At 65.1% G+C, this 230,686-nt stretch carries 178 protein-coding genes, 7 tRNA genes, 1 other RNA gene and 27 pseudogenes (2 of these 213 cut by a window edge); 63 read left to right on the plus strand and 150 right to left on the minus strand.

What is annotated here, in order from left to right; all coding sequences use genetic code 11:
- The 3 genes and pseudogenes from lpdA to OMK73_RS19615 all read right to left on the minus strand — a co-directional run.
- Positions 1-258 carry the 5' portion of a dihydrolipoyl dehydrogenase gene (lpdA, locus tag OMK73_RS19605; protein ID WP_267603580.1) on the minus strand. Its footprint begins 1,179 nt before the window's first position, so only the first 258 of its 1,437 coding nucleotides appear in the window; the start codon lies at positions 256-258; its stop codon lies off the left edge, out of view.
- 142 nt (positions 259-400) lie between these two features.
- Complete coding sequence (gene odhB, locus OMK73_RS19610; protein ID WP_267603581.1) at positions 401-1,642, minus strand: 2-oxoglutarate dehydrogenase complex dihydrolipoyllysine-residue succinyltransferase; 1,242 nt, start codon at positions 1,640-1,642, stop codon at positions 401-403.
- A 96-nt stretch (positions 1,643-1,738) separates the two neighbouring features.
- A pseudogene (locus tag OMK73_RS19615) lies at positions 1,739-4,593 on the minus strand (2-oxoglutarate dehydrogenase E1 component).
- A 421-nt stretch (positions 4,594-5,014) separates the two neighbouring features.
- Between OMK73_RS19615 and OMK73_RS19620 the strand changes: the two are divergent.
- Positions 5,015-6,674, plus strand: a pseudogene (locus tag OMK73_RS19620) (SulP family inorganic anion transporter).
- A gap of 67 nt (positions 6,675-6,741) precedes the next feature.
- Here OMK73_RS19620 and ugpQ read toward each other — a convergent pair.
- The 5 genes and pseudogenes from ugpQ to ugpB form a co-directional block, all read right to left on the minus strand.
- The gene (ugpQ, locus tag OMK73_RS19625) at positions 6,742-7,488 is read right to left on the minus strand and encodes a glycerophosphodiester phosphodiesterase (protein ID WP_267603582.1); all 747 of its coding nucleotides are present in this window, start codon (positions 7,486-7,488) and stop codon (positions 6,742-6,744) included.
- A gap of 1 nt (position 7,489) precedes the next feature.
- The gene (locus tag OMK73_RS19630; RefSeq protein ID WP_267603583.1) at positions 7,490-8,593 is read right to left on the minus strand and encodes a sn-glycerol-3-phosphate import ATP-binding protein UgpC; all 1,104 of its coding nucleotides are present in this window, start codon (positions 8,591-8,593) and stop codon (positions 7,490-7,492) included.
- Positions 8,594-8,653: 60 nt separating this feature from the next.
- Positions 8,654-9,501: pseudogene (ugpE, locus tag OMK73_RS19635) on the minus strand (sn-glycerol-3-phosphate ABC transporter permease UgpE).
- Positions 9,502-9,513: 12 nt separating this feature from the next.
- Entirely contained in the window at positions 9,514-10,395 is an 882-nt protein-coding gene (gene ugpA, locus OMK73_RS19640; RefSeq protein ID WP_267603584.1) for a sn-glycerol-3-phosphate ABC transporter permease UgpA, read from the minus strand.
- A gap of 125 nt (positions 10,396-10,520) precedes the next feature.
- On the minus strand, positions 10,521-11,837 hold the full coding sequence (gene ugpB, locus OMK73_RS19645) for a sn-glycerol-3-phosphate ABC transporter substrate-binding protein UgpB (protein WP_267603585.1): 1,317 nt from the start codon (positions 11,835-11,837) through the stop codon (positions 10,521-10,523).
- A gap of 179 nt (positions 11,838-12,016) precedes the next feature.
- Here ugpB and OMK73_RS19650 point away from each other — a divergent pair, with 179 nt between their 5' ends.
- The gene (locus OMK73_RS19650) at positions 12,017-12,808 is read left to right on the plus strand and encodes an HAD-IIB family hydrolase (RefSeq protein ID WP_267603586.1); all 792 of its coding nucleotides are present in this window, start codon (positions 12,017-12,019) and stop codon (positions 12,806-12,808) included.
- Between the two features lie 80 nt (positions 12,809-12,888).
- On the opposite strand, the pseudogene ntrC reads toward OMK73_RS19650, so the two are convergent.
- The 4 genes and pseudogenes from ntrC to OMK73_RS19670 form a co-directional block, all read right to left on the minus strand.
- Positions 12,889-14,432 (minus strand): annotated as a pseudogene (ntrC, locus tag OMK73_RS19655) (nitrogen regulation protein NR(I)).
- A gap of 115 nt (positions 14,433-14,547) precedes the next feature.
- Positions 14,548-15,698, minus strand: a pseudogene (gene glnL / locus OMK73_RS19660) (nitrogen regulation protein NR(II)).
- A gap of 4 nt (positions 15,699-15,702) precedes the next feature.
- Positions 15,703-16,227 (minus strand): DUF4124 domain-containing protein, encoded by a 525-nt coding sequence (locus OMK73_RS19665; protein WP_420715660.1) that lies wholly within the window; start codon positions 16,225-16,227, stop codon positions 15,703-15,705.
- Between the two features lie 171 nt (positions 16,228-16,398).
- Positions 16,399-17,814 (minus strand): 3-hydroxylaminophenol mutase, encoded by a 1,416-nt coding sequence (locus OMK73_RS19670; RefSeq protein ID WP_035867014.1) that lies wholly within the window; start codon positions 17,812-17,814, stop codon positions 16,399-16,401.
- A gap of 587 nt (positions 17,815-18,401) precedes the next feature.
- Here OMK73_RS19670 and OMK73_RS19675 point away from each other — a divergent pair.
- Positions 18,402-18,866 (plus strand): rhodanese-like domain-containing protein, encoded by a 465-nt coding sequence (locus tag OMK73_RS19675; protein WP_267603588.1) that lies wholly within the window; start codon positions 18,402-18,404, stop codon positions 18,864-18,866.
- A gap of 85 nt (positions 18,867-18,951) precedes the next feature.
- Here OMK73_RS19675 and OMK73_RS19680 read toward each other — a convergent pair whose 3' ends face one another.
- From OMK73_RS19680 to hrpA, 6 genes are all read right to left on the minus strand, one after another.
- Positions 18,952-19,785, minus strand: a complete 834-nt coding sequence (locus OMK73_RS19680; protein ID WP_267603589.1) for a competence/damage-inducible protein A — start codon at positions 19,783-19,785, stop codon at positions 18,952-18,954.
- A gap of 12 nt (positions 19,786-19,797) precedes the next feature.
- Complete coding sequence (locus OMK73_RS19685; RefSeq protein ID WP_267603590.1) at positions 19,798-20,673, minus strand: EI24 domain-containing protein; 876 nt, start codon at positions 20,671-20,673, stop codon at positions 19,798-19,800.
- Between the two features lie 124 nt (positions 20,674-20,797).
- Positions 20,798-21,772, minus strand: coding sequence for a sterol desaturase family protein (locus OMK73_RS19690; RefSeq protein WP_267603591.1), 975 nt, complete (start codon positions 21,770-21,772; stop codon positions 20,798-20,800).
- Positions 21,772-22,641: a polysaccharide deacetylase family protein gene (locus tag OMK73_RS19695; protein ID WP_267603592.1), complete on the minus strand. Its 870-nt coding sequence runs from the start codon at positions 22,639-22,641 to the stop codon at positions 21,772-21,774. Before OMK73_RS19695 ends, OMK73_RS19690 begins: the two co-directional genes overlap by 1 nt.
- A gap of 106 nt (positions 22,642-22,747) precedes the next feature.
- A complete protein-coding gene (locus OMK73_RS19700) occupies positions 22,748-23,674 on the minus strand; it encodes a cytochrome D1 domain-containing protein (protein WP_420715661.1) in 927 nt (308 codons plus the stop codon).
- A 197-nt stretch (positions 23,675-23,871) separates the two neighbouring features.
- A complete protein-coding gene (hrpA, locus tag OMK73_RS19705) occupies positions 23,872-28,116 on the minus strand; it encodes an ATP-dependent RNA helicase HrpA (RefSeq protein ID WP_267603594.1) in 4,245 nt (1,414 codons plus the stop codon).
- A gap of 23 nt (positions 28,117-28,139) precedes the next feature.
- Between hrpA and argA the strand changes: the two genes are divergently transcribed.
- On the plus strand, positions 28,140-29,576 hold the full coding sequence (gene argA / locus OMK73_RS19710) for an amino-acid N-acetyltransferase (protein ID WP_267603595.1): 1,437 nt from the start codon (positions 28,140-28,142) through the stop codon (positions 29,574-29,576).
- A gap of 111 nt (positions 29,577-29,687) precedes the next feature.
- Positions 29,688-29,963: an oxidative damage protection protein gene (locus OMK73_RS19715; protein WP_006157784.1), complete on the plus strand. Its 276-nt coding sequence runs from the start codon at positions 29,688-29,690 to the stop codon at positions 29,961-29,963.
- Positions 29,964-30,095: 132 nt separating this feature from the next.
- Here the strand turns inward: OMK73_RS19715 and OMK73_RS19720 are convergent, their stop codons facing one another.
- From OMK73_RS19720 to rpiA, 3 genes are all read right to left on the minus strand, one after another.
- Positions 30,096-30,701 (minus strand): PIN domain-containing protein, encoded by a 606-nt coding sequence (locus OMK73_RS19720; protein ID WP_267603599.1) that lies wholly within the window; start codon positions 30,699-30,701, stop codon positions 30,096-30,098.
- The gene (locus tag OMK73_RS19725; RefSeq protein WP_267603600.1) at positions 30,698-31,165 is read right to left on the minus strand and encodes a helix-turn-helix domain-containing protein; all 468 of its coding nucleotides are present in this window, start codon (positions 31,163-31,165) and stop codon (positions 30,698-30,700) included. Before OMK73_RS19725 ends, OMK73_RS19720 begins: the two co-directional genes overlap by 4 nt.
- A gap of 228 nt (positions 31,166-31,393) precedes the next feature.
- On the minus strand, positions 31,394-32,080 hold the full coding sequence (rpiA, locus tag OMK73_RS19730; protein WP_267603601.1) for a ribose-5-phosphate isomerase RpiA: 687 nt from the start codon (positions 32,078-32,080) through the stop codon (positions 31,394-31,396).
- Between the two features lie 174 nt (positions 32,081-32,254).
- Between rpiA and tal the strand changes: the two genes are divergently transcribed.
- The 3 genes from tal (at position 32,255) to OMK73_RS19745 (ending at position 34,133) form a co-directional block, all read left to right on the plus strand.
- Positions 32,255-33,193: a transaldolase gene (gene tal, locus OMK73_RS19735; protein WP_267603602.1), complete on the plus strand. Its 939-nt coding sequence runs from the start codon at positions 32,255-32,257 to the stop codon at positions 33,191-33,193.
- A gap of 278 nt (positions 33,194-33,471) precedes the next feature.
- On the plus strand, positions 33,472-33,720 hold the full coding sequence (locus OMK73_RS19740; RefSeq protein WP_267603604.1) for a FitA-like ribbon-helix-helix domain-containing protein: 249 nt from the start codon (positions 33,472-33,474) through the stop codon (positions 33,718-33,720).
- Complete coding sequence (locus tag OMK73_RS19745; RefSeq protein ID WP_267603605.1) at positions 33,717-34,133, plus strand: type II toxin-antitoxin system VapC family toxin; 417 nt, start codon at positions 33,717-33,719, stop codon at positions 34,131-34,133. Before OMK73_RS19740 ends, OMK73_RS19745 begins: the two co-directional genes overlap by 4 nt.
- Positions 34,134-34,179: 46 nt before the next feature.
- Here the strand turns inward: OMK73_RS19745 and OMK73_RS19750 are convergent, their stop codons facing one another.
- The 3 genes from OMK73_RS19750 to rnr all read right to left on the minus strand — a co-directional run bounded on the left by OMK73_RS19750 (position 34,180) and on the right by rnr (position 38,378).
- Positions 34,180-34,938 (minus strand): NAD-dependent deacylase, encoded by a 759-nt coding sequence (locus tag OMK73_RS19750; protein WP_324291750.1) that lies wholly within the window; start codon positions 34,936-34,938, stop codon positions 34,180-34,182.
- Positions 34,939-34,955: 17 nt separating this feature from the next.
- Positions 34,956-35,699: a 23S rRNA (guanosine(2251)-2'-O)-methyltransferase RlmB gene (rlmB, locus tag OMK73_RS19755; protein ID WP_267603606.1), complete on the minus strand. Its 744-nt coding sequence runs from the start codon at positions 35,697-35,699 to the stop codon at positions 34,956-34,958.
- Between the two features lie 87 nt (positions 35,700-35,786).
- The gene (gene rnr / locus OMK73_RS19760) at positions 35,787-38,378 is read right to left on the minus strand and encodes a ribonuclease R (RefSeq protein ID WP_267603607.1); all 2,592 of its coding nucleotides are present in this window, start codon (positions 38,376-38,378) and stop codon (positions 35,787-35,789) included.
- Positions 38,379-38,447: 69 nt separating this feature from the next.
- On the opposite strand from rnr, the gene OMK73_RS19765 reads away from it, so the two are divergent.
- The 3 genes from OMK73_RS19765 (at position 38,448) to OMK73_RS19775 (ending at position 40,135) form a co-directional block, all read left to right on the plus strand.
- Positions 38,448-38,534: transfer RNA gene (locus OMK73_RS19765), tRNA-Leu, on the plus strand.
- Between the two features lie 483 nt (positions 38,535-39,017).
- The gene (locus OMK73_RS19770) at positions 39,018-39,452 is read left to right on the plus strand and encodes an Rrf2 family transcriptional regulator (RefSeq protein ID WP_267603609.1); all 435 of its coding nucleotides are present in this window, start codon (positions 39,018-39,020) and stop codon (positions 39,450-39,452) included.
- 71 nt (positions 39,453-39,523) lie between these two features.
- On the plus strand, positions 39,524-40,135 hold the full coding sequence (locus OMK73_RS19775) for an NAD(P)-dependent oxidoreductase (protein ID WP_267603610.1): 612 nt from the start codon (positions 39,524-39,526) through the stop codon (positions 40,133-40,135).
- Between the two features lie 54 nt (positions 40,136-40,189).
- On the opposite strand, the gene OMK73_RS19780 is transcribed toward OMK73_RS19775, so the two are convergent.
- The 17 genes and pseudogenes from OMK73_RS19780 to ndk all read right to left on the minus strand — a co-directional run bounded on the left by OMK73_RS19780 (position 40,190) and on the right by ndk (position 58,122).
- Complete coding sequence (locus OMK73_RS19780) at positions 40,190-40,348, minus strand: hypothetical protein (RefSeq protein ID WP_267603612.1); 159 nt, start codon at positions 40,346-40,348, stop codon at positions 40,190-40,192.
- A gap of 20 nt (positions 40,349-40,368) precedes the next feature.
- The gene (locus OMK73_RS19785) at positions 40,369-40,929 is read right to left on the minus strand and encodes a phosphoribosyltransferase (RefSeq protein ID WP_267603613.1); all 561 of its coding nucleotides are present in this window, start codon (positions 40,927-40,929) and stop codon (positions 40,369-40,371) included.
- Between the two features lie 152 nt (positions 40,930-41,081).
- Positions 41,082-42,421, minus strand: a pseudogene (locus OMK73_RS19790) (adenylosuccinate synthase).
- Between the two features lie 113 nt (positions 42,422-42,534).
- Entirely contained in the window at positions 42,535-43,698 is a 1,164-nt protein-coding gene (locus OMK73_RS19795; protein ID WP_267603614.1) for an ATP phosphoribosyltransferase regulatory subunit, read from the minus strand.
- A 237-nt stretch (positions 43,699-43,935) separates the two neighbouring features.
- Entirely contained in the window at positions 43,936-44,844 is a 909-nt protein-coding gene (hflC, locus tag OMK73_RS19800) for a protease modulator HflC (RefSeq protein ID WP_267603615.1), read from the minus strand.
- Positions 44,845-44,855: 11 nt separating this feature from the next.
- Positions 44,856-46,262: an FtsH protease activity modulator HflK gene (gene hflK / locus OMK73_RS19805; RefSeq protein WP_267603617.1), complete on the minus strand. Its 1,407-nt coding sequence runs from the start codon at positions 46,260-46,262 to the stop codon at positions 44,856-44,858.
- A 104-nt stretch (positions 46,263-46,366) separates the two neighbouring features.
- A pseudogene (gene hflX, locus OMK73_RS19810) lies at positions 46,367-47,625 on the minus strand (GTPase HflX).
- 295 nt (positions 47,626-47,920) lie between these two features.
- On the minus strand, positions 47,921-48,160 hold the full coding sequence (hfq, locus tag OMK73_RS19815; RefSeq protein WP_006157757.1) for an RNA chaperone Hfq: 240 nt from the start codon (positions 48,158-48,160) through the stop codon (positions 47,921-47,923).
- A 205-nt stretch (positions 48,161-48,365) separates the two neighbouring features.
- On the minus strand, positions 48,366-49,709 hold the full coding sequence (gene der / locus OMK73_RS19820; protein ID WP_043347450.1) for a ribosome biogenesis GTPase Der: 1,344 nt from the start codon (positions 49,707-49,709) through the stop codon (positions 48,366-48,368).
- Positions 49,710-49,932: 223 nt separating this feature from the next.
- Positions 49,933-51,120 (minus strand): outer membrane protein assembly factor BamB, encoded by a 1,188-nt coding sequence (bamB, locus tag OMK73_RS19825; RefSeq protein ID WP_267603621.1) that lies wholly within the window; start codon positions 51,118-51,120, stop codon positions 49,933-49,935.
- A gap of 104 nt (positions 51,121-51,224) precedes the next feature.
- The gene (locus OMK73_RS19830; protein WP_267603622.1) at positions 51,225-51,857 is read right to left on the minus strand and encodes a YfgM family protein; all 633 of its coding nucleotides are present in this window, start codon (positions 51,855-51,857) and stop codon (positions 51,225-51,227) included.
- Between the two features lie 97 nt (positions 51,858-51,954).
- A complete protein-coding gene (gene hisS, locus OMK73_RS19835) occupies positions 51,955-53,235 on the minus strand; it encodes a histidine--tRNA ligase (protein WP_420715662.1) in 1,281 nt (426 codons plus the stop codon).
- 147 nt (positions 53,236-53,382) lie between these two features.
- Entirely contained in the window at positions 53,383-54,675 is a 1,293-nt protein-coding gene (gene ispG / locus OMK73_RS19840; RefSeq protein WP_267603625.1) for a flavodoxin-dependent (E)-4-hydroxy-3-methylbut-2-enyl-diphosphate synthase, read from the minus strand.
- Positions 54,676-54,725: 50 nt separating this feature from the next.
- A pseudogene (locus OMK73_RS19845) lies at positions 54,726-55,720 on the minus strand (helix-turn-helix domain-containing protein).
- Entirely contained in the window at positions 55,713-56,492 is a 780-nt protein-coding gene (gene pilW, locus OMK73_RS19850; RefSeq protein WP_267603626.1) for a type IV pilus biogenesis/stability protein PilW, read from the minus strand. The pseudogene OMK73_RS19845 and the gene pilW overlap by 8 nt, the downstream one beginning before the upstream one ends.
- Positions 56,489-57,643: a 23S rRNA (adenine(2503)-C(2))-methyltransferase RlmN gene (rlmN, locus tag OMK73_RS19855; protein WP_267603628.1), complete on the minus strand. Its 1,155-nt coding sequence runs from the start codon at positions 57,641-57,643 to the stop codon at positions 56,489-56,491. The genes pilW and rlmN overlap by 4 nt, the downstream gene beginning before the upstream one ends.
- 53 nt (positions 57,644-57,696) lie before the next feature.
- The gene (gene ndk, locus OMK73_RS19860) at positions 57,697-58,122 is read right to left on the minus strand and encodes a nucleoside-diphosphate kinase (RefSeq protein ID WP_006157747.1); all 426 of its coding nucleotides are present in this window, start codon (positions 58,120-58,122) and stop codon (positions 57,697-57,699) included.
- Positions 58,123-58,454: 332 nt separating this feature from the next.
- Between ndk and OMK73_RS19865 the strand changes: the two genes are divergently transcribed.
- Complete coding sequence (locus OMK73_RS19865; protein WP_006157746.1) at positions 58,455-59,156, plus strand: Bax inhibitor-1/YccA family protein; 702 nt, start codon at positions 58,455-58,457, stop codon at positions 59,154-59,156.
- A gap of 102 nt (positions 59,157-59,258) precedes the next feature.
- On the opposite strand, the gene rlmD is transcribed toward OMK73_RS19865, so the two are convergent.
- Positions 59,259-60,563, minus strand: coding sequence for a 23S rRNA (uracil(1939)-C(5))-methyltransferase RlmD (rlmD, locus tag OMK73_RS19870; protein ID WP_420715663.1), 1,305 nt, complete (start codon positions 60,561-60,563; stop codon positions 59,259-59,261).
- 329 nt (positions 60,564-60,892) lie between these two features.
- Between rlmD and OMK73_RS19875 the strand changes: the two genes are divergently transcribed.
- Positions 60,893-61,762, plus strand: coding sequence for an endonuclease/exonuclease/phosphatase family protein (locus OMK73_RS19875; protein WP_267603631.1), 870 nt, complete (start codon positions 60,893-60,895; stop codon positions 61,760-61,762).
- Between the two features lie 30 nt (positions 61,763-61,792).
- Here OMK73_RS19875 and OMK73_RS19880 read toward each other — a convergent pair whose 3' ends face one another.
- The 5 genes and pseudogenes from OMK73_RS19880 to surE form a co-directional block, all read right to left on the minus strand.
- Entirely contained in the window at positions 61,793-62,641 is an 849-nt protein-coding gene (locus OMK73_RS19880; protein WP_174423309.1) for a 3'-5' exonuclease, read from the minus strand.
- On the minus strand, positions 62,638-63,816 hold the full coding sequence (rpoS, locus tag OMK73_RS19885) for an RNA polymerase sigma factor RpoS (RefSeq protein ID WP_150992413.1): 1,179 nt from the start codon (positions 63,814-63,816) through the stop codon (positions 62,638-62,640). Before rpoS ends, OMK73_RS19880 begins: the two co-directional genes overlap by 4 nt.
- A 6-nt stretch (positions 63,817-63,822) precedes the next feature.
- On the minus strand, positions 63,823-64,656 hold the full coding sequence (locus tag OMK73_RS19890; protein WP_267603635.1) for a peptidoglycan DD-metalloendopeptidase family protein: 834 nt from the start codon (positions 64,654-64,656) through the stop codon (positions 63,823-63,825).
- Between the two features lie 8 nt (positions 64,657-64,664).
- Positions 64,665-65,560: pseudogene (locus OMK73_RS19895) on the minus strand (protein-L-isoaspartate(D-aspartate) O-methyltransferase).
- Positions 65,561-65,588: 28 nt separating this feature from the next.
- Complete coding sequence (gene surE / locus OMK73_RS19900) at positions 65,589-66,341, minus strand: 5'/3'-nucleotidase SurE (RefSeq protein ID WP_006157739.1); 753 nt, start codon at positions 66,339-66,341, stop codon at positions 65,589-65,591.
- Between the two features lie 231 nt (positions 66,342-66,572).
- Between surE and OMK73_RS19905 the strand changes: the two genes are divergently transcribed.
- Positions 66,573-67,547, plus strand: coding sequence for an NADPH:quinone oxidoreductase family protein (locus OMK73_RS19905; protein ID WP_267606439.1), 975 nt, complete (start codon positions 66,573-66,575; stop codon positions 67,545-67,547).
- Between the two features lie 101 nt (positions 67,548-67,648).
- Here OMK73_RS19905 and OMK73_RS19910 read toward each other — a convergent pair whose 3' ends face one another.
- A complete protein-coding gene (locus OMK73_RS19910) occupies positions 67,649-68,707 on the minus strand; it encodes a porin (protein WP_267603636.1) in 1,059 nt (352 codons plus the stop codon).
- A 255-nt stretch (positions 68,708-68,962) separates the two neighbouring features.
- Between OMK73_RS19910 and OMK73_RS19915 the strand changes: the two genes are divergently transcribed.
- Both OMK73_RS19915 and OMK73_RS19920 read left to right on the plus strand, forming a co-directional pair.
- The gene (locus tag OMK73_RS19915; protein ID WP_267603637.1) at positions 68,963-69,661 is read left to right on the plus strand and encodes a response regulator; all 699 of its coding nucleotides are present in this window, start codon (positions 68,963-68,965) and stop codon (positions 69,659-69,661) included.
- Positions 69,658-71,082: a sensor histidine kinase gene (locus OMK73_RS19920; RefSeq protein ID WP_267603638.1), complete on the plus strand. Its 1,425-nt coding sequence runs from the start codon at positions 69,658-69,660 to the stop codon at positions 71,080-71,082. Before OMK73_RS19915 ends, OMK73_RS19920 begins: the two co-directional genes overlap by 4 nt.
- A 108-nt stretch (positions 71,083-71,190) precedes the next feature.
- On the opposite strand, the gene OMK73_RS19925 is transcribed toward OMK73_RS19920, so the two are convergent.
- From OMK73_RS19925 to OMK73_RS19980, 12 genes and pseudogenes are all read right to left on the minus strand, one after another.
- Complete coding sequence (locus tag OMK73_RS19925) at positions 71,191-71,982, minus strand: ABC transporter permease (protein ID WP_267603639.1); 792 nt, start codon at positions 71,980-71,982, stop codon at positions 71,191-71,193.
- A gap of 63 nt (positions 71,983-72,045) precedes the next feature.
- Positions 72,046-72,858, minus strand: a complete 813-nt coding sequence (locus OMK73_RS19930; protein WP_267603640.1) for an ABC transporter ATP-binding protein — start codon at positions 72,856-72,858, stop codon at positions 72,046-72,048.
- 198 nt (positions 72,859-73,056) lie between these two features.
- Positions 73,057-74,103, minus strand: coding sequence for an ABC transporter substrate-binding protein (locus OMK73_RS19935; protein WP_267603641.1), 1,047 nt, complete (start codon positions 74,101-74,103; stop codon positions 73,057-73,059).
- A 231-nt stretch (positions 74,104-74,334) separates the two neighbouring features.
- A complete protein-coding gene (locus tag OMK73_RS19940; RefSeq protein ID WP_267603643.1) occupies positions 74,335-75,369 on the minus strand; it encodes a Bug family tripartite tricarboxylate transporter substrate binding protein in 1,035 nt (344 codons plus the stop codon).
- A gap of 109 nt (positions 75,370-75,478) precedes the next feature.
- Positions 75,479-76,447, minus strand: coding sequence for a hydroxymethylglutaryl-CoA lyase (locus OMK73_RS19945; protein ID WP_267603644.1), 969 nt, complete (start codon positions 76,445-76,447; stop codon positions 75,479-75,481).
- Positions 76,444-77,640: a CaiB/BaiF CoA transferase family protein gene (locus tag OMK73_RS19950; protein WP_267603646.1), complete on the minus strand. Its 1,197-nt coding sequence runs from the start codon at positions 77,638-77,640 to the stop codon at positions 76,444-76,446. The genes OMK73_RS19945 and OMK73_RS19950 overlap by 4 nt, the downstream gene beginning before the upstream one ends.
- A 232-nt stretch (positions 77,641-77,872) precedes the next feature.
- Complete coding sequence (locus OMK73_RS19955; protein ID WP_043347514.1) at positions 77,873-78,778, minus strand: LysR family transcriptional regulator; 906 nt, start codon at positions 78,776-78,778, stop codon at positions 77,873-77,875.
- A gap of 52 nt (positions 78,779-78,830) precedes the next feature.
- Positions 78,831-79,445: a recombination mediator RecR gene (gene recR / locus OMK73_RS19960; protein ID WP_267603648.1), complete on the minus strand. Its 615-nt coding sequence runs from the start codon at positions 79,443-79,445 to the stop codon at positions 78,831-78,833.
- Entirely contained in the window at positions 79,442-79,759 is a 318-nt protein-coding gene (locus OMK73_RS19965) for an antibiotic biosynthesis monooxygenase family protein (protein WP_267603649.1), read from the minus strand. Before OMK73_RS19965 ends, recR begins: the two co-directional genes overlap by 4 nt.
- An 18-nt stretch (positions 79,760-79,777) precedes the next feature.
- Positions 79,778-80,110 carry a YbaB/EbfC family nucleoid-associated protein gene (locus OMK73_RS19970; protein WP_006157727.1) on the minus strand — a complete coding sequence of 111 codons (333 nt, stop codon included), beginning with the start codon at positions 80,108-80,110 and terminating at the stop codon, positions 79,778-79,780.
- Positions 80,111-80,192: 82 nt separating this feature from the next.
- A pseudogene (locus tag OMK73_RS19975) lies at positions 80,193-82,530 on the minus strand (DNA polymerase III subunit gamma/tau).
- Between the two features lie 82 nt (positions 82,531-82,612).
- A pseudogene (locus OMK73_RS19980) lies at positions 82,613-85,122 on the minus strand (adenosylcobalamin-dependent ribonucleoside-diphosphate reductase).
- A gap of 103 nt (positions 85,123-85,225) precedes the next feature.
- On the opposite strand from OMK73_RS19980, the gene ffs reads away from it, so the two are divergent.
- The 8 genes from ffs (at position 85,226) to OMK73_RS20020 (ending at position 91,091) form a co-directional block, all read left to right on the plus strand.
- Positions 85,226-85,324: signal recognition particle sRNA small type (gene ffs / locus OMK73_RS19985), an RNA gene on the plus strand.
- Between the two features lie 99 nt (positions 85,325-85,423).
- On the plus strand, positions 85,424-86,929 hold the full coding sequence (locus tag OMK73_RS19990; protein ID WP_267603651.1) for a tyrosine-type recombinase/integrase: 1,506 nt from the start codon (positions 85,424-85,426) through the stop codon (positions 86,927-86,929).
- Positions 86,930-87,367: 438 nt separating this feature from the next.
- On the plus strand, positions 87,368-87,685 hold the full coding sequence (locus OMK73_RS19995; protein WP_267603652.1) for a hypothetical protein: 318 nt from the start codon (positions 87,368-87,370) through the stop codon (positions 87,683-87,685).
- Positions 87,686-88,102: 417 nt separating this feature from the next.
- Entirely contained in the window at positions 88,103-88,324 is a 222-nt protein-coding gene (locus OMK73_RS20000) for a hypothetical protein (RefSeq protein ID WP_267603653.1), read from the plus strand.
- Positions 88,325-88,334: 10 nt separating this feature from the next.
- The gene (locus tag OMK73_RS20005; protein WP_267603654.1) at positions 88,335-88,811 is read left to right on the plus strand and encodes a hypothetical protein; all 477 of its coding nucleotides are present in this window, start codon (positions 88,335-88,337) and stop codon (positions 88,809-88,811) included.
- A gap of 57 nt (positions 88,812-88,868) precedes the next feature.
- Positions 88,869-89,075 (plus strand): hypothetical protein, encoded by a 207-nt coding sequence (locus OMK73_RS20010; protein ID WP_267603655.1) that lies wholly within the window; start codon positions 88,869-88,871, stop codon positions 89,073-89,075.
- Complete coding sequence (locus OMK73_RS20015; RefSeq protein WP_267603656.1) at positions 89,059-90,294, plus strand: primase-helicase family protein; 1,236 nt, start codon at positions 89,059-89,061, stop codon at positions 90,292-90,294. The genes OMK73_RS20010 and OMK73_RS20015 overlap by 17 nt, the downstream gene beginning before the upstream one ends.
- Positions 90,295-90,515: 221 nt before the next feature.
- Positions 90,516-91,091, plus strand: a complete 576-nt coding sequence (locus OMK73_RS20020; RefSeq protein WP_267603657.1) for a hypothetical protein — start codon at positions 90,516-90,518, stop codon at positions 91,089-91,091.
- Positions 91,092-91,145: 54 nt separating this feature from the next.
- Here OMK73_RS20020 and OMK73_RS20025 read toward each other — a convergent pair whose 3' ends face one another.
- On the minus strand, positions 91,146-91,316 hold the full coding sequence (locus OMK73_RS20025) for a hypothetical protein (RefSeq protein WP_267603658.1): 171 nt from the start codon (positions 91,314-91,316) through the stop codon (positions 91,146-91,148).
- 193 nt (positions 91,317-91,509) lie between these two features.
- On the opposite strand from OMK73_RS20025, the gene OMK73_RS20030 reads away from it, so the two are divergent.
- Together OMK73_RS20030 and OMK73_RS20035 are read left to right on the plus strand one after the other, a co-directional pair.
- Complete coding sequence (locus tag OMK73_RS20030) at positions 91,510-92,142, plus strand: recombinase family protein (protein WP_267603659.1); 633 nt, start codon at positions 91,510-91,512, stop codon at positions 92,140-92,142.
- Positions 92,143-92,530: 388 nt separating this feature from the next.
- The gene (locus OMK73_RS20035; protein ID WP_267603660.1) at positions 92,531-93,466 is read left to right on the plus strand and encodes a hypothetical protein; all 936 of its coding nucleotides are present in this window, start codon (positions 92,531-92,533) and stop codon (positions 93,464-93,466) included.
- Positions 93,467-93,620: 154 nt separating this feature from the next.
- Here the strand turns inward: OMK73_RS20035 and OMK73_RS20040 are convergent, their stop codons facing one another.
- From OMK73_RS20040 to OMK73_RS20075, 6 genes and pseudogenes are all read right to left on the minus strand, one after another.
- On the minus strand, positions 93,621-94,463 hold the full coding sequence (locus OMK73_RS20040; protein ID WP_267603661.1) for a hypothetical protein: 843 nt from the start codon (positions 94,461-94,463) through the stop codon (positions 93,621-93,623).
- Between the two features lie 547 nt (positions 94,464-95,010).
- The gene (locus OMK73_RS20045; protein WP_267603662.1) at positions 95,011-95,484 is read right to left on the minus strand and encodes a hypothetical protein; all 474 of its coding nucleotides are present in this window, start codon (positions 95,482-95,484) and stop codon (positions 95,011-95,013) included.
- A 271-nt stretch (positions 95,485-95,755) separates the two neighbouring features.
- A complete protein-coding gene (locus OMK73_RS20050) occupies positions 95,756-96,100 on the minus strand; it encodes a hypothetical protein (RefSeq protein WP_267603665.1) in 345 nt (114 codons plus the stop codon).
- A 442-nt stretch (positions 96,101-96,542) separates the two neighbouring features.
- Positions 96,543-100,166 (minus strand): annotated as a pseudogene (locus OMK73_RS38385) (UvrD-helicase domain-containing protein).
- Positions 100,163-103,073 (minus strand): annotated as a pseudogene (locus OMK73_RS20070) (PD-(D/E)XK nuclease family protein). Before OMK73_RS20070 ends, OMK73_RS38385 begins: the two co-directional pseudogenes overlap by 4 nt.
- Positions 103,074-103,191: 118 nt before the next feature.
- Positions 103,192-103,458, minus strand: a complete 267-nt coding sequence (locus tag OMK73_RS20075; protein ID WP_267603668.1) for a hypothetical protein — start codon at positions 103,456-103,458, stop codon at positions 103,192-103,194.
- Between the two features lie 530 nt (positions 103,459-103,988).
- Between OMK73_RS20075 and trxA the strand changes: the two genes are divergently transcribed.
- The 6 genes and pseudogenes from trxA (at position 103,989) to OMK73_RS20105 (ending at position 110,585) form a co-directional block, all read left to right on the plus strand.
- Positions 103,989-104,315: a thioredoxin TrxA gene (gene trxA / locus OMK73_RS20080; protein WP_010814265.1), complete on the plus strand. Its 327-nt coding sequence runs from the start codon at positions 103,989-103,991 to the stop codon at positions 104,313-104,315.
- Positions 104,316-104,503: 188 nt separating this feature from the next.
- A complete protein-coding gene (rho, locus tag OMK73_RS20085; RefSeq protein ID WP_043347534.1) occupies positions 104,504-105,766 on the plus strand; it encodes a transcription termination factor Rho in 1,263 nt (420 codons plus the stop codon).
- Between the two features lie 104 nt (positions 105,767-105,870).
- A complete protein-coding gene (locus OMK73_RS20090; RefSeq protein WP_267603673.1) occupies positions 105,871-106,725 on the plus strand; it encodes a M90 family metallopeptidase in 855 nt (284 codons plus the stop codon).
- Between the two features lie 249 nt (positions 106,726-106,974).
- Positions 106,975-107,238 carry a type B 50S ribosomal protein L31 gene (locus OMK73_RS20095; RefSeq protein WP_006157720.1) on the plus strand — a complete coding sequence of 88 codons (264 nt, stop codon included), beginning with the start codon at positions 106,975-106,977 and terminating at the stop codon, positions 107,236-107,238.
- A gap of 185 nt (positions 107,239-107,423) precedes the next feature.
- Positions 107,424-109,210, plus strand: a pseudogene (locus tag OMK73_RS20100) (ArnT family glycosyltransferase).
- A 24-nt stretch (positions 109,211-109,234) separates the two neighbouring features.
- Positions 109,235-110,585, plus strand: a pseudogene (locus tag OMK73_RS20105) (MATE family efflux transporter).
- Positions 110,586-110,834: 249 nt separating this feature from the next.
- Here the strand turns inward: OMK73_RS20105 and OMK73_RS20110 are convergent.
- The 5 genes from OMK73_RS20110 to ltrA all read right to left on the minus strand — a co-directional run bounded on the left by OMK73_RS20110 (position 110,835) and on the right by ltrA (position 114,766).
- Positions 110,835-110,911 (minus strand) — tRNA-Asp (locus OMK73_RS20110).
- 68 nt (positions 110,912-110,979) lie between these two features.
- Positions 110,980-111,055: transfer RNA gene (locus tag OMK73_RS20115), tRNA-Glu, on the minus strand.
- 110 nt (positions 111,056-111,165) lie between these two features.
- Positions 111,166-111,241: transfer RNA gene (locus OMK73_RS20120), tRNA-Ala, on the minus strand.
- A 272-nt stretch (positions 111,242-111,513) separates the two neighbouring features.
- Complete coding sequence (gene gltX / locus OMK73_RS20125) at positions 111,514-112,920, minus strand: glutamate--tRNA ligase (RefSeq protein ID WP_267603674.1); 1,407 nt, start codon at positions 112,918-112,920, stop codon at positions 111,514-111,516.
- Positions 112,921-113,062: 142 nt separating this feature from the next.
- Positions 113,063-114,766, minus strand: coding sequence for a group II intron reverse transcriptase/maturase (gene ltrA, locus OMK73_RS20130; protein ID WP_267603675.1), 1,704 nt, complete (start codon positions 114,764-114,766; stop codon positions 113,063-113,065).
- A gap of 1,119 nt (positions 114,767-115,885) precedes the next feature.
- On the opposite strand from ltrA, the gene OMK73_RS20135 reads away from it, so the two are divergent.
- On the plus strand, positions 115,886-116,827 hold the full coding sequence (locus tag OMK73_RS20135) for a patatin-like phospholipase family protein (RefSeq protein WP_267603676.1): 942 nt from the start codon (positions 115,886-115,888) through the stop codon (positions 116,825-116,827).
- Positions 116,828-116,932: 105 nt separating this feature from the next.
- On the opposite strand, the gene OMK73_RS20140 is transcribed toward OMK73_RS20135, so the two are convergent.
- From OMK73_RS20140 to OMK73_RS20160, 5 genes and pseudogenes are all read right to left on the minus strand, one after another.
- Positions 116,933-117,619 (minus strand): C40 family peptidase, encoded by a 687-nt coding sequence (locus OMK73_RS20140; RefSeq protein WP_267603677.1) that lies wholly within the window; start codon positions 117,617-117,619, stop codon positions 116,933-116,935.
- Between the two features lie 286 nt (positions 117,620-117,905).
- Positions 117,906-119,596 (minus strand): annotated as a pseudogene (locus OMK73_RS20145) (ABC transporter ATP-binding protein).
- A 41-nt stretch (positions 119,597-119,637) separates the two neighbouring features.
- Positions 119,638-120,765, minus strand: a complete 1,128-nt coding sequence (locus OMK73_RS20150) for an ABC transporter permease (RefSeq protein WP_267603678.1) — start codon at positions 120,763-120,765, stop codon at positions 119,638-119,640.
- Positions 120,762-121,814 (minus strand): microcin C ABC transporter permease YejB, encoded by a 1,053-nt coding sequence (locus OMK73_RS20155; protein ID WP_150983328.1) that lies wholly within the window; start codon positions 121,812-121,814, stop codon positions 120,762-120,764. Before OMK73_RS20155 ends, OMK73_RS20150 begins: the two co-directional genes overlap by 4 nt.
- An 18-nt stretch (positions 121,815-121,832) precedes the next feature.
- On the minus strand, positions 121,833-123,713 hold the full coding sequence (locus OMK73_RS20160; protein WP_267603679.1) for an extracellular solute-binding protein: 1,881 nt from the start codon (positions 123,711-123,713) through the stop codon (positions 121,833-121,835).
- 238 nt (positions 123,714-123,951) lie between these two features.
- On the opposite strand from OMK73_RS20160, the gene fabI reads away from it, so the two are divergent.
- Complete coding sequence (gene fabI / locus OMK73_RS20165) at positions 123,952-124,740, plus strand: enoyl-ACP reductase FabI (RefSeq protein WP_267603680.1); 789 nt, start codon at positions 123,952-123,954, stop codon at positions 124,738-124,740.
- A 102-nt stretch (positions 124,741-124,842) separates the two neighbouring features.
- On the opposite strand, the gene OMK73_RS20170 is transcribed toward fabI, so the two are convergent.
- The 3 genes and pseudogenes from OMK73_RS20170 to OMK73_RS20180 form a co-directional block, all read right to left on the minus strand.
- Positions 124,843-125,730 (minus strand): alpha/beta hydrolase, encoded by an 888-nt coding sequence (locus OMK73_RS20170; protein WP_267603681.1) that lies wholly within the window; start codon positions 125,728-125,730, stop codon positions 124,843-124,845.
- A gap of 298 nt (positions 125,731-126,028) precedes the next feature.
- Positions 126,029-126,355, minus strand: coding sequence for a cupin domain-containing protein (locus tag OMK73_RS20175; RefSeq protein ID WP_267603682.1), 327 nt, complete (start codon positions 126,353-126,355; stop codon positions 126,029-126,031).
- A 144-nt stretch (positions 126,356-126,499) separates the two neighbouring features.
- Positions 126,500-127,188, minus strand: a pseudogene (locus tag OMK73_RS20180) (GntR family transcriptional regulator).
- A gap of 162 nt (positions 127,189-127,350) precedes the next feature.
- On the opposite strand from OMK73_RS20180, the pseudogene OMK73_RS20185 reads away from it, so the two are divergent.
- The 5 genes and pseudogenes from OMK73_RS20185 to OMK73_RS20205 all read left to right on the plus strand — a co-directional run bounded on the left by OMK73_RS20185 (position 127,351) and on the right by OMK73_RS20205 (position 132,787).
- Positions 127,351-128,128 (plus strand): annotated as a pseudogene (locus OMK73_RS20185) (cyclase family protein).
- Positions 128,129-128,132: 4 nt separating this feature from the next.
- A complete protein-coding gene (locus OMK73_RS20190; RefSeq protein WP_267603684.1) occupies positions 128,133-129,107 on the plus strand; it encodes a fumarylacetoacetate hydrolase family protein in 975 nt (324 codons plus the stop codon).
- A 207-nt stretch (positions 129,108-129,314) separates the two neighbouring features.
- Entirely contained in the window at positions 129,315-130,541 is a 1,227-nt protein-coding gene (locus tag OMK73_RS20195; protein ID WP_267603685.1) for a spinster family MFS transporter, read from the plus strand.
- 123 nt (positions 130,542-130,664) lie between these two features.
- A complete protein-coding gene (locus tag OMK73_RS20200) occupies positions 130,665-131,720 on the plus strand; it encodes a porin (RefSeq protein WP_267603686.1) in 1,056 nt (351 codons plus the stop codon).
- A 230-nt stretch (positions 131,721-131,950) separates the two neighbouring features.
- On the plus strand, positions 131,951-132,787 hold the full coding sequence (locus tag OMK73_RS20205; RefSeq protein ID WP_324291752.1) for a tripartite tricarboxylate transporter substrate-binding protein: 837 nt from the start codon (positions 131,951-131,953) through the stop codon (positions 132,785-132,787).
- Positions 132,788-133,088: 301 nt separating this feature from the next.
- On the opposite strand, the gene OMK73_RS20210 is transcribed toward OMK73_RS20205, so the two are convergent.
- From OMK73_RS20210 to OMK73_RS20220, 3 genes are all read right to left on the minus strand, one after another.
- Positions 133,089-133,165: transfer RNA gene (locus OMK73_RS20210), tRNA-Arg, on the minus strand.
- Between the two features lie 128 nt (positions 133,166-133,293).
- Complete coding sequence (locus OMK73_RS20215) at positions 133,294-134,169, minus strand: GGDEF domain-containing protein (RefSeq protein WP_267603687.1); 876 nt, start codon at positions 134,167-134,169, stop codon at positions 133,294-133,296.
- Positions 134,170-134,213: 44 nt separating this feature from the next.
- Positions 134,214-134,510, minus strand: a complete 297-nt coding sequence (locus OMK73_RS20220) for a hypothetical protein (protein WP_267603688.1) — start codon at positions 134,508-134,510, stop codon at positions 134,214-134,216.
- 399 nt (positions 134,511-134,909) lie between these two features.
- Here OMK73_RS20220 and OMK73_RS20225 point away from each other — a divergent pair.
- From OMK73_RS20225 to OMK73_RS20240, 4 genes are all read left to right on the plus strand, one after another.
- Positions 134,910-134,986 (plus strand) — tRNA-Pro (locus OMK73_RS20225).
- 774 nt (positions 134,987-135,760) lie between these two features.
- Complete coding sequence (gene infA / locus OMK73_RS20230; protein WP_006157708.1) at positions 135,761-135,982, plus strand: translation initiation factor IF-1; 222 nt, start codon at positions 135,761-135,763, stop codon at positions 135,980-135,982.
- 390 nt (positions 135,983-136,372) lie between these two features.
- Complete coding sequence (locus OMK73_RS20235; protein ID WP_267603689.1) at positions 136,373-136,849, plus strand: SixA phosphatase family protein; 477 nt, start codon at positions 136,373-136,375, stop codon at positions 136,847-136,849.
- 135 nt (positions 136,850-136,984) lie between these two features.
- The gene (locus tag OMK73_RS20240) at positions 136,985-137,839 is read left to right on the plus strand and encodes a GNAT family N-acetyltransferase (RefSeq protein WP_082054896.1); all 855 of its coding nucleotides are present in this window, start codon (positions 136,985-136,987) and stop codon (positions 137,837-137,839) included.
- 83 nt (positions 137,840-137,922) lie between these two features.
- Here the strand turns inward: OMK73_RS20240 and ppx are convergent, their stop codons facing one another.
- Positions 137,923-139,455, minus strand: coding sequence for an exopolyphosphatase (gene ppx / locus OMK73_RS20245; RefSeq protein WP_043347570.1), 1,533 nt, complete (start codon positions 139,453-139,455; stop codon positions 137,923-137,925).
- A 184-nt stretch (positions 139,456-139,639) separates the two neighbouring features.
- On the opposite strand from ppx, the pseudogene ppk1 reads away from it, so the two are divergent.
- Positions 139,640-141,722: pseudogene (gene ppk1, locus OMK73_RS20250) on the plus strand (polyphosphate kinase 1).
- Between the two features lie 67 nt (positions 141,723-141,789).
- Here ppk1 and phoR read toward each other — a convergent pair.
- From phoR to OMK73_RS20305, 11 genes are all read right to left on the minus strand, one after another.
- Complete coding sequence (phoR, locus tag OMK73_RS20255; protein WP_267603690.1) at positions 141,790-143,133, minus strand: phosphate regulon sensor histidine kinase PhoR; 1,344 nt, start codon at positions 143,131-143,133, stop codon at positions 141,790-141,792.
- Positions 143,134-143,282: 149 nt separating this feature from the next.
- On the minus strand, positions 143,283-143,990 hold the full coding sequence (phoB, locus tag OMK73_RS20260; RefSeq protein ID WP_043347578.1) for a phosphate regulon transcriptional regulator PhoB: 708 nt from the start codon (positions 143,988-143,990) through the stop codon (positions 143,283-143,285).
- 23 nt (positions 143,991-144,013) lie between these two features.
- Positions 144,014-144,718: a phosphate signaling complex protein PhoU gene (gene phoU, locus OMK73_RS20265; protein ID WP_267603691.1), complete on the minus strand. Its 705-nt coding sequence runs from the start codon at positions 144,716-144,718 to the stop codon at positions 144,014-144,016.
- A gap of 55 nt (positions 144,719-144,773) precedes the next feature.
- Positions 144,774-145,562, minus strand: coding sequence for a phosphate ABC transporter ATP-binding protein PstB (pstB, locus tag OMK73_RS20270; protein ID WP_020202891.1), 789 nt, complete (start codon positions 145,560-145,562; stop codon positions 144,774-144,776).
- Positions 145,563-145,615: 53 nt separating this feature from the next.
- The gene (gene pstA, locus OMK73_RS20275) at positions 145,616-146,518 is read right to left on the minus strand and encodes a phosphate ABC transporter permease PstA (RefSeq protein ID WP_267603692.1); all 903 of its coding nucleotides are present in this window, start codon (positions 146,516-146,518) and stop codon (positions 145,616-145,618) included.
- On the minus strand, positions 146,515-147,480 hold the full coding sequence (pstC, locus tag OMK73_RS20280; protein ID WP_267603693.1) for a phosphate ABC transporter permease PstC: 966 nt from the start codon (positions 147,478-147,480) through the stop codon (positions 146,515-146,517). The genes pstA and pstC overlap by 4 nt, the downstream gene beginning before the upstream one ends.
- 254 nt (positions 147,481-147,734) lie before the next feature.
- Positions 147,735-148,769, minus strand: coding sequence for a phosphate ABC transporter substrate-binding protein PstS (pstS, locus tag OMK73_RS20285; protein WP_267603694.1), 1,035 nt, complete (start codon positions 148,767-148,769; stop codon positions 147,735-147,737).
- 263 nt (positions 148,770-149,032) lie between these two features.
- Complete coding sequence (gene glmM / locus OMK73_RS20290; protein WP_267603695.1) at positions 149,033-150,379, minus strand: phosphoglucosamine mutase; 1,347 nt, start codon at positions 150,377-150,379, stop codon at positions 149,033-149,035.
- An 88-nt stretch (positions 150,380-150,467) separates the two neighbouring features.
- Positions 150,468-151,265 carry a dihydropteroate synthase gene (gene folP / locus OMK73_RS20295; protein WP_420715664.1) on the minus strand — a complete coding sequence of 266 codons (798 nt, stop codon included), beginning with the start codon at positions 151,263-151,265 and terminating at the stop codon, positions 150,468-150,470.
- 266 nt (positions 151,266-151,531) lie between these two features.
- A complete protein-coding gene (ftsH, locus tag OMK73_RS20300) occupies positions 151,532-153,415 on the minus strand; it encodes an ATP-dependent zinc metalloprotease FtsH (RefSeq protein ID WP_267603696.1) in 1,884 nt (627 codons plus the stop codon).
- A gap of 104 nt (positions 153,416-153,519) precedes the next feature.
- Positions 153,520-154,185 carry an RlmE family RNA methyltransferase gene (locus OMK73_RS20305; protein ID WP_267603697.1) on the minus strand — a complete coding sequence of 222 codons (666 nt, stop codon included), beginning with the start codon at positions 154,183-154,185 and terminating at the stop codon, positions 153,520-153,522.
- A 195-nt stretch (positions 154,186-154,380) separates the two neighbouring features.
- On the opposite strand from OMK73_RS20305, the gene OMK73_RS20310 reads away from it, so the two are divergent.
- Positions 154,381-154,878, plus strand: a complete 498-nt coding sequence (locus tag OMK73_RS20310) for a YhbY family RNA-binding protein (protein ID WP_043347609.1) — start codon at positions 154,381-154,383, stop codon at positions 154,876-154,878.
- Between the two features lie 77 nt (positions 154,879-154,955).
- Here the strand turns inward: OMK73_RS20310 and OMK73_RS20315 are convergent, their stop codons facing one another.
- From OMK73_RS20315 to gloB, 15 genes and pseudogenes are all read right to left on the minus strand, one after another.
- Positions 154,956-155,459, minus strand: coding sequence for a DUF4149 domain-containing protein (locus OMK73_RS20315; RefSeq protein WP_043419067.1), 504 nt, complete (start codon positions 155,457-155,459; stop codon positions 154,956-154,958).
- 10 nt (positions 155,460-155,469) lie between these two features.
- Positions 155,470-155,946: a transcription elongation factor GreA gene (gene greA, locus OMK73_RS20320; protein WP_267603700.1), complete on the minus strand. Its 477-nt coding sequence runs from the start codon at positions 155,944-155,946 to the stop codon at positions 155,470-155,472.
- A 219-nt stretch (positions 155,947-156,165) separates the two neighbouring features.
- Positions 156,166-159,413, minus strand: a pseudogene (gene carB / locus OMK73_RS20325) (carbamoyl-phosphate synthase large subunit).
- A 65-nt stretch (positions 159,414-159,478) separates the two neighbouring features.
- Positions 159,479-160,162, minus strand: a complete 684-nt coding sequence (gene leuE / locus OMK73_RS20330; protein ID WP_267603701.1) for a leucine efflux protein LeuE — start codon at positions 160,160-160,162, stop codon at positions 159,479-159,481.
- Between the two features lie 83 nt (positions 160,163-160,245).
- Positions 160,246-161,382, minus strand: a complete 1,137-nt coding sequence (carA, locus tag OMK73_RS20335) for a glutamine-hydrolyzing carbamoyl-phosphate synthase small subunit (RefSeq protein ID WP_267603702.1) — start codon at positions 161,380-161,382, stop codon at positions 160,246-160,248.
- A gap of 356 nt (positions 161,383-161,738) precedes the next feature.
- Complete coding sequence (locus OMK73_RS20340; RefSeq protein WP_267603704.1) at positions 161,739-162,149, minus strand: RidA family protein; 411 nt, start codon at positions 162,147-162,149, stop codon at positions 161,739-161,741.
- A gap of 56 nt (positions 162,150-162,205) precedes the next feature.
- On the minus strand, positions 162,206-162,664 hold the full coding sequence (locus tag OMK73_RS20345; protein WP_267603705.1) for an acyl-CoA thioesterase: 459 nt from the start codon (positions 162,662-162,664) through the stop codon (positions 162,206-162,208).
- Complete coding sequence (locus tag OMK73_RS20350; RefSeq protein WP_267603706.1) at positions 162,661-164,334, minus strand: AMP-binding protein; 1,674 nt, start codon at positions 164,332-164,334, stop codon at positions 162,661-162,663. The genes OMK73_RS20345 and OMK73_RS20350 overlap by 4 nt, the downstream gene beginning before the upstream one ends.
- 63 nt (positions 164,335-164,397) lie before the next feature.
- Positions 164,398-165,561, minus strand: a complete 1,164-nt coding sequence (locus OMK73_RS20355; RefSeq protein ID WP_267603707.1) for an acyl-CoA dehydrogenase family protein — start codon at positions 165,559-165,561, stop codon at positions 164,398-164,400.
- A 33-nt stretch (positions 165,562-165,594) separates the two neighbouring features.
- A complete protein-coding gene (locus tag OMK73_RS20360) occupies positions 165,595-166,446 on the minus strand; it encodes an enoyl-CoA hydratase family protein (protein ID WP_267603708.1) in 852 nt (283 codons plus the stop codon).
- Between the two features lie 52 nt (positions 166,447-166,498).
- Positions 166,499-167,299 carry an SDR family NAD(P)-dependent oxidoreductase gene (locus OMK73_RS20365; RefSeq protein WP_267603709.1) on the minus strand — a complete coding sequence of 267 codons (801 nt, stop codon included), beginning with the start codon at positions 167,297-167,299 and terminating at the stop codon, positions 166,499-166,501.
- Between the two features lie 2 nt (positions 167,300-167,301).
- Positions 167,302-169,691 (minus strand): annotated as a pseudogene (locus OMK73_RS20370) (bifunctional salicylyl-CoA 5-hydroxylase/oxidoreductase).
- A gap of 198 nt (positions 169,692-169,889) precedes the next feature.
- A complete protein-coding gene (locus tag OMK73_RS20375) occupies positions 169,890-171,833 on the minus strand; it encodes a propionate--CoA ligase (protein ID WP_267606442.1) in 1,944 nt (647 codons plus the stop codon).
- A 98-nt stretch (positions 171,834-171,931) separates the two neighbouring features.
- Entirely contained in the window at positions 171,932-173,710 is a 1,779-nt protein-coding gene (locus OMK73_RS20380; RefSeq protein WP_267603710.1) for a transglycosylase SLT domain-containing protein, read from the minus strand.
- 191 nt (positions 173,711-173,901) lie between these two features.
- Positions 173,902-174,705: a hydroxyacylglutathione hydrolase gene (gene gloB, locus OMK73_RS20385; protein WP_267603711.1), complete on the minus strand. Its 804-nt coding sequence runs from the start codon at positions 174,703-174,705 to the stop codon at positions 173,902-173,904.
- Positions 174,706-174,715: 10 nt separating this feature from the next.
- Between gloB and OMK73_RS20390 the strand changes: the two genes are divergently transcribed.
- The 5 genes from OMK73_RS20390 (at position 174,716) to OMK73_RS20410 (ending at position 177,681) form a co-directional block, all read left to right on the plus strand.
- The gene (locus tag OMK73_RS20390) at positions 174,716-175,507 is read left to right on the plus strand and encodes a class I SAM-dependent methyltransferase (protein WP_267603712.1); all 792 of its coding nucleotides are present in this window, start codon (positions 174,716-174,718) and stop codon (positions 175,505-175,507) included.
- Positions 175,508-175,612: 105 nt separating this feature from the next.
- On the plus strand, positions 175,613-176,050 hold the full coding sequence (gene rnhA, locus OMK73_RS20395; RefSeq protein ID WP_267606443.1) for a ribonuclease HI: 438 nt from the start codon (positions 175,613-175,615) through the stop codon (positions 176,048-176,050).
- A gap of 62 nt (positions 176,051-176,112) precedes the next feature.
- On the plus strand, positions 176,113-176,835 hold the full coding sequence (dnaQ, locus tag OMK73_RS20400; RefSeq protein ID WP_267603713.1) for a DNA polymerase III subunit epsilon: 723 nt from the start codon (positions 176,113-176,115) through the stop codon (positions 176,833-176,835).
- Positions 176,836-176,964: 129 nt separating this feature from the next.
- Positions 176,965-177,039: transfer RNA gene (locus tag OMK73_RS20405), tRNA-Val, on the plus strand.
- Positions 177,040-177,408: 369 nt separating this feature from the next.
- Positions 177,409-177,681, plus strand: a complete 273-nt coding sequence (locus tag OMK73_RS20410; protein ID WP_267606444.1) for a hypothetical protein — start codon at positions 177,409-177,411, stop codon at positions 177,679-177,681.
- A gap of 71 nt (positions 177,682-177,752) precedes the next feature.
- Here OMK73_RS20410 and OMK73_RS20415 read toward each other — a convergent pair whose 3' ends face one another.
- The 8 genes from OMK73_RS20415 to OMK73_RS20450 all read right to left on the minus strand — a co-directional run bounded on the left by OMK73_RS20415 (position 177,753) and on the right by OMK73_RS20450 (position 185,657).
- Positions 177,753-178,346 carry a ParB-like protein gene (locus OMK73_RS20415; protein WP_267603714.1) on the minus strand — a complete coding sequence of 198 codons (594 nt, stop codon included), beginning with the start codon at positions 178,344-178,346 and terminating at the stop codon, positions 177,753-177,755.
- Between the two features lie 236 nt (positions 178,347-178,582).
- Positions 178,583-178,834 carry a hypothetical protein gene (locus OMK73_RS20420; protein WP_267606655.1) on the minus strand — a complete coding sequence of 84 codons (252 nt, stop codon included), beginning with the start codon at positions 178,832-178,834 and terminating at the stop codon, positions 178,583-178,585.
- Between the two features lie 367 nt (positions 178,835-179,201).
- The gene (locus OMK73_RS20425; protein ID WP_267603715.1) at positions 179,202-180,023 is read right to left on the minus strand and encodes an IclR family transcriptional regulator; all 822 of its coding nucleotides are present in this window, start codon (positions 180,021-180,023) and stop codon (positions 179,202-179,204) included.
- 184 nt (positions 180,024-180,207) lie between these two features.
- On the minus strand, positions 180,208-180,975 hold the full coding sequence (locus OMK73_RS20430; RefSeq protein ID WP_267603716.1) for a CoxG family protein: 768 nt from the start codon (positions 180,973-180,975) through the stop codon (positions 180,208-180,210).
- Entirely contained in the window at positions 180,965-181,441 is a 477-nt protein-coding gene (locus OMK73_RS20435; RefSeq protein WP_267603717.1) for a (2Fe-2S)-binding protein, read from the minus strand. Before OMK73_RS20435 ends, OMK73_RS20430 begins: the two co-directional genes overlap by 11 nt.
- A 9-nt stretch (positions 181,442-181,450) precedes the next feature.
- Positions 181,451-182,317, minus strand: a complete 867-nt coding sequence (locus tag OMK73_RS20440) for an FAD binding domain-containing protein (protein WP_267603718.1) — start codon at positions 182,315-182,317, stop codon at positions 181,451-181,453.
- Positions 182,310-184,604: a xanthine dehydrogenase family protein molybdopterin-binding subunit gene (locus OMK73_RS20445; protein ID WP_267603719.1), complete on the minus strand. Its 2,295-nt coding sequence runs from the start codon at positions 184,602-184,604 to the stop codon at positions 182,310-182,312. Before OMK73_RS20445 ends, OMK73_RS20440 begins: the two co-directional genes overlap by 8 nt.
- Before the next feature lie 72 nt (positions 184,605-184,676).
- Entirely contained in the window at positions 184,677-185,657 is a 981-nt protein-coding gene (locus tag OMK73_RS20450; RefSeq protein WP_267603720.1) for a Bug family tripartite tricarboxylate transporter substrate binding protein, read from the minus strand.
- A gap of 318 nt (positions 185,658-185,975) precedes the next feature.
- Here OMK73_RS20450 and OMK73_RS20455 point away from each other — a divergent pair, with 318 nt between their 5' ends.
- The gene (locus OMK73_RS20455) at positions 185,976-186,542 is read left to right on the plus strand and encodes a MarR family winged helix-turn-helix transcriptional regulator (protein WP_267606445.1); all 567 of its coding nucleotides are present in this window, start codon (positions 185,976-185,978) and stop codon (positions 186,540-186,542) included.
- Positions 186,543-186,813: 271 nt separating this feature from the next.
- Complete coding sequence (locus OMK73_RS20460) at positions 186,814-187,944, plus strand: IS110 family transposase (RefSeq protein ID WP_267603721.1); 1,131 nt, start codon at positions 186,814-186,816, stop codon at positions 187,942-187,944.
- Between the two features lie 462 nt (positions 187,945-188,406).
- On the opposite strand, the gene OMK73_RS20465 is transcribed toward OMK73_RS20460, so the two are convergent.
- From OMK73_RS20465 to OMK73_RS20530, 14 genes are all read right to left on the minus strand, one after another.
- On the minus strand, positions 188,407-189,702 hold the full coding sequence (locus tag OMK73_RS20465) for an MFS transporter (protein WP_267606446.1): 1,296 nt from the start codon (positions 189,700-189,702) through the stop codon (positions 188,407-188,409).
- Positions 189,703-189,990: 288 nt separating this feature from the next.
- Positions 189,991-190,947 carry a PDR/VanB family oxidoreductase gene (locus OMK73_RS20470; RefSeq protein ID WP_267603722.1) on the minus strand — a complete coding sequence of 319 codons (957 nt, stop codon included), beginning with the start codon at positions 190,945-190,947 and terminating at the stop codon, positions 189,991-189,993.
- 94 nt (positions 190,948-191,041) lie between these two features.
- The gene (locus OMK73_RS20475; RefSeq protein ID WP_267603723.1) at positions 191,042-192,013 is read right to left on the minus strand and encodes a VOC family protein; all 972 of its coding nucleotides are present in this window, start codon (positions 192,011-192,013) and stop codon (positions 191,042-191,044) included.
- 51 nt (positions 192,014-192,064) lie between these two features.
- Positions 192,065-193,537: an aldehyde dehydrogenase gene (locus tag OMK73_RS20480; RefSeq protein ID WP_400094036.1), complete on the minus strand. Its 1,473-nt coding sequence runs from the start codon at positions 193,535-193,537 to the stop codon at positions 192,065-192,067.
- A gap of 30 nt (positions 193,538-193,567) precedes the next feature.
- Positions 193,568-194,374, minus strand: a complete 807-nt coding sequence (locus tag OMK73_RS20485; RefSeq protein ID WP_267603724.1) for an aspartate dehydrogenase — start codon at positions 194,372-194,374, stop codon at positions 193,568-193,570.
- A gap of 12 nt (positions 194,375-194,386) precedes the next feature.
- A complete protein-coding gene (locus OMK73_RS20490; protein ID WP_267603725.1) occupies positions 194,387-196,108 on the minus strand; it encodes a thiamine pyrophosphate-binding protein in 1,722 nt (573 codons plus the stop codon).
- Positions 196,101-196,904, minus strand: coding sequence for an SDR family oxidoreductase (locus OMK73_RS20495; protein ID WP_267603726.1), 804 nt, complete (start codon positions 196,902-196,904; stop codon positions 196,101-196,103). Before OMK73_RS20495 ends, OMK73_RS20490 begins: the two co-directional genes overlap by 8 nt.
- A gap of 5 nt (positions 196,905-196,909) precedes the next feature.
- Positions 196,910-197,740 carry an IclR family transcriptional regulator gene (locus tag OMK73_RS20500; RefSeq protein ID WP_267603727.1) on the minus strand — a complete coding sequence of 277 codons (831 nt, stop codon included), beginning with the start codon at positions 197,738-197,740 and terminating at the stop codon, positions 196,910-196,912.
- A gap of 59 nt (positions 197,741-197,799) precedes the next feature.
- Positions 197,800-198,336, minus strand: a complete 537-nt coding sequence (locus tag OMK73_RS20505; RefSeq protein ID WP_267603728.1) for a cupin domain-containing protein — start codon at positions 198,334-198,336, stop codon at positions 197,800-197,802.
- A 16-nt stretch (positions 198,337-198,352) separates the two neighbouring features.
- Positions 198,353-199,123, minus strand: coding sequence for an SDR family oxidoreductase (locus OMK73_RS20510; RefSeq protein WP_267603729.1), 771 nt, complete (start codon positions 199,121-199,123; stop codon positions 198,353-198,355).
- Positions 199,116-200,177: an aromatic ring-hydroxylating oxygenase subunit alpha gene (locus OMK73_RS20515; protein WP_267603730.1), complete on the minus strand. Its 1,062-nt coding sequence runs from the start codon at positions 200,175-200,177 to the stop codon at positions 199,116-199,118. The genes OMK73_RS20510 and OMK73_RS20515 overlap by 8 nt, the downstream gene beginning before the upstream one ends.
- 107 nt (positions 200,178-200,284) lie before the next feature.
- Entirely contained in the window at positions 200,285-200,590 is a 306-nt protein-coding gene (locus OMK73_RS20520) for a recombinase-like helix-turn-helix domain-containing protein (RefSeq protein WP_267603731.1), read from the minus strand.
- A 220-nt stretch (positions 200,591-200,810) separates the two neighbouring features.
- Positions 200,811-201,698, minus strand: a complete 888-nt coding sequence (locus OMK73_RS20525) for an alpha/beta fold hydrolase (protein WP_267603732.1) — start codon at positions 201,696-201,698, stop codon at positions 200,811-200,813.
- A gap of 28 nt (positions 201,699-201,726) precedes the next feature.
- Complete coding sequence (locus OMK73_RS20530; RefSeq protein WP_267603733.1) at positions 201,727-201,975, minus strand: hypothetical protein; 249 nt, start codon at positions 201,973-201,975, stop codon at positions 201,727-201,729.
- Between the two features lie 230 nt (positions 201,976-202,205).
- Between OMK73_RS20530 and OMK73_RS20535 the strand changes: the two genes are divergently transcribed.
- Together OMK73_RS20535 and OMK73_RS20540 are read left to right on the plus strand one after the other, a co-directional pair.
- Positions 202,206-203,303 (plus strand): porin, encoded by a 1,098-nt coding sequence (locus tag OMK73_RS20535; RefSeq protein WP_267603734.1) that lies wholly within the window; start codon positions 202,206-202,208, stop codon positions 203,301-203,303.
- Between the two features lie 89 nt (positions 203,304-203,392).
- Positions 203,393-204,372, plus strand: a pseudogene (locus OMK73_RS20540) (Bug family tripartite tricarboxylate transporter substrate binding protein).
- 83 nt (positions 204,373-204,455) lie between these two features.
- Here the strand turns inward: OMK73_RS20540 and OMK73_RS20545 are convergent.
- The 3 genes from OMK73_RS20545 to OMK73_RS20555 form a co-directional block, all read right to left on the minus strand.
- Positions 204,456-205,577 carry an NADH:flavin oxidoreductase/NADH oxidase gene (locus OMK73_RS20545; protein WP_267603735.1) on the minus strand — a complete coding sequence of 374 codons (1,122 nt, stop codon included), beginning with the start codon at positions 205,575-205,577 and terminating at the stop codon, positions 204,456-204,458.
- A 91-nt stretch (positions 205,578-205,668) separates the two neighbouring features.
- On the minus strand, positions 205,669-206,904 hold the full coding sequence (locus tag OMK73_RS20550; RefSeq protein WP_267603736.1) for a YbfB/YjiJ family MFS transporter: 1,236 nt from the start codon (positions 206,902-206,904) through the stop codon (positions 205,669-205,671).
- 65 nt (positions 206,905-206,969) lie between these two features.
- The gene (locus tag OMK73_RS20555; protein ID WP_267603737.1) at positions 206,970-207,584 is read right to left on the minus strand and encodes a TetR/AcrR family transcriptional regulator; all 615 of its coding nucleotides are present in this window, start codon (positions 207,582-207,584) and stop codon (positions 206,970-206,972) included.
- A 432-nt stretch (positions 207,585-208,016) separates the two neighbouring features.
- On the opposite strand from OMK73_RS20555, the pseudogene OMK73_RS20560 reads away from it, so the two are divergent.
- A pseudogene (locus tag OMK73_RS20560) lies at positions 208,017-208,409 on the plus strand (lecithin retinol acyltransferase family protein); the annotation flags it as partial.
- Between the two features lie 57 nt (positions 208,410-208,466).
- Here OMK73_RS20560 and waaC read toward each other — a convergent pair.
- A complete protein-coding gene (gene waaC / locus OMK73_RS20565; RefSeq protein ID WP_267603738.1) occupies positions 208,467-209,465 on the minus strand; it encodes a lipopolysaccharide heptosyltransferase I in 999 nt (332 codons plus the stop codon).
- 198 nt (positions 209,466-209,663) lie between these two features.
- Positions 209,664-210,269 carry a cysteine hydrolase family protein gene (locus OMK73_RS20570; RefSeq protein ID WP_267606448.1) on the minus strand — a complete coding sequence of 202 codons (606 nt, stop codon included), beginning with the start codon at positions 210,267-210,269 and terminating at the stop codon, positions 209,664-209,666.
- 139 nt (positions 210,270-210,408) lie between these two features.
- Here OMK73_RS20570 and OMK73_RS20575 point away from each other — a divergent pair, with 139 nt between their 5' ends.
- A complete protein-coding gene (locus tag OMK73_RS20575) occupies positions 210,409-211,281 on the plus strand; it encodes a LysR family transcriptional regulator (RefSeq protein WP_267603739.1) in 873 nt (290 codons plus the stop codon).
- 127 nt (positions 211,282-211,408) lie between these two features.
- Positions 211,409-212,803: an APC family permease gene (locus OMK73_RS20580; RefSeq protein ID WP_267603740.1), complete on the plus strand. Its 1,395-nt coding sequence runs from the start codon at positions 211,409-211,411 to the stop codon at positions 212,801-212,803.
- A 15-nt stretch (positions 212,804-212,818) separates the two neighbouring features.
- Here OMK73_RS20580 and OMK73_RS20585 read toward each other — a convergent pair.
- The 8 genes and pseudogenes from OMK73_RS20585 to OMK73_RS20620 all read right to left on the minus strand — a co-directional run bounded on the left by OMK73_RS20585 (position 212,819) and on the right by OMK73_RS20620 (position 220,579).
- Positions 212,819-213,384: pseudogene (locus OMK73_RS20585) on the minus strand (TetR/AcrR family transcriptional regulator).
- Between the two features lie 135 nt (positions 213,385-213,519).
- Complete coding sequence (locus OMK73_RS20590) at positions 213,520-214,110, minus strand: copper resistance protein CopQ (RefSeq protein ID WP_267603741.1); 591 nt, start codon at positions 214,108-214,110, stop codon at positions 213,520-213,522.
- 332 nt (positions 214,111-214,442) lie between these two features.
- A complete protein-coding gene (locus OMK73_RS20595; RefSeq protein ID WP_267606449.1) occupies positions 214,443-216,173 on the minus strand; it encodes an ABC transporter substrate-binding protein in 1,731 nt (576 codons plus the stop codon).
- 155 nt (positions 216,174-216,328) lie between these two features.
- The gene (locus OMK73_RS20600) at positions 216,329-216,637 is read right to left on the minus strand and encodes a DUF2160 domain-containing protein (RefSeq protein ID WP_043347723.1); all 309 of its coding nucleotides are present in this window, start codon (positions 216,635-216,637) and stop codon (positions 216,329-216,331) included.
- Positions 216,638-216,649: 12 nt separating this feature from the next.
- A complete protein-coding gene (locus OMK73_RS20605; protein ID WP_267603742.1) occupies positions 216,650-217,483 on the minus strand; it encodes a carbohydrate ABC transporter permease in 834 nt (277 codons plus the stop codon).
- Complete coding sequence (locus tag OMK73_RS20610; RefSeq protein ID WP_043347729.1) at positions 217,476-218,369, minus strand: carbohydrate ABC transporter permease; 894 nt, start codon at positions 218,367-218,369, stop codon at positions 217,476-217,478. The genes OMK73_RS20605 and OMK73_RS20610 overlap by 8 nt, the downstream gene beginning before the upstream one ends.
- A complete protein-coding gene (locus tag OMK73_RS20615) occupies positions 218,366-219,472 on the minus strand; it encodes an ABC transporter ATP-binding protein (RefSeq protein ID WP_267603743.1) in 1,107 nt (368 codons plus the stop codon). The genes OMK73_RS20610 and OMK73_RS20615 overlap by 4 nt, the downstream gene beginning before the upstream one ends.
- A 1-nt stretch (position 219,473) precedes the next feature.
- Positions 219,474-220,579, minus strand: a pseudogene (locus OMK73_RS20620) (ABC transporter ATP-binding protein).
- A 156-nt stretch (positions 220,580-220,735) separates the two neighbouring features.
- On the opposite strand from OMK73_RS20620, the gene OMK73_RS20625 reads away from it, so the two are divergent.
- The gene (locus OMK73_RS20625) at positions 220,736-221,503 is read left to right on the plus strand and encodes a DeoR/GlpR family DNA-binding transcription regulator (protein ID WP_267603744.1); all 768 of its coding nucleotides are present in this window, start codon (positions 220,736-220,738) and stop codon (positions 221,501-221,503) included.
- Positions 221,504-221,594: 91 nt separating this feature from the next.
- Here OMK73_RS20625 and purU read toward each other — a convergent pair whose 3' ends face one another.
- Together purU and OMK73_RS20635 are read right to left on the minus strand one after the other, a co-directional pair.
- Positions 221,595-222,461, minus strand: coding sequence for a formyltetrahydrofolate deformylase (gene purU / locus OMK73_RS20630; protein ID WP_267603745.1), 867 nt, complete (start codon positions 222,459-222,461; stop codon positions 221,595-221,597).
- A 29-nt stretch (positions 222,462-222,490) separates the two neighbouring features.
- Positions 222,491-223,350: pseudogene (locus OMK73_RS20635) on the minus strand (DUF4743 domain-containing protein).
- 78 nt (positions 223,351-223,428) lie between these two features.
- Between OMK73_RS20635 and glpK the strand changes: the two are divergent.
- From glpK to OMK73_RS20655, 4 genes and pseudogenes are all read left to right on the plus strand, one after another.
- Complete coding sequence (gene glpK, locus OMK73_RS20640) at positions 223,429-224,991, plus strand: glycerol kinase GlpK (protein WP_267603746.1); 1,563 nt, start codon at positions 223,429-223,431, stop codon at positions 224,989-224,991.
- Between the two features lie 75 nt (positions 224,992-225,066).
- Positions 225,067-226,670, plus strand: a pseudogene (locus OMK73_RS20645) (glycerol-3-phosphate dehydrogenase/oxidase).
- Positions 226,671-226,797: 127 nt separating this feature from the next.
- The gene (locus OMK73_RS20650; protein ID WP_267603747.1) at positions 226,798-227,196 is read left to right on the plus strand and encodes an MliC family protein; all 399 of its coding nucleotides are present in this window, start codon (positions 226,798-226,800) and stop codon (positions 227,194-227,196) included.
- Positions 227,197-227,305: 109 nt separating this feature from the next.
- Positions 227,306-227,692 carry a hypothetical protein gene (locus OMK73_RS20655; protein ID WP_043347745.1) on the plus strand — a complete coding sequence of 129 codons (387 nt, stop codon included), beginning with the start codon at positions 227,306-227,308 and terminating at the stop codon, positions 227,690-227,692.
- A gap of 529 nt (positions 227,693-228,221) precedes the next feature.
- On the opposite strand, the gene OMK73_RS20660 is transcribed toward OMK73_RS20655, so the two are convergent.
- Positions 228,222-228,506 (minus strand): hypothetical protein, encoded by a 285-nt coding sequence (locus OMK73_RS20660; protein ID WP_043347749.1) that lies wholly within the window; start codon positions 228,504-228,506, stop codon positions 228,222-228,224.
- A gap of 139 nt (positions 228,507-228,645) precedes the next feature.
- A complete protein-coding gene (locus OMK73_RS20665) occupies positions 228,646-228,873 on the minus strand; it encodes a hypothetical protein (protein WP_267603748.1) in 228 nt (75 codons plus the stop codon).
- A 202-nt stretch (positions 228,874-229,075) separates the two neighbouring features.
- On the opposite strand from OMK73_RS20665, the gene OMK73_RS20670 reads away from it, so the two are divergent.
- Positions 229,076-230,236 (plus strand): serine hydrolase domain-containing protein, encoded by a 1,161-nt coding sequence (locus OMK73_RS20670; protein WP_267603749.1) that lies wholly within the window; start codon positions 229,076-229,078, stop codon positions 230,234-230,236.
- A gap of 200 nt (positions 230,237-230,436) precedes the next feature.
- On the opposite strand, the gene OMK73_RS20675 is transcribed toward OMK73_RS20670, so the two are convergent.
- Positions 230,437-230,686, minus strand: partial view of a hypothetical protein gene (locus OMK73_RS20675; protein ID WP_267603750.1) — the 3' portion only. The gene runs 35 nt beyond the window's last position; only the last 250 of its 285 coding nucleotides appear in the window; its start codon lies beyond the right edge, outside the window; the stop codon is at positions 230,437-230,439.

Genomic DNA, 230,686 nt, shown 5'->3' on the forward strand with positions numbered 1-230,686 from the left:
GACGTCGCCAACGGTGATGCCGTGGTCGGCGATGTGATGCTGCACGTTCTCGAACTCTTCCGAGGAGGCCAGCATTGCCTTGGAGGGGATGCAACCTACGTTCAGGCAGGTGCCGCCCAGGCGCGGTTCGTCCTTGGGATCGTCGTAGGCATTGCCTTCGCAGCAGGCCACGTTCAGGCCGAGCTGGCCGGCACGGATGGCGGCGATGTAGCCGCCGGGGCCGGCACCGATCACCAGCACGTCGAATTGTTTGCTCATGGAGATTCCTTTTGCAGCCACGGCGGGGCAACGTCGCCCGCCAGGCCGCTTTCAACTCTTCGGTCCGTCATGCCCGAGCGCGCCGCGCCCGTTGACGGGCATGGCGGGAAAACGCGGGCAAGACCTCAGGCTTTGCAGATGATTACAGGTCCAGCAGCAGGCGTGCCGGATCTTCCAGCGCGTCCTTCATGGCAACCAGGCCCAGGACGGCTTCGCGGCCGTCGATGATGCGGTGGTCGTAGGACATGGCGAGGTAGTTCATCGGACGGATCACGATCTGGCCGTCTTCCACCACCGGGCGGTCCTTGGTGGCGTGCACGCCCAGGATCGCGGATTGCGGCGGGTTGATGATCGGGGTCGACAGCATCGAGCCGAAGGTGCCGCCGTTGGAGATCGAGAACGTACCGCCGGTCAGCTCTTCCAGCGACAGCTTGCCGTCGCGGGCCTTGGCGCCGAACTCAGCGATCTTCTTCTCGATCTCGGCCAGGCTCATCTGGTCGGCGTTGCGCAGGATAGGCACCACCAAGCCACGCGGCGAGCCCACCGCGATACCGATGTCGAAGTAGCCGTGGTAGACGATGTCGTTGCCGTCGATCGATGCGTTGATCAGCGGGAACTTCTTCAGCGCGTGGACCGCGGCCTTGACGAAGAAGGACATGAAGCCCAGCTTCACGCCGTGTTCCTTCTCGAAGCGGTCCTTGTACTTGCTGCGCAGGTCCATCACCGGCTTCATGTTCACTTCATTGAAGGTGGTGAGGATGGCGTTGGTGCTTTGCGATTGCAGCAGGCGCTCGGCGATACGGGCGCGCAGGCGGCTCATCGGCACGCGTTCTTCCGGGCGGTCGCCCAGGGCGGCGAAGTCCACCGGGGCGGAAACCTGCTGCAGCGCCGGCTTGGCGGCGGCCGGAGCCGGAGCTGCCTTGGCGGCCGGTGCGGGAGCGGGAGCAGCGGTCGCGGCCAGCACGTCGCCCTTGGTGATGCGGCCATCCTTGCCCGTGCCAGCAACCTGGCCGGCGGACAGGCCGCCTTCGGCCATCAGCTTGGCGGCCGAAGGCATGGCCACGGCGCCGGCTGCTGCCGGTGCGGCGGCGGCAGCGGCAGGCGCCGGTGCGGCGGCGGCAGGAGCGACGGCGCCAGCCGTGGCTTCGGTGTCGATCTTGGCGATCACTTCGTCGGCAACCACGGTGTCGCCGTCGTTGCGGATGATCTGCGACAGCACGCCAGCCGACGGGGCCGGCACTTCGAGCACGACTTTGTCGGTCTCGATTTCAATCAGGATTTCGTCTTGGGCAACAGCTTCGCCCGGCTTCTTCTTCCAGTTCAGCATGGTTGCTTCTGCAACCGATTCAGAGAGTTGCGGAACCTTGACGTCAACAATAGCCATGGTTAGGTATTTCCTCGATGTATTCGTATGTGCTTCAGGCAGCGGCAAAAACATGGCGGTGCGCGCTCTTCGCGCGCGCCGCCATGCTGGCCACGATCATTTGGTCAGGACAAAGCCCTTGAGCTTGGAGAACGCCGCATCCAGCAGCGCCTTTTGTTGCTCGTTGTGCTTGGCGTAGTAGCCCACCGCCGGCGATGCCGAGGCGGGACGACCCGCGTAACCGAGCTTCTGGCCTTCCGCCATGTTCTCCATGATGAAGTGCTGGACGAAGAACCAGGCACCCTGGTTCTGCGGCTCGTCCTGGCACCACACGATTTCGTTGGCGTTCGGGTACTTCTTCAGCTCGGCTGCCACTGCCTTGTGCGGGAACGGATACAGCTGTTCCATGCGGATGACGGCCGTGTCGGTAGCGCCGCGTTCCTTGCGGGTGTTGACCAGGTCGTAGTAGACCTTGCCCGAGCACATGATCACGCGCTTGACCTTGCTGGCGTTCAGTTCTTCGTGATCGGGGATGACCGTCTCGAAGTGACCCTTGGCCAGGTCGGACAGCGGCGAGACCGCGTCCTTGTTACGCAGCAGCGACTTCGGCGTCATGATCACCAGCGGCTTGCGGAACAGACGGATCATCTGGCGACGCAGCAGGTGGAAGATCTGGGCCGGGGTGGTCGGCTGGCAGACTTGCATGTTGTGGTCCGCGCACAGCTGCAGGAAGCGCTCGATGCGCGCCGAGCTGTGTTCCGGACCCTGGCCTTCATAGCCGTGCGGCAGCATCAGGGTCAGGCCCGAGGCGCGGCCCCACTTCACTTCGCCGGAGGAGATGAACTGGTCGATCACCACCTGGGCGCCGTTGACGAAGTCGCCGAACTGGGCTTCCCAGATCACGAGTGCGTTCGGCTCAGCGGTTGAGAAGCCGTATTCGAAGCCGAGCACGGCCTCTTCCGACAGCACCGAGTCGATCACCGTGAACGGTGCCTGGTTCTCGGACACGTTCTGCAGGGGCACGTAGCTGCCTGCATCCCAGCGCTCGCGGTTCTGGTCGTGCAGCACCGAGTGGCGGTGGGTAAAGGTGCCACGGCCGGCGTCCTGGCCGGTGATGCGCACCGGGTAGCCCGAAGCCACCAGCGAGGCGAAGGCCAGATGCTCGCCCATGCCCCAGTCCAGCGGCTGGTCGCCGCGGCCCATGTTGGCGCGATCCTTCACCACCTTCTCGACCAGCGGGTGCAGCTTGAGGTGTTCGGGGATGGTGGTGATGCGTTCGGCCAGGCGCTTGAGCTCGGTCACCGGCACGGCGGTGTCGGCGGCGTCGGTCCACTTGCGGTTCAGGAACGGCATCCAGTCCACGGCGAACTTGTTCTTGAAGTTCGACAGGACGGGGTCGACCGTGTGCTTGCCCGCGTCCATCGCGGCACGGTACTCCTTGACCAGCTGGTCGCCGAAGTCGGCCGGCACCAGGTTCTGCGCGACCAGCTTGTCAACGTACAGCTTGCGCGTGCCCGGGTGCTGGGCGATCTTCTTGTACATCAGCGGCTGGGTAACGGCCGGCGTGTCCTGCTCGTTGTGGCCCAGCTTGCGGAAGCAGATGATGTCGACCACGACATCCTTCTTGAACTCCATGCGGAAGTCCACGGCCAGCTGCATGGCGAACACCACGGCTTCGGGATCGTCGCCGTTCACGTGCAGCACCGGTGCCTCGATCATCTTGACGACGTCGGTGCAATACAGCGTGGAGCGCGAGTCGCGCGGGTCCGAGGTGGTGAAGCCGATCTGGTTGTTGATCACGATGTGCATCGTGCCGCCCGTGCCGTAGCCGCGGGTCTGTGCCAGGTTCAGCGTTTCCATCACCACGCCCTGGCCTGCGAATGCCGCGTCGCCGTGCACTTGCACGGGCAGCACTTCCGCATGGCCCGCGGGCTCGCCGCGGCGTTCCTGGCGTGCCTTGACCGAGCCTTCGACGACCGGGTTGACGATTTCCAGGTGGGACGGGTTGAAGGCGAGCGACAGGTGGACCGGGCCGCCTTCGGTGGAGACGTCGCTGGAGAAGCCCTTGTGGTACTTCACGTCGCCGGCCGGCAGGTCATCGACGTGCTTGCCTTCGAACTCGGCGAACAGGTCCGCCGGCATCTTGCCCAGCGTATTGACCAGCACGTTCAGGCGGCCGCGGTGGGCCATGCCGATCACGATTTCCTGCACGCCCTTGCTGCCGCTGTGCTGGATCAGCTCGTCCATGGCAGCGATGAAGCTCTCGCCGCCTTCCAGCGAGAAGCGCTTCTGGCCAACGTACTTGGTGTGGAGGAAGCGCTCCAGGCCTTCAGCCGCGGTCAGGCGGTCGAGGACGTGCTTCTTCTTCTCGAGAGTGAACACCGGCTTGGAACGCGTGGTTTCCAGGCGCTCTTGCCACCAGCGCTTTTGCGCCTGGTCGCTGATGTACATGAACTCGGCGCCGATGCTGCTGCAGTAGGTTTCGCGCAGGTTGTTGAGCAGCTCGCGCAGGCTCATCGATTCCTTGCCGAAATACGTATTGCTGGCGTTGAAGACGATATCGAGATCGCTTTCGGAGAAGCCGTAGAACGCGGGGTCGAGGTCCGGCAGGGGCGGACGTTCCTGGCGCTTGAGCGGATCCAGGTCTGCCCAGTGCGAACCGATGTTGCGGTAAGCGGCGATCAGCTGCGTGGCAGCGACGCGCTTGCGCCCCATATCGGAGTCGGCCGAGGCAACAATGGTCTTGATCGGGCCCGCCTTGGCACGCTCTGCGAACGAGGCGACGATGGGAGCGTGGGCGATATCGCGGGCGTTGGAGCCATCGACAGCCGGCACGTTCTGCATCGCGTCGAAGTACGCGCGCCAGTTATCGGGAACCGAGGAGGGATTTTCGAGGTAGGCCTCGTACAGCTCTTCTACATAGGGGCATTGCCGCCGAAGAGGTACGAATTGCTCTGATACTGCTGCATCATGGGGCGCTCACTATTATCCGGGAATGCCGGAATAAAGCGGGTTCATCAACCTTCCGCGACACGGCTTGACCGGTTAGCGGATTGCAAACAACTCTTTCTGGGCAACGCCTGAAACACATTAAATGCATCATTATGCAAACGGCACCGCAACGGGTGCCGATCTGTTCAGTCGCCCTGAAAGGGTCAGTTGTGCGTGGAAGGACCTAAGTCTTCACTCGCGTAAGGATAGCACGTTTGCCGCTTGAGCCGAGGGAATTTTGCCGTAAGCCGCGCGGGCCCATCCGCAGTGTTGCGAAGCGGCCAAGCCCCTTGCCGACGGGGATGATGAAGCCAGCCGGTCCGATAGCATGGAGCCGGAAACCAAAGGAGCGATCGGTGCACCTCTTGCCATACCCCCGCGGGCCAGCGCCCGGCCCTGCCAATGATGCCCGCCCCCACCGCCGACGCCACGGCACCAGGAGCCGCTCCCATCACATGGCGGGCCGACCTGGTGGCCGGGCTTGCCATCGCCGGGCTGTTGCTGCCCGAGGCCGTGGCCTATTCCGGCATTGCCGGGCTGCCGCCGCAAGCCGGCGTGATCGCGCTGTTCGCGGGCCTGCTGGTCTACGGCCTGCTTGGCAGCAGCCGTTTTGCCATCGTTTCGGCCACCTCGTCGTCCGCCGCGGTGCTGCTGGCGGCCACCACGGCTGTCAGCGACGGCGATGCCGGCATGCGCGCCGCCCTCGGCGCGGCGGTCATGCTCCTCGCGGGAGGGCTGTTCCTGCTGGCCGCGGCGTTGCGCCTGGGGGCGATCTCCAACCTGATCGCCAAGCCCGTGCTGCGCGGCTTTGCACTGGGGCTCGCGCTGACTATCGTGCTCAAGCAATGCCCGAAGGTCCTGGACATGCATCCGGCGCATGGCGACTTCCTGCGCCTGGCGTGGGAACTGCTCGCCGGCTGGCGCCAATGGAACCTGGCAGGCGCGGCGGTGGCACTGGTGGCGCTGACGCTGCTGCATCTGTTCGCGCGCTGGCGCGCCATGCCGGGCGCGCTGCTGGTCATCGCCGCCGGCATCGCGCTCGACCTCAGCGGCTGGACCCAGGCACATGGCGTGGCGGCCGTCGGCAATATCGCCTTGCAGTTCTCGGCGCCGCGCGTGCCGAGCCTGGCATCGGCCGACTGGATGCGGATGGGCGGACTGGCCGCCGCGCTGGCGCTGATCCTGTACGCCGAAAGCTACGGCTCGATCCGCACCTTCGCCATGCGCCACGGCGATATCGTCTCGCCCAACCGAGACCTGGCGGCACTAGGACTGGCCAACCTCGCCTCGGGCCTGTTCCACGGCATGCCGGTGGGCGCGGGCTTCTCCGGCACGTCGGCCAACGAATCGGCCGGCGCGCAAAGCCGCCGCGCCGGGCTGATTGCCGGCGCCGTGGTATTCGCCGCGGTGTGCACCCTGCTCCCTGGATCTCGCACACGCCTGAGCCGGTGCTCGCAGCCATCGTGATCCGCGCGGTTGGACACAGCCTCAACCCGGGCAGCCTCAAGCCTTATTTCGACTGGCGGCGCGACCGCGTGGTGGCGGTGACCGCCTTTGCCGGCGTGCTGTTGCTTGGCGTGCTGCATGGGCTGCTGCTGGCGATCGGGGTCAGCCTGGCGATGCTGCTGCAGCGCCTGTCCCGCCCGCAGGTGAGCTGGCTGGGGCGCTGGGCCGATAGTCACGACTTCGTCGACACGGCGCGCCATCCCGAGGCCACCGCGCCCGAGGGACTACTGATCGCGCGCCCGGAAGTGCCGTTGTTCTTCGGCAATATCGACAGCGTGCTGGGCACCGTGCGCCAGGCGCTGGCGCGCGAGCACCCCGGTACGGCCTGGTGCTAAGCCTGGAAGAATCGTCCGACCTCGACGGCACCGTCCTTGAAGCCCTGGGCGAACTGGCGGTGTTCGCGAAGGCCCACGGCATGCCGCTGCGGCTCGCCCGGGTCAAGGACGAGGTGCGAGACCTGCTGGCGCATGCGCGCAACCCCGCCCTGCCAGAGGAAATGTGGCGCGGCTGGAGCGTGGACGACGCGGTGCGTGACGCGCTGGCACAACCGGCGTGAAACCGCTTGAACCCGCTTGCACCCGCTTGAACACGCAATGCCGGGCCTGCCGGGCGTAATGGCCTGATCAATCCTGGCGCGGCGCGATCAGGTCGACCGCATCCGTGATCAGCGCATCCAGCCCCCAGCCGAGCAACTGCGCTGCCCGTGCAGGATCGTTGACGGTATAGCAGGCCACCTTGAAGCCGGCGGCATGCGCGGCCTGGATGATCTCCGCGCTGAGCTCGCGATGATTGGCATCGAGTGCCACGCAGTCCAGCCGGCGCAGCCGCTCCAGCCAGTCGGCCGGCAGCTTGTCCAGCAGCAGCGCCCGCGGCAGGCCCGGCGCAGCCTTGCGGGCCGCCTCCAGCGATTCCTCCGAGAACGACGACAGCAGCGGCGGCACGTCGCAGCCGGCCCACAATGCCTGCGCGTCGAGCGCCACCGCGGCGCCGGTACGCCATTCCGCACCCGGCACCGGCTTGATCTCGATATTCACCATGAAGCCGTTGGCGCGCGTGTAGCGGGCAATGGCCGCCAGCGTGGGCACCGGCTCGCCGGCATAGGCCGGGCTATGCCAGCTGCCCGCGTCCAGCATGGCGATCTCGCCCAGGGTCAGCGCGTCGGCGCGGCCCTGGCCGCTGGTGGTGCGGTCGAGCGTGGCGTCATGCAGCAGCACCGGCCGCCCGTCGCCCGACAGCTTCACGTCGAATTCGAACATGCGATAGCCGAACGACGCGCCATGGCGGAATGCTGCCAGCGTGTTCTCGGGTGCCAGCTTGCCTGCGCCCCGATGGGCGATATGGTGCGGATAAGGCCAGGCGGCTTGGGTCATGTCAGGCCTCGATGCGTTTGCCGGAATCGGTGTCGAAGAAATGCAGGTGCTCGGCCGATGCGGTGATCGGCAGACGGTCGCCGCCGCGCACTGGCATATTGCTGTCCAGCCGCACCACGACCGGCTGTCCGCCCAGCGTGCCGTAGGCGAAGGAATCGGCACCGAGCGCCTCGACCAGCCGCACGTCGATCTCGGCGATGGCTTCGTGCGCCGCGCACGGCTCGATATGCTCGGGACGCAGGCCAAGCAGCGCCCGCTCGGGCAAATGCAGGCCCATCGGCAGGTGGCCGAGGGTGGCGGCTTGCCCTTGCGCGCCCTCCTTCTGCTCCACGCGCATCTGCGCTTCGCCCTGCCCGCCATTGGTCCGCGCGACCGGGACCAGGTTCATCGGCGGCGAGCCGATGAAGCTGGCCACGAAGGTGCTGGCCGGACGCGCATAGACTTCCAGCGGCGTGCCGATCTGCTCCACGCGCCCGCCGTTGAGCACCATCATGCGGTCCGCCAGCGTCATGGCCTCGACCTGGTCGTGGGTCACGTACATGCTGGTGGTGCGCAGGCGGCGATGCAGCTCCTTCAACTCCAGGCGCATCTGTACGCGCAGCTTGGCGTCCAGGTTGGACAGCGGCTCGTCGAACAGGAACACGGCAGGCTCGCGCACGATCGCGCGGCCCATGGCCACGCGCTGGCGTTGCCCGCCCGACAACGCGCGCGGCTTGCGCTCCAGCAGCGGCGCCAGTTCGAGTATACCGGCGGCATGCCGCACACGCTGCTCGATCTCGCTCTTGGCCATGCCGCGAATCTTCAACCCGTAGGCCATATTGTCGTACACGCTCATATGCGGATAGAGCGCGTAGTTCTGGAACACCATGGCGATGTCACGCTCGGCGGGTTCGAGGTTGTTGACGATCTTCTCGCCAATATGTACCTCACCGCCGCTGATGGCCTCGAGCCCGGCCACCATGCGCAGCAGCGTGGATTTGCCGCAGCCCGACGGGCCCACGATGACGACGAACTCGCCGTCGTTGATTTCCATATCGATGCCGTGCACAACCTTGACGTTGCCGGCGTAGGTCTTCTGTACGTTGCGAAGCGACAGTTTTGCCATTGCTATTCTTTCTCGCTGGGCAAGCGTGGCGGGCGCATCGTCGCGCCACGCCATGCCCGCTTATTTTTCGGTTTCGACCAGGCCCTTGACGAACCACTTCTGCATCAGCACCACCACGATCGCGGGCGGGACCATGGCCAGCATCACCGTGGCCATCACCAGGTTCCAGTCGGTCGCTGCGTCCCCGGAGCGGGAGATCATCTGCGTCACGCCCACCACCACCGGCGTCATCGACTTCTGCGTGGTGATCAGGAGCGGCCAAAGGTACTGGTTCCAGCCGTAGATGAACTGGATCACGAACAATGCCGCGATGCTGGTCTTGGACAGCGGCAGCACCACGTCCCTGAAGAAGCGCAGCGGCCCGGCGCCGTCGATGCGCGCGGCCTCGGCCAGCTCGTCCGGGATGGTCAGGAAAAACTGGCGGAACAGAAAAGTTGCCGTAGCCGAGGCAATGATCGGGATGGTCAGGCCGAAGTAGCTATCCAGCATGCCGAGGTCCGACACCACCTTGTAGGTTGGCAGGATCCGCACTTCCACCGGCAGCATCAGCGTGATGAAGATCATCCAGAAGAAGGTCTTGCGCAGCGGGAACTTGAAGTACACCACCGCGAAGGCCGAGAGGATGGAGATCGTGATCTTGCCCAGCGCAATGCCGAGCGCCATGATCAGGCTGTTCAGCATCATCGTGGACACCGGCGAGGCGGCATTGCCCACCCCTGCGCCAGCACCGTGCGATAGTTCTCCAGGAAATGGCTGCCCGGCAGCAGCGTCATCGGCGCCTGCAGCACCTCGTCGGCGGTCAGCGTCGAGGCGACAAACGTCACATAGACGGGGAAAGCCACCACCGCCACGCCCAGCACCAGCATCAGGTGCGAGAGAAAATCAAGAAAGGGTCGTCGTTCTACCATGTTGCCTATCCTTCAGTACTGCACCTTGCGTTCCACGTAGCGGAACTGCACCACCGTGAGAACGATCACGATCCCCATCAGCACAACCGACTGCGCAGCCGAGCCGCCGATGTCGAGCCCGCGGAAGCCATCCTGGTAGACCTTGTAGACCAGCGTATTGGTGGCATTGACGGGGCCGCCGTGGGTCACCGCGTCGATAATGGCAAAGGTATCGAAGAAGGCGTACACCACGTTGATCACCATCAGGAAGAAAGTGGTCGGCGACAGCAACGGGAAGATGATCGACCAGAACCGCCGCCATGGCCCTGCGCCATCGATGGCGGCGGCCTCGATCAGCGACTTCGGAATGCTCTGCAGGCCGGCCAGGAAGAACAGGAAGTTGTAGCTGATCTGCTTCCACGCAGCGATCAACACCACGAGCAACATCGCCTGGTTGCTATTGAGCAGGAAGTTCCAGTCCACCCCGAACGCATGCAGCGCATAGGACACCACGCCCAGCGTCGGGTTGAACAGGAACATCCATAGCACGCCGGCCACGGCAGGAGCCACCGCGTACGGCCAGATCAGCAGCATCTTGTAGCCACTGGCGCCGCGCACCACGCGATCGGCGAAATAGGCCAGCAGCAGCGAGATCGACAGCCCGACCAGCGTCACCCCGACGGCGAACACCGCCGTCACGCGGAACGCATTCAGGTACTGCGCATCGTTGAACAGATCGTGGAAGTTCTCCAGGCCAACGAACTGGAGATCGATGCCGAAGGCATCCTGCCGCAACACAGACTGGTACAGAGCCTGCCCGGCCGGCCAGAAAAAGAAGATCAGCGTCACCGCCATCTGCGGCAGCACCAGCAGATAGGGCAACCATGAAGATCGGAATACGACCCGTTTTTCCATCACGCATCCAAGCCACCGCTACGAGCGGCGCGTCATCAATCATAGCCAGCGCGGGCCAGGCGCCCGCACAAACCAAAGACGGAGGCACAGCCTCCGCCTTCCTCACACGCAAGAACTTGCGGGGCTCACTCGCGGACCGTCTTCTGGAAGCGCTCGAGCAATTCATTGCCGCGCGCCACCGCCGAATCCAGCGCCTCCTTAGGCTGCTTCTTGCCAGTCCACACCGCTTCGAGCTCCTCGTCGATCACGGTACGGATCTGCGGGAAATTGCCCAGGCGGATGCCTCGCGACTTGTCGGTAGTCTTGACGATCATCTGCTTGACCGCCACGTCGGCACCGGGGTTCTTGTCATAGAAGCCCGACTTCTTGGTCAGCTCGTAGGCCGCCATGGTCACTGGCAGGTAGCCGGTCGACTGGTGCCAGTCGGCCTGCACCTCGGGGCGCGACAGGTAGGTGAAGAACTTCGCCACGCCCTTGTATTCCTCGGCCTTCTTGCCGCCCATCACCCACAGCGAAGCGCCGCCGATGATGGTGTTCTGCGGGGCGCCCGGCACGCCTTGCTCGTAGGGCAGCTGCGCCACGGTGAAATCGAACTTGGCGTTCTTGCGGATATTCGCCAACGCCGCCGAAGACCCGGTCAGCATCGCGCACTGGCCGGCGATGAACTTCGCCTTCGGCTCGTCCTTGCGGCCGCCGTAGACGAAGTAGCCCTTCTGCTGCATGTCGAGCAGGTTGGCGATATGCTTGACGTGCAGCGGCGAATTGAACACCAGGCGCGCGCCCGTGCCGCCAAAGCCATTGTTCTCGGTGGCGAACAGGACGTTGTGCCAGGCCGAGAAGCTTTCCAGCTGCACCCACGACTGCCAGTCAGTGGTGTAGCCGCAGGAGACACCGGCAGCCTTGAGCTTGGCGGAGTCGGTAGCCACCTCCTGCCAGGTCACGGGTGGCTTGTTCGGATCCAGCCCCGCCTTCTTGAAAGCATCCTTGTTGTAGTACATCACCGTTGTCGAGCTGTTGAACGGGAACGACAGCATTTCGCCCTTGTTCGACGTGTAGTATCCAGCCACCGCCGGGATGTACATCTTGGCGTCGAACTTCTCGCCGGCGTCCTTCATGACCGCCGCCACCGGCTTGATGGCGCCCTTGGCGCTCATCATGGTAGCCGTGCCCACCTCGAATACCTGCAGGATCGCCGGCGCGTTGCCCGAACGGTAGGCCGCGATGCCCGCCGCCAGCGACTCGTCATACTGGCCTTTGTAGATCGGTACGATCTTGTAGTCGGACTGGCTGCTGTTGAACTGCGTGGCGATCGCGTTCACCTTATCGTTGAGCGCACCTTCCATCGAATGCCACCACTGGATCTCGACGGCGGCATTGGCCGATCCTGCGCCGACCAGCATGGCGAAGGCGGCGAGGGTCAAGGCGGTACGTTTAACGGTCATGAGAAACTCTCCTGTTCTTTGTCGCGGCATGGGAGGATAAAAATCGTCCGACTGTATGCAGTTTTTGTGACAAGCGGATGTTACCCCGCCTTGTTGGATTGGAAAACAGGGCTTTTCCACTAAATTACAATAATATGACAACGATTTATCGGCAGCTTGACAGGGTAAGATCTCGCGCTATGCAAGCCATACAAACCCTTCCCGCCCCGGCGCTGCGCCGGATTCGCGGCGTGCTGACCGATATCGACGGCACCATTACCACCGACGGCAGGCTGCCGGCGGCCACCTATCTGGCGCTCGACCGCCTCAAGGCAGCCGGCCTGCACGTGATCCCGGTCACGGGCCGCTGCATCGCCTGGGCCGAGATCCTGACGCGGTTATGGCCGGTGGACGCCATCATCGGCGAGAACGGCGCCTTCTACTCCCACCTGCGCGCGGGCAAGCTGGTGACCCGTTACCTGGACGATGCCGCCACCCGGGCCGACAACCTGGCGCGCATCCACGCCCTTGGCGAGCGCATCTTGCAAGAGGTACCGGGCTGCGCGCTGGCCTCGGACCAGGCCTGGCACGCCGCCGACCTCGCCATCGACCACGCTGAGGACGTCGTGCCCCTGCCGCCCGCCGCGGTCGAGCGCATTGCCGGGCTGATGCGGGAAGCCGGCATGACCGCCACGGTCTCGTCCATCCACGTCAACGGCTGGTTCGGGGATCACGACAAGCTCAGCATGAGCCGTTTGTGCGCTGCGGAGTTGCTGGGCGCGGACCTGGATGCCGAGCGGGAGGAATGGTTGTTCATCGGCGACTCAGCGAACGACGCCAGCATGTTTGCCCATTTCCCGCTGTCGGTCGGCGTGGCCAATATCCGCGACATCCTGTCGCAGTTGCCCGCCAAGCCAGCCTATATCACCGAGGCGGCCTGCGGCGAGGGCTTTGCGGAAATGGCTGAGCTGCTGCTGGCCGCGCGCGGCTGACCGGCCACAGGCACGCCGTCAATAAAAAAAACAGCCGGGCTTGTCCGGCTGTTTTTTTGTGCGCTGGGCAATGACCCGATTCAATCGAAGCCCAGCTCCTGCAGCTTGCGGGTGATGGTATTGCGGCCGATGCCCAGGCGCGTGGCCGCCTCGACGCGGCGCCCGCGGGTGACGCCCAGCGCAGCCTCCAGCACCGCCTTCTCGAAACGCCGCGTAAGCGCGTCCATGACTTCCGGCTGGCCGGACTCCAGCATGGCGCGGGCTTCCCCGCCAGCAGGTGTTCCCAGCCGGCCAGCGCGCTGGCCGCGGCCGAGCGGCCGGCGTAAGCCAGCGCGGTGTCCGGCTCCCCGCCCAGGGTGGAAGGCGCGGCGCCGTAGTCGACAGCGTCATGGCCGTCGGCATCGTCCGCCCTGCCCTCTGCCCGGAACTCCGCCTGGCGCGCCGCACCGGCACCGCCGCCCTGCGGCGTGCCGGTGCCGATCATCTCAACCGGCATGTCCTTGACCTCGATGGTCTGCGCGGGCGCCATCACGGTCAGCCAGTTGCACAGGTTCTCCAGCTGGCGCACGTTGCCGGGGAACGGCAACGTGCTGACATAGGCCAGGGCCTCGTCCGACATGCGCTTGGGTTCCACGCCCAGTTCCTTGGCACTCTTCTGCAGGAAATGACGCGCCAGCAGCGTGATGTCTTCCGGCCGTTCGCGCAGCGGCGGCAGGCGCAGGCGGATCACGTTGAGGCGGTGGAACAAGTCCTCGCGGAACAGCCCTTCCTTGACGCGCGTTTCCAGGTTCTGGTGGGTGGCGGCAATCACGCGCACATTGGCGCGCAGCGGATTGTGGCCGCCCACGCGGTAGAAGTTGCCATCCGACAGCACCCGCAGCAAGCGCGTTTGCAGGTCGAACGGCATGTCGCCGATTTCGTCAAGGAACAGCGTGCCGCCCTCGGCCTGCTCGAAGCGGCCGCGGCGCATGGTCTGTGCGCCGGTAAAGGCGCCGCGCTCATGGCCGAACAGCTCCGACTCCAGCAAGTCCTTCGGAATGGCCGCGGTATTGAGGGCGATAAAGGGCCCGTTGGCGCGCGGGCTGTGCTTGTGCAGCGCCTGTGCCACCAGCTCCTTGCCGGTACCGGACTCGCCGGTGATCAGCACCGTCACGTTCGATTGCGACAGGCGGCCGATGGCGCGGAACACGTCCTGCATGGCCGGCGCCTGGCCGAGGATTTCGGGCGCGTCGACCAGGCGGTCTTCGAGCTCCTCCTCGCGCAGGCTTTCCTGCAGCGCACGGCGGATCAGCTCGACCGCCTTATCCACATCGAACGGCTTGGCCAGGTACTCGAAGGCGCCGCCCTGGAAGGCCGCTACCGCGCTATCCAGGTCGGAGTACGCCGTCATCACGATGACGGGCAGCCCCGGGTGGCGCGCCTTGAGCGCTTGCAGCAGGTCCAGGCCCGAGCCACCCGGCATGCGGATATCGGAGATCAGGACTTGCGGTTCGTCGTCTTCCAGCGCGGCCAGTACGTCGCGCACGTTGGTAAAGCTGCGTGAGAGCAGGCTTTCGCGGGCGAGTGCCTTCTCAAGAACCCAGCGGATTGATTGATCGTCGTCGACTATCCAGATCGGCTTCATGTGCGTCGCTTGTCTGCTCGGTGTCATTTGGTCTTCCGTGAACCTGGCCGCACACCGCCGGCAAGCCGGTCGGCAGCAATCATTGGGGCAGTTCCAATTGCTGTCGCCGATGCGATCAATGCAGGGGCAGCAGGATACGGAAGTCGGTACAGCCAGGCCGGCTCTCGCATTCGATCAAGCCCTCGTGCTGCTGCACGAAGGTTTGAGCGAGTGTGAGACCGAGGCCGCTACCGCCATCCCTGCCCGACACCAGCGGGTAGAAGATGCGTTCGCGAATATCCTCGGGGATGCCCGGACCGTTATCAATGACATGCAAGTCCAATGCCAGCTTGAACAATCGCTTCGCAATGGTTACCTGGCGGGCCACCCGGGTACGCAGGATGATCTGCGCATCGCCCCGCGCCACGCGCTCCGCGAGCGCCTGGGCGGCGTTGTGGACGATGTTGAGCACGGCCTGGATCAACTGCTCCATGTCGCCGCGCAGGTCGGGCAGGCTCGCGTCGTAGTCGCGCACGATATCCAGCCCGGAGGGAATTCGGCCAGCACCACCGAGCGCACGCGCTCCAGCACCTCGTGGATATTGAGGTCGGACACGATGTGCGGATGGCGATGCGGCTCCAGCAGGCGGTCCACCAGCGTTTGCAGGCGGTCCGACTCCTTGATGATGACCTGGGTGTACTCCCGCAGCGAACGGTCTGGCAACTCGAACTCGAGCAATTGCGCCGCGCCGCGGATGCCGCCCAGCGGATTCTTGATCTCATGCGCAAGATTGCGGATGAGCTCCTTGTTGGCCGAGGTCAGGTCGAGGATACGCTCCTCGCGCTCGCTGCGGACCTTTTGCTCGTTGGGCAGCACTTCCACCAGCACCGTGTCGGCCGTGGCATCCAGCGCACCGATCACCACGTGCGCGTGCATCGGCTCCTGCAGGGGCGGGTGCAGCACCACATCCTGCCGGCGCGCATCGAACTGCCGCGAAATCACGGTCTCGATCATGTTGCCGAGTTCATCCGAGGCGCCGAACAGGTCCGCCAGCGACAGCTCCACCATGGCCTTGCGCGACACCGCGAAGCTGGCCTCGGCGGCGGGATTGGCGTAGACGATGCGCAGGCCGGGCTGGCGCACCAGCAGCACGGGGTTGGCGACCACGTCCAGCCCCTGGTGGTAGGACACATCGCCCAATGACAGCACCACGGCTCCATCCTCGGCCGGCGTGCCAGCCCCGGCCGAAGCTACCTTGCGCGAGACGCTGCGAATCAGGCGACGCATAGTGCTAGTCCTTCAAATTGGAGAGTTCGCGCCGCAGCGAAGCGGCATTGGCCTCGCCACGCGCGATGTCGTCGCGCAGCGTAGCGGTGCGGTCGAGGTACTTCTGGTAGTTACGTTCATTGCCCTGGCGCTCGGGCTGGCCGTTGTTGAACTCGGCGCGCAGCGCGGCCAGTTTGGCCTCCTCGCTTTGCAGCTCCTGCTCAAGCACGGCGCGGCGCTCGCCATCGCGGCTTTTCTGGGTCGCGCTGTCCACACGCGGAAACGCGGTGGGCGCGACCGCGGGCGCGGCACCCTTGCCTGCCGACGGGGCGCTCACGCGCCCGCCCGGCACCGTCGTGACCTCCGGCAGGCTGAGCCGCTTGCAGCCCTTGCCCCCGTTGCCGTTGCGGTATTCAGGCACGCCGTTGGGGCCAGCGCAGACAAAGATATCCGACTGCGCCGGGGCCGGCCGGCTCCAGCACAGCAGCACAAGCGCCAGCATGGCGCAGGCGGCCGCCGATACGTGCATGGGAGCACCGAACCGGTGCATTGGTCCAAGCGAGGAAAGCGGGAATTCGAGCGCGTCCATTGACATCAGCAGGGATGGTGGGAAAGGAGCCCCATTCTAGCGATCAAACCAGCGATCAAAACAAAAGGGACAGCCGAAGCCGCCCCTTCCTGGTGCAACTGTTGCCCGGTCACAACCTGGCAACGCCTCGCCTTACAGCGAGTAGTACATGTCGAACTCGATCGGGTGCGTGGTCATGCGGAAGCGGGTGACTTCCTCCATCTTCAGCTCGATGTAGGCATCGATCATGGAGTTGGAGAAGACGCCACCGCGCGTCAGGAACTCGCGGTCGTTGTCCAGGTATTCCAGGGCCTGGTCGAGGCTGGAGCACACGGTCGGGATCTTTGCATCCTCTTCCGGCGGCAGGTCGTACAGGTTCTTGTCGGCAGCTTCGCCCGGGTGGATCTTGTTCTGCACGCCGTCCAGGCCGGCCATCAGCAGCGCCGAGAAGCCCAGGTACGGGTTCATCAGCGGATCCGGGAAGCGGGTCTCGATGCGGCGGCCCTTCGGGTTGGCAACGTACGGAATACGGATCGAAGCCGAACGGTTGCGAGCCGAGTAGGCCAGCTTGACCGGCGCTTCGAAGCCCGGCACCAGACGCTTGTACGAGTTCGTGCCCGGGTTGGTCAGGGCATTCAGCGCGCGAGCATGCTTGATGATGCCGCCGATGTAGTACAGCGCGAATTCCGACAGGCCAGCGTAGCCGTTGCCTGCGAACAGGTTCTGGCCATCCTTCCATACGGACTGGTGCACGTGCATGCCCGAACCGTTGTCGCCAACGACCGGCTTCGGCATGAAGGTGGCGGTCTTGCCGTAGGTGTGGGCAACGTTCTGGATCACGTACTTTTGCAGCTGCGTCCAGTCGGCGCGCTGCACCAGCGTGCTGAACTTGGTGCCGATTTCGTTCTGGCCCTGGCCGGCCACTTCGTGGTGGTGGACTTCCACGGGGATGCCCAGCGATTCCAGGATCAGGCACATTTCCGAACGGATGTCCTGGAACGTGTCGATCGGGGCGACGGGGAAGTAGCCGCCCTTCTTGCCCGGACGGTGGCCGCTGTTGCCGTGCTCGAATTCCTTGCCCGACGACCACGGTGCTTCTTCCGATTGGATCTTGACAGAGCAACCCTGCATGTCAATGTTCCAGGTCACGCCGTCGAAGATGAAGAACTCGGGTTCCGGGCCAAAGAAGGCGGTGTCGCCCAGGCCGGTGCTCTTCAGGTAAGCCTCGGCGCGCTTGGCGATGGAACGCGGGTCACGGTCGTAGCCCTTGCCATCCGACGGCTCAACCACGTCGCAGGTCAGGATCAGGGTCGGTTCTTCGTAAAACGGATCGACGTTAGCGGTATTCGGATCCGGCATCAGCAGCATGTCCGAAGCCTCGATACCCTTCCAGCCGGCGATCGACGAGCCGTCGAAAGCGTGGCCGCTTTCAAACTTGTCTTCATCGAAGTGCGACACGGGTACCGACACGTGCTGCTCTTTGCCTTTGGTATCGGTGAAACGGAAATCGACGAACTTGACGTCGTTTTCCTTCACAAGCTTCATCACATCTGCAACGCTGTGGGCCATGCCTATCTCCTGGAAATTCGGCTGAATCTAGAAAAGCCATTCTTGCGTCGATCTCTGCGGTGCAACGCCTCAAAGGCATTTGCGACAACACAAAGATCGGCCACGAAAGGGACGAGGAATGTTAGCAGAAAGCATGCCAAGGCAACCCCCTAGTTACCCCTGCGTTCCCGAAAAAAGTGCAGCCATGCGGCGCGATACGGGGGCCAGGCGCGTTTCGGGTGCCGGATATGGCATACGCATAAATCCGTTCGGCTTGCGCCTCATTCCGGGGACGCTGGCTGCCCTCCCCGTCCACCGGGAAAATCACCAAAATCGTGCACTGGCGCGTCCTATTGCACTATTTTTGTGCTCACGCACCAGATTAGAACATTTTGGTGCGGAGCGAGCGGCATTGCCTGCTTGCGGTGCAGGATTTTGCTCTCAGGATGCCCGCGGCGCGGCCAGGCCGGCGCATCCGATGCCGTTCGCTGCCTGCCGTTCGCTGCCTGCCGTTCGCTGCCAAACGCGCCGGCGAGCACGCCCGGCGCGCTAGAATATCTGGGCAGGCTCTGCCAGATGCCATTTCACCCACCGATTTTGTCACCCAGATGACCACCCGAGACGATCTACTCCAAGCGGCGCGCGAGCGCCAGCAGCAAAACCAACTGCCGTACTTCGGCGCCCTCTCCCCGCAGGAAGCCTTTGCCCTGCTGCAGGGCGACCCGGCCGCCGTGATGGTGGACGTGCGCACCCAGGCCGAACTCGACTGGATCGGCGGGCCGGACCTGCCGGAAGCGCAATCGGCGCATGTGGAATGGAGCAGCTATCCGGGCGGCGCGCAAAATGCCGCCTTTATCGCGCAACTCAAGGCCCGCGTACCCGCCGATGTGCCCGTGCTGTTCCTGTGCCGCAGTGCGGCGCGCTCCAAGCATGCTGCCCGCGTTGCCACGGAAGCCGGCTATCAGTTCGCAATGGACGTGCTGGAAGGCTTCGAAGGCGCTCGCGATGAGCAGCACCACCGCAAGACGGTGGAAGGCTGGTGCTTCCGCGGCCTGCCCTGGCACGGCGCCTGAACCTCGGGAACGTGAAAAGCAAAACGGGACAGCCAAGCTGTCCCGTTTTTCATTGCGCCGGCCACATCGGGCCCGCTCCCCCGGCTCAGTCCCCTGCCGGATCTCCCGGGCGCCGCGCCGCAACCTCCACCAACTCGAAGCCCATCGCCTGCACGCCTTCGCGCAGCATGGCATAGGCCGGCTCGACCTGGTCGGCCAGGCCCTTCACGCCCAGGTCGATGTGGCGGCGAGCATAGAGCTCGCCGCGCTTGGCGTCGCCCACCGACGGCAGGCTGAACACGCGGATGCCTTCGAAGGCGGCCTCGACCCGCTCCATCAACGGCGTCAGCGTGGATTCCGGCGCCTCGAACACCAGGAACGACCGTTCCACCTGCACCGCCTGATGAAACAGGTCGGGATAGTAGGTATCCAGCACCCACTCCATCATGGGCCATGCCATGACCGGGAAGCCCGGCATGAAATGATGGTCGGCCACGGAAAAACCCGGGATGCGGTTGTAGCTGTTCGGGATGATGCGCGCCCCGGCGGGGAATTCGCCCATCTTGAAGCGATGCTGGTTTTCCGGCAGGTTCAGGTCGGCCTTGGCCGGATCGCCCGCCGCGGTCTCCGCGATCCGCAAGGCGATCTGTTCGCGGGCATCCGGATGCAGCTCCAGCGGCACGCCGAGCGCGGCCGCGGCGCACTGCCGGGTGTGGTCATCGGGCGTGGCGCCGATGCCGCCGGTGCAGAATACGACATCGTTGCCCGCGAACGTGCGGCGCAGCGTGGCGGTGATGCGCGCGCGCTCATCGCCCACATACTCCGCCCAGTCCAGCGCCAGCCCGCGCGCCGCCAGCAGCTCGATGGCACGGCGCATATGCTTGTCTTCGCGCCGCCCCGACAGAATCTCGTCACCAATGACGATCAGGCCGAAACCCATGATGCCCTCGCTTCAGGATTGTTCAATGCGCCGCACGTCGGACGGCGCCAGATCGATAACGTCCACCACCGGCGCCGCCGCGGCTGCCGCGGCAGCGCGTTCGGCGCGCAATTGCTCCAGCGCGCGCAGGCAGAAATGGCCGAACCACAGCGCCGAGAAAATAAAGATCAGCACGTACAGCCACAGCGTGCCGGCGAGCACGAACGGGAACAGGAAAATCAGCGCGGCCGAAGCCACCCAGATCAGCGTCGGCGCGGATCCCAGCAGGCCCACCGCCACGCCGATGGCGAGCAAGGCCATGCGATGGCGCTTCATCAGCGTCTTGCGCTCCTCCGGCGTGGCATGCTGCGCCAGCGCGTCGTAGGTCATCACGCGATAGGTCAGCCAGCCCCACAGCAAGGGCGGGATCAAGGCAAAGAAAGGCGGGATCAGCCACAGCGGCAACGTCACCAGCGCCAGCAGCAGGAACACCATGGTGCTGCCCAGCGCCTGGAACACGCTGCCCACCATGCTGCCGCCCTTGGCCTTGACCAGGCCCGGATAGCTGCGCTCCAGGTGCCGCACCGCGGCCGGCACCGAGAACAAGCTGATGAACACCAGCATGGAGGCGATCACCAGCGGGATCATCAGCGCGATCACGAACAGCGGCGCCACCACCGTGCGCAGGGACTGCAGGCCGAACCAGTCGAGCGCGCCATAGATCCAGCTGGTCAGCACCGACGTTTCGAGCACGCCGCGCGCCGCCGCCATGATCGGCTCCCATCCCCACAGCAGCAAGCCACCCCACAGCCCGGTAGCGAGCAGGAAAGGAAGGACGGTAAGCATCAGCATGCGCGGATGCAACTGGCAGATCAGGGCACGGCCTAGTGCGCGAAAAATGTCGTTCATGCAGTAAGTTTGGCTTCCACGAAAGCGGGGACAGATAGACTAGCACACGTCACCCGCCGTGGCGGGGGATGCATTCGAGGGAGCGATGACAGGCCTGGCGCCGGCGACCGGCAGCAGGGCCGCCTCAGCCGAGCCGCAGCAAGCGCTTGATCCCGTACCACTGCTGGGACAGGAAGCCGGCGCCATAGTCGCGCCCCTTGCCTGCCGGTGGCGGCATCTGGTCGCGCACGCCGGTGGGGGAATAGGTGTCGGTGAACACGGCGGTGCGAAACAGCATGTCCCACCAGGGGAAGATCACGCCGTAGTTGCACCCGCCCAGCTTGGCCGGCCGGCCGATCGCCTCGTGCCCGAGCCCCACCGCATGGTGCGTGCGGTGAAAGCGCGGCGAGACCAGCAGCCGCTCGCCCAAGGCGCCGAAGTGCAGGCGCAGGTTGGCATGCTGCAGGCTCTGCAGCAACTGCGACAGCGCCACCAGCAGCACGTACTGGGAAGGCTCCACGCCCACCGCCAGCGCCGCCACCGCGAACACCACGTCGCGCAGCATGTCGTCGAGCAGGTGGTTGCGGTTGTCGCTCCACAGCGTCATCTGGCGCTGGCTGTGATGCAGCGAATGCAGGCTCCACCACCAGCGGTAGGTATGCGAGAGGCGGTGGTACCAGTAATCGAGCAAGTCGAACAGCAACAGGTAGATAAAGAAGCTGACCAGCGGGATCGACGTCACCGCCGGCCACCAGTCTTCCACATTGGCCCGCTGCCAGCCGAGCAGGCGCAGATGCCCTTCCAGCCCATCCATCAGCGGACCGAGCAGGAAGAACATGGCAAGCCGGAACAGGCCGAGGCGATGCACGACGGTGTAGAGGATGTCGGTGCGAATGGCGGCGCGGTCGGTCACGGCCTCGACCGGGCGCAGCTTTTCCAGCGGCCCGAGGATCAGCACCATCACCACGATCTGCACCAGCCCGACCAGCAGCCATTCGGTACCCGTGAAGGCGTCCTCGGCATAGCCGCCCAGGCCAAGCTGGTAGACCACCGGCAGGATCACGTCCTGGAACAGCGTGGCTTCGATCTGGCCGATCCAGCCGTTGAGCAGGTCGAGCATCAACGGCTCCCGGCTACGGTGGCTGACCGGCTGCGCAGCCAGTCACGATAGGCAGGATGCTCGCGCAACGTGGCAAAGCAGAAGCCCTTGTGCTCCAGGCCGCTGATCAGCGGCTCCAGCACACCGGGCGCCCAGGGATCCTTGCGCGACCAGATGCCGAGGTGGGCCATGGCGATGTCGCCATCGCGCAGGTCGCGCAATGCGCGGTCCAGCAGCGCCTTGTTCGAGAACCGCTCGGAGGATAGCTCGTCGCCCAGGAAGCCGGCCGGCGCCCAGGCCACGTGCTTGAATCCGCACTGCTCGGCCCATTGCAGCGTCTGCGGCGCGGTATGGCCTCCCGGCGCCCGCCACAGCGGCGACATGGTTGCGCCGCTCAGGCTCTTCAGTGCCTGCGCGCTGCGGTTCAGCTCGCTGCAAAAGCTTTGCTGGTCCATGACTACGTCCTGGCCCGCATGCGCGCCGAACTGCGGCCGCATGGTGACCTTGCCGTCGCGCACGCCGCGCAGGTAGACGTGATCGAACGTATGGCTGCCAAAGACATGGCCGTCGGCAGCCAGCGTCTTCCAGTACGCGGTCCAGCCAGGATCGAGCGAGCTGTCCTTGTTGATGGTGGGTTCGTTGGCGAGGAAGAACGTCGCCTTGATATGGTGCCGGCGCAGCGTGTCGGCGATCAGCGCCGCCTGGCTCATGCTGCCGGTATCGAAGGTCAGGTAGAGCGTGCCGGCGCGGCAGGCCTGAGGCGCAGCGGCGGGAAACGGGCCCGCCGAACTGGCCGGCCCGGCGGCTAGCGCCAGTCCGGTGGCTGCAAGCCCGGCAGCCACCGCGCGGACCAAAGCGCGGGGCAACCGGGACTGCGAATGCTTGCTCATGATGCCTGTCCTGATTTCCTGTGACTGCATTGGAGTGGCGGCGGCCCTACTAGTTCGATGCCGCGCCCGCAACAGTGTTCCCGGCCGCGCGGCCGGGCGCCCCCGCTCAATAAAGCGGTGCGCGGGTACGGAAATAAATGCCGTGCGGCGAGCGGCCCACACGGATGGTCTTGACCAGCTTGCGGCTGGCCACGTCGATCAGGCCCACCGCACGCGCCCAGCGGAAGCTCACCCACAAGGTCTTGCCGTCGGCGGTCAGCTCCATGTCGTCCGGGCCGGCCGGCAGGCCGGTGATGTCGCCGACCTTGGTCAGGGTCTGCTGATCGACGATGCTGATGGTGCCGGAGACCCGGTTGGACAGGAACAGGTGGCGCTTGTCGCCCACCGCGCGGAAATTGTGCGCGCCCTTGCCGGTCTGGATCTGCTTGACCACGGTGCGGGTGTGCCAGTCGATCACGGCCACGTAGTCAGCGCCGGTCATGCCCACCAGCAGGTATTTCTGGTCCGGCGTAACCCACACGCCCGCCGGCGCCGAGCCGGCATTCATGCGCCACATCACGGTTTGCGTGGGCAGGTCGATGGCGACCACCTCGTTGGAATCCTGCAGCGTGACGAAGGCAACGCGGCTGTCGGCGGTAAAGGCGATATGGCTCGGCGTCTTGGCCAGCGGCAGTTGCTTGGCGATCTTGAGCGCCTTGCCGTCCCAGCGATACACGTCGACGCGATCAAGGCGGTTGCCCGTGGTCAGGAACCACTTCTGGTCGGGCGAGAAGCCGATCTGGTAGGGATCGTCGACATTGGGCACGCGCTGCTGGACCTTGCCGGTGACCGGGTCGAGGAAGACGAGGTCATTGCCGACCGCATTGGCGACGATCAGCGATTTGTCGTCGGGGGTGGCGATCAGGTGGTGCGGCTCCTTCCCGACCGGGAACGTCTCCAGCACCTTCTGGGTGTCCTTATCGATCAAGGTGACGGTAGCATCACCCGAATTGAGCACCACCACCACTTCCGCCAACGCCGGCGCCGCTACCATCCCCAAGGCCAGGGTGCCGATGGCGGCAAACCCGGAAACTACACGACGCAATGCAAGCATAAGACCGTTAAACAATGACTTAATCGACCATTCTAACGTTTCCGGACTGCGATCCGATGACGTAGCGCAACAAACTAACATTTGGTCACAATCTCCGCGCGGGCTAGCGCTCGCGCCAAAGCCGGGCAACCCTGACTTCAGCGCTGCATCGCCTCCCACACCTTCTGCAGCCGCTTGACCGACATCGGCACCGGCGTGCGCAACTCCTGCGCGAACAGCGCCACCCGAAGCTCCTCCAGCATCCAGCGGAACTCGTCCAGGCGCGCGTCTTCCACGCCCCGGCCCTGCTGCCGCAACTGCGTTTGCGCGCGCTGCCATTGCTGCAGCAGCGGCGTGATTTCCTGCAGCCGCTGGGCGTCGCGCGCCGGATCGCCCTTGATCTTGTCGATGCGCATGGCGATGCCCTTCAGGTAGCGCGGGAAATGCACCAGCTGCAGGTAAGGCGTATCGGCCACGAAATGCTTGTCCATCAGCCGCGTCAGCTGCGCCTGCATATCGGCGTGCGCAGCGGCAAACGCCTTGGCCTGGATCAGCTTGCGCGGCAGCGTCGCATACTCGGCGAGCACCGCCCCCACCAGCCGAGCGATCTCCTGCGCCAGCAAGCTCAGGCGCGAGCGCCCTTCTTCCTTGCGGGCGGCAAACTCAGCCTCGTTGCGCGGCAGCGGCGCCTGCAGGCAGGCCCGCTCCAGCGCCAGCATCACGATCTGGTCGCGCAACATCTCCTGCGTGCCCAGCGTCATGTACTGCATCGCCATCTGCTGCATGCCTGGAATGTTCTTCTCCAGGAACTTCACCTGCTCGCGCAACTGCAGCGCAAACAGGCGGCGCAGCCCGGCTTGATGGATGCGCGCGGCTTCCTGCGGATCGTCGAACACCTCCACGTCGCAATGCGTGGCGTGGTCGACCAGCGCCGGATAGCCGTACAGCGTCTGGTTGCCCTTGCGGACTTCCAGCAGCTCTGGCAGTTCGCCGAAGGACCAGCTGGTCAGGTTTTCGTATTGCCCCGCCTCGGCCGCCGGCACGTCGCGCGCGGCGATGCTCTGGAACGACTGCTGCGCCTGCCCGCCAAATTCGGCGCGCAACTGCGCCAGGTTGCGGCCCATGTCCAGTTGCCGGCCATGCTCGTCCACCACCTTGAAGTTCATGGCGTGGTGGGCGGGCAAGGTTTCCAGCTTGAAGTCGGCGCGCTTGACCATGGTGCCGGTCTGCTCGCGGATGTCTGCGATCAGCACATCCAGCAACTCGCCCTCGCCAAAGGCATTGCGATCGACGAAGCCCGCCGCGTAGTCCGGCAGCGGCACGCAATGGCGCCGCAGCTTCTGCGGCAGCGACTTGAGCAGCAGGTGCACCTTCTCCTTGACCATGCCGGGCACCAGCCAGTCGGCCCGCTCCGGGCGCACCTGGTTGAGCGCGTACAGCGGCACCGTCAGCGTCACGCCATCGCGATGGCTGCCGGGCTCGAAGTGGTACGTCAGCGACATATCCACGCCCGCCACCGGCATCAGCTTGGGAAACAGGTCGGTGGTGATGCCGGCTGCTTCGTGCCGCATCAGCTCTTCGCGGTTCAGGTAGAGCAGCTTGCGGTCGCGCGCGCTCTCGGCCTGGTACCACTGCTCGAAGGTAGCCTGCTGGTGAATCTCGGCGGGGACCAGGCGATCGTAGAACGCGAAGATCAGCTCATCGTCGACCAGCACGTCCTGGCGGCGCGCCTTGTGCTCCAGGTTTTCGATCTCGCGCGTCAGGCGCTGGTTGTGGGCGAAGAAGGGCAGCTTGGTATCGAACTCGCCCTCCACCAGCCCACGGCGGATAAACAGCTCGCGCGCCTGCGCCGGGTTCATCGGCCCGTAATGCACGCGCCGGTGCTGGTAGACCACCAGCCCATACAGCGTGGCACGCTCCATCGCCATCACCTGGCCGGACTTCTTCTCCCAGTGCGGATCGCTCCAGCTAACGCGCAGCAGATGGCGGCCAACCTGCTCCAGCCACTCGGGCTCGATCTTGGCCAGCGTGCGCGCGAACAGCCGGCTGGTCTCGATCAGCTCGGCGCCGATGATCCAGCGGCCGACCTTGCGCGCGATCAGCGAGCCGGGCCACAGGTGGAACTTGATGCCGCGCGCGCCCAGGTACTCGCGCCCGCGGCCGTCGGCGTCTTCAATCTTGCAACCTACGTTGCCGAGCAAACCCGTGAGCAGCGCCTTGTGCACCTGCTCATAGGTGGGCTCGCTCTCGTTGAGCTTCCAGCCCTGCTCGGTCACGGTGGTCAGCAGCTGCGAATGCACGTCGCGCCATTCGCGCAGGCGCACATGCGAGAGGAAACTGGCGCGGCACTGGTCCTGCAGCTGGCGGTTGGTCTTCTTGTGGGCCACCGCGTCCTCGAACCACTTCCACATCTTGACCCAGCCCAGGAACTCGGAGCGCTCGTCCATGAACTTGCGGTGGGCCTGGTCGGCGGCTTCCTGCGCCTCCTGCGGACGGTCGCGCGGATCCTGCACCGACAACGCGCTGGCGATGATCAGCACCTCGCGCAGGCAATGGTGCTCGCGTGCGGCGAGCGTCATGCGGGCCACGCGCGGGTCCAGCGGCAGGCGGGCCAGCTGGCGGCCGACCTGGGTCAGCGCGTTGGCGTCGTCGCCCACGCTTTCCACCGCACCCAGCTCCTGCAGCAACTGGTAGCCGTCGGCAATGGCGCGGCCCAGCGGCGGCTCGATAAAGGGGAACTCCTCGATCGCGGTCAGCTTGAGCGCCTTCATGCGCAAGATCACCGCAGCCAGCGAAGAACGCAGGATTTCCGGATCGGTAAAGCGCGCGCGGCCGATGAAATCGGCTTCCTCGTACAGCCGGATGCACACGCCGTCGGCCACCCGGCCGCAACGCCCGGCGCGCTGGTTGGCGGCGGCCTGCGAGATCGCCTCGATCTGCAGTTGCTCGACCTTGTTGCGGTAGGAATAGCGCTTGACCCGCGCCATCCCGGTATCCACCACATAGCGGATGCCGGGCACAGTCAGCGAGGTTTCGGCCACGTTGGTGGCCAGCACGATGCGCCGCGCGTTGGACGGCCGGAACACGCGTTCCTGTTCCTGCACCGACAAGCGCGCGAACAGCGGCAGGATCTCGGTATGCGGCGGATGGTGCTTGCGCAGCGCCTCGGCGGCCTCGCGGATCTCGCGCTCGCCGGGCAGGAACACCAGCACATCGCCGGGGCCGAGCCGGCACAACTCATCCACGGCCTCGACGATGCCGTCGAACAGGTCGCGATCCTTCGATTGCGCGGACTTGGGCGCGCCCTCGCCCGGCGCCGGCTTGTCCTTTTCGATCGGCCGGTAACGGATCTCCACCGGATACAGGCGCCCGCTGACCTCGATCACCGGCGCGGGCTTGCCGCCCTGCGCAAAGTGTTCGGCGAAGCGGTTGGCGTCGATGGTGGCCGACGTGATGACGAGCTTGAGGTCCGGCCGCTTGGGCAGGATCTCCTTCAGGTAGCCGATCAGGAAATCGATATTGAGGCTGCGTTCGTGCGCCTCGTCGATGATGATGGTGTCGTAGGCGCGCAGCAGCGGATCGTTCTGCGTCTCGGCCAGCAAGATGCCGTCGGTCATCAGCTTGACCGAAGCGCCCGCCGACATGGTGTCGTTGAAACGCACCTGGTAGCCCACGTGCTCGCCGAGCGGCGTGCCGATCTCCAGCGCGATGCGCTTGGCCGTGGAGGTGGCGGCAATCCGGCGCGGCTGCGTGTGGCCGATCAGGCCGCCGCTGCCGTCCGCGCCCGGGCCGCGCCCGATCGACAGGCAGATCTTGGGCAGCTGGGTGGTTTTGCCGGAACCGGTCTCGCCGGAGACGATCACCACCTGGTTATTCAGCAGCGCCTGCGCGATCTCCTCGCGGCGGCCGGATACCGGCAGCGCCTCGGGGAAGGTGATGGGCGGGAGCGGGTTGGCCTGGCGCACTGGGCGCCTCGCCTCGCGGGGCGGGCGTTCAGTGCGTTCGGTGCGCTCGGGGTGCTCCGGGCGCAGCGGCCGGGGCGTGCCATCCGCCGGCTGCGGCCTGGCCTGCCGGGCCTGGCCCGGCTGACCGGGCTGGCGTTCGGCCGGCGGGCCGGAGCGACCGGCGGCACCGCCTGCCCCCTGAGGCGGGCGGCGCCCGTCCTGCCGTCCTGGCGGGCGTTGATCCTGGCGGTCTTGCTGGCGGTCTTGCTGGCGGTCTTGCTGACGGCCGTCCGGGCGCTGGCCGGCCGCCGGCGCAGCGGCAACGGCAGGTGCGCGCGCCGGCCTGGCGACGGGCTGGACAGCGGGCTGGGCTGGCGAGGGGGCGGCCTTGGGCGCGGGGCGGCCGGCATCGGTTTTCCGATCCGGCGACAAAGGTTTGGCGGGGCGTTGTGCTGACATTGGCCGGGATTATAATCCGCGGCATGAATGCAAGAACCGACACGCCAGCCGACGCGCCCGCGCCGTCCGAATTGGACGAGCCCCTGCCCGTCACCGACCCTTCCGCGCTCCCCGCGCCTGCCACCGGCGCCGACCCCGTCGAGCGCGGCGCCCCCGACCACCAGCAGTTCGTCGACTGGCTGCGCGCGGTCGCGCCCTATATCCACGCCTTCCGCGGCAAGACCTTCGTGATCGCCTTCGGCGGTGAGCTGGTCAAGGCCAACATCCTCAACGCCCTGGTCAATGACGTGGCCCTGCTGCACGCCATGGGCATGCAGATCGTGCTGGTGCACGGCTCGCGCCCGCAGGTGGAGGAGCAACTGGCGCTGCGCCATGTCGAGTCGCAATTCGCCGACGGCGTGCGCGTGACCGACAACGCGGCGCTGGAGTGCGCCAAGGAAGCCGCCGGCGAACTGCGCCTGGATATCGAGGCCGCCTTCAGCCAGGGCCTGCCCAACACGCCCATGGCGGGCGCGCAGCTGTCGGTGATCTCCGGCAACTTCGTCACCGCCCGCCCGCTCGGGATTGTCGACGGCGTGGATTACCAGCACACCGGGCTGGTGCGCAAGATCGACGGCGAGTCGGTTCGCATGTCGCTGTCGCACGGCAAGATCGTGCTGCTCTCGCCGCTTGGTTTCTCGCCCACCGGCCAGGCCTTCAACCTGTCGATGGAAGACGTGGCCAGCGCCACCGCCATCGCGCTGAAGGCCGACAAGCTGGTATTCATCACCGAGGTCCCCGGCGTGCAGGACCCGGTCGGCAAGCTGATGCCGGAAATGTCGCTGCGCACCGCCATCGAGCGGCTGCAGAACAACCACCTGCCGCCCGACGTCTCCTATTACCTGGAACACCTGGTCAAGGCGCTCAAGGGCGGCGTGCCGCGCGCCCACCTGATCCCCTTCCACCTGGACGGCTCGGTGCTGCTGGAACTGTTCCTGCACGACGGCGTCGGCACCATGATCTCCGACACCGACCTGGAAAGCCTGCGCGAAGCCACGCTGGACGACGTCGGCGGCATCCTGCAGCTGATCGCCCCGCTGGAGCAGGACGGCACGCTGGTGCCACGCGGACGCCACCTGATCGAGCGCGACATCGCCAACTTCTCGGTGATCGAGCACGATGGCGTGCTGTTCGGCTGCGCCGCGCTCTACCCCTACCCGCGCGAAGGCATGGCCGAGATGGCCTGCCTGACGGTGTCGTCCGAAGCCCAGGGCACCGGCGACGGCGAGCGCCTGCTCAAGCGCATCGAGCGCCGCGCCCGCAGCCTCGGCCTTGACCGCCTGTTCGTGCTCACCACCCGCACGGAACACTGGTTCCTCAAGCGCGGCTTTGTCCACGCCACCGTGGACGACCTGCCGGAAGACAAGCGCAAGCTCTACAACTGGCAGCGCAAGTCGATGGTGCTGATGAAGAAACTGTGACAGCGGTGGGGGTAGCCTGAAGGCTGGCCCCCGCTTCGTTACAATAGCGGCATCGCAACGGCCGGCCGCCTCGCCGCGCCGGCTACCTCACACGAAAACAAGGAGTTCCCCATGGCCCGCATGGTTCAATGCGTCAAGCTCAACAAAGAAGCCGAAGGGCTTGACCTGCCGCCGCTGCCGGGCGAACTCGGCAAGAAGATCTGGCAAAGCGTGTCGAAGGAAGCCTGGGCCGGCTGGCTCAAGCACCAGACCATGCTGATCAACGAAAACCGCCTGAACATGGCCGACACCCGGGCCCGCCAGTACCTGCTCAAGCAAACCGAGAAGTACTTCTTCGGCGAAGGCGCCGACCAGGCACAGGGCTATGTGCCGCCGCCGGCTGCCTGATCTGGCTGAGCGCGGCTTCGCGCCGCGCGGCGCGGATGCTTGAAAGCATTGCACCCTGCTGCTTGCATAGAAAGCCCCTCGCCAAGCGGTTGAGGGGCTTTTTGTGGCTTGGACTTCCATGAGAAAGCAATCCTAGAGCAATGGGCGAACGTCCTCGCTCTCCAGCCACGACGCGGTCTGCAACAGGCCGCCCCGCCTGATTCGCTCGATCAGTTCGTCGACCGACCATGGGGGATTCAGCTTGCGAACGCGCAATTCCTGGATGGCAACGACTGCACGCTGTTCATTGAAATCAATCAGGTCGAGAACGAATTGATCGGGGTAGACGACGTCCATCTCCAGTTTGGCACACAGGTAATCTGACGCGAAATCCCTCAAATTGAACGTCACGATCGCGTCCGCGCGCGCAGCTATGGCGACCATCGCGACGTGTCGATCCTTTGGATCGACCGGACGCAATATCGCCGTTTCAGGCGGAATATTGACTACCAGCGCATCGGAAAAGGCGAGATCCATTGCCCGCCGGGTGGCCTCGATCTGTGCCCGGGCATCCTCCGTGATGCCCGCAGCCTGGCGCCGCGCAATCAGATTGGATGTCCATTCATCATGGATGCGGTCCGACCATTTTGGATTGAAGAACTCATGATGGGCTAGCGTTAGCAGGACATCACGCACGATCATCGGAAATAACACGCATGCGTCCAGCACGACCGTGAACCGATCGAATGCCAACCTCACAGATCGTATCCACCCAAGGCTTCGCTTTGCGCGACTAGATCGTCGAGAGCCGTCTTGCGCGCGTCCCGCATGCTCTCCTTGTATCGCAGTACGTCGTCCATACGGATGCGGCGGTGACGCCCGACTTTTCGGAAAGGAACGTCACCCGCTTCCAGCCGCCCGATCAAATAGGGGCGGGAGACGCCAAGCATGTCGGCCGCTTGTTTGGTGGTCAGCTCGGTTTGCGCGGGATACAGGAGGAAGACCTGTTGGCTCGCCATCATCGCCAAGACCCTGGAAAGCACGCGCAGTGTCGCCGGCGGCACCTCAATTCGCGCGACGTCGCCACTGTCGCTTTCCTCGACCAGGGCGACGCGCGCTGCGCGCGAGCGGTCGAGCGCCTCACCCATCAGGCGGCTGGCATCGGCCAAAAGCGCGGCCTGGTCGTTGGTCAATTCGAATCGATCGGAAACGGTGATCGTCATATTGGGACTCCGGGAAGACCAACCCAATATACGCGCGCCGCACCATGGACGCAATAAATGCAACAAGCGCAATAAATGCAACTGCGCAAGTACCAACTCGCCCATCGCCGGAGTGAGAACTGAAGCTACGCTAGCCATCCTCCTCGGAAAAGAAAAAGGCCCTCGAAACATCGAGAGCCCTTACTCATCTACCCGCTGCCTCCTTGGAGAGCCACGAGTCCGGCACACTCAATAATCGCTGCGCTTCACGCCATCCGGCGTGCCCAGCAGCAACACATCGGCGCCGCGCAGGGCAAACAGCCCCACCGTGACCACGCCCGGCATGTGATTGATGGCTTCTTCCATCGACTTCGGATTGCTGATCTTCAGGCCAGCCACATCCAGGATCACATTGCCGTTGTCAGTCTTGAAGATGCCGCCTTCCTTGGTCATGCGCAGGCGCGGCTGGCCGCCGAATGCAGCCAGTTGGCGGGCGACCGCAGCGCGTGCCATCGGAATCACTTCCACCGGCAGGGGGAACGCACCCATCACATCCACCAGCTTGCTACCGTCGGCGATGCAGACAAAGCGTTTCGCCACCGAGGCCACGATCTTCTCGCGCGTCAGCGCGCCGCCGCCGCCTTTGATCATGGCGCCGCTGGCGTCGATCTCGTCCGCGCCGTCGACATACACGGGGATCTCGTCGACCTCGTTCAGGTCCAAGACCTTGAAGCCGTGTTGCTGCAGGCGGCGCGTGGAAGCCTCCGAACTGGAGACCGCGCCGGCAAAGCGTTCCTTGAACGCCGCCACCGCATCGATAAAGAGGTTGGCCGTGGAGCCCGTGCCCACGCCCAGCACCGAGCCCGCCGGCACTACCTCTTTGACATAGTCGGCCGCGGCTTGCGCCACCAGCGCCTTGAGTTCATCCTGTGTCATGACAACAGCCCATCTGCTTTGGGGGAAACCGCATAGTGTACCGGAATGCCGTGACATCCCCGGCGTGGGCGCGAGCCGACGGTACAATGCCCCGAGGCATGCATCAGCGCGGCGCCCGGGGCCTGCCGTTTCGGTCCTGCGCCATCACCAACCCTTGATAGCAACTCACTGACCATGAACCAGCTCGATCAGCTCAAGCAGTTCACCACCGTGGTGGCGGACACCGGCGATTTCCAGGTGATGAAGCAGTACACGCCGCAGGACGCCACCACCAACCCATCCCTGATTCTCAAGGCCGTCCAGAAGGCCGAGTACCGTCCCCTGCTGGAAAAGGCCGTGCGCGGCAATGACGGCATCGACGCCGTGATGGACGCCCTGCTGATCGCCTTCGGCTGCGAGATCCTGGCCATCGTGCCGGGCCGCGTGTCGACCGAGGTCGACGCGCGCCTGTCCTTCAACACCGAAGCCACGGTGGCCAAGGCCCGCCACCTGATCTCGCTGTACGAGCAGCGCGGCGTGGCGCGCGAGCGCGTGCTGATCAAGATCGCCTCCACCTGGGAAGGCATCCGCGCCGCCGAGGTGCTGCAGCGCGAAGGCATCAGCTGCAATATGACGCTGCTGTTCTCGCTGGCACAGGCCGTTGCCTGCGCCGAGGCCGGCGCGCAACTGATCTCGCCCTTCGTCGGCCGCATCCTGGACTGGCACAAGAAGCAAGCCGGCGACAAATGGGACGCCGCCGCTAATGCCGGCGACAACGATCCCGGCGTACGTTCGGTGCGCCAGATCTATGACTACTACAAGAAGTTCGGCCACACGACCGAGGTGATGGGCGCCAGCTTCCGCAGCGCCGAGCAGATCCTGGCGCTGGCCGGCTGCGACCTGCTGACCATCAGCCCGGACCTGCTGGAAAAGCTGGCCGCCAGCGAAGGCACGGTCGCGCGCAAGCTGTCGGTCGACCAGGCGCAGGCCGGCAATATCGCCCGCATCGAATGCGATGAGGCGGCCTTCCGCTGGCAGTTGAATGAAGACGCAATGGCGACGGAAAAGCTGGCAGAGGGGATTCGCGCGTTTGCGGCGGATGCCGTGAAGCTGGAGGCGTTGATTACGGCTTGAGGGGGCGGCGCCGGACGGTGCCGCTAAGACAGGACGACATCTCCCTCGAAGCAAGACGCCAGCCGCCTCAGCAACATGAGACGGCTGGCTCTTCATGAGATGGATGCACATGTTGCATATCTCGGGTACACAAAAGATCAACTCGCGGCATCACTTTGGCGCGCTGGGTACTAACGCTGTATGCTCAAGTGCGTCAAACGCCATCGAGCCCCCGGTCCGCTTGCCCCATCTGCAATCAATGCTTAATATGAAATCATTGATTGCAAAAGGAGCACATCATGGCGAGCATGACAATCCGAAACCTGGATGAACAACTCAAGGCTCGATTGCGCGTGCGTGCCGCTCAACACGGCAGGTCCATGGAAGACGAAGCTCGGGCCATCCTGCGCAGCGCACTTTCGACTGAGCCAGTGCGCGTGCCAACACTGGTCGAGGCCATCCGTAGCCGGATTGCGCCACTAGGTGGAATTGATCTGGACCTCCCTCCCCGCGAAGCCATCCGCGAACCGCAGGAACTCGGCAAATGATTCTCCTGGACACCAATGTCCTGTCGGAACTGCTGAGGCCGGCACCCGAAGGCAGGGTGCTGACATGGATAGCCGCCCAGCCGCGCGCGACGCTCTTCACCACATCGGTGACACGTGGCGAGATGCTTTATGGCATCAAAGTCCTGCCCGACGGTCGACGCCAGCAGGGGTTGCTGGCAGCCATCCTCGCCATATTCAACGAGGAACTGGCAGGACAAGTGCTGAACTTCGACAGCGACGCTGCCGACGCCTACGCAGAGATCGCAGCACTACGCAGGAGCCTGGGCAAGCCCATCAGCCAGTTCGATGCCATGATCGCCGCGATAGCCCGTTCGCGAGGGGCTCACCTCGCGACGCGAAACGTGAAGGACTTTGTGGAATGCGGAATCGATATCGTCGATCCATGGGGGTGAGAAGATAGATCAGCAAGCCGCCCGGGAATCCAGGCGGCGAGCGGGTTCAGGCTGGCGTCGCAGGCGTGCCGTCCCACAGCAAGGGCAAGACCACGCCGGCCGGGCCGCGCAGCACGATGTCGGCGGTCTGATCCAGCGCCGAGGGCTCGGGATTGACCACGATGACATGCGCGCCATGGTCCTTGGCGGCGCCGGGCAGGCCCGCAGCCGGATAGACCAGGCCGGAGGTGCCCACCACGATGCACAAGTCGCACTGCTCGGCCGCGTGCTCGGCGCGATAGCGCGCCACCCGCGGCAGTTCCTCGCCAAACCACACCACGCCGGGGCGCATCATGGCATTGCAGAGGGAACAGCGCGGCGGCACGCCGGGCACGGCGGTCGCCGGGTCGCAACGGCCGCAGCCGCCCAGCCATTTGTTGGCGAAGAGGTTGCCGTGCAGCTCGATCACATCGGGGCTGCCGGCACGCTGGTGCAGACCATCCACGTTTTGCGTGACCAGGGTGACGGTTTTCTGTGTCGCGAGTGCCACCAGGGCGATGTGCGCCGGGTTGGGATGCGTGGCCGCCACCAGTTCGCGCCGGTGCAGGTACCACTCCCATACCAGCGCGGGCTGGCGCCGGTAGGCGTCCTCCTGCGCCAGTTCCTCGGGATTGAAGCGCGACCACAGGCCGGTCATGGCGTCGCGAAACGTGGGCACGCCGGACTCGGCCGATACGCCCGCGCCGGTGAGCACCATGATGTTGGTGGCTTCGCCGATCAGGCGGCGCGATGCCGCGAGCGCCTGTGCGTCGATGTCCGCCTTCATGGATTCCGCCCCAGCGCTCAGCGCTTCAGGCGGCGCTGGCGCACCGCCTCATACAGGCACACGCCGCTGGCCACGGAGACGTTCAGGCTTTCCACGCCACCGGCCATCGGGATGCCGACCAGCTCGTCGCAGGTTTCGCGGGTGAGGCGGCGCATCCCTCGCCTTCGGCGCCCATCACCAGGGCAACCGGGCCCTTGAAATCCACGTCGTAAAGCGTTTTTTCCGTGCCGTCGGCAGTGCCGATCACCCAGATGCCGCGTTCCTGCAAGCTCGCGCAGCGTGCGCGCCAGGTTGGTGACGGTGATGTAGGGAATGGTTTCCGCCGCGCCGCTGGCCACCTTGGCCACCGTGGTGTTCAAACCCACGCTGCGGTCCTTCGGGGCGATCACGGCGTGCGCGCCGGCGCCATCGGCCACGCGCAGGCAGGCGCCCAGGTTGTGCGGATCGGTGACGCCGTCGAGCACCAGCAGCAAGGGCGTGCCCTCGATGCCATCGAGCAGTTCATCAAGATTGAGGGCCAGCGCCACATCTTCGGCGCGGGCGACCACGCCCTGGTGGCGGTCGGTGCCGGCCATGCCGCGCAGGCGCTCGGCGTCCACCGGGTGCAGGCGGACGTTGAGGCTTTCGGCAAGGCGGATGAAGTCCTGCATGCGGCGGTCACGCCGCGCGGATTCTACGTAGACATCGGTGACGCCAGCGGCGTCCTGGCGCAGGCGCGCGGTGACGGCGTGAAAGCCGATCAAGAGTTTTTGTTTAGCCATGGCGAGATTGTACATTCCCGCCGGGGCTTGCCCCGTGTCCGGAGCCAGGGAGCCGGAGCCGGACAAGCCGGCGCCGGCCCCTGGCCGTCAGGTGCGTTTGCGCGAGGCGCGGCTGCTCTTGCCGGCCGGCTTGGCGCCGCCCTTGTGCGTCGAGCCGAGATGCTGCGGCTTGGGCTTGGCGGCGCGCTTGGCCGGTTTGCCGCCGGCCTTGGCGCCCTGCCCCACGTGCGGCTTGACCGGCGTCATGACAGCCTCGAACACCGGCTGCTCTTCGATCACGCGGTCCAGCGTTTCGTCGAACGACTCTTCCGGCTTGGAGCTGCCACCCAGCAGCGCGGCCAGCTGACGGCCCTTCTTGCGCGCGGGCACGGCATGCGCGGCGGGCACGCGCGGCGCGGCGTCGGCGGTCGGGGCGCGGCCGCGCAGGCTCTTGGCCGACGGCTCCTGCACCAGGCGGAAGTCGATCTTGCGCGCATCGAGATCCACGCGCGAAACCTGCACGCGGACACGGTCGGTCAGGCGGTAGCGGATGCCGGTACGCTCGCCGCGCAGTTCGTTGCGCGCTTCGTCATACTGGAAATAATCGCTGCCCAGCTCGGTGACATGGACCAGGCCTTCGACGTAGAGCTCATCGAGCTGCACGAAGATGCCGAACGAGGTAACCGAGCTGATGGTGCCCGAATACTCGCTGCCGAGCTTGTCGCGCATGAAGTAGCATTTGAGCCAGGCTTCCACATCGCGCGAGGCCTCATCGGCACGACGCTCGTTGGCCGAGCAGTGCAGGCCGAGCTCGTCCCAGATGGCCTCGTTGCGCTGGGCGCGCGCGGCGCTGCGCTCGGCCTTCTCGGCGGCGTCCTTGGCCTGCATGCGGCGCGCCTTGGGCGCGATCGCGGTATTCAGCGCAGTGCCCGGGGCAAACGCCGGCCTGTACTTCGTATGCGCCAGCACGGCCTTGATGGCGCGGTGCGTCAGCAAGTCCGGGTAACGGCGGATCGGGCTGGTGAAGTGGGCGTAAGCCTCGTACGACAAGCCGAAGTGGCCGATGTTGTCCGGGCTGTAGACCGCCTGCTGCATCGAGCGCAGCAGCATGGTCTGCAGCATCGGCGCGTCGGGACGGCTCTTGATCTTGTCCATCACATCGGCGTAGTCGCCTGCCTGCGGCTTGTCGCCACCGGCCAGCGAAAGCCCGACGGTGCGCAGGAACTCGCGCAGGTTCTTCAGCTTTTCCTCGCCCGGGCCGGCGTGGATCCGGTACAGCGTGGGATGCTTGAAGCGCTCGAGGAAGTCGGCGGCGCACACGTTGGCGGCCAGCATGCACTCCTCGATCAGGCGGTGGGCGTCGTTGCGGGTGCGCGGCAGGATCTGCTCGATCTTGCCTTGCGCATTGCAGACGATATAGGTCTCGGTGGTGTCGAAGTCGATCGCGCCACGTTCGCGCCGCGCCTTGAGCAGGACCTGGAACAACTCGTACAGGTTCTGCAGGTGCGGCACCAGGTCGGCGCGCTTGTGCGCCTCCGGGCCCTTGGTGTTGGACAGCACCGACCAGACCTCGTTATAGGTCAGGCGCGCCGCCGAATGCATCACGGCGGGATAGAACTGATAGCCCTTGAGCTCGCCCTTGGCGGTGATCACGGCGTCGCACACCATGCACAGGCGGTCGACTTGCGGGTTCAGCGAGCACAGGCCGTTGGAGAGCTTTTCCGGCAGCATCGGGATGACGCGGCGCGGGAAGTACACCGAGGTGGCGCGATCCAGCGCATCGGCGTCCAGCGCCGTGCCAGGCCGCACGTAGTGCGATACGTCCGCAATGGCCACCACCAGGCGCCAGCCCTTCGAGCGGCCGATCTTGACGGGCTCGCAGTAAACGGCGTCGTCGAAGTCGCGCGCGTCTTCACCGTCGATGGTCACCAGCGGCACATCGCGCAGGTCGATGCGATGCTCCAGGTCGGACTCGCGCACCTCGTCGGGCAGGTCGGCGGCTTCCTTGGCGCAGGCATCCGAGAATTCATGCGGCACGCCGTACTTGCGCACGGCGATTTCGATTTCCATGCCGGGATCGTCAAAGTCGCCCAGCACTTCCACCACGCGGCCCACGGGCTGCACGTAGCGATCGGGGTAGTCGATGATCTCGACGCTGACCACCTGGCCGACTTGCGCCTTGCCTTGTGCCTTGGGCGGGATCAGGATGTCCTGGCTGATGCGCTTGTCTTCGGGCGCCACCACCAGCACGCCGCCTTCGCTCAGCAGGCGGCCGATCACGTAGCGGTTGGCACGCTCGAGGATCTCGACGATCTGGCCTTCGGGCCGGCCGCGCCGGTCGTAGCCGATCACGCGCACCTGGGCGCGGTCGTTGTGCATGGCCTTCTGCAGCTCGCGCTCAGGCAGGAAGATGTCGTCATCGCCATCGTCGCGGATCAGGAAGCCGAAGCCATCGCGATGGCCCTGCACACGGCCGACCACGAAGTTGGGCTGGTTGGCCAGCTCGTAGCGGCCCTTGCGGTTGAGTTCGATCTGGCCGTCGCGCTCCATGGCGGCGAGGCGTTTCTGGAAGCCATCGTGTTCTTTGCGCGTGACGGCGAGCGCCTTGGCGATATCGCCGCCCGACAAGGGCGACCCCGACGTCCTCAGGACGCCAAGGATTTCTTCCCGACTAGGGATCGGATAGTTATTCTGATTCAATTTTTTCTAGAATTATTTGACAAACGACTTGCGGTCGCTATAATGAGCGCTTCGGTTGTTTCGACGCCCGCCCAGGTGGCGAAATTGGTAGACGCACTAGGTTCAGGTCCTAGCGGTGGCAACACTGTGGAGGTTCGAGTCCTCTCCTGGGCACCAGATCAAACGGAAAACCCGCAGCGCTTTCGAGCCCTGCGGGTTTTTTGTTTTCCGGCGTCTGATCTTGCAACTTTGCACTCCCGATTCGATATTGGCGCGACTGCGCGACTTAACTAATTAATAAATACCAGTCGCAGCAACGACCGCTCCGGGGCGTGGAGTCCGCTCTTGCCTGCTGAGTTGCCTGCTTAGGCACCCACTGAGACAGATTCATCCACACGGCCTGGCGCTCACACGAACTACCAGGGCGCGGCCGGAGCAGCAGCCGACTGCTGCGCTGCGGGTGAGTGTATCAGTTTCAGTGGCGCTCCCGGCATTCTTCCGCCATTCGCACGCCGGAATGTCGCGCTTTCCGACGTTTTCCGGCGCAAACCACCCTGTTGCTGCAGGCGCGTACCACGTTGGCGCGCCAGCTTGGCGCGCCCGCCGCTTGACAGCGCCGGCCATCTGTAACTAAGATAGTTTCACATTGCCTCGCCAACCATGACCACCAGCAGCCGCTTCGCCGTCGCCGTCCATATCCTGACCTTGCTGGCCAGCGCCGCCGAGCCCTTGCCGTCGTCGCTGATCGCGGGTAGCGTGGGCACCAACCCCGTCTTGATCCGCCGCCTGGTCAGCCAGTTGGCCGAGGCGGGACTGGTGAGCACCATGATGGGCAGCAACGGCGGCGCCTCGCTGGCGCGCGCGGCAGCATCGATCACGCTGCTCGACGTGTTCCGCGCGGTGGAGTCGGCCACGCTGATCGCGCCGCATCACAGCGTGCCCAACCCGGCCTGCATGGTGGGACGGGAAATCACCGGCGCGCTGAAGCACGCCGCGGACCGCGCCCAGGCCGCGATGGATGGCGCGCTGGCGCAGATCACGATTGCCGGCATGCTCGCCGACGTGGAGCGCGCGGCCCGGCAACGCAAGACGTAAAAATTTTTATCCCGATGTGTAACCATCGTGGTTTCATATCGTTATTCAACAGAGCAACAAAGGAGTTCAGCATGAAGATCGCAATCATCGGCGCCACCGGCCGTGTCGGTACCCGCCTCATCGACGAAGCCCTGAGCCGCGGCCACACGGTCACCGCGATCGCGCGCCAGGCCGACAAGCTGCCCGCGCGGCCGGGCCTCGCCACCGTCAATGCGGATGTCGCCAACACCAAGGCCCTGGCAGCCGCCCTTGCCGGCCATGACGTGGCGATCAGCACCGTACGCTTCCTGCAGGCGACGGCCGAGCAGATCATCGGCGCGGTCAAGGCCGCCGCCGTGCCCCGCCTGCTGGTAGTGGGCGGCGCAGGCAGCCTCTACGTGGCACCGGAAGTGCAACTGGTCGACACGCCGCAGTTCCCGGAAATCTACAAGGCCGAGGCCCTGGCCGGACGCGACTTCCTCAATGCCCTGCGCAAGGAAACCGCGATCGACTGGACCTTCCTGTCCCCCGCCGCCCTGTTCGAGCCGGGCACGCGCACCGGCAAGTTCCGCGTGGGCGAGGAGACGCTGCTCACCGACGCCAGCGGCAAGAGCTGGATCTCGATGGAGGACTACGCCATCGCCATGCTCGATGAAGTGGAAAAGCCGGCGCACTCGCGCCAGCGCTACACGGTCGCTTACTAGGCAGGAAACGGACGGCAACGGCGGGGCCTGCGGCAAGCCGCCCCCGCCTTTTCTTTAGCCGCCTTTGCCGAGCCGCTCGGCAACGTCGTTCTCGGTAAAGCGGTCGCCGGACAGCAGGCGAAAGACAAAGATATCGTCGCGCAGGCTGTGATAGGCTACCTGCGAACGCGATGCCCGCGCGGCAGCACCCTGCCCGCTCGTTTGCGCGCTCATTTGCCCGGGCGGCCCGTGGATCAGGCCTGCGAGCCGCCGGCGGCGTGCTTGCCGCGCTTGAGCCAGGCTGCCAGGTTGTGCGGGCGCAGCGTGTCGTACTCTTCGAACGGCTGGTGAATCCAGGGGTTCGTCGGCAGGAAGGTCACGTGATAGTCCGGCTTGACCTTGGAGCAGGCCTTGTACCACAGCACGGACGAGCGGACTTCCGTCACGGCGGGATAACGCTCCTGCAGATGGCGGCCCACGCGTTCCAGCGTGACGCCGGAATCCACCAGGTCATCGACCAGCAGGATCTTGCCGGAGAGGTCGCCCTTGGTCATGGTGATGTACTGCGCGATATCGAGGTCGCCCTGCTGGGTGCCCGCCGCCTCGCGATAGCTGCTGGTGGCCAGGATGGCGAGAGGCACGTCGAAGATGCGGGACATCTGGTCGCCGACGCGCAGGCCACCACGGGCCAGGCACAGGATCTTGTCGAACTTCCAGCCCGACTCGTGGACGTTAAGCGCCAGGCGCGCGATCAGGCTATGGTAGTCGTCCCACGAGATCCACAGGTTCTCGTCGTCGTTCGATGGCAGGGTCATGATTGTTTTAGCTCTTCGGCTTTAGGCTTATGGTCTGTTGACCGATAAAGTTTCGGCCCGCTTGCGCGGGCCGATTTGCTCTTGTGCTTTTGCGGTCTTTTACCAGCGCGGCATCTTTCAGCCGCACGGCGCCCTTGCGGGCCAAGACAACATCAGGCTACGTACGGGTGACGCAGCAGGATGGTTTCGTCGCGGTCCGGGCCGGTCGAGATCATGTCGATCGGGATGCCGACCACTTCCTCGACGCGCTTCAGGTAGGTGCGAGCCTGTTCCGGCAGCGCATCCCAGGCCTTCACGCCGAAGGTGGATTCGTTCCAGCCCGGGAATTCCTCGTACACCGGCACGCAGCGCGCCACGGCATCCGAGCCACGCGGCAGGATGTCGACGGTCTTGCCGTCCAGTTCGTAGCCCACGCAAAGCTTGAGGGTTTCGAGGCCATCCAGCACGTCGAGCTTGGTCATGCAAAGACCCGACACGCCGTTGATCTGCACCGAGCGCTTGAGCGCGGCCGCGTCGAGCCAGCCGGTGCGGCGCGGACGCCCGGTCACCGAGCCGAATTCCTTGCCGACGTTGGCCAGGCGCACGCCCACCGGGTCCTGGCGCTTGGGGTTGTCGTTGTCGTACAGCTCGCTGGGGAACGGGCCTGCGCCCACGCGGGTGCAGTAGGCCTTGGTGATGCCCAGGATGTAGTTCAGGCGGCCCGGGCCAACACCGGCGCCGGCGGCGGCGGCACCGGCCACGCAGTTGCTGGAGGTGACGAACGGATAGGTGCCGTGGTCGACGTCGAGCAGCGTGCCTTGCGCGCCTTCGAACATCAGATTGCCGCCGGCAGCGTTGACCGCGTACAGCTCGGCCGACACGTCGGCCACCATCGGGGCCAGGCGCGGCGCGTAGGCCAGCATTTCGTCCAGGGTCTGCTGGTAATCGACCGCTTCCGCGCCCAGGTACTGGGTCAGCATGAAGTTATGCAGGTCGAGGTTCTCGCGCAGCTTCTCGGCGAAGCACTTGGGATCGAACAGGTCCTGCACCCGCAGCGCGCGGCGGGCCACCTTGTCTTCGTAGGCCGGGCCGATGCCGCGGCCGGTGGTGCCGATCTTGTCGGCGCCACGGCGCACTTCACGGGCCTTGTCGATGGCAACGTGGTACGGCAGGATCAGCGTGGTCGCTTCGGAAATGCGCAGGCGGTTCTGCACCTGCAGGCCGGCGGCTTCCAGTTCCTCGATCTCACGGAACAGCGCCTCCGGCGACAGCACGACGCCGTTGCCGATGTAGCAGATCGTGCCTTCGCGCATGATGCCCGAGGGGATCAGGCGCAGGATGGTCTTCTTGCCGCCGATGATGAGCGTATGGCCAGCGTTGTGGCCGCCCTGGAACCGCACCACGCCCTTTGCATGATCGGTAAGCCAATCGACGATTTTTCCTTGCCTTCGTCACCCCATTGGGTGCCGATCACGACGACATTGCGTCCCTGGCTTACTGCAGAAGCGGACATGTTGATTTTGGTCAGTGGGTTAAAAACGTATTTTACTCTCGTTGCAGGTCAACTCCCCGATTTTGGGGAGATCGGCCTGCAACGCGGGGAATTCCGCCGCCTGGTGCTTGCGCTCAGGCCCCGGCGCTGCGCGGAATCACCGTCCAGCCGCCATCCTGGCGGACCAGTTGGCGGTCGCAGTTGAACTCGTCGAGCTGGTGCGTATGGCCCGGCAGCGACTGGATGACGATCTCGCCGGCGGCGCGCAGCGCGGTAATCGCGGCACGCAGGGCGGGATCCGCATCCCACGGCGCGAAAATGGCAAACGCGCGTACTTCCAGCGGCGAAAGCGAGGCAACCTCGCGCAAATCCAGCGAGAAGCCGGTTGCAGGCCGCGCGCGGCCAAAGGCCTCGCCGACCTTGTCGTAGCGGCCACCGCGCGCCACATAGTTGGGCAAGCCAGCCACATAGGCCGTGAACATCACGCCGCTGTGATAGTGATAGCCGCGCAGGTCGGACAGATCGATGTTGACGCTCGCCCCGCTCACCTCGGCGGCCAGCGCGGCGAGTTCATCCAGCGCGCGGCCGATCATCGGGCTCGCCGGCAAGGTCGCGCGGGCGCGCTCGATCACTTCCACGCCGCCGTACAGCGTCGGCAGCGCCAGCAGCGCATCGCGCTCGGCCTGCGGCATGCCTTCGGTCAGCTCGCGCAGCGCCGATACATCCTTGGTTTCCAGGGCCGCGAACAGCGCATCCTCGATCTTGCGGCTGGATGGCAGCCCGTCCAGCAAGGCTTCCAGGATGCCCGCATGGCACAGGTCGAGACGAATCTCGGTCAGGCCGGCAACCTGCAGCGTGGCCAGCATCAGGGCCTGGATCTCGACATCCGCTTCCAGGCCGGCATGGCCGTAGATCTCCGCGCCAACCTGGATCGGCTCGCGGGTTGCGCGAAAGCCTGCCGGGCGGGCGTGCAGCACATTGCCGGCGTAGCACAGCCGGGTCACGCCGGAGCGGTTCAGCAAGTGGGCATCGATGCGGGCTACCTGTGGCGTGATGTCGGCGCGCAGGCCCATGGTGCGCCCGGAGAGCTGGTCGACCAGCTTGAGGGTGCGCAGGTCGAGGTCGTGCCCGGTCCCGGTGAGCAGCGATTCCAGGTATTCCAGCATCGGCGGCATGACCAGCTCGTAGCCGTAGGTGCGGAACAAGTCCAGCATGCGGCGGCGCAATTCTTCGATCTTGCGGGCCTCCGACGGCAGCACGTCGGCGATGTTTTCAGGCAGGAGCCAGTGATTGGACATGGTAAATCTCTTCACTTCACACAGTTGCCGGGCGGCCTTGAGCCACCCGTTGAAATTCGATCCCGCCGCGCGCCGTGCCCGGGGGCGCCGGCCGCAAGCGGGGAGCCAGTCACCTGGCAGGGCGGATGAGACGGCAGCGGCGCCCTTGGATAAGCATCCGCTGCCACCCTTCCAGCCGGACAAAACCCCGGCAAGCCGGGGTTTTGTCGAAACGCCTGGCGGACGGAGCCGCCTAGCTTAGCGACGGCTCGCCGGAGGCGCTGCCGCCGGCGCCGCCGCGCCGCCCGACGACCGCATGTAGCGGAAGAAGTCGGAATTGGGTTCCAGCACCAGCACGTCGCGCTTGTCGCGGAACGTATTGCGGTAAGCCTCCATACTGCGCCAGAACTGCGCGAACTGGGGATCGCGGCCAAAGGATTCGGCGTAGATCTGCGACGCGCGGGCATCGCCCTCGCCCTTGATCTTCTGCGCATCGCGATAGGCCTCGGCCAGCACGACTTCACGCTGACGGTCGGCATCGGCGCGGATCTTCTCGCCTTCGGCCGCGCCGGTGGAGCGCAGCTCGTTGGCCACGCGCTTGCGCTCGGCTTCCATGCGGCGATACACCGACTCGCTGATTGCGGGCAGCAGGTCGACACGCTTGAGGCGCACGTCGATGATCTCGACGCCCACGGACTGCGCGTAGTCGGCCATCGCTGAGCGGATATTCTGCATCACCTTCTCACGCTCGCCGGCCACCAGCTCCGCCACCGTGCGCTTGCCGAATTCCTCGCGGGCGACGGAGTCGATACGCTGGGTCATGCGGTCCTGTGCGCCGCGGATGTTGCCATTGAAGGCCACGAAGAACTTGCGCGGATCGGTGATGCGCCATTTGACGAACCAGTCCACCACCATGCTCTTCTTCTCGGCCGTCAGGAAGCGCTCCGAAGCGGCCACGTCGATGGTCAGCAGGCGGCGATCCATGAAGATCACGTTCTGCAGCGGGGGCGGCAGCTTGAAGTGCAGGCCGGGCTCACGCACCACCTGCTTGATCTCGCCAAAGGCGAACACCACGGCGTACTGCCGCTGGTCCACCACGAACACCATCGAGGAGCCGATCGCCAGCACGATGAAGAGGCCGATTACTACGGAAATCAGTCGGTTCATGTCGGGGCTCCTCAGCGCGAATCGCGGTCACGGTTGCGCAACTGCTCGCGCGACCGGTTATCGCCGTTGGCATCGGGCGCGGGAGACGTGCCGCCGCCCGCTGCAGGGGCCTGCCCGGTGCCGGCAGCCGGCGCGCGGGCATCCACCTGGGATTGCGACATCAGCTTGTCCAGCGGCAGATAGAGGAGATTGTTGCCCTGGCGTGAATCCACCAGCACCTTGGTCGAATTGGTATAGATCTGCTGCATGGTCTCGATATAGATGCGATCGCGCGTCACCTGCGGGGCCTTGGCATACTCGGCCTGCACCTGGCGGAAACGCGAGGCATCGCCTTCGGCCTGGGCGGTTACCCGCGCCTTGTAGGCTTCGGCTTCTTCGTTCAGGCGCGCGGCGGTACCCTTGGCGCGCGGAATCACGTCATTGGCGTAGGCCTGGCCTTCGCTGATGGCTCGTTCACGGTCCTGGCTGGCCTTGTTGACATCGTCAAAGGCGGCCTGCACCTGCTCGGGCGGCTGCACGCTCTGCACGTTGACGGAAATCACGCGGATGCCGGTCTTGTACGCGGTCAGGATCGACTGGATCGACGTGGCCAGGTTCTGGGCAATCTGCTCGCGGTTCTCGTAGAGCACCGCGTCCATCTTGTTGCGCCCGACGATCTCGCGCACCGAGGTCTCGGCAGCCTGGGTCACCAGTTCCTCGTCGCCGCCGCGGTCGGTCTTGTTGTAGAACAGGAATTCGCTCGCGTCCTGGATGTCGTATTGCACCGTGAAGCGGACGTCGATGATGTTCTCGTCCTGCGTCAGCATCGACGCGTCCTTCAGGTTGCTGTCCTTGATCGAGGTGGCACGGCCCACTTCAACCGAGCGCACGCCCGACAGGTTGACGATCTCGGCGGACTGGATCGGGTACGGCAGGCGCCAGTTGATACCCGGGCCCGTGGTGTACTTGAACTTGCCGAACTGGAGGATGACGGCGGTCTGGCCTTCCTGCACCATGAAGAAACCGCTGGCCAGCCAGATGCCGATCGCCGCGATCACCACCACGCCGGCGCCGATCCCCGAGCCCTTGCCCGGCGTGCGCGCACCGCCGCCGAAGCCCTGATTGCCGCCACTGCCGTTCTCCTTGCGGCCGAGCAGGCCGTTCAGGCGACGGTTGAAATCGCGCCAGAGCTCATCGAGATCGGGGGGACCATCCTGGGGCGGACGCTGGTTTTGCTGGCGATTGTTGTCGCGGCTATCCTTGTCCTTGTCTTTGTCTTCGTCATCCGGGCCGCCCCGACCCCAACGTGGATCGTTCAACGACAGGATCGCGCGCAAACGCTGCCAGGCCGTTCGCGACGGTGCATGGCCGCCGTTGCGGCCACCTGCGCGGCTGCCAAAGGCATGGCTCGATTCAGAATTCCGGGGAAACAGGGGCATGAAGTGCACGGGTCCGGGATAGTTGGAACAAGGGGATTCTAACAGTCATCGACGCCACTTTTGCCCATTTGGGGCAATCTGGCTGCGATTTCCGTCGAACTGGCTCACTGCGTGTCGGGTTCTTCCGGATCCACCCGGGTGTCCTCGCCATCGAAATCGCCGAAGGCATCGCCATCGGCGTCGCCGTCCGGGTAGGACTGCGCATCCGCCAGGCGCGGATCCAGCGGGGGCGTTCGGGCGGGCGCTCGGCCAGCCAGCGCGCCACTTCCACCAACGCCTCGCGCAGGGTATCCAGGCCGATGCCGTCGCGCGCGCTGACGAACACGCGGGTCGGCACGCCCTCCTCGTTGCGCTCCACCCGGGGGCCCTGCTCGAGCAGTTCCGGCGATGCGTCGATCTTGTTCATCACCACGATCTGCGGGATGTCGTCGGCATTGATTTCGGCCAGCACGCGGTTGACCTGCTCGACCTGCTCATGGCGCACGGGGCTGGAGGCGTCGACCACGTGCAGCAGCAGGTCCGCATGCACGGTTTCTTCCAGCGTGGCGCGGAATGCGGCCACCAGCTGGGTCGGCAGGTCGCGGATGAAGCCCACGGTATCCGACAGGACCACGTTGCCCACGCCGTCCAGGTACAGCCGGCGCGAAGTGGTATCCAGCGTGGCGAACAGCTGGTCGGCGGCATAGGCGCGCGCCTTGGTCAGGGCGTTGAACAGCGTCGACTTGCCGGCGTTGGTATAGCCGACCAGCGAGATGCTCAGGGTGTCGTTGCGCGCGCGCGCCCGCCGCTGGGTGCTGTGCTGGCGCTGCAGCCGCGTCAGGTCAGCCTTTAGCCGCTTGGCGCGCTCGTCCAGCAGGCGGCGATCCAGCTCGAGCTGGCGCTCCCCCGGGCCGCCGCGCATGCCAATGCCGCCCTTCTGCCTCTCCAGGTGGCTCCAGGCGCGGACCAGCCGCGAGGCCTGGTATTGGACCTGGGCGAGCTCGACCTGCACCTTGCCGACGTGGCTCTGCGCCCGCTGGCCAAAGATGTCCAGGATCAGTCCGGTACGGTCGATGACGTGGCGCTGCAGGAAGCGCTCTAGATTGCGTTGCTGGGCCGGGCTGAGCGAGTGATTGAATACCACCACGTCGGCATCGAGTGCATCGGCGGCCTCCTTCAGTTCCTCCGCCTTGCCGGAACCGATGAACAGCGCCGGGTCCGGACGGGACCTGCGCCCGGTCAGCGTGTGCACCGGCGTGGAGCCCGCGGTCGACGTCAGCAACGCCAGCTCGCTCAGGCTTTCCTGGAAATCATGCTTGCCGAAATCGACACCAACGAGGATGGCGCGGGAAGACTCGGAATTGGAGGTGGCTCTAGATTGCAAACGGGAGGATCGCGAAACGCGAGAAAGGAAAACGGGTTGGAGGCTACTGGGAGGCAGTGGCTGGTGCCGTGAGGCAGGAGCCTTGGCCTGGGAAGACGCTTGAAGCGGGGACGCTGTCCGTGGCGGAATGCACCAGGGCGAAGCATGTCCGTGCCCGTGGCCACTTTGCAGCCAGGCCGGGCTGGTGTTTTTGGTGTCGCGCCGGAGCATCTGGCCCCTGCGCGACACCGGCAACTAGCGGCCGTGTCGCGGTACGACTGGCCTGCCGGAAAACTGCGGTGCTATCCGCGAATGATCAGCCTTCGGCCGTTTCGTCCACGCGGAAATTCACGGCGCGGGCCGGTACGACGGTGGAAATCGCATGCTTGTAGACCATCTGCGTCACGGTGTTGCGCAACAGGACGACGTACTGGTCGAACGACTCGATATTGCCTTGCAGCTTGATGCCATTGACGAGGTAGATTGAAACCGGTACGTGCTCTTTGCGCAGCGCGTTCAGGAACGGGTCTTGTAGCAATTGCCCTTTGTTGCTCATGGCACACTCCAAATTTATAGATTTAGTGATAGATGATGGGGACGGTAATCCCCGATTCAAGTCAAACGGCGCAAACCGCGCCAAAAAAGATCAAAACGGTACCAAGCTAGCATCGCCTCGCAGGGAACCCCTGCTACCGTGAATTTAGCCTCAGTTCCAAACGAACGCAAACGAAACTTGCCCGCCTGGGCTCCCGCTGCCTGACTCAATCCTTCGAGTCCGCATATGGGTTTTTGTTCGTACGAAATTCGATGCGAAGCGGTGTGCCCTTCAGTTTGAAAGCCGAGCGGAAACGGTTTTCGAGATAGCGCCGGTAGGTGTCGGCGATGCCGGAAAGCGAATTGCCGTGCACGATGATAATGGGCGGATTGGAGCCACCCTGGTGCGCGTAGCGCAGCTTGGGCCGGGTCGCGCCGACACGCCGCGGCTGCTGGAACTCGACCGCTTCCTGCAGGATCCGCGTGAGCTGCGGCGTGGGCAGCTTGACCATGGCCGCGGCATACGCGTCATCCACCGAGCGCAGCAGCGCGCTGATGCCCGTGCGCTGCTGCGCGGACACAAAGTGGAAGTTGGCGAAGTCCAGGAACTGCAGCTTGCGCTCCAGATCGTGCTTGATGCGGTCGCGGCTATGGCCGTCGAGGCCGTCCCACTTGTTGACGCCAACCACCAGCGCGCGCCCGGATTCCACGATGAAGCCGGCGATGTGCGCATCCTGCTCCGACACGTCCTGCTGCGCGTCGAGCAGCAGCACCACGACGTTCGCATCGGCGATCGATTGCAGCGTCTTGACCACCGAGAACTTCTCGATGGCCTCGAACACCTTGCCGCGCTTGCGCAGGCCGGCTGTATCGATCAGCGTGTAGGGCTTGCCGCCGCGCTCGAACTCCACGTAGATGGCGTCCCGCGTGGTGCCAGGCATGTCGAACGCAATCACACGCTCTTCGCCGATCAGGGTGTTGACCAGCGTGGACTTGCCCACGTTCGGCCGGCCCACGATGGCGATCTTGACGCCGCGCTGGGCGCCCTCATCTTCCTCGGCGAGTTCCGGGCGCTCTTTCACCGCCAGTTCCAGCGCCTCGTCGACCAGCTCGCGCACGCCGTCGCCGTGGGTCGACGAAATGGCATAGGGGTCGCCCATGCCAAGCTCGTAGAACTCCGACACCACGGTGGTGTACTTCATGCCCTCGGCCTTGTTCACGGCCAGCATGACGCGGCGCCCGGTCTTGCGCAGGTAATCGGCGATCACCCGGTCCTGGGGCGCCAGCCCGAGGCGGCCGTCGACGAGGAAGATCACCACGTCGGCCTCGACCACCGCCTGGCGGGTCTGCTTGGCCATCTCGGCAACGATGCCTTCCTTGGCCACCGGCTCGAAGCCGCCGGTATCGATGGCGATGAACGGACGTTCACCGATGCGGCCTTCGCCATAGTGGCGATCACGCGTGAGCCCGGGCAGATCGGCGACAAGCGCGTCGCGCGAACGGGTCATGCGGTTGAATAGCGTCGACTTGCCCACATTGGGACGGCCGACCAGAGCGATAACTGGTTTCATGCAATAAACGGAAATGGGGGCCGGCAGATGCCGCCCCCAGGAACTCCGGAGTGATATGGGTCCGACGGCCGGGCGTCGCGCGCCTGGCCACTTTTCCTGTCGGGCGGCCGGGTTAGCGTTGCAACCCGACCTCGTTCACCTGCACGACCAGGAGGATCGTGCTACCGGATTGGCGCCGCCCATGCCGACAGGTGCACGAGCAGTCGCCATGATGTTGACCGCCTCAGTCCGGCACGAAGCCGTAGAGGTTGCCGTCGCGCGTCTGCACCACCAGGGACGCACCCGCCACCACCGGCGCAGCGGTAATCTCGCTGCCATCGGTCTTCATGCGGGCCACGAACTGGCCGTCGTCGCGAGAGAGGAAGTGTACATTGCCTTCGAAGTCGCCCATGACAACCGAGCGTCCCAGCGCCAGCGGCGCGCCCAGGCGACGATACAGGAGCTGATCGTTCTTCCAGCGCTCCGTGCCGTTCTGGCGGTCGAAAGCATGCACCACCGAGCGCTCGTCGCTGGCGTACAGCGAGCCGTCATCCTGCGCGGGGCCGGTCGGCGACGAGAATTCCTTGCCCCATTGCGGCTGGCCATTGGCCAGTTCCAGGCAAGCCACGCGGCCCTGGAACGTGGTGGCACAGACCTGGCGCCCGTCGACCATGGGCTGGCCCGTGACGTCGTTGAGCCGCTCGATCTCGGATACGCCCTTGGGATAGGACACCGTGCTTTCCCAGCGCAGCACGCCGTTGCCGGGAGCCAGCACGCCCAGCTTGCCGCCGGGGAAGCCCATCACGATGCCGTCGCCGGCAAACACCATGCCCATCGACGCGCGCAGGTTGAGCGGGGTCTGCGAGCGCTGATAGATCCAGCGGCGCTCGCCGGTCTGCGCGTCCAGGCCAAGCACGCGGGTGTCGGTCGTGCGCACGATCACCAAGCCGTTGCCGACCAGCGGCGCGGAAAGGACCTCGCCATTGACCTGCTTCTTCCAGATCTGCTTGCCGCTGGCGTCAAAGGCGAACACCGCGCCCTTCTCGCCCGCCACCGCCGTGACGCTGCCATCGCTGCCGGGGCCGGAGGTCAGGTCCGTGTCGGTCTTGGCCTCCCACAACGTGCGTCCGGTGCCGCCATCGAACGCCATCACCTTGCCGCCGTTCGAGGAGGCATATACGGTGCTGCCGGACACCGCCGGCTGCAGCGAGTACGGGCCGCTCTTGCCGACGCTGGCCTTCCAGGCCTGGCGCACCGACAGCGTCTGGGTGATCGGCTTGAGTTCGACCGGCGTGCGCTTGTCAGCCTTGCTGAACAGCGAGCAGCCGCCAAGGCTGGCGAGGCTGGCCGCACAAGCGGCGGCCACCACCAGGCCGCGGACGAAATTGCCGTGTTGCTGGTTCTGGGCCGTGCCGGAAAACAATGACTTCATGAGGTTCCGATCCTGATTTAAGTTGAGGCGCAAGGGTGCGGGCATGCGGGGCATGCATGGCATGCGAATCCCGCGAGCCTGTCGGCGAGCCGGGCCAACCGCCTTCAGGCGGTGCCCAGCGCGTCAAGCTTGAACTGAATGATCTGGCGCATGGCGGCATCGTTGGCGCTCAGCTTGTCGAGCGCCTTCTGGTACGCCGAGCGGGCTTCCGCGCGCTTGTCCTGGGCAGCCAGCAGATCGCCGCGGCGGTCCGCATACAGCGCCACGAATGGTGCCGGCGGCTCGTCCTTGAGCAGTGCCAGGCCCTGGTCGTAGGCCTTCTCGTCAAGCAGCACGCCAGCCAGGCGCACGCGCGCGAGGTGAGCATACTCGCCATCGCCATGGTCGATCGCCCATTGCAGCTGGGCCTTCGTGGCGGCCAGGTCGCCTGCATCGTACAGCACCTTGGCCGACACCAGCGCGGTCATGGGGCCATAGGCGGTCTTGCCGAATTTTTCCTCGAGGTCGCCGGCAGCGCGCTTGACCCGCTCGACATCGCCGCTCTCGGCGGCCTTGACGACCTGCTCGTACAGCAGCGCCGCTTCTCCGGCCTGCTCGCGTTGCCAGTAGTTCCAGCCACTCCAGGCAGCGAAAGCCAGCAAGCCGGCGATCAGGGCCCAGGTCACGGTATTGCCGTACTGGCGCCACCAGGCCTTGAGGCTCTCAAGCTGTTCCTGTTCTTCTAGATCGTAAGCCATGTCGAGGGATCCACCCGCGTTTGTTTGTATGAAGGACCGCGCTCGCGCGGCCCCTGGTTCCGATGCTGCCTGCTTACCTGCCTGCTTACCTGCCCGCTTATTCGCTGGCGCCAACCATGGCGTCGATGATGTGGTCGACCAGCTTCTCAGCCGCCACCGTCACCTGCGCGCCATCGCCTTCGGCCTGGGCGCCCTGGCGCAGGTCCTTGACCTGTGCCGTGCCCGCCACTACCTCATCCTCGCCAATGATAACGGCATAGGCCGCACCGCTACCGTCGGCGCGCTTCATCTGCGACTTGAAGCTGCCGCTCTTGCCGTCGGGCGTGGCATGCAGCAGCACGTCGAGGCCGGCATCGCGCAGGCGCTCGGCGATGATCATGGCCTGCTGGCCAGCCGCTTCGCCCTGGTGGACGAGGTACACATCGGCGCCTTCCGCCTGCGGCACGAGCTTTTCCTCGCGCAGCAGTTCGATGATGCGCTCGATGCCCATCGCCCAGCCGCAAGCCGGTGCCGCCCTGCCGCCCATCTGCGCGATCAGCGGATCGTAGCGGCCGCCGCCGGCGATGGTGCCCTGCGCGCCGAGCTTGTCGGTGATCCACTCGAACACGGTCAGGTTGTAGTAGTCCAGCCCGCGCACCAGGCGCGGATTGATCTTGAACGGGATGTTGTTGGCCTTGAGCAGGCGCTGCACGCCGTCGAAGTGGCCCAGCGATTCCTCGCCCAGGAAATCGATCAGCTTGGGTGCATTGCTTGCCATTTCCTGCAGCGCCGGATTCTTGGTATCCAGCACGCGCAGCGGGTTGGTGTACAGGCGGCGCTTGCTGTCTTCGTCAAGAATGTCCTGGAAGCCTTCCAGGTACTTGATCAGTTCTTCGCGGTGCGCGGCGCGCTCATGCGCCTGGCCCAGCGAATTGAGCTCGAGGCGCACGCCGACCAGGCCCAGGTCATCCCACAGGCGCTGGCACATCATGATGATCTCGGCGTCCACGTCTGGACCGGCAAAGCCGAGGGCCTCGGCGCCAAGCTGGTGGAACTGGCGATAACGCCCGCGCTGGGGACGCTCGTGGCGGAACATCGGGCCGGTGTACCACAGGCGCTTGGGGCCGTCGTACAGCAGGTTGTGCTCGATGGTGGCGCGCACCGCGGCCGCCGTGCCCTCGGGGCGCAGCGTCAGTTGCTCGCCGTTGAGCGCATCGGTGAAGGAATACATTTCCTTCTCGACGATGTCGGTGACCTCGCCGATGCCGCGCACGAACAGCTGCGTGTGCTCAACGATGGGCGTGCGCAGCTGCTGGTAGCCATAGGCGCGCAGCATCGCGCGCGCGGCGTTCTCGAAATGCTCCCACAGCGGCGCGTCGGCGGGCAGCATGTCGTTCATGCCCTTGACGCCCTGCAGTGCCTTGGGCAACTTGATCTTGCTGTCGGCCTTGCTATTGTCGGCCTTGGCGCCGTCGCTGGCGACCACCGGATTCACGGGTTGATTCATCTTTTCTTGTCTTTCCCTGCAGCGCCTGGCCCTGTCGGCTCAGGCTGCCACCTCATTGCTGGCGCTCCCGGCCTTGTTGCCGTAATGGGTGCGCACATAGTCATCGACGATCGCCTGGAATTCCTCGGCGATGCGATCGCCGCGCAGCGTCTTGACCTTGACGCCGTCGACAAACACCGGCGCCGCCGGCGATTCGCCCGAGCCCGGCAGCGAGATGCCGATATTGGCATGCTTGCTTTCGCCCGGCCCGTTCACGATGCAGCCCATCACGGCCACATCCATTTCTTCCACGCCAGGGTAGGCGGTCTTCCAGGTCGGCATCTGCTCGCGCAGGTAGCTCTGGATGCTGGATGCCAGTTCCTGGAAGGTGGTGCTGGTGGTACGGCCGCAGCCCGGGCAAGCAATCACCATCGGGGTGAAGTTGCGCAGGCCCATGGTCTGCAGGATCTCCTGCCCCACATAGACTTCCTTCTCGCGCGCGGCGCCGGGTTCCGGCGTCAGCGAGATGCGGATCGTGTCGCCGATGCCTTCCTGCAGCAGCACGGACAGTGCCGCGGTGGAGGCCACGATGCCCTTGCTGCCCATGCCTGCCTCGGTCAGCCCGAGGTGCAATGCGTAGTCGCAGCGCTTGGTCAGCTCGCGGTACACCGCGATCAGTTCCTGCACCTGCGAGACCTTGCACGACAGGATGATCTGGTCGCCCGAGAGCCCGATTTCCTCGGCCTTCTTCGCCGACTCGATGGCCGAGGTGATCAGCGCCTCAACCATCACGTTCTGCGCCGGCCACGGCTCGGCGCGCAGGGCGTTTTCGTCCATGATGCGTGCCAGCAGCGACTGGTCCAGGCTGCCCCAGTTCACGCCGATGCGAACCGGCTTGTCGTAGCGGCAGGCCATCTCGATCATCTGCGCGAATTGCGTGTCGCGCTTGGCCCCCTGCCCGACATTGCCAGGGTTGATGCGGTACTTCGACAGCGCCTGGGCGCAGTCGGGATAATCGTGCAGCAGCTTGTGGCCGTTGTAGTGGAAGTCGCCCACCAGCGGCACGTTCACGCCCATGCGGTCCAGTTGCTCGCGCAGGGCGGGCACCGCCGCCGCGGCTTCCGGCGTGTTGACCGTGATGCGCACGATCTCGGAACCGGCACGCGCCAGCTCCTTGACCTGGATCGCGGTGCCGATGGCGTCCACCGTATCGGTATTCGTCATCGACTGCACGCGCACGGGGGCGTCGCCACCGATCGTGACCACGTTGTCGCCCCACACCACGCGCGCCTGGCGCGTTTTGCGGCGGGGCATCGGGCCGGGCAGTACCGGCATACAAGCCTGTTGGTTCATAGCATTACCACCTTGCAATGCGGCGTTGCGCATGGCTGGAGAAACGATGTTCAGGGCAGCGTCAGGCGCGCCACATTATTGCGGTTGGCCGCCTGCAGGTCGACCGGCGTGCCGCTGCGCGTCAGCGACTCGACGCCCTTGACGTTGCCGATCACGATTTTGTACGGCGGCGTACCGCCGCCACTGAGATCCTGGCCGGCGCGCGCGGTACCGCCGAGCACAACCTTGCCGCTACGGTCGCGGATCTCATACCAGGTGTCCGAGGCGAAACGGATGCGCAGCTCGCCCGCGCCAGCTGCTGCTGCGGGCGCAGGCACTGCCGCCGAAGCGGCTACCGCGGGCACGGCGGCTGGAGCCGGCGCTGCCGAAGGTGCAGGTGCCGCCGAAGGTGCCGGCGCCACCGCCACCGGGCCGCTGGCAGGCAGCGACTCGGACGGCGCGGGGGCGTCGGACGCGGCCATCACGGGCGGCAGCGCGGCCGTGACGGTTCCGGGCTCGCTGCCTTGCACCGTGGCTTGCGCCGCCGGGGGCGCCGTGAGGGTTTCCTTGCGCGCCTCGATCCATTGCTTGAAGTGGTCCAGCCCGAACAGCACCCCGCCGCCGATGACGGCGACCACCAGGGCCAGCCAGATCCACCGGCCGCCCGAGCCACCGGAGCCAAAGCGGTTACGGTCGTCGAAACTCTCGTTCAAGCCGCCTTCGCGGCGCATGCCGATCTCCACCACCGGCACGGCCTGCGCGTGGAAACGCGCCAGCAAGGCATCGATGTCGATCTGGAGCATGCGCGCGTAGGCCCGCATCACTCCTTTGGCAAAGGTCACGTCTGGCAGCGCCGCGACGTCGCCCTGCTCGATGGCGGCCAGCTTGTGCGAGGCGACCTTCAGCCGCGCGCTGACATCTTCCAGCGAGAAACGCTGATCCTTGCGCGCTTGCGCCAGGCGTTCGCCAATCTCGCGCGCCACCGCCTCGCGCCCGGCATCCGCGGGGGTACCCCCGCATGACCCGTCGCTGCAGTCTGGCCTTCGGCGCGCTCGTGCTCACTCATCCCATGCTCCTTGTTCGTATGCGGTCAACTCACGCGAATCGGGGAAACGGCTGCGCAACTGTGCCACCAGGGCATTCTGCGCGGCTACGTCACCCTGACGGCGGGCAATGCGCGCACCCAGCCAGAGGGATTGCGCGCTGACGAAATTGCTGCTGTTGATGCGGCCGACATACTGCTGGGCCCGCTGGTAGTCCCCGCGCTGGTAATACAGCAGCGCCAGGTTGTTGTTGGCTACCGGGTTGTTGCGATCGAAGCGCAGCGCGCCAAACAAGCTCTTCTCGGCTGCCTCGCTGTTGCCATTGCGCAGCTGGCAGGCGCCAAGGCTGGTCAGCGCCTTGCCGGGCCCGCTTGCCGAAGGCGCGTTGACCGCGCGCTCCAGGTAAGGCACGGCCTCGGCATAGCGCCCGTTCACGCACAGGAACCAGCCGTAGTTGTTCAGCACGTCGCCATCGTCGGCACGCATGGCCAGCGCGCTACGGAAGCTCTCTTCAGCCAGCGCGCGCTCGTTCATGTTCATGTAGACCAGCGCGCGGATATGGTACGCGTCGACCAGCGTCGGGTCGATCGCGATGGCTTGCTTGGCCTCGTCCAGCGCGACGTTGTACTGCCCGGCTTCAAGGTAGCTGGTAGCCAGTTGGAGGCGGATAGTGGCACGCCGGCTCAGCTCGGTCTGGTCGGACGCGGTCTGCAATTCGGGCTTGACCGGCGGCGGCAGCTGGCACGCGGCCAGCAGCACCAGCCCCATCAGGACCGCGACTATCAGACGGGTCATGCAGGCCGGGCCTCTTGCGGCTGGCCGGCCGCGGGCGCCGCCACGATCGGCGTGATCTTGCCGAACTTGCCACGCTGGGCCAGGCGGGTACGGTCCTTGACCTCGCCCGCGAGCTGGCCGCAGGCCGCGTCGATATCGTCGCCGCGCGTCTTGCGGATGGTGGTGACGATGCCGGCGTCCATCAGGACCTGGGCGAAGCGGCGGATCTGCTCGTTGTTCGAGCGCTTGAGCCCCGATTCAGGGAAGGGGTTGAACGGGATCAGGTTGAACTTGCAAGGCACGTCGGCCACAAGCTTCAGCAGTTCCCGGGCATGCTCGACGCCGTCATTGACGCCATCCAGCATGCAGTATTCGAAGGTGATGAAATCGCGCGGGGCAAATTCCAGGTAGCGGCGGCAAGCCGCCATCAGCTCGGCGAGCGGGTACTTCTTGTTGAGCGGCACCAGCATGTCGCGCAACGGATCGTTGGACGCGTGCAGCGATACCGCCAGCGCCACGGGCAAATCCTTGGCCAGTCGGTCCATCATCGGCACCACGCCGGAGGTGGACAGCGTCACGCGCCGGCGCGACAGCCCGTAGGCATGGTCGTCCAGCATCAGGCGCATGGCCGGCACAACCTGGTCATAGTTGAGCAGCGGCTCGCCCATGCCCATCATCACCACGTTGGAGATGACGCGGTCGTCCTTGGCGCCACGGCCCAGTTGGGCACGCATGGCAAACTCGGCCATCCACAACTGGCCGATGATCTCGCCAGTAGTCAGGTTGCGCGAGAAGCCTTGCTTGCCGGTCGAGCAGAACCGGCAATTGACGGCGCACCCCGCCTGCGAAGACACGCACAGCGTGCCGCGCGTCTCCTCGGGGATGTACACCGTCTCCACCGCATCGCCGGCGCCAACGTCCAGCAGCCACTTGCGCGTGCCGTCGGCCGACAGGTTGTCGGTGATGACGGCAGGCGAGCGGATCTCGGCGCGCGTGGCGAGCTTTTCGCGCAGCGACTTGGCGAGATCCGACATGGCATCGAAACGGCTGGCGCCGAACTGGTGAATCCAGCGCTGCAACTGCCGCGCACGAAACGGCTTCTCGCCGAGCTCTCCGCAATAGGCGGTAAGCGCGTCCGCATCCAGGTCGAGCAGGTTGACGAGAGTGTTCATGACGGCAGTATCAACTTCAATAGCAGTCTAGTCTTGTGGAATAGACCAGACAATCAGCGGCTGTAAACGTTCATGCCGGGGAAGAAGAAAGCGATTTCGACGGCAGCGGTTTCTGCTGCGTCCGAGCCGTGAACAGCGTTGGCGTCGATGCTGTCAGCGAAGTCCGCACGGATCGTGCCGGCTTCAGCCTTCTTCGGGTCGGTTGCGCCCATCAGGTCGCGGTGCTTGGCAATGGCGTTTTCGCCTTCCAGGGCCTGGATGATGACCGGGCCGGAAACCATGAAGTCCACCAGGTCCTTGAAGAACGGGCGGGCAGCGTGCACTGCGTAGAATTGCTCGGCTTCGCCGCGCGACAGGTGAACCATCTTGGCAGCCACGATCTTCAGGCCGGCGGCCTCGAAACGAGCGTAAATCTGGCCGATGACATTCTTTGCCACGGCATCCGGCTTGATAATCGACAGGGTGCGTTCGATCGCCATAAAAACTCCAAAAAATGAAGGGGTTACAATTCAAGTAAACGTGCAATTCTAGCACGAGACGGTTATGGTTTCGAGAAGGCCCATGACCGCTGGTTCCCCGGAGCCAGCCAAGGCACAACACGCACCGAAAAGAGTCCAAAGAAGCACTTTAGATAGCGGGCCATGTGCAGGGAACGCATGAGGCCGGTTGCGATCAAATCATCACCGTCAGCGCGGGTTTTGCGAAAAAAGTGGCCGACCCAACCCTTGCAATTCCCTTACTGCGATGCCACATTGGCGTTGTGCCCGCCTGGGTTACCCCGGCGCCTCACCGTTTTGAGACAGGAGTCACCATGGATAACAAGCTGAACACATACAGTTTCGGCAGCGGCACCGCGACGAGCGACGTCGTGGTGCGCAATCGGGTCATGCGCAACACCTACTGGTTGCTTGCGATTTCGATGATTCCCACCGTCATCGGTGCGTGGATCGGCGTCACCACGGGCTTCAGCCTGATGAAAGGCAGCCCCGGCCTGTCGATGATCCTGTTCCTGGGCATCGCGTTCGGCTTCTTCTATGCCATCGAGAAGACCAAGAACAGCAGCATGGGCGTGGTCCTGCTGCTGGCCTTCACCTTCTTCATGGGCCTGATGCTGTCGCGCCTGATCGGGTCGGTGCTGCAGTTCTCCAATGGTCCGGCACTGATCATGTATGCCTTTGGCGGCACAGCGGCGGTGTTCGGCGCCATGGCCACCATCGCTACCGTCAGCAAGCGCGACTTCTCCGGACTGAGCAAATTCCTGTTCGTCGGCGTGATCCTGCTGATCCTGGCCAGCGTCGCCAACATCTGGCTGCAACTGCCGTCGCTGATGATCACGGTTTCGGTGATCGCCATCGGCATCTTCTCCGCCTACATCCTGTTTGACGTGCAGCGCGTGCTGAACGGCGGCGAGACCAACTACATCACGGCAACGCTGGCGATCTACCTGGACGTGTACAACGTCTTCGCCAACCTGCTGGCGCTGCTGGGTATCTTCGGCGGCAACCGCGACTAAGGCGGGCGGCCCGGCCGCCCTGCTCCAGACTAAAAAGGCCAGCGCATCCGTGCTGGCCTTTTTCATTGCCGCGACCGCTTGGCCGCGCCAACCCTGCGCCGCTCAGCCGCGGTCGAACACCGCGATCGATTCCACGTGCGAGGTGTGCGGGAACATGTTGACCACGCCCGCGCCGGACAGGCGGTAGCCGGCCTCGTGCACCAGCAGGCCGGCATCGCGCGCCAGCGTGGCCGGGTTGCACGAGACATAGACGATGCGCTTGGGCAACATGTCGCTGCCGGCCTGGGCCAGCTCGCCCAGCGCCTTGCTGACCGCCAGCGCGCCTTCGCGCGGCGGGTCGATCAGCCAGCGGTCGAAACGGCCCAGCGCGGCGATGTCCTCGGAGCCCACCTCGAAGAGGTTGCGGCAGGCGAACTCGGTCTTGTGGTCCAGCCCGTTGATGGCCGCATTGGCCAGTGCCCGGGTGGTCAGGACCTCGCTGCCTTCGATGCCCATCACCGAGCGGCCGCGCGTGGCCAGCGGCAGCGTGAAATTGCCGATGCCGCAGAACAGGTCGAGCAGCCGGTCATCCGGCTGCGCGTCCAGCAGGCGAAGCGCGCGGCCGATCAACGCGCGGTTGATCTGGTGGTTGACCTGGGTAAAGTCGGTCGGCTTGAACGGCATGCGGATGTTGAATTCCGGCAGCGTGTAGGCCAGCTCGCGGTCCAGCGGGTAGAACGGCACCACCGTGTCCGGGCCCTTGGGCTGGAGCCAGAACTGCACGCCGTGCTGGTCGGCGAAGGCACGCAGCAGCGCCTCGTCGGCTTCGGTCAGCGGCATGAGGATGCGCAGCACCAGCACGGTCACATCCTGCCCCACCGCCAGCTCGACCTGCGGCAGGCGGTCGCGGATCGACAAACCCGTGATCAGCCCCCGCAGCGGCACCAGCAGGGCCGATACATGCGGCGGCAGCACTTTGCAGCTCGCCATTTCGGCCACATAGCTGCTCTTTCGCTCATGGAAGCCGACCAGCGCCAAGCCCTTCTTCGCCACGTAGCGCACCGTCAGCCGCGCCCGGTAGCGATAACCCCAATCCGGGCCGGCGATCGGGCGGAACACCACGTCCGGGCGCAGCTTCGAAAGGTGCCAGAGATCGTCCTCCAGCACGCGTTGCTTGATAGCCACTTGCGCGCGCGCATCCAGGTGCTGCATCGAACAACCGCCACATACGCCAAAGTACTCGCAGCCCGGCTTCACGCGCATCGACGAGGCTTTCTTGATCGCGCCCAGGTTTGCCTGCTCGAAACTGGCCTTGCGCTTGAAGCTGTTGTAGCTGACGGTCTCGCCCGGCAGCGCGCCCTCGACGAAAATCACCTTGCCTGGGCTGCCGTCCTCATTGACCAGCCGGCCAACGCCGCGCGCCTCCATGTCGAGGCTGTGGATCTGCACGACGGGCAGTTGCACGGGCGCAGGCTTGACCGGCGCGGGCACGGCCGGAGAGACGGAAGCGCCACCTTCCGGCGCAGAATGGGCTTGCGAAAGAGTCACGGCTTGAGACACCTGGGGAACCTGACGTATTGTTTTGTGAGAGCGCGATTGTAGTCCAGACGCACAGCCGGGCGGCCCTACGGCGGGCCCGGCGGCACGAAGACCGGGACAAGCGCGCCAGATAAGCGCAACATGGGTGCAGCACGCGCGTGGCACTATGGGCACAGAACACCGGCACCACGCGCCGCGGCAACCGAGCAGGGGGCGACATGGAACTGATTTCCTGGAATATCCAGTGGGGTCGTGGCGCCGACGGGCGCGTCGACCTGGCACGCACCGTCAGGACGCTGCACGCGATCGCCGATGCCGACGTGCTATGCCTGCAGGAGGTGACGCGCGGCTACTCCGACCTCGCAGGCGAGCCTGGCCCCGACCAAGTGGCCGAGCTGGCGGCGCTGTTGCCCGGCTACCGGATCCTCTATGCCCCAGCGGTGGACCGTTTCGCCGCCAACGGCGCGCCGCGCCAGTTCGGTAACCTCATCGCCACCCGCCTGCCCTTGTTCGAAGTATTCCGCCACGCCCTGCCCTGGCCGACCGATCCGACCGTCCCGTCGATGCCTCGCGTGGCGCTGGAAGCGACGGTGCTGACGGGAGACCGGCGCCTGCGCGTGATCTGCACCCATCTGGAGTATTACTCGACACATCAGCGCGCGGCCCAGACCGACGCGTTGCGCGCCTGGCACCGTGAGGCCTGCGAGCACGCCAGCCAGCCCGGCCTGCGCGAGACCGGCCCCGGCCCGTTCACGCCCGAAGCCCGGCCCGCTTCCGCCGTGCTGTGCGGTGATTTCAACGGCGCACCGGACGATATCGCTTACCTGCGCATGCTGGCGCCATACGACGGCTGCCACGAAACCGGCATCATCGGCTGGCACGACGCCTGGACGCATACCCACCCCGGCAAGCCCCATGCACCAACTTGCGGCTTGTATGACAAGGACCAATGGCCGCAGGCACCGTTTGCCTGCGACTTCGCCTTCCTGACGGAAGACCTGCTGTCGCGCGTGCTGTGCTGCGAGGTGGATGGCGAAACGCGGGCATCCGACCACCAGCCGATCTATCTGTCGCTGGCGGACGAATGAGGGCCTGTCACGGGGCGCGCCGGGACGCGCTTAGATTTCCGGTTCTTCGTCGTCATCGCCGCCGGCATACACCGGCTTGATGCGGAAGGACTGGAGGTACTGGATCCACTGGGAGCCCGGCAACTCGGCGAGCGACTCTTGCACGAATTCGATTTCGGTATCGAACTGCTTCGGCGTGAGGCCGCCGCGCATCAGCTGGAAGCGGCAGTACACCAGGTAGGTGTTGACGACGTCGGTCTCGCAGTAGTCGCGGATCGCGGGCAGCTGGCCGTCCTGGTAGGCCTGCCAGACCTTGCTGCCGTCCATGCCCATCTTGCCGGGAAAGCCGCACAGCTTGGCCAGATCGTCCAGCGGTGCGCTGGCGCGGGGCTGGTACATCGCCAGCAGGTCCATCAGGTCCAGGTGCCGCATGTGGTAACGACTGATGTAGTTGTTCCACTTGAATTCGCGGCTATCGGACTCGCTGCCTTCGCCCATTTCCCAGTAGCGCGGCGCGACGATGCCATGCACCAGCCCGCGATAATGCAGCACAGGCAGGTCGAAGCCGCCGCCGTTCCACGACACCATCTGGGGCGAGTAGCGCGCCACCAGGTCATAGAACTTCTGGATCAGCACCGCCTCGCCGTCTTCCAGCGTGCCAAGCGAGCCCACATGGAAGACCGGGGTGCCGTCGCGCTGGTTACGGCGCAGCACGCAGGAAATGGCCGCGATGCGCTGCAGGTAGTGTGGCAGGAAATCGGTGCCGTTTTTCTCGCGGCGGGCCGCGAAAGCATGTTCGGCGACCTCGGCATCGGTCATGGAATCGGGATGGTCGTGCAAACGACGCAAACCATCGACATCGGGAATCGTCTCGATGTCGAATACCAGCACAGGTGTCATAGAACAGCGTCCTTGCGCACGCCTTGCGAAGCAAAATGGCGTTTGAGCTTGACCAGCGCCTCTTGCTGGATCTGGCGCACACGCTCGCGCGTCAGCCCCATTTCCTCGGCAAGTTCTTCCAGCGTGGCCGGCTCGATGTGATTAAGCCCGAAGCGGCGCTCGACAACATAGCGGTGCTTTTCGGACAAACGCGCCAACCATTGTTTCATCAGGTTTTCCAGCTCGCGGTGCGCGACTTCCTGGTCGGGCGCGGCGTTGTGCTCGTCCGAGAGGAAATCAAGCAGGCTGGATCCGGGATCGAGATCGAATGGCGTGTCGAGCGAGGTGGTGTGCTCGTTGAGCGCGAGCACGTCTTGTATTTCGTCGGGGGTCTTGCCCAGCAAGTGGGCAATGTCTTCCAGGCTGGCATCGCGGCCGTCGGTGCCGCCCTTCTCCAGATGGCGCTTGGCGCGCAGCACCTGGTTGAGTTCGCGGATGACATGGACCGGCAGGCGTACGGTGCGGGCCTGGTTCATGATGGCGCGCTCGATGCTCTGGCGGATCCACCATGTGGCGTAGGTCGAGAAACGGAATCCGCGGGAGGGATCGAATTTCTCGATGGCATGCATCAGGCCGAGATTGCCTTCCTCGATCAGGTCCAGTAGCGGCACGCCGCGATTGAGGTAGCCCTTGGCGATGCTGACCACCAGCCGCAGGTTACGCTCGATCATGACCTGCCGCGCCGAGAAATCGCCGCCCTTGGCCAGGGTGGAAAAATGCAGCTCTTCGGGCGCGGACAGCAGCGGCTTGATGCTGATGCGATTCAGGTAATGCTGGACGGTATCGGCTGCCAGCTCGGTGTGCAGCACGGTGCGGAAGTCGTCGTGATCGGGCGCGGCGGGCTCGGCGGCGGCCTCGCCCTCTTCTTCGTCCTCGGATTCTTCTTCGTCCTCGTCGCGGGCCTGGCGCTCGACTTCCTCGACCATCAGGTCGGCCTCGCGCAGGCCTACCGCCGTACCCGTGGTGATGGGCTCATCGGTAAGCGGAACCAGGTCGGCGGCCGGGTCCTGGCCGTAGGCCTCGGAATCTGCATCGGCATCGGCTTGCGCCACGCCAGTGGACTGCTGCAACTCCGGCTGCTTGGGACGCCGAGCGCGGCTGGTGCTTCCGGTGGAGACAGTTTTCTGGCGTGGCATGAACCCTCACTGTGGCGGCAGATACCGCATCGGATCGACTGGTTTCCCGTTCTTGCGTACCTCGAAATGCAGCTTCACACGATCGGTGTCACTGTTACCCATCTCTGCAATCTTTTGTCCCTTGCGGACCGTTGCCTGCTCCGTCACCAGCACCTTGTCGTTGTGGCCGTACGCAGTGAGATATGTATCGTTGTGTTTGATGATGACAAGATTCCCGTAGCCGCGCAAGGGGCCAACGTGAATCACGCGGCCATCGTCGGCTGCCTGCACCGGATCGCCCTTTTTGCCGGCAATATCGATGCCCTTGTTGCCTTTTTCGTCGAAATGCCCGATTAACTGGCCGGTGACCGGCCATGCCAGCTTGACCGAGCCATCGGCGGCGGGCGCGGAAGCCCCGCCAGCGGCAGCTGTCGACGGAACCGGCGTGGGCACCGGGCGGGCCTGGTCGATCGGCTGGCCCTGCACGCCGCCTGGCGCCACCGGCATGGTGGCCACACCGGTGCCCGCGTTGACGTCGGCACCCGGAGGCGCCACGCGCAACAATTGGCCCACTTCGATCTGGTTGGCGTTGGCCAGCGAATTCCAGGCCGCGACATCGCGGTAGGACTGGCCGTTCTCGAGCGCGATTCGATAAAGCGTATCGCCTCGCTTGACGCGATAGTATCCAGGCGGCGCGGGCTCCAGCGGGACGACACCGGCGACGCCGGCTCCGGAGGTGCGGTCCACCACGGGCGCCGGCATGGGCGAGGAGGCGCAGGCGGCCAGCAGGGCCAGCAGCAGGGAGGCGGTAGCGAGCTGCCCGGCGCGGGCGAAACGTTCCGTGTTCACGATATTGTGCATAGTTCGACTCAGATGGTGCCCGATTTTAATGGCACAAAGAAAACGGCTTCAAGCGCGGTCCGGTGAAATCGATGCCGGTTACGCCGCTCGATCAACAATAATTGCTGTGTGACGGTCTGCCCGGGCCCGCCGGCGGGGGAGCCACCGCCACGGGCGCGATCAGCCGCCCGCCAATGGCAAGCTGCTCCAGCAACGCCTGAGGCACCTCCATGCCGGCCGCCGCCAGGATAATCGACGAAAACGGCGCCGCCTGGGGTAAACCCAGCATGCCATCGCCATAATGCAGGCGCAGGTTTGGCACTCGCAGCGGCCGCAAGTTCGCCTTGGCTTGTTCGTGCAGCGGACGAATCCGCTCGATGGAGAACACTTCACGCGCCACCAGGCTCAGCACCGCCGCCTGGTAGCCGCAGCCGGTGCCGATTTCCAGCACGCGCTCCAGCGGCTCATCCGCGCCGAGGCCATCGCGCAACAGCTCGATCATGCGAGCCACCACCGACGGCTTGGAGATGGTCTGCTGGTGGCCGATCGGCAACGCCGCGTCTTCATACGCTTGCGATGACAGGCCGGGCTCGACAAACAGGTGGCGCGGGATGGTGGCAATCGCGTCAAGCACGCGCTCGTCGCGGATGCCGGCGGCGACGAGCCGCGCCGCCAGCGCGCCGCGCGCCCGCTCCGAGGCCATGCCGCCGCCGCCCGCCGTGGCCGCGCTGGCGCGAGCCTGCACGGCGCTCGCTGCCGGGGTGGGCGCGGCAGGCGCCTTGGCCGCGCGCGATTTGGCGGCCATCGCCGCGCCGCGCGCGCCGCCCACGGCAGGCATGCCGGCGGTACGCGCCGGCGCGGGCTTGCGCTCGACCACCGCGTCCAGCGACAGGGGAAACTTAGGGCGACGCGGGACGGAACTCATGACGGCCGGCTACTGCGCGCGGCAGGGCTTATGCCAGCCACTGGTTGATCTGCTCGAGCTGTCCGCGGTGAGTCAGGTCCAGCTGCAAAGGGGTCAGCGACACGAAGCCTTCGCCCGTGGCGTGGAAATCCGTGCCCTCGCTCGCATCGCGCGCATCGCCGGCGGGCCCGATCCAATAGTTGGTATCGCCGCGCGGGTTGACCTGCGTGATCACCGGCTGGGACGGATGGCGCTTGCCGAGCCGGGTGGCACGGTAGCCCTTGATGTGTTCGAACGGCAGGCTGGGAATATTGACGTTGAGCAGGAACGGCTCGGCCGCGGGCTTGGCGATATAGCGCTCGACGATGTCGCGCGCCACGCGCGCGGCGGCGTCGAGATGGGTCCAGCCTTTATCCACCTGCGAAAAGGCGATCGAGGGAATGCCAAGCAGGAAGCCCTCAATGGCGGCGGCGACCGTGCCGGAATACAGCACGTCCTCGCCCATGTTCTGGCCCTGGTTGATGCCGGACACCACCAGGTCGGGCTTCTCGTCAAGCAGGCCGGTCAGCGCGATATGCACGCAATCAGTTGGCGTGCCATTGACGAAGCGGAAACCCTTCTGCACGCCCTCCCGGGCTTCATAGATGGACAGTGGCCGCTGCAATGTCAGCGAGTTGGAAGCACCGCTGTGGTTTTGCTCAGGCGCAATCACCGTGATGCGCGCCAGCGGCGCCAGCGCGGCATGTAGCGCGGCTAGTCCCGGCGCCAGGTAACCGTCATCGTTTGCGAGGAGGATATGCATGGCCGGGATTGTACCTGACAAGGCTGCCGCAAGCGCCCTGTGCGCAGCGCAAATCATGGCGCAAAGCAGCGCCCGCGGCAGGCTCGCCAGCTTGTAACAGAACGACCGTGCTATTTTTGCGCTACACTTGCCCGAGCCTGCCTGGCGCAACTGGCATGGACCACGCGTGCACCGCGCATGCACCCTTTGCGCCATCTTCAGCCGGGCATCGAACATATCATTGGAGACATGATGAAAGCCGTACTGTGCAAAGCCTGGGGCCCGCCTGATTCGCTGGTTCTCGAAACCCTGCCCGACCTGGTGCCCGGCGCGGGTGAAGTGGTCATCGACGTAAAGGCAGCCGGCGTGAATTTTCCCGACGTCCTCATCATCCAGAACAAATACCAGGCCAAGCCGCAACTGCCGTTCTCGCCAGGCTCGGAGCTGGCCGGCGTGGTCAACGCGGTCGGCGAAGGCGTGACGCACGTCAAGCCCGGCGACAATGTCATCGCCTACCTGGGCAACGGCGCCTTCGCCTCGCAGGCCAAAGCCTCCGCCGCCGCCGTCGTGCCGATGCCGCCGGGCATCGACTTCGAGACCGCCGCGGCGTTCACCCTCACCTATGGCACCTCGCACCACGCGGTGATCGACCGGGGTGAGCTAAAGGCCGGCCAGACCATGCTGGTGCTCGGCGCCGCCGGCGGCGTGGGCCTGGCCGCCATCGAAATCGGCAAGGCCATCGGCGCGCGCGTGATCGCCGCCGCCTCCACCGACGAGAAGCTCGCGGTGTGCAAGGACCATGGTGCCGATGCGCTGATCAACTACAGCACCGAAGACCTGCGTGAACGCGTGAAGGCGCTGACCGACGGCCGCGGCCCCGATGTGATCTATGACCCGGTGGGCGGCATCTACGCCGAGCCGGCGTTCCGCTCGATCGGCTGGCGCGGCCGCTACCTGGTGGTGGGCTTTGCCAATGGCGAGATCCCGAAGCTGCCGCTGAACCTGGCGCTGCTCAAGGGCGCCTCGCTGGTGGGCGTGTTCTGGGGCGACTTTACGCGGCGCGAACCCAAGGCCAACCAGGCCAACATGGCGCAGATGCTGGGCTGGATGAAGGAAGGCAAGATCCGCCCGCACATCTCCGCGCGCTATGCGCTGGAACAGGCGCCGCAAGCCCTGAAAGACATGGAAGCCCGCAAGGTCACCGGCAAGATCGTCATCGTGCCTTGATGCAGCGCGCCTTTGGCGCCACGCAAAGAAAAAGCGCCTGGGGCCGTAGCACCAGGCGCTTTTTTGCTCAGTGGCGCTTCACGCAGCCATAAGGGCGCGCATCAGAAGCGATGCTGCAAGCCGGCGGTCACGCCCACCTGGTTGTTCGCATAGCCGGTGAAGTCCCGGGACAAGCTCACGTTCTGCCCATTGCGCGCCTTGGCATAACCGCCCGACAGGTAGGCCGTGGTGCGCTTGGACAGCGCGTACTGGGCGCGCACCGAGAACAGGATCGGATCGGCATCGCTGCCGCCCTTGATGTTCTGCTTGTAGACCGCGCCATACAACGTGAACGCCGGCGTGAAGTCATACGACGCGCCGCCCCAGTACATGTCGCTGCGGTGAGACGCGGCAGCCGTGGTGAAGGTCCGCTTGTAGTTGCGATAGCCCGCGTAGAGCTTGAGGTCGCCGAAGTCGTAGCTGGCGCCGGCGTGGATGCCCTGGATGTAGTCCGTGACATCGGCGGGCGTGGTGCTCGTGCCCGCGCCGTTCTGGCGATCCCAGGTTGCGGCCGCCGCAAAGCCACCCGAGCTGTAGCCTACGCCGAGATCGTACTTGGACAAGCTCTTGAAGCTGCCGGCCACTTCGCCCAGCGCCACCGTGGCGCCAAGCTTCACGCCGCCAAACGTGCCGTCGTAGCGGATCGCGTTGGAAGCGCGCGAGAACAAGCCGTCCTTGCGATCACCGGTAGCGGTCGCCGAGGTCGCCCACGAGTAATTCGGCGCGTAGCCCATCGGGTCGAACGGCAGCATGAAATCGTAGGTGGTGGTGAAGGTGCGGCCCAGCACCACTTGCCCGTACTTGCTGGACAAGCCAACGATGGCGCGGCGATCGAACAGCGTGCCGTCGGAATCCAGCCGGCCGGTATCGATGGCGATGCCGCTCTCCAGCTGGAACAGCGCCTTGAGCCCGCCGCCCAGGTCCTCGCTGCCGCGCATGCCCCAGCGCGAGGTGTTCTTGCCGCCCGAGGTCATCTTGAGCACCGAGCCGTTCGGTCCGGCATGGCTGGCGTATTCGATGCCGGCATCCATGATGCCGTACAGGGTCACGCTGGATTGCGCCGCGGCGCCACCGGCCAGGCTCATGGCCATCGCTGCCAGCGCGATCGATTTGAACTTCATGCTGTCTCCTCTTGTGATTTGTGCTTGTTGTGGTGATGTCGGGGCAGGCCCCGGGATGGCACGCATGGTATGGCAGGCGCACTTTCAGTTCGCTTTCGAAATTCGACGGATTTCATCGCCGCGCGAGCGATTGGGGTTAGGAGTTTCCCTATCTTCAAAGTCGGGCCGGATACCTGTATCTCTCAGCGCGGCCCGCCTTTCCGGCCCTCCCCGCTTTCACCGATTTCACCCGGGCGCCCCGCCCCCGCCAAGAGAATGCGAATCCTGCTCGTTGAAGACAATGTGATGCTGGCTAATGCCCTGGTCGAGGCGCTCAGCCAGGCGGGCTTCGCCGTCGACTGCATGCACGATGGCCGCGCGGCGGATCATCTGCTCTCGACCCAGGATTACGCGCTGGTCATCCTCGACCTGGGCCTGCCCAAGCTCGATGGCCTGGAGGTGCTGCGACGCCTGCGGCAGCGGCGCAATGCCATGCCCGTGTTGATCCTGACGGCGCACGGCTCGGTCGAGGACCGCGTGAAGGGACTCAACCTCGGCGCGGACGACTACCTGTCCAAGCCCTTCGACCTGTCGGAGCTGGAAGCCCGCGCACGCGCGCTGATACGCCGCAGCTTTGGGCACGAGAGCACGCAGCTGCAATGCGGCACGCTGTGCTACGACGGCATCAGCCGCGCCTTCGTGCTGGGCGGCGTGCCCCTGGCGCTGACCCGGCGCGAGCGCGCCGTGCTCGAGGTGCTGATGCTGCGCGACGGACGCGCCGTCAACAAGGAAGCCATGTCGGAGAAGATTTTCGGCATCGACGAATCCGTCAACCCGGACGCCATCGAAATCTACGTGCACCGCCTGCGCAAGAAGCTCGAAGGCAGCGGCGTGGCCATCGTGACCCTGCGCGGGCTGGGCTACCTGCTGGACGCCTGCACGCAAGCGGGCGCGGCCACGCCTGCCGCCCGATGAAAGTCCCGAGCCTGCGCCTGCAGCTCTCGCTCTGGCTGCTGCTGCCGTTGCTGGCCCTGCTGGCGCTGGACGCATGGATGACCTATCACCGCGCGATGGATGCCGCCCACGTGGCGTTCGACCGCACGCTGGAAGCCTCGCTCAAATCGATGCGCGAAGGCATCCGCTTGCATGAAGGCCGCTTCGCCATCGATGTACCCTACCTAGCGCTGGAGATCTTCGAATCCGAGGCCGGCAGCCGGATCTACTACGTGATTCGCGACGAGCACGGCGCCACGCTGACCGGCTACGACGACCTGCCGATGCCGGCCACGCCAAAGCAACCGCTCTACAAGACCGTCTTCTACGACGCCGTTTTCCGCGGCGAGCCGGTACGCATGGCAGCGCAGCCGCTGCCGGTGCGCGACATGCCGTCGGGGCAGGCGCGGCTGGTCTGGGTGCTGGTCGGCGAGACCATCGAGCCGCGCCAGTCGCTGGCGCACGAGATCCTCGCCGGCTCGCTGCAGCAGGAGATGGTGCTGGTCACGCTGGCGCTGGGCATCGTGTGGTTCGGCGTGCGGCGCGGCCTGCGGCCACTGCACCGGCTCAGCGCCGCGGTGGCCGAGCGTGGCGCCGACGACCTGGCGCCACTGGAGCAGAAAGACCTGCCCGCCGAAATGAAGCCCCTGGTCGAGGCGATCAACCAGTACGTCGCGCGCCTGCACCGCATGTTGCTGGCGCGCAAGCGCTTCTTTGCCGATGCCGCCCACCAGTTGAAGACCCCGCTGGCTATCATGCAGGCGCAATCCGAGCTGGCGCTGCGCGAGCAAGATGGCGAACGCATGCGCCGTCACCTGCGGCCGCTGCACGAGACCGTGCGCCACGCCGCCAAGGGCGTGCAGCAACTGCTGTCGCTATCGCGCCTGGAGCCGGACAGTGGCTACGCGCCGGCATTGCAGCCCTTGCGCCTGGACCTGCTGGCCAGGGAAGCGGCGCTCGAATGGACATCGGTGGCGCTGGCCAGCCAGGTCGATCTTGGCTTTGAAGCGCCGGCGCCGGTGCAGGTCATGGGACAGGCGGAACTGCTGCAGGAACTGATCGGCAACCTGGTGGATAACGCAATCCGATATGCCGGCCCGGGTGCGCAGGTGACGGTGCGCGTGGGCGGCCCGGATCACCAGCCATTGCTGCAGGTAGTCGATAGCGGCCCCGGTGTTGCCGATGAAGAGCGCGACAAGGTGTTCCGCCGCTTCTATCGGGGCGAATCCAACCAGGCACAGCAAGGCAGCGGCCTGGGCTTGCCAATCGTGCGCGAGATCGCGCGCGCGCATCATGCCGCCGTGACACTCGAGAAGACGCCCGGCACGGGCCTGACCGTCAGCGTGCGTTTTGCGCCTGTGACGGGCACCGGCGCGGGACCGGACTCGCTGCACGCCGCCTAAGGCGGGCAATTGGTCGGTACTGCCAGTTCCTGCCGCAGCGGATCGATCTTCAGGCTCGGCCGGAGGAAGATTCCTCCGGCCGTTTTCCTGGCTGGTCGCGCGCTCGCCTTACAAGCGTTCGGTCTCGCCGCTGCGCGGCTGCCACTTCATCAGGCGCTTCTCGACCACGCCCACCATGGTGTCCAGCACCAGCGCCGCCGCGGTCAGCACCACGATGCCGGCAAACACGGTGTTGATGTCGAAGGTGCCCTCAGCCTGCAGGATCAGGTAGCCGACGCCGCGCGCCGAGCCCAGGTACTCACCCACCACCGCGCCCACGAAGGCCAGGCCGACGGAGGTGTGCAGCGAGGAAAACACCCAGCTGGTCGCGCTTGGCAGGTAGACATGGCGCAGCAGCTGCTTGTGGTTCGCGCCCAGCATGCGCACATTGGCCAGCACCACGGGGCTGACTTCCTTGACGCCCTGGTAGACGTTGAAGAACACGATGAAGAACACCAGCGTCACCGCCAGCGCTACCTTGGACCAGATGCCCAGGCCGAACCAGACGGCAAAGATCGGTGCCAGGATCACGCGCGGCATCGAGTTCATCGCCTTGATATAGGGATCGAGGATGGCTGAGGTGAGCGGGCTGAGCGCCAGCCACAGGCCAACGCCAAGGCCGGCGGCCGTGCCAATGCCAAAGGCCAGCAGCGTCTCGATCAGGGTCACGCCGAGGTGGACGTAGATGTCGCGCTCGACGACAAACCAGTTCCAGATGCGCTGGGCCACCATGAGCGGCTCACCGAAGAAGAAAGCAACCTGCTGCGAGCGCGTGGCGGCATGCCAGGCGCCGAGGATCACAACGAGGACGAGCAACTGCCAGAATCGCAGCATGCCCTTGGAGTCGGGACGGAAAGCCATGGGAATCGAAACTCGAATTGAAATCAGACCGGATTGAATGGGAAGGCAACGCGCCGGGCCATCTCAGGCGACCTTGCGCTGCTGCGCGTAGCCCTTGAGGACTTCCTCGCGCAGCACGTCCCAGATGGCCGCGTGCAGCTCGACGAAGCGCGGATGGTTGCGGATCTCGGCCACGTCGCGCGGGCGCGGCAGGTCGATGGCGAACTCGCCGATCGGGTGCGTGCCGGGACCTGCCGACAGCACCACCACGCGATCGCTCATGGCGATGGCCTCGTCCAGGTCGTGGGTGATGAACAGCACCGCCTTGCGCTTGGCCGCCCACAGCTCCAGCACCTCGTTTTCCATCAGCTGGCGGGTCTGGATGTCGAGCGCGGAGAACGGCTCGTCCATCAGGATGATGTCCGGATCGAGCACCAGGGTCTGGGCCAGGCTCACGCGCTTGCGCATGCCGCCGGAGAGCTGGTGCGGATAGCGGTCGCCGAAGCCGCCCAGGCCAACGCGGCGCAGCCAGGCCTCGCCCTCCTGCTCCGCTTGGGCGCGCGCCATGCCGCGGAACTCAAGCCCGGCGATGACGTTGTCCAGCGCGCTGCGCCACGGCATCAGCGCCTCGGCCTGGAACATGTAGCCGGCACGGGTGTTGATGCCGCGCAGTGGCTTGCCGAACACCCGTACCTCGCCGATCGAAGGCTGCAGCAAGCCGGCCCCCACATTGAGCAAGGTGGACTTGCCGCAGCCGGTCGGCCCCACCACGGAGACGAACTCGCCGGGCTGGATGTCCAGGGTGGTCTCCTTGACGGCGGTATAGCGCTGGCTGCGATCGTCGCGGGAGACGAAGGTGCAGGTGACGTTGTCGAGGGAAAGTGCGGGAGTGCTCATGGCTGGCTCTTGGCGGATTCGGTGCTGAATGACGCAACGGGTGCGATGGATGCAGGCACCGCGACACCGCGCGATAGTAATGACGTGGAAAGCAGGTTCAGGACGGCGCGCCGGATGCCATGGGTGGCATTGGTGCCCACCAATGCAAAGGCCCGCTGCACGCAGCGGGCCGCCGGCACCCTGGGCGCAGGCGATGCCTTACTTGTACTTGGCGTTCGCCTTCTGCACGAAGGTGTTGGTGAAGGTGTTCTCCAGCTTGATGGTCTTGCCCTTCAGGTCCGGGTCGAACTGTTGCAGCGTGTTGAGCGCGGTCTTGGGGCCGTCAGCCGGCATGCTGCCGTCCGGCGAGATGGCTTCCTTGACCTTTTCCCAGGCGGACAGGTACAGCGCGCGGTCGCCCAGCAGGTAGCTTTCCGGCACGGTCTTGACGATGTCCGACGGGCCAGCCTTTTGCAGCCACTTGAGCGCGCGCACCATGGCGTTGGTGAGCGCCTGCGTGGTGTTCGGGTTCTGCTGGATAAAGGCGGTGGACGCGTACAGGCAACCCGACGGCATATTGCCGCCGAAGACAGCCTGGGTGTCCTTCAGCGTGCGGGTGTCCGAGGCGATGCGCACTTCATTCTTCTGGGTCAGCATCGACACCACCGGATCAAGGTTGGCCATCGCGTCGATCTGGCCGGAGCGCATGGCCGCCACCGCGCCGGCGCTGGCGCCGACACCGATGAAGGACACGTCCGATGCCTTCAGGCCGGCTTTTGCCAGCACGAAGTTGGCCATCATGTTGGTGGAGGAGCCTGGCGCGGTCACGCCGATCTTCTTGCCCTTAAGGTCGGCCACCGACTTGAAGTTGGGCATGGTCTTGTTGGAGACCACCAGCACGATCTGCGGGGCGCGGCCCTGCAGCACGAATTCCTGGTACTGCTGGCCCTTGGATTGCAGGTTGATGGTGTGCTCGTAGGCGCCGGAGACCACGTCGGCGCTGCCGCCCACCACGGCCTGCAGTGCCTTGGCGCCGCCGGCGAAGTCGACGATCTCGACGTCGAGGCCTTCATCCTTGAAGTAGCCGAGGCGCTCGGCGATGGTCAGCGGCAGGTAGTAGAACAGGTTCTTGCCGCCCACGGCGATGGTGATCTTGGTCTTCTCGGGCTTGCCCTGTGCCTGGGCGTAGCCGCCAAAGGTGAACCAGCCCGCCAGGAACAGCGCCAGCGCGAGCAGCGCCTGCTTCCAGAATTTCTTGTTATACATTTCTCTCTCCTACCTGATTACCCGTCGACCGCCGCTCTCGCGCTGATGCATGCCATCGTGTGCCACGTCTTTTCGTGGTGCCGCGTAGCGGCAAGTTGCGATGCTAGCCGATGCCGCGCCAGGCCGCATCGGGATCAACACCTATGCTGCGCCGGCATGCACCGGTGAGCGAGCATCGAAGATACAGGCTGCGCCTTTCGGCCGGCTTACTGCCGGCACCGGGCGCATGCATCATTCCGCGTGGATATCGGCCGCCTTGATGACCTTGGCCCAGCGCGCCAGCTCGTTGCGCTGATAGGTGGCGAGCTGCGCCGGGCCCATGAACTTCGCCTCGGCGCCGAGCTCCTCCGCCTTCTTGCGGAAGGCCTCGGTCTGCATGATGCGGTCGATCTCGCCGGCGAGCTTGTCGATGATCGGCTTGGGCGTGCCGGCCGGCGCGTACATGGCGAACCAGGACGACACATCCAGATCGGGGTAGCCCGCTTCCGGCGCGGAGGGCACGTCCTTCAGGCTGGGCAGGCGCTGCTTGCTGGTGACCACCAGCGGGCGCAGCTTGCCGCCCGCGATATGCCCCATCAGCGGCGGCGGCGTGGTGATGGTGAGATCCACCGAGCCACCCAGCAGGTCGGTCATGGCCGGGCCGGTGCCCTTGTATGGGACATGGGTGATCTGGATGCCGGCCATCTGGTTCAGCAACTCAGTGGAGACGTGCTGCAGCGAGCCGTTGCCCGACGACGCGTAGTTGAGCTTGTTGGGGTTGGCCTTGGCATAGGCCACCAGTTCCTTGAGCGTCTTCACCGGCAGGCTCGGCCGCACCACCAGCACCTGCGGCGCCGACAGGATGTTGGCGACCGGCGCGAAGTCCTTGACGGGGTCCCATGCGTTCTTCATCAGCAGCGGCGAGATGACCTGGTAGCCCGAGTACTGCACCATCAGCGTGTAGCCGTCCGGCTTGGCGCGCGCCACCGTCTGAGCGGCGATGCCGCCCGAGCCGCCCGGACGGTTGTCCACCACCACCGGCTGGCCGAGGGCCTTGGACAGGGGCTCCGAGATCATGCGCGCGGCCAGGTCGGTCGTGCCGCCGGCTGCGGCGGACACCACCAGCGTGACCGGGCGCGTTGGGTAGGCGCCGTCCTGCGCCCAGGCGGCCGTGCCGGCCAGGCCGGCGGCGGCCAGCGCCACGACGGCGAGCGTCTTGCGGCGCGCAGGCGAGACGGACGTAGAAGATTGGGGACGTGCGGCGGCAGATGCCGGATTGCGAGGCATGGAGTGTCTCCTGCTTGGTGCTTGTTGATCTTGGTTTTTGTTCAGCGCCCGCCGGCCCTCGCCGTGCGGTGCGCACCCGTCCTTCGGGATTCTTGCGGCGCAGCGGGCGTCAGCCCTGCCCGGCGAAATGCTCGGCCAGCCAGGCCGGCGGCTGATGCGTGCGCAAGCGCGTGCCGGCACGCAGCAACTGGCTGGCGGTGTCGCGCTGGACCAGCGCCGGCAAACCGGCCACCACATCGAGCAGGCGCGCCAGGTCCACCCCGGTGTCCACGCCCATGGCGTCGAACATATGCACCAGCTCCTCGGTGCTGACGTTGCCGCTTGCGCCGGGCGCAAAGGGGCAACCGCCCAGGCCGCCGGCGGCGGCATCGAAACGGGTCACGCCCGTTTGCCATGCGGCCAGCGCGTTGGCCAGGCCCATGCCGCGGGTGTTGTGCAGGTGAATGGTGAGGCCCGCCTGCGGCAGGCTTTGCCCGAAGCGCGCGCACAGCGCGGCCACCTGCGTGGGATACGCCATGCCGGTGGTGTCGCACAGCGTGATGCCCGCCGCGCCGGCATGGGCGAAGGACTCGGCCAGCGCCATCACGGCATCGGCGTCGACCTCGCCCTCGAAGGGGCAGCCGAACACGGTGGACAGCGACACATTGACCGGCACGCCGGCCGCGTTGGCCGCCTCGATCATCGCCAGCAGCTGGGCCTGCGACTGGGCGCGCGTCATGCGCAGGTTGGCGCGGTTGTGCGTCTCGCTGGCCGACATCACCAGGTTGAGCTCATCGGGCCGGCACGACAGCGCGCGCTCCAGGCCGCGCAGGTTCGGCACCAGCGCGGTGTAGCGCACGCCCGCGCCACGCTGCATGCGGTGCATCACCGCTTCGGCATCGGCCAATGCGGGGATGGCCTTGGCCGAGGTAAAGGACGTGGCTTCGATGCGGGCAAAGCCGCAGGCGGACAAGGCGTCCAGGAAGGCCACCTTGGCGTCGGTCGGGACCACGGCCGGCTCGATCTGCAGGCCGTCGCGTGGCGCGACTTCGTTGATCTCGATGCGGGCCGGGCCGCGCGGCATGGATGGCGCGCTCATGCCACCACCCCGCGTGCGCGCATGTCGGCAATGGTGGCGGCGTCGAAGCCGGCCGCCTCCAGCACGCTGTCGGTATGCTCGCCCAGCGTAGGCGCGCGGTCATGGATGGCGCCCGGGCTGCCCGAGAGCTTGGGCATGATGCCAGGCACTTTGACCGTCAGGCCGCTGGCCGCGGTCACGCTTTCGATCACGCCGCGTGCACGGTAGTGGGGGTCCTCCGAGATGTCCTTGACCGTGTAGATGCGCCCGGACGGCACTTCGGCCTGCTTGAGCACCGCCAGCGCATCTTCCACGCTTTGCATGCGCGTCCACGCGGTGATGGCCGCATCGATCTCGTCGACGCGCTTGACGCGGCCGTCGTTGCGCGCGAGCGCCGGATCGTCGCCCAGGTCGGCGCGGCCGATGGCATGCATCAGGCGCTTGAAGATGGCGTCGCCGTTGGCGGCCACCAGCACGTACTCGCCGCTGGCGCAGGGATAGGCGTTGGATGGCGCGATGCCGGGCAAGGCGCCGCCAGCCGGCTGGCGCACGGCGCCAAAGGCCGAGTATTCGGGCAGCAGGCTTTCGCTCAGGTTGAACAGCGACTCGTACAGCGCCACGTCGATCACCTGCCCTTCGCCGCCGCGCGCATCGCGCTCGTACAACGCCAGCAGCACGCCGAGCGCGCCATGCAGGCCGGCAATGGTGTCGCCCAGCGACAGGCCGGCGCGCACCGGGGCACGGCCCGGCTCGCCGGTCAGGTAGCGCAGGCCGCCCATGGCCTCGGCCACCGCGGCAAAGCCCGGCTCGTCCTTCTTCGGACCGGTCTGGCCGTAGCCGGACACGCGCACCATGATCAGGCCGGGGTTTTCCGCGCGCAGCGCTTCATAGCCCAGGCCCCATTTCTCCATGGTGCCGGGACGGAAGTTCTCGATCAGCACGTCGGCCTCGGCGGCCAGCTTGCGCACCACGGCCTGCCCTTGCGGATTGCGCAGGTCGATGCAGATGGATTGCTTGTTGCGCGATTGCGCTTCCCACCAGACGGAGGTGTCCTCGTAAAGCATGCGCCATTTGCGCAGCGGGTCGCCCTGTCCGGGCGGCTCCACCTTGACCACTTGGGCGCCAAAATCGGCGAGGGTCTTGGCGGCGAAGGGGCCGGCAATCAGTTGCCCGAGTTCGAGTACCCGAATGCCTTCGAGGATCTGTCGCGCCATGGTGGGGGTGTCTCCGTGCGGTGTGGATTACAGCGTGCGTGTGCCAAAGGATGCGCCGCGGCCAGTGCGGCCAGTGCGGCTGGCAGCACGCCTTGTTTCGACGCAGTGTGCCCCAGCCGGGCGGCTGGCGGAATCGGCATTCGGAGAAGCGGGCCTTCTCGGAACGCGAAAGCCCCGGACCAGCCACGAGAACGGCGCGAATCAGCGCCGGGGCTTCAGAAGGGCCGGGGCGTCAGAAGGGCGCGCGATCGCCGCAAAGGTGGGTGATGAGCAGCCGCGCCGACACCGTCAGGCCGGCGGGATCGCGCATGCCGATCAGCAGCGTGCGGCGCGCCCAGGCATCCTGCAGCCCCACCAGCGACAGGCCCATCGACTGCACATGGGGCTCGGCCGCGATGCGCGGCAACACGCCCACGCCCAGCCCCGCCATCACCATGCGGCACATGGCGTCGAAGCTGCGCACCTGGATGCGCAGGCGGAAAGGCCGGTCGAGCCGACTGCTTTCCTCCAGCAGGCGGGCCGCCAGCGAGGTGACCTGCGGCAAGCTGACGAAGTCGTATTCCAGCGTGTCCGCATAGCGCACGGGCCCGCGCTCGGACAGCGGATGGCCCGGCGGCGTGACCAGCACCAGTTCGTCCTGCCGGTACTCCACCGTGACCAGGCCCGCGCTGGGCGTGCGGTCGGCAAAGATGCCCACATCCGCGCGGTTCTCCACCAGCGCGGCCACGATCTCGCTGCTGTTCTGCTCTTCGAGCTCGATGCGGATGGTGGGATGCAGCGCCATGAAGGTCGCCAGGTCGTCGGGCAGGAACTGCGTGATGGCCGAGGTGTTGGCGCACACGCGCACCTGGCCGCGCACGCCGCTGGCGTAATCCGACATCACGCCGGCCATGCGTTCCACGTCCTGCAGGATGGTCAGCGCATGGTGAAAGCACGCCTGCCCGGCCTCGGTCAGCTGCACCCCGGCCGCGTGGCGGAAGAACAGCGGCGCGCCAACGGCGGCCTCCAGGTCGGAAATACGCTTGCTCGCCGCCGCCACCGCCAGGTGCGACTGGCGCGCGCCGGCGGAAATGCTGCCCTGGCGGGCCACGGCCACGAACAGGCCAAGCGTGACAAGGTCGAAACGGGCGAGATTCATGCGGTCGTGACCCGGCGCACGGACCCATGCATGGCGATACGATCGGGCACGGCTACACCGCGCGCCGGTCCATCACCGCGCGGGCAATGGTGCCGGCATCGACGTATTCGAGCTCGCCGCCCACCGGCACGCCGCGCGCCAGGCGCGACACCTTGAGGCCGCGCGCCTTGAGCATCTCGCCGATGTAGTGCGCCGTGGCCTCGCCTTCGCTGGTGAAATTGGTGGCGACGATCACCTCCGTCACCGGCCCGCCCATGGCGGGATCGGTGGCGCGCGCCAGCAGCCGGTCCAGGTGGATCTCGCGCGGGCCGATGCCGTCGAGCGGCGAGAGCCGGCCCATCAGCACGAAATACTGGCCGCGATAGGTCAGCGTCTGCTCGATCATGATCTGGTCGGACGGCGTCTCCACCACGCACAGCAGCGAGGCGTCGCGCCGCTCATCCAGGCAGGTCGAGCAGATCTCCTGCTCGGTGAAGGTATTGCAGCGCGAGCAATGCTTGATGCCATCGGCCGCGCCGCGCAAGGCGTCGCCCAGCTTGCGGGCGCCTTCGCGGTCGTGCTGCAGCAGGTGGTAAGCCATGCGCTGGGCCGACTTCGGCCCCACGCCGGGCAAGACCCGCAGCGCCTCGATCAGCGCCTGCAGCGAGGTCGGGGGAGCACCCTTCATGCCGGCTCCCCGGGCGCAGCCATGCTCACCACCGGCACGTGATGCAGCACGGTGGGAAACGGCTCGTAGAAATGATGCAGCAAGGCTTTCCACTGCTGGTACTCGGGCGAGCCGCGGAAACCCTCGGTGTGGGCTTCCAGCGTGCGCCAGCGCACCGTCAGCAGGTACGCCGACGGCTGCTCGATGCCGCGATGCAGCTCAAGCCCAAGGAAGCCCGGCATGCCCGCGATGATATGGCGCGCCTGCCCGAAGGCCGCTTCAAAGGCGGCTTCCTGGCCGGGGCGCACCGGCAGCACTGCGGATTCGAGAATCATGCGGGCTCCGTGTCAGGCTCAGAACGGCAGCTTGAAGCCCGGGGGCAACGGCAGGCCGGAGGTCATCGAGCCCATCTTTTCCTGCGAGGTAGCCTCGGCCTTGCGCACGGCGTCGTTGAACGCGGCGGCAACCAGGTCTTCCAGCAGTTCCTTGTCTTCGCCTTCGGCGAGCAGGCTGGGGTCGATGGAGACGCGCTTGACGTCGTTCTTGCAGGTCATCACCACCTTGACCAGGCCGGCGCCGGACTGGCCCTCGACCTCGATCAGGGCAAGCTGCTCCTGCATCTTCTTCATGTTTTCCTGCATCTGCTGGGCTTGCTTCATCAGCCCGGCCAGTTGGCCCTTCATCATGGAGTGCTCCTGATTAGCGATTGGATAGAAGTTACGGGCCGCCGCGCGTCATGGGCGCCGGCGGCCCGGCAAAAATTAGAGGTCAGGCAGCGCGCGGCTGGATCGATCCCTCAAGGATCGTGCCGCCAAACTCGCGCAGCAAGCCCTGCACGAAGGGATCCCCTTCGATGGTGGCCTCGGCTTCGCGCTGGCGCTCGGCGCGGGCCTGGGCATCGGCCGCGGCGGCGGTATCGGCCACCGCGCCAATCTCGCACTGCACCCGCACTTCGGTGCCGAGATGCTCGGCCAGCGTCTGCTGCAGGCGCTCGACAACGCCTGCCTCGGTAATGGGCGCCACCGGCGCGCGCAGGTGGAAGGTACGGCCAACGACCTGGACGAGCTCGCTCTGGTAGGCCAGCTGCTGCGCAAGGCCCTTGAGCGGCAGGCTGGCAGCCAGTGCCGGCCAGGCACCGGTAGAACACCGGCGGCGTGCCATCTTCGCCGGCCACCGGCGGCTTCGGCGGCGTGAGCCGTACCGGGGCCACCGCCTCGGCCGGAGCGGCTTGCACGGCAGCGGGAGCCGGCGGCGCAGCTCGCGGTGCGGGTTCGCGCCGGGGCGCGGCCTGGCGCGAGGGCATCGGCTCGGGATCGCTGTCGTACGGCCCGATCACGGGCAGGTCGGGCGGGAGGTCTTCCCAGGGCGGCACGTCGCTGCTGCCTGCGTGTTCCCAAGGCGGACCGTCATCGCCCGGGCCGCTCTCGCGGGCATCGCGGGCATCGCGCGCATCCGTGGCGGCCTGCCGCGGGGGCACAGGCTCCCGGCGCACCGAGGCCGGCGCCGCAGCGGCAGGCATCGGGGCAGCCGGCCTCGACACCGCTGCAGGCGGACCCGGCGGACGCAAGGGCTGGGCCGAGGGCTGGCGCGCAGCCGGCGCCACCGCAGCAGGGGTGGCCGCGGGCGGCGGCGTGCGCGGGCTGCCACCCGCACGCGCGGCAGAGGCCAGGCGCGCCGCGGCCAGCGCGGCACGGGCCGGCGACATCGGCGCACCGGCTGCGGCTGCGGGAGCGGCTGCCGGCGCGGCAACTGCCGGAGCCGGGCTCGGCATCCTCACCGGCGCTGCGGGCCGCAAAGCCGGCACCGGTTCTTGTGCCTGGACTGGTGCGGGATCGATAGGCGCAACCGGCGCAACTGGCGCGGCCGGACGCATGGCAGGCACAGCAGGCGCCACGGTGGCGCTAGCCGCGGCCGCATCGGCCGCAACCCGGCCCGCCGGCGTGGCGGCACCGCGCGCGCGCGGCGCCGGTTGGCCACCACCCTGCGCCACAGTGGGCGTGGGGCTGGCCGACGGGCGGAACGCCAGCATGCGCAAAAGCGTCATGGTGAAGCCCGCGTATTCGTCGGGCGCCAGCGCCAGCTCGCTGCGGCCAAGGTTGGCGATCTGGTAGAACAGCTGCACTTCCTGCGCATCGAAGGCGGCGGCGAAGCGGCGCACTTCCGCGGCTTCCGGCCATTCTTCCTGGACCGAGGCAGGCACCGCCTGCGCCAGCGCGATCTTGTGCAGCAGCGAGGCCAGGTCCTGCAAGGCGCCGGCAAACGACAGGCTGCGATCGGCCATGCCGTCCGCCACCGCCAGCATGGCGCCACCGTCTTCGGCGGCCAGCGCATCCAGCAGTTGCACCAGGTAGCTTTGATCAATCGCGCCCAGCATGCCGCGCACGGCGGCCTCGGACACCTGGCCGGCGCTATAGGCGATGGCCTGGTCGGTCAGCGACAGCGCATCGCGCATCGAGCCATGGGCGGCCTGGGCCAGCAGGCGCAGCGCGTTGGGCTCGCGCACGATGCCCTCCTCGCCCAGCACGTGGTCGAGGTGGCTGACGATATGGCCCGGCGGCATCTGCTTGAGGTTGAACTGCAGGCAGCGCGACAGCACCGTGACCGGGATCTTCTGCGGGTCGGTGGTGGCCAGGATGAACTTGACGTGCGCGGGCGGCTCTTCCAGCGTCTTCAGCATGGCGTTGAAGGCGTGGTTGGTCAGCATGTGCACTTCGTCGATCATGTAGACCTTGAAGCGCCCCGCCGTGGGCGCGTACACCGCCTTGTCCAGCAGGGACGCCATTTCGTCGACGCCCCGGTTGGAGGCTGCGTCCATCTCGATATAGTCGACGAAGCGCCCGCTATCGATCTCGGTGCAGGCCTTGCACACCCCGCAAGGCTGCGCGGTGATATCGCCCGTGCCGTCCGGCCCGATGCAGTTCAGCGCCTTGGCGAGGATCCGGGACAGCGTGGTCTTGCCGACGCCCCGCGTGCCGGTGAACAGGTAGGCATGGTGCAGCCGCTGTTGTTCCAGCGCGTGCGTGAGCGCGCGGACCACGTGCTCCTGGCCGACCAGCGTGGTGAAATCCCGGGGGCGCCATTTGCGCGCTAGCACTTGATAACTCATGGCGGCGATTGTAGCAAAAGGCGGCCGTCCTTCAGGCGGGATTCACATGCGTCCCGGGTGCGTTGCCCTACGCCCCAAGCCCCTAGCCACATTCCCCGACATAACCGCAGTTGGCGCACTTGGCGCAGCCATCTACCTTGTGCAGGGCATGGGCGCCGCACTCCGGGCAAGGCTTGCCCGAGCCCAGCCCCAGCCCGGCGGCCGGCAAGCCGCCGGAGCGTGCGGCCTGGGCCGCGCCCCCGCCATCGACGCCGCCCCCGCCGGGCCCTTCCAGCCCGGCCAGACGGGCCGCAAGCGCCGCCACCGGCACCTGGGCGCCTTCCGCGTCGAGGAACCCTCGCTTGATCAGGATGCGTTGCAGGGCGTAGCCGATCGCCGCCACCTCGGAATCATGGAAGCGCGGCACCTCGGTGCCGTCCTGGCGCGCCAGCGTGCCATAGCGCACCGTGCCCTTGTCCCATACAACATTGCGCATATCGGCCAATGCCTTGGCGATCGAGCCGCCGGAACGCGCCACCATCGACAGCAGCCGCATGGTGGAGGTGATCCACTGCTGGCCGTCGTTGCGCTGCCCGGCCGGCATGAAGAACTCCACCGGGCGCTCCACGGCTACGGGCTTGCCGTCGAGCAGACCCGCCACGCGCATGAAGTTGACCGTCAGGTACACCGTCTTGTGCCCCTCATAGGTCATGTACTCGACCTTGGAAGTCACCCCTTCGAGGTCGCCCACCGGACGGCTCGCGAATGGCTTGCGCAGCGGATCGTCCGTCACAGCGGGCGCCGCAAGTGCATCAGGGGCGCCCGCCGGGGGCGGCGTCACCGACAGCACTGCGCCCAGCACGCTGTTGGGGCGGTACGTGGCGAGCCCCTTGAGCCCCGCGCGCCAGGCTTCCAGGTAAAGGTTGCGGAAGGCCTCGTACGGGTAGTCCTCCGGCACGTTCACCGTCTTGCTGATGCTGGTGTCGATATAGGGCTGGACCGCCTCGAGCATCTTCATATGATCCAGCGCCGACATCTGCAGCGCCGTGACAAAGCTGTCGGGCAACTGCGCCATATCGCCGCCGAGGTGGCGATAAAGGCGCCAGGCATGATCCGCCACCTCGAACACCTTGTAGTTGTCGTCCGCCGTGCGCTTCTTGCGGTTGTAGGTCCACGAGAAGGCGGGTTCGATGCCGTTGGAGGCGTTGTCGGCAAACGCCAGCGTGATGGTGCCGGTCGGGGCGATCGACAGCAGGTGCGAGTTGCGGATGCCGTCGCGGCCGACGGCTTCGCGCACCGCCGGCGGCAGGCGCCGCGCGAAGCCGCTGGCCAGGTACGCCTCGGCGTTGAAGAGGGGAAGGCGCCCTTCTCCCGCGCCAGCCCGGCCGATGCCAGGTAAGCGGTATCGCGCAGGGTCTGCGCGATGCGCGCGGCCAGCGCGCGCCCCGCCTCGCTGTCGTAGCGGATGCCCAGCATCACCAGCGCGCTGCCCAGCCCGAGGAAGCCCAGGCCGATGCGCCGCTTGGCGTGTGCCTCGGCCTGCTGCTCCAGCAACGGCCAGTAGGTGACGTCGAGCACGTTGTCGAGCATGCGCACCGCCAGCCGCACCACCTCGGCGAAGGCCTCGAAATCAAAGCGGCTGTCCGTGCCGAAGGGCTGGCGCACGAAGCGGGTCAGGTCGATCGAGCCGAGGTCGCAGCAGCCATAGGCCGGCAGCGGCTGCTCCGCGCAGGGATTGGTGGCCTCGATGCGCTCGCAGTAATAGAGATTGTTGTCGTCGTTGATGTGCGACAGGAACAGGATGCCGGGCTCCGCATGGTCGTAGGTGGCCTGCATCACCTGGTCCCACAACTGGCGCGCCGGCACGCGGCGATGGACCCACTGCCCGTCGTCGCGCCGGTAGGCGCCATCGGCGATGGTTTGTGCCGCGGGCTCGGCCTCGTGCACCAGTTCGACCTCGCCATCGGCCTCGACCGCGCGCATGAAGTCGTCGCCCACGCCGATCGAGAGATTGAAGTTGGTCAGGTCGCCCTGGTCCTTGGCGTGGATGAAGGTCTCGATATCCGGGTGGTCGCAGCGCAGCACCCCCATCTGCGCCCCACGGCGCGAACCGGCGGACTCCACCGTGGCACAGGACGCATCGAACACCTTCATGAACGACACCGGCCCCGAGGCGCGCGAGTGCGTGCCCCGCACCAGCGCGCCGGCTGGGCGGATCGCGGAGAAGTCATAGCCCACGCCGCCGCCGCGCCGCATGGTCTCCGCAGCCTGCGCCACCGCCGTGTAGATGCTCGGCTTGCCGTCACGCGCTTCGGACACGGAGTCGCCCACCGGCTGCACGAAGCAGTTGATCAGCGTGGCCTCGATGCGTGTTCCCGCCGCCGAGTTGATGCGCCCGGCCGGCACGAAGCCTTGCTCCTGCGCCCACAGGAAACGCTCGGCCCATTGCTCGCGCTGCGCCTCGGGCTCCGCCTCGGCCAGCGCGCGCGCCACCCGCTGGCGCACATCGGCGGCAGTCGCTTCCTCACCCTTGGCGTACTTCTCCAGCAGGACCTCCGTGGAGATGTCCTGGGGCGGCAGCGTGGCGCGGAGCATCTGGTCTTTGGCATTCATCGTGGATCTCGCAGGTGTCTGGGTTGCATGACTCAATCAATTTACGCAATCAATTTCGCGGAAATCCGCCGGACCCGCCCGCTCTGGGTTACAATGCCGACCGGACGGGCCTCCTCGCATGGTGGCGCGGTCAACCTGGTCAGGTCGGGAACGAAGCAGCCACAGCCGTTTTCCGCCAGTGCCGAGGGTCGGGCTCGTCCGCCTCATACTCCACAATCCTTGTACGCCAATACTTTACGGCAAATCAAGGACTTCCAGCCAGCCAGTGTGTCTTTTCAGTGTGTCACTTGAGCAATCGCAAATGACGACTGACAAAATGGCAAAGCGATCCACTGGCGTTCACCGCCGTAGCGGTTCCAACGTCTGGCAATGGAAAATCAAAGCACCGAAAGACCTTCGACACCTGTACCCATCCGAATGGGCGCATCGGTGTTCGCTTGGGACTCCTGTCCTTCAAGACGCCAACCGCAAGGCTACCGAACTTAACGCAGAGTGGCATGCTCGCTTTCATGAGCAGCGCATAGCGTTGAACCCGTTGCGGATTGAGAAAGTCACGCCCGAAATGGGGCGGATGATTGCTCAACGGACACTGCATGACACCCTCAACAGGGAGGATGTGCGGATCGACCAGTCTTGGCGCAAGGACTTACTCCGATACCATCGCGGCGTGGGCATAGTTGGGATGCAATCCGTTGCGCAAGACATGGGGATTGCCTTTACCGAAGACACACCCGGAGCCGGTGAGGCTCTGCGGCACTACCTGCAACACCTAGAAGAACCTCTGAGTGCAAAGCTTGTAGAGCAACCCCCAGCACCGACACCGAAAGCGATTGCAGACGCAAAGCCACGCACCCTACGGGATGTGTTTGACCGCTGGAAAGCGGCAAAGCGTCAGGATACGATTGACAAGACCGAACGAGTACTGGAGATGTTTGAGCAGCAGTTCGGCAACCCTCCCCTGACGACAATCAAGCGCGATCAAGGCGATGCCTTCCGGGCATGGCTACTGCAACAAGACGGGGCATCCAAGACCAAGCATGATCGACTGACGGCGTTGAAGTCGTTGTTCAACTACGCACGTAGCGATCTGGAATGGCTTGACCGTAATCCGTGGGAACGTCTTGATATCGAGTACAAGACCGAGAACAAGCGGCGACCTTGGACGGCAGCGCAAGTACAAGCATTCTTCTCGTTGCCACTGTTCACCCGGTACGACTTGCCCACAAACCAATGGAGGGCCGGTAGGGATGCTGCGTACTGGATTCCGTTGCTAGGCTTGTTCACTGGCGCACGCATCAGTGAACTTTGCCAACTCCGTGCTGTGGATGTTGTCACCCGTGACGATCAAACATTCATCTGCATCAACGACGAAGGCGAAGGCTCAACCGTCAAGACGGCGGCAGGCGTCCGAGACATTCCATTGCACAGCGAACTCGTTCGGCTTGGGTTCCTTGAGTACGTGGAAGCTACCAAGCAAGTCGGGCATGATCGGCTATGGCCTGATTTGAAGCTTCGCAAGGATAAACCCGGCGGTTACTTCTCCGCGTGGTTTGGTGAGGCCCGGAAGCTGGTAGATGAAGGCGTACCAGACTTCCACAGCTTGCGGCATACGGTGCGCACCAAGATGACTGAAGCCGGGATTGCAGACGCCGTGCAAGACAAAATTACGGGGCACGATGGTCCGGGCAGCGTAGGGACTAAGGTCTACAGCCATCCGGTTGCGATACTGCGCACCGCAGTGGAAGCGATCAAGTATCCCGGACTGGCCTTGGGCAAGGTGTACGGGCAGCCAGCCGGAAAGTACTGAAGCCAGCACAAGCCCCACAAGCGATTATTCGGGGTGGGACCACCCCACCCCTATCCGCACCCATGAAAGGCCGCTGGCGGCTCTGTATAGCCCCTACGGGGCCATCTCCGCACGTACAGTGCACGACACATGGTGCGATAGCACGTAGCAGACTGAGGCAATGCTAGGGAATGGGGGACTACCTAGCGAGTAGCCAGGCCCTGGCGCTATCGTTGTCAAGAGCTTTCTTCTGCTTTGCGCAAAGAGCCTAGTTAGGCATCCAGTAACATTCAGTTACAATTTAGCCCTTGCATACCTACTTGACAGATGATAGGTATCCGATTATACTATGCGCATAGTCGAGGAAAAGACTTCCCCGATAACACTGTATGTCAATCTCATCAGCCTGTCAACCGGAAACCTCCATGACACAGCGAGCAATTTACGAAGGAACCTCTCATGCACCTGAAGCCGACTTACCATCCACGAACCACCCACAGTCTCGTCTATTACCAGCGCGTTCTTCTAGCTCTGATTGACGGTATCAACCGCGACTTGTCACAGCAGCAGATTGCCGACCTCTTGAACGAGAGCGCCCTGCCGTCACCGCGAGGACGAGCATGGACCGTGGTGGCCGTACGCAAATCGCTATTCAAGCTGCGCCACGCTGGCACCGAGCCTAGCAAGCTGCACGCCGCTTTGATGCATCTGTTCTTCTGCGGAACGATCACGAGGGATCAGGCTAACGTGCTCATCACCCCCAGCCGCGTACTCTGAATCCCTGCGCCGCATTCGCGGTTCGCCTCTCCCACATTACCAAACTGCAATATCCACTTCCGTGCGAATACTCGCCACGGCTGGACAACGCACGTCAAACGATAAAGGAATCATATGACCAAATCACTGCCACTGACTACAGACGAACTAGTCGACCACATCGCAAAGAATCCAATTGACTGTACGCGCCACAGTAGGCAATTGCTCGTGGACTATGGAGACATTTTCCACTGCACAGTCAATCTCAGCACGCTAACCCTTGCCGCACTCTTCAATGGCTACATTGTAGTACCTCTGAGCGACGGCAGAATTTTCCGGTTCTGCAAGTTCTCACAATGACAAGCCACAATGTTAATACACCAAAGGAAGCGATTGCTTCCCTTTTTCATTGCAACACCAATACTAAGGATCAATACCATGAAACCGCAAGTTCGCAAATCCAAAACACAAGCACCAGCCAATCCAGCGCCACCGAGCGTGAAAGCCGGAAACGACACCATGGCGACCAAGTTTCTGGACACTATCACTTCACTGCGCGTCGAGTTAACCGCACTGAAAGATCAGGTTAAAACTCTGCAATCTGAACTTGCAGAAGCTAAGGCCGTGCAAACCGCGAAGACTGTAATCTACAAATACTAAGGAAAACGAAATGACGAACAATACCAAACTTCAACCGCCTGCGAACTTGGACAATACCAAGCTGATCACGCCTCAAGAGTATGACGCCTGGAAGGATGCATGGGCCGATTACCGAGAAGCGATCCACGCCGAGCATGAGCGTGAACGACTGAAAGAACAATCTGCAACAGCGTATGCAAACCGGAATCTGACGGATGCTGAATACCACGCCGAAGCTGTGAAGCGCGAGAAAGAGGAAAAGTCACGGCAGGCCGAACGGGCCGCAATCGCCAGGGCCGAAGCGCTGGCTATGGATTCTTATTTGTCATCGCAACCTGACGTCGCAGATGTGTGCGAGACCTCGGAATACATCTACATGCTCCGATTGCAACATTGGTTTAGTTTTGGCTATGTCATGGCGGAAGACTCAATCCAAGGCTGGTTCCCAGGCTACTACGCTGTGAAGCTGCACAAGCCAGTACCAGCCACGAAGGCTAAGGCCAAGTAATCCAATATCACGGCACGAGGCTGTACCACCAGCCTCACCTCAGGAGATTAAATCATCATGCCAACCACGAATAAGTCCGGTCGTCAAACCTTGCAAGGTAAAGACGGTGTAATGCTGGAAAGACGTTACGTTTATATGCAGCCTGAGACCTGGGCTGCGTTGCACAAATTGGTACAGACCACACAACTGAATCAATCCACAATTCTTGAAACGCTCATCTCCAACGCTGGCAAGGAAATTACAAACGATGTCACAATCAGCTAACCCGCAATTCTTGTTGTTTTCCCGTTACCTCGACTCCTTGGGCTGGTGCTTCCTCGCTTCCGAGAAGTACACCACCGTCCGTCTATACAATCGCTTCACTAGGGTTACACCACCCGAGGCAGCGTTACCAGATATGTTTAGACGATGGGACACCACCAACACCCCTCCCGATGGAATCGCCGGATATCTCCGGCGCTCTCTACCCCTCGTGTTTGGACACAAGTTCCAACCTGCCGGTGACAATTTCGTAAGTGAATACGGCACGCTATGGTGCAACACTTATCGCCAATTCGAGCCAGTCACCACAGACACCAAAATCTCCCCACTATTTACCGAATTCTTGGAACGTTTGTTCCCTGACGGATACGACCGGCGCACATGTACACAATGGCTTGCCCACTGTTTTCAAAAGCCACAGGAACGTCCGTCATGGCATTTACTTCTCGTCAGCCAGAGCGGAACTGGTAAAGGTTTTCTCTTCAATGAAATCCTAGCTCCGCTGCTGCTGCACACGTCGATAGCTCCAAGCTTTACCAAGATTACATCGCAATTCTCTACCGTGCTGGAAGATAATCTATTGTGCCTTCTGGACGATCCACGGAAGGGTAGCGATGAAACCATGACACGCCTGAAATCAATATTGTCTGAAGAATCGGCACCTGTGGAGCACAAAGGCGAGATGGCAAGAATGGTACGCACATACACCAGATTCATTCTCGCTTCCAACCTTGACCGTCCATTACGCCTTGACGAAGACGATAGGAGATGGTTTTCACCTGCCAAGCTGGTACACCGTGAATCGAAGGAAGAGACGCAGGAATTTATCTCTCGACTTGGCGCATGGCTGGACGAGCCTGACAGCCTGAGCATTATCTACAACTGGTTTATGCAATATGACTTGTCAGGATTCAACCCGAAGCATATTGCACAAAGTCAGCAGCTACTGACGATGATTGGCATGAGCAAGAATGCTTTGGATGACGTCTATGCAGACTACTTCGCAGAGAATCCAGTGTTGCATGTTACCGACCTGCAAAAACATATCGTTGACTCTGGTTACACCAAGCCGCAAAACGCCGCCATCAATCACGCCCTGGTAGAGAGTGGCTACCGGTCGCAAGAACTTCTACTTGAAGGAAACCGCAGACGGTATTGGGTCAGGTGCGAACTAGACCGGAAAGCCGCTCAAGCCATCCTAGACGCTGTGCCAGCCTTCTGATAACACGCATAGACCCGGCAATAACACGCATAGAACACGCATAGATTCGAGTTATCCGTGTTACTGCAAACCGTTGCTGGATAAGGGCTGGCGGCGGTTTTCTCGCCAATAACAAGCATACCACGCATAACTTTCACCGTACTATTAAATGCGAAGCATGCCCATTGCTGCCTGAGCATATTCCCTTCGCACATCCCATACAGCGCGTTAGCGCCATCCCCATGACTGAACAGAATGCAAGCCACGGCGCACAGCCGTCATACGATTCAAAATTCGAACAGCGCATTGCGCCAACGATGCTAAGCCTTGGCTTCGTCCGCTGTGACGATTACTACAACGACGCCAGCGGCTTGCCGCTCGTCTTCACCGACAAGCAGGATGCACCATACCGGGCGAAGCCAGACTGGCACCATCCACGCCTGGACTTGTACGTTGAAACCAAGTGTCATGCTTTGAACAACAAGACCAGCCAGAGCACGGCCAACAGAGCGCTGGATCGTCAGCGCAATTACCGAGGCGGAAGACTGATCCTGAAAGACCTGCTGAACCTCCAGTGGAGCCACAGCCGTTACAAGCAAGCTGGTGTCCAGTTTGTTCTCACGCCTCAGAACCTTGTCGTTGTCTTTGACGAGCCTATCCCGTTTGACGAGATGTTGACGTACAAGAAAGCTGGCTTGGTAGCGATCAACATCGACAGCCTTCGCAGCTACCTCGGATACATCCACTTCGCCCGTAAGGGATTGGCATTGCAGTTTGACATGCCATACCGGGAGCAAGGCGTTAGCTTCGTGCTGTAACGACGAATGACAAAATTAGCTTAGATTGCTAAGCAAACTTACGCGTTCAATTCTTCATAACGCATGCGCGGCACGCGCCAACACCACGAATTGCACCGAAACTGGCCCAAATACTGGATATCCATACAGTATCGTGTCGTCAAAGGCGGCTGCAAGGGCTTGATTCTTCGTTGTATAACCCTTGAAAAGTGTGTTATGTGATTGATTTATAAGGCTTTTTTGCACGTCTATAGCCAGGTTGTTAGCGCCATCGGTGCCAGTTTTACCAAGTCCCTTCCCTGCCGGATAGCCAGTTCCATTTGAGTATAGCCCAGCCGAACCGCGATTCCAGCTTTGGAAACTGGTTCGATAAGTGCCATTGCACAACCCTAATCGAACTGCTATATTGCGAACTATCCAAAGCGAACCGAGAGCAAGAATGTTTGTCCGTGGGTATCTGAGAGCCAGTACGAAAGAGCAAGACGCGCAACGTGCAAGGCACGACCTTGAGGCATTCGCCAGCGAACAAGGTTTGCAGATTGCCTCGATGTACATCGAAAACGAATCCGGCGCATCGCTGCAACGTCCTGAACTGTTCCGACTCCTGGAGGACTGCCATGATGGCGATGTCCTCCTGATCGAGCAAGTAGACCGCCTCTCGCGTCTGAACGCTGACGACTGGGACGACCTGAAAGCCAAGCTCAAAGAAAAGCATGTACGTGTAGTGGCCCTAGACCTGCCTACATCCCATGCACTCGCTACACCCGGCGACGAATTCACGGCAAGTATGCTTCAGGCACTGAACGGGATGATGCTTGACATGCTGGCGGCCATCGCGCGTAAGGACTACGTTGACCGTCGCCGCCGTCAGGCTCAAGGCATAGCCAAGCTGAAGGCTGAGGGTGGATACAAAGGCCGTAAGCCTGACACTGAGCGCAATGAGGCAATCATGCAGATGCTGAAACGTGGCGATAGCTGGAACCACATCGTTGCAGCTACTGGGTGCTCTCGCTCTACCTTGGCACGTCTCAGCCAGCAGGTGAAGCAGGAAGCTGCTACGGCCAGCGCCTGACACGCTCCCTGACCATATGCCCACAGGCCAGCATCCATCCGGTGCTGGCTTTATCCGTTTCTGGCTTGATTAGCGGCCCGTAGAGCGCCTAACGCAGCTTGGACTGCCCAAGGCACTACCCGCCAGTGATGGCCCTACCATTGGATATTTCATCCGTTAGCCGTTGGCGAAAGCGGCATGGCCGCCCACGTTAAGCCAAGCCTCCGACCAAGTGGATATTTTTTCTGGCAGGCAAACCCTTTGCCAAGAATGCCCCCCAAAAAAATGATCCTTCGCCGAAGTGCGGGGTGGGAGAGCCGAGGCGGCCTGGGTGACGGTATAGTTCAGGGGTTGGCGTGTAGCACTAATGAAGCATGCCTTGTTGAATAGGCGGGGGAGTTAATAAAAAATGATTAAGAACATACTGATGAGGGTATGGTATTTCGTTGTCATTATATCGACAATTGGTGGAGTAGCTGGCCTGTATCAACAGATAAGCTCCAGCAGCGACTACGGCCTTACTCTATTTTTGAAGAGCGCGGACAAAATAATCGAAAACAAAAGTGGGGTGTCTGATATACGAGTATATTTTAATGACAAAGAAACGACATCGCTTTACCTTACTAAAATACAGCTCAAAAACACAGGCAAACGAGCATTCACTAAAGACTACATTTTTGAGCCGATAACAATAGCGTCGACCACGCCCACAAAGCTATTGCGTGCTGATTGCAGCAACAATCTTCAGTCTTTCACCGATGCAAGCTTCACGTTGCGGTGGAACTTGTTTAACCCAACCGAAGCAATCGACTGTTCTGTTTTTTCTACCGAACCCCTAACTATAAGGCTTTCCAATAAAATCAAGGAGGTGGCGAAGGTTGAATTCGTAGATCAAATTGCTAATCCTCCGGCTGAACAACGTGTAAAGACTTTGAACATATGGTGGCTCGTTCTTATTGCATTCTCCGTACTGGTTACTTGGGACGCGGCGCTATTGGTTAAGGCGGACTCCAAGTGCTCCCGTGTTTTGGGCCTTATTAAGTCCCTGCCGGAGACGGAAAGCGTCAATAAGGAAGTCTTTCTCGATGAGCTGCGGAAACTCTATGAAGACTACTACCAGTCAGCCAAATTGTTCGTGACTCCCGATCAACTCGCGGATCACGTATCTAGCCAACTCCAACCTGGCGACGCAATCACAGGCAGATATCTTCAGGTTGCGCGAGACGCGGCGATCGAGTACGTAATGAATGCAAATCTATATAACATTCGGGCGTATGGTATATTTTACGGCCCTGCATTATTTGTCGTCAGCGCAATACTAGTGGTAATACATTTTATTTCTTAGCTCTCGTGCTGCTAACTGGATATTCCGTCCGGGCCAATCCGCTAACAGTCACACCAAACCTTAGCCGATCCAAGGATCGCGCCTGGGTGAGCGACAGTCTCAGGCAGCAGCGGACGCCGTGCCCATGCGTGTCAGACTCCAACCGCCATTGGATTCAGGCACCCGGCAACTGAAATCCAAACGCCGCTGCAATTGCTTGCACACCTGCGATCAAGGCTGGTGCATTTTGGACGACGCCGATACCACCCTTAAATATGTCCGTGACTAGCGTCTTAATCCTTCCGGCATCTGGTTTGCCTTCGCGCACACCCGATTCGCACGCTTGAACCTCTTGTACGAGCGCATCCCGATTTGGTAAGTGATCGGGCGAGATTTTGTGTAGTTCTGCTATCACGATGGCGAACTGATGCACAATCTTCGAAATTTCGTCACCACTCAAGCCCTGGTGCACGTGTGCCGTGGTACGGTCGCCTGCCTGTAATACACCAACGTTGCCTTGAATGTTAAAAGTGTTCCCTCCTGCTGACTTTCCCATGCTTTCCCTCGCCGCAATGTGTTGAAGCACGAATAAGCGCACATCCCTAGCGACGGATGGACGCAGCCGAATGTTGGACTCCGCAATCAGATCATTGCCTGCCTGAATCACATTCTCGGAAAAGGATGCAGGAATGTTCGCCCTCAAAATTGAATCTCCCCTTGCATCATTCAAAAGTGCCGAAAGCGCCAAGGACTGCAACGATTCAATGTCACCGCTACCTAAGGGCATGTGCAAAGTCGTGCAGAGAGTTCTGATCTCTTGAACGATGCCTGTCGCCACGCGCTGATTTGCTTGCTCATAAATGGCAACAATCGCGCGAACGAAACCGCCGCCCATTCCGTCCCTCGCAGCCCTTCGTCGTGCTGCATCAATTTCCGCTTGAATAGGGTGATTGGCACTGTCACCGGCTGCGGTAAGATGTTCGTGCAGCAGAGCCATTTGTTCGACTGAAATAGACATTCCCGCCTCTTATATTCACCTGAACCCTATCTATCGACCCTTCCATACAACGGAGCCATTTAGCCCCCTTATACCGTCGAAGGTTGCCTCCATCAAATTGCCTAACGGATGCTTCCGACAATATGTTTCAAGTTGCAGCAGCACCGAGGGGGAATCGGGCATATCGATGTGTGATACACGCTGCCACTTTATACCGAAGTTACCTCGAACATTGTATGCACTGAGAAATCCCCATACCCATTGAACGATCATATTTAGCTGGTTAGCGTCGTTCTGCGTACGATACTCAATGAACTGACCACATGAGAACTGTCCTGTGCCAATGATGGCCGCGGGATCTGGTGCCCTATCCAAGGACTCTAGAGCATGAACATTAGTAACGAAAACCAGTAGAAGCGCCATGACTCTCAGATATCGCATCAAACACCCCTTGCCTCGATTGCATAAAGTTCGAACAATTCTTGCAATATCCAGTTATTGCCTCTGGCTTCGTAGCACTCGTCCAATCCGAGCCATATCAGTCAGCAGATTCTGCAGCCATCAGATTCTAAGGCTGCGCGAAAATCCCTTTAGGCTTTCCACTTTGGAACGTGGATACAGGCGCTTCCGGTAATTCATTAAGACGCTGAATATAGGGCCTACATCCACCGAGATTTCCTTGATATTGCCACTTTGTTATGCGTTTTGCATAATCGACTTCAAGGATGATTTCACATCGCTGATTGATAGCTACCGGGACACTTGAATAGCTAGTGGAGCTATAGTTTGCGTAACCGCGATTAGAAGTGACATTCCCATATGTTGTTTGAGACTGCGGCATAAGAACCGTAGATGTACTACTATTTCCCCATACATAAAGGTGGCGACCGGCAATATCCCTTTCCCCATCCGGATAGCCGAGAACAGATATCGCATCGTCGATACTTCGTCCACTCAGCTTGCGCAGACCATCATCCATTTGCCCAAACGTCACACAGGCAGTGAGCAACAAAGGCGCAGCCAAAAAAGCCATCCGTTTCATGCTTCCCCCATCACCCCTCTGACGAGGGGTTGCAATATTATTTTTTCGGCGAGACGCCTAAATCAAGACCAATAGCACCAGCTATCCGCGAATTTTAACCCCACCACCCGGCACAAGAGAATTTGCTGCCGCAACCAAGCGATTAGAGGCACTGTGGAACCCCGCCAGATTATTTACCGTAGCCATACACGGCAACACGGGCTACCTCCTAGTGCGGGTTCTGTGGAAATTTTGCTCTTGCCGGTAGCATCATCCCGCATCGGTCTCCCTGCTATCTAGGCATGTAGTGAAACATGAAATAGGTTGAAACCGGCCAGCCAAGGAATGCTGCAAGGCTGAGCGGCAGCGTGCCAACGATCCGTTCAACCAGAACACCCGTGAAGCTGGCAAGCAATCCGATAACGAAGATTACGAGCGGTGCCCACCACGCGACAGTCCAGCCGTAATAGCCGAGATAGGCCAGCCCTGTGAGGGTTCCGGCAAGGGCCGATAGGCCCAACACGAAACCAAAGACTTGGCTACGTCCGCGAAAATTCCTGAGGTGCAACTGCTGGTAGTAGATACAGACTGCGAAGACGCAATAGAAGGCAATCGAAGGCCATGAGAGTACGTTCATCGGGGCTATTCCCTCTCTTGTAATCGAAGTGCACCGTACCTCACAGCATGGAGATTAGCCATAGCACTGCTGTGGGGATCGTCGCATTGTGTTTCGTTCAGGCCAGCAGGATGGGCTGCTACAATGGCTCCGGGTGTGTCACCTGAGTGAGTCACGTGGCTGTGATTGCCGTTGCTAAGTCGTTGTTTTGTAACGGTTTAGCGCCAGAGGTGGGGATGGTCGGGCTCGTCCCCCTAACATCTTCCCTAGCTGGTTTCCACAGCTATCCAGCAGTACCCCCTTCGCATCATCGCGCTTTCTTCAAGTCAGCGCATCAAGCCGTTGATGGCATATTGACGGCATATTGATGGCACCGACCATCCGCCCGCCACAACGTTCGGCAAGGCATCGCTGAATCGGTATCCACGCAACGCCCTCCCGTTCCCCTTGATCCAGCCCCCGCCTAGAACAGCGTGCCCTGGCGCGACGTGTGCAGCGCATCGGCCGCAATCCACTCCCCGTCGGCCGTGGCCACGCCGGCCTCGACCCGCCGCCCCGGGAACATGGGCCTGACGGCCGCCACGTAGCCCGCGAGCTGCTGCGCGTAGGCCGCGTGCTCCTGCGGCAGCAGGCGCAGCTTGTAATCGATGATCACCACCCGATCGGCAAACTCCACCAGGCGGTCGATCCGCAGCAGGCGGCCGCGCGCATCGTAAAGCTCGACCTCATTGCGCGCGCTGAGCGCGGCTTGCGGGAACAGCAACGGCCGCAATGCCGGCGCGTCCAGCATCAACCGGGCGCCTTCGACCGCGGCATGCGCCTGGTCCCGCCACAGCGTGCGCGCCTGCGCCGTGCCGGCGCCCGCCAGCGGGAACCAGCGCATCACCACCTCGGGCGTGGGCAACCCCTCGAACGCCTCTGGATAGCGCGTCACACGTTCCAGCAGCGCGTGCAACAACTCGCCACGGCGCGCCGCGTCGGCATCGAACACGATCGTATGGTCGCCATCCTCGCCCGGGGCAGCGCCCTGCTCCGCTTCCTCGTCTTCCCACGCCAGCACCGGCGCCAGGCTCTCGGCCGCTTCGCGGTAACGCTGGCGAAAATCGGTAAAGCGCACGCGCGCGTCATTGCTGGCGGCGGCATCCGCCACATCCTGCGCGGTGGCCGCGGGGAACGGCTCGACTTCCACGCCGACCCCGGCCGCCAGCAGCCGCGCATACCAGCTGCCGGCGATCTCGCGGTTGCCCTCGGCACTGTCGGCGCTGCGCGATGCGCGCCCCTTGACGCCGCTCACCAGCAAGCCCTGGCGCGCGCGCGTCATCGCCACATAGAGCAGGTTCCAGTTCTCGCGCTCGGCCAAGGCGGCCTCGGCCTCGAACAGCGGCGCGCGAGCCAGCCCGCGCGTGCTGCGCTTGCCGTAGGCGGAGAAGTGCACCGGCACCCCGGACGAAGGCGGCCAGTCGATCAGGATGCCGCCCCGGTCCGCGGCGGCATCGCTGTGATTCGCGTCCAGCAGCACGACGAACGGAGCCTCCAGCCCCTTGGCCGCGTGCACGGTGAGGATGTGGACCGCGTCCTGCGCATTGTCGGCGGCATCGGTGTCCGCATCGGCTTCGCCTTCCGCGTCTTGCGCACTGTCGGCCATGCCGCCTTCGTCCGGGCTTTCGCCTTCTTCGCCACGCCGGATTTCCTGCAACTCGTCGATGAACTTCGGCAGGCTCGGATAGCGCCCGCCGTCGAGATCGAGCGAGAGCTTCAGGAAGGCATCGAGGTTGGCCAGCACCTGGTCGCGGATTTCGGCGGGCGCGGCCTCGGCATAGCGCCGGCGCACTTCGCCGCCATGGTAGATGTGGTCGATCAGGTCATGCACCGGGCGATGCGGCGCCACTTCCAGCCAGTGGCGCAGACGCGCCACGCCATCGCGCAGTGCCGGACTGCCGAACTCGGGCAGCCCCTGCTCCCGCAGGCAGGCCCACCAGCCGGGCCGCGGCTCGCGCGCCTGGGTCATCTGCGCGATGGCGATCAGGTCCTCGTCGGTCGCGCCCACCAGCGGGCTCTTGAGCACATGGGCCAGGTCCAGGTCAGACTCCGGCGTCATCAGGAACGCCAGCAGCGCCGACAGGTCGAGCGCTTCCAGCGTGGCCAGCAAACCGCCGCGGCGCGGGCTCAGGCAGGGAATGCCGGCCTCGCGGAAGGCGCGTTCGTATTCCGCCAGATGGGTCTTGCGGCGCACCAGCAAGTGCACATCGCTCCAGCGCGCGGGCCGCGGGCCCCGCTGTCGGCAACGGGCACCGTGGCGCGGATGTGCTTTAACCAGGCGGCCACGCGCCGGCCTTCTTCAAGCCTTAGCGAATCGCCCTCGTGTTGGCGCGGCTGCGTCGGCGTATCGCGGTGCGTGGCGGCGTCCTGCGCGGCCTCGGCTTGCTCAGCCTCCCTTGCGGGGCCTGCGTTCCGGCCGGCTCCGCCTCGGGCTCGACCAGCGGCAGCAGCCACACCGGGCCGCCCGGCTCGTCCAGCGCGGTCGTCTGCGTCTCGAACAGCGGATAGCGCCCGTCCGCGCGCGCGGTGTCGAACACCGCGTTGACCCAGTCGAGCACTTCCGGGCGGTTGCGGCGGGTACGATTGGTCCGCAGCACGGTGGCGCCGAAGCCCGCCAGCAGCATCTCGCTGGCGGTCTGGAACAGGCGCGCATCGGCGCGGCGGAAGCGATAAATCGATTGCTTCGGGTCACCCACGAGGAACACCGTGGGCCGCTCGCCCAGGCCCGCGTAACCAGCCAGCCAGCCCTGCAGGATGCGCCATTGCAGCGGGTTGGTGTCCTGGAACTCGTCGAGCAACAGGTGGCGGTAGCGCGCATCGAGCCGGACCTGCAGGTAGGTCGCGGTCTCTTCGTCGCGCATCAGCCGCGCGGCCAGCCATTCGAGGTCGGCAAAGTCCATCGCACGCTGCTCGGACTTGTGATGCTGGTAGCGCGTCAGCAGCGCGTCGCCCAGTTCGTACAGCGCCAGGTTGACGGCCAGCACCGCGGCCTCGCAGCGGCGCTGCGCGACTTGCTCCAACGCGGCGCACATCTCGCCGTGCTCCGCGAGGAACGCATCGACCATGGCCTCGCCGCCGAGCGCCTTGGTCAGCGCCGTGGTGGCGCGCAAGGAGCGCGGCTTGCCGGCGGCGGTGAAAAACGCGTCGCGCAAGATCGCGAAAGTGCGCTCGGCGGGCTCGCCCCTTCGGCGCCCGCCTCGCGCCAGGCGCGGATCGCCAGGATCGCATCGGCCAGGCGCGTGGCGTGGGCCTGCTCGGTCTTGCCGCCCCGGCCCAGTTGCGACGCCATGCCCTGGCAGGCGTCGAGCCAGCTGTCATCGGCCAGCACTTCCAGCAACACGTCGATCTGGGCATCCTCGCCCAGGTCCGCGGCGAGCGCCTCGGCGGGATCGGCGCTTTCGCGCAAGGCAAACCATTCGCTGCGCGCATGGAACATGGCGTCCAGCAAGGCCCGCGCCTGGAACTCGCCGATGGCGTCCACCAGCCGCTCGAAGGCCACGCGCAGGTTGGCATATGGCGGCGTGGCCAGGGCCTGCCAGAACGGCGCCCATGCCTCGCGCTTCATGCGCAGCGCGTCTTCGCGCAGCGTGGCGCCCGGCACGATGCCCGACGCCAGCGGCGCGCCGCGCAGCAGCGTGCCGAACCAGCCGTGGAAGGTGTCGATGGCCATGCGCCCGGGCGCGGCCAGCACCTGCGCGTGCAGGCCGCGCGCGCGCGGCAGCGCGGCGCGCGCGGCATCGGGCGAGAGCCCGCGCTGAGTGAGCGCGGCGATCACCGCGTCGTCATCGTCGCGCGCGAGCTGCGCGAGCACTTCCAGCAAGCGCTCGCGCATTTCCTCCGCGGCCTTGCGGGTGAAAGTGATGGCGAGGATCTCGTGCGGCGCCGCGCCAGCCAGCAACAGGCGCAGCAGGCGCGCCACCAGCAACCAGGTCTTGCCGCTGCCCGCGCAGGCCTCGACCACCACGGAGCTGGCGGGGTCGCAGGCCGCGCGCGTGAACTCGGCCTCGGCAACCGGCTGGCCATCGCGCAGATAAGGGTGGACGCTCATGCGCGGCCCCCGATCCCCGGTGGCAACGCCGTGCTTTCCCAGAAGCCCTTGCGGCACAGGCCGCGGGCGGTGCAGTAGGTGCATGCGCCGGCGTCCCCGAAGGCCGGCAGCGGCGCGTCCTGGCGCAGGCGCATCACGTCGCTGCGCAGTTGTTGTTCGAGCCACGCCACCGCGGCGTCGAAGTCAGGCAGGCTCACTTCGCGCTGGGGTGCCGGCGGGCCGTCCTTCGCGCCTTCGAGCGCCACCCAACTGCCACCGGCGACGTCGGCGCGCAGCAATCCATAAAACGGCAACTGGCAATCCTCTTCCACGTCCCCCACCTTGCGCTTGAGGCGCAGCACGGTCTGGGTCTTGTAATCGAGCACCGCGCGGCTGCCGTCGCGCGCGCGATCGAGCCGGTCGATGCGGCCGTTGACGCGCAGCGGCTGGCCGTCGGGCATGGGCAGGTCGACGGTGGCATCGAGCTCGCCATCGTCCCAGAACCAGCCCTGCGCTTCGCGCTCGGCCTGCCATGCCACGTAGGAGGGCAGCACCTCGCACCAGCGGCGGTAGTAACCGATGGCGTTGCCGTCTTCCTTCATCAGCGCGCCGAACTCGTGATCGGAAATCTCGCGCAGGCGCGCCAGGCGAGCGTCCTCCCGGCGCAAGCCGTCCTGCGACGCTTCGCGGTGGTAACGCAGCAGCACGCGGTGCAGCAGCTCGCCGATATCGCGTTTTTCCAGGTCATCGCTGACGACTTCCAGCCCCGCCAGCCCGAGCATGCGGCCGGCGAAGAACTGGTAGGGACAGCGGCGCAGCATGTTGTACGCCTGCGCGCTCCAGCGCGCGGGCACCAGCTCCGATGCCGCGGGCGCGGGCATGCCGCCCACCTCGGCGAAGGTCTCGTGCAGCACCGGCAGCGCGCTTGCCTCGATCGGCGCGCCCGCGCGCGAGCACAGCGCGCTGAGCCGCTCGATCCAGCCCGACACATGCTTGGGCTCGCCGCGCGCGCCAAGGCGCTGCCAGGTGAGCACCACGTCATCGTTGTTCAGCAAGACCTCGGCGAGGTCGCGCGCCTGCTGGGCGAAGCGCACCTCGCGGTCTTCCAGCGCGAGCTCGCGCCGCATCTGGTTGGAGAAAAACATCAGCTCGGCCGCGCTGGAGGGAGCTGCGTGTCGTCACAACCCACCACCACGACACCGTCGAAGCGGCGCATGCGCGCGCCGTTGAGCGGCAGGATGGTGATGCGCGCGGCGCCGCTGGCCGAGGGTTCCTTATAGGCAACCGACTCAAGCAAGGCTGACAGCATGGAGCGGAACTCACCGAGATCGAGCGTGGCGCCCGAGCCCGTCTCGTCCTGCGGCAGCTCGGCAAGGCGCGCCAGCGCGTCGAGCAACTGCATGCCGGCATCGTCGGCCGAAAGCGCCTCGCGCATGCCGAGCACATCGAGCGTGGCATCGAGGCGCTCCAGCCAGGTCGAGACCGGGTGCTGCGCATTGCCGCGCGGCCAGGCGCCGGCTTCGGCCGCAAGGTGCTGCACCAGTTCGCAAGCGGCCTGCCGGGCCGCGCGGCGGGCGTCTTGCTCCGTGTCGTCGCCGTTGCTATCGGCGCTAGCCTGGTCAGCCGCGTCAATCCGGAAGCGCTGCTGCAAGCGGCGCCAGCCACCGCTGATTCCGTCGCGCCGGATCTGCCGCTCGAGCGCGGCGATGGCCTCGCCCCGCAGCGGAAAACCGGGCAGGCAGAACGGGCTCTTGAGCAGGTCGAGCAGCGCCGAGGTATCGCCGTCCTGGTTGAGCAGGTCGAACCATCGCATCAGCGCAGCCGCAGCACGCGTGGTCGAGAGCTTCCAGCCGGTTTCGTCGCGCACCGGCGCGCCGGCCCGCGCCAGCAAGGCGCGCGCGCGCCGCGCCACCACGCGGTCGTGCGCCACCAGCGCCACGTGGCGGCGGCCTTCGTTGAGCCACTGCACGAGTTGCTCGGCGGCAGCGCCGGCCTCGTCCTCGAAGCGCGCGCTGCCGATCACGCGCACGCGCGGGCGCTGCGCCGGCAGGCCGCGCGGCGCGCGGCGCGCGGCGGCTTCGTTCGCGCCAGGCAGCCGCGCCTCAGGCCACAGCGCCAGCAAGGTGTCGTACCAGTCGTGCTCCCCTTCCCCCTCGCCCATGTCGGCATCGAGACCGCTGCTCTGCGCCTGCGCGGACTGCGCAGTCCAGTCATAGCCGATGCGGATCACCGGCACGAGCTCGGCAGCCTGCCGCAGGAACGCTTCCTCGATCGGCTGGGGCGGCGTTGGCCCGAGCCAGATGACCGGGCCGTTCAGGTGCTGGGCCAGCCGGTGCAGCGTGCGGCGGCGCGCCGGCAGCGGATCGTCCGGTCCGGACAGGGCTTGCCAGAAGGCCATGACGATGCGCGCCTCCTCGCCAAGGAAGCGGGAGGACAGATGCGCGTAGGTCCGCTCCAGCGCGCCTTGCAGCAGGGCCGCGCGGTCGTCCCCATCGACATCTTCGTCGCGGATGGCGTCGTCGTCGAGCCAGCGCGCGCTCAGTTCGTCGCTGATGGTGAGCAGCGTCTGCGCCAGCCCCCATGCCGCGGCCTCGGTCTGAGCGCCAAATGCGCGCCGCAGCCAGTCCTGCGCGCGGATGGCCTGCTGCACGGCCAGCAGCCGCGCCGCATGGCTGCGCACCGGGATCGGGTCGGGCGGCAGGTCGAGCAGCCAGTGGCCAATGGTGACGACGCGTGGCAGCAGCCGCGGCTTGCCGGCCGCGCGCGCGGCGGCATCCAGCGCCTGGCGCACGCCGAGGATCTGCGCAGCGGTGGGCACCACCACATGCGCGGCGGCTTGCTGCTCCCGCAATGGTCGAGGAAATACCAGGCCGCGGCGGCGGCCTGCGCAAGGAAGTCGGGGCCGGGACGAAATTGCAGCGAGGTCATGAAGCGAGAGTGACGGCCGGATCGGATGCCATGGCAAGAAAGCGCGCGGCGGTCAGCGCGCGCAGCCGGGCATCGCGCATCGGGATGCGCGAAAAGCGCGGGAATACCCGGAGAGCGTTCAGTGGCTGCCGCCTTCAAGGCGCGTGCGGATTTCGCGCGCGGTCTCCAGCAAGCCCTGGTAGCCGGAGCGCGCGTGCTCGGGGAGGTCGGGGTCGCCTATCAGCGCACCCAGGGTCTCGATGACGCTGTACAGGAGGCCCTTGGCCGCGCCGCCGGCAATGCTCTCCTGTTCGACCGCGGCATTGATGTGATCCAGCGCGTCGCTCAAGTGTTCCACTTCGGGAGGCTGCTGCGGATCCGGCTTGGAAGGGGTGTCTGGCGTCATGGTCTGTAGCCTTGTCTGTTGCGCGGGAAGGCGCCGGGCGCGAGGCCGGGCGCATGATTCTATTCTACGCGTCCGGTGGCGCCGCGCGACCTTTGCATCGCATGGGATTGCGCTTGCGCAAGGCCGGCGCACCGGGTCTCCAGACACAAGGAACGTTAGCGATAAGTCACACGCCAGGCGCCTGGCGGCGAGCCTCGACGCACCTCCCGATTGATAAAAGCTCTTGCGCCGATTAATACAATCATCCCACCAGGCTTGGCTTCGCGGGCAGAATTGCACTACACGCCGCCGCACCGGCCGGTCTTATCACCGCGTACGGCAGCGCACCGTAAGGTTGGCGGGCAAGGTATTGAATTCCCATCAACTGGTAACATATCAGCAGCATCCCGCCTATCTTGGCTGTCCCGTCGCTCGGGCCGGCCTGCACCGGGTGAGGCGCCTGCCTACGGGTATGCGCAAACTCGTGTAATGTAGCGGTTCGGCAAATCCCGCCTTCAAATTAAACTGAGCGAAACCAGAGGTTTTCCGCCATGAGTGAACAAATCAAGTATGTGAGCGACGCCTCCTTTGACGCTGACGTGCTCCAGTCAGACAAGCCCGTCCTGCTCGATTTCTGGGCAGAATGGTGCGGTCCGTGCAAAATGATCGCCCCGATCCTGGACGAAGTGGCCAAGGACTACGGCGACAAGCTGCAGATCGCAAAGATCAACGTCGATGAGAACCAGCAAGTGCCGGCCAAGTTCGGCATCCGCGGCATCCCCACGCTGATCCTGTTCAAGAATGGCGCGGTTGCCGCGCAAAAGGTCGGCGCGCTGTCCAAGTCGCAACTGACCGCGTTCCTCGACGGCAATCTGTAAGACGCTTGCCCGGGGCGCGGCGCCTTCAGGTGCCCCCCGGTGTAGCCACAATCCGACGTGCGTGCGCCTTCCCTGGCGCACCGTCCGGATTGTGCTAAGATGGCATCAACAACTTCCCCGAGCGTTCGCTCATTTCCTCCCCCTTCCTTTAGGTCCAGCCCGTCCGGGCGCCTCTGTACCCCTCGTCTATGCACCTGACAGAACTCAAATCGCTTCACGTGTCTGCGCTTCTCGAAATGGCCGCGACCCTCGAGATCGACAACGCACAACGGATGCGCAAACAGGAGCTGATGTTTGCGATCCTGAAGAAGCGCGCCAAGCTGGGCGAAATCATCTTTGGTGACGGCACCCTGGAAGTCCTGCCGGACGGCTTCGGCTTCCTGCGCTCGCCCGAGACCTCCTACCTGGCAAGCACGGACGACATCTACATCAGCCCTTCGCAGATCCGCCGCTTCAACCTGCATACCGGCGACACGATCGAGGGCGAAGTACGGACCCCCAAGGACGGCGAGCGCTATTTCGCGCTGGTGAAGGTGGACAAGGTCAACGGTCAAGCGCCTGAAGCGGTGAAGAACCGCATCATGTTCGAAAACCTGACGCCGCTGCACCCGAACCGGCCGCTGACGCTGGAGCGCGAAATCCGCGCCGAGGAAAACATCACCGGCCGGATCATCGACATGATCGCGCCGATCGGCCGTGGCCAGCGCGCCCTGCTGGTGTCCTCGCCCAAGTCCGGCAAGACCGTGATGCTGCAGCACATCGCCCACGCGATTGCGAACAACCATCCGGAAGCGGACCTGTTCGTGCTGCTGATCGACGAGCGCCCGGAAGAAGTGACCGAAATGATGCGCTCGGTGCGCGGTGAAGTGGTGGCGTCGACCTTCGACGAACCCGCCATCCGCCACGTGCAGGTCGCTGAAATGGTGATCGAAAAGGCCAAGCGCCTGGTCGAACTCAAGCGCGACGTGGTGATCCTGCTGGACTCGATCACCCGCCTGGCACGTGCCTACAACACGGTGGTGCCGGCCTCGGGCAAGGTGCTGACCGGTGGTGTGGACGCCAACGCCCTGCAACGCCCCAAGCGCTTCTTCGGCGCTGCGCGTAACCTGGAAGAAGGCGGCTCGCTGACCATCATCGCCACCGCGCTGATCGAAACCGGCAGCCGCATGGACGACGTGATCTACGAAGAGTTCAAGGGCACCGGCAACATGGAAGTGCACCTGGAACGCCGCCTGGCGGAAAAGCGCGTCTATCCGTCGATCAACCTGAACAAGTCCGGCACGCGCCGCGAAGAACTGCTGATCAAGCCGGAAATCCTGCAAAAGGTCTGGGTGCTGCGGAAGTTCATCTCGGACATGGACGAAGTGCAGGCCATGGAGTTCATCCTCGACAAGATGAAGGCGACCAAGAACAACGCCGAGTTTTTCGATATGATGCGCAGAGGCGGCTGATCGTTCGCTATGCCGCGCGCTGCGGTTCGCGCGCTGGCACTGCACTGGAAGGGCGTGCCTCGGCGCGCCCTTTTGCATTTCCGCCCTGTGCCTTCAGGAGTCCCATGTTCGGCCGACTGAGCCACTTCCTGCGTGCGCGCTCGCGCGTGCGCAAACTCGAGCACTACGCGATCCCCGATGCGCTGTGGACGCACACGGTGGCGATGCTGCCGTTTGTGCAGCGCTATGGCGACGCCGATCTCGCCGCCCTGCGCGAGCTCGCCACGCTGTTCATTGCCGACAAGGAATACTCGACCGCGCATGACCTGCCGCTCACCGACGACATGGTGGCCAGCGTGGCGCTGCAGGCCTGCGTGCCCATCCTCAAGCTGGGCATCGAGTGGTACCGCGGCTGGCGCGGCATCGTGCTCTATCCCGGTGAATTTGTCATCCGCCGTACCGTCGAGGACGAGATCGGCCTGGTGCACGGCGTGGTCGAGGAAGCCAGCGGCGAAGCCTGGGAACATGGGCCGGTCATCCTCTCCTGGCCCGATGTGCAGACGCCCGGCGCCGGACTGAATGCGCGCCACGCCCACCACCCCGACGACACCTACAACGTGGTCATCCACGAGTTCGCCCACAAGCTCGACATGCTCGACGGCGAACCGGACGGCGTGCCGCCCTTCTCGCGCGTGCTCCATCCGGGCATCGACCGCGAACAATGGGCCGAGACCTTCCTCACCGAATACGACCGCTTCGCCGACGCATGCGAGCAGCAGTCCGACCATGCCTGGGACCATCCGGAACGGCTGCCGCCGGCGCTGCGGGTGATCGACCCGTATGGCTGCGAGGCGCCGAGCGAGTTCTTCGCGGTGGCCTCGGAGACCTTCTTTGTCGAGCCGGCTGGCCTGCGCCGGCACTGGCCGGTCCTCTATGACTCGCTCGCGGCGTTCTACCGTCAGGACCCGGCCTCGATGTGATCGAAGATCGATATTTCGGCGCCTTCGCCCGCCCTGCGCATCGCGCACTCAAAACTTGCCCAGCATTTTGTTTTTCTGCGATAATCCTGGATTGTCCGTTATCGGCAAGTGGTTCGTTCGCCACAACGCTGCCAGCGCAATCGGTGCAATCAGCGCATCCAGCTTTTGGCGCTCTTGGCGCTTTTAGTCTTGGCAGCGGCAGCAGCACGGCAAACAACGGACTGGCTACCCAACCTGAAAGGAAACACCATGAAAGAAGGCATTCACCCGAATTATCGCGAAGTCGTATTCCTCGACGTGTCGAACGACTTCAGCTTCGTGACCCGCTCGACCATCCAGACGCGCGACACGATCACCCGCGACGGCAAGGAATACCCCCTGGCCAAGATCGAAGTTTCGTCGGAATCGCACCCGTTCTACACCGGCACCCAGAAGATCATGGACACGGCCGGCCGCGTCGAGAAGTTCCGCCAGAAGTTCGGCAGCAAGCTGAACAAGCTCACCGCGAAGTAATTCGCCGCGAGCCCGCTCGCTGCATGGCCTCGGACAAGATGCTCCGGCGCCGCGCACCCAAGCAAAGAGGCAGCATCGGCTGCCTCTTTGCTTTTGCAGCCTCCGCTGGATCGGCACCAACCGGCGCCGCCGGACGCAGGTAACCGGAAGCGCCCGCCCCGGCCGCCCCCAAGCCCCACCAATCAATGAGCGCAGCCAAGACTTCCCGTGTCCACCTGACCGCAGCCGCCACCGGCACGCTTCCACGCGCGCTGTTGCTGGCCATCTGCATCATCTATGGCCTGGCTGGCCTGTTCGGCCGCGATCCGTGGAAAAACGAGGATGCGGCCGGCTTCGGCGTGATGTGGCAACTTGCCACCGGAGGCACCCAGGACTGGCTGATGCCCAATATCGTGGGCCGCCCTTACGGCGAAGACGGCCCGCTGGTGTTCTGGGTTGGCGCCCTGATGATCCGGCTGTTTGGCGGCTGGCTCGGCGCGCCGGACGCGTCGCGCATCGCCACCGCACTCTTTTACTTTGGCACCTGCGCGCTGATCTGGTACGCGACCTACCTGCTCGGCCGGCGCGCCGAGGTGCAGCCTTTCGCCTATGTCTTCGGCGGCCAGCCCAACGCGCGCGACTACGGCCGCACGCTGGCCGACGGCGCCCTGCTGATTTTCCTGGCCTGCGTGGGCCTGGCCATGCGCGGCCACGAAACCACGCCGCAGGTGGGCCAGGTCTGCTTTGTCGCCATGAGCCTGTATGGCATGGTGCGCAGCCTGGACAAGCCAATCCAGGGTGGCATCTGGCTGGGCGTCGGGCTGGGTGCGCTGACCCTGTCCAGCGGGCCGGTCATCCCGCTGGTGTTGCTGGGGTCGGTCATCATCTGCGGCCTGGCCTGCAAGCCCTGCCCTTGCCGCGCGTCTTGCTCGCGAGCGTACCGCTGGCGCTGGCGCTGGTGGCAGCCTGGATGGCCGCCGCCTACTTGGGCGCGACCGACCACAACGACGCCGTGACCTTTATCCGCGAGTGGTCGCGCTACGATCGCCGCACCTACGGCGCACCGAACGCCACCGCGCTCAACTTCATCGCACGCAACCTGCTGCTGTTTACCTGGCCGGTGTGGCCGATTGCCTGCTGGGCCTGGCTAAGCTGGTCGGGCATGCGCCGCGCGCCGCATGTGGCGCTGCCCCTGGCGATGCTGCTGCCGCCGCTGCTGCTGCTGTTCCTGCTGCGCTCGCCGGGCGACGTGCAGTTCATCCTGCTGCTGCCGCCGATGGCCGTGCTTGCCGCGTTCGGGTTGCCCACGCTCACGCGCGCCGCCATCAACGCGATCGACTGGTTCGCCCTGCTGTTCTTCACCATCTTCGGTGGCTTTGTCTGGTTCATGTGGATCGCCAGGACGACGGGCCAGCCCCCGCGCATCGCCGCCAATATCTACCGCCTGCTGCCGGGCTTCCAGCAAGACTTCACCGTCAGCGCGATCATCTATGCGCTGCTGGTGACGGCAGCCTGGATCCTGATCGTGCGCTGGCGCCTGTCGCGCGCGCCCAAGCAGATCTGGCGCCCCGTGGTGATCTCGGCCGCGGGCACCACGTTGATGTGGGTACTGGCAATGACGCTGTGGATGCCTTCGATCAACTACGGCAAGACCTATCGCGATGTGGCCCAGGCCGCCTCGATGGCGCTGCCCACGGCTTATAACTGCGTGCAGCCGATTCGCATGGGCGACGCGCAGCTGGCCTCGTTTGCCTATTTCGGCCACATCCGCTTTGGCGGCCCGAACGACGGCTGCGACATCCTGCTGCGCCACGATCCCGTCGACTACGGCGAGCCCACCAGCATCTCGCATTTCGAATGGCGCCTGATCTGGGAAGGCCGACGCCCTTCCGACCGCGACGAGCGCTTCCGCATGTATCGCCTGGTCGATATGTCCCGGGTTGCGCCGCCCCGGCCCAGCCTGCCTGGGCGCCGGCTGCCGAGCCACCCCTGAGGTGACTGCGCAGCGCCTGCCCGCATGAACATGTTCCACGATATCCGCCGCATTTCCGTGCTGGCCGCGCCGGTCCTGGTCGGCCAGCTTGCGGTGATTGCCTTTGGCGTGATCGATACCATCATGGCCGGGCGGGCCTCGGCCATCGACCTGGCCGCCGTGGGGCTGGGCGGATCGATCTACGTCACGGTCTACATCAGCTTGATGGGCGTGCTGCAGGCGCTCGCCCCGATCGCTGGCCAGCTCCATGGCGCCGGGCGGGGGCGGAAATCGGCAGCGAGGTCAGGCAGGCCGCATGGCTGGGACTGGCGCTGGCGATCCCCGGCATGTTGCTGCTCTTGTTCCCCGGCCCACTGCTGGAGTTTGCCCAGGCACCGCCGGAGCTGGTCGAGAAGGCCACGCACTACCTGCATATCCAGGCATTCGGCTTGCCGGCCGCACTTGGCTTTCGCATCTACTCCGCGCTCAACAACGCCTTGTCGCGCCCGGTCATGGTGACCGTGCTGCAACTCATCGGGCTGGTGGTGAAGATTCCGCTCAATGCCTGGTTTATCGACGGCGGCTTCGGCCTGGCGCCGATGGGCGGGCCGGGCTGCGCGCTGGCCTCCGCGCTGATCAGCTGGATCTGGTGCATCTCTGGCGTCCTGATCCTGCGGCGCAACGCGGCCTACCGCCCCCTGCAGATCTTTTCCAGCTGGGCATGGCCGCAAGCGCGGCCGATCCGCGCGCTGCTGCGCCTGGGCGTGCCGATGGGGCTGACCTACCTGATCGAGATCACCTCGTTCACGCTGATGTCGATCTTCATCACGCGCATGGGCACCGTGGTGCTGGCTGGCCATCAGATCATCGCCAACCTCGGCGCGGTGGCCTACATGCTGCCGCTGTCGCTGGCGATCGCCACTTCCACGCTGGTCGCGCAGTCCATCGGCGGGCGCGACCAGGACGGCGCACGCCGCATCGCCCGGCGCGGCATCTGCCTGGCAGCAACGCTGGCGATCATGGTCGGCGGCCTGCTGTGGATCCTGCGAGAACCGCTGCTGCATGCCTACGCCAAGGATCCGGCAGTGGTACGCGCCGCCCTTCCTCTCATGTTGTTCATCGCCTTCTACCAGGCTTTCGACGCGGTACAGGTCATGACGGCGTTCATCCTGCGCGCCTACAAGATCGCACTGGTGCCTACCTTGATCTACGCGGTGTCCCTCTGGGGCGTCGGCCTGGGGGGCGGCTACGTGCTGGGCTTTGGCCTGATCGGCTCCCTGCCCGCCTTCACACGGGGGCCGCGGGGTTCTGGCTGGCTAACAGCATCAGCCTGGCCATCGCCGGCTCGCTGCTGGTGCGCTACTTCGTCACCGTCAGCCGGCGCCGCGCACGCTGAACAAGCCTGGAACGCGCGGCGGATGGATTATCTCCGCTGCGACGAGGGCATATAGCAGGGCCATGGCGGACCGCCGCCGGCTACGACGCGATAATGCGTGCCTGGCCAGCAGGCGCGGGCGGACATAATGCGCCGCGCCACCACCGTGCGCGCGCCGAATCAAATAGCGGGGATTATCGGAAACTGCCTGAGCGAATGCCGGACAGCAAAAGAAAAAACCCGCATGGCATAACCATGCGGGTTTAGTTTTGGCGGAGTGGACGGGACTCGAACCCGCGACCCCCGGCGTGACAGGCCGGTATTCTAACCAACTGAACTACCACTCCATACTCTTACTTGCCATCGACAGCGATACTTTCGACGACAAACCGAACGTTTGGTTACGTTCGTTATTTGGCGTCCCCAAGGGGATTCGAACCCCTGTACTCACCGTGAAAGGGTGATGTCCTAGGCCTCTAGACGATGGGGACAGAAACTCGTCTTGCGACTTATTTCGTCTGGCACCGCGAAGACCTGAATAATCAAATCTTCACCGCACCTGGTAAGCCTCGATTTACTGCATTCGAAACTTCCGGCATTTTGGTGGAGCTAAGCGGGATCGAACCGCTGACCTCTTGCATGCCATGCAAGCGCTCTCCCAGCTGAGCTATAGCCCCATGGTACTACGTTGCTGCCCACTGCTTTTTTACTACCACTGCGTTTCGCGTTTGTTTCTTCGTTTCAGCGAAGACAAGATTATATAAACAACCTTGCTTTTTGCAACCCCTTTTTTTAACTTTTTTCTGCGATCCGCATTACTGCGGGATTACTTCTTATCGCTTCCATCCGTTATGCCCGCTTGGTTTTTGTCCGCGCTGCAGGGAGAACGAGATTATGCTGAATTCCTGGCGGGAGCGCAAGCCCCCGCCAGGACTTTCTGCAAATTATTTCAGGCAAGCCCCGCCTGGATGCGGCGCAGCACCGTATCGCGCCCAAACAGCTCCAGCACGGCATCGATGGCAGGCGTTTGCAACTGCCCCGCCACCAGCAGGCGGATCGGCATGGCCAGCTTGGGCATCTTCAGGCCGAACTCAGCCAGCACCGCCTTGAAGGCCGCGCTGATCTCGTCGCGCTTCCACTCGGTGAGCGCCGCCAGCCGCGCGGCCAGGGCCTGCAGCGCCGGCAGGATGTCGGCGTTGAGATGCTCCGCCTTGAGCGCCGGATCCGGCTGCGGCTCGCCACGGTAGAACAGCAGTGCGGCCTGCGCCACGTCCTTCAGGGTATTCGCACGGTCCTTTACCAGCCCGATGACGCCTTCCAGGCTTGCACCTTCCACCTTGCCACCCAGCGCCTCGATGAACGGCTGGGTCAGCCCGGCCAGGCGTGCGTTGTCGCCAACCTTGATGTAGTGGTTGTTCAGCCAGGCCAGCTTTTCCGGGTTGTACTGCGCCGGCGACTTGCCCAGGTGCTCCAGGTCGAACCACTCCACGAACTGCTCGCGCGAGAAGATCTCCGCATCGCCGTGCGCCCAGCCCAGGCGGGCCAGGTAGTTGAGGACGGCCTCGGGCAGGTAGCCTTCGTCGCGGTAGCCCGTCACGGGCATGGCGCCATGGCGCTTGCTCATCTTCTCGCCCTGCTCGTTGAGCACGGTCGGCAAGTGGGCGTACACGGGAGCAACGCCGCCCAGCGCACGGATGATGTTGATCTGGCGCGGGGTGTTGTTGACGTGGTCGTCGCCGCGGATCACGTGGGTGATGCGCATATCGAGATCGTCGATCACCACGCAGAAGTTGTAGGTCGGCGTGCCGTCAGGGCGGGCGATCACCAGGTCGTCCAGCTCGTCGTTGGAGATCTCGATCCGGCCCTTGACCGCGTCGTCCCAGACCACGCTGCCGCCAATCGGGTTCTTGAAGCGGATCACCGGCTGCACGCCGGCCGGCGGGGCCGGCAGGACCTTGCCCGGCTCGGGGCGCCAGAAGCCGTTGTAGCGCGGCTTCTCGCCCCGCTCGCGCTGCGCGTCGCGCAGCGCGTCGAGCTCTTCGGTGCTCATGTAGCAGGGATAGGCCAGCTCGCTGTCCAGCATCTGCTTGACCACCTCGCGATAGCGGTCCATGCGCTCCATCTGGTAGAACGGGCCTTCATCGATATCGAGATCGAGCCAGGCCATGCCTTCCAGGATCACGTCCACCGATTCCTGCGAAGAGCGTTCGACGTCCGTGTCCTCGATGCGCAGGATGAAATCGCCCTTCATGCGGCGCGCAAAGGCCCAGGGGTAGAGCGCGGAGCGAATATTGCCGAGGTGAATGAAGCCGGTCGGGCTCGGCGCGAAGCGGGTGCGGACGCGTTGTTGTGTCATATAGGAATGAAACAAAAAGCCCGCGCACGAATGCGCGCAGGCCGGGTGTGGCGGGTAGGGACAGGGTCATTGCTGACCCGTCCCCCCTAAGAACCGTACTTGCGAGTTTCCCCGCATACGGCTCAAGCCTTTCGAAATCCCCTCACATTGAGGGGGCCGGTTTCTTAACGGTTAGACCGTGGTTATGTACTTGGATGTGACAGTCTGGATGCAACAGTACCCGATTTCCTAGAGCGTCCGAGCCACCGTGTACACGATACTCAAGATGATGGTCATGCCACCCCGTCTCTTTGGTCATCCTGCACTGGCACAACGCACACAAGCCGTGCTGTGAAATGTACAACTTGATCCATTGCTTTCGGTGCGACATGCTATTCAACATGCGCTCCTGCTGCAAGGTCTCGCCATACCTCTCCTGCACCGGATCAAAGGGGTGGTAATCCCCTCGGACTTTCTGGTGGCGCCGGATGGGTGTTCGCGGTAGCGAGTACAACTCCACCCTATCCTGATTGCCGTCGTCTCTCACTACTGTGGTTCCAAACACCCAACTTCGATCACCCGTGGATGCAAAGTACTTCTTGCGAATCCAGGTGGGAGTCTTGTTGGCGTGCCTCCGTTTCGCCCACCGCCATAGAGCACGAAATATGTCGTGTTCCAGACGGTTGAACGTGGCTTTTGCCACCACCGGGCTGTGATACTGCGCCCAGCCCCTCAGCAACGGGTTCAGCAGTAGGATGAGCTTCTCCTGCTGCACCGCTTTGTTAGCACTGATGACAGCCTTCACCTTGCGATAGAACGTTTGCACGTTTTTCTTGCTTGGCTTGATGAGTAGCTTTCCCAGGTACTTCCGGAAATTCCACCCCAGAAAGTCAAAGCCGTTTGCGATGTTGACGATTCGCGTTTTCTCCGTCGAAAGCGTCAGTCCCCGTACTGCAAGGAACTGCTCTACCCACGGTTTCACTTCATTCGCCAGCATCTCTTGCGAGGAACCGGTGATCACGAAGTCATCTGCGTATCGGACTACATTCACCTTCAGCTTCCGGAACTGGGCTACCCCGAGCGTTGCCTTCATATGGCTCAGCAGTTGCTCTTCCAGTCCGTTCAGCGCTACGTTTGCCAATGTCGGGGAGATGATGCCTCCCTGCGGCGTTCCAGCCTCGGTTGCCTGAAACTGGCCCTGAAATACCACGCCAGCCTTCAGCCACTTCCTCAGGATCGCTTTGTCCATTCGGACATTGCTCTCCAGCCAGTCATGACTGATATGGTCGAAACAGCCTTTGATATCCGCTTCCAGCACCCATTGGGCTGAGACCTTCTGTGACAAGGCCACGTATAGCTGGGACATGGCATCCAACGTGGAACGATTGAGCCGGAACCCATACGAGTTCGGATCGCTCGTCCCTTCGGACACTGGTTCCAGCGCCAGCAGGTACAAGGCCTGCATGGCTCGATCCAACATGGTCGGAATGCCTAGTGGGCGCTCCTTCCCGTTGGCCTTAGGGATATAGACCCGCCGCAATGGCATGGGCCGATACCCTCGGCGTCTCAACCGCCCGATGGCTTCCCACCGGGCTTCAGGGGTGTCCCACAGCACGCGATCAACGCCTGCTGTTTTCTTCCCACGATTTTCCGTCACTCGCCGTACCGCCGCTGCTTTGACGGACCACGAGCGGGTCAGGGATCTTTGCAAGGCTTTCACCCGGCGCCAATCCCCTTCCTTTGTAGCCTTCGCAATTCTGATCTGCATCTCTCGGACATTCCGTTCCACTCGACGCCAATCGATGGCGTTCCAGCGTTGCGGCTTGCCGGAGAGCGCAGAATCATCCTTGCAGATGATTGCTTCCATGCTGCTCTCCTATCTTGAGGATTACCCCAACATCAAGAGAGACAACTTGCCCCCTAGGGGGCTCGTTGGCCCCCTAGGGGAAAAATTCACATTCAAGCGAGGTCTGTCAGTCGTCTTGCGACGAAAGACCAGTTGGAAGTCTGCCCGCTTTCGCGTGGAGTGATGTTGCAACCCCTATCCGAACCATTACAGCCCGGCATTCGCTTTTTCCAACCTCCCATACCCGCACAACCGACAGCGTCCCTTACGGTTCGCCTGCCGAAGTCAACTGCGTTTCGGCGGCCATACGGGCTTACTGCGTTCCCTGCACGTTACAAGACCGGGTTAGGGCCTGCCTATTCGCCGGTGGTCCAATGACGACGTATCCCAAGATCCTAGCGGGATAACCGACCACGTACCTTTTGGTTGATGCCTAACAGCAGCTTTGGCACCGCAATGCTTACGACGTTTATCAGCAGTTCACTTAAGTTACCCATGCCAGTCAGCCTAGCTCCTCAACCCCAGTGCTGCTTGGAGTCTCTACAGTTCTACCTCACGGACGAACCGCACCCTTGCGGGGGCTACATTGTCAGGAAAGCTTCACACCCCACCGTTACCAGTGACGCATGTCTCCCTAGGCTACTGCTAGTCGCATAGCAGGTTCTCTATCGGGGGCAGCCTCGCGGCTGGCTCCGACCGAACCATAACGCGCAGAGCTTATCGCCCTGATCTTCTTACCCACTCTTGCGGGTCAAAACGTCGCGCACACCTTCGCCTTATGGGCGAAGACATCCGCCCCTGGCGTAGTATGACGATCGTCAGCTCATACTCAGGCACTACGCCTGAGGAACTACCATTGCAGAGACGACTCAGGGTAAACCCCAGTCGTTACGTTTAAGTTGCGGCCGAGGCCGCTGCGAGTTCAAGGCTCTCGCATCGCACAGGATCGCCGCATTATAGCAAGCAGGGCGTGGCAGCCCGCCCCGCCCTGCCTCGGAATGCCCAGCCGCGCGGAATCATTTATGCTCTGCCCGGTCTGAATGCTGTCGCGCGGGACGCGTGGCCAGCGCGGACGGCACATTCCTGCCGTCACGCGCGCTGGTTGTGACGACTGCGCCATTTCCCTTCCCTCGGTTATCCATGCAACGACGCAACTTCCTTGGCGCCGGCGCGGCAGCGCTGCTGGCTGCCTGTTCCTTTGGCCCCAAGCCGGGCGCCCTCACCGCCACGCCGGAAACACCGGCCGTGCTGCCCGCGGCCCCGCCTCGTCCCATCAAGATCGGCCTCGCGCTTGGCGGGGGCGCCGCGCGCGGGTTCGCCCATATCGGCGTGATCAAGGCACTCGAGGCCCAGGGCATCCACCCGGACCTCGTCACCGGCACCAGCGCGGGTGCGGTGGTCGCGGCGCTCTACGCTTCAGGCATGAGCGGCTTCCAGCTCAACAAGCTGGCGCTGACGATGGACGAAGCCGCCATCGCCGACTGGGCCCTGCCCTTCGGCACCCGTTTCGGCGGCTGGCTCAAGGGCGAGGCGCTGCAGAACTACATCAACAAGCTGATCGCCAATCGCCCCATCGAGTCCATGAAGCTGCCGCTGGGCATCGTCGCCACCGATCTCAAGACCGGCCAGGGGATCCTGTTCCGGCGCGGCAACACGGGCCAGGCGGTGCGCGCATCGAGCAGCGTGCCGGGGGTGTTCCAGCCAGTCTCGATCCAGGGACATGATTATGTGGACGGCGGACTGGTCGAGCCCGTGCCGGTGGATTCCGCGCGCACCATGGGCGCGGACTTCGTGATCGCCGTGAATATCTCCGCCGAGCCTTCCAGCCAGAAGAGCAACGGCCAGAGCGGCGTATTGCTGCAGACCACCGCCATCATGGGGCAGTCGATCAGCAAGATGGCGCTGGCGCGGGCCGACGTGGTGATCCGCCCCGACCTGCCGGACATGGGCGGCAGCGACTTCGCCTCACGCAACCGCGCCATCCTGGCCGGAGAGCAAGCCGCCGCCGCCGTGATGGCTAGCCTGCGCGACAAGCTGGCCCAGGCTCGGCTGCGGCCCGCCGGGACGGTGGCCGCGCAGTAAGGGCGGGCGCACGTGCCGCCGGGCGGCGGCACCCATGAAGAAAATGAAAAAGGACTGCGTGGCAGTCCTTTTCTTTGACCTGTGCGGACCGCGTCCGCCTGTCGATCAGCCGCCGTAGAGCGAACGGCCACCAGCGTTGGGGTCGAAGCGCTTCAGGGTCTCGACCATATTGCCAAGGTTGTTGGCGCTGCCGCTGTCCTGCGGCGCATCGTCGATACGGCGCGCGCCGTTGTAGCGCGTCACCCAATATGAGGCGCGCATGTCGTCGACACGGATCTTGCTGCCGGTGGACGGCGCGTGCACGAACTTGTTGTCGCCGATGTAGATACCAACGTGCGAGAAGGTATGGCGCATGGTGTTGAAGAACACCAGGTCGCCGGGACGCAGGTCGTTGGAAGCCACCGTGGTGCCGACCTGGCTCATTTCAACCGAGCGGCGCGGCAGCACAAAGCCAAAGGTGTCGTTGAACACGTAGCGAACGAAGCCGCTGCAGTCCAGGCCCGATTCGGGGCTGTTGCCACCAAAGCGGTAGCGCACGCCGATCAGCCCGAGGGCGTTCATGACTAGGTCGCCGGCCTTGCTGGCCACATGGCTGGTGGAGCTCATGACCGAAGAGAGCAAGCCGCGCTTGCCTTCCGGATGCGGCTCTGCGCTCAGTTCGGTACGTGCGTCGATGCGGGCGTCGGGATCCTTGAAGACCGTATCAGCCAGCACTCCATTCGATAGAGTGGCACCGCAGGCAATGGCAATTCCTACGGCGCCGCGCGCCAGGGAATGAAGCATTCGCTGCATTGGTTCTCCTGATGAATCGTTCTAGACCAGGCCCGGGGAAACACACCGGGCGGGCTTGAAATCAATGGGATGACTCGCATGCAAAAAGCGGACCAAGTGATGCAAACCACTCGCCACACGCATAAGAGACGCGCGAACCACCCCCGAAAATAGTTCTCGCCGGATGGTATAAGGTTGTCATCCACATGTCAAAGTTCGTTACAAAATTCAGATAAAAGGCTTTGCAATCAAGGCTATACGACGAAAGTCGCAGAAGCTTTCTCGGTTTGATTATGTCAACCGCAGGTCAATCGGGTGACACCCTGAGTTCGGCCGCACCAATTTGTGGCAGCGTCGGGTCGCTTGCACCAATTTCGGCCGCGATCATGAGCTTGCGGGTGTATGCGTGCTGTGGAGCACCCAGGACAGCCTCGGTATCCCCCGCCTCGACCACCTCGCCGGACTTCATCACGATGACCCGGTGCGCCATGGCGCGGATCACCGCCAGGTCGTGGCTGATGAAGAGATAGCTCAGGTTGTATTTGCGCTGCAGCTGCGACAGGAGCGCGAGCACCTGCTGCTGGATGGACACGTCGAGCGCCGATGTGGGTTCGTCGAGCACCAGCACCTGCGGCTTGAGGATCAGCACGCGCGCGATGGCAACGCGCTGGCGCTGGCCGCCGGAGAACTCGTGCGGATACCGCCCGAGGGCAGTGCGGTCCATGCCGACCTCGCGCAGCGCCTCGGTGACGCGCTGGCGCATGGCATCGCGCGACAGGCCCGGCTGGTGCAGGGCCAGGCCCTCCCCACGATCTGCTCGATGGTCATGCGCGGCGACAGCGAGCCGAACGGGTCCTGGAACACCACCTGCAAGCGCGATCGCAACGTGCTGCGCTCGCGCCGGGAGACCTCGTCCAGGCTCTTGCCCAGGAACTGGATATCCCCGGCGCCGCGGCGCTGCAGGTTCAGCACGGCATGGGCCAGCGTGGTCTTGCCCGAGCCCGACTCGCCCACGATGCCGATGGTCTCACCCTCGCGCAGCGCGAAATTCACGTCCTTGACCGCGGCAAACTGGTCACGGCCAAACCACCCGGCCAGGCCGCGGCGCTTACGCGCATAGTTCACGCACAAGCCGCGCGCCTCCAGCAACACCGGCGCGAGCGGTACCAGCGGCAGCACCTCGCGGCGCGGCCGGCTGTCGATCAGCTTACGGGTGTACGGGTGCTGGGGCGCAGCGAAGACCGCGGCGGTCTCGCCCACCTCGACCAGCACGCCCTTCTCCATCACCCCCACCCGCTGGGCGAAGGCCCGCACCAGGTTGAGGTCATGCGTGATCAGCATGACTGCCATGCCGAACTCCGCCTGCAGGTCGCGCAGCAGCTCCAGGATCTGGACGCGAATGGTGACGTCCAGCGCCGTGGTGGGCTCGTCGGCGAGCAGCAGCTTGGGCCGGCAGGCGAGCGCCATGGCGATCATGGCGCGCTGGCGCTGGCCGCCCGAAAGCTGGTGGGGAAAGCTGTCGAAACGGTGAGCTGCGTCGCTGATGCCCGTGCGCTCCAGCAGCGCGATGGCGCGCTCGCGCGCCGCGCGCCGGTCCAGGCCCTCATGCAGCGCCAGCGTCTCCACGATCTGGTTGCCGATCGTGTAGAGCGGGTTGAGCGCGGTCATCGGCTCCTGGAAGATCATGGCGATGTCGGCGCCGCGGATGCCGCGCATCTCGCGCCCCGACACCTTGAGCAGGTCGCGCCCCTCGAAGCGCACCGAGCCCTGGTAGCGCGCGTCCTCCACCAGGCGCAGCATGGCCAGCGCCGTGACCGTCTTGCCCGAGCCGGACTCGCCCACCAGCGCGAAACGCTCGCCGGCACGCAGGTCGAAGCTGACATCGCGCACCGCCCGGGTGGCATCCTCGCCATGGCCAAAGGTGACCGACAAGCGGTCGATGCACATCAGCGGGCCGCCTGCATCGCCTTTGGCTTGCGCGGGTTGCGTTGGGTCCATGGCGCTGGCCTGCGTGGCCTGCGTGGCTTGTTGCAGTGCGCTCATGACGCCGCCTCGGCTGCGGGCGAACCCTCCGGCGCCTTCGGCTCTACACGGCCGCGCAGCTGGGCCAGGCCCAGGCGCGTATCGAAGGCGTCGCGCAGCGCGTCGCCCATGAACGTCAGCAGCAATAGCGTCACCACCAGCACGGCAAAGGTCGACAAGGAAATCCACCAGGCATCGAGGTTGGCCTTGCCCTGCGCCAGCAGCTCGCCCAGGCTCGGCGTGGTGGGCGGCACGCCCAGGCCGAGGAAGTCGAGGCTGGTCAGGGCCAGGATGGCAGCGCTCATGCGGAATGGCAGGAAGGTGATGACCGGCGTCAGGCTGTTGGGCAGGATATGGCGCCACATGATCTGTACATTGGACAGTCCCAGCGCCCGCGCCGCCTTGACGTAGTCGAGCGAGCGGTTGCGATAGAACTCGGCGCGAACATAGTCGGACAGACCCATCCAGCCGAACAGCGAAAGCAGGATGATCAGCAGCGCCAGGCTCGGCGTGAAGATCGAGGCGAAGATGATCAGCAGGTAGAGCTCGGGCATCGAACTCCAGATCTCGATGGCACGCTGCGAGATCAGGTCGAAGCGCCCGCCGAAGAATCCCATCAGGGCGCCCGTCAAGGTGCCGATCACCACGCCGATCAACGTCAGCGCCAGGCTGAACAGCACCGAGACGCGGAACCCATAGAGCAGCCGCGCCAGCACATCGCGCCCGCGATCGTCGGTGCCCAGCCAGTTCTCCGCCGAAGGCGGCGCCGGGTTGGGCTCCTTGGAGAAATAGTTGAGCGAATCGTATGAGTACCGGTTGGGCGGGAAGATCGCGAAATTGCCGTTGCTGGTGATGCGGTCGCGGATAAACGGATCGAGATAGTCAGCCTTGGTGGGAAAGTCCCCGTCGAACGTGCTCTCGGCGTAGGTCTTGACGATAGGGAAATACCACTCGCCCTTGTACTTCACCACCAGCGGCCGGTCGCTGGACAAGGTCTCGGCGACCATGCTCAGCAGGAAAATGGCGACGAACAGGATCAGGCTCCAGTAGCCCAGGCGGTTGCGGCGAAAGCGTTGCCAGGCGCGCTGGCGCGGCGACGGGGAATGCGGCAGCCCATTGGGGAGCGTGCGCGAGCTGAATTTCATCGGTGCACCGCCTCGAAGTGGATGCGCGGGTCGACCATCACATAGCAAACGTCGGAGATCAGCCGCGTCACCAGGCCGATCAGGGTGAACAGGTAGAGCGTGCCCAGCACGACAGGATAGTCCCGCCGCAACACGGCCTCGTAGGACAGCAGGCCGAGCCCGTCAAGCGAGAACAAGGTTTCGATCAGCAGCGAGCCGGTGAAGAAAGCACCGATAAAGGCCGCCGGGAAACCGGTCACGAGTGGAATCAGCGCGTTACGGAAGACGTGCTTCCATAGCACGCGCCGCTCCGCCAGCCCCTTGGCGCGAGCGGTCAGGACGTACTGCTTGCGGATCTCTTCCAGGAACGCGTTCTTGGTCAGCATGGTGACCACGGCGAAGCTACCCACCACCGAGGCGGTGATCGGCAGCACCAGGTGCCACAGGTAATCCATCACCTTGCCCATCAGCGTGAGCTGGTCCCAGTTATCCGACGTGAGGCCGCGCAAGGGGAACCACTGCACGAAGGTGCCGCCCCCGAACAGCACCAGCAGCAACACGCCCAGCACGAAGCCGGGAATGGCATAGCCCACCAGTACCACCATGCTGGTCACGACATCGAAGCGGCTGCCCGCCCGGATCGCCTTGGAGATCCCGAGCGGCACCGATATCAGGTAGGTCAGGAAGAAGGTCCACAGACCCAGGCTGACCGAGACCGGCATCTTCGACTTCACCAGTTCCCACACGCTGCGGTGCTGGAAATAGCTCTGTCCCAGGTCAAACTGGGCGAAGCGCTTGAGCATCATGAAATAGCGCTCCAGCGGCGGCTTGTCGAAGCCGTACAGGGCCTGGATCTCCTTGATCTTGTCGGGGTCCACGCCGCGCCGGCCGCGATATTCGGCACCGCCGCCACTGGCCTCCCCGCCACCGCCGCCCCGTCCCTTGAGCTCCAGCATCATTTGTTCGACCGGCCCTCCCGGCACGAACTGGATCACCGCGAACGTCAGCGTGATGACGCCGAGCAGGGTCGGGATCATCAGGAGTACGCGCTTGAGCAGATAGGCGAGCATCTTGTTTCCTTGTCGCGCTTATTGAGCGGCCGGCTTGGTGTCGGCGCGCCACCAGTTGCTCAGGATCCAGCCTTCGGCCGTGTAGTAGTACGGCAGGCGCTGCGGATAGATCAGCTCCTTCCGGTAGGCCACCCGATGCGACGCGCTATACCAGTTGGGCACGATGTAGTAGCCGTGCATCAGCACGCGGTCCAGTGCCCGCCCGGCGTTGACCAGTTCTTCGCGAGTATGGGCGTGCAGGACATTGTCCACCAAGCGGTCGATCGCCGGCGATTTCAGGCCAAACAGATTGTCGGATCCGGGCGTGCCGGCAGCCTCGCTGTTGAAGCGGTCGCGCAGCTCGTTGCCGGGGCTCTGCGAATCCGGGAAACGGATCGACACCATGTCGAAGTCGAAGTCTTCAAGCCGCTTCTGGTACAGCGCGAAATCGGTGGTGCGCTGGTTCACCTCGATGCCCAGCTTTTCCAGGTTGCGCACGTAGGTGGTGATGACGCGGCTCATGGCGCCGCCGTCGTCCAGGAACTCGAAGACGAAGGGCTCGCCCTTGGCATTGCGCAGCGCACCATCCTCGTACGTCCAGCCGGCCTGCGCCAGCAGCCGGCGCGCATCGCGCAGGTTGTCCCGCAGCGAACGCGGCGGATTGGTGGCGGGCTGCGAGACGATGGGACCGAACACCTCGGGCGCGAGCTGCGCGCGCATCGGCTCCAGCAGTTCCAGCTCGCCGGGGCCGGGCCGGCCGTCGAACGTGGCACTGGCAGCCAGCTCGCTGTTGGAGAACCAGCTATCGAGGCGGCGATAGGCGCCATAGAACAGCTGACGGTTGAGCCACTCGAAATCCAGCGCCAGGATCAGGGCTTGCCGCACCCGCACGTCCTGGAACATCGGCTTGCGCATGTTCATGACGAAGCCCTGCATGCCGGCGCCGTTGCGGTGCGGAAAATCGGTCTTGAGCAGTTCGCCGTTGGAAAAGCGCTTGCCCTCATAGCTCTTGGCCCAGCTCTTGGCCTTGTACTCGACGATGGCATCGAACTCGCCCGCCTTGAAGGCTTCGAGCTTGGCGGTCTCGTCCTTGTACAGGCGATAGACCACCCGGTCGAAGTTGAAGGTACCGCGCCGCACCGCCAGGTCCTTGCCCCAATACGACGGGTCGCGCTTGAAGGTGATGCCGCGCCCGGCATCGTAGCGCTCGATCAGGTAGGGCCCGCTGGTCACCGGATCCTCGAAGGTCAGCTTGTCGAACGATACCGTGGCGGTCCATTTCTTCGAGAACACCGGCAAGGAGCCGACAATCAGCGGCAGCTCGATATTGCGCTGCTTGAAATCGAACCGCACCGTGCGCGGGTCCACCACCGTGACGGCCTTCACATCCGTGCACATGCTGCGGTAGCCGGGGCTGGATGCCTTGCTCATCAGCATGTCGTAGGAGTACTTGACGTCGCTGGCCAGCACCGGATCGCCGTTGCTGAAGCGCGCCTGCGCCCGGATGTGGAAGGTAACGGACAGTTCGTCCGGCGCCACGGTCACGTCTTCCGCCAGCAAGCCATAGGCGCTGGCGGTTTCATCGCTGCTGGCAATCAGCAGCGACTCGAACATCAGCGCGTTCACGCCCGGGGCGGAGGTACCCTTGAGCGTGAACGGATTGAACTTGTCGAAGCTGGTGCGGCGGTCCGGGTTCGCGAGCGTCAGCGTGCCGCCGCGCGGCGCGTCCGGGTTGGCGTAGTCGAAATGGGTGAAGTCGGCGGGATACTTGAGGCCGCCGTATTGTGCGAAGCCATGGGCGGCTCCGGCTGACAAGGGAAAACCCGCGGTACACAGGGCTACTAATCCACAGCCCAGCGCCGCAAATGTGCGGAAGCGCTGCCATGCCGCCTGAAGCGGTCTACGTGCGCGAATATGCATCCGGTCTGGGTCCTCCACCTGAATCGGATAGTCCGCAGCCTTCGGCGGCGCGGTCAAGTTATGAGACAATTTTACATGGGTTCGGCTGGCATCCAGCCATCCGGACATTCCAGTACGCGGCACCGCCGTCTTGCCGGTCGTCAGCCTGCTGCAAAGCAGCCGCCGCGCGGTGCGCGCCGCAACCCGGACGCCATTGCACGAAACGTGCCCGTCCATCTCGAAGATCATTGGAGAAGTTATGGGATTTCTCGCAGGTAAGCGAATCCTGATCACCGGCTTGCTGTCCAACCGCTCGATCGCCTACGGCATCGCAACGGCCTGCAAGCGCGAAGGCGCCGAGCTCGCATTCACCTATGTCGGCGAGCGGTTCAAGGACCGCATCAACGACTTTGCCAAGGAATTCGGCAGCAGCCTGGTGTTCGAATGCGACGTTGGCAGCGACGAGCAGATTGCCGCCACCTTCGCCGCGCTCGGCCAGAGCTGGGACAAGCTCGATGGCCTGGTGCACTCGATCGGCTTCGCGCCGCGCGAGGCCATCGCCGGCGACTTCCTGGAAGGCCTCTCGCGCGAATCCTTCCGCGTGGCGCACGACATCTCCGCCTACAGCTTCCCCGCGCTGGCCAAGGCCGCCTTGCCCATGCTGTCGGACAAGGCCTCGCTGCTGACGCTGACCTACCTCGGCGCGCAACGCGTGGTCCCGAACTACAACACCATGGGCCTGGCCAAGGCATCGCTGGAAGCCAGCGTGCGCTACCTGGCCGCCTCGGTGGGCCCGCGCGGCATTCGCGCCAATGGCATTTCCGCCGGCCCGATCAAGACCCTGGCCGCTTCCGGCATCAAGGGCTTCGGCAAGCTGCTGGGCCACATCGAAGAGGCAGCGCCGCTGCGCCGCAATGTGACCATCGACGAGGTCGGCAACGTGGCCGCCTTCCTGCTGTCGGACCTGTCCAGCGGCGTGACCGGCGAGATCACCTACGTGGACGCCGGCTTCAATACGGTGGGCGCGAGCCTGGCGGAAGAAGTGTAAATCCCGGCACGGCCGCCTCGCGCGGCGGCCATCGCAATAATGGGGCGTACGGCTTTGGCCGACGCCCCTTTGGTGCCCGCCCGTCGGCACAGCGCGCGCAGCCTATTCGGCACCCTGCCCGGCCAGGCGGCCCGAGCGCAGATAAGCGACGATGGGCGCCCAGAACGCTTCCTGCCGCTCCGGCTGGATCGCCGCATCGTGCGGCAGCGCCGGCAGCGCCACCAGCCGGCTGGGGCCGCCGGCAGCGCGCTCCAGCCGTTCGGCATGCGCGAAGGGAATCACCTCGTCCGCGCGGCTGTGCACAAGCAGCAGCGGCAGCACCGATTTTCGCAGCTGATCCTCGTTGTCCCACGGCTCAGGAAGCAGCCTGGCGATCCACGCCGGCACCCGCCCCGTCACCACCGCCGCCTCGCGCGCGGACGTGAAGCCTGCGGCAATCACAAGGCCGGCGGGCGCCGGGCGCAAGGCGGAGATCACATCCAGCAGCACCCCGGATCCCAGTGAAAAGCCCATCACATAGCGCCGGCTGGCCCGCGGCGTCATGGCGAGGAACTGTCCATATGCAGCCAAGCCGTCCTCACGCAGGTTGACCACGCGGGGCTTGCCGCCGCTGGCGCCGTAGCCGCTGTAGTCGAACACGCAGGACGAGATCCCGTTGCGGTAGAGCAGCGCCTGCGCGCTGGCCCAGTCGGACAGGTTTTCCTCATCGCCGTGGTAGATCAGCACGGCGGGCGCATCACCGCCCTGCGCCAGGACGCAAGAGGCGCGCAACATGCGCTCGCCACTGGCAAACGCGAACTGGCGCGACGCGACGCCCAGGCGGTCCGGCGTCATCGCGTCGGCCGCGCCGGCCGGCTTGGGCTCGAACACGTCCTCCTCGACCGCCAGGAACAAGGCATGGCGGGCAACGGCAGCCAGCATCAGCAGGCAGGCGCCGCCGGCCAGCCAGTAACGGAGCTTCCTGCCAGCGCCTGGGGTGGACTTCGCCATGGGAATGGGAATACGGAAAATGGCCTCGGGAAAGGCGCCGTGACAAAAACAAAGACCACGGCCAGCCCCGAAATCCTAGTCCGGACTGGCGGCCAGCGGCGGCGCATCCGCGATGTTCGCGATGCGATGCCGGTTCTGGAGGCTCTGGAGGCTCTGGAGGCTCTCGATGGGGAATGCGGGGGAGAAAATGTTCCGCCCTACACGATTCGAACGTGTGACCGCTTGCTTCGAAGTCACTCATACGGATGGACGGGTTGGACGTCTGCCCAATAGGTGTCGGATCTCGAGCGTCACCGGGTCAAATGGAGTAATGAAAGAGAAACAGGCATCCGCTCTCGCTACGGAAGCTGTCATCGATGGTGCCCTGTTCCGCAACAGCGACCCAGCCAGGCATGAGCCGATGTCCGTTCTGTATGGCGTCCCCTTCCAGCAGAAAGATGAACTCGGGACCGTGATGCTCGTGTCGTGGAAATACCGCACCAAGCTCAAAGCGAACAAGCTGAAGTGCCCTGCCATTGGCCTTTCCCAAATTCTTGACCTGAACACCTTTGGCAAGCTTGGAGTCTTGCCAAGGCACGGCGCGGCTGTCGGTAAAGATGAACTTCGGCTCGACGCGATAGTTCATGGTGCGCTCTCCTCCGGTTCAGAAGCTGGCTGCGGGTCCAGCGGCGCCCTGTTCGCCGTGAATCAACCGCCAGTGGGGCGCAGAAGCGGTCCAGACATCGCAGGGTGCTTGCCATCGTCCCACAGGTGCGAAGGAATCGGCTGCTCAGGCAGGCAGTTTGGCTGACGCAGCCTCAAGGGTGAGGTGCAAGTGACTGGCCAGCATGGCGCAGGCGCCGTCAGCATCGCCGCCGAGAGTTCGCTCCATCAATTTCCGGTGCTCATTCATAAAATCCTCTGGGCTAGCCACACCGCGCATGGTGAACAGGCGGTACCGCTTCGCCTGATCGTAGTAGAGGCTATGCAGGTCAAGTAGCCGGGGGAGCCGCAGCCGGCCAGCAGCGCGGTGTGAAACGCCTTGTGGGCAGGCTCATAGGCCCCCTCGGACTGCTGAGTTTCCGTGCCAAGCCGCTGCGCGGTACGTTCCAGCCTGGCGAACGCGGCGATCAGGCCAACCTCCCACTCATCGTCGCCGAGTTCGATTGCCTGGCGTAGCGCCGCGGTTTCTATGGTAGTCCGCACCAGGGTGATGTCGCGCAAGTCCGCCAGTGAAACCGGCGTGACGCGAAACCCGCGGCGGGTCTCGTTGCGCACGAAGCCAAGCGAGCACAGCCGCGAAAGCGCCTCGCGCAGCGGCGTTGCGCCCATCTGATAGGTCTGCCTGAGTTTGGCAATCAGGAGCTTCTGGCCTGGCGCAAGGGTGCCGGCGAGGATGTCGTCGACCAGCCGGCTCACCGCGACCTCGGTCAGCGTGTCTTCGTCGGTAAGGCCTTCTATGGTGGATTCATCGAGCATGGCGCTATCGTCGCTGAAGTCAGTTCTATATGTCAACTTGCTTTTTATCGATAAAAATATAAACTACCGACAAAATGGCTCGTTACAAGAGCCCAAGAAAACCCAGAGAACCATCAACCTGGCTCGCCAGCGTGCCTGCGAGCCGACCAGGAGACACTTTCAATGCGCCAAAGACGCTTCGTCGATCTGTCGGTCACGCTAGAAAACGGCGTGCCGTCGGATCCGCCCCCGCTGCTTCCCAAGATCTCCTACTTGGATCACAAGACCGGGGCGGCGCAGCTTGCCGCCATGTTCCCTGGCCTGGATCCGAGCCAGTTGCCGGACGCCGAGGGCTGGGCCGCCGAGGACCTGCAAATCACCACCCACAGCGGCACGCACATGGATGCACCCTGGCACTACGCCTCTACCATGGACGGCGGCCGCCGCGCGATCGGCATCGACGAGCTGCCGCTGGCGTGGTGCTTCGCGCCCGGGGTCAGGCTGGATTTCCGCGACAAGCCGGACGGCCACGTCGTCACCGCCGCGGAAATGGCCGACGCCTTCATCGCCATCGGCCACGACGTCCAGCCCCTCGATATCGTCCTGGTCAATACCTCGGCGGGCGCTGCCTATGGCACGCCCGCCTACCTCGACAAGGGTTGCGGCATCGGCCGCGAGGCCACGCTGTGGCTGCTGCAGCGCGGCGTGCGCGTGGTGGGCACCGATGCTTGGAGCTGGGACGCGCCGTTCTCCTATACGCGCGAACGCTTCCAGGCAACCGGCGATGCCTCCCTGATCTGGGAAGGCCACAAGGCCGGGCGCGAGATCGGCTACGGCCAGATGGAAAAACTCGCCAACTTGGACAGCCTCCCCTACCGGCTTCACCGTCAGTTGCTTTCCCTACAAGATCAAAGCCGCGTCCGCCGGATTCGTCCGTGCCGTGGCCATTTTCGAGGACTGAGACCATGATCCTGGCAACCTTTGCCGATGCCCGCCACCATGCCGCGATTGGCCACGTGGATCGCGCCGGACAGCGCATCCTCGCGCTGCGCGCCGCCGCGCTGGCGCTTGAGCTACCGGACGAATGCCTGACTGACATGCTGTCCCTGATGCGCTCCGGGCCTGTGGGAATGGCCAGGGCGCGGGAGGTGCTGGCGCGCACGCCGGACGACAGCAAGCTCTGGATTCCCCTCGCCGCAGTGCAACTGCTGGCCCCGGTGCCCGTGCCCGAGCAGATGCGCGACTTCTCCGTATTTGAGCGGCACATGAAGCAGGCAGGTGCCGCCATTGCCAGGCTGCGTGCCGCGCGCACCGGCGACACAGCCCCGCTGCCCACGCCGGACCAGATCCGCCTGCCTGAGGTCTTCTACACGCAGCCGCTCTACTACAAGGCCAACCGCTTCAGCGTGGTGGGCCCGGAAGCGGAAATCCGCTGGCCGCGCGCCTGCAGCCGCCTGGACTACGAAGTCGAGTTCGGCATCTTCATCGGCAAGGCCGGGCGCGACATCCCGCCCGAGCGGGCCATGGAGCACGTGTTCGGTTTCACACTGCTCAACGATTTCAGCGCGCGCGACCTGCAGGAACAGGAAATGGCCGGCCCCTTCGGCCCTGCCAAGGGCAAGGACTTCGATACCGGCAATGCCATGGGCCCGTGGATCGTGACGCCGGACGAACTGCCCAACCCTTACTCTCTCGCCATGATCAGCCGTATCAACGGCGTCGAGCGCTCGCGCGGGGACAGCGCCGCCATGGTGCACCGCTTCGAGCAGATGATCGCCCACGTATCGCGCGACGAAACCCTGCATCCCGGAGAGTTCATGGGCTCGGGCACCGTCGGCAACGGCAGCGGCCTGGAGCGCGACGAATGGCTGGCTGACGGCGACCTCGTCGAGATCGAGATCCCCCAGATCGGCATGCTGCGTAACCGCGTCCGCCGCTAGCGCCAGCCCCCTTTTTCAAGTCTGGAACACCCATATCGCCGCGCAGCCGGCGAGGAGACAACTCATGCCTGAAAATGCCGCAGCCATCGCGTCCGGCGGGTCCACTGCTCCCACCACGATACCCGCCGCGCCACCCCCACGACCGGGCACCGCTACCCATCCACCCCGGCGGCCTGGTACCTGGTTGGCGTACTGGTCGTCGCCAGCGTGTTCTCCTTCATCGACCGGCAGATCCTCACCCTGCTGATCCAGCCCATCCGCGCCGACCTTCATATCAGCGACACCGAGATCAGCCTGTTGCAGGGCCTGGCCTTCACCATCTTCTACTCCGTGCTGGGACTGCCGCTGGGCCGCTATGCGGATCGCGGGCACCGCCGCAACATGATCGTCGGCGGGCTGGTGGTGTGGTCGATGATGACCATCAGCTGCGGGCTGGCGCACAACTACACGCAATTGTTCCTGGCCCGCATCGGCGTGGGTGTGGGCGAGGCCGCGCTGGCGCCGGCGGCGTACTCCCTGATCTGCGACGCGTTCCGCCCGCAACGGCGCGGCGCCGCGCTCGGTGCGTACAGCAGCGCGATCTATCTCGGCATCGGCATGTCGATCGTGGTGGGTGGCATGGTGATCGCCCTGATCAAGGGAGCGGACGCGGTCACGCTGCCGCTGCTGGGCGAGGTGCGCTCCTGGCAGGCCTCATTCATCTACGTGGGGCTGTCCGGGCTGCTGGCCGTGCCGCTGCTGTTGACGGTGCGCGAACCCGCGCGCGACTCGGTCATGCACGCCCGCCAGCAACCGCCTCTGCGCGCCGGCTGGGATTACGCCAGGCAGCACAGCAAGGCGTTCACCGCGCAATTGCTGGGCTACGCCTTCCTTGCGATGGCAGCGTATGCATTCGGCTCGTGGATTCCCACCTTCTTCATCCGCAATCACGGCTGGCTGGCGAGCCAGGCCGGGATCCAGTACGGCCTGGCCGTCAGCCTGTTCGGCACCGCCGGCGGCGTAGCGAGCGGCTGGCTTGCCGACCGGTTGCTGGCGCGCGGAAGAAGGGATGCGCGCATCGCCATTACCCTGCTGGTGCCGCTGGCCTGGATCCCGCTGGTGCTGGGCGCGGTCCTGGCCTCGAGCGCGGGCGCGGCGCTTGTGCTTGCGGGCGCCGCCGCGGGCTTCAGCAGCATGGCCAACAGCCTGGGGCCCACCACCATCCAGGACATCGTGCCGCCCTGGCTGCGCGGCCAGGCCACGGCGGTGTTCTTCTTCGTGATCAACCTGGTCGGCCTGAGCGTGGGGCCCACCGCGGTGGCACTGGTCACCGATCACGTCTTTCATGCCGACGCCATGATCCGCTACGCCATTCCCACCGTGGTGGTCCCGTCCATCGCGCTGGGCTGGCTGCTGCTGGCCTGGGGCCGGCGCGCCTACGTCGCGGCTTGCTAGCGCACCGAGGCACTGAGGTACCAACGCACCAAGGGGCCGGTCCTGCGCCCTTCGTCGTATCCATCCGGCAAAGCAGGCAGACCACATAGAACCGAACGGTTCAATAACGAGGAGACAGACAAGATGAGGATCATTGTGGAACGCCCCAGGCATGTCCTGGCAGGCGTAGCGGCAGCCTGCGCGCTTTGCACGGCTCACGCCCAATCGAGCGTCACGCTGTATGGCATCGTGGACGCGTATGTGGCGCGCAGCGTCACGCCAGGCACGGCGAGCAGTACCGCGCTGCTGGGCTCCGGCGGCATGGCCACCTCCGTCTGGGGCCTGCGTGGCAAGGAAGACCTCGGCGGCGGCCGCTCCGCGCAATTTGTGCTGGAGAGCTTCTTCCGGCCGGACACCGGTGCCGCCGGCCGCGTCGCTACCGACCCCTTGTTCAGCCGCAACGCCTATGTGTCCCTGCTGGACGACAACCTGGGACAATTGCGCGTGGGTCGCATCACCAACCCCTACTTCCTCGCCGCGATCCGCTCCAACCCGTTTGCGGATTCCACCACCTTCGCTCCCGTCCTGTTGCAGAGCTATATCCCCAACGGCAGCCTGAACCCGTCCATTACGGGCGACACGAGCTGGAACAACACGGTCTCGTACACCACGCCGGAACTCGGCGGCGTATCGGCTTCGGCCATGTACAGCTTCGGAGAAAAAGCCGGCGACACGTCGAAGAACAAGTTCGGCTTCAACGCACTCTACATCGCAGGCAAAGTGGTCGCGGTAGCGTCATATATCCAGCTCCGCTTCAACGCTACGCCGGACGGCGATGTGAACGTGCCGCCCGGCTTCGGCAAGCAGCAGGCTTTCCTGGCCGGCGGCAGCTATGACTTTGGCTTTGTGCGGGCCTTTGCCCAGTACCAGCGCATCACCACGGACGCGACCACCGATGTGCGCCGCAACGGCGGCCAGGCAGGCGTATCGATCCCGCTCGGGCGCGGCTCGGTGCTTGCCTCGTATGCCTACATGCGCTCAACGGTGGGCAATGCGCCGCAGTCGCGCAACACGTGGACCGTTGGCTACGATTTCAACCTGTCCAAGCGGACCGACCTCTACGCGAACTACCTCTCGGACCGGGCCAGCGGCGTCTCTTCGGGATCGCTGGCGGCGATTGGCATGCGGCATCGATTCTGAGGCACAGCGCCCCCTCCTGCTCACAAGAATCCAAACACAATCCACAATGCACAGTACAAGAAAGAAGGGAGACGAGACATGACAACCCGCCGCCAATTCGTGCATCACCTGAGTCACGCGGCCATGCTGGGCGCGCTCGGCGCGCCGCTGGCCGGACGCGCGCAAACGCCGGCCATGGTCAGGCTGGTCAGCGGCTTCCCGCCCGGGGGCACCGCCGATGCGCCCGCCGTGTGGCCGACAAGCTGCGCGGCGGCTACGCCGCGCAGGGCGCCTACGTGGAGAACAAACCCGGCGCAGGTGGACGCATTGCCATCGACAACGTCAGGCTGGCCGCCGACGATGGCTCGGTGCTGCTGGTGACCCCGCACTCGATGCTGTCCATCTATCCCCACACCTATCCCAAGCTGTCATACCGGCCGTTCGACGACCTGGCGCCGGTATCGCTGGCCGCCACCTTTTCCCTCGCGCTGGCGGTGGGCCCGGGCGTGCCGGCCAGCGTGCGCGACCTGAAAGACTTCATTGGGTGGTGCAAGGCCAATCCGCAAGCGGCCAGCTATGGCTCGCCGGCGGCCGGCTCGATCCCACACTTCATGGGGGTGCTGCTGGAAAAGGCCTCGGGCGTGGAAATGCGGCATATCCCATACCGTGGCTCGGTGCCCGGCGTGCAAGACATGCTGGGCGGGCAGATACCGGCCATGATGACGCCACTCGGCGATTGCCTGCCACACCTCAAGAGCGGCCGCGCCCGCGTGCTGGCCACCTCGTCCCCGACGCGCTCCCGCTTCACGCCGGATTGCGCCACCTTTGCCGAGCAGGGCTATCCCGCCATCCGCTTTGGCGAGTGGTATGCATTCTTCGCCCCGGCCAGGACGCCGCGCGCAACGATGGATGCCGCCGCGGCGGCCATCGGCCAGGCGCTCAGGCAGCGTGACGTGATTGACAGCCTAGCCACCTTCGGACTGGAGGCCGGCGGCTCATCGCCGGCTGAGCTGGGCAAGATGCTGAGGACCGAGTACGAGCGGTGGGGCCCCATCGTGAAGCAGATCGGCTTTACCGCAGAGTCCTGACCTGCCAGCAATGCGGTACGGGGCGCGGCACGTGTGGCGGCCCATGCATCGACCGAAGCGCCTTGCTGCGTCAATTCGGTCGGCCCCACGGAGGGAAGATAAGCAGCCCACGAAACGGCACCGGGGCATTCGCTCAATGCAATGTTGCGCCCCGCCAACACATGCCCTCACCACACGCAAGCTATTGCAAGCTATTCGCGACTTTTGCAGGACGGCGCCGGGCTTTGTCCCCCGGTTGTCCCAAGCCAGCCCGCCTCGCCTTTCGAAGAGAAGGGAAAACCCCTGAGTAGCGAGGAAAGCTTGGCCCGCCCTACACGATTCGAACGTGTGACCGCTCGCTTAGAAGGCGAGTGCTCTATCCAACTGAGCTAAGGGCGGACAGGAGGAACTGCTGAAATGCTGAAGACTTGGCATGCTGCTGAACGCTTAGCATGCGAAGCCCGATATTCTACCTCAGCCCCGCGTCTGATCCTACCGCGTCGGCACGCTGCCTGATACAGCCCGGCTCAAGATGCCTGCGAAATCCGCATTCGCGGCGGCGTCGCCATGCCGGCAAGCCGTTCAATGGGCTGCGTGGACACACAGTTGCGCCCCATGGTCTTGGCATCGTAGAGGGCATTGTCGGCACGGCGCATGAGAGTATCGGCCCCCTCTCCCGGCAGCCGCTCGGCCATGCCGATGCTTACCGTGTAAGAAATCGCATCCGGCTCGGATGGACATGGGGTGGTGCGCACCAGCGCGCTCAGGCGCAGGCTGATCGCCCGGCCCTGGTCCAGCGCGGTGCCGGGCATCACGATGCCAAACTCTTCCCCGCCCAGCCGGCCGACGAAATCGTCCGCGCGCACGGACTTGCGCAGCAGGCCGCTGAAATGGCGCAGCACGCTGTCGCCGGCCAAATGGCCGTAGAGATCGTTGATGGCCTTGAAATGATCCAGGTCGATGAACGCCACGGTCAGCGGGCGTTGCTGGCGGTCCGCTTGCTTGCAGGCCTCTTCCAGCGCCTCCCAGTAGGGTCCGCGCGACAGTACGTCGGTCAGGTCGTCATAGCTGGCACGGCGCTCCAGACGCCGGCGCAGGCTATCGTGGGCAAGCAGCGCGAAGCTCACGGCCAGGCTGACAATGCCAAAGGCGTGCAGGATGGTGAACGATTCCCGGGGCGGCCGCTTCGCCAGCCAGGCGAGGCCAGCGGGCAGAAGCGTGAGGTCGATGGCTTGATAGAGGCCCATGGCCGCGCAAGCGAGCGCGATCAGCCCAAGCGACAGCGCTGCCAGGCGGCCGGTGCCGCGCTTGGCGCGCACTTGCGGCGCCACTACGCGCAGCAACCCCAGCGGAAGATAGATATTGGCCAGGATAAAGACGAGCGCCGGCTCCGTCGGCGACACGCCCGCCCAATCGAAGTAGGCGGCATTGGCCAGTACCGCCAGGTTCAGCAGGCAGAGCGCAAGCGCGCCCCGCGCTTGCCGAAGAAGCGGCGCGTGCCATAGACCATCAAGGACAAGGCCGCCGTCATGCCCAGATCCACCAGATTGAGCGTAAGCCATTCCGGCAGATAGTCCTGCGCAGCGAGCAAGACGGTGGCTGCGGTGACCAGCAACGCACCCGCCACCCAAGAGTTCAAACCGGCGCGGCCCATGCCGGGTGCGCGCTGCAAGACTGCGAACACCACCGCCATCTGCAGCCCGAATAGGCCCGCGACCAGCACACTAACCTGCGACTGAAACATGATTTCCCCGTCCAACTTGGCAGGCGGCGTTCCGTCACGCCACCATGCGCCCCGGGACCCGCGCGGACCCGAGGTTTTCGCCATACTTTCTTTTTAAGCTTCCGACCGTCTTCATGCGCCCCGGCGGACAGGGGCCGGGCCTCGCGATCGTGGCGAGGGCACTCTTATTCTCATGTTCGGCGCCAGTCCCGCTAGCGGCCCGGATTGCCTCTGCGCCTGACCGGGCGCAGGGCCTGGCCGCTGCGGTGTGCGGATTATGTCAGCGCTTGCGACCAAGTCAAGCGAACCCTTCTATCCATCAAACCCAGCGACGATGCCCACACCGGCCGGCGCTTCGCTTGGCCGATGCAAAAGTAAAATTTGACCCTGGCCCTGCCGCCGGGCTACAATCCGACGCTTCGGGGCGTAGCGCAGCCTGGTAGCGCATCTGATTTGGGATCAGAGGGTCGCATGTTCGAATCATGTCGCCCCGACCAGTATTTAGCAACAAGATCAAAGGCTTAGACCGTAGGGTCTAAGCCTTTTTTGTCGCCTCATTTTGTCCGGGCCTGTTCTGGCCGACGCGGCCACCCTACTTTGATTGCGACGCAGCGACCCAATGGCAATGCCATGAATATGGGATGCCCTGCACGCTTGAAACGCCCACACTGGCACAGGGCGGGTCCGCGAACCGCCCACACCACTTTTTAGCCCGCAACCCACCCGGCGGCGGGCTTTTTCTCGTGTTTTCGTCGCCGTATCCGGGTAGGGCGAGCGTGCGCGCGCCATGCCTCAAATGCACACCCATGATATAATCGCACGTTAGCCCGGGGTTTATGCAGCATGCCCTGTAACCGGGCGCCCTTGCCGAGGAATGCAGCCATCACACTGCAGCGCAGTATTCAGCGAACTGCGCAGCGCAGTTCGCTGCGCAGTTCGGCAAGTCACCGGGAACATCTTGCCCGCTTCATTGCCCCCGCGCCTATCACGGTAGCACGGCCGCATTAGCTTGGGCCGCAACCGGCAAGGCAATCGACCGGGCACTGACGCGCCCCTGGCGATTCCCTAACGTGGACCTTTTTGCACGCGCTTTTTTTGCCGTGCCGGTCCGGGTCAGCTTGCCTCCCGCAACTTCAAGGCGCAACCAAGCAAGCCGGCGCTTGTCACTGCTGGCACCCGGACCTCGCGAGCATGCAGGCATGCCTGCCGGCGCTCGCCTCACCGGATTTACCTAAATTCATGCAGCCCAAGGCTGCCGTAAAGGAAGAAGATTGGCTAAGGAAGAACTTATCGAATTTGGCGGTGTTGTCTCGGAAGCCCTGCCGGACAACCGTTACCGCGTGACGCTGGAAAACGGCGTGGAAATCTGGGCCTATGCCTCGGGCAAGATGCAGAAGCACCGCATCCGCATTCTGGCCGGTGACCGCGTGACGCTGGAAATGTCGCCCTACGATCTGACGAAGGGCCGCATTAACTTCCGCCATAAAGTCTGATCTTCTTCCACGCTCGTCGCCGCCGGCGAGCGTTGCGCTAAACCGCGCTCCAGGGCACCGCATCGCCGCGGTCCCGCCCTGGGAAACATCTGGCCATTGCCACCTGCAAGCATCGACAAGAACGATTCCACTGAAATAATCATGATGGCTATTCCATCCTGATGCCTCAGGCCTGGAGTTCTGGTCGATGCCGGTGGCTTGCCTGCCGTTGCTGCCCTCTCGTTTCACCCCAGGTTGCCACTGCTTCCGGCATGCATGGCTCGCCACATGCGCGTCATTCAGCCGTGCCATGCTGCATGCCCGCCCGGTGTTTGCCCGTCTTGCACGCACCTGAGCGCGTGGCCATACTCGAAACATCCCTTTTCCCATTAGCTTGAGCACACTGCTCTCATGAACCTGATCCTGTGGCGTCATGCCGAAGCCGAGGAGTTGTCTGGCGCGCTTGGCTTTTCCCGCAATGCCGACCTGCAACGCCCCCTGACCAGACGCGGGCATAAGCAGGCGGATGCCTCCGCAGCGTGGTTGCGCAGCCACCTGCCTCCCGTGACGCGGGTGGTCTGCAGCCCCGCCCTGCGCACCCGCGAGACCGCCGCTGCCCTGTGGGAGAACGCTGAGGTATTGCCCGAGCTTGCCCCGAGCGCCGATGTCAGCTCGGTGCTAGCCGCGATCGACTGGCCCCAAGGCGCGGAGCACACCGTGCTCGTCGGCCACCAGCCTTGGCTTGGCCGGCTTGCCAGCCTGCTGCTGGCGGGCTCGGAAATGAACTGGAGCGTGCGCAAGAGCGGCATCTGGTGGCTGTCGGGACGCACGCGCGAAAGCGAATCGCAGGTAGTGTTGCGCGCTGTCATCAATCCGGAATTTCTCTAGCTTTTTTGCACCCCGCACCCGCGCGGCCCGGCTTTCCGGGCCGCCGTCACGGAACCGTCACGACGGCTTCACGGCACTGTCACCTGCCCTCTCTACATTCAACCGCAACAGTTTCGTCACCGAAAGGACATACTGATGCGAGAGCTCCCGACGCCCACCCAGCCGTTGTTCGATTCCCTGCCCAGTGGCCTCTCAGGCCATTCGGCGCGGAGGCGTCTTCATCGCCAGCAACCTGCACAAGCACATGAACAAGCGCATGACCAGCCTGCTTTCAGCGTGGCGTGGGCGCGCCACCAGGATGAAGTAGAAGAAGCGCAGCGCCTGCGCTACAAGGTCTTCGCCGAAGAAATGGGCGCCAGGCTGAACCCGTCGAGGCCTGAACTTGACGTGGATATGTTCGACGCCTACTGCGATCACCTGATCGTGCGCGATACCGCCACGCTCAAGGTCGTTGGCACCTACCGCGTGATGGCACCCCATCAGGCCAAGCGCATCGGCTGCCTCTATGCCGAGTCGGAATTCGACCTGGTGCGCCTGGCTCACCTGAAGCCCAAGATGGTGGAACTGGGCCGCTCGTGCGTGCACCGCGACTACCGCTCGGGCAGCGTGATCATGGCGCTGTGGGGCGGCCTGGGCGAGTATCTGCAGCGCTGGGGCATCGAGTCGATGCTGGGATGCGCGAGCGTGCCGATGAGCGATGGCGGCCACTACGCGGCCAGCCTCTACCGGGTCTTTGCCGAGCGCGCCCTGGCGCCGATCGAGTACCACGCATTCCCGCGCCTGCCCCTGCCGATCGATGAGCTCAACCAGACGCTGGACGTAGAGCCGCCGGCGCTGATCAAGGGTTACCTGCGGCTAGGCGCGCGCATTTGCGGCATGCCGGCGTGGGATCCCGACTTCAACGTGGCGGACTTCCTCACGCTGCTGCGCGTCAACGACATGAACCCCCGCTATGCGCGCCACTTCCTTGGCCTGAACCGCGACGCCTGAGCCTGCACGGGCGCTCGCCGCCTGTATTGGCCTGAGCCGCTTGTCGAAACGGGGGCAGCCATCCGGCTGCCCCCGCGCTTTGCTCAGGCGTACACCACCTTGTAGCGCTTGCCGATGCGTTCCCACTCGTCGGCTTCCTGCGCGAGGCTGTACTCGACCAGCGGGTTGGCCTCGATCCAGGCCTTCGGCAGGCGCACCTCGAAGCCTTCGTCCAGCGCATCCGAACGCTGGCCCACGGTGATCTCGGGCAACGGCTCGTCGGCGCGGCGCCGGCACAGCACGAACGCCAGGCGCAGGCTGAAGAGCATCCGCCAATCGAGGAACTTGCCACTGCCGGAGAGCTTGCCGAGCTTGCCGGCATGCCCGAGCAGCAGCGTCGCCAGCCGTGCCTGGTCGGTCTTTGAGAAGCCCGGCATGTCGGCGTGCGTGGCGATATAAGCCGAGTGCTTGTGGTAGCCACTGTGCGAGATGGTCATGCCGATCTCATGCAGCCCGCCGGCCCAGCCCAGCAGCGCTAGGTTGTCGTCGCGGCGCTCATTGCGCGGCTCGGGAAACTGCGCCAGCAAGCCCAGCGCGGCCTGGCGCACGCGCTGGGCCTGCGCGCGGTCGACCCCATAGCGGCGCATGAACTGATCAACGGTGATGGTGCGCATGTCCTCGTGGTGCGTGCGGCCCAGCAGGTCGTAAAGCACGCCCAGGCGCAGCGCGCCGTCGGTGACGTCCATGCGATCGATGTCGAGCTCGGCGAACACGCCGAGCATGATCGACAGGCCACCGGGCAGCACGGGGATGCGGTCCGCCTTCAGGCCCACCAGCTTGACCCGGTTGGCGTTCTCCGCTTTGACCAGCGCGCGCTTGAGGCGCTCCAGCCCTTCGCGGGTGATGCCGTGCTCGGCCGGGTTGTCGTTCATGCCGTTGAGCTCGATCAGCTCGGCCAGCGCGCGCGCCGTGCCCGACGAACCCACCGCCTGCTGCCAGCCGGCAGCGCGGTACTGGCGTACCAGCACCTGGATCTCCCTGCGCGCGGCCAGTTCCGCCTGCTTCATCGCGTAGTCGTCGACGTTGCCGCTGGGGAAGAACTGGCGGCTGTGCGAGACGCAGCCGATGTAGAGGCTCTCCATCAGCTTGGACGTGTAGCCGCTGCCGATGATGAACTCGGTCGAGCCGCCACCGATATCGACCACCAGCCGGTTGCCCGCGCAGGCCGGCGCATCGTGCGAAGCGCCCAGGTAGATCAGCCGCGCTTCCTCGCGCCCGGCAATCACTTCAATCGGGAATCCCAGCGCATGCTCGGCCTCGATCAGGAATTCCGAAGCGTTCTTGGCTACCCGCAGGGTATTGGTCGCCACCGCCCGCACCTGGTCGGGGGAGAAATCGCGCAGGCGGTCGCCGAAACGCCGCAGGGCATCGATGCCGCGCCGGCGCGCCGGCTGGTCCAGGTACTTGTCCGGCGTCAGGCCCGCGGCCAGGCGCACCGGCTCGCGCAGCGCATCGACCTGGAATAGCTGGCTGGCCGGCCCGGATGCGGTCAGGCTTTCGTCCACCCGCCCGATCATCAGGCGGAAGCTGTTTGAGCCCATGTCGACGGCGGCCAGCAGGCGAGGGGTTTGGTTCATCGCGGTAGGGGAATGTGGGTAAAGGCCGCAAGCCGCGGCGTAAATAACGGTGTCGGGCAGTCAGGTTCGACCAACCATAGAAAATATGTCTTTATCATGTCTACATCGTGACAAAATCACATTGTCATCAATTTGACATGATTGTGTGAAAAAGTCGCCGCATTACCAAAAGAAGGTCATGCCAATGTCGACAAGCCCACCCGGCACGCTGCTCAACCGCGAAATGGGCATTCTGGAATTCAATATGAGAGTCATGGCACAGGCGGCTGACGCCAACGTGCCACTGCTCGAACGTCTGAAGTTCATCTGTATCGTTTCAAGCAATCTGGACGAGTTCTTCGAGATCCGCATGGCCGGCTTGAAGGAGCAGATGCGTGACAATCCGTCCGGCATCACGCCCGACGGCCTTTCCTTGCAGCAGGCATACCAGATCGTCACGGAACGCGTGCAAAAGCTGGTGGCAATGCAGTATGACATGCTGCAAAACGTGATTTTGCCCCTGCTGGAGAAAGAAGGGGTGTTCTTTCACCTGGCCCCCACCTGGAACGAGGCACAGCGTGAATGGGCGCGCAGCTTCTTCGTGCGCGAGCTCGGCCCGGTCCTGACGCCGATCGCGCTGGACCCGGCCCACCCCTTCCCGCGGGTGCTCAACAAGAGCCTGAATTTCGTCATTGAATTGTCGGGCAAGGATGCCTTCGGCCGGGAGGCCGACCTGGCGATCGTGCAGGCGCCCCGCGCGCTGCCGCGCGTGGTCAGGATGCCCGGGGAGCTCTCCGGCTATCCCTACGGCTTTGTGCTGCTGTCGTCTTTCATGCAAGGCTTCGTGCATGAGCTGTTCCCTGCTATCAAGGTCAACGGCTGCTATCAGTTCCGCGTCACCCGCAACTCTGACCTGTTCGTGTCAGAGGACGATATCACGGACCTGCGCGAAGCACTGCAGGGCGAACTGCCGACCCGCCACTTCGGCGACACCGTGCGCCTGGAGATTTCGGCCGACACCCCCGGCCATGGCGCGCCGCCTGCTGCTCGAATCCGGCCTGGGCGAGCAGGACGTGTACCGCGTAAGCGGCCCGGTCAACCTGGTGCGGCTGATGCAGATCCCCGACCTGGTCGACCGCCCCGCCCTCAAGTACCCGCCGCACGTGCCGGCGCCGGTCAAGGTGTTTGTGCCCGGCGCTTCGATGTTCGACGCGATCCGCCAGCAGGACGTGCTGCTGCACCATCCTTACGAGAGCTTCAGCTCGGTGCTCGACCTGCTGCAGCAGGCCGCCGTCGATCCTGCCGTGGTAGCCATCAAGCAGACGGTCTACCGCACCGGCAACGAGTCGCCGGTGATGGAGGCGCTGATGACCGCGGCGCGCAACGGCAAGGAAGTCACGGTAGTGGTGGAACTGCTAGCGCGCTTTGACGAGGAAACCAATATCAACTGGGCAGAGCGGCTCGAATCCGCCGGCGCGCATGTGGTCTACGGCGTGGTTGGCCACAAGTGCCATGCCAAGATGCTGCTGATGGTGCGGCGCGAACTGGATAGCGCCAAGAGCAAGCAGTTCAAGCTGCGCCGCTACGCGCACCTGGGCACCGGCAACTATCATCCGCGCACCGCACGGCTGTACACCGACTTTGGCCTGCTCACCGCCAACGAGCAGATCTGCGAGGACGTCCAGCACGTGTTCCAGCTGCTCACGGGTACCGCGGGCACCATCCGCCTGAATCACCTGTGGCAGTCACCATTCACCATGCAGAGCAACCTGGTGGAGCATATCCGCGCGGAGGCCCGCAACGCCCGCGCCGGCAAGCCCGCGCGCATCATGGCCAAGATGAATGCGCTGCTGGAGCCATCGATCATCGACGAGTTGTACAAGGCGTCGCGCGCCGGCGTGAAGATCGACCTGATCATCCGTGGGGTGTGCGCGCTGCGCCCGGGAGTGCCGGGCCTGTCGGAGCACATCACGGTGCGCTCCATCGTCGGGCGCTTCCTCGAGCATCACCGCGTCTATTACTTCCTGGTTGACGGTGCCGAGGTGGTCTACCTGTCCAGTGCGGACTGGATGGACCGCAACCTGTTCCGTCGCGTCGAGGTGGCATTCCCGGTGCTGGACAAGGTACTGAAGGCGCGGGTCATCAAGGAGAGCCTGCGGGTGCATCTGCACGACAATGCCTCCGCATGGACCATGCAACCCGACGGCAGCTACACCCGCAAGCACACCAAGTCCAAGCAGCCGCACGTCAGCCAGAACGACCTGCTGGCCCTGTTCGGCAGCGCCTGAGGGTTGGGATCGGCACGGCGCGCCTCGCGTGCGCCGTGCCATGCACAACGCCGCGAGCGAGCGCGGGTCAGGCCGCCTTCTGCGGCGACTGGCCAGGCCGCGGCAAGGCGCTAGGCCAATAGCCGCTGCGATCGCCCGGGAAAACCACGCGGAACACGCTGCCGCGCCCCACTTCGCTGGTGATGCGCAGGTCGGCATGGTGGCGCGACAGCACATGCTTGACGATGGCGAGCCCCAGGCCAGTGCCGCCGGTATCGCGCGAACGGCTCCGGTCGACCCGGTAGAAGCGCTCGGTGAGGCGCGGGATATGGTCAGCGGCGATGCCCAGGCCCGTATCGGTGACCGAGAAAATGGCGTGCTCGTTCTCGTACGTCAGCGCGATGCTGATGCGCCCACCCTCCGGCGTATAGCGCACCGCGTTGGAAACCAGGTTGCCGAAGGCCGACAGCAGTTCACGCTCCGCACCGCGGATCATGACGGCCGGATCGATCTGCGCCGAGATCTGGTGTTCGCCCTGGGACAGCGCCTCGGCGTCGTGCACAAGGTGCGCAACGAGTTCGGCCATGTCGATCCGGTCCAGGCTCGGCGACTCCTCGTCGCTTTCCAGCTTGGCCAGCACCAGCAAGTCCTCGACCAGGTGCTGCATGCGCATGGACTGCACCAGCATCATGTCGAGGTAGCGGTTGCGATCCTGCTCCGACACCGGCAGGTCGCGCACCGTTTCCAGGAAGCCGGTCAGCACCGTCAGCGGTGTCTTCAGTTCGTGCGAGACGTTGGCGACGAAATCCCGGCGCATCGCCTCGGTGTTCTCCACCTTGGTGATGTCGTGCGTGAGCACCAGCTTGCGGTTATCCCCATAAGGCAGGATCTGCACGGCGATCACGCTGCGCTTGTGCTCGCCCATGTCGCGCATCACCAGCGGCTCATCGAAACGCTGCAAGTGCAGGTACTGGACGAATTCCGGCCGCCGGATCAGGTGGGTGATGCGCTGGCGCACGTCCCGACGCGCATTGAGGCCAAAATGCTGCTCGGCCACATCGTTGCACCATTCGATCTGGTCGGCATCGTCCAGCATCAGCACGCCATTGGGCGACGCCTGGATGGCCTGGATAAAGCGGGTATGTTGCTGCTCGACCTGCAGCACCTGGGTGCGCCAGCGCTTGACCAGGCGATGCAGGCGGTAATACACCTCGCCCCACAGCCCCAGCGCGCTGGGAATCTCGCCATAGGCAGGCGCATCCAGCACTTTCCAAAGCCGGTTGATCTGGTAGATGTAGTAGAGCAGATGCCCCAGCAACCCGACGCACAGCACGGCCAGCGCAGGCACGGGGCCAAGGACGAAGTACAGCCCGGCCGAAGCCAGGGCCAGGAGAATCAGGATGGCCGCCGAACGGGCCCAGATGACGTTCATGAAGAAGTGAGAAGGTCGGGCAGGCGGCAAGACCGCATGGAATGCGGTGGAGTGTGCCACGAAACGGGCAACAAGCAAGCAACAGGCGACTGGCAAGCGACTCGCAGGCAAACAGGCGCCACGCCGGCGACGGCGTGGCAAGCCGGGTATCAGTGGCTCGGCGCGCGCGCCAGGCGGTAGCCGCTGCCGCGCACCGTCTCGATCATGTTGCTGTAGCCGCCGGGGGTCAGCGCGGCGCGCAAGCGCTTGATATGCACGTCGACGGTCCGCTCTTCCACGAACACGTGATCGCCCCAAACCTGGTCCAGCAACTGCGAACGGCTGTGGACGCGCTCCGGATGCGTCATCAGGAAGTGCAGCAAACGGAACTCGGTAGGACCGAGGTCCAGCTTGATCAGGCCGGATTCGTCCTGGCCGGTGACCCGATGCGTGGCCGGGTCAAGGCGCAGGCCATTGATGGCAACGACGTCGTCGGTCAGTTGCGGGGCGCGGCGGCGCAGCACGGCCTTGATGCGGGCCAGCAGTTCCTTGGGCGAGAACGGCTTGGTGACGTAGTCGTCCGCGCCGGCCTCGAGCCCCAGCACCTTGTCCTGCTCTTCGCTGCGCGCAGTGAGCATGATGATCGGAATCTGCTTGGTGCGGTCGTTATTGCGCAGTTCCTTGGCGAAGGTTGCTCCCGACTTGCCCGGGAGCATCCAGTCGAGCAGCACCAGGTCGGGCAGCACGTCGCTCATCAGCGACAGCGCCTGCTCGGCGTTATAGGCCCGGATCGGATAATGTCCCGCGTGTTGCAGGTTGACCGCGATCAGTTCGGCAATCGCGGGTTCGTCTTCGACAACAAGAATGCTGCTTGGCATGTAATTTTCTCCGCGGTGGCGCCTTAACTCAGCGCTTCGCGCTCCATGTCCTCACGCGAGGCGTGGCGGACGTCGGTTCCCTTGACGATGTAGATGATGAATTCAGCGATGTTCTTGGCGTGGTCGCCAATGCGCTCGATCGCCTTGGCGATGAAGAGGAAATCCAGCGCGACCGAGATCGTGCGGGGGTCTTCCATCATATAGGTGATGAGCTTGCGCACGAACGCACGGAATTCGTCGTCGATGGCCTTGTCGTCCTTGACGATCCGGGCGGCAGCCACGGTGTCCAGGCGCGCAAAGGCATCGAGTGCCTGGCGCAGCAGCGTGATGGCCATCTCGCCCGAGAGCTTCACCTCGGAATAGTTGATCTGGTGGGCGCCCGCGTCTTCCATGATGTGCTTGGTGCGCTTGGCGATTTTCTCCGCCTCGTCGCCCGCGCGTTCCAGGTTGGTGATGGTCTTGGAAATCGCCATCACCAGGCGCAGGTCGCGCGCGGTCGGTTGCCGGCGCGCGATGATGTTGCCGCAATCGGCATCGATCTCGAGTTCCAGGGCATTCAGGTGATGCTCGCGCGCGATGACCTGGTCGGCCAGGCCCGCGTCGAACTCCGAAAGCGCCCGCATGGCGTTTTCGATCTGCGACTCGACCAGACCGCCCATCTGCAGCAGTTTCGTGCTGATGGCGTTGAGGTCGGCGTCGAATTGGGTCGACAGATGCTTGTCAGACATGGTGCTCTCCTAGCCGCTCTATTCGTATGCTATGCGTTATGTGCTTAACGCTCAATCAGCCGAAACGGCCGGTGATGTAGTCTTCGGTTTCCTTGCGATGCGGCTTGATGAAGATCTTCTCGGTCTCGCCGAATTCGATCAGTTCACCCAGGTACATATAGGCGGTGTAGTCCGAGCAGCGCGCAGCTTGCTGCATATTGTGCGTGACGATCACCACCGTGTAGTCGTCCTTGAGCTCGGCGATCAGTTCTTCGATCCGGCCCGTCGAGATCGGGTCGAGTGCGGAGCACGGTTCATCCAGCAACAGGACTTCGGGGCGGATGGCGATGCCGCGCGCGATGCACAGGCGCTGCTGCTGGCCGCCGGACAAGCCGTAGCCCGACTGGTTGAGCTTGTCTTTGACTTCGTTCCACAGCGCCGCCTTGGACAGTGCCCACTCCACGCGGTCGTCCATCTCCGAGCGCGACAGCTTCTCAAACAGGCGCACGCCAAAGGCGATGTTGTCATAGATCGACATGGGGAACGGCGTGGGCTTCTGGAACACCATGCCAACCTTGGCGCGCAACAGGGCGATGTCCTGCTTGGCGGTCAGCAGGTTGTCGCCATCCATGTTGATCTCGCCCTCGGCACGCTGCTCCGGGTAGAGCGCGTACATCTTGTTGAAGGTGCGCAACAGGGTCGACTTGCCGCAGCCGGACGGGCCGATAAAGGCCGTCACCTTGCGCTCGGGAATCGACATGTTGACGTTCTTCAACGCATGGAACTGGCCGTAGTAGAAGTTCAGGTTGCGCACGTCGATCTTGGCGCGGGTCGTGTCGGGAATGTCGATGACGGTCGAGGTCATGCTCGTCTCTCGCAAAGAATTTCGGGAATGCCGTGCGGCTATCGCGCTGCCGGTCATTTCTTGAACAGCATGCGTGCCAGGATATTGAGCGCCAGCACACCAACGGTAATCAGGAACACGCCGGCCCAGGCCAGTTGCTGCCACTCGACAAACGGGCTCATGGCGAAGCGGAAGATGGTCACCGGCAGGTTCGCCATCGGCTTGTTCAGGTCGCTGGTCCAGAACTGGTTGGACAAGGCCGTGAACAGCAGCGGCGCGGTCTCGCCGGCAATACGCGCGACCGCCAGCAGCACGCCGGTGACAATACCTGCGTACGACGACTTCACCGTGATCGACAGCACCATCTTCCACTTGGGCGTGCCCAACGCGAAGGCCGCTTCGCGCAGCGCGTTCGGGACCAGGTTCAGCATGTTCTCGGTCGTGCGCACCACGATCGGAATCTGCAGCAACGCCAGCGCGCAGATCCCGGCCCAGGCGGAGAAGTGCCCCATGCGGGTCACCACCAGCGCGTAGACGAACAGGCCGATCACGATCGACGGCGCCGACAGCAGGATGTCGTTGATAAAGCGGATGAAGCTGGCCAGCGGCGAAGTCTTGCCGTACTCGGCCAGATAGATGCCGGCCAGTATGCCCAGGGGCGTTCCGCACAGCGTGGCGAGGCCAACCATCACGAAGCTGCCGTAGATGGCATTGGCAAGGCCGCCGCCGGCGGTATTCGGCGCCGGCGTCATTTGCGTGAACAGGTCCATCGACAGGCCACCCACTCCTAGCGAGATGGTGGTCCACAGGATCCAGGCCAGCCAGAACAGGCCGAACGCCATGGCGCCCAGCGATGCGGTCAGCGCATAGAAATTGGTGCGGCGGCGGCGCGCCTGCAGGCGCGTGCGCATGGCATCCGCATCTGGGCTCACAGCCGGAATCGAGGAAGAGGAGGAAGTCATCGCAGCTTGGCTCATTTTGCGCCCTCGCTCTTGGCCAGGCGCAGCAGCAGGATCTTCGACAGCGCCAGGACCACGAAAGTGATGAAGAACAGGATCAGGCCAAGTTCCATCAGCGCGGCGGTATGCAGGCCGGCGCCGGCTTCGGCGAATTCATTGGCCAGCGCCGAGGTGATGCTGTTGCCCGGCGAGAACAGCGAGGCATTGTCCAGCAGGTTGGTATTGCCGATCACGAAGGTGACCGCCATGGTCTCGCCCAGCGCACGGCCCAGGCCCAGCATCACGCCGCCGATCACGCCGGCACGGGTGAAGGGCAGCACCACGCGCCACATCACTTCCCAGGTGGTGCAGCCCACGCCATAGGCGGATTCCTTGAGCAGCACCGGGGTGACTTCGAACACGTCGCGCATCACCGAAGCGATGTAGGGAATGATCATGATGGCCAGGATCACGCCGGCGCACAGCAGGCCGATGCCCAGCGGCGCGCCCTGGAACAGCTTGCCGATCAGCGGCACCTGGCCCACGGTGGCGGCCAGCGGCTTCTGGAAGTACTCGCCGAAGATCGGCGAGAACACCAGCAGGCCCCACATGCCATAGACGATCGAGGGCACGGCGGCCAGCAATTCGATCGCGGTGCCGAGCGGGCGGCGCAGCCAGGCCGGCGACAGCTCGGTCAGGAACAGCGCGATGCCAAAGCTGATGGGCACCGCAATGATCAGGGCGATCAGGGAGGTGACGATGGTGCCGTAGATCGGCACCAGCGCGCCGTAGACGTCCGCGGGTGGATCCCACTCGGCTGTCCACAGGAAGCGCGCGCCGAAGGCCTCGATGGAAGGCCATGCGCTGATTGCGAGTGACACGATGATGCCGCCAAGCAGCAGCAGGGTCACGATGGCGGCGCCGCGTGTCAGGCCACCAAACAGGATGTCACCGGTACGGCTAGGCGGCCGCACTGCGGATTGATCGGATGTAGTCGCCATGATGTGGTATTGGAATTCGTTTAGTTGGCGGCTCGCCGGCTGTGCCGACCGCTCGGGGCCGATGGGCCCATCGCATTGCGTCGTGCCGCCCGCGCGGATTGCCGCGTTTGCTGCGCTGCTTCTCTACTACTGCTTCTACTGCCTTGCTGTCTTCAATGCCGCTACCGCGGTGCCTGCCCGGCGCCGTTGGGGCGCTAGGCTGGCGCGGCTGCCAGGCCAGCCCGCACATGCGGGCCGGGATGGCAGCCAACCGATCAGTTGTACAACGCCTTGCCCGAACCGTCCTTGACCGAGTTCTTCCAGGTCGCGCGGATCTGGTTCACCACGGCGTCCGGCAGCGGTACGTAGTCAAGTTCGCTGGCCATGTTGCCGCCGCTCTTGTACGCCCAGTCGAAGAACTTCAGCACTTCGGCGCCCTGCGCTGCCTTTTCCTGGTTCTTGTGCACCAGGATGAAGGTCGCGCCGGCGATCGGCCATGCCGTCTTGCCCGGTTCGTTGGTCAGGATCTGGTAGTAGGTCTTGCTCCAGTCGGCGCCTGCTGCTGCTGCCTTGAAGCCGTCGTCACCAGGCTGAACCACTGCGCCCGCGGCGTTCTTCATGTTCAGGTGGGTCATCTTGTTCTGCTTGGCGTAGGCGTACTCGACGTAGCCGATGGCGCCGTTCAAGCGTTGCACGAAAGCGGCCACGCCTTCGTTACCCTTGCCGCCAGTGCCACCGCCCGGCCAGTTGACCGTGGTGCCCTCGCCAACCGAGCTCTTCCAGTCCGTGCTGACCTTGGACAGGTAGTTGGTGAAGATGAAGGTGGTGCCCGAACCGTCGGCGCGGCGCACCGGCAGGATGTCCTGGCTCGGCAGCTTGGCGTGCGGGTTCAGTGCCTTGATGGCGGGATCGTCCCACTTCTTGATCTTGCCCAGGTAGATGTTCGCCAGCAATTCGCCGGTGATGGTCAGTTCGCCCGGCTTGATGCCTTGCAGGTTGATCACCGGCACCACGCCGCCGATCACCGTGGGGAACTGCACCAGGCCTTGCTTGGCCAGCTCTTCGTCCTTCAGGGGCGCGTCGGAGGCGCCGAAGTCGACGGTCTTGGCGCCAATCTGCTTGATGCCGCCGGAAGAGCCGATGGATTGATAGTTGACCTTGTTACCCGTTGCTTTCTGGTATGCATCGGCCCATTTGGAATACACGGGCGCCGGGAAAGATGCGCCAGCACCGGTAATTTCCGCCGCGAACGCAGTGCCCGCTACCACCAACGACACGATGCCTGCAACGGCAGTCTTGACCAGCTTCATATGTCCTCCAGAGACATGGTTGGGGAATGACAAATTTTTGACAAGTCGAACTTTATGCTCCGACTATGACAATTCCATGACATCACGAGATCTTCTTCTAAGTCTGCGGATGCAGCCTCCTGAATCACATCGCCAATACCCTTCCCGACCCGCATATGGCTCCTCGCAAGCCAAAAAATGTCGCAGTTAATTGCTTTTGAACAAAAAATAACGCCGGGCGAAAACCCGGCGTTCTGGCAACAGCTAGCGGCGATGACCGGTGTTCAGGCCCGCAAGGCGTCCGCCAGGGTCTGCGCTGCCTGCTCCGCGGTCTCGACCTTCTCGGCTTCGACCATCACGCGCACCACCGGCTCGGTCCCCGAGGCGCGGATCAATACCCGGCCCCGGCCCTCGAGCTGCGGTTCGATCACGGCGCGCGCCGCGCTCAGGCCCGCATGCGACTGCCAGTCGAAGCCCTTCTCCACGCGCACGTTGATCAGCGTCTGCGGGAACAGCGAAACGCCTTCCAGCAGTTGCGACAGGCTCTTGCCGCTGCGGCGCAGTGCGGCCAGCACCTGCAACGCGGAGACGATGCCGTCGCCGGTGGTGTGGCGATCCAGGCAGAGCAGATGGCCCGAGCCTTCGCCGCCCAGCGTCCACTTGCGCTTGTTCAGCTCTTCCAGCACATAGCGGTCGCCCACCTTGGCGCGCACGAACTCCACGCCCTGGCGCTTGAGCGCGAGCTCTACCGCCATATTGGTCATCAGCGTGCCCACCGCGCCTTCCACGGCCTGGCCCGCCTGCAGGCGGTCCTGGACGATCAGGTACAGCAGCTCATCGCCGTTGAACAGGCGTCCGTCGCGGTCCACCACCTGCAGGCGGTCCGCGTCGCCGTCGAAAGCCAGGCCAAGATCGGCGCCATTGGCCTTGACCGCTTCGATCAGTTTTTCCGGGGCCGTCGCGCCATAGCCGGCATTGATGTTGCGGCCGTCCGGCTGGTTGCCGATCGAGATCACGTCGGCACCGAGTTCATGGAAGACGTGCGGCGCGATGTGGTACGCGGCGCCGTGCGCGCAGTCCACCACCAGCTTGAGCTTATGCAGGTCCTGCTCGTAGGGGAACGTGCTCTTGCAGAATTCGATGTAGCGGCCAGCGGCATCCTCGATGCGGCGCGCTCGGCCGAGATCGTCCGAGCGCACGCAGACCATCGGCTCTTCCAGCGCCTCTTCGATCGCCATTTCCACGGCGTCCGGCAACTTGTCGCCATCGGCGGAGAAGAACTTGATGCCGTTGTCGTAGTACGGGTTGTGGCTGGCGGAGATCACCACGCCTGCCGACAAGCGCAGCGCGCGCGTGAGGTAGGCCACGCCCGGCGTCGGCAGCGGCCCGGTCAGCAGCACGTTGACGCCTGCCGAGGTAAAGCCGGCCTCCAGCGCGGCCTCCAGCATATAGCCGGAAATGCGCGTGTCCTTGCCGATCAGCACGGTCGGACGTGCCTGGTCCTGCTGCTTCGCCCCATGGGCGAGCACCATGCCCGCCGCGTAGCCCAGGCGCATCACGAAGTCGGGCGTGATCGGCGCCTCGCCAACCCTGCCGCGAATCCCATCCGTGCCGAAATACTTGCGTGTCATATGATCATTCTCCCGTTGTTCGGTGTTGCGGATGCCGAATGCTAAAGGCTAAGCGCGCAATGCTGGATGCCAGCAATCAAAACAAATGTTAACTGGCGATTGTTTCATGACGGATGGCCCACCAGGTCTTGAGCGCATCCACAGTTTGTTCCACATCATGCACACGCACGATGTACGCGCCCCGCTCCGCGGCGCAAACCGCCGCTGCCAGGCTGGCGGCGACCCGCTGCTGCGGCGGCCGGCCGCCCAGGATGGCGCCGAGCGTCGACTTGCGCGACAAGCCCACCAGCAAGGGCAGGCCATCCACCGCCAGTCGCGGCAGCTGGCCCAGCAGGTGCAGATTATGATCCGGCGTCTTGCCAAAGCCAAAGCCCGGATCGAGGGTGATGCGGCTGTCGCTCACGCCGGCGGCGCGCAGCACGTCCACCCGCTCGCGCAGGAAGCCAGCCACCTCGCGCACCACATCCTCATACTGGGGCTGCTCCTGCATGGTCTGCGGATCGCGCTGCATATGCATCACGCACAGTCCGGCCTGCCCCGCCTGCGCCTCGCTCACCGCCTTGATGGCGCCGGGCATGCGAAAGCCCCAGATGTCATTGATCAGGTCCGCTCCGGCGGCCAGCGCCGCGCGCATGACTTCCGGCTTGTAGGTATCGATGGACAGCGGCCGGCCGCAGTCGCGCAGCGCCTCGACCATCGGCAGCACGCGCGCCAGTTCCTCGTCCAGCGGCAATGCCGCCGAACCCGGCCGGCTCGACTCGCCGCCGATATCGATGATGTCCACGCCTTCGGCAATCATGCGCTCGGCATGGCGCAAGGCGGCATCGCGCCCAGCGTGCTGGCCGCCATCGGAAAATGAATCGGGGGTGACGTTCAGGATGCCCATCACCAGCGGACGGCGGTCGCGCGCGAAGCGGTAGCGGCCGCACTGGAAACTTGAATCAGTTGAGATCGACGACAAGATACGAAAAGGCCGAAAGACGAAAACGAGGAATCAAAAAGAGGCTGCGCAAGATGTGCGCCGGCAAAGAAAAAGCCGGCGCACAAGGCGCCGGCTTCAGGCTTGGTGAACGACCGCTGCAATCACGACAAGCACGTCTACCGTATCCGGGTTACCGGAGCGCCGACGACGCTATCGTGCCGGCCATCCGCTCAGGCCGTGGCCGGAGCGTTGGTCGGGGCCACCGGCGAGCCGCCCGACGGGGTGTTGCCACCACCGTTCTGGCTGGACGCGCCACGCGGCGGCCGCGGCGGCTTGCCCGCCATGATGTCGTTGACCTGGTCCGCATCGATGGTTTCCCATTCCATGAGGGCCGCGGTCATGGCTTCGACCTTGTCGCGATTTTCTTCGAGCAGGCGCTTGGCCAGGCCATATTGCTCGTCGACGATGCGGCGGATTTCCGCGTCGACCTTGACCTGGGTGGCTTCCGACACCGTCTTGGACGACATCTTGCCGAACATGCCATCCTGCTCGGTATCCACGTACACCATGGTGCCCAGCGTGTCGCTCATGCCGAAACGGGTAACCATGTCGCGAGCCGTCTTGGTGGCGCGCTCGAAGTCATTGGAAGCACCGGTGCTCATGGCGTTGAGGAAGACCTCTTCCGCCGCGCGGCCGCCAAACAGGATGGCGATCTCGTCGAGCATGTTGTCCTTGTACTTCGAGTACTTGTCGTGCTCCGGCAGCTGCCAGGTCACGCCCAGTGCCCAGCCACGCGGCATGATGGTGACCTTGTGCACCGGATCCGCCTTGGGCAGCAGCTTGGCCACCACCGCATGGCCGGACTCGTGGTACGCGGTTGCGCGGCGTTCTTCCTCGCGCATGACCGTGGACTTGCGTTCCGGGCCCATGTAGATCTTGTCCTTGGCGTCCTCGAAGTCCTGCATGTCGACCACGCGCTTGCTGCGGCGGGCGGCAAACAGTGCGGCTTCGTTGACCAGGTTGGCCAGGTCGGCGCCGGAGAAGCCCGGGGTGCCGCGTGCGATCACCGAGGCGTCGACGTCGTTGCCGATCGGCACCTTGCGCATATGGACCTTGAGGATCTGCTCGCGGCCGCGGATATCGGGCAGGCCGACATACACCTGGCGGTCGAAACGGCCCGGGCGCAGCAGCGCCTTGTCCAGTACGTCCGAACGGTTGGTGGCAGCGATCACGATCACGCCCGAGTTGGCCTCGAAGCCGTCCATCTCGACCAGCATCTGGTTCAGGGTCTGCTCGCGCTCGTCGTTGCCGCCGCCCATGCCGGCGCCGCGGTGACGGCCGACCGCATCGATTTCGTCGATGAAGACGATGCAGGGTGCCTGCTTCTTGGCATTCTCGAACATGTCGCGGACACGGGCCGCGCCCACGCCGACGAACATTTCAACGAAGTCCGAGCCGGAAATGCTGAAGAACGGCACCTTGGCTTCGCCGGCGATGGCGCGTGCCAGCAGCGTCTTGCCGGTACCCGGAGGGCCGACCAGCAGCACGCCGCGCGGGATACGGCCGCCCAGCTTCTGGAATTTCTGCGGATCCTTGAGGAAGTCCACCAGTTCGATCACTTCTTCCTTGGATTCATCGCAACCGGCGACGTCCTGGAAAGTGACCGCGTTCTGGTTTTCATCGATCAGGCGCGCGCGCGACTTGCCGAAGGAGAAGGCACCGCCTTTCCCGCCACCCTGCATCTGCCGCATCATGTAGAACCAGAACACGATGATCAGCAGGGTCGGCCCGAGGTAATACAGGGCCTGCACCAGCATGTTGGGCTCGTCGTCCGCCTTGCCGGTAACCTGGACGCCGAACTTCATCAGGTCGCCAACCATCCAGATGTCGCCCGGCGAGATGATGGTGTACTTCTGCCCTTCCTTGGGCGTCACCACCAGATTGCGGCCTTGCACGTCAACCCGGCCCACCTTGCCGGCCTTGGCATCATCCATGAACTGCGAATAGGTGACGCCTTCCTGCGCGCGGGGCTTGTCGAACTGCTTGAAGACGGTAAACAACACCAGCGCGATCACGAGCCAGATTGCCGCCTTTTGAAACAGGTTGTTATTCAAGGCCAAACTCCTTTACGAACGCCTTGCCAACGGGATAGCTGCATTGTAATGCAGTGCCCGGCGTCGGGGTAAAAAGCAAATTCATCGAAGCGATAGGCACCGCTTCACCCCGCCGACTTGAGGAAACGCCCAAGAATGAAGGTCTCGGAAGACTTGTCGCGTGACGCCTTGGGCTTGCGTTTGGCGACTACCTTGAACTGGCGTTTGAACTTCTCCACGATCTGGCTGTAACCACTGCCATGGAAACACTTTACCAGCAATGAGCCCTCCGGCTTCAGATGCGCCTGGGCAAATTCCAGCGCCAGGTCACATAAGTAATCGATACGGGCCGCATCGGCAAAGGCCACACCGGACAAGTTGGGGGCCATGTCCGACAAAACAAGATCGATCTTTGCGCCGCCGGACGCTTGTAGCACGATTTCCTCCAACTGACGGAATACATCCTCCTCGCGGAAGTCACCCTGGATAAATGTGACGTCGGCGACGGCCTCCATCGGCAGCAGGTCAATGGCAATCACCGCGCCGTCGATGCCGCCGTCCTTGGCGCGCGGGGAAGCCGCCAGCTTGTTGCGGGCGTACTGGCTCCAGCTGCCGGGGGCCGCGCCAAGGTCGACAATGACCTGGCCGGGGCGGATCAGCTTGTCCTGCTCGTCGATCTCCTTCAGCTTATACGCTGCGCGGGCGCGGTAGCCCTCGCGCTGCGCCATTTTGACGTAGGGATCGTTGATATGGTCGTGCAACCACGCCTGATTGAATTTGTTCTTGGCCATTCCGGAGACATCTGTATGGAGAAAAACGCCGCCGGCCCGCGGCCGCCCGTGCGTTTTTCACTCGTTTTGCTGTTTTTGCAGCCTGACCGCGCCAGTTTGACGGATAATACGCGCCGATTCGCTTTTTCGGCACTTCGGTGCCTTGGTTTGCGCACCACTTGCGCGCCCATTTGCGCCCTCGCCTGCGCTTTACTTATGCCTGCTCTTCAACTTATTCCCGCCCAGCGATCAGAACTCCGCTCCCGTGCCCACGGCCTCAATCCGGTCGTGATGATCGGTGGCGAAGGCCTGACGCGCCCCGTCCTGGCTGAAATCGACCGTAGTCTGGCGTCGCATGACCTGATCAAGATCCGCGTCTTCGGCGACGACCGCGAAAGCCGTATCGCCATGTACGAAACCATTTGCGAAGATCTGGACGCCGCTCCGATCCAGCATATCGGCAAGCTGCTGGTGGTATGGCGTCCCGGCCCGGCCGTCCTGAAGGAAAACCGTCCGCAGGAACTGGGCCGCCTGGCTCCGCGCGGCGGCGCCGCGCCGCGCACCGTGACCGTCAAGAAGCCGAGCGCCGCGCCCAATCGCCGCCCCAAACGCTCGCAAGTGACGGTCCTGGGCAATGAACGCGTCACCGCTGGCGGCAACGTCAAGCGCGCGCGCGTGCGCCCGACCAGCCAGAAGAAGAAAGCGCTCGACTAACGTCGAAGCCATGCCAGCGCGCCCGTCGGGGCCGCTGGTATTGCAACGGACGGCCGCCCTGGCCCGTCCCTTCAGCCTTACTCGCCAGCCGAGCGCGGCGCCGCTGCGCGCCACACCGTGACCAGCGCCAGCAGGCTGTGCACCAGGTAGAACACGCTGGACACCCCATGCAGCATGCCGAACTGCCCCTTATAGGGCGATTCGGACACGCCCACGCCAAGCGCCGTCGCCTTCTCCTTCAGGTTCTCCATGAAGGGCTGGATGCCGAAGTACCCCGCCAGCACGCACAGCAGCATGCCCAGCACGAGCCAGCGCAGGCCGCGATAGCGTCCCGCGCCCCGGCGGATCATCAGGTTGCACAGCGCAAGCTGCAGCACGCCGACCACCACGCCGAGGATCGCCTCGGTCCGGAACAGCTGCCCGGCGATCAAGCCTGCCGTCTCGCGGCTGGGCAGCACGGAAAACAGCGTCGGGGCCACCATGTAGCCCACTGTCCACAGGCTGCCGGCCCAGACCACGGTCAGCAGGAGGAAGATCCGATGCGGCAGCGGCGGCAGGCTCGAATAAGAGGAGGAGAACACGCAGCCTCGTTTAGACGTAGCGAACCGTGATGACTTCGTACTCGCGCTCGCCGCCAGGGGCCAGCACGATCGCCACATCGCCCTCGAACTTGCCGATCAGCGCACGCGCGATCGGCGAGCTGACGGAAATCTTGCCGCTGTCCAGGTCGGCCTCGTCGTCGCCGACGATCTGGTAGCTCACGGGCTTGCCCGATTCCAGGTCTTCGAGGTCGACGGTGGCGCCAAACACTATGCGGCCGTCGGTATCGAGCTGGGTCGGGTCGATGACCTGGGCCGCCGACAGCTTGGACTCCACTTCGATGATCCGGCCTTCGATAAAGGCCTGCTTTTCCTTGGCGGCGTCGTACTCAGCGTTCTCGGAGAGGTCGCCTTGCGCACGTGCTTCGGAAATGGCGTTGATCACCGCGGGACGTTCGACGGCCTTCAGGCGCTGCAGTTCCTCTTTGAGCAGCTCTGCGCCGCGCCTGGTAATCGGAATCGTGCTCATGTCTTCGTTCTGCAAAAATGAGCCGCAGCGGAGCTGGAACCATGCACCGGCATCGCTACCCGGGGCACTTCCGCTCAACCGCGGCCTTTCAGGTTGTCAGGTTGGATCGATCACATGGCCGCACGCTTGCACGGCCACTGGGTCGACGAAATGCTGTTAGTTTAGGCCAAGACGGCCGCCCGCAGCAACTGCGGACGGCCCGGTGGCCCAGGGCGACCTTCAGGCCAGCGAGGCGTGCAGGCTCTGCAGGTCGTAGACCTCCAGGCTCTGCATGTGCTTGAGGCCTTCCACCGCGGCGCGCGCGCCGGCGATGGTGGTGTAGTACGGCACCCGGTTGGCCAGGGCCGAGATCCGGATCGAGCGCGAATCGGCGATGGCGGTGCGGGTTTCGTCCACGGTGGTGAACACCAGCGCCAGCTCGCCGTTCTTGATCATGTCGACGATATGCGGGCGGCCGTCCTTCACCTTGTTGACCACGCGCACCGGGATGCCGGCGGCTTCGATCGCCGAGGCGGTGCCGCGGGTGGCGACAATCGGGTAGCCCATGTCGTGCAGCATGCGTGCCACGCCAACCGCGTGCGGCTTGTCGCTGTCCTTGACGGTCAGCAGCACGGTGCCCTTCTCCGGCAGGCGCGAGCCCGCAGCCAGCTGGCTCTTGAAGAGCGCTTCGCCGAAGGTCTTGCCCACGCCCATCACCTCGCCGGTGGAGCGCATCTCAGGTCCGAGCACCGGGTCGACGCCGGGGAACTTGTTGAAGGGGAATACCGCTTCCTTGACGCTGAAGTACGGGGGCACCACTTCATCGAACACGCCTTGCGAGTCGAGCGTCTGGCCAGCCATGCAACGCGCGGCGATCTTGGCCAGCGACAGGCCGGTCGCCTTGGACACGTACGGCACGGTACGCGAAGCGCGCGGGTTCACTTCCAGCACGTAGACGACATCTTCGCCATTCACTTGCTGGATGGCGAATTGCACGTTCATCAGGCCGATCACGTTCAGGGCGCGAGCCATGGCGGCGGTCTGGCGCTTGAGCTCGTCCACGGTGGCTTGCGCCAGCGAGTACGGCGGCAGCGAGCAGGCGGAGTCGCCCGAGTGCACGCCGGCTTGCTCGATGTGCTCCATCACACCGCCGATAAACACGCGCTGGCCGTCGCACAGGGCGTCGACGTCGCACTCGATGGCGTCGTTCAGGAAGCGATCCAGCAGCACCGGGGAATCGTGCGAGACCTTGACGGCCTCGCGCATATAGCGCTCGAGGTCGCGCGGCTCATGCACGATTTCCATCGCGCGGCCACCCAGCACGTACGACGGGCGCACCACCAGCGGGTAGCCGATCTCGGTGGCCAGGCGCAGTGCTTCGTCCTCGGCACGCGCGGTGCGGTTGGGTGGCTGGCGCAGGCCCAGCTCATGCAGCAGCTTCTGGAAACGCTCGCGGTCTTCCGCGGCGTCGATCATGTCCGGGCTGGTGCCGATGATGGGCACGCCGTTGGCTTCCAGGTCCAGCGCCAGCTTCAGCGGGGTCTGGCCGCCGTACTGCACAATCACGCCGACGGGCTTTTCTTTGTCGACGATTTCCAGCACGTCTTCCAGCGTCAGCGGCTCGAAGTAGAGACGGTCCGAGGTGTCGTAGTCGGTCGACACGGTTTCCGGGTTGCAGTTGACCATGATGGTCTCGTACCCGTCTTCGCGCAGCGCCAGCGCGGCATGCACGCAGCAGTAGTCGAACTCGATGCCCTGGCCGATCCGGTTCGGGCCGCCGCCCAGCACCATGATCTTGCGATTGGTGGTGGGGTCGGCTTCGCACTCGCCATGCTCGGCTTCATACGTGCCGTACATGTAGGCGGTGTTGGTGGCGAACTCGGCAGCGCAGGTGTCCACGCGCTTGTACACCGGGCGCACGCCGGCGGCATGGCGAGCGGCGCGCACGGCTGCGGGCTCGGCGCCCATCAGCTTGGCCAGGCGGCGGTCCGAGAAGCCCTTTGCTTCAGGTGGCGCAGCTCGGCGGCCGACAGGCTGTCCAGCTTGCGTGCCTTGACCAGGGTCTCGGTCTTGACGATGTCTTCGATCTGGGCCAGGAACCACGGGTCGATCGCGGTCTCGGCGTGCACTTCTTCCAGCGACATGCCGATACGGAAGGCGTCGCCCACGTACCAGATGCGGTCCGGGCCGGCTTCGCCGATTTCCTCGACGATCTCGTCGCGGTCGGTGGACTTGTCGTCCAGGCCGTCCACGCCGACTTCCAGGCCGCGCAGGGCCTTCTGGAACGATTCCTGGAAGGTGCGGCCCATGGCCATCACTTCACCCACGGACTTCATCTGGGTGGTCAGGTGGCTGTCGGCCTGGGGGAATTTCTCGAAGGCGAAACGCGGCACCTTGGTGACCACGTAGTCGATCGACGGCTCGAACGAGGCCGGGGTCGCGCCGCCGGTGATCTCGTTCTTCAGCTCATCCAGCGTGTAGCCCACCGCCAGCTTGGCGGCGACCTTGGCGATCGGGAAGCCGGTGGCCTTGGAGGCCAGCGCCGACGAACGCGACACGCGCGGGTTCATCTCGATCACGATCATGCGGCCGTCGGCCGGGTTGATCGAGAACTGCACGTTGGAGCCGCCGGTATCGACGCCGATCTCGCGCAGCACCGCCAGCGAGGCGTTACGCAGGATCTGGTATTCCTTGTCGGTCAGGGTCTGGGCCGGCGCCACCGTGATGGAGTCACCGGTGTGGATGCCCATCGGGTCCAGGTTCTCGATCGAGCAGATGATGATGCAGTTGTCCTTCTTGTCGCGGACCACTTCCATCTCATACTCTTTCCAGCCCAGCAGCGATTCTTCGATCAGCAGCTCGCGGGTCGGCGAGAGATCCAGGCCGCGCTTGCAGATTTCCTCGAATTCTTCGCGGTTGTAGGCAATGCCGCCGCCGGAGCCGCCCAGCGTGAAGGACGGGCGGATCACGATCGGGTAGCCGCCGGTCGCGGTTTCCTTGGCGATCTGCGTCTGCACGGCCAGCGCTTCTTCCATCGAGTGGGCGATGCCGGACTTGGCCGAGCCCAGGCCGATCTTGGTCATCGCTTCCTTGAACTTCTGGCGATCCTCGGCCTTGTCGATGGCTTCCGGCGACGCGCCGATCAGCTCGACGTTGTACTTTGCCAGCACGCCATGGCGATGCAGGTCCAGCGCGCAGTTCAGCGCGGTCTGGCCGCCCATGGTCGGCAGGATGGCGTCGGGACGCTCTTTTTCAATGATGCGCTCGACCACTTCCCAGGTAATCGGCTCGATGTAGGTCACATCGGCCGTGTTGGGATCGGTCATGATCGTGGCCGGGTTGGAATTCACCAGCACGACCTTGAAACCTTCCTCGCGCAGCGCCTTGCAGGCCTGGGCGCCGGAATAGTCGAACTCGCACGCCTGCCCGATGATGATGGGGCCGGCGCCGATGATCAGGATGCTCTTTATGTCTGTGCGCTTTGGCATTGCACGCTCTCATTATTGGCCGGCCCGCACAATCGCGCGGGCCGCACCGGATATCAGGATTCGATTCAGTTCAGGGTGGCCGTCGCCAGCTTGGCGCCGAAGCCGATGAACATGGCGCCTACCCCGCTCGCCATGCCCGCCGACAGGCGTCGTCGGCGGCGAAACGCTTCGGCCAGCCTGGCGCCCACGAAGATGATCGCGGTCAGGTAGGCGAAACTGCACAACTGGCACACCAGCCCCAGCGCGACAAACGACAGCGCCGGATAGCCGAACTGCGGATCGACGAACTGGATGAAGAAGGAGATGAAGAACAGGATGGCCTTGGGGTTGAGCAGGCTCACCACCAGCGCCTTACGGAATGGGCTGACGGCGCGGTCCACGGGCGCCTGCGCCTGCGCCGCCACCGCCCCGCCATCGCTGCCACGGCTCGTCCAGGCGCGCACGGCACCGCGCAGCATCTGGAAACCGATCCAGCCCAGATAAGCGGCACCGATGTACTTCACCACGTAGAACAAGGCCGGGCTGGCCTTGAGCAGCGAGGCCACCCCCGCCGCCGACAGCACCATCAGGATGGCGTCCCCCAGGAACACCCCGCAGGCCCCCTTGTAGCCCTCGCGCACGCCGCGCTGCGCGGCCACCGATAGCACATACATCGAGTTCGGCCCCGGCAGCAGCACGATGAAAATCGTGCCGAGCACAAAGGTCCAGAAATCGGTAATGCCCAGCGCGGTATGCATGAAGGCGTTCATCGGGTCGTCCTGCGGTCTGCTTTATCTGCTTGGTTTGCTTGGTTTGCTTGCCTACGTCACTTCTCGTCTTGGCTTCGCTGCGATTACTGGCGTGCGTCCGCCATCATCTTGGTGAAGCGGTCGAACAGGTAAGCCACGTCGTTCGGGCCCGGCGAGGCTTCCGGGTGGCCCTGGAAGCAGAAGGCGGGCTTGTCGGTCAGCGCGAAACCCTGCAGCGAGCCGTCGAACAGCGACACGTGGGTGGTGCGCACGTTGGCAGGCAGGGTGTCGGCGTCCACCGCGAAACCGTGGTTCTGCGAAGTGATCACCACGCGGCCGTCGTCGAGGTCCTTCACCGGATGGTTCGCGCCATGGTGGCCGAACTTCATCTTCAGCGTCTTGGCGCCAACTGCCAGCGCCATGATCTGGTGACCCAGGCAAATGCCGAAGGTGGGGATGCCACGCTCGATGAACTCGCGGGTGGCGCGGATCGCGTAATCGCAAGGCTCGGGGTCGCCGGGGCCGTTCGACAGGAAGATGCCGTCCGGGTTGAGCGCGAGCGCGTCGGCAGCGCTGGCTTGCGCCGGCAGCACCGTCACCTTGCAACCACGTTCAGCCAGCATGCGCAGGATGTTGAACTTGACGCCGTAGTCAAAGGCCACCACGTGGAAACGCGGCGACTCCAGCTTGCCGTAGCCGCTGCCCAACGCCCATTCGGTCTGGTTCCACGCGTACGGTTCCTTGACCGACACCACCTTGGCCAGGTCCATGCCGGCCAGGCCGGGGAAGGAGCGCGCCAGGTCGATGGCCTTCTGCACATTGTCCTCGCCAGCCAGGATGCAGCCGTTCTGCGCACCCTTCTCGCGCAGGATACGGGTCAGCTTGCGGGTATCGATGCCGGCGATCGCCACCACCTTTTCCTGCTTCAGGTAGTGGCCGAGGGAATGTTCCTTGCGGAAATTGGAGGCCAGGAGCGGCAGATCCTTGATGATCAGGCCGGCGGCATGGACTTTCGTGGCTTCGACATCCTCTGCATTGACCCCGACATTACCGATATGCGGATACGTCAAGGTGACGATCTGCCGGGAATAGCTGGGGTCGGTGAGGATTTCCTGGTAACCGGTCAGAGCGGTGTTGAACACCACTTCGCCGATGGTATGGCCGGAAGCGCCAATGGAATAGCCACGAAAGACCGTGCCGTCTGCAAGCGCGAGAATGGCGGACGGAAAAGACGGTAACACGGGTAGGCTCCTGCTGGATTCACCCCGTGACCGACCTGCTCAACGCCTCTTGCCCCGTTGTGCGGCGGGGCGACCGGCAGCGCGTGGATTGTCGATTTCGTCGACTGGACGCGATGCTTGTCGCCGGGGCCGTTCGCTCGGTGCTCGATACGCCACACAAAACAATGCGGCGGAGCCAGGGCGAAATGGGGGCGGCGGAAGGTGGAATTCGGTAGGCGCTAGGGTGAGGGGTTCTGAAAGCGAAACTTTTGGATTATACCCCGCGCCACCCATTTTCTCAAGTTATCAAGGACTTGCGGACGCCTCGACCCTCCCCGATGCGCCTGGCAGCCCGCAGGCATGCCAGGCGGATGGCGTCATTCGGCTGCCGGCACCACCGCCGTCACCTCGATCTCCACCTTGGCGCGCGCCTCCACCAGATCGGCCACTTCCACCGCCGTCATGGACGGAAAATGACGCCCGATGGTGGCGCGGTAGTGCTCGCCAATGGCGCGGTAGGCCGCCACATACTCCACCTTGTCCTTCACATACCAGGTCATGCGCACGATGTGATCCGGACGCGCGCCGCCCTCGGCCAGCACCGCCACGATATTGCGCAGCGCCTGGCCGACCTGCTCGGCGAAGTCATCGGTCTCGAACTCGCACTGGCCGTTCCAGCCGATCTGGCCGCCGACGAAGAGCAGGCGGCTGCCCACCTGCATTTCGGTCATGGTGCCGTTCGAGTAGCCGCGCGGCGCGGCCCAGTCTGGTGGCTGGAGAATCTTCATGGTCGGTTTTCCGTAAGAGTGATTGGGATCTTGTTTTCTGCCTGGTCGACTTCGCCCTAAGCCCCGGACGGGCGCATCGGTGCGGGCATCGGGGCATCGGGCACCAGGAACCGCTCCATGGCCGAGCGCACTGCCTGCGGCAGCGTGCTCGGCATCATCTGCGCGGTATCCACGCATACCAGCCGCTGCGCGATCTCCACGCGCAGGTCCCCGGCTGGCCCGATAAAGCGCACCAGCAAGGCGAAGCTGCTGCGCCCCAATTGCGTCACACGCAACTCGCGCATCAACAATTCGCCCAGGCGGCTGGGCGCGACAAAGCGGGTGGACAATTCAGCCGTCGGCACACCGGCCTGCCCCGCGCCATGCATCTCGGCGAAGGACCAGCCAAGCGCCTCGCGGAACCAGTCCTCGACGAGGTCGTTGAGCATCTCGAAGTAGCGCGGGAAGAACACGATGCCGGCGGCATCGCAATCCTTGAAGCGCACCCGCACGCTGTTGCTGAAGACCTGGCTCACGGCTGCCTCGCGCCCTCGGGTGCCCCGCCCTGCTCCGCCATCTGCCGCAGGCGGAAACGCTGCAGCTTGCCGGTCTCGGTGCGCGGCAACGCGTCGACGAAGATCACCCGGCGCGGATACTTGTACGGCGCGATCTCGGCCTTGACGTAGGCCTGCAGCGCAGCGCAGGTCTCGTCGCTGGCCGCCACGCCGGGACGCAGCACCACGTAGGCGGCAACAATCTGGCCGCGCTCGGCGTCGGGCATGGCGACCACGCCGCATTCGGCGACCGCCTCGTGGCGCATCAGTGCGCTCTCCACTTCCGGTCCGGCGATGTTGTAGCCGGCCGAGACGATCATGTCGTCGGAACGCGCCTGGTAGTAGTAGTAGCCATCGGCATCGGCCTTGAACGTGTCGCCCGGCAGGTTCCAGCCGTCCTTCACGTAGCTGGCCTGGCGCGGGTCGTCCAGGTAGCGGCAGCCGGTGGGGCCGCGCACCGCCAGCCTGCCGACGGTGCCGTACGGCACCGGCTGCATCTGCTCGTCCACGATCTGCGCGACATAGCCGGGCACCACCTTGCCGATGGCGCCGGGCCGCACCTCGGCGCCCGCGCTGGAGATGAAGATGTGCATCATCTCGGTGCCGCCAATGCCGTCGGTCATCTCGATGCCGGTGGCCGCCTTCCAACTCTGGCGCGTCGCGTCGGGCAGCGCCTCGCCGGCCGATACGCTCTTGAGCAGGCTGGAAATGTCGTACCCCTGCGCCAGCGCGGCCATCTGCCGGTAGAAGGTCGGCGCGGTGAACACGATGGTGGCGCGAAAGGACTGGATCAGCGCCAGCAGGCTTTCGGGAGTCAGCCGCTCGGCCAGCACGGTGGAAGCCCCCACGCGCAGCGGGAAGCACAGGATGCCGCCAAGCCCGAAGGTAAAGGCCAGCGGCGGCGTGCCGCAGAAAATATCGTCCGGGCCGGGCTTGAGCACATGGCGCGGGAACAGGTCGCACATGGCGATCACGTCGCGATGGAAATGCACCGTGCCCTTGGGCTGTCCGGTAGTGCCGCTGGTGAAGGCAATCAGGCAGATGTCGTCAGCCGCGGTATCGCAGGCCTCGAAGCTCTCGGGCTTGCCCGCCATGGCAGCTTCCACCGAGCCGGCGCCGCTGCCGTTGAAGTACAGCGCCTGCGTCAGGCTCGGGCAATGGTGCTCGCCACCTGGATCGAGGTTGGCCTCCAGTTCCTCGCGCAGGCGTTCGTCGCACAGCGCGGCGCTGACTGCCGCGCGGTCGATCACCTGCTTGAGTTCCTTGGCGCGCAGCAGTGGCATGGTCGGCACCGCGATCAGGCCAGCCTTGACCACGGCCAGCCAGCACGCCGCCATCATCAGGTTGTTGGGGCCGCGCAGCAGCACCCGATTGCCCGGGACCAGCTTCATGTCGCCGGTCAGCACATGGGCGATGCGGTTGGACAGCGCAGCCAGTTCGGCATAGCTGACGGTGCGGTGCGCGCCGTCCTGCTCATGGCGGATGGCCACGCGATCGCCGCGCCCCTCGCGCACATGGCGCTCGACCAGCTCCAGCGCGCAGTTCATGCGCTCCGGGTACCGGGTATCGGCGTTGAACAGGAACGCCGGCCACTGCTGCGGGGGCGGCAGGCGGTCCAGTGCAAAGGTATCGAGGTGGGCTGTGCTCGCCATGGTTGTCTCCACTTCCTTCATTCTGGTGATGCGGGTCGGGGTTGTCCGCTCGCGCCGGGCACGTCAGGCGCGATGCTGCGCCAGCGTTTCGCGCGCGATGATCAGCTTCTGCACTTCGGTGGCGCCCTCGTAGATCCGCAGCGAACGGATCTCGCGATACAGGCTTTCCACGCGCGTGCCGACCTTGACGCCAAGGCCGCCGAACATCTGCACGGCGCGGTCGATCACCTGCTGCGCGTTCTCGGTGGCGACCATCTTGGCCATCGCCGCTTCACGCGTGGTCCGCACGCCGGCCACGTCGCGCAGCCACGCGGCGCGGTAGGTTAGCAGCGCTGCCGAGTCGATGGCGGTGGCCATGTCGCCGATGGCGGCCTGCGTCAGTTGCAGGTCCGCCAGCACGCCGCCGAACATCGGCCGCGCGGTGGCGCGCGCCAGCGCTTCGTCGAGCGCGGCGCGGCCGAAGCCCAGCGACGCGGCGGCCACCGAGGCGCGGAAGATGTCCAGCGTCATCATGGCCACCTTGAAGCCCTGCCCTGCCTCGCCCAGCCTTGCGGCTTTGGGCACGCGGCAGTTCTCGAATCGCAGCGTGGCAAGCGGGTGCGGTGCCATCACGTCGATCCGCTCGGCGATGGTCAGGCCCGGCGTGTCCGCATCCACGACGAACGCGGAGATGCCACGCGCGCCCGGCGCTTCGCTGGTGCGGGCAAAGACGCAATAGAAGTCGGCGATGCCGCCGTTGGAGATCCAGGTCTTGACGCCGTCCAGCATGTAGTGCTCGCCATCCTGCACCGCGCGGCATTGCATCGCGGCGACATCGGAACCCGCATCGGGCTCCGACAACGCGAACGCGGCAATGGCTTCGCCACGCGCCACACGCGGCAGGTAGCGTTCGCGCATGGCATCGCTGCCGGCCAGCGTAATCGCGCCGCTGCCTAGCCCTTGCATAGCGAAGGCGAAGTCGGCCAGGCCATCATGGCGGGCCAGCGTCTCGCGCAGCAGGCACAGTGAGCGCGAGTCGAGCGTATCGAGCGCGCCGCCGTAGGCCGCGGGCACGCAGTAGCGCAGCCAGCCGGCCGCGCCGAGCTGGCGCACCAGCGCGCGGCAAGCCGCATCGGTATCGCTGTGGTCGACCGCGAGCGAGGCCGTGGCCCACGCATCGAGCCGTTGCTCCAGTTCGCGGTGCGCGTCGTCGAAGAACGGCAGGGCGAGATAACTTTTGTCGGACATGGCGTGCGTTTCCTCTGCTAATCGGCTGATCGTTCAGTCGCCTTCGAACACGGGACGCGTCTTGGCCACGAACGCGTCATAGGCGCGGCGGAAGTCCCGGGTCTGCATGCAGATGGCCTGCGCCTCGGCCTCGGCTTCGATGGCTTCGTCCAGCCCCATATTCCACTCCTGGTGGAGCAGCTTCTTGGTCACGCCGTGGGCGAAGGTCGGTCCGGCGGCGATTTGCGCCGCCAGCGCCTGCGCCTCGGCCAGCACGACGTCGGGCGCATGCAGCGCGTTGAAGAAGCCCCACTGCAGCCCTTGCTCCGCATCCATCGCGCGGCCGGTATAAAGCAGTTCGCTCGCACGGCCCTGCCCGATCACGCGCGGCAGCAGCGAGCAAGCGCCCATGTCGGCGCCGGCCAGGCCGACCCGCACGAACAGGAAGGCCGTCTTGGCCTGTGCCGTGCCCAGGCGCATATCGGAGGCGAGCGCCATCATCGCGCCGGCACCGGCGCAGATGCCGTCGACGGCGCTGACGATTGGCTGCGGGCAGGCCCGCATGGCCTTGATCAGGTCGCCGGTCATGCGCGTGAACTCCAGCAGCTCGGGCATGGTCATGCGCGTGAGCGGCCCGATGATTTCGTGCACGTCGCCGCCCGAGCAGAAGTTGCCGCCGGCGCCGGTGATGACCACCGTCTTGATGTCGGTGGCGTAGCACAGGCCGCGGAACAGGTCGCGCAGCTCGGCGTAGGAGTCGAACGTGAGCGGGTTCTTGCGCTCGGGGCGGTTCAGCGTCACGGTGCCGACCTTGCCGTCGGCCGAGACCGACCACAGGAAGTGCTGCGGCTGATACCCGGCGAAGCTGCGCTTGTGGTGGCGCATGTCCAGTGCTATTTCGCTCATCTCGTTTCTCGCTTGTTCGTTCTGATTTTGGTTGACTTGCATGCGTTGGCGATCAACCCGCCATGACCTCGCCACCGGCCACGGCGATCGACTGGCCCGTGATGGCGCTGGCCGATGGCTGGCACAGCCACGCCACCGCATCCGCCACCTCGTCGGGCTGCACCAGCCGCCCCTGCGGATTGCCCTTGGCCAGCTCGGCGCGGGCCTGCGCCTCGGTGCGGCCGGTCTTGCGCACGATATTGGCGACGGCGTCGCGCACGATGTCGGTTTCCGTATAGCCCGGGCAGACCGCATTGACGGTGACGCCGCTGCTCGCCGTTTCCAGCGCCAGCGCGCGGGTCAGGCCGATCACGCCATGCTTGGCCGCGCAATAGGCGCTCACATAACCATAGCCAACCAGCCCGGCTGTGCTGGCCACGTTGACGATGCGGCCCCAGCCATTGGCCAGCATGTGCGGCAGCGCGGCCTGCGTGCAGACAAAGGTGCCGGTGAGGTTGACCGCGAGCATGGATTGCCACAGCGCGAGATCGGTCTTGCCGAACGGCGCGCTGCGCGCCTGGCCGGCATTGTTGATCAGCAGGTCGATGGGCCCAGCGCGGCCGGCGGCTTCGGCAAAGGCCGCCGCCACGCTGTCAGCCTGGGAGATATCCGCCGTCACCGTGCACAATATGGCGGGCGACACCACGGCCTCGGCCAGCGTATCGGCGGTGGCCGCCAGCGTGGCCGCGTCGCGGCCCATCAAAGTTACGCTAGCGCCGTGCGAGAGCAGGCGGCGCGCAATGGCCGCGCCGATGCCGCGCCCGCCACCCGTGACCAGCGCGTGCCGGCCTTGCAGGGAAAGTTGCGCGTTCATGCTCAGTGATCCTCTGGCTGGCGGGCTTGCTGCGCTTGTTGTGCCGCGCGTTCGAGATTGGTTTCGAGCTGACGCTTGCCGGCCTGGTATTGCTTGGGCCATGCCAGGTCGCGATGTCCCAGCCGCGCCGCCTCATGAATGGTCCAGGCGGGATCCGCCAGGTGCGGACGCGCAATCGCGCACAGGTCCGCACGGCCGGCGGCGATGATGCTGTCGACGTGGTCCGCCTCGAAGATCGCGCCGACGGCAATCGTGGCGATGCCGGCTTCGTTGCGGATACGGTCGGCAAACGGCGTCTGGTACATGCGCCCATAGACCGGCGCCTGGTCCGGGCTCACCTGCCCAGAGGAGCAGTCGATCATGTCGGCGCCGGCTGCCTTGAAGGCGCGCGCGATCTCGATCGCGTCGTCGGGCGTGATGCCGCCTTCGACCCAGTCATGGGCCGAGATCCGCACGGACATCGGGCGCTCCTGCGGCCATACGGCGCGCACGGCAGCGAAGACTTCGAGCGGGTAGCGCAGCCGCGCCGCCAGCGAGCCGCCGTATTCGTCCGTGCGCTGGTTGGTCAGCGGCGAGATAAAGCTGGAGAGCAGGTAGCCGTGGGCACAGTGCAGTTCCAGCCAGTCGAACCCGGCTTCGGCAGCACGCCGCGCGCTGTCCACGAAATCATCGCGCACGGCATCCATGTCGGCGCGGCTCATCTCGCGCGGTACTTGCGACACGCCCGGCATGTACGGCAATGGCGAGGCCGACATCACCGGCCAGTTGCCGCTGGCGAGCGGATAGTCCATCTGTTCCCAGCCAAGCTGGGTCGAACCCTTGCGTCCGGCATGCCCGATCTGCATGGCGATGCGCGCGTCGCTGTTGGCGTGCACGAAGTCGACAATGCGGCGCCAGGCGTCGCGCTGCGCGTCGTTCCACAAACCCGGGCAGCCGGGGGTGATGCGCGCATCCGGCGAGGTGCAGGTCATCTCCGCCACCACCATGCCCGCGCCGCCGAGCGCACGCGCGCCCAGGTGCGTCAGGTGGAAGTCGCCCGGCACGCCGTCCTCGCAGGAGTACATGGCCATCGGCGACACCACCACGCGGTTCTTCAAGGTGACGTTGCGCACGCGGAACGGCGTGAACATCGGCGGCACCGCGCGGGCCTGTGCCGCCTGCGCGGTGCTGGTGACATTGGCGACGTTGGCAGCCGCCTGCCCCGCCAGCCAGCGCTCGAAGCCCTCGACGTAGCCGGGATCCCGCACGCGCAGGTTCTCGTGCGAGATGCGCTGCGAGCGCGTCAGCAGCGAATAGGCGAACTGCTCCGGGGCCATGCCGGCGTAGCGCTCGACATTCTCGAACCACTCGGTGGAGTTGCGCGCGGCATTCTGGATCTTGAGTACTTCGACGCTGCGGGTGGCCTGGTAGCGCTCCAGCGCCTGCGGTAGTACGTCGGCGCCGCCGGCGCCGGCATCGCGGATATTGTTGGCCAGGTCGATGGCGTCTTCCAGCGCCAGCTTGGTGCCGGAGCCGATGGAGAAATGCGCGGTGTGCGCGGCGTCGCCCATCAGCACCACCGGCACGCGGCGGCCATCGGCCAGCGTGTTCCAGCGCACCAGGTGCCGCAGATCACACGGGGGAAGCGGATCCAGTTGGCAGAACCGCGCAGGTGCGTGGCGTTGCTGATCAGTGCGTTGCCGTCCAGGTAGCGTGCGAACAGCCGTTCGCAATACGCCACGCCCTCTTCCTGGCTCATCTGCTCGATGCCGGCGGCACGCCACACGTCTTCGGGCGCCTCGACGATAAACGTCGACGTGTTGTCGTCAAAGCGGTAGGCATGGGCCTGGAACCAGCCGTGCTCGGTTTTTTCAAAGGCAAAGGTGAAGGCGTCGAACAGCTTGCGCGTGCCGAGCCAGACAAAGCGGCACTGGCGGGTATCGATATCGGGCTGGAAGGTCTCGGCATAGCGCCCGCGCACGCGGCTGTTGATGCCATCGGAGGCGATCACGAGGTCGGCCCGGTATTGCTGCGCCAGCGCCTGGTCGTCCGTCACGTCGGTCTCGAACACCAGGTGCACGCCGAGTGCCTCGCAGCGTGCCTGCAGGATATTGAGCAGGCGCTTGCGGCCGATGCCGATAAAGCCATGCCCGCCGGAGCGCAGGGTGCGCCCGCCGATATGGATGTCGATATCGTCCCAGTGGTTGAACGCCGCGTTGATCTGCTCCGCGCTGACCGGGTCGGCCTGCCTGAGGTTGTCCATGGTGGCGTCGGAGAACACCACGCCCCAGCCGAAGGTGTCATAGGGGCGGTTGCGTTCCACCACGTAGACCTCGTTGGATGGGTCCCGCAGCTTCATCAGCAAGCCGAAGTACAGGCCCGAGGGGCCGCCGCCAATACACAGCACTCGCATTTTTTCGTCTCCTGCGTGCCGGTCCGCCCCTTGGGATTCTGAGTTCCAGGAGAGCCGTGCGGCACATGCGATGCGCGGTAGCGCATCTAGATCATGCTTAAATATTTGATACTTAAAATATTAGTCCGCATGCGCACCCCTGGCAAGCACAATCTTTTGCGCAGTGCAGCGCCCGCCGGAGGGCGGGCGCCTCCGCCTTCAGCCTTGCATCGCCGCCTGCAGTTGCGCGAGTGCGGTGGGATCCTCAATCGTGGTCAGATCGCCCGGGTCGCGCCCTTCCGCCACCGCCTGCATGGCGCGGCGCAGCAGCTTGCCGGAGCGCGTCTTGGGCAGCACATTGACAAAGAACACGCGCGCCGGGCGCGCCACCGCGCCCAGTTGCTGATCCACCGTTTTCATCACATCGCCCTCCAGCGCCAGCCGGTCGGCCTGGGTAGCGGTACGGCCCGCGTCGCGCACGATGACAAAGGCCATTGCCACCTGGCCCTTGAGCGCATCGTGCACGCCCACCACAGCCACCTCGGCCACCGCCGGGTGCGAAGAAATGCTCTCCTCGATCTCGCGCGTGCCCAGGCGGTGGCCCGCCACATTGATCACATCGTCGGTACGGCCGAGGATAAAGATATAGCCATCCTCGTCCTGCACGCCCCAGTCGAACGTGGAATAGCAGCGCCGTCCCGGCACGCCGGACCAATACGTCTTGACGAAGCGTTCGTCGTCGCCCCACACCGTGGTCATGCAGCCCGGCGGCAGCGGCCCGTCGATGGCGACCAAGCCCTTCTGCCCCGGCGGGCATTCGGCGCCGGTAGCCTCGTCGACGATCTTCAGGTCGTAGCCGTAGACCGGCACGCCAGGCGAGCCCAGCTTGGCCGGCAGCGGGTCGATGCCGCGCTGGATGGCGATGATCGGCCAGCCCGTCTCGGTCTGCCAGTAGTTGTCCACCACCGGCTTGCCGATGCCCTGCTGGATCCAGCTCGCCGTGGGCTCGTCGAGCGGCTCGCCGGCCAGGAACAGCAGGCGCAGGCTGGACAGGTCGTAGCGCGTGAGCCAGGCGGGATCCTGCTTCTTCAGCACGCGGATGGCGGTGGGCGCGCTGAACATGATGTTGACGTGGTACTGCTCGACCAGTTGCCACAGGATGCCGCCGTCCGGGCGGATCGGCGTGCCCTCGTACATGACCGTAGCCATGCCCACCAGCAGCGGCCCGTAGACGATATAGCTGTGCCCGACCACCCAGCCGATATCGGAACTGGAGAACATGGTGTCGCCAGCCTTGCCGCAGAAGATGTAGTCCATCGAGGCCGCCAGCGCGACCGCGTAGCCACCGGTATCGCGCTGCACGCCCTTGGGCTTGCCCGTGGTGCCGGACGTGTAGAGCACATAGGACGGCTCGCTCGATTCAAGCCACACGCACGGCACGCGCGCCGCGCCCACGCGCTCGCGCCAGGCGCCATAGTCTTCATCGCGGCCGGGCATGAGCGTCATCGGGCAAAGCTGGCGATCCGCCAGCAACACGCGCTCCGGCTTGTGCGCGGCCAGGTTCACCGCCTCATCCAGCAACGGCTTGTAGGGCACCACCTTGCCGGCGCGCGAGCCGGCATCCGCGCTGACGATCACGCGCGGCCGCGCATCGTCGATGCGGGCGGCCAGGCTCACCGAGGCAAAGCCGCCGAACACCACGGAATGAATGGCACCGATGCGCGCGCAGGCCAGCATGGCAAACGCGGCCTCGGGAATCATCGGCATGTAGATCAGCACGCGGTCGCCCTTGACCACGCCCATCTGCTGCAGGATCGCGGCCATGCGGTTGACCTCGTCGTGCAGCTCGGCGTAGCTGTAGGTGCGGTGCTGGCCCGTTTCGGTCGACACGTAGATCAGGGCGGCCTGGTCCGCGCGCTCGGCCAGGTGGCGATCGACAGCGTTGTGGCAAAGGTTGGTGCGGCCGCCGACGAACCACCGGGTGAATGGCGGCCGGCTATCGTCCAGCACGGTGTCGAACGAGGTTTCCCAGTCGATGCGGCGAGCCTGTTCGGCCCAGAAACCTTCAGGGTCGCTCAACGAGCGGGCGTGCAGGGCACGGGTAGCCGTCATGGCTTGTCTCCTCCGCTTGGATGCGGGTTGTTGGTTTGTTGCTTTGTGGATTTATTGCCCCTAGTTTGCCACCACTACGGGTGCATGGCATCCCACGCATGGGCTTGCCGAGGCCGGCGACCGGCTCCTGCAAGTCTGGGCACGCCGCCTTACGCAAGGCTTACCGTTGATGCGCCACACCAAGCAAAAGGGCGTGCCATTGGCACGCCCTTGATCTGGCTCAAACCCATCCCCGCTTCAGCGAGCGTGCGCCTTGGACTTCGCCGGCCCCGCCGCCGATTTGCCAGCCGACTTGGCACTGGCCGGCTTGGCGCTGGCCTTGGCTGCCGAAACGGTCGGCGCGGCCTTGGCCGACGACCTTGCCGCAACCGCGGCGCCCTTGCGCGGCGCCACCTCGACCACCACGCGCTGGCGTGGCGCGGCACGGCCCTTGGCAGCCCCCGCACCGCCTCGGCCCGCACCGGGACCACTGCGGAAGCGCTGGGCGCCGGGTCGGGCGCGCTGGCGAAGCGGGCCGCCGAGCGCGCCGGCACCATCAGCACCAGGCTCTGCCCCGCCACCAGCTTGGTGCCGGAGAGCTTGTTCCAGGACTGCACCTGGCCAGCCGACACGCCATAGCGATGCGCGAGCGTTACCACCGTATCGCGCCGCCCAGCCCGCACCACCACGCGACGTGCGTCCGGCACATCCGGCTCCATGGCCATCGTGGCGCTTTCAGCCAGCGTGGCGCTGATGTCCTGGTTGCGATCTTCGGAGCGCGGCACTACCACGGTCGAGCCGGCCTTCAGCCGCATGCCCTTGGGAATGCGGTTGATCTCGCGAATCGTGTCCGCGTCGATATTCAGCCGCGCCGCCAGCGCCTCGATGCGCTCGCGGTTATCCACCGTCACCGCCGTCCAGCTCGACAGGCCGCCCCGGTAGGTGTTCAGGTTGTACTGGAAGCGCTCGGCGTTATCGAACGGCAACAGGATCTGCGGATTTGCCGCGCCCAGGATCACCGGCCGGTTGAAGGACGGGTTGAGCGCCTTGAACTCGTCGAGCGGCAGGTTGGCGAGCTTGGCTGCCAGCTTGACGTCGATGTCGCGCGAGGTGGTCACCGTGACAAAGTACGGGTGGTCGGGAATATCCGGCAGCTTCACCCCGTACATCTGGGGATTGGCGATGATGTTCTTGACCGCCTGCAGCTTGGGCACGTAGTAGCGCGTCTCGTTGGGCATGTTCAAGCTGGCGTAGTCGGTCGGCAGCCCGCGCGCCTGGTTACGCGCGATGGCGCGCGAGACCGCGCCCTCGCCCCAGTTGTACGCCGCCAGCGCCAGTTGCCAGTCGCCGAACATGTCGTACAGCCGCGCCAGGTAATCCAGCGCCGCATCCGTCGAGGCCAGCACATCGCGCCGCTCGTCGCGGAACATGTTCTGCTTCAGGTTGTAGCTCTTGCCGGTGCTGGGAATGAACTGCCACATGCCGGCCGCCTTGGCGGTGGACTCGGCCTGCGGGTTGAATGCGCTCTCCACGAAGGGCAGCAGCGCCAGCTCGGTAGGCATCTTGCGGCGCTCCAGCTCCTCCACGATGTGATAGAGGTAGCGGCTTGAGCGCCCCACCATCCGTTCCATGTATTCCGGGCGCTGCGCGTACCACTGCGTGCGATCGTCAACCAGCGTGCCTTCCAGGTCCGGCATGCCAAAGCCGCGGCGGATGCGGTCCCAGATGTCGCTCGACGGCCCGCGCAGCCAGTCCAGGCTGTCGCGGTCCATGTTAATGACGGCTGCGCTGTTGATCGAATTGAGCGGGTCGGGCTTGGAAATCGCAGGTTTGGAAGCGGAGGCGGTCGCAGCGGCGCCATCGGCGCCATCAGGCGGGGTGGGCGTGCTGGCACACGCTGCAAGCAGCGCGGCACACGCAACTACCGCCAGTAATCGACCAATTTTCATTAAGTTCTCAAATCGTGACGCTAAAAATTTGCCTGATGCTAAGAAAAAGCGGCTTTCGCGTCAATGAAATTCTCCCTGCCGCGGCGCTGGGCCGAGGCCGGCAGGGACGTATGGGCACGGGAAAACAGCCGTCCCGGCAAGGCGCGCCCAAATCTGGCGGGCGCACCGAGGGCGGTCCGCCCAATCATGATTCAGCGGAAATTATCTTTCCAGCCGCGCAGCGCGCCAAAGGCCGCCGCGTCATTGCCGGCCACCCCGCCGGCGTGGGCCGCCACCGCCTGGCGCACCGCGGGCACGCGCGAGCGCAGGAAGGGATTGACCTCGCGCTCCTGCCCGATGGTGGTCGGCACGGTCGGCGTGCCGACCGCGCGCAATGCATCCACGCGCGCCTCCCAGGCTGCCAGTTCGGCATTATCCGGCTCCACCGCGCGGGCGAACCGCACATTGCTGCGGGTGTACTCGTGGGCGCAATACACCCGGGTGGGGCCGGGCAGCGCCGCCAGCTTGTCCAGCGAGGCCAGCATCTGCGCCGGCGAGCCCTCGAACAGGCGGCCGCAGCCGCTGGCAAACAGCGTATCGCCGCAGAACACCGCCGGGCCTGCGCCCGCCAGGTCCGCCACATACGCGACGTGGCCGGCGGTATGGCCCGGCACGTCGAGCACCTTCAGTTGCAGCGCAGGGTGCGCCACGTCCACGGTATCGCCTTCCCGCACCGCCACGGTGCGAGCGCCGATGCGTTCGCCGGCCGGGCCGATGACGGGCAACGGGGCGCCATCCGGCGCGGTGGGATGCGCCGCCAGCAACCCGGCCACCCCGCCCTGGTGATCGCCGTGGTGGTGGGTGATTACAATAGCGCCCAGCGTCAGCCCCTCGCGTGCCAGGAAGGCTTCGACCGGCGCGGCTTCGCCCGGGTCGACCACGGCGGCCCAGTGACCGTCGTGGATTGCCCAGATATAGTTATCCTGGAATGCGGGAATCGGCTCCACCTTCAACATGCGTGCTCCTATGTCCAAGCGTCCGATTATAAATTGGGAAGACTGGCTTGCCTCGCCTCCCGGGCAATACATGCTCCAGTGGGAGCAGGCACAGTACGACCGGACCGTGGTGGATATCTTCGGCTACCACGCGGTGCAGCTCGGCCTGCCGCACATCGACACCCTGCGCGAGAACCGCATGCCGTTCTCCGCACTGGCCCTTGCCCCCGGCAACGGGCCCCATGGCCCACGAGCCCAGGCCGATTCGCGCCAGTTGCTGTGCCGCTTCGACGAACTGCCGTTCGAGACGCAAAGCATCGACCTGATCACCCTGCCCCACATCCTGGAATTTTCGGAAGACCCGCACGAGGTGCTGCGCGAAGTGTCCCGCGTGCTGATGCCGGAAGGCCGGGTGGTGGTGACCTGCTTCAACCCCATGAGCCTGTGGGGCGCCCGCCAGGGCCTCAGGCGGCTCGGCGCCGACCCCTTCCTGCCCAACGACAGCCAGTCCATCGGCTTCGTGCGCATCAAGGACTGGCTCAAACTCCTGGGTTTCGATATTATCCGCGGCCGGTTCGGCTGCTATTGCCCGCCGTACCACACGGAACGCTGGCTGCAGCGCGCCGCCTTCATGGAGAAGGCCGGCGACCGCTGGTGGCCGATCTTCGGTTCAGTCTATATGATCTCGGCGGTCAAGCGCGTGCGCAATATCCGCCTGGTCGGCCCCGCCTGGAAGAGCGCCAAGGCCGCGCTGTCGCCAGTGGCCGCGCCGGTGGCGACGCCCACGGGCACCCACGGCAAATCCCCCGGCGACGAGCATTAAGCGCCATCACGCGCCGCCGCACCCCAATCACCCCGGTTGGCCCCGCCGCATCGCGGTGCCACCCTTAGCTTAGCCCTTAGCCAATACCCAATGGAACCCAGCGAAATCGAAGACGTCATCATCTATTCGGACGGCGCCTGCAAAGGCAACCCCGGGCGCGGCGGTTGGGGCGCCGTGCTGGTCTGCGGCACCAACGAGAAAGAACTGTTCGGCGGCGAAGCCCTCACCACCAACAACCGCATGGAAATGACCGCCGTGATCGAGGCCCTGCGCGCGCTCAAGCGCCGCTGCCGGATCAAGGTCTACACCGACTCGCAATACGTGCAAAAGGGCATCGGCGAATGGCTGCCGGGCTGGAAGGCACGCGGATGGAAGACCGCCGAGAAGAAACCGGTGAAGAACGCCGACCTCTGGCAGGAAATGGACAAGCTGGCCCAGCAGCACGACATTACCTGGCACTGGGTGCGTGGCCACAACGGCCACCCCGGCAACGAACGCGCCGACGCCCTCGCCAACCGCGGCGTCGACTCGCTCAAGGGATAAAGCCGGCCCATACCGACCCACACCGGCCCGACTCCCCCGTCCCACCGGTTAGAATGCCCGCCATGCGACAGATCGTTCTCGACACAGAAACCACCGGCCTGAGCGCCGCCACCGGCGACCGCCTGATTGAAATCGGCTGCGTGGAGCTGCTCAATCGCCGCCTCACGGGCAGGCATCTGCACTTCTACGTTAACCCGGAACGCGATATCGACGAAGGCGCGATCGCGGTGCACGGCATCACCGTGGACTTCCTGGCCGACAAGCCCAAGTTTGCGCAGGTGGTCAACGAGATCCGGGACTTCGTCCAGGACGCCGAACTGATCATCCACAACGCGCCCTTCGACCTTGGCTTCCTGGACATGGAGTTCAAGCTGGTCGGGTTGCCGCCGTTCCGCGAGCACGCCGGCAATGTGATCGACACCCTGCGCGAAGCCCGCCAGATGTTCCCCGGCAAGCGCAACTCGCTCGACGCCCTGTGCGACCGCCTCGGCGTCAGCAACGCCCACCGTACCCTGCACGGCGCATTGCTCGATGCGGAGCTGCTGGCCGAGGTCTACCTCGCCATGACGCGCGGCCAGAACTCGCTGGTGATCGACATGCTCGACGGCGGCGGCGCCGAGAGCGACGCAGTGGCCGCCACCGACCTCTCCCGCCTCGACCTGCCCGTGCTGATGGCCAGCGAGGAAGAAGCCACCGCCCACCTGGCGGTGCTCAAGCAGCTGGAAAAGGCGAGCGGCGGCAAGGTCGTATGGAAAGAAGCACCGCCGGCGAGCGAAGCGGCATAAACGGCATAAGCCGACCGAAAGTAGCCCGATGGATTTTTTGCAGAAATTTCCAGGAAGGGCTTTACAAGATACAACGGCGCTGACATAATCTTGTTTCTCTGCAGCACGGCAGCAACAACGCAGCAGCAGGGGTGGTTAGCTCAGCGGTAGAGCACTGCCTTCACACGGCAGGGGTCACAGGTTCAATCCCTGTACCACCCACCAAATTAGTGGCTAGCAACTGCCTACGTTGCCAAGAAACCCAGACAGCGAAAGCTCTCTGGGTTTTTTGTTGTCCGGCGTTGGCCAACGTACGCCATCGATACCCAACATCCCTGCCCTGGCACAGAGCGAGATCCGGTGGCCCAGGCTGGGGGGCTCAGCCAATCATTTGCTCAGCCATTGCGGGAAATACTGCGTTACAACTCCACTCAGGCAAGGCGTCATCCCGCCCCGTTTCCCTGGCGTTAGTTGGACATGTTCGGCACTTGCCGCCGGACATCATCAACCAAGGGGAGCGTCGCAATGTTTGCTAAGAAGATTCTGGGTAGCGTGGCAGTCGCGGTTTTTGCAGCCAGCCTCGCTGGAGGCGCAATGGCCAACGAGAAGGATTCTCGCTGGGAAAGAAACCATCCCCGCCGCGAGCAGGTCAATAACCGCCTCGCCAACCAAAACAAGCGCATCCACCAGGAGGTCAAGGAAGGCGAGCTGACCCACCGCCAGGCCGCCGCGCTGCACCATCGAGATGGTCAGATCCGCCAGGAAGAACGCATCATGGCAAGCCAGAATGGCGGGCATATCACGCGGCAGGAACAGCGAACGCTCAACCACCAGGAAAATGCAGTCAGCGGGCAAATCGGTCAATAACTGGTGCCTTGCTGGAATAGGTAGAAGGGGCTTCGGCCCCTTTTGCTTCCTTTTGCCTCCTTTGGTGCCGACTACACCTTGTATCCTGGCAGGCCGGCAGCCAGCTTGCCTTTTGCCAGCGTGATGGCTTGCTGGACCGCGGCGTGGAAGTCAGCGCTCAGGTCCTCGACGGCGATGGAGCGGCGAAAGAAGTCCGCCCAAACGAACTCCGCAAAGGAGGTAGGCGTCTTGGTATAGCCACCAGCGTCTCGCACATACCCGGCCAGCGACCGATACGGATCGTCGACCAGTTTCTCCAGGTGATTGGGAACCGCAGCGTAGTAGTGCCTCACGCCGTGTTCGTCCAGGGGATGAACCCATAGGTTCTTGTCCATCTCTGCCCAGAAATCGTCCTGCGCGCAAGCCGACAGATCCGCCTCCACGGTGAAAAAGCCGGTGGTGACGCCCGCTTCCAGGGCAGCCCGCCCAAGATGATGGTGATCGGTGATGTAAAGCTTGCCGCCTGGCCCGCTCACCGCCGGGATAGGGTGGGCCTGCAGGAATTCGCGCTGCTCGGCAGGCTTTAGCGAGGCCAGGTGTTTCTTCTTGTCCTGTACTTCGATCATGCCCACCGTTAGCTGCGTCGGGTGGAGTTGATGAATCAAGGATTCGCGCACAGTTGACATGTTGCCCTCCTCTTCAATTTTCTGCACAAGACAAGATTAGCAGGCATATCGCCCACAATCGGAAGGAATAAGGGACGGGTGCCCGCAAGGCAGTCAAGCCGCGGTCAAGCCGGATGGGGGTTCGCCTGGGCGTCAGGTGCGCCGGTAGGGCCGGCGGCAACGCCGGACAGGCGCCCCCCGTGCCCTAGGTTCGCGATGAAAGATTGTCCGGATCGCGAACGTGTACACCCCGACGATCAGCAGGGCAACGATAAGTAGGGTGAGGAACGGCATGATGGGCTCCGATGGGGCCTGCTCCAACGCTCATCGACCATGGCCGCCACCATGGCCGCCGCCATGACCACCACCTTCATGACCGCCGCCTTCATGACCGCCGCCATGCCCCTCGCCATGCCCGCCATGATCACCATGGCCTTCATGGCCTTCATGACCTCCATGGCCTTCGCCGCCACGACCGTGATGACCTTCACCGCCGTGACCACCGCCATGGAAGAACACGGCACCGCCCCCATAAAATCCAGGCCACCAGTCGTAGTCGTAGTAGGGGCCATAGGGGTAAGCGGGATAGTAAGCGCCGTAAGGATAAGTGTCTTCGGCCGGATAGCCGTAGCCATAGCCGTCATAAGCGGGCACTGCCGCGCACCCGGCCAGCGTTATGGCCGCACCGATTGTGAGGCTTCTGATACATGTGCTCATCGCCAATTCCTGACGCGTTCGTGTAGTTAGACACGAATTTCCAGTGCACATTCCAGGTCCCTGCCTGGTTCAATGCCGGATTTGCGCGGCACGCGCAAGGCGCGGCACTTTCCCGTTACTCCCAGGCGTCCAGCCGATGGCGCTGGTCAGGCCAGCGCCCTACAGATTAACCACTGCCCCACCTTCCGACGGCCGATAGTCGAGCAAGCGGGAAAGCTCTCCCGCAGCACTCCTCACCTGTTCCACCATGCCATCGAGCCGCTCCGGATCGATCCGCGAAGCCGGGATCGTGGCGCCGAGCGCCGCCACTACCTTGCCGCTGCGGTCACGCACCGGCGCGGCGATGGTCGAGATGCTGGTTTCGAAGAAGCCTTCCTGCAGCACGTAGCCACGCTGGCGGTCGCGCTGGACCATGTCGAACAACGCTTCAACGGTCTTGGGTGTGCTCTCCGAGAAGACTTCCAGCTGCGGCTCGGGATAGAGTTCGCGCAGCTCGGCCAGCGTCAGGTCTTCAAGCAGCACACGGCCTAGCACGGTGGCATGCGCCGGCAGGCGAGTGCCGACGTTGACCGAGCTGGCGAACGGCGTCGGCGCCACGGACTTGGCCACGTAGACGATGGAGCGGCCGTCCCGCACCACCAGGTTGCACGGGTAGTTGATTGCGTCGCGCAGCCGGTCCAGCAGCGGCCGGCCGAGTTCGGTCAGCTCCAGCGAGGCGAGGTAGTCGAAGCCAAGGCGCAGTACCGCCATGCCGAGCCGGAATTCGCGGCCGCCATCGGTGCGCTCGACAAAGCCCATCATCTCCAGCGTGGTCAGCAGGCGAAACACGGTTGAGCGCGGAACCTGCAGCCGGCGCGCCAGTTCGGCGGCCGACAGGGTCCGCTCGTTGCGGCTGAACTCGCCCAGCAGGCGCAGGCCGCGTTCAAGCCCCGGCACGATGTACTTGTCCTGGAGATCGGTAGGCTCGAGGGCATCTGTCATGGTGATATCTCTGCGAATGAGTGCTTTGGCTTGCTATATGGTAACGGCTTTGGCTTCGGCCCTACCCTGCGGCCCTGCCGGTGCGCATTGCGCACCTTGCATCCCGAAGCGCCGCCCGCGACTGTCCGATATAACACGCCCTGCGCCTATCCTCCAGCACTTCCATCACCGAAGCCGTGCATGCTCACTTCAAATAGTCGCGCAGCCAGGCCGCGCACTCGCCCGCGTGCTGTGCCGGCCAGCGCACGGTAATGGTGGCATTGGGCTGGCGCACTTCGATGCAGATATCCGTGAGCGGGCCCCTGTCCAGGGCGGCCGCGGGCGCGAACAAGCGCGACCACCAGCCTGCGCTGCGATTCGGGCTGGCTTGCAGGGCGTGAGCCGGGATGACGGCCGGGCGAGCGGGAGTCGCCTCGATGGCGGGAGCGGGCGAAGCGGCCGCCGCCTGTGCCACCGTTTCCGCCACAGCGGGCGCTGCGGGCGCTGCGGCCTGCGCCGCCTCGGCAGGCGCCACCAGCCGCGCCGACAGATTCGTACCGAACTCCTCCCACATCCGGTCGGCCTTGGTCTTCATCACGCTCAGGCCGAACGTGCCAAGGCGGCCCAGCACATCCACGTTGATCTTCATGCGCAGCTCGGTCTGGCCGTCCGGCAGCCCGGTCAGGAAGATCTCGCTGGACTGCTTGAGCGAACTGGCCACGGAGGCATCCTCGCCCGTGCCTTCGCTGCGCAGGTAGTTGGGCGCGCGCATCTCCACGATATGGGTCTTGATCTTGAAGCGCGCGCTGACAAAGGCGATCTTGACCTGGATGTGCGAGATGTACTCCACATCGCTGACCACTTCGATCGACTGCATGCCCGGCACGCAGCCGCCCATCACGTTGGGATCGAGCAGCAGTGCCCACACTTGCGCCGGCGCTGCGCCGACGACCAGGGTTTTTTCAATTTCCACGCATCTTCTCCGCGGCGGACAGAATGGATTGGACGATGCCGACGTAACCGGTGCAGCGGCACAGGTTGCCGTTCAGGCCGGCACGGACTTCCTCTTCCGTAGGGTTGGGGTTGTGCGCCAGCATGGCGCAGGAGGTCATCAGGAAGCCTGGGGTGCAGTAGCCGCACTGCAGGCCGCCGCACTCCATGAAACTCTGCTGCAGCGGGTGCAGCTCGCCGCCGGCGCCGAGGCCTTCGACGGTGGTGACGTCGCGCCCGCGCACCTGCACGGCCAGCATCAGGCAGGACTTCACGACTTCGCCGTCCACCAGCACGGAGCAGGCGCCGCAGATGCCGGTCTCGCAGCCGCGCTTGGTGCCGGTCAGGTTCAGGTCGTCGCGCAGCAGGTCTGACAGCAGGCGCCGCGCGGGCACTTCCACGCTGTGCGCCTCGCCGTTGACGGTGAGTTCGATGTTGATCTTTTGCATGGGAATTCCTTAGTCCGCTGCCAGCCCGAACAGCGTGGCAATGCTTCGCCGCGCCACGGCCCTGACCATCTCGCGGCGATAGTCCGCGTTGCCGCGCATGTCGGAAACGGGGTCGATGTCGGCGGCGACGATGTCCGCGGCTTCAGCCGCCACCTCCGACGTGACGGCCTTGCCCGCGAGGAACGCTTCGGCACGCCGCAGGCGCGCCGGAATCGGCGTGGATGCGCCGACCGCAAGACGCGCCTCGATACATGTGGCGCCAGCCCTGCGCGCCAGCAGCGCCACGCTGGCCAGCGGACGGTGCTCGGCGGCCGTGCGCAGGAAACGCGCGTAGTGGCCAACCGCATCCGGCGCCGGCGCGGGAATGCGGATCTCGGTCACGATCTCATCGGGGTCGAGCGCCGTGGTGTAGTAGTCGACCAGGAACGCTTCCATCTCCAGCACGCGCTCGCCGTTCCTGCCGGCGAGCACCACCTGCGCCTGCAGCGCCATCAGGCAGCCCGGCGGATCGGTGGCCGGATCGGCATAGCAAAGATTGCCGCCGATCGTGCCCTGGTTGCGCACCTGCGGATTGGCCACGCGCCCGGCCATGCTGGCCAGCATCGGGTAATGCGCCTGCACCAGCGGCGAGCGCGCCACCTGTGCATGCAAGGCCAGCGCGCCGATGCGCAAGCCGGTGCGCGGATCGAACTCGATCTTGCGCAGCGCATCGAGTTGGCCGAGCGATACCAGATGGGTGGGCGTGAGCATGCGCTGACGCATGCCGAGCATCAGCGCGGTGCCGCCGGCGATCACCCGGCACTCGTCGCCCAGGTCGGCCAGCATGCGGCTGGCTTCCTGCACCGAGCCCGGCTCCAGAAATTCGAAATTACGCATGGTGCGCCTCCTGTTCCTTGCGCTCGCGCAGCGCGGCCAGCACCTTCTCGGGCGTGATGGGCAACGTGGTGATGCGCACGCCGATGGCGTCGTAGACCGCATTGGCGATGGCAGCCGCGCCGGGCAGGATCGCGGTTTCGCTGGCGCCCTTGGCGCCGTAGGGCCCGTTAGGCTCAACGGACTCGACAACATCCGTGCGCAGCGCGGGCACGGCATCCGCGGTCGGCATGGTGTAGTCGGCAAAGTTGCCGTTCAGGATGCGGCCGTCTTCGACCTGCACATGCTCGTACAGGGTCCAGCCGATCGCCTGCACGGTGGCGCCATGCGTCTGGCCGTGCACCGCTAGCGGGTTGATGGCCTTGCCGCAGTCGTCCGACACGAAGCTGTCGATCAGCGTGACCTGCCCGGTGACGGTATCCACCTCCACTTCGACGGCCTGCGCCGCGAAGGAATAGGCCGGGGCGATGTTGCCGTAGTAGTTGGCATCGTGCATCACGGTGGGCGCGTCATAGGTGGCGCGCACCATCAGCCCCTCGCCGCCGTGGCGGAAGATATGCAGCCGCGCGATCTCGGCGAGCGTGGCATGCTTGGTGTCGTCGTTGCGGGCGCGGATCACGCCATCGCGCAGGTCCAGCTCGTCCTGCGGCACGCCGAGCTTTTCCGCGGCAACGTCCAGCAGCTTCTGCCGGGCCTCACGCGCGGCGCGCATCACGGCGTTGCCAGAGATGATCGTCACGCGCGACGCCAGCGAGCCGAGGCAGAACGGCGCCACATCGGTATCCGGCGCACTCACGGTGACATGCGACAGGGGAATGCCCAGCTCCTGCGCGCAGATCTGGCTGAGCATGGTGTTGGCGCCCTGCCCCATGTCGCACTCGCTGGTGAGCAGCATGACGCGCCCATCCTCGTTGACCTTGAGCACGATGGTGGAGCCGTCCCAGTTGCCGAGCGTGCGGTTGCCGCTGACGTGCATCGCGGCGGCAATGCCGAGCCCGCGCCGGCGCGTGCCGGTTCGCCGCGAGGCATCGGCGCGGCGCGCATCCCACCGGATCGCTGCGCGCGTTTGCTCCAGGCATTCCACCAGGCCGCTGCTGCCGATTTTCCAGCCATGCACGCTGGTGTCGCCGGAGCGGATGGCGTTGCGCTTGTGGACTTCGATGGGATCCATGCCGAGCATCTCGGCCAACATGGTGAGATGGCTGTTCAGCGGAAACTGCATCTGCTGGCCACCAAAGCCGCGGAACGCGCCGCGCGGCGGATTGTTGGTGTAGGCCAGCACCGCGTGGGAACGCACGTTTTCCACGCGGTGCATGTTGTCGCTGCGCATGGCGGTCACGTGCATCACGTCGCCGGCAAGGCCGGCATAGGCGCCGCACTCCGCCACGATATTGACGTCCTTGGCAACGATCATCCCCTGCGCGTCCAGGCCCATCTTGAGCCAGACCCGCGCTGGCACGCTGGAACGCGCGCCAAGGAAATCCTCGAGCCGGTTGTTGACCAGCCGCACCGGACGGTCCAGCCGCGTGGCCAGCAGGGCGGTGATCAGGCTGTTGCTCTCCTCCACGATCTTGGCGCCAAAGCCGCCGCCGGTGACCGCCTGGATCACGCGGATGGTGGACACAGGCCGGTCCAGTGCTTCGGCCAGCCGCGCGCGCGCCAGGAACACGGATTGCGTCGAGGCCCAGACCGTCAGCCGGCCATTGCCATCCTGCGCGGCCACCGTCGCCATCGGCTCCAGGTAGCCGGGATACTGCGAATGCATGTCGTAGGTGGCCTCGTAGACCACGGCCGCGCGGGCGAAGCCGGCTTCAACGTCGCCCCGCACGATACGCATCTCGTGCGCGATATTGCGCGTGCCCGGGTGCAGCTGCGCCGCGCCATCGGCCAGCGCCGCATCGGTGCTGAAAATGGCGGGCAGCTCTTCGTACTCCACGCGGATCAGGTCGAGCGCATCGCGCGCGGTTTCCTCGTCCACGGCGACCACCGCGGCGACCTCTTCCCCCACGTGGCGGACCACGCCGGCGGCGAGAATGCGCTGCTCCTTGCGATGCGTGCCCCACAGCCGCGACGGCGAGTCCTCGCCGGTCAGCACCAGCTTGACGCCTGGCAACCCGCGCGCCGCCGCTGTGTCGATGCGAACGATGCGGGCATGCGGATACGGGCTGCGCAGCACCTTGGCATGCAGCATGCCGGCCTGCTTGATATCGCCGGCATACACGGCCCTGCCCATCACCTTCTCCCGCGCCGTCACTTGCGGCGTGGAGCTTCCCACTGTCGACGTGCTCATGCCGACCTCCTGCTAGTCTGAAAACCACTGAACACCATGAAGAAGCCGGCAGGCGTTGCCGCCGGCTTCGCGTCACTCGGCGGTGATGCCGAAATCCTTGATGACCTTGCCCAGCCGTTCATAGTCGGAGGCATTGATCCTTTCCAGCACGCCGGGCGCGCCGCCCACCGGCACCGCGCCGAAGGTGGCCATCTTTTCGGCGATGTCGGGCATCTTGACGATGTCGTTGAGCTGTTCGTTGAGCAGCTTCACCACATCGGCCGGCGTGCCCTTGGGCGCCATGACGCCATGCCATGCGCCCACGATGACGTCCTTGTAGCCAAGCTCGGACAGCGTCGGCACATTGGGCAGCAGCGGCGAGCGCTGCGGATCGGTCACGGCCAGCGCGAGCAGCTTGCCCGTGTTGATGTACTGGGCCACCGGCCCCAGCGTCACGTAGGCAAAGTTGACGTGGCCCGCGACGACGTCGTTGACTGCGGGCGCAACGCCCCGGTAAGGCACGTGCTGGATCTTCACGCCCGCCGCCCGGTTCAGCCATTCGCCGGCGATGTGCATGGGTGAACCCGCGCCGGGGCTAGCATAGGTCAGCGGCTTGCCGGCCTTGGCCGCGGCCACCATCTCCTGCACGGTCTTGATGCCGGCACCCGGATACGCCACCAGCAGCACGGTCTGCGTGCCGGTCTGGATGACCGGGGTGAAGCCATGCAGCGCGTCGTAGCTGGAACTGGCAGGGAGCTTCAGCACCATCGGCGCCGTCGTGAACGGGTTCGGCGTGAACAACAACGTGTAGCCGTCGGCCGGCGCGCGGCCGACCATCGCGTTGCCAACCACGCCACCCGCGCCCGGCTTGTTCTCGACGATGACGGGCTGCTTGAGGCGCACCGACAACTTCTCGGCGTACATGCGCGCCATGGAGTCCGTATCGCCGCCCGGCGGATACGCCACGACGATCGTGACCGGCTTGACGGGATAGCCAAGCGCAAAGGCGCTGCCGCCTCCCAGGACAATCGCGGCGAGCGCTGTGGCAAGGATGTGTCGGCGGGCAAGGTTCATCTACGGCTCCTGTGGGGACGCGCCACTTCAGCGGGGAATGGCGTGGTGGGTGCGGGGTTAGGCACGGCTAAGGGACGGGAACGCATTCGATGTGCGTTCTATTAGCGAAACACTAGTTCAGGAGAGGAACATATCAATCATCCTAGATTGCGATTGTTGACTACTCAACTTACGTTAATCCCTAATTGACATCTTCATTATTTACATGAGCAGAAAATGGGGGATCATGATGGGAAGGAGGCGGCACCCCGGAGTCCCTATGAGACAATCGGCTCCGCCCCCTGATCAGCCGCCGTCCGGCGGCATTTCTTGAAAGACATGGATCTGATGAAGCGCGCAGCCGGCACGGCAGATGACACCGGCGACACGGCAATACCCCCGGAAACCGACTGCCCCTGGGCGGAACTGGACGAGCAAGGAAACGGGCTCGACGTCGACGACTTCCTGACGACGCTGCTGAGCCAGCTGGTCAACGCCCTGCGGCGCACCGTCACGCTGCCCTACGCCGAGCAGTTCGCGCTAACGGTGCCCGAATGGCGCCTGCTGGCACTGCTGGCGCACGCGCGGCAGCTGCCCTTTGCGGAGCTGGTGCTGCAATCCACCTCGGACAAGGCGCTGGTGAGCCGCACGCTGCGGCTGCTGGAAGGCCGCGGGCTGGTGAAACTGGATGCCGAGGGCAACACCCCGCGCAAGAAGCTGATCTGCGGCATCACGCCGGCAGGCATGGCACTACATGAGCAAGTGATGCCGCTGGCCAGGAAAGGCCAGGCGGAGGTGATACGGCTGCTGGAGCCGGAGGAGCGACGCGCGATGTACCAGGCGCTGAGGAAGCTGCACGGCCTGTGCGTGACGCCAGGGCGGAAGGACGCCATTCCGGGCGAGTAATGACGACCCGGCGGACGCTCGGTTGCGGCCAAGCCCGAGGGCACTAGTCGAAGCCACCGAACAGGCCAAAGCCGCGCGCCATGACGAAGGCTGTCTCTCCCTCTCCCCTCAGGGGGAGAGGGCTGGGGAGAGGGGTGGCTTAGTCAATATGACTCCCCTGGGGCAAAGAGGGCTGGCCCGCCGCGAGGAATCAAACGCGGGTTAGCATGACTGCCAGAGCCGCATGGTGTGGACAGTGCCACACCCGGCGATTTCCAGCGCGGAGGCCAGCATGGAACACGATAGCACTTTGTACGTGGGTCTTGACGTCCATAAGGACTCGATCACGGTCGCCTACGCACTCGGCGCGGGCGAGGTCGAACTGCTTGGCAAGATCGGTACCTCGAAGGCCGATATCGATCGCCTGTGCAAGCGCCTGCAGTCTAAAGCGAGCCGGATCCGCATCGTCTACGAGGCAGGCCCTTGCGGCTATGGCCTTTACCGGCAGCTTGCAGGGAAGGGATTCGAGTGCATGGTGTGCGCGCCGTCGCTGATCCCGAAGAAACCCGGCGAGCGCGTCAAGACCGATCGGCGCGATGCGGTCAAGCTCGTGCGATCGCTGCGCGCCGGCGACCTCTCGGCGGTGTACGTACCCAGTGTGGAGGATGAAGCGTTCCGGGATCTGTCGCGCGCCTGGGTCAACGCCAAGGACGATCTGAAGCGCGCCCGGCAACGGCTGAAGGCCTTTCTGCTTTCACATGGGGTGCGCTACAGCGGCAGAGCCGACTGGGGACCGGCGCACCGGCGCTGGATCAGTACCTTTGCGTTCGACACCGTGTGGCAGCAACTTGCCTTTGACGAATATCGACGTGCCATCGAGGATCGGCTCGCGCAATGCAGCCGTCTCGAAGCGGCCTTGCGCGAAGCCGTGGTCAACTGGCGCTTCTATCCGGCCGTACTGGGCTTGCAGGCCATGCGCGGCGTGCAGTTCACCACGGCGATAGGCATGCTCGCCGAATTGGGCGATCTCTCGCGCTTTGTGCATCCGCGCCAACTGATGGCTTGGCTCGGGGTGACGCCCGCCGAACATTCATCGGGGGAAAAACGGCGCCAAGGCAGCATCACCAAGAACGGCAATAGTTATGCAAGAAAGCTGCTAATCGAAGCCGCCTGGAGTTACCGGCACCCGGCACGTGTGAGCCCCGAGATTCAGCGACGGCACGAAGGCATCCCGAAGGCCATCGTTGACCGGTCCTGGGACGCCCAGGTTCGACTGTGCCGGCGCTATCGAAGACTTGCCGCGCGCGGCAAGAACCCGAACATTGCGGTGGTTGCGGTGGCCCGCGAACTGAGCGGGTTCATCTGGGACATCAGCCGGCTCGCCATGTCGCTTGCCATACCGAACGCGGCGCAGACAACGTAACCCAGCGCCAAGGTACCAACCTATCTGCCACCTACTGTGGAGCCAGTTTCCTGAAGGGCGACGTAGCCCGGCACACGAGCAACCCGCGACCTAGCTAGGCAACGGATTTCATCCGACTTGCGGCCTTAGATAGCGGCAGGCTCATTGGGCGGACCTCTGTAATGCGGTAACCAACCCGCGGATATCAGCGTGATCCACCGTCGAGACTTACTGCTACGTCGCCCTCCAGGAAATTGGGGAACAACATGCAACCGTGAAACTGAATCAAACCAATCTCGATTGACACGGGGAGTCATATCAGCTAGGAGCCACTTGAAGCGAAGCCCATGGTGTTTTCCAGCACGCAGGCGTAACCAGCGCCCGCCCTCTCCTCCGGCCCCTCTCCCACAAGTGGGAGAGGGGAGCAGACCGGTGGCATCGAACGGAGCAAACCGCCGCGAATTTGCGCAGCCTCGCACCGCCTCAGGCCTCGAGTTGCTCGAGCACCTTGCCCTTGGTCTCGATGCCAAGGAAGTGGATGGTGAGCGCCGCCACGAACGGGACCGCGGCCAGCGCGTAGAAGGCGCTGCTGAGATTGCCCGAGCCGATGGTGCTGGCAACCAGCGTCGGCGCGAAGATCGCCGCCAGCTTCAGCCACGCGCCCCCGAAACCGCAGCCCATGGCGCGGATGCTGGTGGGGTACAACTCCGGCGTGTACACGTAGGCGGTGATAAAGCCGCTGGCCAGGAAGCCGAGCGACAACGCGCAGAGGCCGGCAACGACGTACACCGACTCCGCGTGGAACACGCCAGCCAGCGCCAGCGACAACGCGCACAGGATGAACGAGACGTTGATGACCGGCTTGCGGCCCACCTTGTCGACGATCATCGCGCAGACCAGCGAGCCGATCACGCCGAGCACCGATGCGCCGGCGGCCAGGTTCAGCGCCAGTTGCAGCGGTGCGTGATACACCGTCTTGTAGATCGTCGGCAGCCAGGTCGACAGGCCGTACTGGATAAAGCCGCAAGTGGCCCACAGCATCCATACCGCCAGCGTGCGCCCGACATAAGCCTTGCTCAGCAGATCCCGGACGCGCCGGCGCGGGTGCCTGCCCGTCATCGCATCGTAGGCGGACACATCGCCCAGCGGCGCGAGCGGACCCTTGGCCCGGGACTCGAACACCGCGAGCGCGCGGTCGGCCTCGGCCAGCCGGCCCTTCTCGGCCAGCCAGCGCGGCGACTCGGGAATGGCCCGGCGCAGGATAAAGAACAGGATGACCGGGGCGCCGCCGATGAAGTACATGACGGTCCAGCCGAACCTCGGCACCAGCCACGCGCCGACCGCGTTGGAGATCAGCAGGCCGATCGGGAACACCACCTCGTACAGCAGCACGAAGCGCCCGCGCCCGTGGGCACGCGTCACTTCGTTGATATAGGTGGCGGCCACCGGCAGTTCACCGCCCAGGCCAAGGCCCTGCACGATGCGCAGCAAGGCAAAGATCTCGAACGAAGGCGCGAAGCCGCAGGCGATGCTCATCAGGCCGATGATGCCCGCGCTCCAGCCAATCGAGTTCAGGCGGCCGAAACGCTCGGCGAGCGCCGGAAACAGCAGCGCGCCGATCAGTTGCCCGACTGAAGGCGCCGCGATCAGGAAGCCGATCTGGCCTGGCGTGAGCGACCACATCGAGATCAGCAGCGGCAGCGTGGCAGCAATGGCAATGACGTCGAAGCCATCGAAGAACGTGGCCAGGCCGATCAGCAGCCGTGCCCTGACATGCATGCCATTGCTGGGCAGGCGCTCGATGCGGGCGATGATCTCGCCCCGGGTAGTTGCCACGGGGGCATCGGTGGCGCGCACGCCACCGCCTGCCGTGATGTTGCTAGATGGGGTCGCCACGCCCTCGGCGTTCGCATTGGCGAACGGGGCCTCTTGTCTCTGGATCAACACTGTGTCTCTCTTCTAAAGTATCCGAGGCAGGCAGCCGCCCCGCGCTGGCGCATTGCCGGCATTACCCGCCAATGGCCACCACCGTCGGCGCCGCAGTGGATGCGGCGCGCGGAGGCGCGCTTAGAGGTCCAGGACCAGGCGCTTGCCTTTGCAGCCTGACACGCAAACCATCATGGTCTGGTTCGACTCGCGCTCGCTCTTGCTGAGCACGCCGTCGCGGTGTTCGGGAATGCCTTCCAGCACACGCGTTTCGCACGAGCCGCATACGCCTTCCTTGCAGCTGTGCTCCACGGCAATGCCCGCTTCGAGCAAGGCATCCAGCAAGGACTTGCCTGCGGGCACTTTCAGCTCGCTACCCGTGCTTGCGAGTGCCACGGTGTACTCGCCTTCCTGGACTGCCGCTACCGACGGGTCGGCGGCAAAGCGTTCGATATGCACTTCGGGGTAGCCGTGAGCGGCGCAGGCGGCTTCGAAGGCATTGAGCATCGGGCCCGGGCCGCAGCAGTAGAAGTGCGTGGTTGCCGCTTCCCCGGCCAACAGCGCCGACAGGTCCGGCGGGCTGCCCGCCTCGTCGTCGAAGTGCATGCGCACCGCGTCGCCGTAGGCGGCCAGCTCGTCCGCGAAGGCCGCTTCCGCACGCGAGCGCGCGCAGTAGAGCAATGTGAAGGAGCGCCCGAGTTCGTGCAAACGACGCGCCATGCACACGATGGGCGTGACGCCGATGCCGCCGGCCACCAGCACCGTGTGGGCCGCGCCCTCTTCCAGCGCGAAGTGGTTGCGCGGCGCCGCCACGGTGAGCGTGCTGCCCACGCGCAGTTGCTCGTGCACGTAACGCGAACCGCCGCGGCTTGCGCGGTCGAGCAGCACGCCCACCACGTAGCGGTCGCGCACTTCCGGCGCGCCGCACAGCGAGTAGCTGCGCACCAGGCCATTGCCCAGATGCAGGTCGATATGCGCGCCCGGCGCGTACTCGGGCAACGCATGCCCTTGCGGATCGCGCAGTTCCACGCTGACGATGCCGTGCGCTTCGAAACGCATGGCCTGCACGCGCAGGTTCAGGGATTGGCTGGTACTCATGGCACTTCCTTCGGTTGCTTCGTGTTGCTTCGTGTTGCTTCGTGTTGCTTGTCTCGCCCGTGTTGCCTGTGTTGCCTGTACTGCTACGCCGTGCTCAGCGCTTTTCCGTCAGGAACTTGACCTGCGGGCCACCTGCGTTCTTCTGCCGGCGCGTATTGCCATCCAGGCCGCCTTCCACCGCCCACTCGGCGAACATGGTCGGACCCGGCTCGAAATCGCGCGGCTCCCAGTCGGCGTCCAGCTGGTCCTCATCGGCGTAGTACTCGATCAGGCCGCCGGCCGGATTCTTGAAGTACCAGAAATACGCCGACGAAATCGGATGCCGGCCCGGGCCGAGCTGCGTATCCCAGCCGCTGCGCGACACATGCAGGCCACCGCCGAACACCTCGTGGATGTCGCGCACGGTGAATGCCACATGGTTCAGGCCGCTCTTGGCCTGCGGCAGCTGCAACAGGAACAGGTCGTGGTGGCCGCCATCCGGCGCGCAGCGCAGGAAGGCGCCGCGGCCCGGATAGTGGTCCGACGGCACGAAGCCCAGCTTCTCGGTATAGAAGCGCTCGGTAGCGGCCACGTCCTTGACGAAGAAGACCACGTGCCCTACCTCGATCGGCGTGGCGCGTTCGTAGATCGGGCTGCGCTGGTTCAGGCGCGGCTTGTCGTTCCATGTGTTCATGGCAGCGCACTCCACCTCGACGTCGTGCTTGCGGGTCAGCTGGAAACGCACGGTCAGGCCGTTGGGATCGATGCAGCCCACGCGCTCGCCGTGCTCACCCGCGCTGACGAAGCCCGGCTCGGCGCGGATGGCATCCGCGATTCGGTCCAGCGCGGCCTGCGTATCCACGCCCCACACCACTTCGCGCAGCGTCGGGCCGTCTTCCATCGCCGCCGGCAACGCCGGGTCGTCGGTGCGGCGCACCAGCACGCGGCAGCCGTTGAGCGTTTCGAAATCCAGCCCGGCCGGATCCTCGCGCACCAGCGTGAGGCCCCAGTCGGCGAAGAAGCGCCGGCAGGCGTCCAGGTCGTCGGCACCGTAGACGATCTCGTCGATGCCCAGAATCGTGTTCATTACCCTCTCCTGCTGTGTCGCTTTTGCAGCGTCCAATGTCGTCGTGCTCACTTAGTTTGCCCACGGCAGCGGTTGTTCATGCATGCCCCAATACACGCTCTTCTGCTCCATGTACTGCAGGATGCCCAGTCGTCCTTTCTCGCGCCCCAGCCCGCTGTCGCGCCAGCCGCCGAACGGCGTCGAGATCGAGAACTGCTTGTACGTATTGATCCACACATTGCCGGCCTGCACCGCACGCGCAAAGCGCCAGGCGCGCTTGTAGTCGCGCGTCCACACGCCCGCCGCCAGCGCGTACACGCTGTCGTTGGCCTGCGCGATCAGGTCGTCCTCGTCGTCGAAGGCCATCGCCACCAGCACCGGCCCGAAGATTTCCTCCTGGCACACGCGGGCGCTGTTATCCAGCCCTTCGATAATGGTGGGCGTGTAGAAGTAGCCGTTCTCGCAACCCGCCACGGTGGGGCGCACACCGCCCGTGCGCAGCTGGCCGCCTTCGGACACGCCGAGCGCCACATACGATTCGATCGAGTCGCGATGCCGGTCGCTGATCAGCGGCCCCATCTGGGTACCCTCGTCGGCCGGATCGCCCACGCGCAGGCGCGCCGCGCCCGCTGCCAGGCGGTCCATGAAAGGCTCATACAAGGATCGTGCCACGAACAGGCGCGAGCCCGCGATGCACGACTCGCCCGAGGAACTGAAGATGCCGTAGAGCACGCCGTTGACGGCATGGTCCAGGTCCGCATCCTCGAACACCATGGTGGGCGACTTGCCACCCAGTTCCAGCGACACCGGCATCATCTTGTCGGCGGCGATGTGGGCGATATGACGGCCCGTGGTGGTGCCGCCGGTAAAGGACACGCGGCGCACCAGCGGGTGCTTGGTAATGGCGTCGCCGATCACCGAGCCCTTGCCCGGCAGCACGCTGACGAGGCCCTTGGGCACGCCGGCTTCCTCGCAGATGGCCGCGAGTTCCAGCGCCATCAGCGGCGTGATCTCGGCGGGCTTGATCACCACCGCGTTGCCGGCGGCCAGCGCGGGCGCCAGCTTCTGCGCCTCGCTGGCGATGGGCGAGTTCCACGGCGTGATTGCCGCCACCACGCCCATGGCTTCGTGCACGCTCATGGTGAGGAAATCACCACGAGCGGGCGTGAGCGTCTCCTCCAGCGTTTCGCACGCCGCCGCGAAGAACTGGAAGGTGCCGGCGGCGCTGGCCACCAGCGCGCGCGTCTCGCTGATGGGCTTGCCGTTGTCCAGGCGCTGGCGCTGAGCGAGAGGCTCGGCGCGCGCGCGGATCAGGTCGGCCACGCGATGCAGCACGGCAGCGCGCTCGTGCGGCTTGCGTTGTGCCCAGCCGCTGGTGAGGAACGCGCGATGCGCGCCCTGCACGGCCTCTTCCACGTCGTCCAGGCTGGCCGCGTTCAGTTCCGCGACGACCTCGCCGGTGGCCGGGTAGCGCGTGGCGTAGCGCTCGCCGCCGCCCAGGCGCCACTGGCCTGCGATACAGATGGGGAGAATCTCTTGCTTCATGATGATTGCCTTGCTGCGCCTGTTGGCTGCTTAAATCGACATGGCGTGGGCACGGTTGCCCAGCGCACGCACCACGCTGAACACTGTCAACGCAGAAGTCTTGGGGTTCGCTGCCAGCGGCTTGCCGCGCATGGTCAGCTCGAATCCACCGAAGGCGCCGCGCGCTTCCACGTGGTGCACGTTTTCATCCACGCCCGGATCCGCCAGCAGCTTGACCTGCGTGTGGTCCAGCCCAAGGCCGGCCATCGACAGCGTGGCCGCCACGTTGGCGTTCTTCGGGTAGAGCCGCGCCGCTTCGCGTGCGGTGCCTTCGAAGATCACCGTGGCTTCGGTCAGCGCAGCAAGGTCGAACATCGCCTCGGCCGGCGTGTCCTTCCACGCGCCGGGCGGCTTGCGCCCGGTGTAGACCACCGAGTCCAGCCCGCCCACGCGCGCTGCCGCCAGTGCGTCGATGGCGCCGATGGCGCCGGAGAGCAACTGCACTTGCGTGCCGCCGCGCCGTGCCGCCGCCTCCAGCCGCTCGGCCAGGCCCGGCTCGGAAAGCGCGCCCACCGACACCACCATGCAGGCGATGCCGCGCTCCAGCGCCGGCACGATGTGCTCTTCCAGCGCATGGTGGCCGGCGCACTCCACCAGCAGGTCAGGCCGTCCGTCCGCCTGGCTCAGGCAGGTGGCAACCCGTGCGTGCGGCGCCAGCGCCGAGACATCATGGCGGGCCTGGTCCATCTGGGCCTCGGGCACCACCACCACGTCGAACACCACGTCCGGATCGCTCTTGAGCAGTTCGAGCACACCGCGCCCGATCGCTCCGCATCCCACCATCGACACGTGCAGCATGTTGCGTCTCCCTCAGGCGGTCACGGTGCTGCGTTCGGCCGCGCGTGCGGTCTTCTCAGCGTCGGCGTCGGCTTCCTTGTTGACCGGCGGGCCTGCGAACGCGGTCTTGAAGGTGCCGATGGACAGCATGTCGATCTCCAGCAGGAACGGACCGGGTTCGATGGTGGCTTCTTCCAGTGCCGCACCAACGTCCGCCAGGTTGCTGACGCGGCGATGGCGCAGCGCCAGCGATTGCGACAGTTGCGCGTAGTCCGGCGTATGCAGGTCCACGTAGTGGCGCCGTCCGCCGTACTGCGCGTCCTGGATGTTCTTGATCACGCCGTAGCCCTTGTCGTTCATCAGCACGAAGACCACGTCGGCACGCTCCTGCACAGCCGTGGCGAGCTCACCCAGGTTCAGGATGAAACCGCCGTCGCCGGCCAGGCAGAACGTCTTCTTGCCGGATGCCGTGACAGCCGCGCCCACCGCGGCGCCGATGCCCATCGCCAGGCCCTGGCCGATGCCGCCGCCCAGCGCGTGCACGCCGGCACGGGAGTCGAAGATGCGCAGTTGGCGATTGCCCCAGGTGCTGTTGGAGACGGTGACGTCGCGCACCCAGTTGAAGTTGCGGCCGACGGCGCCTTGCAGCGCTTCGACCAGCGCCGAGTACGGGCCAAGGCCGTCGATCAGGCCACCCATGGCGGTCTCATGCGCGCGGCGCAGATCAGCGGCGAAGTTCGGGTCCACCTTGAGCTTGCCTTCCAGGCGATCGGCCAGGCCGTCGAGTGCCAGCGCTGCATCGCCACTGGCGAAGTAGTCGCTCTGGTAGCAACGGCCCTCGGCGGAGGCATCGGCGTCCACGCGGAACAGCGGGCGCGGCAGCTTCAGTTCGTACTTCAGCGTTTCATTGCCGCGCAGGCGCGAGCCGACCACCAGCATGGCGTCGCAGGTCTGGTAGAACTGCTCCACCGGCTTGTGCAGGTTGAAGGCACCCAGCGAGCGGGGATCGTCTTCTGCCACGATGCCGCGGCCTTGCGTGCTGGTGACCACGCCAAAGCCCAGCGCCAGCAGGCGCTTGACCTGCGCGCCGGCGTGGCGTGCGCCGCCGCCCAGCCACAGCAGCGGGCGCTTTGCCTTTGACAGGCGCTCGGCCAGTTCGTCCAGCGCATGGGCCGACGGCACATGGGTGGGAATCGCCAGCGGGCGCAGGTCGGTCGGCATCGGGATCAGCGCGGCCTGGATGTCGATGGGGATTTCCACGCTGACGGGGCCGGTCGGCGCGGTCAGCGCGGTTTGCACGGCGAGCTTGATGGTGCTCAGCGCGGTATCGGCGCTGCGGATGCGGAACGCGGCCTTCGAGATGGCCTTCAGCATGGTCAACTGATCCGGCGCCTCGTGGATGTAGGCCAGGCTCTGGTCCAGGTACGGCGTTTCGATCTGGCCGGTCAGGTGCAGCAGCGGCGTGCCGGCGGTCAGTGCTTCGACCATGGCGCCGGCGGCGTTGCCCGCAGCGGTACCGGTGCTGGTCAGGCACACGCCGAGGCCACCGGTGGTGCGGGCGCAGGCGTCGGCCATATTGGTGCCGCCGGCTTCGCCGCGCGCGGGGACGAAGCGGATCTTGCCGCGCTCGCCCATCGCGTCGAGGATGGGCATGTTGTGGATCGAGATCACGCCGAACGCAGCCTTGACGCCGCATTGTTCGAGGAAGGCGGCGATGGCGTAGCCCACCGTGACTTGTTTCTGTTCGTTACGCATGACGGGAAAGTCCTCCGGAAATATCGATATGGCTGCCCGTGGTGTACGAAGACAACGGCGAGGCAAGGAACAGGATCGCGCGCGCGGCTTCCTGCGGCAGGCCAAGACGGCCAAGTTGAATATGTTTTTGCTGCGCCAGGCGCGCGGTCCACGCGGCCCAGTCGAGGTCGCGCTCGGCTTGCGGGCGCGCTTCGAAACGGCGGCGCCACTGGCCCGACTCGACCAGGCCGAGCAGGATGCCGTTGACGCGGATGCCCTTGGGGGCGAATTCGGTAGCCAGCGAGCGCACCAGGTTATGCACGCCGGCACGCGCTGCCGACGTTGCCACCATATGCGGCTCGGGTTGCACGGCCAGCAGCGAGTTCACGCAGACGATGGCGGCGCTGTCCGAGCGCTCCAGCTGCGCAAGGAATGCACGCGTGGCATGGATCACCGAGAAAAACTTGAGCTGCAATTCTTCGAGCCATGCCGCGTCCTCGGTGTTCGCGAAGGTGGACACGCGGCCCTGCCCTGCGTTGTTGACCAGCATGTCGGCCGGGCCGAGCGCAGCCTCGCTGGCGGCGGCGAAGTCTGCCACCTGGGCGGGATCCAGCACGTCGCAGGCAGCGGCGTACAGTCGCGCATCGGGAAAGCGTGCGCGCAGGCCGCTTTCCGCTTCGCGCAGCCGCGCTTCGTTGCGCCCGCACAGCGCCACCGCGGCGCGCGACTCCAGCAGTTGTTCGACGGTGGCCAGGCCGATGCCCGAGGATCCACCCGTGACGACGGCAACCTTGCCGTCGAGTTCAATCATGGACATCGTCCTCACTCCCGATACAGGTTGACCACCTTGCCGTGCTCGCGCGGCCGGTAGTCCAGCAGGCGAGACAGCTCGCCCGCGGTGTCTCTGACTTTCTCTTCCATCATGTCCAGTTGCTCCGGATCGATGCGCGAGGCCGGGATGGTCACGCCGAGCGCGGCCACCACCTTGCAGCTGCGGTCACGCACAGGCGCCGCGATGGTCGAGATGCTGGCCTCGAAGAAGGCTTCCTGCAGCACCACGCCGCGTTCGCGGTCGCGCTGCACCATCTCGAACAGTTCTTCGACCGTGCCTGGCGTGCTGGGCGAGAACGCTTCGAGGCGCGGCTCGGGATAGAGCTGGCGCAACTCGGCCAGCGTCAGGTCCTCGAGCAGCACGCGCCCAAGCACGGTGGCGTGCGCCGGCAGGCGGGTGCCCACGGTGACCGAACTGCTGAACGGCGTGGGCGCCACCGACTTGGCCACATAGACGATCGAGCGGCCGTCGCGCACCACCAGGTTGCACGGGTAGCGGATGTCGTCGCGCAACCGGTCCAGCAGCGGGCGCCCCAACTCGGTGAGTTCCAGCGAAGCCAGGTACTCGAAGCCCAGGCGCAGCACGGCCATGCCGAGACGGTAGTCGCGCCCGCCGTCGGTGCGCTCGACAAAGCCCATCGACTCCAGCGTGGCCAGCAGGCGGAACACGGTTGAGCGCGGCACCTTGAGCCGGCGCGCCAGGTCGGCCGCCGACAGGGTACGGTCGCGCCGGCTGAACTCGGCCAGCAGGCGCAGGCCGCGTTCCAGTCCGGGCACGATGTACTTGTCCTGGGTGTCTTCCAACAGGCGTTCTTGCGTCATGAGTGGGCTCGTGTTTCAACTTGGCCGGCGCCTGGGCTGCAGCGCCGGCCGCGTGCGGTTCAGCGCTTGACCTTGGTAAGCGGATGCTCGGGCGGGTACGTCGGCGTGATCGGCTTCTTGGCGCCGAGCATCACGCACATCAGCGCGTCTTCCTCGCCGATGTTGATTTCCTCGCGGTACACGCCCGGCGGCACCGAGACCAGGTCGCGGTCGGTCAGGATGGTTTCGAATCGCTCGCCGTCCTTTTCCAGGATCAGCTTGATCTTGCCGCGCATGACGAAGAAGACTTCTTCCACGTCCGTGTGCAGGTGCGACGGGCCTTCGTGGCCGGCCGGGATGATCATGGTCGAGAAGGTGAAGTTTTCGGACGGCACGGTATTGGTGTCGGTGGCCACGCCGGTGCCGCCGGTGCCGAGGTAACGCATCTGCGCACGGCGATACTTGGGATCGTAATCAGCCTGGAACTTCAGTGCGTCCCAGTCGTAGCGGCGGGTGGAGAAGCGCGCAACGCGGCTCTCCATCCACTGGTCAAAGGAAGCGCCGGACGGCTGCTCCCAGGAACGCTTGATGTTTTCTTGTTGGGAAAGATCGCTCATTTGGATTCCTTCTAGCTCAGTGCATGACGAAGCCGCCGTTGACGGCCAGCGTCTGGCCCGTCACGAAGCGGGACAGGTCGGAGAGGGCAAACAGCACGGCCCCGGAAACATCCTCGGGTAGCTGCTCGCGGGAGATCGCGCGTTGCTCGCGATAAAGGTCGCGCCTGTTCTGCGGCACGTATTCGGTGGCCTCCACCAGGGTCAGCCCCGGTGCGATGGCATTGACGGTGATCTGGTCGTCGCCCAGCTCGCGCGCCAGCGAACGGGTCATGCCGATGATCGCGCTCTTGCTGGCCACATACGCCAGCAGGTTGGGCGCGCCCCACAGCGGCGTGTCGGAAGCGAGGTTGATGATGGCGCCGCGGCCCGAGGCGCGCAGCGCCGGCAGGCAGGCGGTGGTCATCAGCCAGGTGCCGCGCACGTTGATGTTCATCACGCGGTCCCAGGTGGCGATGTCGATGGCGCTGGCGTCGCGGCCGCCGGAGTCGGTCACCGCGGCGTTGTTGACCAGGCCGTCCAGGCCGCCGAGCCCGGCCGCCGCGGCGGTGGCGCAAGCGCTCACCGATTCGGGGTTGCCCAGGTCGAGCGCGAACGGCAGCACTTTCAGCCCACGGGCCTGCAACGCAGCCGCTTCCTCATGCAAGCGGTCCGCGAGGATGTCGGCCATGGCGACGGCGGCGCCGGCTTCGGCAATCGCGGTGGCAAAGGCCAGGCCAAGCCCGCGCGCCGCGCCGGTCACCAGCACGCGGCGGCCGGCCAGCAGGTTGTTGCGGTCGAGCTCAGGCATGGTTAGCCACCCCGCCCGCGCCTACGGACTTCAACATGGCGACCGGCTCGTCGGCGACTTCCTGGTCGGCACGGCGGCGCAGCAGGCGGCGCACGCGGGTGATGCCGACATCGTGCTGGTACAGCGTTTCATGCTCACGCGCATTCGGCGCCATCATTTCCAGCACCACGCGGTCCTGCTCCAGCACATCCCAGTGCAGGCCTTCCAGGCGGTTGCGGTACAGGAAGCGCCAGACATCGCGCTCCCAGCCTTGCACGTGACGAGTGCGCCAGAAGAACACCATGCAGTGCTCCTCATCCACCGGCGTGGCGATGCCAACGATGCCAAAGGGACCGCCCGGCCCCACCTTGGCGCGATAGGGAATCGCCAGGCGCAGCCACATCGTGCCGGTCTCGCCGAACTCCACCCAGTCGAAGTTCACGCCGCGCTGGCCGGTCTTCTCGAACACCAGGCCGGTGTCGGTCTCGCGCACGGCCATCACAGCCTGCTTTTCGCCGCTGGCCATCGAGTGCGACACCGCGTGCAGGTAGGCGCCGTGCATCGGGTCCATGACGTTGTCGATGGCGTAGCGGTAGTTGCAGTCCCAGTGCGCCACGCACAGGAAATTGGTGTGCTCCTCGCTTTCCAGTTCTTCCGGCAGGCGCAGCGCATCGGCTTGCACCGGAGCGCGTTCACCGAACCACAGGAAGATGGCGCCGGCTTTTTCCTGCACCGGGTAGCTGCGCACGCAGGTCTTGCCTTCCAGCGGGCAGCTGTCCACGGCCGGCACGCTCTTGACCTGGCCATCGCCGCCCACTTCCACGCCGTGGTACCAGCATGCCACGCGATCGCCAAGGTTCCAGCCCATCGACAGGCGCGCGCCGCGGTGCGGGCAGCGATCTTCCAGCGCGTGCACCTGGCCTTCGCCATCGCGCCACAGCACGATGTTCTGGCCCAGGCGCGTGATGCCGATCGGTGCATGCGTGACCGCCCACGCGGCCGATACCGGATACCAGTAGTTATGCAGGCCGGTGTTCAGGCGCGCCTCAGCACGCGCTTGCTTGTTCGATTCCATTGTTTGCTCTCTTGCGGGTATCGGATTGGATCGCTCTTTCGAGGGGCGTCTTGTTACAGCCCTTCGCGGCGCAATCGCTTTGATGTTCTTGCTGCGTGCTGCCTCGTTCAGGCGCCCAGGCGGCGCATTTCGGCGAGGAAGCGCTCTTCGGTCCAGGCCTGGCCGTCCGCGCCCAGCAAGCCCGCCTGGTTGAACGAACGCACGATGTCTTCCGGGCTTTTCGCGCCGGCTTCGAAGGCGGCTTCCAGCGCATCGCCCAGCGCGTCTTCGTAGGCGGTGGGCACTGCGACGCGGGTCTGCCACACGATGTTGGCCACCTTGCCGGGCTGCTCGATGTGGCCCTTGCCGGCGACATTGTTGGGAGCCGGGCGCTCCCAGGGCGCCAGATTCGGGTTGTATGCGAGGTTTTCCATTGCGCTACTCCTTTCCCTTATTGCCAACCGGCTAACCGAGCGTTTTGTTTTACCTATAAAACGCTGATTTAAATATTGAACACAGACACCACTATAGACAACGAAACTTCAAAAATTGACTGGGGTTTACCCTCTAGATAAGCCGATGCCACGGGAACGTGGCATGGCGTCGGCGCGGCGGCCTGAGGCGGGTGGGTACGACGGGACGGGATGGGGAAGGTTAAGCCACGGCAAGCCCGTGGCGAATCCACTGCGCGACCCGGCCGGCCTGCTCCACATAGCAGGCATGCCCGGCATCCGGGACCAGCTCGAACGGCAAGGCGAAGCGCTCCGCCAGCGCCGCGCACCCGGGCGGCGGCGTCACGACGTCCAGCGCGCCGCATCCGACCCGCACACTGACGCCCTGCCCCCGGCGCCCGAGGTAATCGTCAATGGCATCGCCGCACAGCATCGCCACCGCCTGCCGGTAGCCGTCCGGATCCAGGCGACGCATATTCCAGCGCACCCAGGCCTGCGCATCGGCGCTGGCCGCGGCGCTCAGCAGGCGGCCGGGACCCCGCTCGGCCAGGCCTTCCACGCCCAGGGCCGCGAGCGCATCGAGCCGCTGGCGCGCCACATCCCGTGCCTTGCCCTCCTTGCCGGGGCCGCCGTATCCCTGCGCCGGGCTAAGCAGCAGCAACTGCACGGGCAGCAATTCCGGCCCTGCCTCGGCCACATAGGCGGCCGCCATCAGCGCGCCGAGCGAGTGCCCCACGATCACATCGGGCCGTACGTCCAGGGCGTGCATCAGGTCCTGCAGGCGCTGCGCGTAGTCGGCAGCCTTGGGCGCCGCGATGGGCAGGGCCTGCGAATTGCCATAGCCGGGCGCGTCCCACGCGATCACGCGGGCGTGTGCCGCCAGCAGGCTTGCGCACGGCAGCCAGGAGGCCGCGCCGGAACTGATGCCATGCAGCAGCACCACGACAGGCCCGCGGTTGCCGCCGCACCGGTAAGCGAGCTGCGCGCCGTCGCGAGCGGCGGCAATGCGCCGCTCGGTGAAGCCGGTATCGAGTGCGCGGAGCAACTCGGCAGCCGGCTGGGGTGCCTGCGCTTGATGATTTTGTTCCATATATGAAACCATAGTTTGCGAATAAAACCTAGGAAATATAGACCGCCTGAATCTGGAAATTGATCCGGGTTAACCCCTCCGAAAAAAATTTCGCCAGGCCCGGCTCGGCGCCGATGTCGGAGCACCGCAGATCCCCTTTTTGGCGCAGTTGCCTTGCGCAGCCGTGCGTACCAATACAGGCGCGGCTCCCCGGCATGGCGGCGCGCGCGCGCCCTTCGCTCTTGCGCAGCAAGGTGCGCGACAAGGTGCGCAGGCGTGCCGTTCTGGTGCAGGCCACTCGTCGCTTCTCCACATCACTAGGGATTACCCACCCATGTGTTTCCCGAAATGACCAGCTATATTTTGCTCGTTGTTTCTTATGTAGTCTGATGTTTTACCTATAAAACACAAAAAGCCGAAAAGTGCACCAAGCAGCATGCATCGACCCGGCTCAGAGATGGCCTGACGAAGCGCTGCAACGCCAACCAAACGACACGGCGGCAAAGGAAAAGGAAGAGGAATAGAACGATGAAACTTGGACGGATTGCACTGGCTGCCCTTGCAGCAGCAGTACCCATGCTGGCCTCGGCCCAATCGACGGTGACGCTGTATGGCGTCGTCGATACCGGCGTCGAGTATGTGAACAATGTTGGCGCGGCGAAGGACAACGTGTTCCGCGTGAACACCCTGACGGCCACGGTGCCGTCGCGCTGGGGCATCCGCGGCACGGAAGATCTCGGCGGCGGGCTAAAGAGCCTGTTCGTGCTCGAATCCGGCTTCGCCCCCGATTCCGGCACCTCCAACCAGGGCGGACGGCTGTTCGGCCGGCAAGCCTTGGTTGGGCTCTCCGGGCCCTGGGGCCAGGTCGCCCTGGGCCGCCAGTACACCATGCTCTTCTGGGCCACGCTGGATCCGGATATTCTCGGGCCCAACGTGTACGGCTCCGGCTCCCTCGACAGCTACCTGCCGAATGCCCGCGCCGACAACGCCATCTCCTACAAGGGCACGTTCGGCGGCTTCACGCTGGGCGCCACCTATAGCATGGGCCGCGACACGGTAAACGCGGGCCCGAGCCCGGCCGGCACCAACTGCGCGGGCGAGAATGCGGCCGACAGCAAGCAATGCCGCGAATGGTCGGCCATGCTCCAGTACGACAACAAGTGGTGGGGCGTGGCCGCGGCCTATGACTCGCTGCGTGGCGGGCCTGGCGCGTTTGGCGGCCTGACCAAAAGCAGCCTGACGGACGACCGGCTCTCGCTCAACGGCTACGTGCTCCTGTCCAAGACCAAGATGGGCCTGGGCGTGATCCGCCGCGACAATGACGGCAGCCCGACGCCGCGCAGCGACCTCTGGTACGCGGGCCTGGCGTATGACATCACGCCCGCGTTCACGCTGGCCGGCCAGGTCTACTACCTCAAGTACCACAACAGCGCCAACAAGGCGATGCTGTACGCGCTGCGTGGCACCTACGCCTTCTCCAAGCGCACCTCCGTGTACGCCACGGCTGGCTTCATCGACAACGGCGGCCAACTCGCCCTGTCGGTCAGCGGCGCCCAGACGGGTTCCAACCCGAAGCCGGGCGGCAACCAGCTGGGCACGATGATCGGAATCAAGCACACGTTCTAAGCGCCGGCGCGTCGCTGCGCGGCACCGGCGGGCATGCGGCGCGCAACGCGCTGCATGCCCGCACGAAGTCTATCTGGAGGCGTTTCCCCATGAAGCTCGCAACTCGCAACCTGTTTGCTGCCATCGCGACCACGACTGCCATGATGGCAGGCGGCGCTTGGGCGCAGGCCTACCCCACCAAACCCATCACGCTGGTCGTTGCCTACCCGGCCGGCGGCGACACCGACGTGCTGGCCCGCCTGCTCGCCGAAAGCTTTCGGCGCGCCTGCGCCAGTCCGTGGTGGTCGAGAACCGCACCGGCGCCGCCGGCACGATCGGCAGCTCGTACGTCGCCAAATCCGCTGCCGATGGCTACACCTTGCTGGTCGCACCCAACACCGTTGCGATCGCGCCGCTGGTGCTCAAGAACGGCACGGGCGCCAGCTACGACGTGCGCAGCGATTTCACGCCGGTTGCCCAGCTTGGCGTGCAGTCGCTGTTCGTGGTCGTCAACAAAGGCACGGGCATCACCAAGCTGCCCGAGCTGGTTGCGCGCGCCAAGGCGGGTACGCTGCAGACCTACGCGACGCCCGGCAACGGATCGCCCATGCACATTCTTGGCGAGCTGTTCAACAAGGCCGCGGGCGTGAATATCGCGCAGGTGCCGTATCGCGGCACCGCACCGGCGGTGGTCGACGTGCTCGGCGGGCAAGTGCCGATGACGTACTCCACGCTCGGCGCGGTGGCGCAATACATTGGGACGGGCGCGATCGTACCGCTGGCCGTGGCGGACATGAAGCGCTCGCCGTTCGCGCCGAACGTGCCGACGCTCGCGGAGCTGGGCTACAAGGATGTAGAGGTGGGCGCCTGGCAGGCGCTGCTGGCGCCGAAGGGACTGCCGCCGGAGCTGGTGAAGACGCTGAATACGCACGTCAACGACATCCTGAAAATGCCTGACGTGGTGGCGCGCATGGCAACCATCGCCATCACGCCCGTTGGTGGCGAGCCCTCTGCGCTAAGCAAGCTGATCGCGTCGGACTCGACACGCTACGCCAAGATCGTCAAGGAGTTCGGCATCCAGGCCGATTGATGAACTAACGCGTTGATCCTGTGCCCGGCAACGGCGTCCGGTTTCCCGAGCGGGAACCGGACGCCGATTGCTTCTAGCGCGCCCTAGCGCTGCCCGAAACTGGCATCGATGAACAGGTCCTTGTACTCGCGCGGCTGCGAGCGCCAGTATTGCTTCGGCGCATGCACCTGCGCGCCAAGCTTGGCCGCCGCATGCCACGGCCAGCGCGGATCGTAGAGCATGGCGCGCGCCAGCGACACCGCATCGGCTTCGCCGTTGGCAATGATGGCTTCCGCCTGCTCCGGCTCGGTGATAAGCCCCACAGCGATGGTCGGCAAGCCCACCTCTGCCTTGACCCGCTGCGCGTAAGGCACCTGGTAGCCCGGACCCAGCTTGATCGCCTGCGCCGGCGAAACGCCGCCGGTGGTCACATGGATGGCCGCGCAGCCACGTGCCTTGAGCGCGTTCGACAGCGCGATCGTGCCTTCGATATCCCATCCGCCGGGCACCCAGTCGGTGGCCGAGATGCGGGCCCAGACCGGCTTGTCCGCGGGAAATGCCGCGCGCACGGCGTCGAACACCTCGATGGGAAACCGCATGCGGTTCTCCAGGCTGCCGCCGTATTCGTCATCGCGCTTGTTCGCCAGCGGCGACAGGAACTGATGCAGCAGGTAGCCATGCGCCATGTGGAGCTCGATGCCATCGAGCCCGAGGCGTGCCGCGCGGATGGCCGCGGCCACGAAATCGTCCCGCACGCGGTCCATGCCCGCGCGGTCCAGCGCCATCGGCGCGTCCTCGCCCTCGGCATGCGGCACGGCGGATGGCGCCAACGTCTTCCAGCCCAGCGGCTGGTCCGGCCGGATCTGGCTGCCGCCCTCCCACGGGGCGTGGCTCGATGCCTTGCGCCCGGCATGCGCCAGCTGTATCGCCAGCGCAATCGGCGAATGCGCCCTGACTGCCTTGATCACCTTGCCGAGCGCTGCCTCGTTCGCATCCGAGTACAGGCCGAGATCTCCCGGCGTGATGCGCCCTTCCGGCGACACGGCCGACGCCTCGATGATCAGCATCGCGGCGCCGGACAACGCGAGCTGGCCGAGGTGGATCATGTGCCAGTCCGCCGCCGAGCCTTCCTCGGCCGAGTACTGGCACATGGGCGCGATCACGATGCGGTTTTCCAGCCGAAGATTGCCAATCGAAAAGGGTTGGAATAACTGACTTTCACTCATGGGGGAGACTCCTTGCTGTCTGTGGCGCCGGCTTGCGGCATGCATGGCTTTGCATTCTAGAACGCCTGGTTTTTTGCGTCGTCGCGCCATTTCAGTGCGCAGCCACCGCGAGCGGCGCGCGCCGGGTGACGAGATCGGCAATCAACGCCAGGCCCAGCGCCGTGGCGCCGCACAGGAAGATCAGCGCGTAGTTGTTGTGGGACAGCGTGAACAGGTACGAGTAGCCGTAGCCGCCAAGCGCCTGGAACAGCGCGAAGGCCGTGGTGGCGCGGCTCCACGCGGCGCGCTGCTCGGCATGGTCGTGCGGCACCATCTCGTGGATGCGCCCAAGCACGAGCGGCACGATGCCGGGCGTAAACAGGCCCAGGACCACGGTGGCGACGCCGACCAGGATCGGGTTGCCCGACAAGGCAAGCGTACCCACGGCAATTGCCTGCATCAGCAACGCGAGGCGATAGGCCGGGCCAAAGCCAATACGGTCGGCCACGTTGCCGCACACCAGGGGGCCGGCGATGGCCGCGACACCATACAGGACCCAGTAGCCGGCGCCGATCTCTGCGCCCCGGCCGAGGCCGCGCGCCACATAGTCGACCAGCAGCACCATGGCGGGCACCAGGCCCAGCGCGTTCGCGGCGTACTGGCCGTACAACACGCGCATGGCGGTGTCCTCGCGCTTGGCCGGCCGCGCATTCACGCTGGACGCTGGCACTGCCGGCGCCGCCGGTGCCCCGCCCGGCCAGCCAAACCAGCTCACCGCGGTGAGCATGGCCGCGAACACGCCCAGGCCAATCCACGTGTCCTTCAAGCCCAGTTGCAACAACCTGGGAATGATGGTGCCGGAGGCAGCAATGCCCAGCCCGAGCCCCAGGAAGATCATGCCGCTGGCAAAGCCGCGCCGGGCGGCCGGGATATGCGGCAGGATCGTGGTGGCTACCAGCACCATGATGGCGCCGCCGGACACGCCGGAGGCAAAGCGCCAGACAAAGAACCAGCTCACCGACAGCGGATACGCGCAGGCGAAGAACGCGGCGGAGGCGATCACCATCAACAGGCGCAGCGCGTTACGGTTCGACAGCGCCGTGGCGATCGGACGGCCAAGCAGCGCGCCGGCGAGGTAGCCGGCAAAGTTTGCGGCGCCCAGCGTCACCGCCTGCGATGACGTGAACCAGTGCGCGTGGATCAGCGGCGGGATCAACGGCGTGTAGGCGAAGCGCGCCAGGCCGATGGCGACCAGGCTTGCGCACAGGCCGGCAAGGGTGGCGTACAAGGCGCGGGCATCGAGTGTGGATGCCGTGGGACCGGGGAGCGTTGCGGTGTGCTCGGACATGATGCATTCCTGCGGATTCGGTGTGGTATTTGTGTTGGTATTTGTGTGCTTGTGCTTGTGCGGGCTCATGCCGAGCGTGGCCCGTCGGGCAACTGCGGCAGGCCAAGCAGGCTTAGCGCCGGCGCGACGGGCCCCGTCAGCAGCGCGCGTTCCGGGCGGACCCGGGCCAGGACCCGCACGCCGAGCAACACCGCTAGCAGATGCGCGGCCGCGTCCGCCGCCGGCAATATCACGGGGATCTCGCCGCTCGCCTGCCCCGCTTGCATGCAGCGCTGGAAAAAGTTCTGGATCTGTGTGAGTTCGTCGGCGATGCCTTTCCGGCAGGCTTCGTCGCCGGGTGTGGACTCCACGGCGGCATTGACCAGCATGCAGCCGCGGTGCCGTACGTCCGCGACCGAGCGCTCGATGATCTCGCCAAAGAATGCCGTAATCGCGTGGCCGGGCGATTGCGAGGACTCCAGCCGGGTGATGCGCTCACGCAAGGTGTGCTCGAGGTAGTGCTCCAGCGCGCGCAGGAACAAGCCGCGCTTGTCGCCGAAGGCGTTATACAGGCTGGGCTGGGTTAGACCCGTGCATTTGACGAGATCCCGGGTGGATGTGGCCTCGAAGCCATTGGCCCAGAACGCGTCTCCCGCGGCCTCCAGCACCTGCTGTTCATTGAATTCGCGTGGTCGCGCCATGGTTGCTCCGGCTTGCCTGACTCGTTGGGTGGGGCGGATATATTCTGTATCACACGATACAAAACAGATTATATATCGGACGATACAGAACGCAAGATGAAATGCGAGGGTGAGCCGCGAGCGAACCGGATCGGAGGGTGTTTTCATCAAATGATCATGTCCCTGGGCCCGGGGGCGGCAGGCAAAGCGCAGCACACTCCACATGGTGCGCGCTCAACCCCTGGGCCTTCCGCCTTTTCCAAGCGCGCTTGGATCATTTGATCAAACGCCATGTGCGACTTGATCATTCCGGGCAGCGTTCGCCGCACCTTCTCGCGTCGCGCGGGCATTCCCTCCCCGCCCGCGCAGGTCCTGTCACGCCACCGCAGCACTGGCCATGCCGCATGCAGTAACAGCGCATGGCCGGGCAGGCAGCGACATCTGGGGCAGGCAATGGAACGGAGCGGGGAAGGCAGGCAGGAGCCGCCGCTTGGCGCACATCTCGTCACGCCGCGTCGTGGCTACAGCCACCATGGCATCTACGTGGGCAACGGGAGGGTGATGCACTATGCCGGGCTGTCGCGCGGCTGGCAGCGCGGTCCGGTGGAAGAACTGGGGATGGCCCTGTTCGCCGCCGGCCATGTCATCGAGGTCAAGGCGGTCCCGCTAACGCCCGCTGTTGGCGAGGAGGCGGTCAGCCGTGCCCGCTCACGCCTGGGCGAAAACCGCTATCGCCTGCTGACCAACAACTGCGAGCATTTCTGCGCGTGGTGCCTGTATGGAGAGAGCCGCAGCGAACAAGTCCAAGGCTGTCTTGAGCATCCGTGGCGTGCGCTGCGCCTGCTTGGGGGCTTTGTGGCGATGTGGTGGCGCAACGCGCAGGTGGCAGGGGGCAGGCGACGCTCAGCCCAGGCTGGCGGACGCCAATTGCGGCCTGGACCGGCCACCGGTGACCAGATCGATCGCGGCGAGCACGTCCGCGATCTCAGGTACCACGCCGCGGGCGCCCACGGAGACGGACTGCCCCGGGGTGTTGATGCCGAAATGCTCGCTGTCGGTGACTGTGAACAGCATCACAGACGGCTTGCCCAGCGCATCGGCCAGGTGCACGAAGCCGGTATCGGTGCCAACGACCAGCGCGGCGGCGTCCACGCGCTGCGCGCATTCGGTGATGGTCATGCGCGGCAAGACTTCGGCGCCGGGAATCTCCGCTGCCAAGGCTTCGGATTGCTCGCGCTCGGAGGGCGAGCCCCAGGGCAACTGGATCTTGTAGCCGCTCTCGGTGAGCGTGCGGCCGACCGAGATCCAGCGCTGCGCGGGCCATTTCTTGGCCTCGACGGAGGTCGCGTGAAACAGCATCGCGCGCGGCACGCCATCGACGTTGAGCGGCGCGGCGGGCGCGGGCACGCGCAGCGCGTAATGCTCGACGGGATCCAGCGGATAGCCGAGCGCGTTGGCCACCACCATGCGCATCTTGTGGCGCGCGGTAGCGTCGCCATGCGGCCCGAAGATCTGCGTGTAGGCGAACACGGCACGCGCCTCGCCAAGGTACTCGGCGGCGTAGCCCAGGCGCCGGCTGGAGCGCGCCAGCCAGGCCACGATGGCGCTCTTGTATACGCCGTGCACGTCCACCACCACATCGTACTTCTCGCGGCGCAATGCCCACAGCGCGCCAAAGATGGCACGCAGGTCGGCCCAGCTGCGGGATTTCTTGAAACCGCGCAGCGGCGGCGCGATCACGCGATCCACGCCCACGGCCCAGCGCGGAATATCGGCACACGACGCATCGGCCACCCAGTCGATCTTGGCCTCGGGATAGGCGCGCCGCAGGTCGGACACCAACGGCAGCGTGTGCACCATATCGCCCAGCGAGGTGATCTTGATGAGGAGAATGCGTTTCATGGAAATGGAAAATCGGGTTGCGGACGGGTCTCGCCGGCTGGCAGCGAGGCCGTAGTATGCACCAGCCCCATGGGCGGCGCACCAATTTGCAAGCCCGGCGGCAGTCTGGCATGGGGTTCGCGCAGCACCCGGCGCCAGCCAGCTACATCCGCTGCCCGCCGCCTCCCGTCAGGGCCAATCAGGCCCTCTGCGGCCAACTCAGGCCCAGGCGGCAGCGCTAGCCACCACGGTGGCGAAGCGGTCATGCAGCGCCGCCAGGGAGTTACGGTGGATCTCCGCCGCCGAGAGCGGCGCCCCGCCCAGCGGGTCAGGCAGGTCGCGCGTGGCGCAGGCCGATGCCACCACCGTGCTGCGATAACCATGATCGAGCGCCGAGCGCACCGTGGCGCTGATGCACATATGCGTCTGGAAGCCCGCCACGATCAATTCCTTGCGCCCAAGCTTGTCCAGCATGGCGGCCAGCGTGGTGCCGGCGAAGCTGTTGGGCAGGCCCTTGACCACGGTATGCTCGCCGCCAAGCGGCTCCAGCCCTTCGATGATGGCCGCATAGGGGCCCTCGGGATCGAAGGCGCCGCCGCTGCCGGCCCGCCCGTGATGCACCACGTGCACCACCGGGCTGCCGTGGCGGCGCGCCAGCGCCAGGAGCTCGCCGCAGGCCGCGATGGCACCGGGCATGCCCACCAGCGGGAGCTTGCCGTCAACATACTCGCGCTGGTGGTCGATCAGCACCAGCGTAGCGGCCTCCCACGCCGAAGGAAGGCGGCTGGCGCCGGCAAGGTCGAGCAGGGTAAAGGGTGTGGCCATCATGGCTCCTTTTGCTTGTGCGTCAGGTATTGGAAACGGCTCCGGGATTCGTGGGCAGGCGCCACGAGGGCGACTACCATGCAAGCGATGATAAGCCGCGCTATGCTGTTCGCCAATTCTCAACTGGCTCACATCCATTGTGCAAAAACGTTCACTCCACTGGGACGACCTGCTGACCCTGTCCACGCTGATCCGCACCGGCAACTATTCGGCCTGCGCCCGCGAGCTGGAGGTCACGCACGCCACCGCGATCCGCCGCATCCGGCGGCTGGAGACAGCCCTTGGCAAGCCCGTGGCAACCCGCACCAATGGCGCGTTCGCGCTCTCGGCAGCCGGCCGCTCGGCGCTCGCCGCGGCGCAGCAGATGGAGAGTTCGGCGCAGCGCTTGCTGCGCGAAGTGGAGGATGCCGGCAGCGGTGTCTCCGGCGTGGTCAGCATCGCCTGCACCGCGGCGCTCGGCAGCCACTTCCTGACACCACGCATGTTCGGGCTCTATCGCGCGCACCCGCAACTTGAGGTCAGGCTGGAAACGGACAACCGCATCGCCAGCCTGGCGCGGCGCCGCGCCCACATCGCGGTGCGGCTGGCGCGGCCGCAGGAAAGCGACGCCATCGCGCAGCGCGCGGGCAGCATGGGCTTTGGCCTGTATGCGCCGGTACGGCCGGCCGACGCCGGCCCGTGGCGAGAGCAGGATCTCGCCGCCGCGCCATTGTGCGGGCTGCTGGACGAAGGCCTGGCGCTGCCGGAATCCGAATGGACGCGCACACTGGCAGCGCGCACGGGGTTCCAGTCGAACAACCTGCTGGCCGTGCGCGAGGCGATTCGCAGCGGCCTGGGCATCGGCCTGCTGCCGCACTACCTGGCGCGGGACGATTCCCGGCTCGCGCTGGTGCGCGAGGTGCCGGAGGTGGTACGCGAGATCTGGCTGGCTTATCCGCAGGAGTTTCGCGGCGCTTCCCGGTTCCGGCCCGTGATCGACTGGCTGGCCGGGGAATTGCGGCAATGCCCGTGAGCCACGGAACCTGTTGAAAACGCAGAGGCAGGCAGTATAGTTGCCTGAAGCATGCCCGCCCCACGGGCTCGCGCACGGTGCTGTCGGCAGGCCGCCACCGGCCGCCGATGGCACGGGGAGCTTCACCATGGATCGGGATTCACCGGCAAAGCTGGACGCAGGCGCGCTCGGGCTGGGCGAATCCGTCGTCATGGGCGTGGCGGGCACGGCGCCCGCCTTCAGCCTGGCGGCCACCACCGCCACCCTGGTCGCGACGGTGGGTGGCCTGGCGCCGGCCAGCCTGCTGTACTGCGGCCTGATCATGTTCGGCGTGACGCTGTCCTACCAGCAACTGAACCGGCTGCAGCCCAGCGCTGGCGCCTGCTACACCTGGGTCTCCGAGATCTTCCATCCGGTGCTTGGCTTCTTCGCGGGCTGGACGCTGCTGGTGGCGTCGGCGGTATTCATGGTGTCCGGCACTATTCCGGCCGCCACCGCCACCCTGCTCCTGATCGATCCGGCGCTGGCGGAGCGACCGCCCGTGGTGACGCTGGTCGCCGCAGGCTGGCTGCTGGCGGTGAGCGTCGTCGTGGTCAAGGGGATCAAGCTGACCAGCTACACCCAGGTGGCGATGACGCTGCTCGAAGTCGGGGTGCTGGCAGCGATTGTGCTCGCTGCCCTGCTGCGCGCGCCGCTGCCGCTTGCCCACCCGCTCTCGCTGGCCATGCTGTCGCCATTCAGCTTTTCGCCGCAGCTGTTTGCCAATGGGGCGCTGGTTGCGCTGTTCTTCTTCTGGGGCTGGGACGTGACGGCGAACCTGACCGAGGAAACGCGCGATCCGGCGCATGCGCCCGGGCGCGGGGCATTGATGGCGATGGTCATCGTGCTGGCACTCTTCATGACCTTCGTCATCGCCAGCCAGGCTGTGCTGAGCGACCAGGAGATCCGCAGCGCCGGCACCAACGTGGTGTTTGCGCTTGCCGCGCGGCTGTTTCCGCGGCCGTGGGACTACCTGGCCGTGCTGGCCGTCATGCTCAGCACCGTTGGCACACTGGAGACCTCGATCCTGCAGTTCACCCGCACGCTCTACGCCAAAGGCCGCGATGGCCTGCTGCACCCGCGCTATGCCGAACTGCACCGCACCTGGCGCACGCCGTGGGTAGCCACCGCGGTCATCGCATCGTTTGGCTTGCTGCTGCTGGCGCTGTCCGCGTACTTCAACAGCGTGGGCCAGATCATCCAGGACTCGGTCAATGCCATCGGCTTCCAGGTGGCGTTCTACTACGGGCTGGCCGGCTTCGCCTGTGCCTGGCACTGCTGGCGCGAAGCCGCCCGGACACCCGGCAGGCTGTTGCTGCTAGTACTTTGGCCCGCTTGCAGCGCTGCGTTCCTGTGGTTCATCGGGCTGTACAGCATCCCCAGCTTCGACCTGGCCACGCGGGTGGTAGCGCTGGGCGGCATCGCGGTTGGCGTGGTGCCGCTGTGGATCAACCGACGCCGGCTGCACGCCGCGCGCGGGGCGCTCAGGGCACCGGGCCCGTGACATGCCTGGGGCCGCCTAGGCGGTCACGGATGCCGTCAACAAGTCCGCCGCGGCCTCGATACGCTGCGGCGCGCCGAACAGCCGCGCCACCACCAGCCCGCTTTGCAGCGCGCCAAACACCGCTTGCGCCAGCGCCTGCGGTGGGATCGGCAAGGCCTTGTGCTGCACGGCCTGCGCGGTTTCCAGCAGGCGAGTGAGCCAGGTCTCGTTCAGGCGGTAGAAATCCTTGAGGATGCGGTGCACCGATTCCGGCAGGAACGCAGCTTCCGTGGACAGCATACCCACCAGGCAAATGGCGTCGCCGCCCGCGGTGGCCAGCCAGGGCGCCAGGTAGGCGCGAGCCTGCTCGTCCACCGGCAGGCTGGTGTCGATGTCGCGCACGCGCGCCGAGCTGCGGGCGCTGTACTCCGTCACCGCCGCCTGCACCAGGTCCTCCTTGGAGGGAAGTGGTAGTGGATGCTGGAGGTCTTGACCCCTACCCGCTCGGCAAGGTCCCGGTAGCTGAATCCATTGAAGCCCCGCTGCCGCACCAGCACCAGGGTGTGCTCCAGCAGTTGATCGCGTACGGATTGGGTAGTCATGGCATTCCTCCGCCTTTCGGCGGGCCCTCGAAACCGCGGCAATGGCAAAGAGCCGGCGTTACCGGCTCTTTGCGTGCGTCACCGCATTCATCGGATTAAAGATTGATTCGCCGCGTGTTCGGCATCTCGCGTAGCTCAGGCGTTGGCGCCTTCGGTGAACACATCGAACTTGCCGGTACGTGCACCATCGGTATAGGCGTCCACGCTACGGGCCGGGCTGGCCGACACGCCGGTACGATCCAGGCCGGCGACGATACGGGCGCCATCGGTGTACGGGTCGAACTTGCCAGTACGTGCACCATCCGTGTAGGCATCCACGCTGCGCGCCGGGCTGGCCGACACGCCGGTACGATCCAGGCCGGCGACGATACGGGCGCCATCGGTGTACGGGTCGAACTTGCCGGCACGGGCGCCATCGGTGAACTGATCAACGGAACGCGACGGCGAGGCCGAGACGCCGCTGCGGTCCAGGCCAGCCACGATGCGGGCACCGTCCGTGTACGGGTCGGCCTTGCCAACGCGCGCACCTTCGGTGAACGGGTCGAACTTGCCGGTGCGGGCACCGTCGGTGAAGGCGTCACGGGTGGTGGTGCGGAACTCGTAGCCGTACTTGTCACTGGAAAAAGTGCTGTCCTTGGGGCCCGAGGCCTGGGCCGTGCCGGCCACAAAGGCAGCAGCAAGGGCGGCGGCGGTGATGAGGGTCTTGGCGAAGAGGTTCGAGGTCATGATGTTCTCCATTTGCATTTGAGGACCCGCGCTTGGGCGGAATCGAATCGGTACGCTTTGGAACCTTCGTTCTTCTTGTTTGTTATCTACTAGTAGATAGATAAGCTGGCCAAAAAAACGGGGATTCCCCGGGTGCTGCGCTGGATCCTCTTTCCTGCTTCAGCTTTCCTTGCTGGGGCGGAGCAGTGGCTTCCATGTCGTGAATATTATCTACTGGTAGATAGACAGTCAAGGAGATTTTCAGAAAATCTTTGATGTCTACGGGGCATCACACACGGCAAAAGAAAAACGGCGGCACAGGGCCACCGTTTTTCACCGCTGCAAGGGGACGCTTACCGCACCTTCCCTTCCTTCCACGCTTGCAAGAGCTTCTCGTAGGCGATGGTCTCGCCCTTCGGCTTCTCGTTGGCCAGCTTCTTCCATGGCGCATGCTCATCCGACAGCCATTTGGCGGGATCGCTCTTGGCGTTCAGCTTGGGCGCGCAGTTTGTCATGCCGGCGCGCTGCAGCCGCCCCATCACCTGGTCCATTTCCTCGGCCAGGTTGTCCATCGCGGACTGCGGCGTCTTCTCGCCGGTCACAGCGGTCGCCACGTTCTTCCACCACAACTGGGCCAGCTTGGGATAGTCGGGCACGTTGGTACCGGTGGGCGTCCACGCCACCCGTGCCGGGCTGCGATAGAACTCGATCAGGCCGCCATACTGCGCGGCATTCTTGGTGAGGTACTCGTGATGGATGTCGCTGTCGCGGATGAAGGTCAGGCCGGTGAGCGACTTCTTCAGCGATACCGTCTTGGACGTCACGAACTGCGCGTAGAGCCAGGCTGCCGCGAGGCGGTTGGGATCGGTGTTCTTGAAGAAGGTCCAGGACCCCACGTCCTGGTAGCCGTTCTGCATGCCCGGCTTCCAGTACGGGCCATAAGGCGACGGCGCCATGCGCCATTTCGGCGTGCCGTCCGCGTTGACCACCGGCAGGCCCTTCTTGGTCATGTCGGCGGTGAAGGCCGTGTACCAGAAGATCTGCTGCGCCACCTGCCCTTGCGCCGGCACCGGGCCGGCTTCGGAGAAGGTCATGCCCATGGCTTGCGGCGGCGCGTACTTCTTCATCCAGTCGATGTACTTGGTGAGCGCATAGACCGCGGCCGGGCTGTTGGTGGCGCCGCCGCGCGAGACCGATGCACCTTCCGGCGTGCACTTGTCAGCGCCAACACGGATGCCCCATTCGTCGACCGGCATGCCATTCGGCAGGCCCTTGTCGGCCGACCCGGCCATCGACAGCCAAGCGTCGGTAAAGCGCCAGCCGAGCGACGGATCCTTCTTGCCGTAGTCCATGTGGCCGTAGACCTTCTTGCCGTCGAGATCCTTGACGTCGTTGGAGAAGAAGTTGGCAATGTCCTCGTAGGCCGACCAGTTGGTGGGCACGCCCAGGTCATAGCCGTACTTGGCCTTGAACTTGTCCTGCAGGTCCTTGCGTGCGAACCAGTCGGCACGGAACCAGTACAGGTTGGCGAACTGCTGGTCGGGCAACTGGTAGAGCTTGCCGTCCGGCGCGGTGGTGAACTTGGTGCCGATGAAGTCCTTCACATCCAGCCCGGGATTGGTCCACTCCTTGCCGGCTCCGCTCATGTAGTCGGACAGCGGCAGGATGGCGCCATAGCGGTAGTGCGTGCCGATCAGGTCGGAGTCGGAGATCCAGCCGTCATAGATCGACTTGCCGGACTGCATCGAGGTCTGCAGCTTCTCCACCACATCGCCTTCCTGGATGATGTCGTGCTTGACCTGGATGCCGGTGATTTCCTCGAAGGCCTTGGCCAGCGTCTTGGATTCGTACTCGTGGGTCGTGATGGTCTCCGAGACCACGCTGATCTGCGTCACGCCCCTCGCCTTGAGCTTGGCGGCAGCGTCCATGAACCACTTCATTTCTGCGAGCTGCTTGTCCTTGGAGAGCGACGACGGCTGGAACTCGCTGTCGACCCACTTCTTGGCCTCGGCCTCGCCTGCCCAAGCGGCGTGGCCGCAGGCAAGCGCCGCCGCGCAGGCCAGCGCCGTCATGCCCAATTTCACGTGCACCTTCATGAACGTCTCCTCGAAAATCCCCCTCCCTGCTCTTTGTCTGGGTCGCGGTCCGGGGAAGGTGCAGGCCGCTATGCCCATTGACGAAAAATCCGTCGCTTTATTCTTGTCGGTCTTGTCGGATCAGGGTGCGCGACCCGCGCGGCTCAGCCCTTGCGCATCACCAGGCCCAGCGCAAGCATCGAGAGCACCAGGCTGATCCAGATCGAAGGCTCCTCCGCCAGGGAGAACCACGCCATCATCTTCTCGCCCAGGCCCACCCACGCCAGGTTGATCCAGGCTGCGCACATCAGGCCGATGAACAGGCGGTCGCCGCGGGTGGTGGCGATGGGCAGGAAGCCCTTGCGCTCCATGGTGGGGGCGCGCGTCTCCCACATCGTCATGCCAACCAGCATCACCGCGACGCTGATGAAGAACACGGCCACCGGGGTGGTCCATACCATCCAGCTGAACATGGCATCCTCTCCTTACACGCGGCCCATCGCGAAGCCTTTCGCGATGTAGTGCCGGACAAACCAGATCACGATGCCGCCGGGCACGATGGTGAGCACGCCGGCCGCGGCCAGCACGCCCCAGTCCATGCCGGAGGCCGACACCGTGCGCGTCATGGTGGCAACGATCGGCTTGGCGTTGACCGAGGTCAGTGTGCGCGCCAGCAACAGCTCCACCCAGCTGAACATGAAGCAGAAGAAAGCGGCCACGCCCACGCCAGCCTTGATCAGCGGCAGGAAGATGGTGATGAAGAAGCGCGGGAAGGAGTAACCATCCACATAAGCCGTCTCGTCGATCTCGCGCGGCACGCCGGACATGAAGCCCTCCAGGATCCACACCGCCAGCGGCACGTTGAACACCAGGTGCGCCAGCGCCACGCCAAGATGCGTGTCCATCAGGCCCATGGTGGTATAGAGCTGGAAGAACGGCAGCAGGAACACCGCCGGCGGCGTCATGCGGTTGGTCAGCAGCCAGAAGAAGACGTGCTTGTCGCCGATGAACCGGTAGCGCGAGAAGGCATAGGCCGCGGGCAGCGCCACCGTGATGGAGATCACCGTGTTCATCGCCACGTAGACCATCGAGTTGATGTAGCCCGAGTACCAGGACGGATCAGTGAAGATGGTCTTGTAGTGCTCCAGCGTGACATCGTTTGGCCACAGCGACAGCGTGGAAACGATCTCCTCGTTGGACTTGAACGACATGTTCAGCATCCAGTAGATCGGCAGGATGGCGAAGATCAGGTACACCACCAGGAACACCGCGCGCCAGTAGGTGGTGCTTTGCTTGGCTTCACGTTTGGCTTCACGCATTGGGCATGTCCTCGCTGCCGGCGGTGCCCGCGCGCTGCATCCAGTTGTAGAGGATGAAACACATGAGCAGGATGATCAGGAAGTAGACGATCGAGAATGCCGCGGCCGGGCCCAGGTCGAACTGGCCCACGGCCTTCTGCGTGAGGTATTGCGACAGGAACGTGGTGGCGTTGCCGGGCCCGCCGCCGGTCAGCACGAACGGCTCGGTGTAGATCATGAAGCTGTCCATGAAGCGCAGCAGCACGGCGATCATCAGCACGCCGCGCAGCTTGGGCAGCTGGATGTAGCGGAACACCGCCAGCCGCGAGGCGCCGTCGATCTGCGCGGCCTGGTAGTACGCGTCGGGAATCGCGCGCAGGCCGGCGTAGCACAGCAGCGCCACCAGCGGCGTCCAGTGCCACACGTCCATCACCAGCACCGTGAACCACGCGTCCACCGCGCTGCCGGTGTAGTTGTAGGCAAAGCCCATGCCGGCAAGCGCTGCGCCCAGCAAGCCGATGTCGGTGCGCCCGAAGATCTGCCAGATCGTGCCGACCACGTTCCATGGAATCAGCAACGACAGCGCGATCACCACCAGCACCGCCGACGCCTTCACCCCCTTGGCCGGCATCGACAGCGCCAGCAGGATGCCAAGCGGGATCTCCACTGCCAGCACCGCCAGCGAGAAGCCGAGCTGGCGCAGCAGCGCGTCGTGCAGCTCGCCATCGCGCAGCACGGTGCGGAACCATTCGGTGCCGACGAACACGCGCCGCTCAGGCGAGATGATGTCCTGCACGGAGTAATTGACGATGGTCATCAGCGGCAGGATGGCGGAGAACGCCACGCACAGGACCACCGGGATGACCAGCAGCCAGGCCTTCTGGTTGACGGGCTTCAGCGTGCTCATGCCACCAGCTCCTCGTTGACGTAGTAACAGGTATGACGGTTGAACACGGACAGCCACACGGTCTCGCCCGCCTGCAGCGCCGCGCCCTCGTTGCCGAGCCGGCCGCGCACGGTGGCCGCCTGGCCGCTGGCATCCTGCACGGTGGCGGTGACCAGCCAGTAGGTGCCGATGTCCTGCGCGCGCTCAACGCGCGCGGGCACGGCCTGCGGATCGGTGCTCGCGGCCAGGCGCAGGTACTCGGGGCGCACGCCGACCTTGAAGCTGCCGGCCGCCTGCAAGGCCGTGGCGACCGTGGGCGCGAACTCGGGCATATAGCGCCGCCCGGCAATTTCGATAGCGCCATCGCGCCATGTTCCCGCCAGGAAGTTCATGCCCGGCGAGCCAATGAAGTTGCCGACGAAGGTATGCGCCGGGCGCTCGAACAGCGCATCGGCCGGCCCCACCTGTACCGCCTTGCCGCGCGACATCACCACCACCTGGTCGGCAAAGGTGAGTGCCTCGGTCTGGTCATGCGTGACGTAGATCAGCGTCAGCCGGAACTCGTGGTGAATCTCCTTGAGCTTGCGGCGCAACTGCCATTTCAGGTGCGGATCGATCACCGTGAGCGGCTCGTCGAACAGGATGGCCGATACGTCCTGGCGCACCAGCCCGCGCCCGAGCGAGATCTTCTGCTTGGCATCGGCCGCCAGGCCGCTGGCGCGGCGGTCCAGCGACGCGGACAGGTCCAGCATCTCGGCCACGCGGCCCACGCGCTCCTTCACCTGGGCCGCGGGCACGCCGCGGTTGCGCAAGGGGAAGGCCAGGTTCTCGCCCACCGTCATGGTGTCGTAGATCACCGGGAACTGGAACACCTGGGCGATGTTGCGCGCCTGCGGCGTGGCCGCGGTCACGTCGCGGCCATCGAAGGAGACGGTGCCGTGCGATGGCCGCTGCAAGCCGGAAATGCAATTGAGCAAGGTGGTCTTGCCGCAGCCGGAGGGCCCGAGCAAGGCGTAGGCGCCGCCGTCATTGAACGTGAACTTCAGCGGCAGCAGCGCGTAGTCCTCGTCGGCTTGCGGATCGGGCCGGTACGAATGGGACAGGTCGAGGTCGATGCGTGTCATCTCAGGCTCCCAGCTCGGCAGTGGCGGGTGCGGAGGCGATCCTGAGCGGCCGGCTGGGCGCATGGATGCGCATGCCGGCGGCGTCGAACAGGTAGAGCTGCGCGGGATCCAGGTGCAGGGTGAGCGGCGCGCCCAGTTCCAGGTCGACCACCCCCGGAAACTGCGCCACCAGGTTGCCGACCGGGGAGTCCATATGCACGAAGGTGTCCGACCCGGACAGCTCGGCCAGCGCCACCCGGCCCGCCACCGGCACGGAGCCGGGCGCGGCGTCCAGGCGCAACGCACCGGCCCGCACCCCGACCGTAACCGTGCCGCCGTGCCCCCTGCCCCGGGCAAGGGCACGACGATGCCGCCCGGCAGCGTGACCGCGCCGGCCAGCAGGTTGCCGGCCATCAGGTTCATGGGGGGATCGCTGAAGGCACGCGCCACGCGCAGCGAGGCGGGATAGTGAAAGACCTCCGGCGTGGGCCCGTACTGCAGCAGCTCGCCGGCGTCCAGCACCGCGGTGTAGCCGCCCAGCAACAGGGCCTCGGCCGGCTCCGTGGTGGCATAGATCACGGTGGCATTGCCATGCGCGAAAAGCTGGGTCAGTTCCTCGCGCAGCTCTTCGCGCAGCTTGTAGTCCAGGTTGACCAGGGGCTCGTCGAGGAGCATCAGCGGCGCGCCCTTGGCCAGCGCGCGCGCCAGCGCCACGCGCTGCTGCTGCCCGCCGGAGAGCTCGGCGGGAACGCGGTCGAGCAGGTGCTCGATATGCAGGCGGGTGGCCAGCGCCCTCACCTGTCCATCGATATCCTTGGAGCGCCGCAGCTTGAGCGGCGAAGCAATATTGTCGAAGACGGTCATCGACGGGTAGTTGATGAACTGCTGGTAGACCATCGAGACGTTGCGCTCGCGCACCGGCATGCCGGTCACGTCGATACCGTCCACCTCGACCCGGCCGGCACTGGGCCGGTCCAGTCCCGCCATGACCCGCATCAGCGAGGTCTTGCCAGCCTGGGTGGCACCTAGCAGGATGGTCACCGCGCCCGGCACGGGTGTCAGCGACATGGGATATAGATACGCCTGCGAGCCTGCTTGCTGGGCGATGCCTTCCAATCTGAGCTGCATCGAGTCTCCGATTTCGAATGCCACATACATCACATTTACAACAATGATGCAAACGCACAAATCTTTGCTTCCCGCTCGTTTTAGAACAAAAACGAACAGAAAACAATCGTGCACTGCATCATTTGTTTTCGTTTGTGTTTGAACTAGAATGCGGGTATGACGCTAAATCCACGCCAGACCGCCCTGCTGGAAGAGGTTCGCAGCCAGGGCTTCGCTTCCATCGACGAACTTGCGCGCAAGTTCGGGGTGACCCTGCAGACCGTACGCCGGGACGTCAACCTGCTGGCTAAAGGCGGCATGCTGGCGCGCTTTCACGGTGGCGTGCGGGTGGAGGGCTCCACGGTGGAGAACATCGCCTATCGCCAGCGCCAAGGGCTCAATGCCGAGGGCAAGGCCCGCATTGCGCGGGCGGTGGCCAGCGCCGTGCCCGAGGGTTGCTCGTTGATCCTGAATATCGGCACCACGGTCGAGGAAATCGCGCGCGAGCTGATGCATCACCGCGGCCTGCGCGTGATCACCAACAACCTGAACGTGGCGAGCATCCTGGCCGACAACCCCGATTGCGAAGTGATCGTCGCCGGCGGCGTGCTGCGCTCGCGCGACCGCGGCATCGTGGGCGAGGCCACGGTGGAGTTCATCAGCCAGTTCAAGGTGGATATCGGCCTGATCGGCATCTCGGGCATCGAGGCCGACGGCACGCTGCGCGACTACGACTTTCGCGAAGTGAAGGTAGCGCGGACCATCATCGAGCATTCGCGCGAAGTCTGGCTGGCGGCGGACGCCAGCAAGTTCAACCGGCAGGCCATGGTGGAACTGGCGCACGTCTCGGAGATCGACCGGCTCTTTACCGACCAGCCGCTGAAGCCGCCGTTCGAGAGCATGCTGGAAGAAAGTGGAGTGCGCTGTGTGGTCGCGCAGGCCTGAGAGCGGCCAGCCACGGCGCCGGCTCCCCTGCGGGCGAGGCGGTGCCGGCGCGACTGGCGCCGGGCACCGGGTGGAGGGCTTGCTTGCGGGATTACTTGAAAACGACGGTCTTGTGGCCGTTGAGCAGGATGCGGTGCTCGGCATGCCATTTGACGGCACGCGCCAGCGCCACGCATTCCACGTCGCGCCCCACCGCGGTGAGCTGCTCGGGGTCCATGCTGTGATCCACGCGCTCGATTTCCTGCTCGATGATCGGGCCTTCGTCCAGCGCAGCCGTCACGTAGTGGGCGGTGGCGCCGATCAGCTTCACGCCGCGGTCATGCGCCTGGTAGTAGGGCTTGGCGCCCTTGAAGCTGGGCAGGAACGAGTGATGGATATTGATGGCGCGGCCGGCCAGCTTGCGGCACAGGTCGTCGGACAGCACCTGCATGTAGCGCGCCAGCACCACCAGGTCGATGTTCTGCTCGCGCACGATCTCGAACACCTTGTTCTCCTGCGCGGCCTTCTGCTCGGCCGAGGCGTTCATCATCGGCAGGTGGAAGAATGGGATATCGTACGACGCGGCGAGCTGGTAGAAATCGCGGTGGTTCGACACGATGGCGGCGATCTCCACCGGCAGGCCGCTGGCCTTGGCGCGGAACAGCAGGTCGTTCAGGCAATGGCCGATCTTCGACACCATGATCATCACGCGCGGCTTGACGCTGGCATCGAACAGGTCCCACTGCATGGCGAACTGATCGCCGATCGGCGCGAAGGCGGTCTTCAGCGTGGCCAGGTCCGGGCCGCCGGCGGCCGGCGTGAAATGCACCCGCATGAAAAAGCGGCCGGTGAATTCATCGCCGAACTGGTCGGAGTCGACGATATTGCAGCCGTGCTGGAACAGCAGGCCCGAGACGGCGTGGACGATGCCCGGCTGGTCCGGGCAGGAAATGGTGAGAATGAATCCGGTATTGCTCATCGTGTGTGGTTGTGTCTAGTGCGCGCCGATCAAGGGCGGGGGCTGCCGGGGGCGCTCCAGCCGCGGCGGTTGAGCGCATCCAGCGTCACCAGGGTCGCGTCGACCGTCATGGCGCCATCCGCCATGATAGCAAGCAATGCCTCCGGCTCGATACGCCGGTGCTCGGCCACCTCCCCGTCGCGGTTATGCGGCACGAAATCCGGCGGCAGCAACAGGTCGTACACGTACACGGCCTCCCACTGCACGCCCTCGGGGATTTCACGCAGCACTTCGATCACGCCATGGGCTTCGGCGCGCTGCGCCAGTTCGGGCGCAATGCCTGACTCCTCGTCGCACTCGCGCACCAGCGTGGCGAGCGGATCGCTGCCGTGCGGCATGCCGCCGGCTACCAGGTTGTCCCACATGCCGGGGTCGACCGCCTTGGCGGCGCTGCGCCGCGAAATCCACAGCGCGCGATCGCCGGCAATGACGCCGTTCATGTGCGAGGCAAAGGTCAGCAGCCCGAGAAAGCGCGCCGCCGCGCGCTCGATCACCGCGAAGGCCGGCGCCGCGAGTTCCGGCGTGACGGCGAACAGCTCGTCGCGCCAGCCGCGCACATGGCCGGCATCCGCCAGCCAGTGCGCCAGCACCTTCAGCGCGGCGCTGCGAGCGGGGCATCGCCACAGTCCGGCAGCAGCGCCACGCTGCCATCGCGCGGCTCGCCCAGCACGGCCGGCACCGCGTCCTGCGCGCGCAGGATGCGCGCATGCACGCGCGGCAGCCAGCCCACCTGGCGGCCTTCCACAGTCAGGCGCAAATGCGCGCCGGCATCGAAACGGCTGCGCGCCGCAAGCGAAGCGGCAACGCGGGACACGACGGGGTTCTGGCTGGCGGGCAAGGTATCGGACATGAAGGATCCTGGCGGCCGGCAAGGCACGCCTGCAATGGTTAATGCAATGGTAAAAGCAGTCAATCCAGGACAAGACGCATGAAGCAAAATCAGCCTTCGGGCCTGCCGCAATTCGTGCTGGCGCTCGACCAGGGCACCAGCAGCTCGCGCGCGATCCTGTTCGATCACGCCGGCAACGTGGCACAGGTCGCGCAGCGCGAATTTCGCCAATATTACCCGCACCCCGGCCATGTCGAGCACGATCCCTACGAGATCTGGCAGTCGCAGCTGGCGGTGGCGCACGCCGTGCTGAACGACGCCGGCGTCGCGGCCAGCCAGGTGAGCGCCATCGGCATCACCAACCAGCGCGAGACCACCGTGCTGTGGGACCGCCAGACCGGCGAGCCCATCGGCCGCGCGCTGGTCTGGCAGGATCGCCGCACCGCGCCGATGTGCGAGGCGCTGCAGGCCGACGGCCACGGCGAGCTGTTCCGCGACAAGACCGGCCTGATCATCGACGCCTACTTCTCCGGCACCAAGCTGCGCTGGATGCTGGACAACACCGAGGGCGCGCGCGAACGCGCGGCGCGTGGCGAGCTGGCGTTCGGCACGGTCGACAGCTGGCTGATCTGGCAGTTGACGGACGGCAAGCGCCACGTCACCGATGTCTCCAACGCGTCGCGCACGATGCTGTTCAACATCCACACCTTCCAGTGGGACGATGCCCTGCTCGACCTGCTGGACATCCCACGCAGCTTGCTGCCCGAGGTGGTGCCCTCCAGCGGCGAGGTGGCGCGCACGGCGCTGCGGCTGTTTGGCGCCCAGATCCCGATTGCGGGCATCGCCGGCGACCAGCAGGCCGCCACCTACGGGCAGGCCTGCCTGTCGCCGGGCATGGCCAAGAACACCTACGGCACGGGCTGCTTCCTGCTGATGAACACGGGATCGCAGCCGGTCACTTCGCATAATCGCCTGCTCACCACCATTGGCTGGCAACTGGGCGGCGCCACGACTGCCGCCAGCCGCACGCAATATTGCCTGGAAGGCGGCGTGTTCATGGGCGGCGCCACCATCCAGTGGCTGCGCGACGGGCTGCAGATCATCAACAGCGCGCCCGAGGTGGAGCCGCTGGCGCGCCAGTGCGACGATACCGAAGGCGTGGTGCTGGTGCCGGCCTTTGCCGGCCTGGGCGCGCCGCACTGGGACCCGTTCGCGCGCGGCACGCTGGTCGGCCTCACACGCGGCACCGGACGCCCGCACATTGCGCGCGCCGCGCTGGAGTCGATCGCGCTGCAGAGCGTGGACGTGCTGGACGCCATGCAAAAGGACGCCGGCATCTCGCTGGCCGAGCTGCGCGTGGACGGCGGCGCGTCGCGCAGCGACCTGCTGATGCAGATGCAGGCCGATCTGCTCGGCACGGCCGTGGTCCGCCCGCGCGTGACCGAGACCACCGCGCTTGGCGCCGCCTACCTGGCGGGACTGGCCACCGGCTACTGGAGCGGCGAGGACGAGATCGCCAGCCAGTGGCAGGTGGAGCATCGCTTCGAGCCCAACCTGTCGGCCGATGCGCGCGAATACCGGCTCTGGCGCTGGCATCGCGCGGTAGAGCGCGCACGCGACTGGGCGCGGGAGGACGGCGCGCCACCGCATTCGGCAAACTGAGCGCGGGCTGACCACCGCACGCGCCACATACGTATCAGCATCACCGCGACACGCATTCGCATCAAACAAGGAATCATGCAGACACTGCACACTCCCATCCTGCCGCCCGACCGCGCCACCCTGCTCGCCACCCTCGAGCGCGAGCCGAAGTGGGATGTCATCGTCATCGGCGGCGGCGCCACCGGCCTGGGCACGGCGGTGGACGCCGCCTCGCGCGGCTACCGCACGCTGCTGGTGGAAGCCGCCGACTTCGCCAAGGGCACCTCCAGCAAGGCCACCAAGCTGGTCCACGGCGGCGTGCGCTACCTCGCGCAGGGCAATATCGGCCTGGTGCGCGAGGCGCTGCATGAGCGCGGCCTGCTGGCCCGCAACGCGCCGCACCTGGTGTGGCCGCTCGGTTTCGTGGTGCCGGCCTACCAGCTGTTCGACCAGCCCTTCTACGGCATCGGCCTGAAGCTTTACGACATGCTGGCCGGCGGGCTCAACCTGTCCGGCAGCCGCTGGCTCAACCACCGCGAAACGCTGGCGGCGGCACCGACCCTGGCCGAGCACGTGGGCGGGCGGCCCTGCGCGGCGGCAACCTGTATTTCGACGGGCAGTTCGATGACGCCCGCCTGGCCATCGCGCTGATGCGCACGCTGTTCGACGTGGGCGGCACGGCCATCAACTACCTGCGCGTGAGCGGGCTGTCGCAGCGCAACGGCGTGATCGACGGCGTCACCGTGAAGGACGTGCTGGGCGACGCCAGCTTCGACCTGAAGGCGTCCTGCGTGATCAACGCCACCGGCGTGTGGGTCGATGCCGTGCGCCAGATGGAAGACGGCCAGGCGCGCAGCATGGTGGCTCCCAGCCAGGGCGTGCACCTGACCTTGCCGCGCAGCTTCCTGCCCGGCGACCGTGCCATCCTGATCCCCAAGACCGACGATGGCCGCGTGCTCTTCGTCGTCCCCTGGAACGGCCACACCATCATCGGCACCACCGATACGCCGCGCAAGGACCTGCCGCTGGAGCCGCGCGCCGGCGCCGACGATGTTGATTTCATCCTGGAGACCGCCACACGCTACCTCTCGCGCGCGCCAACCCGCGCCGACGTGACCAGCGTCTGGGCCGGCCTGCGCCCGCTGGTCAAGGCCACCGGCGAAGCCTCCACCGCCTCGCTCTCGCGCGAGCACACCATCCTGGTGTCCAAAGCCGGCCTGATCACCGTCACCGGCGGCAAGTGGACCACCTACCGCAAGATGGCCGAGGACGTGGTGGGCACGGCCATCCAGCGCCAGATGCTGCCGGCCGCGCCCTGCGTGACCGCGCAACTGCCATTGCACGGCGCGCAAGGCTTGCCCGCGAAACTGACTGCGCCCGCCAGCGGCTCGCCGGACCGTTACTACGGCAACGAGGTCGGCATGCTGCACGCGCTGCCCGGCAACGAGGAAATGCTGGTGCCCGGCGCCGGGCTGACTGCTGCCCATGTGCGCTTTGCCGCGCGTTTCGAACTGGCACGGCGGGTCGAGGACGTGCTGGCACGCCGCAATCGCGCGCTGTTCCTGGAAGCCAGCGCCGCCTGCGCGGCAGCACCCCGGGTGGCCGAGATTCTGGCCGAGGAGCACGGCCACGACGCCGCCTGGCAAGCGGCCGAGATAGCCAGCTTCCGGGAGCTGGCAAGCGGCTATATGCTGGCCTGAGGGGCGGCACGCGGCAGGGATGCCACCCGGCCGCGCGTCCCGTGGGGAATACGGCGTCATGACCGGGTCTGCCTCATCAGCGTCTAGCGACCGAGCTAGCTACCGAGCTGGCTACCAAGGAAACCACATGCCTCTTCGTTCGCCCCTGCTTCACACCGCTACCCGCGCCACAACGCGCGTCACCACCTGCACCATCGCCGCCGCCATCGGCCTGGCCGCCGCCCCCGCCATGGCCAAGGCCGGCATCGACGGCGTGCGCTTCGACCCGCCCCGTACCGTGCGCTACCAGTGCGACGACGGCAAGCAGCTCACGGCGCGCTATTTCAATAGCACCGACAACCAGATCGCCATCCTGCGGCTGGACGGCAAGCCGTTGCTCTTTGCCAGCGTGCTGACCGGCTCGGGCGCCCGCTATGCGCATGGCGCCTATCTGTGGATCACCAAGGGCGACGAAGGCATGCTGCAGGACCTGACCAAGGGCGAGAGCGCGCCGCCGGCCTACGCCAACTGCCACGCCGCGAAATAGGGCTCCCAGGCAGCGCCCAAGCAGCGCCCAAGCAGGTCATCGCCAGAACATTTTGGTGCTTGCGCCCTGGCCGAGCGATAATGCGGGTTATCGAATCAGGGAGAACACCATGGACGAGATTGATGATCTGTCCGATCTGCCGATGCCCCGCTTTATCTGGGGCTTCGCGATCTTTACGCCCAAGGGCGGCGAGGTCATGCATGACGAATTTGAATATCTGACCCACACCCGCGCGCCCCGCTTCACCTGCCGGGTGGTCGAACTGGAAGACATGCCGGTCGACAGCGAGGAAAGCGGCATCGACGGGCGCATCGTGCATTATGACGAGCCCGGCCGCCTGTTCTACATCTCCGACGCCGGCATCGCGCTGGTGAACTTTGAGCTGTTCGACAAAGTGCCGGAGAAGCAAAAACTCAAGAAAATCTGCGACGAAGCCATCGAAAACTGGATGCTTCGCCGCGATTTCCTCGACTCGGAAGAAGGCGAAGAGGACTGAGCGCCCTTTGCTCCACCCTGGGGGATGACGGCCGCAGGCCGTGGTCCCCAGGAGCGGTCCCCGCGGCCGCTCCGTTCCATCCGCCCAGGCGTGCCTCGCCGCGGGCAACCGCGCTGCCCCGACGCGCTGCCCCGATTTTCTCCCCTCTCCATGCTCGTCAGCCCCTCCTACACCGCATGCGGAACGTGCCGGACATCGCGCCAGATCCGCGCTACCTATAGTGGAACCGTGGAAAACAGATAGGAAAGGAAGGAGATCATGCCCTACATTCTCGCCTGGCTACTCGGTGTCCCCGCCTTTGTATTGCTGCTGATCTGGCTGTTCGTGCATTGAGCGTTTGCCCTCGCTCAGACAGGAACGGCATCCGGGAGACAACCCCTGAATAAACCCCTGAACAGCAAAACGCCCGCTGAAACCCAGCGGGCGTTTTGTTTGCTTCCATCTTGCTACGGTCCTGCGTACCACACTGTTCGCGTGGACAAAAACGCACAAATCAGTGCTTCATGCCCACCCTGCCAGCGTGCTGCAATCAGGCTGCCGCATCTTCCTGCGGCAGGCCGCGCTCCAGCGCCTCCTTCAGCAGGCCGCTCATGCCACCGGCATGCGCCGGTGCCAGTGCCTGCAGGCGCTTCACCAGTTCGGCATCCAGCTTGCAGGCAAACGGCACCAGGCCTTGTTCCTGGTCGAGCCGGCGCTGTTCGCGACGATCGACCTTGGCCGGGCCGGTATCACGGCCGGCACGGACTGCGGCGGACAGCTTCAGGCTGTTTGCGAGTTTCAACGCTTTGTTCTTTTCGAGGTCGGTCTTTTTCACGGCTTGTTCCGCTAGAGTCTGTCTGGGGCGGTATTGTACGCAGGTCGGCGGGAGGGCTCGCCTTTGCGTCGCGCACACGGCGTGATACACGGCGTGATACCTCCTGCCCGGCCCCGCATTGCGTCACAGCGCCAGCCCGCTACTGCGCGTCCCTCACCTCGATCAAGTCCGCCGCCACCCGCTCGATCTCCGCGTAGACGGGAAGCGCCTCGTCGGGGCCGGTGCATCCGACGCCGGTCGCGCTGGATGCGTCCGCGCCGAGCGGATGAAAGACAAAGGCCATGCCTGGCTGCCACCTCGGATCGTTCTTCAGGCTTTCGTTGAGGATGGCCAGGTACTGGCTGCGAGTGAACACGTGTTTTGACATCTTCACCTCCGATGATTTGTCGGGATCGTAGCATGGCGCGCGGCCCGATTCGGGTGAGCCTCGATTCACGCGCGCCCCCATGCGTGCGATGATCCCGTTGCATTTGCCGCAATTGAGCCCTTCCCGATGCAATATCGGTGCCTCATCGATGCCGCGTCGATAAGACATTGCCAAGACAACGATAAGACAAAGGACGAGACAAATGATACGTAGCACTTTGCCGGTGCTGGCGGTCGCGCTGCTGGCCGCCTGCGCGGCCCCGGCCAACACGCAAAATGCCGCACCGCTCACGACCGGCTTCTCCGCCACGCAATTGGACAGCATGAGCGCACGCGTGCGTGCCGATGTCGAGCAAGGCCGCATTCCCGGCGCCGTGTACCTGGTCGCCCGCAACGGCAGCATCGTCAACACGCAGGCCATTGGCTGGCAGGACACGGCACGCAAGGTGCCGATGCGCCCGGACTCGATCTTCCGCATCTACTCGATGAGCAAGCCGATCGTCTCGGTGGCGGTGATGATGATGGTCGAGGACGGCCGCGTACAGCTGGCCGACCCGGTGTCGAAGTACCTGCCCGAGCTCAAGGGCCTGCGCGTTGGCGTGGAGAAGACCGACGCTGCCGGCAAGCCTGTGCTGGAACTCGTGCCCGCCCAGCGCGAGATGACCGTGCAGGACCTGCTGCGCCACACCTCGGGCCTGACCTACGGCGTCTTCGGCAAGTCGCTGGTCAAGCAGGAATACAAGCGCCTGGACGTGGACGCCACCGAACAAAGCAATACCGAATTCATCGCCCGTCTGGCCAAGGTGCCGCTGCAGTTCCAGCCCGGCACCACCTGGGAATACAGCCGCTCCACCGATGTGCTGGGCGCCCTGCTCGAGCGCGTGTCGGGCCAGACGCTGGCCAGGCATCTGCAGCAGCGGATCTTCACGCCATTGCAGATGAAGGACACCGGGTTCTGGGTGCCACCGGCTCAGCAAGGCCGCATCGCGGAGCCCTTTGCCATCGATCCCGACAGCAAGGTGCCGGTCGGGCTGATCGACGTACGCCGCGCCCCGAAGCTTGAATCGGGCGGCGGCGGCTTGGTGTCGACCGCGGCCGACTACTTCCGCTTTGCCCAGATGCTGCTCAATGGCGGCGAGATCGACGGGGTGCGCCTGCTGTCGCCGAAGACGGTCGCCTACATGACGGCCGACCACCTTGGCACCATCGGCGCCCTTTCCCTGGCGCGCGGCGCGGCCTACCTGCCGGGGCCGGGCTATGGCTTCGGCCTGGGTTTCGGCACACGCACGGGCACCGGCGAATCGGCCACGCCGGGATCGGTCGGGGACTACTACTGGGGCGGGGTCGGAGGCACCTATTTCTGAGTCGACCCGAAGGAGAAGACCGTGGCGATCTGGATGATGCAGGCGCCGGGGCAGCGCGAGTATTACCGCGCGTGGTTCAGGAACACGGTGTACAGCGCCATGACGCCGTGATGCCGTGATGCCATAGCGCCGTGATGAAGCGCCGCTGTGGCAGCCCGCAGCCACAGCGGCTGGCGGCGCCTACCGCGCCCGACCGAACCCTACAGCGCAGTAACCGACTCGCCCGGCACCAGGCCGTTGATGATGTCCTCGCCGAACTTCACGGCACCGCGGCGCGCGGTGCCGATATTATCCCAGGGCGCGGCGCTGAGGCGGAACACGCGCGAGCGCTCGGTCCCCGGCTCATGCCCCTCGCGGCAAATCACCACCGACGCGTTGAAGCTGCGGTCCGGCCGGCGCTCGGGCCAGGTGCGTTCCGCCTGGTGGCGATAGATCAACGGGTAGAGATCG

Origin of the sequence: Cupriavidus sp. D39 (assembly GCF_026627925.1) — a bacterium.
Lineage (GTDB): Bacteria > Pseudomonadota > Gammaproteobacteria > Burkholderiales > Burkholderiaceae > Cupriavidus > Cupriavidus ulmosensis.

Coding starts and splice junctions, on each gene's coding strand:
- odhB (WP_267603581.1), bottom strand. CDS start 1,642: ATGGCTATTGTTGACGTCAAGGTTCCGCAACTCTCTGAATCGGTTGCA.
- ugpQ (WP_267603582.1), bottom strand. CDS start 7,488: ATGACCCAAGCCGCCTGGCCTTATCCGCACCATATCGCCCATCGGGGC.
- OMK73_RS19630 (WP_267603583.1), bottom strand. CDS start 8,593: ATGGCAAAACTGTCGCTTCGCAACGTACAGAAGACCTACGCCGGCAAC.
- ugpA (WP_267603584.1), bottom strand. CDS start 10,395: ATGGAAAAACGGGTCGTATTCCGATCTTCATGGTTGCCCTATCTGCTG.
- ugpB (WP_267603585.1), bottom strand. CDS start 11,837: ATGACCGTTAAACGTACCGCCTTGACCCTCGCCGCCTTCGCCATGCTG.
- OMK73_RS19650 (WP_267603586.1), top strand. CDS start 12,017: ATGCAAGCCATACAAACCCTTCCCGCCCCGGCGCTGCGCCGGATTCGC.
- OMK73_RS19665 (WP_420715660.1), bottom strand. CDS start 16,227: ATGCACCGGTTCGGTGCTCCCATGCACGTATCGGCGGCCGCCTGCGCC.
- OMK73_RS19670 (WP_035867014.1), bottom strand. CDS start 17,814: ATGGCCCACAGCGTTGCAGATGTGATGAAGCTTGTGAAGGAAAACGAC.
- OMK73_RS19675 (WP_267603588.1), top strand. CDS start 18,402: ATGACCACCCGAGACGATCTACTCCAAGCGGCGCGCGAGCGCCAGCAG.
- OMK73_RS19680 (WP_267603589.1), bottom strand. CDS start 19,785: ATGGGTTTCGGCCTGATCGTCATTGGTGACGAGATTCTGTCGGGGCGG.
- OMK73_RS19685 (WP_267603590.1), bottom strand. CDS start 20,673: ATGAACGACATTTTTCGCGCACTAGGCCGTGCCCTGATCTGCCAGTTG.
- OMK73_RS19690 (WP_267603591.1), bottom strand. CDS start 21,772: ATGCTCGACCTGCTCAACGGCTGGATCGGCCAGATCGAAGCCACGCTG.
- OMK73_RS19695 (WP_267603592.1), bottom strand. CDS start 22,641: ATGAGCAAGCATTCGCAGTCCCGGTTGCCCCGCGCTTTGGTCCGCGCG.
- OMK73_RS19700 (WP_420715661.1), bottom strand. CDS start 23,674: ATGGTAGCGGCGCCGGCGTTGGCGGAAGTGGTGGTGGTGCTCAATTCG.
- hrpA (WP_267603594.1), bottom strand. CDS start 28,116: ATGTCAGCACAACGCCCCGCCAAACCTTTGTCGCCGGATCGGAAAACC.
- argA (WP_267603595.1), top strand. CDS start 28,140: ATGAATGCAAGAACCGACACGCCAGCCGACGCGCCCGCGCCGTCCGAA.
- OMK73_RS19715 (WP_006157784.1), top strand. CDS start 29,688: ATGGCCCGCATGGTTCAATGCGTCAAGCTCAACAAAGAAGCCGAAGGG.
- OMK73_RS19725 (WP_267603600.1), bottom strand. CDS start 31,165: ATGACGATCACCGTTTCCGATCGATTCGAATTGACCAACGACCAGGCC.
- rpiA (WP_267603601.1), bottom strand. CDS start 32,080: ATGACACAGGATGAACTCAAGGCGCTGGTGGCGCAAGCCGCGGCCGAC.
- tal (WP_267603602.1), top strand. CDS start 32,255: ATGAACCAGCTCGATCAGCTCAAGCAGTTCACCACCGTGGTGGCGGAC.
- OMK73_RS19740 (WP_267603604.1), top strand. CDS start 33,472: ATGGCGAGCATGACAATCCGAAACCTGGATGAACAACTCAAGGCTCGA.
- OMK73_RS19745 (WP_267603605.1), top strand. CDS start 33,717: ATGATTCTCCTGGACACCAATGTCCTGTCGGAACTGCTGAGGCCGGCA.
- OMK73_RS19750 (WP_324291750.1), bottom strand. CDS start 34,938: ATGAAGGCGGACATCGACGCACAGGCGCTCGCGGCATCGCGCCGCCTG.
- rlmB (WP_267603606.1), bottom strand. CDS start 35,699: ATGGCTAAACAAAAACTCTTGATCGGCTTTCACGCCGTCACCGCGCGC.
- OMK73_RS19770 (WP_267603609.1), top strand. CDS start 39,018: ATGACCACCAGCAGCCGCTTCGCCGTCGCCGTCCATATCCTGACCTTG.
- OMK73_RS19775 (WP_267603610.1), top strand. CDS start 39,524: ATGAAGATCGCAATCATCGGCGCCACCGGCCGTGTCGGTACCCGCCTC.
- OMK73_RS19780 (WP_267603612.1), bottom strand. CDS start 40,348: ATGAGCGCGCAAACGAGCGGGCAGGGTGCTGCCGCGCGGGCATCGCGT.
- OMK73_RS19785 (WP_267603613.1), bottom strand. CDS start 40,929: ATGACCCTGCCATCGAACGACGACGAGAACCTGTGGATCTCGTGGGAC.
- OMK73_RS19795 (WP_267603614.1), bottom strand. CDS start 43,698: ATGTCCAATCACTGGCTCCTGCCTGAAAACATCGCCGACGTGCTGCCG.
- hflC (WP_267603615.1), bottom strand. CDS start 44,844: ATGAACCGACTGATTTCCGTAGTAATCGGCCTCTTCATCGTGCTGGCG.
- hflK (WP_267603617.1), bottom strand. CDS start 46,262: ATGCCCCTGTTTCCCCGGAATTCTGAATCGAGCCATGCCTTTGGCAGC.
- hfq (WP_006157757.1), bottom strand. CDS start 48,160: ATGAGCAACAAAGGGCAATTGCTACAAGACCCGTTCCTGAACGCGCTG.
- der (WP_043347450.1), bottom strand. CDS start 49,709: ATGAAACCAGTTATCGCTCTGGTCGGCCGTCCCAATGTGGGCAAGTCG.
- bamB (WP_267603621.1), bottom strand. CDS start 51,120: ATGAAGTCATTGTTTTCCGGCACGGCCCAGAACCAGCAACACGGCAAT.
- OMK73_RS19830 (WP_267603622.1), bottom strand. CDS start 51,857: ATGGCTTACGATCTAGAAGAACAGGAACAGCTTGAGAGCCTCAAGGCC.
- hisS (WP_420715662.1), bottom strand. CDS start 53,235: ATGAACGACATGCTGCCCGCCGACGCGCCGCTGTGGGAGCATTTCGAG.
- ispG (WP_267603625.1), bottom strand. CDS start 54,675: ATGAACCAACAGGCTTGTATGCCGGTACTGCCCGGCCCGATGCCCCGC.
- pilW (WP_267603626.1), bottom strand. CDS start 56,492: ATGACCCGTCTGATAGTCGCGGTCCTGATGGGGCTGGTGCTGCTGGCC.
- rlmN (WP_267603628.1), bottom strand. CDS start 57,643: ATGAACACTCTCGTCAACCTGCTCGACCTGGATGCGGACGCGCTTACC.
- ndk (WP_006157747.1), bottom strand. CDS start 58,122: ATGGCGATCGAACGCACCCTGTCGATTATCAAGCCGGATGCCGTGGCA.
- OMK73_RS19865 (WP_006157746.1), top strand. CDS start 58,455: ATGGATAACAAGCTGAACACATACAGTTTCGGCAGCGGCACCGCGACG.
- rlmD (WP_420715663.1), bottom strand. CDS start 60,563: ATGGAGGCGCGCGGCGTTGGCCGGCTGGTCAATGAGGACGGCAGCCCA.
- OMK73_RS19875 (WP_267603631.1), top strand. CDS start 60,893: ATGGAACTGATTTCCTGGAATATCCAGTGGGGTCGTGGCGCCGACGGG.
- OMK73_RS19880 (WP_174423309.1), bottom strand. CDS start 62,641: ATGACACCTGTGCTGGTATTCGACATCGAGACGATTCCCGATGTCGAT.
- rpoS (WP_150992413.1), bottom strand. CDS start 63,816: ATGCCACGCCAGAAAACTGTCTCCACCGGAAGCACCAGCCGCGCTCGG.
- OMK73_RS19890 (WP_267603635.1), bottom strand. CDS start 64,656: ATGCACAATATCGTGAACACGGAACGTTTCGCCCGCGCCGGGCAGCTC.
- surE (WP_006157739.1), bottom strand. CDS start 66,341: ATGCATATCCTCCTCGCAAACGATGACGGTTACCTGGCGCCGGGACTA.
- OMK73_RS19905 (WP_267606439.1), top strand. CDS start 66,573: ATGAAAGCCGTACTGTGCAAAGCCTGGGGCCCGCCTGATTCGCTGGTT.
- OMK73_RS19910 (WP_267603636.1), bottom strand. CDS start 68,707: ATGAAGTTCAAATCGATCGCGCTGGCAGCGATGGCCATGAGCCTGGCC.
- OMK73_RS19915 (WP_267603637.1), top strand. CDS start 68,963: ATGCGAATCCTGCTCGTTGAAGACAATGTGATGCTGGCTAATGCCCTG.
- OMK73_RS19920 (WP_267603638.1), top strand. CDS start 69,658: ATGAAAGTCCCGAGCCTGCGCCTGCAGCTCTCGCTCTGGCTGCTGCTG.
- OMK73_RS19925 (WP_267603639.1), bottom strand. CDS start 71,982: ATGGCTTTCCGTCCCGACTCCAAGGGCATGCTGCGATTCTGGCAGTTG.
- OMK73_RS19930 (WP_267603640.1), bottom strand. CDS start 72,858: ATGAGCACTCCCGCACTTTCCCTCGACAACGTCACCTGCACCTTCGTC.
- OMK73_RS19935 (WP_267603641.1), bottom strand. CDS start 74,103: ATGTATAACAAGAAATTCTGGAAGCAGGCGCTGCTCGCGCTGGCGCTG.
- OMK73_RS19940 (WP_267603643.1), bottom strand. CDS start 75,369: ATGCCTCGCAATCCGGCATCTGCCGCCGCACGTCCCCAATCTTCTACG.
- OMK73_RS19945 (WP_267603644.1), bottom strand. CDS start 76,447: ATGAGCGCGCCATCCATGCCGCGCGGCCCGGCCCGCATCGAGATCAAC.
- OMK73_RS19950 (WP_267603646.1), bottom strand. CDS start 77,640: ATGGCGCGACAGATCCTCGAAGGCATTCGGGTACTCGAACTCGGGCAA.
- OMK73_RS19955 (WP_043347514.1), bottom strand. CDS start 78,778: ATGAATCTCGCCCGTTTCGACCTTGTCACGCTTGGCCTGTTCGTGGCC.
- recR (WP_267603648.1), bottom strand. CDS start 79,445: ATGAAGGGTGCTCCCCCGACCTCGCTGCAGGCGCTGATCGAGGCGCTG.
- OMK73_RS19965 (WP_267603649.1), bottom strand. CDS start 79,759: ATGATTCTCGAATCCGCAGTGCTGCCGGTGCGCCCCGGCCAGGAAGCC.
- OMK73_RS19970 (WP_006157727.1), bottom strand. CDS start 80,110: ATGATGAAGGGCCAACTGGCCGGGCTGATGAAGCAAGCCCAGCAGATG.
- OMK73_RS19990 (WP_267603651.1), top strand. CDS start 85,424: ATGACGACTGACAAAATGGCAAAGCGATCCACTGGCGTTCACCGCCGT.
- OMK73_RS19995 (WP_267603652.1), top strand. CDS start 87,368: ATGCACCTGAAGCCGACTTACCATCCACGAACCACCCACAGTCTCGTC.
- OMK73_RS20000 (WP_267603653.1), top strand. CDS start 88,103: ATGAAACCGCAAGTTCGCAAATCCAAAACACAAGCACCAGCCAATCCA.
- OMK73_RS20005 (WP_267603654.1), top strand. CDS start 88,335: ATGACGAACAATACCAAACTTCAACCGCCTGCGAACTTGGACAATACC.
- OMK73_RS20010 (WP_267603655.1), top strand. CDS start 88,869: ATGCCAACCACGAATAAGTCCGGTCGTCAAACCTTGCAAGGTAAAGAC.
- OMK73_RS20015 (WP_267603656.1), top strand. CDS start 89,059: ATGTCACAATCAGCTAACCCGCAATTCTTGTTGTTTTCCCGTTACCTC.
- OMK73_RS20020 (WP_267603657.1), top strand. CDS start 90,516: ATGACTGAACAGAATGCAAGCCACGGCGCACAGCCGTCATACGATTCA.
- OMK73_RS20030 (WP_267603659.1), top strand. CDS start 91,510: ATGTTTGTCCGTGGGTATCTGAGAGCCAGTACGAAAGAGCAAGACGCG.
- OMK73_RS20035 (WP_267603660.1), top strand. CDS start 92,531: ATGATTAAGAACATACTGATGAGGGTATGGTATTTCGTTGTCATTATA.
- OMK73_RS20040 (WP_267603661.1), bottom strand. CDS start 94,463: ATGTCTATTTCAGTCGAACAAATGGCTCTGCTGCACGAACATCTTACC.
- OMK73_RS20045 (WP_267603662.1), bottom strand. CDS start 95,484: ATGAAACGGATGGCTTTTTTGGCTGCGCCTTTGTTGCTCACTGCCTGT.
- OMK73_RS20050 (WP_267603665.1), bottom strand. CDS start 96,100: ATGAACGTACTCTCATGGCCTTCGATTGCCTTCTATTGCGTCTTCGCA.
- OMK73_RS20075 (WP_267603668.1), bottom strand. CDS start 103,458: ATGACGCCAGACACCCCTTCCAAGCCGGATCCGCAGCAGCCTCCCGAA.
- trxA (WP_010814265.1), top strand. CDS start 103,989: ATGAGTGAACAAATCAAGTATGTGAGCGACGCCTCCTTTGACGCTGAC.
- rho (WP_043347534.1), top strand. CDS start 104,504: ATGCACCTGACAGAACTCAAATCGCTTCACGTGTCTGCGCTTCTCGAA.
- OMK73_RS20090 (WP_267603673.1), top strand. CDS start 105,871: ATGTTCGGCCGACTGAGCCACTTCCTGCGTGCGCGCTCGCGCGTGCGC.
- OMK73_RS20095 (WP_006157720.1), top strand. CDS start 106,975: ATGAAAGAAGGCATTCACCCGAATTATCGCGAAGTCGTATTCCTCGAC.
- gltX (WP_267603674.1), bottom strand. CDS start 112,920: ATGACACAACAACGCGTCCGCACCCGCTTCGCGCCGAGCCCGACCGGC.
- ltrA (WP_267603675.1), bottom strand. CDS start 114,766: ATGGAAGCAATCATCTGCAAGGATGATTCTGCGCTCTCCGGCAAGCCG.
- OMK73_RS20135 (WP_267603676.1), top strand. CDS start 115,886: ATGCAACGACGCAACTTCCTTGGCGCCGGCGCGGCAGCGCTGCTGGCT.
- OMK73_RS20140 (WP_267603677.1), bottom strand. CDS start 117,619: ATGCAGCGAATGCTTCATTCCCTGGCGCGCGGCGCCGTAGGAATTGCC.
- OMK73_RS20150 (WP_267603678.1), bottom strand. CDS start 120,765: ATGAAATTCAGCTCGCGCACGCTCCCCAATGGGCTGCCGCATTCCCCG.
- OMK73_RS20155 (WP_150983328.1), bottom strand. CDS start 121,814: ATGCTCGCCTATCTGCTCAAGCGCGTACTCCTGATGATCCCGACCCTG.
- OMK73_RS20160 (WP_267603679.1), bottom strand. CDS start 123,713: ATGCATATTCGCGCACGTAGACCGCTTCAGGCGGCATGGCAGCGCTTC.
- fabI (WP_267603680.1), top strand. CDS start 123,952: ATGGGATTTCTCGCAGGTAAGCGAATCCTGATCACCGGCTTGCTGTCC.
- OMK73_RS20170 (WP_267603681.1), bottom strand. CDS start 125,730: ATGGCGAAGTCCACCCCAGGCGCTGGCAGGAAGCTCCGTTACTGGCTG.
- OMK73_RS20175 (WP_267603682.1), bottom strand. CDS start 126,355: ATGAACTATCGCGTCGAGCCGAAGTTCATCTTTACCGACAGCCGCGCC.
- OMK73_RS20190 (WP_267603684.1), top strand. CDS start 128,133: ATGATCCTGGCAACCTTTGCCGATGCCCGCCACCATGCCGCGATTGGC.
- OMK73_RS20200 (WP_267603686.1), top strand. CDS start 130,665: ATGAGGATCATTGTGGAACGCCCCAGGCATGTCCTGGCAGGCGTAGCG.
- OMK73_RS20220 (WP_267603688.1), bottom strand. CDS start 134,510: ATGTTTCAGTCGCAGGTTAGTGTGCTGGTCGCGGGCCTATTCGGGCTG.
- OMK73_RS20235 (WP_267603689.1), top strand. CDS start 136,373: ATGAACCTGATCCTGTGGCGTCATGCCGAAGCCGAGGAGTTGTCTGGC.
- OMK73_RS20240 (WP_082054896.1), top strand. CDS start 136,985: ATGCGAGAGCTCCCGACGCCCACCCAGCCGTTGTTCGATTCCCTGCCC.
- ppx (WP_043347570.1), bottom strand. CDS start 139,455: ATGAACCAAACCCCTCGCCTGCTGGCCGCCGTCGACATGGGCTCAAAC.
- phoR (WP_267603690.1), bottom strand. CDS start 143,133: ATGAACGTCATCTGGGCCCGTTCGGCGGCCATCCTGATTCTCCTGGCC.
- phoB (WP_043347578.1), bottom strand. CDS start 143,990: ATGCCAAGCAGCATTCTTGTTGTCGAAGACGAACCCGCGATTGCCGAA.
- phoU (WP_267603691.1), bottom strand. CDS start 144,718: ATGTCTGACAAGCATCTGTCGACCCAATTCGACGCCGACCTCAACGCC.
- pstB (WP_020202891.1), bottom strand. CDS start 145,562: ATGACCTCGACCGTCATCGACATTCCCGACACGACCCGCGCCAAGATC.
- pstA (WP_267603692.1), bottom strand. CDS start 146,518: ATGAGCCAAGCTGCGATGACTTCCTCCTCTTCCTCGATTCCGGCTGTG.
- pstC (WP_267603693.1), bottom strand. CDS start 147,480: ATGGCGACTACATCCGATCAATCCGCAGTGCGGCCGCCTAGCCGTACC.
- pstS (WP_267603694.1), bottom strand. CDS start 148,769: ATGAAGCTGGTCAAGACTGCCGTTGCAGGCATCGTGTCGTTGGTGGTA.
- glmM (WP_267603695.1), bottom strand. CDS start 150,379: ATGACACGCAAGTATTTCGGCACGGATGGGATTCGCGGCAGGGTTGGC.
- folP (WP_420715664.1), bottom strand. CDS start 151,265: ATGGGCATCCTGAACGTCACCCCCGATTCATTTTCCGATGGCGGCCAG.
- OMK73_RS20305 (WP_267603697.1), bottom strand. CDS start 154,185: ATGGCCAAGAACAAATTCAATCAGGCGTGGTTGCACGACCATATCAAC.
- OMK73_RS20310 (WP_043347609.1), top strand. CDS start 154,381: ATGCCTGCTCTTCAACTTATTCCCGCCCAGCGATCAGAACTCCGCTCC.
- greA (WP_267603700.1), bottom strand. CDS start 155,946: ATGAGCACGATTCCGATTACCAGGCGCGGCGCAGAGCTGCTCAAAGAG.
- leuE (WP_267603701.1), bottom strand. CDS start 160,162: ATGAACGCCTTCATGCATACCGCGCTGGGCATTACCGATTTCTGGACC.
- OMK73_RS20340 (WP_267603704.1), bottom strand. CDS start 162,149: ATGAAGATTCTCCAGCCACCAGACTGGGCCGCGCCGCGCGGCTACTCG.
- OMK73_RS20350 (WP_267603706.1), bottom strand. CDS start 164,334: ATGGCGAGCACAGCCCACCTCGATACCTTTGCACTGGACCGCCTGCCG.
- OMK73_RS20355 (WP_267603707.1), bottom strand. CDS start 165,561: ATGTCCGACAAAAGTTATCTCGCCCTGCCGTTCTTCGACGACGCGCAC.
- OMK73_RS20360 (WP_267603708.1), bottom strand. CDS start 166,446: ATGAGCGAAATAGCACTGGACATGCGCCACCACAAGCGCAGCTTCGCC.
- OMK73_RS20365 (WP_267603709.1), bottom strand. CDS start 167,299: ATGAACGCGCAACTTTCCCTGCAAGGCCGGCACGCGCTGGTCACGGGT.
- OMK73_RS20380 (WP_267603710.1), bottom strand. CDS start 173,710: ATGAAAATTGGTCGATTACTGGCGGTAGTTGCGTGTGCCGCGCTGCTT.
- gloB (WP_267603711.1), bottom strand. CDS start 174,705: ATGTTGAAGGTGGAGCCGATTCCCGCATTCCAGGATAACTATATCTGG.
- OMK73_RS20390 (WP_267603712.1), top strand. CDS start 174,716: ATGTCCAAGCGTCCGATTATAAATTGGGAAGACTGGCTTGCCTCGCCT.
- dnaQ (WP_267603713.1), top strand. CDS start 176,113: ATGCGACAGATCGTTCTCGACACAGAAACCACCGGCCTGAGCGCCGCC.
- OMK73_RS20410 (WP_267606444.1), top strand. CDS start 177,409: ATGGCCAACGAGAAGGATTCTCGCTGGGAAAGAAACCATCCCCGCCGC.
- OMK73_RS20415 (WP_267603714.1), bottom strand. CDS start 178,346: ATGTCAACTGTGCGCGAATCCTTGATTCATCAACTCCACCCGACGCAG.
- OMK73_RS20420 (WP_267606655.1), bottom strand. CDS start 178,834: ATGGCGGTGGTCACGGCGGTGAAGGTCATCACGGTCGTGGCGGCGAAG.
- OMK73_RS20425 (WP_267603715.1), bottom strand. CDS start 180,023: ATGACAGATGCCCTCGAGCCTACCGATCTCCAGGACAAGTACATCGTG.
- OMK73_RS20435 (WP_267603717.1), bottom strand. CDS start 181,441: ATGCAAAAGATCAACATCGAACTCACCGTCAACGGCGAGGCGCACAGC.
- OMK73_RS20440 (WP_267603718.1), bottom strand. CDS start 182,317: ATGCGTAATTTCGAATTTCTGGAGCCGGGCTCGGTGCAGGAAGCCAGC.
- OMK73_RS20445 (WP_267603719.1), bottom strand. CDS start 184,604: ATGAGCACGTCGACAGTGGGAAGCTCCACGCCGCAAGTGACGGCGCGG.
- OMK73_RS20450 (WP_267603720.1), bottom strand. CDS start 185,657: ATGAACCTTGCCCGCCGACACATCCTTGCCACAGCGCTCGCCGCGATT.
- OMK73_RS20455 (WP_267606445.1), top strand. CDS start 185,976: ATGGATCTGATGAAGCGCGCAGCCGGCACGGCAGATGACACCGGCGAC.
- OMK73_RS20460 (WP_267603721.1), top strand. CDS start 186,814: ATGGAACACGATAGCACTTTGTACGTGGGTCTTGACGTCCATAAGGAC.
- OMK73_RS20465 (WP_267606446.1), bottom strand. CDS start 189,702: ATGCATGTCAGGGCACGGCTGCTGATCGGCCTGGCCACGTTCTTCGAT.
- OMK73_RS20470 (WP_267603722.1), bottom strand. CDS start 190,947: ATGAGTACCAGCCAATCCCTGAACCTGCGCGTGCAGGCCATGCGTTTC.
- OMK73_RS20475 (WP_267603723.1), bottom strand. CDS start 192,013: ATGAACACGATTCTGGGCATCGACGAGATCGTCTACGGTGCCGACGAC.
- OMK73_RS20480 (WP_400094036.1), bottom strand. CDS start 193,537: ATGAAGCAAGAGATTCTCCCCATCTGTATCGCAGGCCAGTGGCGCCTG.
- OMK73_RS20485 (WP_267603724.1), bottom strand. CDS start 194,374: ATGCTGCACGTGTCGATGGTGGGATGCGGAGCGATCGGGCGCGGTGTG.
- OMK73_RS20490 (WP_267603725.1), bottom strand. CDS start 196,108: ATGCGTAACGAACAGAAACAAGTCACGGTGGGCTACGCCATCGCCGCC.
- OMK73_RS20495 (WP_267603726.1), bottom strand. CDS start 196,904: ATGTCCATGATTGAACTCGACGGCAAGGTTGCCGTCGTCACGGGTGGA.
- OMK73_RS20500 (WP_267603727.1), bottom strand. CDS start 197,740: ATGACGCAAGAACGCCTGTTGGAAGACACCCAGGACAAGTACATCGTG.
- OMK73_RS20505 (WP_267603728.1), bottom strand. CDS start 198,336: ATGAGCGATCTTTCCCAACAAGAAAACATCAAGCGTTCCTGGGAGCAG.
- OMK73_RS20510 (WP_267603729.1), bottom strand. CDS start 199,123: ATGCCTGAGCTCGACCGCAACAACCTGCTGGCCGGCCGCCGCGTGCTG.
- OMK73_RS20515 (WP_267603730.1), bottom strand. CDS start 200,177: ATGGAATCGAACAAGCAAGCGCGTGCTGAGGCGCGCCTGAACACCGGC.
- OMK73_RS20520 (WP_267603731.1), bottom strand. CDS start 200,590: ATGGAAAACCTCGCATACAACCCGAATCTGGCGCCCTGGGAGCGCCCG.
- OMK73_RS20525 (WP_267603732.1), bottom strand. CDS start 201,698: ATGGAACAAAATCATCAAGCGCAGGCACCCCAGCCGGCTGCCGAGTTG.
- OMK73_RS20535 (WP_267603734.1), top strand. CDS start 202,206: ATGAAACTTGGACGGATTGCACTGGCTGCCCTTGCAGCAGCAGTACCC.
- OMK73_RS20545 (WP_267603735.1), bottom strand. CDS start 205,577: ATGAGTGAAAGTCAGTTATTCCAACCCTTTTCGATTGGCAATCTTCGG.
- OMK73_RS20550 (WP_267603736.1), bottom strand. CDS start 206,904: ATGTCCGAGCACACCGCAACGCTCCCCGGTCCCACGGCATCCACACTC.
- OMK73_RS20555 (WP_267603737.1), bottom strand. CDS start 207,584: ATGGCGCGACCACGCGAATTCAATGAACAGCAGGTGCTGGAGGCCGCG.
- waaC (WP_267603738.1), bottom strand. CDS start 209,465: ATGAAACGCATTCTCCTCATCAAGATCACCTCGCTGGGCGATATGGTG.
- OMK73_RS20570 (WP_267606448.1), bottom strand. CDS start 210,269: ATGGCCACACCCTTTACCCTGCTCGACCTTGCCGGCGCCAGCCGCCTT.
- OMK73_RS20580 (WP_267603740.1), top strand. CDS start 211,409: ATGGATCGGGATTCACCGGCAAAGCTGGACGCAGGCGCGCTCGGGCTG.
- OMK73_RS20590 (WP_267603741.1), bottom strand. CDS start 214,110: ATGACCTCGAACCTCTTCGCCAAGACCCTCATCACCGCCGCCGCCCTT.
- OMK73_RS20600 (WP_043347723.1), bottom strand. CDS start 216,637: ATGTTCAGCTGGATGGTATGGACCACCCCGGTGGCCGTGTTCTTCATC.
- OMK73_RS20605 (WP_267603742.1), bottom strand. CDS start 217,483: ATGCGTGAAGCCAAACGTGAAGCCAAGCAAAGCACCACCTACTGGCGC.
- OMK73_RS20610 (WP_043347729.1), bottom strand. CDS start 218,369: ATGAGCACGCTGAAGCCCGTCAACCAGAAGGCCTGGCTGCTGGTCATC.
- OMK73_RS20615 (WP_267603743.1), bottom strand. CDS start 219,472: ATGACACGCATCGACCTCGACCTGTCCCATTCGTACCGGCCCGATCCG.
- OMK73_RS20625 (WP_267603744.1), top strand. CDS start 220,736: ATGACGCTAAATCCACGCCAGACCGCCCTGCTGGAAGAGGTTCGCAGC.
- purU (WP_267603745.1), bottom strand. CDS start 222,461: ATGAGCAATACCGGATTCATTCTCACCATTTCCTGCCCGGACCAGCCG.
- glpK (WP_267603746.1), top strand. CDS start 223,429: ATGAAGCAAAATCAGCCTTCGGGCCTGCCGCAATTCGTGCTGGCGCTC.
- OMK73_RS20650 (WP_267603747.1), top strand. CDS start 226,798: ATGCCTCTTCGTTCGCCCCTGCTTCACACCGCTACCCGCGCCACAACG.
- OMK73_RS20655 (WP_043347745.1), top strand. CDS start 227,306: ATGGACGAGATTGATGATCTGTCCGATCTGCCGATGCCCCGCTTTATC.
- OMK73_RS20665 (WP_267603748.1), bottom strand. CDS start 228,873: ATGTCAAAACACGTGTTCACTCGCAGCCAGTACCTGGCCATCCTCAAC.
- OMK73_RS20670 (WP_267603749.1), top strand. CDS start 229,076: ATGATACGTAGCACTTTGCCGGTGCTGGCGGTCGCGCTGCTGGCCGCC.